At 37.4% G+C, this 230,686-nt stretch carries 218 protein-coding genes, 1 other RNA gene, 1 pseudogene, 1 riboswitch and 5 other annotated features (1 of these 226 cut by a window edge); of the genes and pseudogenes, 192 read left to right on the top strand and 28 right to left on the bottom strand.

The genetic code is table 11. From position 1 onward, the window contains the following. The 5 genes from pdxR to ACIQ1H_RS01315 form a co-directional block, all read left to right on the top strand. A protein-coding gene (pdxR, locus tag ACIQ1H_RS01295; protein ID WP_402885958.1) for a MocR-like pyridoxine biosynthesis transcription factor PdxR crosses the window boundary here: on the top strand, window positions 1-1,323 show its 3' portion. Its footprint begins 108 nt before the window's first position; the window shows 1,323 of its 1,431 coding nt (coding positions 109-1,431); its start codon lies off the left edge, out of view; it ends in the stop codon at window positions 1,321-1,323. 512 nt (window positions 1,324-1,835) lie between these two features. Then, window positions 1,836-2,282 (top strand): YfmQ family protein, encoded by a 447-nt coding sequence (locus ACIQ1H_RS01300; RefSeq protein WP_172772256.1) that lies wholly within the window; start codon window positions 1,836-1,838, stop codon window positions 2,280-2,282. Between the two features lie 245 nt (window positions 2,283-2,527). Then, window positions 2,528-2,794, top strand: a complete 267-nt coding sequence (locus ACIQ1H_RS01305) for a hypothetical protein (RefSeq protein WP_402885959.1) — start codon at window positions 2,528-2,530, stop codon at window positions 2,792-2,794. A 10-nt stretch (window positions 2,795-2,804) separates the two neighbouring features. Continuing rightward, window positions 2,805-3,371, top strand: coding sequence for a DUF4256 domain-containing protein (locus tag ACIQ1H_RS01310; RefSeq protein WP_402888519.1), 567 nt, complete (start codon window positions 2,805-2,807; stop codon window positions 3,369-3,371). Between the two features lie 75 nt (window positions 3,372-3,446). Next, window positions 3,447-3,941, top strand: a complete 495-nt coding sequence (locus tag ACIQ1H_RS01315) for a CDI toxin immunity protein (RefSeq protein WP_402885961.1) — start codon at window positions 3,447-3,449, stop codon at window positions 3,939-3,941. Between the two features lie 217 nt (window positions 3,942-4,158). Here ACIQ1H_RS01315 and ACIQ1H_RS01320 read toward each other — a convergent pair whose 3' ends face one another. Continuing rightward, the gene (locus ACIQ1H_RS01320) at window positions 4,159-4,326 is read right to left on the bottom strand and encodes a YjcZ family sporulation protein (RefSeq protein WP_172772253.1); all 168 of its coding nucleotides are present in this window, start codon (window positions 4,324-4,326) and stop codon (window positions 4,159-4,161) included. 457 nt (window positions 4,327-4,783) lie between these two features. Further along, window positions 4,784-6,520, bottom strand: a complete 1,737-nt coding sequence (locus ACIQ1H_RS01325; protein ID WP_402885963.1) for an ABC transporter ATP-binding protein — start codon at window positions 6,518-6,520, stop codon at window positions 4,784-4,786. Between the two features lie 169 nt (window positions 6,521-6,689). Here ACIQ1H_RS01325 and ACIQ1H_RS01330 point away from each other — a divergent pair, with 169 nt between their 5' ends. The 12 genes from ACIQ1H_RS01330 to ACIQ1H_RS01385 all read left to right on the top strand — a co-directional run bounded on the left by ACIQ1H_RS01330 (window position 6,690) and on the right by ACIQ1H_RS01385 (window position 20,312). After that, window positions 6,690-8,120, top strand: coding sequence for an ABC transporter permease (locus ACIQ1H_RS01330; protein WP_402885965.1), 1,431 nt, complete (start codon window positions 6,690-6,692; stop codon window positions 8,118-8,120). A 13-nt stretch (window positions 8,121-8,133) separates the two neighbouring features. Beyond that, window positions 8,134-9,630: an ABC transporter permease gene (locus tag ACIQ1H_RS01335; RefSeq protein WP_402885967.1), complete on the top strand. Its 1,497-nt coding sequence runs from the start codon at window positions 8,134-8,136 to the stop codon at window positions 9,628-9,630. A gap of 24 nt (window positions 9,631-9,654) precedes the next feature. Further along, window positions 9,655-11,466, top strand: coding sequence for an ABC transporter substrate-binding protein (locus ACIQ1H_RS01340; protein ID WP_402885969.1), 1,812 nt, complete (start codon window positions 9,655-9,657; stop codon window positions 11,464-11,466). Window positions 11,467-11,615: 149 nt separating this feature from the next. Then, the gene (locus tag ACIQ1H_RS01345) at window positions 11,616-11,954 is read left to right on the top strand and encodes a hypothetical protein (RefSeq protein ID WP_337980688.1); all 339 of its coding nucleotides are present in this window, start codon (window positions 11,616-11,618) and stop codon (window positions 11,952-11,954) included. A gap of 204 nt (window positions 11,955-12,158) precedes the next feature. Beyond that, complete coding sequence (locus ACIQ1H_RS01350; protein ID WP_172772247.1) at window positions 12,159-12,359, top strand: hypothetical protein; 201 nt, start codon at window positions 12,159-12,161, stop codon at window positions 12,357-12,359. A gap of 209 nt (window positions 12,360-12,568) precedes the next feature. Next, a complete protein-coding gene (locus tag ACIQ1H_RS01355; protein WP_402885972.1) occupies window positions 12,569-13,747 on the top strand; it encodes a beta-ketoacyl synthase N-terminal-like domain-containing protein in 1,179 nt (392 codons plus the stop codon). 12 nt (window positions 13,748-13,759) lie between these two features. Then, entirely contained in the window at window positions 13,760-16,153 is a 2,394-nt protein-coding gene (locus tag ACIQ1H_RS01360) for a sensor domain-containing protein (protein WP_402885974.1), read from the top strand. A gap of 112 nt (window positions 16,154-16,265) precedes the next feature. Then, complete coding sequence (locus tag ACIQ1H_RS01365) at window positions 16,266-17,477, top strand: hypothetical protein (RefSeq protein ID WP_402885976.1); 1,212 nt, start codon at window positions 16,266-16,268, stop codon at window positions 17,475-17,477. A 153-nt stretch (window positions 17,478-17,630) separates the two neighbouring features. Continuing rightward, complete coding sequence (locus ACIQ1H_RS01370; RefSeq protein WP_402885978.1) at window positions 17,631-18,347, top strand: hypothetical protein; 717 nt, start codon at window positions 17,631-17,633, stop codon at window positions 18,345-18,347. A 375-nt stretch (window positions 18,348-18,722) separates the two neighbouring features. Beyond that, a complete protein-coding gene (locus tag ACIQ1H_RS01375; RefSeq protein WP_402885980.1) occupies window positions 18,723-19,103 on the top strand; it encodes an SET domain-containing protein in 381 nt (126 codons plus the stop codon). 259 nt (window positions 19,104-19,362) lie between these two features. Then, window positions 19,363-19,566, top strand: coding sequence for a cold-shock protein (locus tag ACIQ1H_RS01380; RefSeq protein ID WP_038187584.1), 204 nt, complete (start codon window positions 19,363-19,365; stop codon window positions 19,564-19,566). A 332-nt stretch (window positions 19,567-19,898) separates the two neighbouring features. Beyond that, window positions 19,899-20,312, top strand: a complete 414-nt coding sequence (locus ACIQ1H_RS01385) for a YugN family protein (protein WP_172772241.1) — start codon at window positions 19,899-19,901, stop codon at window positions 20,310-20,312. Window positions 20,313-20,407: 95 nt separating this feature from the next. Here the strand turns inward: ACIQ1H_RS01385 and ACIQ1H_RS01390 are convergent, their stop codons facing one another. After that, window positions 20,408-20,821: an NUDIX hydrolase gene (locus tag ACIQ1H_RS01390; RefSeq protein ID WP_402885982.1), complete on the bottom strand. Its 414-nt coding sequence runs from the start codon at window positions 20,819-20,821 to the stop codon at window positions 20,408-20,410. A 143-nt stretch (window positions 20,822-20,964) separates the two neighbouring features. On the opposite strand from ACIQ1H_RS01390, the gene ACIQ1H_RS01395 reads away from it, so the two are divergent. Both ACIQ1H_RS01395 and ACIQ1H_RS01400 read left to right on the top strand, forming a co-directional pair. Then, window positions 20,965-22,041 (top strand): PQQ-dependent sugar dehydrogenase, encoded by a 1,077-nt coding sequence (locus ACIQ1H_RS01395; protein WP_402885984.1) that lies wholly within the window; start codon window positions 20,965-20,967, stop codon window positions 22,039-22,041. A gap of 57 nt (window positions 22,042-22,098) precedes the next feature. Continuing rightward, entirely contained in the window at window positions 22,099-22,515 is a 417-nt protein-coding gene (locus ACIQ1H_RS01400) for a universal stress protein (protein ID WP_402885986.1), read from the top strand. Window positions 22,516-22,660: 145 nt separating this feature from the next. Here the strand turns inward: ACIQ1H_RS01400 and qoxD are convergent, their stop codons facing one another. The 6 genes from qoxD to ACIQ1H_RS01430 form a co-directional block, all read right to left on the bottom strand. Beyond that, window positions 22,661-22,942 carry a cytochrome aa3 quinol oxidase subunit IV gene (qoxD, locus tag ACIQ1H_RS01405; protein WP_172772238.1) on the bottom strand — a complete coding sequence of 94 codons (282 nt, stop codon included), beginning with the start codon at window positions 22,940-22,942 and terminating at the stop codon, window positions 22,661-22,663. Then, entirely contained in the window at window positions 22,942-23,541 is a 600-nt protein-coding gene (gene qoxC / locus ACIQ1H_RS01410) for a cytochrome aa3 quinol oxidase subunit III (protein ID WP_172772237.1), read from the bottom strand. The genes qoxD and qoxC overlap by 1 nt, the downstream gene beginning before the upstream one ends. 1 nt (window position 23,542) lies before the next feature. After that, the gene (qoxB, locus tag ACIQ1H_RS01415) at window positions 23,543-25,486 is read right to left on the bottom strand and encodes a cytochrome aa3 quinol oxidase subunit I (RefSeq protein WP_402885989.1); all 1,944 of its coding nucleotides are present in this window, start codon (window positions 25,484-25,486) and stop codon (window positions 23,543-23,545) included. A 27-nt stretch (window positions 25,487-25,513) separates the two neighbouring features. Continuing rightward, entirely contained in the window at window positions 25,514-26,452 is a 939-nt protein-coding gene (gene qoxA / locus ACIQ1H_RS01420) for a cytochrome aa3 quinol oxidase subunit II (RefSeq protein WP_402885991.1), read from the bottom strand. Between the two features lie 771 nt (window positions 26,453-27,223). Then, window positions 27,224-28,066 carry a DUF2785 domain-containing protein gene (locus ACIQ1H_RS01425; protein ID WP_402885993.1) on the bottom strand — a complete coding sequence of 281 codons (843 nt, stop codon included), beginning with the start codon at window positions 28,064-28,066 and terminating at the stop codon, window positions 27,224-27,226. A 267-nt stretch (window positions 28,067-28,333) separates the two neighbouring features. Continuing rightward, complete coding sequence (locus ACIQ1H_RS01430) at window positions 28,334-28,798, bottom strand: hypothetical protein (RefSeq protein ID WP_402885995.1); 465 nt, start codon at window positions 28,796-28,798, stop codon at window positions 28,334-28,336. Between the two features lie 197 nt (window positions 28,799-28,995). On the opposite strand from ACIQ1H_RS01430, the gene ACIQ1H_RS01435 reads away from it, so the two are divergent. The 39 genes from ACIQ1H_RS01435 to ACIQ1H_RS01625 all read left to right on the top strand — a co-directional run bounded on the left by ACIQ1H_RS01435 (window position 28,996) and on the right by ACIQ1H_RS01625 (window position 71,612). Then, window positions 28,996-29,985: a DUF3196 family protein gene (locus ACIQ1H_RS01435; RefSeq protein ID WP_402885997.1), complete on the top strand. Its 990-nt coding sequence runs from the start codon at window positions 28,996-28,998 to the stop codon at window positions 29,983-29,985. A 269-nt stretch (window positions 29,986-30,254) separates the two neighbouring features. Further along, window positions 30,255-31,544, top strand: coding sequence for a trigger factor (gene tig, locus ACIQ1H_RS01440; RefSeq protein WP_402885999.1), 1,290 nt, complete (start codon window positions 30,255-30,257; stop codon window positions 31,542-31,544). A 609-nt stretch (window positions 31,545-32,153) separates the two neighbouring features. Next, on the top strand, window positions 32,154-33,425 hold the full coding sequence (gene clpX, locus ACIQ1H_RS01445; RefSeq protein WP_172772230.1) for an ATP-dependent protease ATP-binding subunit ClpX: 1,272 nt from the start codon (window positions 32,154-32,156) through the stop codon (window positions 33,423-33,425). Window positions 33,426-33,655: 230 nt separating this feature from the next. Next, a complete protein-coding gene (gene lon / locus ACIQ1H_RS01450) occupies window positions 33,656-35,980 on the top strand; it encodes an endopeptidase La (RefSeq protein ID WP_402886001.1) in 2,325 nt (774 codons plus the stop codon). A 4-nt stretch (window positions 35,981-35,984) separates the two neighbouring features. Continuing rightward, window positions 35,985-36,566, top strand: a complete 582-nt coding sequence (gene yihA / locus ACIQ1H_RS01455) for a ribosome biogenesis GTP-binding protein YihA/YsxC (RefSeq protein WP_402886003.1) — start codon at window positions 35,985-35,987, stop codon at window positions 36,564-36,566. A gap of 205 nt (window positions 36,567-36,771) precedes the next feature. Continuing rightward, on the top strand, window positions 36,772-36,945 hold the full coding sequence (locus ACIQ1H_RS01460) for a YjfB family protein (protein WP_172772228.1): 174 nt from the start codon (window positions 36,772-36,774) through the stop codon (window positions 36,943-36,945). A 163-nt stretch (window positions 36,946-37,108) separates the two neighbouring features. After that, a complete protein-coding gene (locus ACIQ1H_RS01465; protein WP_402886005.1) occupies window positions 37,109-38,764 on the top strand; it encodes a hypothetical protein in 1,656 nt (551 codons plus the stop codon). A gap of 80 nt (window positions 38,765-38,844) precedes the next feature. Then, on the top strand, window positions 38,845-40,293 hold the full coding sequence (locus ACIQ1H_RS01470) for an S-layer homology domain-containing protein (protein ID WP_402886007.1): 1,449 nt from the start codon (window positions 38,845-38,847) through the stop codon (window positions 40,291-40,293). 17 nt (window positions 40,294-40,310) lie between these two features. Then, window positions 40,311-43,238 (top strand): VWA domain-containing protein, encoded by a 2,928-nt coding sequence (locus tag ACIQ1H_RS01475; protein WP_402886009.1) that lies wholly within the window; start codon window positions 40,311-40,313, stop codon window positions 43,236-43,238. Window positions 43,239-43,591: 353 nt separating this feature from the next. Next, window positions 43,592-44,956, top strand: a complete 1,365-nt coding sequence (gene hemA, locus ACIQ1H_RS01480) for a glutamyl-tRNA reductase (RefSeq protein WP_402886011.1) — start codon at window positions 43,592-43,594, stop codon at window positions 44,954-44,956. Window positions 44,957-45,178: 222 nt separating this feature from the next. Then, complete coding sequence (gene ccsA, locus ACIQ1H_RS01485) at window positions 45,179-46,006, top strand: cytochrome c biogenesis protein CcsA (protein ID WP_172772224.1); 828 nt, start codon at window positions 45,179-45,181, stop codon at window positions 46,004-46,006. Window positions 46,007-46,024: 18 nt separating this feature from the next. After that, window positions 46,025-46,957, top strand: a complete 933-nt coding sequence (hemC, locus tag ACIQ1H_RS01490; protein ID WP_402886014.1) for a hydroxymethylbilane synthase — start codon at window positions 46,025-46,027, stop codon at window positions 46,955-46,957. After that, a complete protein-coding gene (locus ACIQ1H_RS01495; protein ID WP_402886016.1) occupies window positions 46,947-47,708 on the top strand; it encodes a uroporphyrinogen-III synthase in 762 nt (253 codons plus the stop codon). Before hemC ends, ACIQ1H_RS01495 begins: the two co-directional genes overlap by 11 nt. Further along, window positions 47,705-48,685 carry a porphobilinogen synthase gene (hemB, locus tag ACIQ1H_RS01500; RefSeq protein ID WP_402886018.1) on the top strand — a complete coding sequence of 327 codons (981 nt, stop codon included), beginning with the start codon at window positions 47,705-47,707 and terminating at the stop codon, window positions 48,683-48,685. The genes ACIQ1H_RS01495 and hemB overlap by 4 nt, the downstream gene beginning before the upstream one ends. Continuing rightward, window positions 48,686-49,978 (top strand): glutamate-1-semialdehyde 2,1-aminomutase, encoded by a 1,293-nt coding sequence (gene hemL / locus ACIQ1H_RS01505; RefSeq protein WP_402886020.1) that lies wholly within the window; start codon window positions 48,686-48,688, stop codon window positions 49,976-49,978. A 119-nt stretch (window positions 49,979-50,097) separates the two neighbouring features. After that, on the top strand, window positions 50,098-50,544 hold the full coding sequence (locus ACIQ1H_RS01510) for an SRPBCC family protein (protein ID WP_402886022.1): 447 nt from the start codon (window positions 50,098-50,100) through the stop codon (window positions 50,542-50,544). 61 nt (window positions 50,545-50,605) lie between these two features. Then, on the top strand, window positions 50,606-51,367 hold the full coding sequence (locus ACIQ1H_RS01515; RefSeq protein WP_402886024.1) for a valyl-tRNA synthetase: 762 nt from the start codon (window positions 50,606-50,608) through the stop codon (window positions 51,365-51,367). 275 nt (window positions 51,368-51,642) lie between these two features. After that, window positions 51,643-51,966 (top strand) — a binding site (T-box leader). Between the two features lie 179 nt (window positions 51,967-52,145). Then, on the top strand, window positions 52,146-54,791 hold the full coding sequence (locus ACIQ1H_RS01520) for a valine--tRNA ligase (RefSeq protein ID WP_337980701.1): 2,646 nt from the start codon (window positions 52,146-52,148) through the stop codon (window positions 54,789-54,791). A 125-nt stretch (window positions 54,792-54,916) separates the two neighbouring features. After that, window positions 54,917-55,016, top strand: a riboswitch (cyclic di-GMP riboswitch). Window positions 55,017-55,104: 88 nt separating this feature from the next. Further along, window positions 55,105-55,506 (top strand): hypothetical protein, encoded by a 402-nt coding sequence (locus ACIQ1H_RS01525; protein ID WP_402886027.1) that lies wholly within the window; start codon window positions 55,105-55,107, stop codon window positions 55,504-55,506. A 141-nt stretch (window positions 55,507-55,647) separates the two neighbouring features. After that, on the top strand, window positions 55,648-56,940 hold the full coding sequence (locus tag ACIQ1H_RS01530; RefSeq protein ID WP_402886029.1) for a bifunctional folylpolyglutamate synthase/dihydrofolate synthase: 1,293 nt from the start codon (window positions 55,648-55,650) through the stop codon (window positions 56,938-56,940). Next, window positions 56,937-58,196: a bifunctional folylpolyglutamate synthase/dihydrofolate synthase gene (locus tag ACIQ1H_RS01535; RefSeq protein WP_402886031.1), complete on the top strand. Its 1,260-nt coding sequence runs from the start codon at window positions 56,937-56,939 to the stop codon at window positions 58,194-58,196. Before ACIQ1H_RS01530 ends, ACIQ1H_RS01535 begins: the two co-directional genes overlap by 4 nt. A 310-nt stretch (window positions 58,197-58,506) precedes the next feature. Beyond that, complete coding sequence (locus ACIQ1H_RS01540) at window positions 58,507-59,157, top strand: hypothetical protein (protein ID WP_172772216.1); 651 nt, start codon at window positions 58,507-58,509, stop codon at window positions 59,155-59,157. A gap of 98 nt (window positions 59,158-59,255) precedes the next feature. Next, on the top strand, window positions 59,256-59,849 hold the full coding sequence (locus tag ACIQ1H_RS01545) for a Maf family protein (protein ID WP_402886032.1): 594 nt from the start codon (window positions 59,256-59,258) through the stop codon (window positions 59,847-59,849). A gap of 32 nt (window positions 59,850-59,881) precedes the next feature. Continuing rightward, window positions 59,882-60,553 carry a RadC family protein gene (gene radC / locus ACIQ1H_RS01550; protein ID WP_402888521.1) on the top strand — a complete coding sequence of 224 codons (672 nt, stop codon included), beginning with the start codon at window positions 59,882-59,884 and terminating at the stop codon, window positions 60,551-60,553. A 594-nt stretch (window positions 60,554-61,147) separates the two neighbouring features. Continuing rightward, window positions 61,148-62,167 carry a rod shape-determining protein gene (locus ACIQ1H_RS01555; RefSeq protein WP_172772214.1) on the top strand — a complete coding sequence of 340 codons (1,020 nt, stop codon included), beginning with the start codon at window positions 61,148-61,150 and terminating at the stop codon, window positions 62,165-62,167. 13 nt (window positions 62,168-62,180) lie between these two features. Then, on the top strand, window positions 62,181-63,092 hold the full coding sequence (gene mreC, locus ACIQ1H_RS01560) for a rod shape-determining protein MreC (protein WP_402886034.1): 912 nt from the start codon (window positions 62,181-62,183) through the stop codon (window positions 63,090-63,092). Continuing rightward, a complete protein-coding gene (mreD, locus tag ACIQ1H_RS01565; protein WP_172772212.1) occupies window positions 63,092-63,616 on the top strand; it encodes a rod shape-determining protein MreD in 525 nt (174 codons plus the stop codon). The genes mreC and mreD overlap by 1 nt, the downstream gene beginning before the upstream one ends. 29 nt (window positions 63,617-63,645) lie before the next feature. Then, window positions 63,646-64,314: a septum site-determining protein MinC gene (gene minC, locus ACIQ1H_RS01570; protein WP_402886037.1), complete on the top strand. Its 669-nt coding sequence runs from the start codon at window positions 63,646-63,648 to the stop codon at window positions 64,312-64,314. 1 nt (window position 64,315) lies between these two features. Next, window positions 64,316-65,113 (top strand): septum site-determining protein MinD, encoded by a 798-nt coding sequence (gene minD / locus ACIQ1H_RS01575; RefSeq protein ID WP_172772210.1) that lies wholly within the window; start codon window positions 64,316-64,318, stop codon window positions 65,111-65,113. A gap of 133 nt (window positions 65,114-65,246) precedes the next feature. Beyond that, window positions 65,247-65,801 carry a M23 family metallopeptidase gene (locus tag ACIQ1H_RS01580; protein WP_172772209.1) on the top strand — a complete coding sequence of 185 codons (555 nt, stop codon included), beginning with the start codon at window positions 65,247-65,249 and terminating at the stop codon, window positions 65,799-65,801. Next, the gene (locus ACIQ1H_RS01585) at window positions 65,791-66,402 is read left to right on the top strand and encodes a zinc metalloprotease (RefSeq protein ID WP_402886039.1); all 612 of its coding nucleotides are present in this window, start codon (window positions 65,791-65,793) and stop codon (window positions 66,400-66,402) included. Before ACIQ1H_RS01580 ends, ACIQ1H_RS01585 begins: the two co-directional genes overlap by 11 nt. Before the next feature lie 45 nt (window positions 66,403-66,447). Next, window positions 66,448-66,523, top strand: a sequence feature (ribosomal protein L21 leader region). A 14-nt stretch (window positions 66,524-66,537) separates the two neighbouring features. Continuing rightward, a complete protein-coding gene (gene rplU / locus ACIQ1H_RS01590) occupies window positions 66,538-66,846 on the top strand; it encodes a 50S ribosomal protein L21 (protein ID WP_010860053.1) in 309 nt (102 codons plus the stop codon). Between the two features lie 16 nt (window positions 66,847-66,862). Beyond that, window positions 66,863-67,219, top strand: a complete 357-nt coding sequence (locus tag ACIQ1H_RS01595) for a ribosomal-processing cysteine protease Prp (RefSeq protein ID WP_401009271.1) — start codon at window positions 66,863-66,865, stop codon at window positions 67,217-67,219. Next, window positions 67,216-67,515: a 50S ribosomal protein L27 gene (gene rpmA, locus ACIQ1H_RS01600; protein WP_024363181.1), complete on the top strand. Its 300-nt coding sequence runs from the start codon at window positions 67,216-67,218 to the stop codon at window positions 67,513-67,515. Before ACIQ1H_RS01595 ends, rpmA begins: the two co-directional genes overlap by 4 nt. A 137-nt stretch (window positions 67,516-67,652) precedes the next feature. Next, a complete protein-coding gene (locus ACIQ1H_RS01605) occupies window positions 67,653-68,180 on the top strand; it encodes a Spo0B domain-containing protein (protein ID WP_172772206.1) in 528 nt (175 codons plus the stop codon). 5 nt (window positions 68,181-68,185) lie between these two features. Then, the gene (gene obgE, locus ACIQ1H_RS01610; protein ID WP_172772205.1) at window positions 68,186-69,475 is read left to right on the top strand and encodes a GTPase ObgE; all 1,290 of its coding nucleotides are present in this window, start codon (window positions 68,186-68,188) and stop codon (window positions 69,473-69,475) included. 24 nt (window positions 69,476-69,499) lie between these two features. Beyond that, window positions 69,500-69,955 carry an ACT domain-containing protein gene (locus ACIQ1H_RS01615; RefSeq protein ID WP_172772204.1) on the top strand — a complete coding sequence of 152 codons (456 nt, stop codon included), beginning with the start codon at window positions 69,500-69,502 and terminating at the stop codon, window positions 69,953-69,955. A 368-nt stretch (window positions 69,956-70,323) separates the two neighbouring features. Continuing rightward, window positions 70,324-71,202, top strand: coding sequence for a prephenate dehydratase (gene pheA, locus ACIQ1H_RS01620; protein ID WP_402886042.1), 879 nt, complete (start codon window positions 70,324-70,326; stop codon window positions 71,200-71,202). 20 nt (window positions 71,203-71,222) lie between these two features. Next, window positions 71,223-71,612, top strand: coding sequence for a thiol-disulfide oxidoreductase DCC family protein (locus tag ACIQ1H_RS01625; protein WP_402886044.1), 390 nt, complete (start codon window positions 71,223-71,225; stop codon window positions 71,610-71,612). Window positions 71,613-71,817: 205 nt separating this feature from the next. Here the strand turns inward: ACIQ1H_RS01625 and ACIQ1H_RS01630 are convergent, their stop codons facing one another. Next, complete coding sequence (locus ACIQ1H_RS01630) at window positions 71,818-72,351, bottom strand: transcription repressor NadR (protein WP_337980708.1); 534 nt, start codon at window positions 72,349-72,351, stop codon at window positions 71,818-71,820. A gap of 142 nt (window positions 72,352-72,493) precedes the next feature. Between ACIQ1H_RS01630 and ACIQ1H_RS01635 the strand changes: the two genes are divergently transcribed. The 8 genes from ACIQ1H_RS01635 to ACIQ1H_RS01670 all read left to right on the top strand — a co-directional run bounded on the left by ACIQ1H_RS01635 (window position 72,494) and on the right by ACIQ1H_RS01670 (window position 79,700). Then, window positions 72,494-73,564 (top strand): LysM peptidoglycan-binding domain-containing protein, encoded by a 1,071-nt coding sequence (locus ACIQ1H_RS01635; protein WP_402886046.1) that lies wholly within the window; start codon window positions 72,494-72,496, stop codon window positions 73,562-73,564. Window positions 73,565-73,670: 106 nt separating this feature from the next. After that, complete coding sequence (locus ACIQ1H_RS01640; RefSeq protein WP_402886048.1) at window positions 73,671-74,432, top strand: phosphotransferase; 762 nt, start codon at window positions 73,671-73,673, stop codon at window positions 74,430-74,432. A 112-nt stretch (window positions 74,433-74,544) separates the two neighbouring features. Further along, window positions 74,545-75,165: a Holliday junction branch migration protein RuvA gene (gene ruvA / locus ACIQ1H_RS01645; protein ID WP_402886050.1), complete on the top strand. Its 621-nt coding sequence runs from the start codon at window positions 74,545-74,547 to the stop codon at window positions 75,163-75,165. An 18-nt stretch (window positions 75,166-75,183) separates the two neighbouring features. Next, window positions 75,184-76,188, top strand: a complete 1,005-nt coding sequence (ruvB, locus tag ACIQ1H_RS01650; RefSeq protein WP_139860360.1) for a Holliday junction branch migration DNA helicase RuvB — start codon at window positions 75,184-75,186, stop codon at window positions 76,186-76,188. An 18-nt stretch (window positions 76,189-76,206) separates the two neighbouring features. Continuing rightward, on the top strand, window positions 76,207-77,253 hold the full coding sequence (queA, locus tag ACIQ1H_RS01655; protein WP_402886052.1) for a tRNA preQ1(34) S-adenosylmethionine ribosyltransferase-isomerase QueA: 1,047 nt from the start codon (window positions 76,207-76,209) through the stop codon (window positions 77,251-77,253). A 108-nt stretch (window positions 77,254-77,361) separates the two neighbouring features. Further along, window positions 77,362-78,507: a tRNA guanosine(34) transglycosylase Tgt gene (gene tgt, locus ACIQ1H_RS01660; RefSeq protein WP_402886053.1), complete on the top strand. Its 1,146-nt coding sequence runs from the start codon at window positions 77,362-77,364 to the stop codon at window positions 78,505-78,507. Window positions 78,508-78,654: 147 nt separating this feature from the next. After that, window positions 78,655-78,921: a preprotein translocase subunit YajC gene (gene yajC / locus ACIQ1H_RS01665; protein ID WP_173477661.1), complete on the top strand. Its 267-nt coding sequence runs from the start codon at window positions 78,655-78,657 to the stop codon at window positions 78,919-78,921. A gap of 143 nt (window positions 78,922-79,064) precedes the next feature. Continuing rightward, entirely contained in the window at window positions 79,065-79,700 is a 636-nt protein-coding gene (locus ACIQ1H_RS01670) for a DUF421 domain-containing protein (protein ID WP_172772197.1), read from the top strand. Here the strand turns inward: ACIQ1H_RS01670 and ACIQ1H_RS01675 are convergent. Further along, the gene (locus ACIQ1H_RS01675) at window positions 79,697-81,214 is read right to left on the bottom strand and encodes a putative polysaccharide biosynthesis protein (protein ID WP_402886055.1); all 1,518 of its coding nucleotides are present in this window, start codon (window positions 81,212-81,214) and stop codon (window positions 79,697-79,699) included. The genes ACIQ1H_RS01670 and ACIQ1H_RS01675 overlap by 4 nt on opposite strands. Before the next feature lie 93 nt (window positions 81,215-81,307). Between ACIQ1H_RS01675 and ACIQ1H_RS01680 the strand changes: the two genes are divergently transcribed. The 11 genes from ACIQ1H_RS01680 (at window position 81,308) to ACIQ1H_RS01730 (ending at window position 94,409) form a co-directional block, all read left to right on the top strand. Then, on the top strand, window positions 81,308-81,646 hold the full coding sequence (locus tag ACIQ1H_RS01680) for a post-transcriptional regulator (protein WP_172772195.1): 339 nt from the start codon (window positions 81,308-81,310) through the stop codon (window positions 81,644-81,646). 360 nt (window positions 81,647-82,006) lie between these two features. Next, the gene (gene secDF / locus ACIQ1H_RS01685; RefSeq protein ID WP_402886057.1) at window positions 82,007-84,274 is read left to right on the top strand and encodes a protein translocase subunit SecDF; all 2,268 of its coding nucleotides are present in this window, start codon (window positions 82,007-82,009) and stop codon (window positions 84,272-84,274) included. A 496-nt stretch (window positions 84,275-84,770) separates the two neighbouring features. Beyond that, on the top strand, window positions 84,771-84,959 hold the full coding sequence (locus tag ACIQ1H_RS01690; RefSeq protein ID WP_172772191.1) for a hypothetical protein: 189 nt from the start codon (window positions 84,771-84,773) through the stop codon (window positions 84,957-84,959). 147 nt (window positions 84,960-85,106) lie between these two features. Then, window positions 85,107-85,397 (top strand) — a binding site (T-box leader). Between the two features lie 102 nt (window positions 85,398-85,499). Continuing rightward, window positions 85,500-86,828 carry a chorismate-binding protein gene (locus ACIQ1H_RS01695; protein WP_402886059.1) on the top strand — a complete coding sequence of 443 codons (1,329 nt, stop codon included), beginning with the start codon at window positions 85,500-85,502 and terminating at the stop codon, window positions 86,826-86,828. Next, window positions 86,828-87,859 carry an anthranilate phosphoribosyltransferase gene (gene trpD, locus ACIQ1H_RS01700; RefSeq protein WP_402888523.1) on the top strand — a complete coding sequence of 344 codons (1,032 nt, stop codon included), beginning with the start codon at window positions 86,828-86,830 and terminating at the stop codon, window positions 87,857-87,859. The genes ACIQ1H_RS01695 and trpD overlap by 1 nt, the downstream gene beginning before the upstream one ends. After that, entirely contained in the window at window positions 87,856-88,647 is a 792-nt protein-coding gene (trpC, locus tag ACIQ1H_RS01705) for an indole-3-glycerol phosphate synthase TrpC (RefSeq protein WP_402886061.1), read from the top strand. The genes trpD and trpC overlap by 4 nt, the downstream gene beginning before the upstream one ends. Continuing rightward, window positions 88,644-89,261, top strand: a complete 618-nt coding sequence (locus ACIQ1H_RS01710; RefSeq protein ID WP_402886063.1) for a phosphoribosylanthranilate isomerase — start codon at window positions 88,644-88,646, stop codon at window positions 89,259-89,261. Before trpC ends, ACIQ1H_RS01710 begins: the two co-directional genes overlap by 4 nt. Continuing rightward, complete coding sequence (gene trpB, locus ACIQ1H_RS01715; RefSeq protein ID WP_402886065.1) at window positions 89,258-90,469, top strand: tryptophan synthase subunit beta; 1,212 nt, start codon at window positions 89,258-89,260, stop codon at window positions 90,467-90,469. Before ACIQ1H_RS01710 ends, trpB begins: the two co-directional genes overlap by 4 nt. Beyond that, on the top strand, window positions 90,466-91,248 hold the full coding sequence (trpA, locus tag ACIQ1H_RS01720) for a tryptophan synthase subunit alpha (protein WP_402886067.1): 783 nt from the start codon (window positions 90,466-90,468) through the stop codon (window positions 91,246-91,248). The genes trpB and trpA overlap by 4 nt, the downstream gene beginning before the upstream one ends. Before the next feature lie 294 nt (window positions 91,249-91,542). Beyond that, window positions 91,543-93,882 carry a single-stranded-DNA-specific exonuclease RecJ gene (gene recJ / locus ACIQ1H_RS01725; protein ID WP_402886069.1) on the top strand — a complete coding sequence of 780 codons (2,340 nt, stop codon included), beginning with the start codon at window positions 91,543-91,545 and terminating at the stop codon, window positions 93,880-93,882. A 14-nt stretch (window positions 93,883-93,896) separates the two neighbouring features. Next, window positions 93,897-94,409, top strand: a complete 513-nt coding sequence (locus ACIQ1H_RS01730; protein ID WP_172772184.1) for an adenine phosphoribosyltransferase — start codon at window positions 93,897-93,899, stop codon at window positions 94,407-94,409. An 83-nt stretch (window positions 94,410-94,492) separates the two neighbouring features. Here ACIQ1H_RS01730 and ACIQ1H_RS01735 read toward each other — a convergent pair whose 3' ends face one another. Beyond that, window positions 94,493-94,945, bottom strand: a complete 453-nt coding sequence (locus tag ACIQ1H_RS01735; RefSeq protein WP_402886071.1) for a MarR family winged helix-turn-helix transcriptional regulator — start codon at window positions 94,943-94,945, stop codon at window positions 94,493-94,495. A gap of 188 nt (window positions 94,946-95,133) precedes the next feature. Between ACIQ1H_RS01735 and ACIQ1H_RS01740 the strand changes: the two genes are divergently transcribed. The 6 genes from ACIQ1H_RS01740 to ACIQ1H_RS01765 all read left to right on the top strand — a co-directional run bounded on the left by ACIQ1H_RS01740 (window position 95,134) and on the right by ACIQ1H_RS01765 (window position 101,822). Beyond that, a complete protein-coding gene (locus ACIQ1H_RS01740; protein ID WP_402886073.1) occupies window positions 95,134-96,390 on the top strand; it encodes an MFS transporter in 1,257 nt (418 codons plus the stop codon). 204 nt (window positions 96,391-96,594) lie between these two features. Next, window positions 96,595-97,686 carry a carbohydrate kinase gene (locus tag ACIQ1H_RS01745; RefSeq protein WP_402886075.1) on the top strand — a complete coding sequence of 364 codons (1,092 nt, stop codon included), beginning with the start codon at window positions 96,595-96,597 and terminating at the stop codon, window positions 97,684-97,686. Window positions 97,687-97,689: 3 nt separating this feature from the next. Continuing rightward, entirely contained in the window at window positions 97,690-98,604 is a 915-nt protein-coding gene (locus tag ACIQ1H_RS01750) for a pseudouridine-5'-phosphate glycosidase (protein WP_172772180.1), read from the top strand. Window positions 98,605-98,810: 206 nt separating this feature from the next. Next, a complete protein-coding gene (locus tag ACIQ1H_RS01755; protein WP_337980717.1) occupies window positions 98,811-101,006 on the top strand; it encodes a RelA/SpoT family protein in 2,196 nt (731 codons plus the stop codon). Between the two features lie 94 nt (window positions 101,007-101,100). Further along, the gene (gene dtd, locus ACIQ1H_RS01760; RefSeq protein ID WP_402886078.1) at window positions 101,101-101,541 is read left to right on the top strand and encodes a D-aminoacyl-tRNA deacylase; all 441 of its coding nucleotides are present in this window, start codon (window positions 101,101-101,103) and stop codon (window positions 101,539-101,541) included. A gap of 71 nt (window positions 101,542-101,612) precedes the next feature. Next, window positions 101,613-101,822, top strand: a complete 210-nt coding sequence (locus ACIQ1H_RS01765; protein WP_172772177.1) for a DUF2642 domain-containing protein — start codon at window positions 101,613-101,615, stop codon at window positions 101,820-101,822. A 55-nt stretch (window positions 101,823-101,877) separates the two neighbouring features. On the opposite strand, the gene ACIQ1H_RS01770 is transcribed toward ACIQ1H_RS01765, so the two are convergent. Then, window positions 101,878-103,476 (bottom strand): N-acetylmuramoyl-L-alanine amidase family protein, encoded by a 1,599-nt coding sequence (locus ACIQ1H_RS01770; protein WP_402886080.1) that lies wholly within the window; start codon window positions 103,474-103,476, stop codon window positions 101,878-101,880. Window positions 103,477-103,639: 163 nt separating this feature from the next. Further along, window positions 103,640-103,882 (top strand) — a binding site (T-box leader). Between the two features lie 126 nt (window positions 103,883-104,008). Between ACIQ1H_RS01770 and hisS the strand changes: the two genes are divergently transcribed. From hisS to ACIQ1H_RS01855, 17 genes are all read left to right on the top strand, one after another. Further along, window positions 104,009-105,274, top strand: coding sequence for a histidine--tRNA ligase (gene hisS / locus ACIQ1H_RS01775; RefSeq protein WP_402886082.1), 1,266 nt, complete (start codon window positions 104,009-104,011; stop codon window positions 105,272-105,274). 18 nt (window positions 105,275-105,292) lie between these two features. After that, entirely contained in the window at window positions 105,293-107,062 is a 1,770-nt protein-coding gene (aspS, locus tag ACIQ1H_RS01780; RefSeq protein ID WP_337980721.1) for an aspartate--tRNA ligase, read from the top strand. Window positions 107,063-107,199: 137 nt separating this feature from the next. Further along, window positions 107,200-107,403, top strand: a non-coding RNA gene (gene ssrS, locus ACIQ1H_RS01785) — 6S RNA. A gap of 295 nt (window positions 107,404-107,698) precedes the next feature. Beyond that, entirely contained in the window at window positions 107,699-108,874 is a 1,176-nt protein-coding gene (nagA, locus tag ACIQ1H_RS01790) for an N-acetylglucosamine-6-phosphate deacetylase (RefSeq protein WP_402886084.1), read from the top strand. Between the two features lie 13 nt (window positions 108,875-108,887). Next, a complete protein-coding gene (locus ACIQ1H_RS01795; protein ID WP_402886085.1) occupies window positions 108,888-109,610 on the top strand; it encodes a GntR family transcriptional regulator in 723 nt (240 codons plus the stop codon). Between the two features lie 4 nt (window positions 109,611-109,614). Continuing rightward, a complete protein-coding gene (locus tag ACIQ1H_RS01800; RefSeq protein WP_483869767.1) occupies window positions 109,615-110,334 on the top strand; it encodes a sugar isomerase domain-containing protein in 720 nt (239 codons plus the stop codon). A gap of 17 nt (window positions 110,335-110,351) precedes the next feature. Then, window positions 110,352-110,621: an HPr family phosphocarrier protein gene (locus ACIQ1H_RS01805; RefSeq protein WP_402886089.1), complete on the top strand. Its 270-nt coding sequence runs from the start codon at window positions 110,352-110,354 to the stop codon at window positions 110,619-110,621. Beyond that, complete coding sequence (gene ptsP / locus ACIQ1H_RS01810; protein WP_402886091.1) at window positions 110,615-112,327, top strand: phosphoenolpyruvate--protein phosphotransferase; 1,713 nt, start codon at window positions 110,615-110,617, stop codon at window positions 112,325-112,327. Before ACIQ1H_RS01805 ends, ptsP begins: the two co-directional genes overlap by 7 nt. Window positions 112,328-112,366: 39 nt before the next feature. Beyond that, the gene (locus tag ACIQ1H_RS01815; RefSeq protein WP_402886093.1) at window positions 112,367-113,542 is read left to right on the top strand and encodes a GNAT family N-acetyltransferase; all 1,176 of its coding nucleotides are present in this window, start codon (window positions 112,367-112,369) and stop codon (window positions 113,540-113,542) included. Between the two features lie 262 nt (window positions 113,543-113,804). Next, a complete protein-coding gene (locus tag ACIQ1H_RS01820) occupies window positions 113,805-114,116 on the top strand; it encodes a PTS sugar transporter subunit IIB (RefSeq protein WP_340823478.1) in 312 nt (103 codons plus the stop codon). Window positions 114,117-114,128: 12 nt separating this feature from the next. After that, window positions 114,129-114,449, top strand: a complete 321-nt coding sequence (locus tag ACIQ1H_RS01825; protein WP_402886095.1) for a PTS sugar transporter subunit IIA — start codon at window positions 114,129-114,131, stop codon at window positions 114,447-114,449. Between the two features lie 46 nt (window positions 114,450-114,495). Further along, the gene (locus tag ACIQ1H_RS01830) at window positions 114,496-115,818 is read left to right on the top strand and encodes a PTS sugar transporter subunit IIC (protein WP_172772166.1); all 1,323 of its coding nucleotides are present in this window, start codon (window positions 114,496-114,498) and stop codon (window positions 115,816-115,818) included. A gap of 26 nt (window positions 115,819-115,844) precedes the next feature. Beyond that, entirely contained in the window at window positions 115,845-116,927 is a 1,083-nt protein-coding gene (locus ACIQ1H_RS01835) for a DUF871 domain-containing protein (protein WP_402886097.1), read from the top strand. A 72-nt stretch (window positions 116,928-116,999) separates the two neighbouring features. Next, window positions 117,000-117,986, top strand: a complete 987-nt coding sequence (locus ACIQ1H_RS01840) for an N-acetylglucosamine kinase (RefSeq protein WP_402886099.1) — start codon at window positions 117,000-117,002, stop codon at window positions 117,984-117,986. A gap of 167 nt (window positions 117,987-118,153) precedes the next feature. Continuing rightward, window positions 118,154-118,915 carry a tRNA threonylcarbamoyladenosine dehydratase gene (locus tag ACIQ1H_RS01845; RefSeq protein WP_172772163.1) on the top strand — a complete coding sequence of 254 codons (762 nt, stop codon included), beginning with the start codon at window positions 118,154-118,156 and terminating at the stop codon, window positions 118,913-118,915. A 291-nt stretch (window positions 118,916-119,206) separates the two neighbouring features. Beyond that, the gene (locus tag ACIQ1H_RS01850) at window positions 119,207-119,593 is read left to right on the top strand and encodes a hypothetical protein (protein ID WP_337980727.1); all 387 of its coding nucleotides are present in this window, start codon (window positions 119,207-119,209) and stop codon (window positions 119,591-119,593) included. A 221-nt stretch (window positions 119,594-119,814) separates the two neighbouring features. Next, window positions 119,815-120,333 (top strand): hypothetical protein, encoded by a 519-nt coding sequence (locus ACIQ1H_RS01855; protein WP_402886102.1) that lies wholly within the window; start codon window positions 119,815-119,817, stop codon window positions 120,331-120,333. Window positions 120,334-120,559: 226 nt separating this feature from the next. Here the strand turns inward: ACIQ1H_RS01855 and ACIQ1H_RS01860 are convergent, their stop codons facing one another. Continuing rightward, entirely contained in the window at window positions 120,560-121,843 is a 1,284-nt protein-coding gene (locus ACIQ1H_RS01860) for a replication-associated recombination protein A (protein ID WP_402886104.1), read from the bottom strand. A gap of 135 nt (window positions 121,844-121,978) precedes the next feature. Between ACIQ1H_RS01860 and cymR the strand changes: the two genes are divergently transcribed. The 4 genes from cymR (at window position 121,979) to ACIQ1H_RS01880 (ending at window position 125,711) form a co-directional block, all read left to right on the top strand. Next, window positions 121,979-122,398: a cysteine metabolism transcriptional regulator CymR gene (gene cymR / locus ACIQ1H_RS01865; protein ID WP_340823491.1), complete on the top strand. Its 420-nt coding sequence runs from the start codon at window positions 121,979-121,981 to the stop codon at window positions 122,396-122,398. A gap of 135 nt (window positions 122,399-122,533) precedes the next feature. After that, on the top strand, window positions 122,534-123,679 hold the full coding sequence (locus tag ACIQ1H_RS01870) for a cysteine desulfurase family protein (RefSeq protein WP_402886106.1): 1,146 nt from the start codon (window positions 122,534-122,536) through the stop codon (window positions 123,677-123,679). Between the two features lie 106 nt (window positions 123,680-123,785). Continuing rightward, window positions 123,786-124,910: a tRNA 2-thiouridine(34) synthase MnmA gene (gene mnmA / locus ACIQ1H_RS01875; protein ID WP_337980730.1), complete on the top strand. Its 1,125-nt coding sequence runs from the start codon at window positions 123,786-123,788 to the stop codon at window positions 124,908-124,910. 141 nt (window positions 124,911-125,051) lie between these two features. Next, window positions 125,052-125,711 (top strand): tetratricopeptide repeat protein, encoded by a 660-nt coding sequence (locus ACIQ1H_RS01880; RefSeq protein WP_402886108.1) that lies wholly within the window; start codon window positions 125,052-125,054, stop codon window positions 125,709-125,711. 202 nt (window positions 125,712-125,913) lie between these two features. Here the strand turns inward: ACIQ1H_RS01880 and ACIQ1H_RS01885 are convergent, their stop codons facing one another. The 3 genes from ACIQ1H_RS01885 to hisA form a co-directional block, all read right to left on the bottom strand. Then, window positions 125,914-126,648: a GTP pyrophosphokinase gene (locus ACIQ1H_RS01885; protein ID WP_402886110.1), complete on the bottom strand. Its 735-nt coding sequence runs from the start codon at window positions 126,646-126,648 to the stop codon at window positions 125,914-125,916. A 228-nt stretch (window positions 126,649-126,876) separates the two neighbouring features. After that, window positions 126,877-127,164: a hypothetical protein gene (locus tag ACIQ1H_RS01890; protein ID WP_402886111.1), complete on the bottom strand. Its 288-nt coding sequence runs from the start codon at window positions 127,162-127,164 to the stop codon at window positions 126,877-126,879. Beyond that, complete coding sequence (gene hisA / locus ACIQ1H_RS01895; RefSeq protein ID WP_402886113.1) at window positions 127,161-127,928, bottom strand: phosphoribosylformimino-5-aminoimidazole carboxamide ribotide isomerase; 768 nt, start codon at window positions 127,926-127,928, stop codon at window positions 127,161-127,163. Before hisA ends, ACIQ1H_RS01890 begins: the two co-directional genes overlap by 4 nt. 191 nt (window positions 127,929-128,119) lie before the next feature. Between hisA and recD2 the strand changes: the two genes are divergently transcribed. From recD2 to mtnN, 16 genes are all read left to right on the top strand, one after another. Further along, entirely contained in the window at window positions 128,120-130,561 is a 2,442-nt protein-coding gene (recD2, locus tag ACIQ1H_RS01900) for an SF1B family DNA helicase RecD2 (protein WP_402886115.1), read from the top strand. Window positions 130,562-130,592: 31 nt separating this feature from the next. Further along, window positions 130,593-132,287, top strand: a complete 1,695-nt coding sequence (locus tag ACIQ1H_RS01905) for a polysaccharide deacetylase family protein (protein ID WP_172772151.1) — start codon at window positions 130,593-130,595, stop codon at window positions 132,285-132,287. A gap of 379 nt (window positions 132,288-132,666) precedes the next feature. After that, complete coding sequence (hpaB, locus tag ACIQ1H_RS01910; RefSeq protein ID WP_402886117.1) at window positions 132,667-134,097, top strand: 4-hydroxyphenylacetate 3-monooxygenase, oxygenase component; 1,431 nt, start codon at window positions 132,667-132,669, stop codon at window positions 134,095-134,097. Between the two features lie 106 nt (window positions 134,098-134,203). Next, window positions 134,204-134,418 (top strand) — a binding site (T-box leader). A gap of 76 nt (window positions 134,419-134,494) precedes the next feature. Next, the gene (gene alaS / locus ACIQ1H_RS01915) at window positions 134,495-137,155 is read left to right on the top strand and encodes an alanine--tRNA ligase (RefSeq protein WP_402886119.1); all 2,661 of its coding nucleotides are present in this window, start codon (window positions 134,495-134,497) and stop codon (window positions 137,153-137,155) included. A gap of 87 nt (window positions 137,156-137,242) precedes the next feature. Next, entirely contained in the window at window positions 137,243-137,509 is a 267-nt protein-coding gene (locus ACIQ1H_RS01920) for an IreB family regulatory phosphoprotein (protein WP_024363117.1), read from the top strand. A gap of 2 nt (window positions 137,510-137,511) precedes the next feature. Further along, the gene (ruvX, locus tag ACIQ1H_RS01925; RefSeq protein ID WP_402886121.1) at window positions 137,512-137,928 is read left to right on the top strand and encodes a Holliday junction resolvase RuvX; all 417 of its coding nucleotides are present in this window, start codon (window positions 137,512-137,514) and stop codon (window positions 137,926-137,928) included. A 17-nt stretch (window positions 137,929-137,945) separates the two neighbouring features. Beyond that, window positions 137,946-138,254, top strand: a complete 309-nt coding sequence (locus tag ACIQ1H_RS01930; protein ID WP_024363115.1) for a DUF1292 domain-containing protein — start codon at window positions 137,946-137,948, stop codon at window positions 138,252-138,254. A gap of 152 nt (window positions 138,255-138,406) precedes the next feature. After that, window positions 138,407-138,934, top strand: coding sequence for a DUF1292 domain-containing protein (locus ACIQ1H_RS01935; RefSeq protein WP_402886123.1), 528 nt, complete (start codon window positions 138,407-138,409; stop codon window positions 138,932-138,934). Window positions 138,935-139,145: 211 nt separating this feature from the next. Further along, a complete protein-coding gene (mltG, locus tag ACIQ1H_RS01940; RefSeq protein ID WP_172772146.1) occupies window positions 139,146-140,273 on the top strand; it encodes an endolytic transglycosylase MltG in 1,128 nt (375 codons plus the stop codon). Between the two features lie 276 nt (window positions 140,274-140,549). Further along, complete coding sequence (locus tag ACIQ1H_RS01945; protein WP_173477658.1) at window positions 140,550-141,182, top strand: O-methyltransferase; 633 nt, start codon at window positions 140,550-140,552, stop codon at window positions 141,180-141,182. A 5-nt stretch (window positions 141,183-141,187) separates the two neighbouring features. Beyond that, window positions 141,188-142,120 carry a peptidase U32 family protein gene (locus ACIQ1H_RS01950; RefSeq protein ID WP_172772145.1) on the top strand — a complete coding sequence of 311 codons (933 nt, stop codon included), beginning with the start codon at window positions 141,188-141,190 and terminating at the stop codon, window positions 142,118-142,120. A gap of 14 nt (window positions 142,121-142,134) precedes the next feature. Continuing rightward, complete coding sequence (locus ACIQ1H_RS01955; protein ID WP_402886126.1) at window positions 142,135-143,415, top strand: peptidase U32 family protein; 1,281 nt, start codon at window positions 142,135-142,137, stop codon at window positions 143,413-143,415. After that, on the top strand, window positions 143,415-144,053 hold the full coding sequence (udk, locus tag ACIQ1H_RS01960) for a uridine kinase (RefSeq protein ID WP_172772143.1): 639 nt from the start codon (window positions 143,415-143,417) through the stop codon (window positions 144,051-144,053). Before ACIQ1H_RS01955 ends, udk begins: the two co-directional genes overlap by 1 nt. Window positions 144,054-144,240: 187 nt before the next feature. Next, entirely contained in the window at window positions 144,241-144,729 is a 489-nt protein-coding gene (gene greA / locus ACIQ1H_RS01965) for a transcription elongation factor GreA (RefSeq protein WP_402886128.1), read from the top strand. Window positions 144,730-144,837: 108 nt separating this feature from the next. Continuing rightward, the gene (locus tag ACIQ1H_RS01970) at window positions 144,838-145,500 is read left to right on the top strand and encodes a YrrS family protein (protein ID WP_402886130.1); all 663 of its coding nucleotides are present in this window, start codon (window positions 144,838-144,840) and stop codon (window positions 145,498-145,500) included. Window positions 145,501-145,695: 195 nt separating this feature from the next. Next, a complete protein-coding gene (gene mtnN, locus ACIQ1H_RS01975; RefSeq protein ID WP_402886132.1) occupies window positions 145,696-146,388 on the top strand; it encodes a 5'-methylthioadenosine/S-adenosylhomocysteine nucleosidase in 693 nt (230 codons plus the stop codon). 357 nt (window positions 146,389-146,745) lie between these two features. Here mtnN and sigK read toward each other — a convergent pair whose 3' ends face one another. Both sigK and pssA read right to left on the bottom strand, forming a co-directional pair. Next, window positions 146,746-147,453 (bottom strand): RNA polymerase sporulation sigma factor SigK, encoded by a 708-nt coding sequence (sigK, locus tag ACIQ1H_RS01980; protein ID WP_172772139.1) that lies wholly within the window; start codon window positions 147,451-147,453, stop codon window positions 146,746-146,748. An 87-nt stretch (window positions 147,454-147,540) separates the two neighbouring features. Further along, window positions 147,541-148,041 carry a CDP-diacylglycerol--serine O-phosphatidyltransferase gene (pssA, locus tag ACIQ1H_RS01985; protein WP_173477657.1) on the bottom strand — a complete coding sequence of 167 codons (501 nt, stop codon included), beginning with the start codon at window positions 148,039-148,041 and terminating at the stop codon, window positions 147,541-147,543. 136 nt (window positions 148,042-148,177) lie between these two features. Here pssA and ACIQ1H_RS01990 point away from each other — a divergent pair, with 136 nt between their 5' ends. From ACIQ1H_RS01990 to ACIQ1H_RS02045, 12 genes are all read left to right on the top strand, one after another. Further along, entirely contained in the window at window positions 148,178-148,960 is a 783-nt protein-coding gene (locus ACIQ1H_RS01990) for a phosphatidylserine decarboxylase (protein ID WP_172772138.1), read from the top strand. 36 nt (window positions 148,961-148,996) lie between these two features. Further along, window positions 148,997-149,518, top strand: coding sequence for a YqeG family HAD IIIA-type phosphatase (locus tag ACIQ1H_RS01995; protein WP_172772137.1), 522 nt, complete (start codon window positions 148,997-148,999; stop codon window positions 149,516-149,518). After that, window positions 149,515-150,618: a ribosome biogenesis GTPase YqeH gene (gene yqeH / locus ACIQ1H_RS02000; protein ID WP_139860448.1), complete on the top strand. Its 1,104-nt coding sequence runs from the start codon at window positions 149,515-149,517 to the stop codon at window positions 150,616-150,618. The genes ACIQ1H_RS01995 and yqeH overlap by 4 nt, the downstream gene beginning before the upstream one ends. 31 nt (window positions 150,619-150,649) lie before the next feature. Further along, window positions 150,650-151,480, top strand: coding sequence for a shikimate dehydrogenase (gene aroE, locus ACIQ1H_RS02005; RefSeq protein ID WP_402886135.1), 831 nt, complete (start codon window positions 150,650-150,652; stop codon window positions 151,478-151,480). 5 nt (window positions 151,481-151,485) lie between these two features. Beyond that, window positions 151,486-151,788: a ribosome assembly RNA-binding protein YhbY gene (gene yhbY, locus ACIQ1H_RS02010; RefSeq protein WP_139860444.1), complete on the top strand. Its 303-nt coding sequence runs from the start codon at window positions 151,486-151,488 to the stop codon at window positions 151,786-151,788. Window positions 151,789-151,797: 9 nt separating this feature from the next. Next, complete coding sequence (locus ACIQ1H_RS02015) at window positions 151,798-152,388, top strand: nicotinate-nucleotide adenylyltransferase (RefSeq protein ID WP_402886137.1); 591 nt, start codon at window positions 151,798-151,800, stop codon at window positions 152,386-152,388. Continuing rightward, window positions 152,357-152,929 (top strand): bis(5'-nucleosyl)-tetraphosphatase (symmetrical) YqeK, encoded by a 573-nt coding sequence (yqeK, locus tag ACIQ1H_RS02020; protein ID WP_402886139.1) that lies wholly within the window; start codon window positions 152,357-152,359, stop codon window positions 152,927-152,929. Before ACIQ1H_RS02015 ends, yqeK begins: the two co-directional genes overlap by 32 nt. Further along, the gene (gene rsfS, locus ACIQ1H_RS02025; RefSeq protein ID WP_172772135.1) at window positions 152,926-153,270 is read left to right on the top strand and encodes a ribosome silencing factor; all 345 of its coding nucleotides are present in this window, start codon (window positions 152,926-152,928) and stop codon (window positions 153,268-153,270) included. Before yqeK ends, rsfS begins: the two co-directional genes overlap by 4 nt. Further along, complete coding sequence (locus ACIQ1H_RS02030) at window positions 153,271-154,011, top strand: class I SAM-dependent DNA methyltransferase (protein WP_402886141.1); 741 nt, start codon at window positions 153,271-153,273, stop codon at window positions 154,009-154,011. 609 nt (window positions 154,012-154,620) lie between these two features. Continuing rightward, the gene (locus tag ACIQ1H_RS02035; protein ID WP_402886143.1) at window positions 154,621-155,262 is read left to right on the top strand and encodes a helix-hairpin-helix domain-containing protein; all 642 of its coding nucleotides are present in this window, start codon (window positions 154,621-154,623) and stop codon (window positions 155,260-155,262) included. A 121-nt stretch (window positions 155,263-155,383) separates the two neighbouring features. Continuing rightward, window positions 155,384-155,953: a ComE operon protein 2 gene (locus ACIQ1H_RS02040; protein WP_172772132.1), complete on the top strand. Its 570-nt coding sequence runs from the start codon at window positions 155,384-155,386 to the stop codon at window positions 155,951-155,953. 188 nt (window positions 155,954-156,141) lie between these two features. Beyond that, on the top strand, window positions 156,142-158,241 hold the full coding sequence (locus ACIQ1H_RS02045; protein ID WP_402886145.1) for a DNA internalization-related competence protein ComEC/Rec2: 2,100 nt from the start codon (window positions 156,142-156,144) through the stop codon (window positions 158,239-158,241). 32 nt (window positions 158,242-158,273) lie between these two features. On the opposite strand, the gene ACIQ1H_RS02050 is transcribed toward ACIQ1H_RS02045, so the two are convergent. Further along, window positions 158,274-158,411, bottom strand: coding sequence for a YqzM family protein (locus ACIQ1H_RS02050; protein WP_172772131.1), 138 nt, complete (start codon window positions 158,409-158,411; stop codon window positions 158,274-158,276). A gap of 169 nt (window positions 158,412-158,580) precedes the next feature. Here ACIQ1H_RS02050 and holA point away from each other — a divergent pair, with 169 nt between their 5' ends. Both holA and ACIQ1H_RS02060 read left to right on the top strand, forming a co-directional pair. Continuing rightward, window positions 158,581-159,591, top strand: a complete 1,011-nt coding sequence (gene holA, locus ACIQ1H_RS02055) for a DNA polymerase III subunit delta (protein ID WP_402886147.1) — start codon at window positions 158,581-158,583, stop codon at window positions 159,589-159,591. Window positions 159,592-159,648: 57 nt separating this feature from the next. Beyond that, complete coding sequence (locus ACIQ1H_RS02060; RefSeq protein WP_402886149.1) at window positions 159,649-160,683, top strand: acyltransferase; 1,035 nt, start codon at window positions 159,649-159,651, stop codon at window positions 160,681-160,683. 185 nt (window positions 160,684-160,868) lie between these two features. Here the strand turns inward: ACIQ1H_RS02060 and rpsT are convergent, their stop codons facing one another. Continuing rightward, entirely contained in the window at window positions 160,869-161,117 is a 249-nt protein-coding gene (gene rpsT, locus ACIQ1H_RS02065; RefSeq protein ID WP_172772128.1) for a 30S ribosomal protein S20, read from the bottom strand. A gap of 163 nt (window positions 161,118-161,280) precedes the next feature. On the opposite strand from rpsT, the gene gpr reads away from it, so the two are divergent. The 8 genes from gpr to ACIQ1H_RS02105 all read left to right on the top strand — a co-directional run bounded on the left by gpr (window position 161,281) and on the right by ACIQ1H_RS02105 (window position 170,863). Continuing rightward, window positions 161,281-162,297: a GPR endopeptidase gene (gene gpr / locus ACIQ1H_RS02070; protein WP_172772127.1), complete on the top strand. Its 1,017-nt coding sequence runs from the start codon at window positions 161,281-161,283 to the stop codon at window positions 162,295-162,297. 51 nt (window positions 162,298-162,348) lie between these two features. Beyond that, on the top strand, window positions 162,349-163,191 hold the full coding sequence (spoIIP, locus tag ACIQ1H_RS02075; RefSeq protein ID WP_402886152.1) for a stage II sporulation protein P: 843 nt from the start codon (window positions 162,349-162,351) through the stop codon (window positions 163,189-163,191). 580 nt (window positions 163,192-163,771) lie between these two features. After that, on the top strand, window positions 163,772-165,652 hold the full coding sequence (locus tag ACIQ1H_RS02080) for an acyltransferase family protein (RefSeq protein WP_402886154.1): 1,881 nt from the start codon (window positions 163,772-163,774) through the stop codon (window positions 165,650-165,652). A 195-nt stretch (window positions 165,653-165,847) separates the two neighbouring features. After that, entirely contained in the window at window positions 165,848-166,705 is an 858-nt protein-coding gene (locus tag ACIQ1H_RS02085; protein WP_402886156.1) for an excalibur calcium-binding domain-containing protein, read from the top strand. Between the two features lie 375 nt (window positions 166,706-167,080). After that, window positions 167,081-168,907: a translation elongation factor 4 gene (gene lepA / locus ACIQ1H_RS02090; RefSeq protein ID WP_172772124.1), complete on the top strand. Its 1,827-nt coding sequence runs from the start codon at window positions 167,081-167,083 to the stop codon at window positions 168,905-168,907. A 487-nt stretch (window positions 168,908-169,394) separates the two neighbouring features. After that, entirely contained in the window at window positions 169,395-169,619 is a 225-nt protein-coding gene (locus ACIQ1H_RS02095) for a PepSY domain-containing protein (RefSeq protein WP_402886158.1), read from the top strand. 110 nt (window positions 169,620-169,729) lie between these two features. Beyond that, the gene (locus tag ACIQ1H_RS02100) at window positions 169,730-169,894 is read left to right on the top strand and encodes a hypothetical protein (RefSeq protein ID WP_402886160.1); all 165 of its coding nucleotides are present in this window, start codon (window positions 169,730-169,732) and stop codon (window positions 169,892-169,894) included. Window positions 169,895-170,101: 207 nt separating this feature from the next. Beyond that, the gene (locus ACIQ1H_RS02105) at window positions 170,102-170,863 is read left to right on the top strand and encodes a hypothetical protein (protein ID WP_402886162.1); all 762 of its coding nucleotides are present in this window, start codon (window positions 170,102-170,104) and stop codon (window positions 170,861-170,863) included. Window positions 170,864-171,133: 270 nt separating this feature from the next. Here the strand turns inward: ACIQ1H_RS02105 and ACIQ1H_RS02110 are convergent, their stop codons facing one another. Together ACIQ1H_RS02110 and ACIQ1H_RS02115 are read right to left on the bottom strand one after the other, a co-directional pair. After that, complete coding sequence (locus ACIQ1H_RS02110) at window positions 171,134-171,541, bottom strand: type II toxin-antitoxin system HicB family antitoxin (RefSeq protein ID WP_402886164.1); 408 nt, start codon at window positions 171,539-171,541, stop codon at window positions 171,134-171,136. 26 nt (window positions 171,542-171,567) lie between these two features. Then, window positions 171,568-171,759 (bottom strand): type II toxin-antitoxin system HicA family toxin, encoded by a 192-nt coding sequence (locus ACIQ1H_RS02115; RefSeq protein WP_402886166.1) that lies wholly within the window; start codon window positions 171,757-171,759, stop codon window positions 171,568-171,570. 552 nt (window positions 171,760-172,311) lie between these two features. Between ACIQ1H_RS02115 and ACIQ1H_RS02120 the strand changes: the two genes are divergently transcribed. The 14 genes and pseudogenes from ACIQ1H_RS02120 (at window position 172,312) to ACIQ1H_RS02185 (ending at window position 182,971) form a co-directional block, all read left to right on the top strand. Continuing rightward, complete coding sequence (locus tag ACIQ1H_RS02120) at window positions 172,312-173,007, top strand: hypothetical protein (RefSeq protein WP_402886168.1); 696 nt, start codon at window positions 172,312-172,314, stop codon at window positions 173,005-173,007. Window positions 173,008-173,224: 217 nt separating this feature from the next. Then, window positions 173,225-173,614, top strand: coding sequence for a VOC family protein (locus tag ACIQ1H_RS02125; RefSeq protein ID WP_402886170.1), 390 nt, complete (start codon window positions 173,225-173,227; stop codon window positions 173,612-173,614). A 163-nt stretch (window positions 173,615-173,777) separates the two neighbouring features. Continuing rightward, a complete protein-coding gene (locus tag ACIQ1H_RS02130) occupies window positions 173,778-174,416 on the top strand; it encodes a DUF2306 domain-containing protein (RefSeq protein WP_402886171.1) in 639 nt (212 codons plus the stop codon). A gap of 521 nt (window positions 174,417-174,937) precedes the next feature. After that, window positions 174,938-175,348 carry a hypothetical protein gene (locus ACIQ1H_RS02135; protein WP_402886172.1) on the top strand — a complete coding sequence of 137 codons (411 nt, stop codon included), beginning with the start codon at window positions 174,938-174,940 and terminating at the stop codon, window positions 175,346-175,348. A 35-nt stretch (window positions 175,349-175,383) separates the two neighbouring features. After that, window positions 175,384-176,285: pseudogene (locus ACIQ1H_RS02140) on the top strand (S8 family peptidase). A gap of 556 nt (window positions 176,286-176,841) precedes the next feature. Then, on the top strand, window positions 176,842-177,495 hold the full coding sequence (locus ACIQ1H_RS02145) for an SMI1/KNR4 family protein (protein ID WP_402886174.1): 654 nt from the start codon (window positions 176,842-176,844) through the stop codon (window positions 177,493-177,495). 56 nt (window positions 177,496-177,551) lie between these two features. Next, the gene (locus tag ACIQ1H_RS02150) at window positions 177,552-178,040 is read left to right on the top strand and encodes a tetratricopeptide repeat protein (protein WP_402886176.1); all 489 of its coding nucleotides are present in this window, start codon (window positions 177,552-177,554) and stop codon (window positions 178,038-178,040) included. Window positions 178,041-178,081: 41 nt separating this feature from the next. Next, window positions 178,082-178,291, top strand: coding sequence for a hypothetical protein (locus ACIQ1H_RS02155; RefSeq protein WP_402886178.1), 210 nt, complete (start codon window positions 178,082-178,084; stop codon window positions 178,289-178,291). A 196-nt stretch (window positions 178,292-178,487) separates the two neighbouring features. After that, complete coding sequence (locus ACIQ1H_RS02160; protein ID WP_402886180.1) at window positions 178,488-179,171, top strand: VOC family protein; 684 nt, start codon at window positions 178,488-178,490, stop codon at window positions 179,169-179,171. Window positions 179,172-179,257: 86 nt separating this feature from the next. Next, a complete protein-coding gene (locus ACIQ1H_RS02165; protein WP_402886182.1) occupies window positions 179,258-179,668 on the top strand; it encodes a GNAT family N-acetyltransferase in 411 nt (136 codons plus the stop codon). 167 nt (window positions 179,669-179,835) lie between these two features. After that, window positions 179,836-180,597: a formate/nitrite transporter family protein gene (locus ACIQ1H_RS02170; RefSeq protein ID WP_402886183.1), complete on the top strand. Its 762-nt coding sequence runs from the start codon at window positions 179,836-179,838 to the stop codon at window positions 180,595-180,597. A gap of 29 nt (window positions 180,598-180,626) precedes the next feature. Then, window positions 180,627-181,643 carry a DUF1835 domain-containing protein gene (locus tag ACIQ1H_RS02175; protein ID WP_402886184.1) on the top strand — a complete coding sequence of 339 codons (1,017 nt, stop codon included), beginning with the start codon at window positions 180,627-180,629 and terminating at the stop codon, window positions 181,641-181,643. A 134-nt stretch (window positions 181,644-181,777) separates the two neighbouring features. Next, complete coding sequence (locus tag ACIQ1H_RS02180) at window positions 181,778-182,476, top strand: hypothetical protein (RefSeq protein ID WP_402886186.1); 699 nt, start codon at window positions 181,778-181,780, stop codon at window positions 182,474-182,476. Between the two features lie 69 nt (window positions 182,477-182,545). Continuing rightward, the gene (locus ACIQ1H_RS02185; protein WP_402886188.1) at window positions 182,546-182,971 is read left to right on the top strand and encodes a GatB/YqeY domain-containing protein; all 426 of its coding nucleotides are present in this window, start codon (window positions 182,546-182,548) and stop codon (window positions 182,969-182,971) included. Window positions 182,972-183,104: 133 nt separating this feature from the next. Here the strand turns inward: ACIQ1H_RS02185 and ACIQ1H_RS02190 are convergent, their stop codons facing one another. After that, window positions 183,105-184,802, bottom strand: coding sequence for a methyl-accepting chemotaxis protein (locus tag ACIQ1H_RS02190; RefSeq protein ID WP_402886190.1), 1,698 nt, complete (start codon window positions 184,800-184,802; stop codon window positions 183,105-183,107). After that, window positions 184,786-186,429: a pyridoxal phosphate-dependent decarboxylase family protein gene (locus tag ACIQ1H_RS02195; protein ID WP_402886192.1), complete on the bottom strand. Its 1,644-nt coding sequence runs from the start codon at window positions 186,427-186,429 to the stop codon at window positions 184,786-184,788. The genes ACIQ1H_RS02190 and ACIQ1H_RS02195 overlap by 17 nt, the downstream gene beginning before the upstream one ends. A 497-nt stretch (window positions 186,430-186,926) precedes the next feature. On the opposite strand from ACIQ1H_RS02195, the gene ACIQ1H_RS02200 reads away from it, so the two are divergent. Beyond that, window positions 186,927-187,793 (top strand): DUF4179 domain-containing protein, encoded by an 867-nt coding sequence (locus tag ACIQ1H_RS02200; RefSeq protein ID WP_402886194.1) that lies wholly within the window; start codon window positions 186,927-186,929, stop codon window positions 187,791-187,793. A 99-nt stretch (window positions 187,794-187,892) separates the two neighbouring features. Further along, a complete protein-coding gene (gene chrA, locus ACIQ1H_RS02205; protein WP_402886196.1) occupies window positions 187,893-189,053 on the top strand; it encodes a chromate efflux transporter in 1,161 nt (386 codons plus the stop codon). A 147-nt stretch (window positions 189,054-189,200) separates the two neighbouring features. Here the strand turns inward: chrA and ACIQ1H_RS02210 are convergent, their stop codons facing one another. After that, on the bottom strand, window positions 189,201-190,883 hold the full coding sequence (locus ACIQ1H_RS02210; RefSeq protein WP_402886197.1) for a sigma-54 interaction domain-containing protein: 1,683 nt from the start codon (window positions 190,881-190,883) through the stop codon (window positions 189,201-189,203). Window positions 190,884-191,173: 290 nt separating this feature from the next. Between ACIQ1H_RS02210 and hutU the strand changes: the two genes are divergently transcribed. The 8 genes from hutU (at window position 191,174) to hutH (ending at window position 202,035) form a co-directional block, all read left to right on the top strand. After that, entirely contained in the window at window positions 191,174-192,889 is a 1,716-nt protein-coding gene (gene hutU, locus ACIQ1H_RS02215) for a urocanate hydratase (protein WP_402886199.1), read from the top strand. 78 nt (window positions 192,890-192,967) lie between these two features. Then, on the top strand, window positions 192,968-194,320 hold the full coding sequence (locus ACIQ1H_RS02220) for a YjiH family protein (protein WP_402886201.1): 1,353 nt from the start codon (window positions 192,968-192,970) through the stop codon (window positions 194,318-194,320). Window positions 194,321-194,332: 12 nt separating this feature from the next. Then, window positions 194,333-195,598, top strand: a complete 1,266-nt coding sequence (gene hutI / locus ACIQ1H_RS02225; RefSeq protein ID WP_402886202.1) for an imidazolonepropionase — start codon at window positions 194,333-194,335, stop codon at window positions 195,596-195,598. Between the two features lie 15 nt (window positions 195,599-195,613). Beyond that, window positions 195,614-196,777 (top strand): M20/M25/M40 family metallo-hydrolase, encoded by a 1,164-nt coding sequence (locus ACIQ1H_RS02230; RefSeq protein WP_402886203.1) that lies wholly within the window; start codon window positions 195,614-195,616, stop codon window positions 196,775-196,777. 16 nt (window positions 196,778-196,793) lie between these two features. After that, entirely contained in the window at window positions 196,794-197,972 is a 1,179-nt protein-coding gene (locus tag ACIQ1H_RS02235) for a M20 metallopeptidase family protein (protein ID WP_402886204.1), read from the top strand. Between the two features lie 12 nt (window positions 197,973-197,984). After that, window positions 197,985-199,154, top strand: a complete 1,170-nt coding sequence (locus ACIQ1H_RS02240; protein ID WP_402886206.1) for a hypothetical protein — start codon at window positions 197,985-197,987, stop codon at window positions 199,152-199,154. Window positions 199,155-199,174: 20 nt separating this feature from the next. Then, the gene (locus ACIQ1H_RS02245; RefSeq protein ID WP_402886207.1) at window positions 199,175-200,491 is read left to right on the top strand and encodes a Na+/H+ antiporter family protein; all 1,317 of its coding nucleotides are present in this window, start codon (window positions 199,175-199,177) and stop codon (window positions 200,489-200,491) included. Window positions 200,492-200,529: 38 nt separating this feature from the next. After that, window positions 200,530-202,035, top strand: a complete 1,506-nt coding sequence (hutH, locus tag ACIQ1H_RS02250) for a histidine ammonia-lyase (RefSeq protein WP_402886209.1) — start codon at window positions 200,530-200,532, stop codon at window positions 202,033-202,035. Window positions 202,036-202,491: 456 nt separating this feature from the next. On the opposite strand, the gene rpoN is transcribed toward hutH, so the two are convergent. Beyond that, window positions 202,492-203,757, bottom strand: coding sequence for an RNA polymerase factor sigma-54 (rpoN, locus tag ACIQ1H_RS02255; protein WP_402886211.1), 1,266 nt, complete (start codon window positions 203,755-203,757; stop codon window positions 202,492-202,494). Window positions 203,758-204,325: 568 nt separating this feature from the next. On the opposite strand from rpoN, the gene ACIQ1H_RS02260 reads away from it, so the two are divergent. The 26 genes from ACIQ1H_RS02260 to recO all read left to right on the top strand — a co-directional run bounded on the left by ACIQ1H_RS02260 (window position 204,326) and on the right by recO (window position 228,664). Beyond that, window positions 204,326-204,727 carry a YhfM domain-containing protein gene (locus ACIQ1H_RS02260; RefSeq protein WP_402886212.1) on the top strand — a complete coding sequence of 134 codons (402 nt, stop codon included), beginning with the start codon at window positions 204,326-204,328 and terminating at the stop codon, window positions 204,725-204,727. Between the two features lie 246 nt (window positions 204,728-204,973). Further along, window positions 204,974-206,119, top strand: coding sequence for a radical SAM family heme chaperone HemW (gene hemW, locus ACIQ1H_RS02265; protein ID WP_172772096.1), 1,146 nt, complete (start codon window positions 204,974-204,976; stop codon window positions 206,117-206,119). An 89-nt stretch (window positions 206,120-206,208) separates the two neighbouring features. Further along, entirely contained in the window at window positions 206,209-207,237 is a 1,029-nt protein-coding gene (gene hrcA / locus ACIQ1H_RS02270) for a heat-inducible transcriptional repressor HrcA (RefSeq protein ID WP_402886214.1), read from the top strand. A 17-nt stretch (window positions 207,238-207,254) separates the two neighbouring features. After that, complete coding sequence (gene grpE, locus ACIQ1H_RS02275) at window positions 207,255-207,821, top strand: nucleotide exchange factor GrpE (RefSeq protein WP_402886216.1); 567 nt, start codon at window positions 207,255-207,257, stop codon at window positions 207,819-207,821. Window positions 207,822-207,894: 73 nt separating this feature from the next. Further along, window positions 207,895-209,733 (top strand): molecular chaperone DnaK, encoded by a 1,839-nt coding sequence (gene dnaK, locus ACIQ1H_RS02280; protein ID WP_402886218.1) that lies wholly within the window; start codon window positions 207,895-207,897, stop codon window positions 209,731-209,733. A 241-nt stretch (window positions 209,734-209,974) separates the two neighbouring features. Next, window positions 209,975-211,096: a molecular chaperone DnaJ gene (gene dnaJ / locus ACIQ1H_RS02285; RefSeq protein WP_402886220.1), complete on the top strand. Its 1,122-nt coding sequence runs from the start codon at window positions 209,975-209,977 to the stop codon at window positions 211,094-211,096. Window positions 211,097-211,117: 21 nt separating this feature from the next. Further along, window positions 211,118-212,059 (top strand): 50S ribosomal protein L11 methyltransferase, encoded by a 942-nt coding sequence (gene prmA, locus ACIQ1H_RS02290; protein ID WP_402886222.1) that lies wholly within the window; start codon window positions 211,118-211,120, stop codon window positions 212,057-212,059. Between the two features lie 77 nt (window positions 212,060-212,136). Beyond that, the gene (locus ACIQ1H_RS02295) at window positions 212,137-212,874 is read left to right on the top strand and encodes a 16S rRNA (uracil(1498)-N(3))-methyltransferase (protein WP_402886224.1); all 738 of its coding nucleotides are present in this window, start codon (window positions 212,137-212,139) and stop codon (window positions 212,872-212,874) included. 15 nt (window positions 212,875-212,889) lie between these two features. Next, window positions 212,890-214,224, top strand: coding sequence for a tRNA (N(6)-L-threonylcarbamoyladenosine(37)-C(2))-methylthiotransferase MtaB (gene mtaB / locus ACIQ1H_RS02300; RefSeq protein ID WP_172772089.1), 1,335 nt, complete (start codon window positions 212,890-212,892; stop codon window positions 214,222-214,224). Between the two features lie 197 nt (window positions 214,225-214,421). After that, window positions 214,422-215,093, top strand: a complete 672-nt coding sequence (deoC, locus tag ACIQ1H_RS02305; protein WP_402886226.1) for a deoxyribose-phosphate aldolase — start codon at window positions 214,422-214,424, stop codon at window positions 215,091-215,093. Between the two features lie 195 nt (window positions 215,094-215,288). After that, window positions 215,289-215,516 carry a spore coat associated protein CotJA gene (locus tag ACIQ1H_RS02310; protein ID WP_402886228.1) on the top strand — a complete coding sequence of 76 codons (228 nt, stop codon included), beginning with the start codon at window positions 215,289-215,291 and terminating at the stop codon, window positions 215,514-215,516. Continuing rightward, window positions 215,509-215,772, top strand: coding sequence for a spore coat protein CotJB (locus ACIQ1H_RS02315; RefSeq protein WP_139860636.1), 264 nt, complete (start codon window positions 215,509-215,511; stop codon window positions 215,770-215,772). The genes ACIQ1H_RS02310 and ACIQ1H_RS02315 overlap by 8 nt, the downstream gene beginning before the upstream one ends. A gap of 39 nt (window positions 215,773-215,811) precedes the next feature. Then, window positions 215,812-216,381 carry a manganese catalase family protein gene (locus ACIQ1H_RS02320; protein ID WP_139860639.1) on the top strand — a complete coding sequence of 190 codons (570 nt, stop codon included), beginning with the start codon at window positions 215,812-215,814 and terminating at the stop codon, window positions 216,379-216,381. A gap of 361 nt (window positions 216,382-216,742) precedes the next feature. After that, on the top strand, window positions 216,743-216,916 hold the full coding sequence (rpsU, locus tag ACIQ1H_RS02325) for a 30S ribosomal protein S21 (RefSeq protein WP_004227078.1): 174 nt from the start codon (window positions 216,743-216,745) through the stop codon (window positions 216,914-216,916). Window positions 216,917-217,251: 335 nt separating this feature from the next. Next, window positions 217,252-218,580, top strand: coding sequence for an NfeD family protein (locus ACIQ1H_RS02330; RefSeq protein ID WP_402886231.1), 1,329 nt, complete (start codon window positions 217,252-217,254; stop codon window positions 218,578-218,580). Between the two features lie 4 nt (window positions 218,581-218,584). Beyond that, window positions 218,585-219,589, top strand: a complete 1,005-nt coding sequence (gene floA / locus ACIQ1H_RS02335) for a flotillin-like protein FloA (protein ID WP_139860794.1) — start codon at window positions 218,585-218,587, stop codon at window positions 219,587-219,589. Between the two features lie 27 nt (window positions 219,590-219,616). Further along, window positions 219,617-220,117, top strand: coding sequence for a hypothetical protein (locus tag ACIQ1H_RS02340; protein WP_402886233.1), 501 nt, complete (start codon window positions 219,617-219,619; stop codon window positions 220,115-220,117). Window positions 220,118-220,172: 55 nt separating this feature from the next. Continuing rightward, the gene (locus tag ACIQ1H_RS02345; RefSeq protein WP_172772087.1) at window positions 220,173-220,433 is read left to right on the top strand and encodes a hypothetical protein; all 261 of its coding nucleotides are present in this window, start codon (window positions 220,173-220,175) and stop codon (window positions 220,431-220,433) included. Continuing rightward, on the top strand, window positions 220,423-221,535 hold the full coding sequence (locus ACIQ1H_RS02350; RefSeq protein ID WP_402886235.1) for a sporulation protein YqfD: 1,113 nt from the start codon (window positions 220,423-220,425) through the stop codon (window positions 221,533-221,535). Before ACIQ1H_RS02345 ends, ACIQ1H_RS02350 begins: the two co-directional genes overlap by 11 nt. 2 nt (window positions 221,536-221,537) lie before the next feature. Further along, on the top strand, window positions 221,538-222,494 hold the full coding sequence (locus tag ACIQ1H_RS02355; RefSeq protein WP_172772085.1) for a PhoH family protein: 957 nt from the start codon (window positions 221,538-221,540) through the stop codon (window positions 222,492-222,494). 695 nt (window positions 222,495-223,189) lie between these two features. Then, on the top strand, window positions 223,190-225,310 hold the full coding sequence (locus ACIQ1H_RS02360; RefSeq protein ID WP_172772084.1) for an HD family phosphohydrolase: 2,121 nt from the start codon (window positions 223,190-223,192) through the stop codon (window positions 225,308-225,310). 9 nt (window positions 225,311-225,319) lie between these two features. Beyond that, on the top strand, window positions 225,320-225,793 hold the full coding sequence (ybeY, locus tag ACIQ1H_RS02365; protein WP_402886237.1) for an rRNA maturation RNase YbeY: 474 nt from the start codon (window positions 225,320-225,322) through the stop codon (window positions 225,791-225,793). After that, window positions 225,794-226,144: a diacylglycerol kinase family protein gene (locus ACIQ1H_RS02370; RefSeq protein ID WP_402886239.1), complete on the top strand. Its 351-nt coding sequence runs from the start codon at window positions 225,794-225,796 to the stop codon at window positions 226,142-226,144. Window positions 226,145-226,375: 231 nt separating this feature from the next. Then, complete coding sequence (locus ACIQ1H_RS02375; protein WP_402886241.1) at window positions 226,376-226,789, top strand: cytidine deaminase; 414 nt, start codon at window positions 226,376-226,378, stop codon at window positions 226,787-226,789. Then, window positions 226,776-227,693: a GTPase Era gene (era, locus tag ACIQ1H_RS02380; protein WP_402886243.1), complete on the top strand. Its 918-nt coding sequence runs from the start codon at window positions 226,776-226,778 to the stop codon at window positions 227,691-227,693. Before ACIQ1H_RS02375 ends, era begins: the two co-directional genes overlap by 14 nt. Before the next feature lie 176 nt (window positions 227,694-227,869). After that, the gene (recO, locus tag ACIQ1H_RS02385; protein ID WP_402886244.1) at window positions 227,870-228,664 is read left to right on the top strand and encodes a DNA repair protein RecO; all 795 of its coding nucleotides are present in this window, start codon (window positions 227,870-227,872) and stop codon (window positions 228,662-228,664) included. Window positions 228,665-228,699: 35 nt separating this feature from the next. Here recO and ACIQ1H_RS02390 read toward each other — a convergent pair whose 3' ends face one another. Further along, window positions 228,700-230,130 (bottom strand): S-layer homology domain-containing protein, encoded by a 1,431-nt coding sequence (locus ACIQ1H_RS02390; protein WP_402886246.1) that lies wholly within the window; start codon window positions 230,128-230,130, stop codon window positions 228,700-228,702. Window positions 230,131-230,686 lie beyond the last annotated feature (556 nt).

The following is a 230,686-nucleotide window of genomic DNA, read 5'->3' on the forward strand; positions in this document are numbered from 1 at the left end:
CCATCAGAAAGATATTTGGCTAGTACATTAAACGTAAATAGAAGTACTGTCGTGCATGCATATGACGAATTAGAATCGTTGGGCTTAATTGACAGAACTAGAGGAAGCGGTACTACCATTAGTAAAGATATTTGGGGTATTACAAAAAAACGGATTCCAAGCTGGAACCGCTATATTGAGGCAGGTTCTTTTTTACCGAGTCTACCTGTAATGCAAAAAATAAGAAAAGAAGCAGTTGAACATAAATTAATTAATTTAGCTTCTGGTGAGTTGTCAGAGGATCTTTTCCCTAAAAAATTTTTAAGCGAGATTACTTCGACACGCTCCTTTATTGGAAGCTTAGGATACGATCATCCTCAAGGAAATGAAATTTTAAGAAGTACACTTTCAAAACATGTAAAAAGAAGTCGCGGAATTGAAACGAGCCCGTCTTCAATACTTATCACTTCAGGGGCGCAGCAAGCATTACATTTAATTGTCCAATGTTTGCTAAAGCCAGGAGACGCCATTGCTATAGAAGATCCTTCTTATAATTACAATCTTCCTACTTTTAAATCAGCAGGCATTCAAATACATTATTTGCCTGTCGATAAGGATGGGATTAACCCAGAAGATTTGCAAAAACTATATAAAAAACACCGAATTAAAATGATTTTTCTAAATCCTTATTTTCAAAATCCGACTGGTTATCTCATGAATCAAAGGAAAAGAGAAGCGATTTTAGACATATCCTCAAAGCTAGGGATTCCTGTTGTAGAAGACGATCCGTATAGTTTAACTGCTTTTTCAGGAGAGAAAATTTCAACCCTTAAATCATTGGATAGGAACGGCAATGTTTTATATATTAGTTCATTGTCCAAAATTGTAGCTTCAGGACTAAGAATTGGGTGGATTATTGGTCCAACATCAGTAATTGAACGATTATCCGATGCGAAGCAACAAATCGACTTTGGTCATTCTAGCTATACACAATGGATAGCGAATGATTTTTTAGAATCAGAAAATTTTCATACGCATATAAAAAGTTTAATTAAGGAATTAGAAAAAAGAAGAGATACAATTATTAAAAGCCTTGATACTTATTTAAAAGGGCTTGTGGAATATTCGATTCCGCAAGGTGGTATTCATATATGGTGTAAAATACTAAAAAGCTTTAATGAAACCCAATTACTTGAGGCATCTATTCAGCAGGGGGTCATTTATGCCCCAGGCTCTACATTAGGTTCCAACGATGGCTTTGTTCGTTTTACTTTCGCAAGGGAAGATGAAGAATCGATTAATGAAGGTATAAAAAGGTTTGCACAAGCACTGCATAAAGTGTAGGTAATTGGATGATTAAAAATAACTAAGAGTGGATGGTTTAAACGATATAGAAAACCTATATGATTGTAATAAGGGAAGATAGCATCATCCCTTAAAAGTTCGAGCTGCTGATGAGAAAACTTAAGGCGGCTACCTTTTATTATATTTTATACCGCGTTCATTTTATGTTTTAAAGACATCGCCACTTAAGCTTAAAATGAAAGAAATAGAGCCATCCTCCAATCCTCAGGTTGGAGGATGGCTCTGTTTTTATTATGTCACAATACTTTCATTTGATATTCAAAGCTTGTATGGTATGGTTTTGAATAGAGCAAAAAAATGATTTTAGTTTAGTTTCAAAATAAATGGATGGTCAAAAAACCCTCCAATTGGATGGTACGATTCACTATAATTCCTTTAGAATTGAGAAGTGGATGATGCATCTAGGCATTTAGTGAAACGATGGCAATGAAGGTGATAAAATTATTTGCTATATATAAAAATAATAAAATGATTGAAAGAGTTGATATGCTATGACATGGGGTTTAGTTATTACAATCGTTATTGGATCTATTGTTAAATTGATAATGAGTCCACCAAGTATCGTTGTGGGATGGACAGTAAGTAAATTTGAACTTCATAAAAAACTGGATTCAAAAGATGTGACGGTAACCTACAATGGAAAGAATTTAGAAGAAGAAGATAAAAATAGATTTACTGGCTATTTTAATGAGGCTTCCTTTTTAAAAAAGCATTATATCTTTCCAGGCAATGAAAAATTATTTTTAGAGCCAGAATCGAATGTAACGCCTTTTGTTATTAACGTAAATAAAGGCAAAAAAGAAGATATTCATTTTTTTGTTTTTAATTACGATAATCACGTTGATGTTGTGAAGAAATACAAAGAGAAAGTTGTTTCTTATAGTATAAGTTCTGAACATCTACAAAAATGGTCTACGTCTCCTAACGGATTAATTTAAAGGGATAAATACCTACACATAATATGGAATTCATGAAAAGGCACTTACTAAGTTGTAAGTGCCTTTTATTTCGTCGCCTCTTAAATTAGAAAAATCACTATCAATTGAGATTGTTTAGTTCTCTTTTATACGAATAACAGTCACGAATAAACCACTGTCGATGACAGCAAGTTGTTGAAAACGAAGAAGAAACAGGTTATTTTATATAGATAAATGAAAGTAATTTTCAAGGTGGGATAAATGAATTGATAGAAGATTTACTTGCAGCTTTCATCCCTAATGGTAGTATTGCTTTAAATACACGAAAAATCGATAGAAATATTGAATTGTTAAAAAATGAATTTTGGTTCGAAGTTATTTATAATGAAGAAAAATATCGAAAGCTATTTTTCGTAAATAGAAAAGTAAGAAAATATTTGCAAAGTACACATCGTGTGAAAAGATTGATAAAGAAGGATAAAGTTCAAAATGCATTTATAATCTTTTTAAATAATCAACTAGGACAATTTTGATATGGGGGAAATGAATATGCCAACGAAAGAGTTATCAATTGAGCAGCATGAGGAACTACTGAAAACGTTGCAAGACCGATTCGAGAAAAATATGGACCGCCATCAAGGTCTTGACTGGGCTAAAGTACAAGCTAAGCTAGAAGCTAATACGGAAAAACTATGGTCACTAAATGAAATGGAAGTGACAGGCGGTGAGCCCGATGTTGTCGAGTATGACAAAAATTCGGACGAGTACATTTTTTACGATTGTGCAACGGAAAGCCCTAAAGGTCGTAGAAGCTTTTGTTACGATCGTGAAGCATTGGAATCAAGAAAAAAGCATCAACCAGAAAATACTGTAATCGATTTGGCAAATGCTATGGGCATTGAACTTTTAACAGAGGACCAATATCGCAAGTTACAGGAACTAGGGAATTTCGATTTGAAAACGTCAAGTTGGGTGCAAACACCTGACAATATTAGAAAACTTGGCGGGGCCATCTTTTGCGATCGTCGCTACGACACTGTCTTTATGTATCATAATGGAGCAGATTCCTACTATGCTGCAAGAGGCTTCCGTGGCTCGCTTAGGGTTTAATCATTTTGAGCTGTTGAGACAGCTCTTTTTTATTTTTTAAAATAGCAAATTGAACAGATAGTAAGGACGAATAGGATGAAAGATAAAAAGGAACGTTTAAAGGAATTGTTAGCACAGCAAAACGAAAAAAGAAAGGAGGCGGAGGAACAAAGAGTCTATGAAATAGTTGTAGAGGAAGTAAATGAGTTATTTCCAAATATTCGTTTTGAAGAGGAAGTAGCCATTTTATCAAAAGAAGCTTCTAAAAAAATCACCGATGATTTATTTGAAGAGTTCCCATTTTGTCACTCGGGAATTGACTGGACACGTATGTTTTACAAAACGATATTTTCTAACTTTGTTGACTATGAAAGTGCATTAGCAGAATTAGTGATGAAAAATCATAAAGAACATCATACATATTGTTATATTATTAACTTGAATGCTCAACATGTGATTAAAACAAAATTGGTTAATATTCTTCATAGAGTCGAGGAAGTGAGGCATTGGGATAAATATATTTATGCACCTCAAATTCAATTGGTTATGGAATTTTCTTCGAATGATATTGCAGTAGGATGGAAGAAATAAAATTAAGTAAATAGCAAAATAAAAAATCAAACCAGTGACCAATGCAAAATTTACAATGGTGACTGGTTTCATTATAAGTATAAAAAATTTTAGCTCGTCTATTTGAGTTACTTCATATCTAAATGAAAGGTGTCGGAGCAAGAATTAGATTAAAAGGGTTACCAGGCTGGGAGCAACCCTTTGTGTTAGAGAGGTGCATTACATTTGGATAATAGTATTAGCAATCATCTCCATTACTGATGAAAGTAGCGCCGACAATAATTAAAAGAATAAATAGTACAACAATTAGTACGAATGTTGAACCGTTATTGTTATTACCATAATCATAGTTATTTACTCCACAACAATTATTGTTCCAATTGCCTGCATTTCCGTAGTATCCCATGGAAAATTCCCTCCTTTCTTCAATGTATAATATGTATTTTGCAAAGAAGTGGGGGGGTGTTTATCCATTAAAAATTTAAACTAGTTATATTTTGTGGGAGAAAGAAAATCATTCAATTGAATTAGCAAAATTCATAAAATCAATAGAGGACTTAAAAAATCAGACATTATAATGCACAATCAACAAATTACTATTACGTCAAAATATTTGAGTTTTACTAAAGATAATTTAGAAACGATAAATCATGCCTAGTCATATTAAGAAGGGGTAAATTAAATCCATTCAAGCGCTTCTAAAGTAAAAAAAACCACTCAACTTTCCGCGGGCACGATGTAAGACGCAACTTGCTTAAACGCGCTTTGTTGCGTCTTACGTTCCGTTGTTCCGCAGAAGTTAAAGTGGATTTTTACTCGGACAAAAAATTCAGAATTGTTTGAGTGACTGGCACTCTTATTCGTTACTTCGCTACCCAGTGATCTTTAGACACTTCCACAAGCTGTGTATTGTCTAAGTTAAAACGATTGGTCATCAACTCTTCCTCTGACATGACCTGGCGTTTCTTCTGTTTTTCAATTGCTGGGTCTGGAATTGGAATAGATTGTAGTAGCATTTTAGTATAAGGATGCTGTGGGTTTGCATAGAGTTCTTCACTCTCCGCTAATTCCACGATTTTTCCTCCGTACATTACAGCAACGCGATCACTAATATGTTTCACCATCGACAAATCATGTGCGATAAATAAATACGTCAATCCTAAGCGTTGTTGTAATTCTTTCAATAGGTCTACAACTTGCTTTTGAATCGAAACATCTAAGGCAGAGAGTGGTTCATCACATACAATAAAATTCGGTTCGACTGCTAAAGCGCGGGCAATACCAATACGTTGTCGTTGCCCACCACTAAATTCATGTGGGTAGCGTAAAGCATGCTCCTTTTTTAAGCCTACTAGTTCGAGTAATTCTTCTATGCGTGTGCGTCGTTGCTCAGCGGATTTCGTTAATTTATGTACATCAAGTGCCTCCCCGATAATATCAAGCACCTTTTTTCGGGGGTTTAGTGACGAGTACGGATCTTGAAAAATGATTTGCATATGACGACGCATACTCTTTAATTCATTTTTAGTTAAGCGAGTGACAGGCACCCCTTTATACAATACTTCTCCTTCTGTTGGTGCGTGGAGCTGTAAAATCGTGCGTCCTGTTGTTGACTTACCTGAACCAGATTCTCCTACGAGCCCCAGTGTCTCACCAGGATAAATACGGAATGATAAATCATCTACTGCTTTTAAAATTTCCCCTTTCTTTAAATCGAAATGCTTGGATAAATTGCGTACTTCAATTAGCGGTACATTTAAATCTGTACCATCTTCGATATTAGGTGGCTGTTTTGGTTCTTTCTTTTCATGCAGCTTTGGTAGCGCGTTTAATAGCTTCTTCGTATAGGGATGCTGCGGATTCGCAAATATCTCTTCCGTAGTTCCCTCCTCAACAATTTCTCCCTCTTTCATGACAATGACACGATCGCACATACCTGCAACAACACCTAAATCATGTGTAATTAAAATAATAGATGTTCCTAGACGCTCTTGCATTTGCTTCATAATACTTAAAATTTGAGCTTGAATTGTAACATCTAGCGCAGTAGTTGGTTCGTCTGCAATTAAGAGGGAGGGGTTGCAGGCAAGGGCCATCGTAATCATGACACGTTGACGCATACCACCACTAAACTCATGTGGATATTGCTGATAACGCTCCTCACTATTTTTAATGCCAACTAATTTTAATAATTCAATCGTTTTTTCGTATGCTTCCTTTTTAGACATTTTTTGATGCTTCATTAAGCCTTCCGCAATCTGCTCACCAACGCGAATTGTTGGGTTCGTAGATGTCATAGGGTCTTGGAAAATCATACTAATATCTTTTCCTCGGATTGCCTCCATTTGCTTTTCAGATTGCGTCACCAAATTTTCCCCTTGGAATAGGATTGTACCTGACTTTAAAAATGAGGGAGGGGATGGGAGAAGACGCATAATGGAACGAGCCGTAACACTTTTACCGCTTCCCGATTCTCCAACAATGCCAACCGTTTCACCTTTATTGACGTAAAAGTTTACGCCCTTTACAGCTTCAAATTCAGTTTCTCCTGTAATAAAAGAAACGCGTAAATCTTGTATTTCAAGAATTTTTTCGCTCATCGAATGCTCATCCTTTAATAAATTTCAAATATTCTTATTGACGAACTGTAGTCGTTCATACATACTATACTATACAGGTAGGTATTGTACAATATACGCAAGGAAAGTAAATTATCTCATTTTATTTTCATACCTTACTACTATAGTAAGCGAAGAAAGGAGGAAATACATGAATAATTTTCTGAATATTAGCAAGTTTAAAGAAAATTATTATTTTAAGCGAATTTTTAATGAAATAACAAGAAGAAATAGTTATTCTTTTGTGTTATTTTTACTAGGATTTCCAGTGCATATTGTTACATATTTTTTATATTTGTTAAAAAAAGATAAACATTCATATGCTCAATTGTTTGCACAAACGAAAGAACATTTTATTTCGCAAGGGAAACTTCAAGCATGGGAAGCGGAATATAGACAGCAGGAACAAACGAAGGCAGCATTTTTTAATAAATCGCTGAATGAGCAGCAACTTGCATCGGTAGTTAATCAACTAACTGAACAAAAGCTTACTAGAGAAGTAGAAAAGAAACTAGAAAGTGAAAGTATTGCAAAACAATCTTACAAAAAGTATTTTAGTGAACTACTCGAAAAGCCAATATTTTTAGCTGTGTCATTTATTCCTGGTATTTTAATGTATTGTTTCTTAATTTTATGCAGTAATGCGTTTAGTCGATTTATCGTTGAACGTTTATTCCAAAGTGCATTTGTCATTGTTGGAGTGGCGACATTAGTATTTACGATTTTATATTTATCGCCGTTTGATCCAGCACGTAATTTGCTAGGTATTGAGGCAACACCTGAACAAGTCGCGAATTTTAATAAAATATATGGATTAGATCAGCCCTATTTAGTACAGCTGTGGCATTCCTTATCTGGACTGTTTACGTTTGACTTAGGAAATTCATTTGAAGGTAAAGAAAATATTACGCAAAGTATTATGAATAAGTTTCCAGTAACATTAGAAATTGCGCTGTTTTCATTATTAATGGCGGTGGCGATCGCAATACCTGTTGGAATTATTTCAGCGGTACGACCGAATTCATTTGCAGATTATGCGTTTATGTTTATTGCACTTATTGGTTTATCGATACCAAGCTTCTGGCAAGGGCTCATTTTTATTTTAACGTTCTCATTAAAATTACAATGGTTCCCTGCTACTTATAATCCTAACAATTGGTTATCCATTGTCATGCCAGTTGTTGTATTAGGTACTTCTATTACAGCGTCGATTGCACGAATGACAAGATCAAGCATGCTCGAAGTAATTCATGAGGATTATATTATTACAGCAAAAGCGAAAGGGTTGAGTGAGCGTAAAGTCATCACAAAGCATGCGATTCGCAATGCGATGATTCCGATTGTTACCGTAATAGGCCTTTTATTTGGCGGTATGCTCGGTGGCGCTTCTGTTACTGAAAAAGTATTTAATATTAGTGGTATCGGTAGTTATATAGTAGATAAACAATTTATTCCTGATATACCTGCCATTCTAGGTGGGGTTGTCTATATTGCCATTACTATTTCGATAGTCAATATGGTGATTGATGTGCTATATGCGTTCTTTGATCCACGCATTCGTTCAAAAATGAAGAAATCTTAGGAGAGGGTATATTGTGAAATTCATATCGAATGTAAAGCTGCTTATGAAAATAACGCAAGAATATGTCAATGCACAGTTTACTATTGCCTTTTCTGCTATTTTTTCAGTGCTGTTTTTACTAAATAGTTTTGATTTTGCTAATGGCGTGTGGCGACCTTATGTCCTTGCGATATTTGTCATTTATGCCTGTACGACATTATATATATGGCTTACAACGTTACAAATTAAAAAGGATTTAGCTAAAGAACGAGAAATTCAAACACGTACGCGTCTGCTTGGTTATCCATTAATGCTAACAGTTTTAGTAGGTAATGTATTTGCAGCAGGCTTTGGCTTTATGCTAGCAACGAAAAATAAAACAGCAGAATATACTTTTGCTGTCTATGCATTGATTACGCAGATTTTTATACTTCTTATTTCGGCATTAAATTTATTTAAACCATATGTGGTGGATACATTTTTATTAGCGATGGGTGCATTTCTATTACTCGCAGTCCTTTATGCGGTGATGGCGGTACTTGTAGCGCGATATGTTACAGTAAGCGATGCTCCTAAATGGATGATACCACTTGGTGTAATATTGCTTTTACCAGTGCTAACAGGAAATCTTTTCTCATTCCTGCTCGGCTGGACATTAATTAAAAAAGCACGAAATACGGATCCATCCGCTGTTGAAAAATGGCAAAAAATATGGAATAAAATATTACGTAATACGATGGCTGTTTTCGGGATGTTCTTCATTATATTTATGTTCTCGCTTTCAGTCGTTAGCTCATGGACATTTGATTACGATTTTGCCGTGCAAAATAATTATAGTGCGTTATTACAAACACCTTCTTTGGATTATCCGTTAGGGACAGATAACTTTGGTAGAGATTTATTTTCAAGAATCGTGTTTGGTGCTCAAATCTCTTTAATAGTTGGGTTCTTTTCAACTATCATCCCTGCTGTAATAGGAGGCGCACTTGGTGCATTTTCAGGCTATTACGGAAAAAATACAGATAACATCATTATGCGGTTGCTTGATATTTTATATGCGATCCCAGGTATCTTACTGGCGATTGCGATCATTGCAGCATTTGGCGCAAACACAGTGAATTTAATTATTGCATTGAGCGTAGGGGCAATCCCGACATACGCAAGAACGATGCGTGCGAATGTTATGCAAATTGCCAATTTTGAATTTGTAGAATCAGCAAGAGCACTCGGTGTATCAGATGCTGCCATTATTTTTAAGCATATCGTACCGAACTCTCTCGCTCCGATGATAGTAAAAGCAACTTTGACAATTGGCGGCGCGGTTATTTCAACTAGTAGTTTAAGCTTTCTTGGACTTGGAATCGAGCCACATATACCAGAGTGGGGCAATATTTTAAAAGTAGGCAGTACGTATTTAGAAACAAATTCTTATGTAGCCATTTTCCCAGGATTATGCATAATGCTACTCGTCTTATCGTTTAACTTTTTCGGCGATGGGTTACGTGATGCACTGGATCCTAAAACAAACTAATTTATAAATTGGAGGAATAGAGAGATGAACAAAAAATTATTTACACTTGCTGCATCAGCAACCGTTGCGGCGGTCGCTTTGGCAGGGTGTGTAGAAACGAAATCGAATGTTGAAAATAAAGGTGAGAAGTCAGATACAGCGAGCACAAAACCCGTTATTGAAGTGCTAGGTATGGCAGCACAAGAGCAGGATATGAATATTGTGCGCGATCAGCTAGTGAAAAATGGCTTTGATGTAAAGTTAAATATTCAACCAGACTTCGGTTCCTACTCGGCACAAAAGGATGCTGGTAACTATGATGTTGCCATTTCTAGCTGGACGACTGTAACTGGAAATCCGGACTATGCAGTACGTGGTTTATTTAAAACTGGTGGAGATTATAGTGTGACTGCAGATGAGACAGTCGATAAATTAATTGATGAGGCAAGTACTTTAACAGGCGATGCTGCAAAAGAGAAATATAAAGAGCTTGAGCAAGCATTAGTATTTGATAATGCATATATTGCACCGTTATATATTTCTCAAAAATTCCAAGGTATTTATTCGAAAAAAGTAAACCCAGATACTGTACGATTACCAAAATCACGTGCTCAAGCATGGGAATCAATTGCATTTAAGGATGCTGGCAAAAATGCAACGGACACATTAGTATTACATCAATCAATAGGCTCATTAACGTCTCTTGATCCGATTAAAGGGAATGACGGTTCGATTAATACGTTAAATACAAATATGTATGTTCGTTTAGTGAATTTATCGGATACAGATGAAGTAGTATCGGATGGTTCATTATCATATAATCATGCTATTTCTGAAAATAACCAAGAGTACTATTTCGTGCTACGTGATGATATTAATTTTGCTAAAGTGGAAAATGGCAAAGCAGTGGATACTGGTGATTTAGTATCGGCTGAAGATGTTGTATTCTCATTAGAACGTGCGAAAGACCAAAATTCGGTACCAGATCACCGCACATATTCAATTCATGAAAATATTGATTCCGTAGAGGTAGTTTCAGATATTACTTCACTTGAATCTGTGAAAACAGCTGACGGAAAGTCAGTTTTAGATGAATTATCAGATAAACTACCAGCAGCAATTGCGCAAGTCGTAACGGATGAAGCGAGTGTCGACAATGCAGCAGGTAAATATCAAGTTGTAAAAATTACAACGCCAAATCCGTTCCCGCAAGTGCTAAATTATTTAGCGCACCAATCAGGCGGAATCGTCTCTGAAGCGGCGGTTAAAGCGGTTAATACGTTTGACGTAGCAAGCTATGATCCAAATGTAAATGTTGCATATGGTGACCAAGCAACTGTTACAGAAGGGGCAACATATGCAAACCATTTAGCAGCATCTGGTCCTTACATTTTAGTGCAAAAAAATGATTACGAAGCAACATTTGTCAAAAACCCTGCTTACCAAGTTGGTACAGAAAACGAGCCGAAAATTAATAACATAAGTGTTCGCTTTATTGAAGATAATGACAGTGCGCTATCTGCACTTCGTAATGGTGAAATTGACGTATTACAATCCGTACCAGAAACTAAAATTGATGTAGTAAAAGGCGATGCTAACTTAACTTTAAAAACAGCTGATAGCAATGCTGTCTCTTACTTACTAGTGAATCCAAAAGGTCGCGAAGTATCGAAATCAGTAGACTTACGTAAAGCAATTCTTTACTCTATCAACCAAGATGAATTTATTAGCTACTATCAAGGTAATAAAAAACCAGCAGTATCAACAGTTTCTCCACTTGTTGACACGGGCTTAAAGCTAACAGCAGATAGCTCAAAAGTGAAAGAATTTTTAAGTGAGTATAAAGCTAGCAAATAAAGTGTCAGGCACATAAATGGAAGCACTTCAAATCCTAATCTAAAGGTTTGAAGTGCTTTTTTTTGAGTGCCAGGCACTTTTTGTTTAAATTTGGAACTTAAACCAAGTTTAGTCGTATATAAACTAACAAGATAAAAGGGGAGTTGTATATGCGAAAGAAAGATTACATTATTATGATTGTGACATTAGTTGTAGAAGCGGTTATTACGTACTTTATTGCATCATTTTTCTCCGTTCGCTTTATCGAAATTATGTTCTTTATTGGCTTTGCTATTGCAGGTGGTATTTTTTACTTTTCGAGTAGTGGTGGTCCAATGGCTAGATTCAATGAAGTGCAAGTTACTGCTCAAACAGGTATTATGCAAAAAAGTGAGCAGTATATCGCGAAGAAAGGCCCAATATTTTTTGCCTCCGTACTATTTTGCTTAATTGGGCTAGTTTTCTTTCTCCTCCTTATTGCAGGTATCATCCCACCTAGAGAAATTTAAATCTTGTTAGCTAGCAGAAAGCTTCCGACTGAGGAAAGCTCTCGGACGCCCTTTTAATCTTTTAATGATTGAAGGGGCTTTTTTTGTTACAACAGAATTAAAGGGAATACATTAATAATCCCACAGCGATTTTAAATCAACGAAACGATTAAATTGCATAATACTTGGAAAGTACTATATGTAAAAACGTGGGAGTTGTTTTGCTTGGAATTTATTAAAGATAAAGAGCTTTACTGCTATAGCTGTCGTAAAAAAACGGTCTTTACATGTAAAGATGGGCATCATAAAAGTGGAGTAGAAAGCCATTGCAGTGAATGTAGTGGCATTTGGTTTGAATGGCAAAATCGAGCGGTCGAAAGAGAAATGGAAAAATGGGTTGAATATAACCAAAGAATCGTCAATTAATACAAGCGCTACACAATTTTTGTTATTGTGTATTGTAATTTATTATATTTATAGAAAGATTTTACCTTAAATTATTGCGATATTTTGCTTAAAAGTGATACAAATTATCCAAAAAGCTCACTTACTTAGAACTTAAGGCTTTCGAATATAGACTATGTCCGATTTAGTTGTATATAATGGAATAAAGTTAAAGTGTGAAGGTGATATATTTGGACGACATAGTCATAACAGGATATGGCATTAAAGCTCCTGGAATTTTAGATAAATTTAGCTTTTTAAATATATTAGAAAAAGGTATTTGTACGCAAAGCATTTTAAACAATGCTCATCAGCCTCACACTAATATCGTAGCGGGTTTGATTGAAGAAAGTTTCAAGGAGATAAATGGGGTAAGTTATCATCGTCATCCGCGTTCTGTAAGAATGGCGATTGCCGCTGCATTGGATGCAGCTGAAATGTCAAATTTAGATGATTTTAAACCACATCGTATTGCAGTAATTATGGGTACATCCGCTGGAGCAATACTTGAAATCGAAAAATACGCTACTGCAGCTTTTGATTTAAGGCAATTTCCCATTCATGGAGTTTCCCTTGTGGATACGCACACACTTTCAAGCTCTGTTGCCGAAGCAATCGGTTCGTGTGGTTCTGCATTTACAGTAACAACAGGCTGTAGTGCTAGTTTGGATGCTATATTAATAGGGAAACAGCTATTAGAATCTGGAAGTGTTGATGCCTGTATTGTAGGAGGAACTGAGGCTCCTTTAGGCCAATGGACAGTTAATGGCTTTAAAAAAATAAGATCACTTTCGCTAGAAAGTTCTATTGAAAAAGCTGGTGTGCCGTTTTCAACTCAGCATCGCGGCTTTGTATTATCCGAGGGAGCTGGGGTAATGGTTTTAGAGCGTAGACAATCAGCCATCAGCCGTGGACAAAAAATCTACGGTAAAGTTGAACGTGTGATTTCAAGAAATGAAGGACAAAAACTATTAAGCTCTGATATCACTGGTAGACATATGCTGGACGTTTTTCAAGAAACAGTCGGAGATACTATACCAAGCTATATAAACAGTCAGGCGTTAGGGATAGAGGTAAATGATCAGATAGAACGCTTTACTCTGAAAGAAACATTTGGCTCTAAAGTGCCTATTACGTCTATTAAAGGAATGATAGGGCACACATTTGGTGCAATGGGTGCGATGCAAATTATTGCATCTTTATTATCAATGGAATACGGGTTTATACCTCCAACGATTAAAACCTCTGGGCAAGGGTTTGAAGACATACCTATTGTTTATGAAACTAGACATCAAGCGGTAGAGTCTGTATGTATTACTACTCATGGGAGTAGCGGGAATAATGCTTGTCTATTACTGACACATACATAGGAGGCTCTTTATATGTTTTTTATTTTTTTAATTTTATTATCATTTATTCCCGTTTGTGTTGGAATTACAATTTTAGTGTTATTTAAAAAAAATAAACTTTCTAAAATTATTTTTCTATTCCTTATTTTAGCCTCATTTTGGCACATCGATGTTTCGTTTTTGTACGCATATCGACTGTTTAGTGAAGAGACGATAATGTTCTTTTTCAAGCTGTTTCGATTTGGGTCTATTATGTTAACACCAACAATCTTTTATATAGGTTATACGATTGTACAAGAAATACTACCCATTGAATATCAAAAAAAGTGGGGTTATCTTGTTAATCGAACAACCGTCATTATATCTTATGCATTTGCTTTACTTGGTTACATAATCGGATGGAGCTCTAAGGGCATTAGTCAATTAGAACTTATTCAAATGGATACGAGCATATTTTATTTTCCAGTAGATGGCGAGCTCTCATGGATTTTTAATTTTAATGTCCTTCTTTTTATAGTATGTATCATTATTAGTTTATTGATTAGTTTAGATGTACAAAACAAGAATGAACGTTCATTTTTGTTTTATTTTAATATTTTCACGTCCATTGGGTTTGCTATTGGCTACTTAAATATGTTTCCGAATACAAGATTGTACCCAAGTTCGATTGCTGTTTTAGTCTTTGCTATTTCGATCTTAATTCTTTCAAGCAGAATGCATCTTGAAATCGTAAAAACTATGAATAAAAAGCTTTATGAACAAAAGCAGTTTTTATTTAAAGTTATTGATTTAAATCCGAATTACATTTATGCACAGGATGAAAATGGTCGTTATACTTTAATGAATAAATCCTACGCACAGTTAATGGGTATGAGCTTTCAAGATATGATTGGAAAAACAGATACTGATTTACTCATTGATTTGACTAATGAGGAAGAGTGCTTTGATCTTGAGAAAGACATGTTCAAGCTACCAGAAAAACATTTCATAAAAGAGGAAGCCATTACAGCTGCATCTGGGGATGTTATATGGGTACAAACGGTTAAAGTACCGATTCAATTACATGATAGTTCTACGTTACTTGCTGTTTCAACAGATATTACTGAACGTAAGCAATATGAAGATGAAATTAAATTTCAAGCGAATCATGATGCTTTAACAGGATTACCGAATAGAAGAATGTTCAATGATGATTTAATTGCCCTTTTAGAAAAAGCTAAAATCGAGGGCAGTGACAATGCAATATTATTTTTTGATTTAGATCGCTTTAAATATATTAATGATAGTCTTGGACATGATGTAGGCGATTTATTATTAGTAGAAGTTTCAAGACGGATTGAAAGGTTACTAGAAGAAAAACATCGTAAGGCAAACATTTATCGTCTCGGTGGAGATGAATTTACAATTTTACTTCCTTATTATGATGCGAATGAAAGTGAAGCGTTTGCTAAGGACTTATTGGCACAATTTATTTCAGGCTTTTGGATAGATGGTAGTGAGTATTTCATTACACCAAGTATAGGAATTAGCACGTTCCCGAATGATGGCTATGATGCCAATACATTAATTAAGCATGCAGATACAGCCATGTACTATGTAAAAGAAAGAGGGAAAAATAACTATCAATTATTTACTTCCGAAATGCAACAACATTTCTATCGTAAAATGATGATTGAAAAACAATTACGTACTGCACTAGATAATGATGAATTTGAACTTTATTATCAGCCCATTATAGATGTAAGAACGAATGAAATCATTGGTATGGAATCTCTCATCAGATGGAACAATGCGGTACTTGGTCAAGTAACACCAGACGAATTTATTTCCATTATGGAAGAGACAGGAATGATTATTCCTATCGGTAAATGGGTATTGAATACGGCAATTACACAAACTGCACGTTGGCACCATGAAACAAATAAGGAATTGAAAATAAGTATAAATGTTTCAGTAAAGCAGTTACTTGAATCATCGTTTGTAGAAAATGTCCAAATGGCCATTGAGAAAGCAGAATTGGATGCGTCCTATATTGTATTAGAGATAACGGAAAGTATCGCAATGTATGCGGAGTCGATGATTGAAAAATTATGTGCATTAAAAAAACTCGGTATCAGTTTATCGATGGATGATTTCGGAACAGGGTATTCATCCCTTAGTTATTTAAATAAATATCCACTCGATTCATTGAAAATTGATAAATCATTTGTCATTGGCATGAATCAAGATGATGAGAACAAGGCACTCGTAAAAACCATTATAGCGATAGCCAAACAACTCGATTTGAAAGTGATCGCTGAAGGCGTAGAAGGTAAGGAAGAATATCACTTCTTGGCTGAGATTGGCTGTGATTATGCTCAAGGGTACTTGTTTAGCCGTCCACTCCCTGTTGCAGAATTTAAAGGGAAATGGCTTTCAGTGAACTGATGTATTACGCCAATGTAGATTTATTAAAGTAATAATTGTTAACGAGGCTTTCTCTTACTGAGGAAGCCTTTGCTTTTTAATAACTAAAGATAGTTTAGAAGGAGCGGTAGAAGTGAAGAAAAAGTGGATTGTTTTAATTACTTTCATTATGTGTATAAGCTTCCAATCAATTACTGAAGCAAAAGTAATATGGGATGGAGCGGAGATTACAAAAGGACAAACGGGTAAATTAACATTTTCTAAAGACGTGAAAATATATAAAAAAAATGCTGACGGTACGTTTGTCTCGCTTATTGTAAAAAAAGGAGAGTTTTATCGCGTTTATGGCCATGAGTATTCGACTGTTGGCAAAGTATATAACATGAGTGGTGGCTATCGTGTACAAGCAACGGATTTAGTTATTTACAAGGAAGTGCCGTTAGCTATTCAACAACAAGTATCTGGGGGGAAGTTTACTGTAGGAACACCCATTTTTGCTAATTCAGCAAAAGGCGTTTCTATTAAAGAAGCCCCGAATAGTTCAGCAAAAACTATTATGCATACACCCTATGGGGCTGTTTTTAAAGTGGTCGAGCTAAGTGGTGATTATGTCAAAGTAGAATACAATCCAAGAACTGATACGACAATCGATTATATATGGGGATTTGTACCTCAAGACTATGTTTCGAATTTACCTGAAGGCACAACCCAATATGTAAAACAGATCGTTGATTTATCAGTTCGTCCTGGGTGGCAAAGTCAGTCATTAAAACCTGGTATATCGGTTGCAGTCTATTTCACAACAGCAGATGGTCGTGCATATGTGTCTTCAAATAAAATATATGGATACCTCCCTGCTAGTGCTTTATCAAAGACTCCAATCGTTGATAAGGAACTGCAAACTTTAACCGAACCGTCGAGCTTATTATTTGACCCAACGAAAAAGATTTCCTTATCAGAAACAGCACCAGATTACTATTTAGCCGAGTTTTCACCGATTTCTAGTAATCGTTGGCAAGGACATATGCAACTTGTAAATGACGACGAAATTAGCGGTGGCAAACAAATAGAAGGTGAACTAAGCTACACGCTTGTAAATATGAAGCTAATGTATCATTTAGAAAGCGAACTACACAATCATACTATTGCGATTCAGTTCCCGCTAAAAGTAAATGATACAATTTATGTCAAAGGCCAACCGCAAATGGTCACAAAAATTTATGACCAAAGGGATTTAAATATTAGAGGTAGCTATGAAACATTTAAAAATGTTGTAATCGCAGGTGACTACATTATTGCGAAAGGTTTAGTAAAGGGTCGTTACGATTATTGGATTCAATCGTAGCGTGGTCTATTAGGAAAGTCATTGTTTTAAAAGAAGTGTTTCTGATTGAACGAAAACGCTCTTATAGTAAAAAGTTGAATTAGCAAAAAAATTGAAATATTCGGAATGAGAATTTATAATATTTACAAGTATTTTATGGGAGGGATTTTTTATATGAAACAAAAAATATGTATTTTGTTATCATTAAATCTATTGCTTTCCACATTATTACCAATATTTAATTACGTTGGAAAGGCTGAGACTAATAGTAGTTTTGAGCAAAATATTGAGATAACCAATCAAGAAATAGAAGAAGTTTTAAAAAATCTAAACTTTATTGAAACAAGTGAATTAAAAACTATATTTTCAATTATTGAAGATGACGGAATTCTTTATGAATATGAAAGTTTAGTATTGAATGAGAATACAAGAGATGAAAAAATAGCTGTAAGTAAATATTTAATCGAGAATGGAGTTAGAACAAAAACAGTAGAGTATTCAGAAGAAGAGGTGCACGATAATAAACCAAACAATATGTTTAGGTTAAAAAGAGCAACTTGTCATGGAAAAACAAGTGGAGAAATAACTTGGGCAGGAACTAGAGCTTCTTTATATCTAGATTCATGTATTACAAAGAAAATAACAGATATTATTGATGTAGCTTCAGGAGCTACAGCTGCAATTGCTGGCATTGGTGCAATAATTAGAAGAACACATCAACTTGCAAAATTTGTTCCTTATGCTTCAGCTATTGCTGGAATTCTATGGTTTGCTGGAGCTGGTTTTAAAGTGATTTCAGGTAATGGTCAATACGGAATAGGATATCATATGGCGAGAAACCCTTTAACAGGGAACATATATGAGCTTGTAGGGGTACCTTGGAGACAGTAAGGAATGAGGACAATAAATGATGTATCAGTTTTTATTGTTGCTAGCTACCTTAATCTTTATAGTCAATTTATTTATTCTTCCAACATTTTTTTCCATTGAACCAGATCGTACGGGTACTTTTATTGGTTTAATGATAATCATAGTTATTATCAATCATCTATTAAAAAATAAAGATAAAAACTAAGATACTGTGCAGCGCCTTTCAATAGGAATGCTGCACAATTTTTTATGTATCAGCTATTCTTATTGCATGAAATGTCTAATTTATGTATTTAATTTGAAAAAATTGACCGAAAAGATTAAAAAAATGAGCTCATTGACCAAATTAGTGGTACAGTTAGTAAGTATATTTTAAAAGTGATTAGGAGACAAAACATGATTGAAATCAAATCATCTCCATTAAGCAATGGAGAATTCAATAGAGGGGTATTTGCTACATGTGATATCCAAAAAGGAGCGCTTTTACACGAAGCACCGGTCATTTCCTATCCAAATGAAGAGCATCAATACATTGAGCAAACATTGCTTGCTGATTATGCTTTTGAATATGGAATAGGACAATCTGCTATCCTTCTTGGCTATGGCATGTTGTTTAATCATTCTTATGAACCGAATGCAACGTATGAGATTAATTTTAGAAACCAGACATTCGATTTCTTTGCTTACAAGGATATTAAAGCTGGGGAAGAAATTTTAATCAATTATAATGGCGATGTAGATAATCAAGATCAGCTATGGTTTAACGAGGAAAAATAATGATTTACATGCCCCATATAAAAAATTTGTATGGGGTTTTTTTATACTATGCGTGTAGTCGAAAAAGTTTTTTATATAAGTGCTAGACAAATGAGATTTTATATTATATAATAAATTTAATAACATCGTTTGCACAGAAACAATAATTCACATGTTACAAAGAGTTATCGTGTTTTGTTCGGTACTTTTTGTAATATGTGAATTTTTTTCTTTTGAGGAAATCGGATATTATTAAATACAATTAATGGAGGTCATTTAAATGACACAACAAGGTACAGTAAAATGGTTTAACGCAGAAAAAGGTTTCGGTTTCATCGAAGTAGAAGGCGGAAACGACGTATTCGCTCACTTCTCAGCTATCCAAGGTGAAGGTTTTAAATCACTTGACGAAGGTCAAAAAGTTGAATTTTCAGTAGAAGACGGCCAACGTGGTCCTCAAGCTACAAACATCGTAAAACTTTAATTTTTAATTAAACGAACGATAACAGACTGTAGGCAAACTCAAATTTGAGTTTACCTACAGTTTTTTTGTCGGTTTAATTTATATAATAAAGAACTTTTCTATTTAAGTCGTTTACAAGCCCGTATATAAATTTTTAATAGCTATAGGACACTTTTGTCGAACATCGGGTAAAAAGGTAATAGAAAGCACGGGAGGTGGCTTAAAATGAGCCTCAGGATATTTCTAAAATTAAAATGACTTATGACAAAGTATTTCACATCATGTCGAATATATTTGTTTGTATTTCCTCTCTTTAGGATAGACTGAAATCAAAAGTAAGGGAGGGCATACAATTGTTACAAATTGAATCTAATATTGTCGGTAAAGAAATTACCTTTGGTTATTTACGTGATCAAATTGAAAGACATGGTTTTACAATTGGAGGCAATTGGGAGTATCACAAAGGGAGCTTTGATACAATTTTATCGAGCGAGGGGGGCGAAACAATTTATTTACGTGTACCTTTTATCGTGACACAGGGTGAACTAGATTTTTATGATGCACAAATCCGCTTTCAAAACCCTTTTGTTATTAAACATGTTATCAACGTGGGATTGGATTATGATGAAGGCTCATTGCTTGATGCGACAGGGGCTAGTCAATTCCAAACACCGCTGGATAACGATGGCCATATACATGACAAAAGCAAATGGATACAAGCTGGTGAAAAGGTAGTGGCTGATAAAGTTCTTCCTTATTTTCACTAGCCTTTGCACCTATATTATTACGTAGTCACACTTTTAATAAGTAGTGGCTTTTATTATGCTTAAAACACAAGAAGCCTGCAGTTGAAAAATCTTTGCTATTTTGTTCCTTCATAGTAATAAAGAGCGTGATTTTGATTGAGATTATCCACGCCACCTATATAATAGGGCATTCTAATGTTGGCAATATCGCTAGGTGCCCACTCAATGAGTGAAATTTCATCAGGTAATGTTAGTTCCTCCTCACCTTCAACTATTTGCGCTTCAAAAGTGAAAAACAAAGCATGATGATTCCGACCCGTAATTTTTGCCTCATTCACTGAAAGTAACTTTCCTATTTCAACAATATAGCCTGTTTCTTCTTTAACCTCGCGGATTGCCGCTTCAAATAGTGTTTCACCTGCTTCAACTTTTCCTCCAGGAAGCGACCAATGACCTTCGTGATTATGAACCATTAGAATTTGATGATCGAGGTTTTTAATGAATGCATAGACAACTTTTACTTCTTCCATGATGCTCTCCTTTTCATATCATTTTTTGGTTAAATATGTACATAATAGTTTATTGGTATTTAATTAGGAAGTAAATATATCATGTACGATTAACATAAGAAATTGCAAGTGGACGAAAAAACTTTCAGAAAGAGGGTTAGCAATTGAAGAAAAGAATTACTTTTTTGTTGTTAATAATGATTTTGGCGTCAGGCTGTTCCTCAAGTACACAACAAAAGCCTACAATGCATAAGCTGGAGAATGTTACAGATAATCTAGAAAGCAATAAGAACATAGAAGTAATCGCCGATAATTTAAACATACCATGGGCTATCGAAAAATATAAAAATATGTTTTACATTACGGAGAGAGCTGGGTATATTGTAAAAATTAAAGATGGAGAAATAGAGAGACAACATGTCAATTTGAAAAAGGAACTAGCGACAGCCGCTGAAGCAGGATTATTAGGGTTTGTACTTGCTCCTGATTTTTCTGATTCAAAACTTGCGTATGCTTATTATACGTATGTCGATGGAAATAAGCAGTTTAATCGGATAGTGACACTTCGACAAGAGGAGAATGTTTGGCATGAAGAGCATTTGCTCATTGATGAAATAGTAAGTGGTACCTTTCATCATGGAGGGAGACTTAAAATTGGGCCAGATGGTAAGCTTTATGCAACAGTGGGGGATGCATTGCAACCTTCTGTAGCGCAAGAGCTGTCCGTATTAGAAGGGAAAATTTTACGAATTAATTTAGATGGAACGATTCCTTCTGATAATCCATTCCCAAATTCATTTGTTTATAGTTATGGACATCGCAATCCGCAGGGACTGACGTGGTCGTTAGACGGCACATTATTCGCAAGTGAGCATGGCAATAGCGCCAATGATGAAATAAACAAAATAGATGCAGGACAAAACTATGGTTGGCCAATCATTGAAGGGATTGAGACTCGACAAAAAATGAGGTCACCGTTGTTTACATCAGGAAGTAGCAACACTTGGGCTCCTTCGGGCATCGATTATTTTGATAATAAATTGTACGTTGCTGCGCTAAGAGGAGCGGCTGTTTTGGAATTTGATCTTGAAACGAACAGTCAAAGGGAAATGATAGCAGGGCTGGGGAGAATTCGAGATGTTCTCGTGGACGAGCAATATCTTTATTTTGTAAGCAATAATACAGATGGACGTGGGAATCCACTAAATAATGACGATAAACTATATCGAATACCATTATGATATAATGATTTTGAAAACGTTGAATTGGTTGGAAAAGATGAGGGGGGAAAGATAGCTATGAATTATAAGACAATCGCAGTAGCTATAGATTTTTCAAAACAGTCATTAAAAGCCTATGATCGAGCTATAAAATTGGCAATTGAGTATGGGGCAACATTACAATTAGTGAATGTCATTGACACGAAGTCGTTCGGAGCTGTTACGGCATATGACTTGAAGTATGCTGAGAAATTAAAAGAAGAGAATTTTACCAAAATAGAGAAGTTAAGAATTGAAGCACAAGCAGCAGGTGTAACGGAAGCATTAGCTAATGTGGAAACTGGTTCGCCGAAAAGTATTCTTACACAACTTCCAACTGTAGATTTACTTGTATGTGGTGCAACGGGGTTAAATCAAATAGAAAAGATGGTGCTTGGTTCAGTAGCAGAGCGTATCGTCCGATTAGCATCATGTGATGTATTGATTGTTCGCTAATTTAAAAAATAATCATCTTAATAAAGCTAGTGACAATTAATTTTGGAACTCGGAAGCCAATCTTCGAAATTTTGAAGGTTGGTTTTTTTGCTAGATTCAAATAAAAAAGACCGAGAAAATGAAATCATTTTCTCGGATCTTTTGATTAGTAACCCCAGATCATTGCAAATAATGTACCAAGGACTGTCACAGCAGCTACGAATACTGAATATAAAATTGTTGTATATAATGTTTTTTTATCTTCAGATTCACCGATGTGCATGAATAATACTAATTGAACAGTTGCTTGTGCAAGTGCAGTTACTAATAGGATAGCAAATGCCATATTGTAAGACATATCAAATTTCACAACTGCTAAAGCGATAACTGTTAGTAATAGTGAGAAGCCGAAGCCCATCACATGTTGTTTTGGGAATAGTTCCTTCATTAGCTAATCAGTCCTTTCAAGTAGACGAAGCTGAAGATGAAAATCCAAACAACGTCTAGGAAGTGCCAGTACAGTGAGAAAATAAACGCTTTGTTAGCCGTTTGTGGGTTTAAGCCACGTCGTGCTACTTGGATTAAAATTGCAACACCCCAGAAGAAACCAAATGTTACGTGGGCACCGTGCGTACCAAGTAAAGTCATTAATGAAGATAAAAATGCACTTGTTGTAATTGTTGCACCTTCATGAACATAAGTGACGAACTCATCAATCTCAATACCTAAGAAGCCAAGACCTAAAATAAGTGTAATGATGAAGAATGTCATCATTGCTTTTTTGTTGCCAAGACGCATAGCGTGTACACCAAGACCGATTGTAAAACTACTAGCTAGAAGTAAAAATGTTTCTAGTAATACTGGTGTTAACTCGAAAATCTCAGCACCATCTGGGCCGCTACCTGTACGATTGTGTAGCGTGAAATAGACAGCAAAGAGTGTAGCGAATAACATGATTTCGGCGCCAAGGAAGATCCAGAAACCAAAAATCTTTAAGCGGTTTTCCTCTGTACTATATTCTAATGGAAGTGAAGAATCGATTTTCATATTATTTATCACCTCTCAAACTTTTTTCAGTTTCCATAATTTCTTCCACTGAAATGTAACGACCATGATCATCTTCAAATGAACGATGAGCCATGAAGCCAAATACAACAAGCATGCTGATGATGGCTAGAGGCCATAGACTAAATACAGCGAAGAATGCTGCAAGGAATAAGAATCCACTTGTCCAGAAAGGAGTACCTGTGTTGTTAGGCATGTGGATTTTTTCAATTTTACCAGCAGTAATATCGCGACCTTCTTTTTTCGCGAACCAGAACTCGTCTAAACGTGACACGTTTGGTACTACTGCAAAGTTGTATTCAGGAACTGGAGAATGTGTAGCCCATTCTAATGAACGACCATCCCAAACATCTGCTTTCTCGTTACGAGGCATATGTTTCCAGCTGTAGTAAATGTTATAGCAAATTAACGCAAAGCCTACTGCAAGTCCAAGTGCACCGATGAACGATAGCATGTTTAATGGACCGTAACCAGTTGAAGCTGAGTAAGTGTACATACGACGTGCATAACCATCTAAACCTAAAATGAATAGAGGGAAGAATGTTACGTTAAAGCTGATAGCGATGAACCAGAAACCAGCTTTCCCTAATTTCTCATTTAAACGGAAACCGAACATTTTTGGCCACCAGAAATGGTAACCTGCAAGTACACCAAATACTGTACCTGGAATTAATACATAGTGGAAGTGGGCAACTAAGAACATCGTATTATGATATTGATAGTCGGCACTTGCCATTGCTAGCATTACACCTGTAACCCCACCAATTGTGAAGATCGGAATAAATGCAAGCGCATAAAGCATTGGGGTAGTGAATTGAATCTTACCGTGCCTCATTGTGAGCAACCAGTTAAACATCTTAACCCCAGTTGGAACAGCAATCGCCATTGTAGTAATAGAGAATACACTGTTTACCATAACGCCGTGACCCATTGTATAGAAGTGGTGGGCCCAAACTAAGAATGATAGTAATGAAATGACAACCATACTCATTACCATTGATTTGTAACCGTATAAGTTTTTACGTGCAAATGTTGCAATAACTTCTGAGAAAATACCGAACGCTGGTAGGATAACGATGTAAACCTCAGGATGTCCCCAAACCCAGAATAGGTTGGCCCAAAGCATGTCCATACCGCCGTCTGTCATTGCAAAGAATTTTGTACCGAATTGACGGTCTAACATCATTAAAGCAAGTGCGACAGTTAATACTGGGAACGCAAATACGATAATAACGTTTGTAATTAAAATTGACCAAGAGAACATTGGCATTTTCATTAATGTCATACCAGGAGCACGCATTTTAAAGATCGTTGTGATAAAGTTCACACCCGTCAATAACGTACCAATCCCTGATAATTGTAGTGCTAATGAATAGTAGTTGTTCCCAACAGTTGGACTGAATTCAGTACCTGATAATGGGAAGTAAGCTGTCCAACCTGCATCTGGTGAACCACCAATAATGAATGATAGGTTCAGCAAGCCACAACCTGCTGCGAATGCCCAGAAGCTGACTGCATTTAGACGTGGGAATGCAACGTCACGTGCACCGATTTGTAATGGAATAACAATGTTCATTAAACCGATAACAAATGGCATCGCCATAAATAAAATCATGATTAAACCATGTGTAGTGAAAATTTCGTTATAATGTTGTGCATCAAGAAGTCCGTTATCAGGAACGGCTGTTTGTGCACGCATTAAAAGTGCGTCGATACCACCGCGGAATAGCATTAATAGTGCTACGGCGATATACATAATACCGATCTTTTTATGATCGACTGTTGATAGCCAGTTTTTATAGAAGTAGCCCCATTTTTTAAAATAAGTAAGGCCTGCTACGACAACAACTGCACCAACTACGATACTGATAGCTGCCGCTAAAATCATCGGTTCTTGCAGTGGATGGAATAATTCTTCCATACTCATAGGATGCGCTCCTTTCAAATTTGAAAATTAGTGTGAATGTGTTGAATCGGCATCAGTTGAATGGTCCATATCTTCATGGTTCATGTCTTCATCAGACATATCCATGTCGCTATGATCCATACCCCCCATATCCATATCACCATGTGCCATTGGTGCTGGGCTGAAATCTAAGTGAGTAGATGAGTAGCTTGAACGACCTACATGTTCAGCTGCTAATAATTCTTTGAATTTCTCTTCAGTTAATGGTTTTTCGTTCGCTTTTACGTCCTTAACCCATTGATCGAAGTCTGCTTGAGTCATAGATTGAGCTTCAAATTCCATTTCCGCAAATCCACGACCGTTAAAGTTAGAGTTACGACCCATGAAAGAGCCAACTTCATCTGCTGCAAGGTGAATAGTTGTTAACATGTCACTCATTGCATATTTTTGACCAGCTAACTGTGGAATCCAGAAACTTGTGATTGGTCCGAATGAATACAATTTGAATTCAATAGGACGATCAGTTGGAATGTTTACATAGTTCACAGTTTCAATACCCTCTTCTGGATAGCTAAAATGCCATTTCCAGTTTGAAGATGCTGCATAAATAACAAGTGGTTCTTTATTGTCATAACCTTCTGGTGTTGTTTCTACCGTACTAGTTGTTTTAACAGTAACAATTGCTAGGAATGCTACGATAATAATAGGAATAACTGTCCACGTAATTTCAAGTACGTGACTACCTTCTTCATGAGGTGGCTCATAATCGGCAGATGCTTTAGATGCGCGGTATTTTGTTAGCATAAACGCAAAAAGCACATACACGACTAGTAAAATAACTGCCATTGTAATAATGGATAAAATAATTGTGTTTGATAATGTTTGAGCATTCGGTCCTTTTGGATTGAAAACTGTTAATGGTTCACAACCAGAAAGGATTGCGATAGCACCAAATGCTAAAAACATTAAGCTTAATTTTTTATTCATGTTTGACTCCTTTCTATAAAACGGCTATTCATAAATTTAATGTGTAGTAGTATTGATTCACATTTATAAATAGTGGGTATTGAGGTCACCTCTTTTATCTGTTGTACCAATCAAGTACAGTTGCATTTACAATGACAATGGCATGGTTCGATATGAAGCATAATGTCTAGTATTTGATTGGTCTGGTGCAAGCGTTCACATACATGATGATTAATGCACCATAAATTGGACAAAATTTCAATGTCGATGGTCGCATCATGTCTTTGTTTGCATATAGGATTATACGCCCGCTTCACTAAAAAAAAAAATAATTAATTATAAATATGATAATGAAATGGGGTTGAATATGAACATTTTTTGAACAAAAAAAGCTATTTCACTATTGGTATTTTTAGGTTTTGTTAATTTAACACTGTATAAACGTTGAAAATACTGAGTTTATCGTATTTAACTAAGTAAATGTTTTTTTTGTGAAAAATTCTATTTCACATTTTAGACGATGATTTGTAATAAAATCCTTGACCTACCTCTGTTTTCAATTCTTTTTAGTTGCGTTTTTTTAAAAAAAGGAGTATATAAAAAGACAGTTTTTCAAAGAATAAAGGATAAATTTTCTATGTAAGGAATGATTAGAGAGGGGATATTGGAACAATGATAAAATTATGTTAACATAATTAAGCGCTTTCAAAATTTAACAGAAATTAGTATACCAATATTGATGTTCGTCTAAACAAAAGAACATCCAATGTGAATTGGATGTTCTTTCATTAGTTAAGAACCGAGCTTCAGCCACTTTGCTACCTGAATATAAAGTGTATTTTGAAGTTTAGGTGCTAGATTATTCATTTTTAAAGCGAAGTACAATGTTTTCATCGTATTTAAAGTGCAAGTACGGCCGCTAAAAAAGCTTTCGTTATAGCCTTGTGTTACTAAATGTATTTCGAATTTATCAAAAGTTTGCTCCACCCATTCCGTTAAGGCTTCTTCAGAATAGTCCCTTGCTAATAATGCTTCAATAATATTGACAAAGCGTTCTTCCTCATCGTTAACATAGACAACATCTTTCCAAGTTGCTAATTTCAGTGCATGTAAGATGGAAGGTGCATGTTGCAAGTCAAATTTAGGATGTTTAATTGTCATGGCGGCTAAATCAGCCCCATGTGCAATGCTATGTGCCCAACCTTTGCCTTCAACATGTCCTCTTGTATCCTTCTCAAGTAATAAATAACGACCAATTTTTTTAAAGAAAGTGTCCAAGCTTGCATCATTTAAAATAAGGAGCTCGCTATCTTTTGCAAGAATGCTAGCAACAAGTAACGCTGAAAAGGAGCGAGTAAATACACTATCTCCCGTTTGTTCCCCAATGTTTGCATATAAGAAATCGTCACCTGTTGCCGTATCGAACAAATATTGGAGTTGCTGTGAACTTAGTAAGTTATCACTAAGCAGGTCGATAAATGTTCGATATATCAAATGGTCACGTAGCTGCTCATCAATAGAACCGATATGTGTTAACATTTCCTTCAATAGCCAATCACCTTCTTTTTCAAAAAAAGCTTGTTTTTCAGTAGGTGTCATTGAAGAAAATGTTTTTAATGCTTCTTTTATATCCATGTTAGTTGCCTCCAATAATAAATCTATTTTTTCATTATACCTTCTTTACTAAAGAAATTTGTCAGAAGTGAATTTTTTAATGGTTACTTTGTTAATTGCAATACCGAAATCAATAGAAAGCTGATATGATAAAAGCGCAACGAATGAGGGAATGGTTTTTGATTCACAATAAAAAGACATACTTAATTAAGTATGCCTGAGACAAAATAGTTTATTTGTTAGTCAATTTTATAAGCATGTATTACATAAAAAATTTTGTTTAGCTTCCTATAATATAACAGCGGACTTTATGCCAAGTGGCCATTCGATATAGGAGTTTTGATTCGTTTTTAATTCAACGAGAATACTCGCATTTTTGATGGCATCTAAAAGCCACTCACTATAATAAAGTGTAGGGTTAGGATGTTGTAAAATGCGTTCCATATCTTTTGTATCAATATGAAGAAGCTTATAGTTGCATTCAATGTGAACACTTTGGGGAATAATATAAAGTGACTCTTGATGATGCCCAATTGAGATGGATCCAGGTATAGTTCCATGAATACTCGAAATATGGGTTGTTGCTTCTTTCGAAAACATATTAATTTTTGTTCGCGTGAAAAATTCGAAGTCAATTGAATAATCTTGTAACGGACCATGTGCTGTTGTAATTGATATAACTTTAATTGATAGTGCCTCGAAAGCAGGGGAGATGCGACTATCGAATTCAATGATTGTATCCATTAATGGCATGTATTACACTCCTTGTGAACAACTTGTTTTCGTCTAGCTAACAATGACTATCTGATTGCGGAATATTTTGATAATAATGTAAATTATGTTAGGTATTATTAATTATAATTCAATTCATTACAAAATATGAATATAAATTCAATTATTTTTGTTAAAAATAAACAATTTGGAAATAGTGAACTAAAGAGGTGAGAAAAATGTCAAAGCAAAAGCGCCATGTTATTAAACATGACAATATTGTTGTTTTTCCAGGCGCAACCCAAACGTTAATTCGTGAAGGACATATGTATGTGGAGAAATATCAATATGAAGAAGCGGTCGCATGTTTTGAAAAGGCGTTTTTATATGATAACGGAGATGAAAAAGCTTTAAGTGCCTATGCCTATGCATTATATGAGCTGAAGCTTTATGTGAAAGCTAAGGAAATATGTGAGCAATTGCTTGCTATGGGCACCTCTATGTATGTTGAAGTGATGGAACTATACATTACAATTTGCATGCAGTTAAAGGAATATCATCAAGTTGAGTCTATAATAAATACGTTGATAGAAGAAAAAGTACTGCCTGAAGCGCAGCTAGAAAAATTTGAACGCTTAAAAAGTATAAATAGTGAAGTCGCTAAAAAGCTTCAACAACGAGAAGATGTACAAGAGCTGATAGAAACACAAGAATATGATTTAGAAAAATTTATTGATCTGACACCAAGTGAACAGTCGTTGCGATTACATCGACTGATGGATACGAATGTAAGACAGTTGAAAAAGTCGTTAAAGGCTATTATCGAATGCTCGGATATTCATCCATTTGTGCAAAGTCTTGCGCTCATTTTGCTAGTAGAGCAAGAAGTTTCAATCGAAGTGGATGTTACTAAATTTGAGCAAACAAAAACTATTAATCCAATTGATTTAGCGTTACCGAATCAATTACAGCAATATGGTGAAATAAAAAAAATTATAGAATCGGAATTAGAACAAGACCCATCGACATTGGAAATGGTACAATATTTAATGGCAAAGCATGCAATCGTTACGTATCCATTTGAATGGCACCCGTTTGCAGCCGATGATATTGCTTATAGTTATATTGATTTTGTTAAAGTAATGCTCGGTAAGGTGCAGGAAATGGACTATGAAATCATCGACTTTTTACAAATGTTAGAAAAACTAACAGAACTCCATGAAGTATGAAATAAGTTGAAACTATGCGCATCTATGATATACTAAAATGGTTGTCAAAATCGTAGTTACGAATAAATTGTCTAACATTTAAACTTGATTCAACTGAAGTCCCTTATTTGACAAAGTGGGCGGATGAATGTCAAAGGTATATCCTAATCAGCAGAAATGCTAAGTCTTTGACACAAGTTGCGGATTTACAAAAATTATCGAGAAATCGAAATCCGGACACGATTACGTTATGCGTAATTGAAACTAGATTATTTTGGAGGTATTTATACATGTCAGCAAAATGGGAAAAACAAGAAGGAAATATCGGTACTCTTACAATTGAAGTACCAGCTACAGAAGTAGATGCAGCAATGGACCAAGCATTCAAAAAAGTTGTAAAACAAATTAACGTACCAGGTTTCCGTAAAGGTAAAATGCCTCGTAAAATGTTTGAACAACGTTTTGGAATCGAATCTTTATACCAAGATGCATTAGAAATCATTGTTCCAGATTCTTATTCTAAAGCAATCGATGAAGCTGGTATTATGCCAGTTGATTACCCAGAAATTTCTGGTACAGAAAACTTTGTGCATGGTCAAGACTTCTCATTCACAGCTCAAGTAACAGTGAAACCAGAACCAAAACTTGGCGACTACAAAGGCTTAGAAGTTACGAAACTTCCAGTTGAAGTAACAGATGAAGAAGTTGAAGCGCAAATCCAAGAACAATTAGCACGTAAAGCTGAACTTGAAATTAAAGAAGATGAAGCTATCGTAGAAGGCGACACAGCGGTAATTGACTTTGAAGGTTTCGTTGGGGAAGAAGCTTTCGAAGGCGGAAAAGGCGAAGACTACCCATTAGAAATCGGTTCAGGTTCATTCATTCCTGGATTTGAAGAGCAATTAGTAGGTGTAAAAGCTGGTGAAGAGAAAGACGTTGTTGTAACTTTCCCAGAAGAATATCACGCTGCTGAATTAGCTGGTAAAGAAGCTACTTTCAAAGTAACTGTGAAAGAAGTAAAAACAAAAGTTCTTCCTGAGCTAAACGATGAGTTTGCAAAAGAATTAGATCCAGAAGTAGAAGGCGTAGAAGCATTACGTGCAAAAATTAAAGAACAAACTGCTTCTCAAAAACAAGCAGAATCAGATGCTACACTTCGTGATGAATTAGTAGAAAAAGCTGCTGAAAATGCGGAATTCGAAGTACCAGCTGGCATGATTAATTCTGAAACAGATCGTATGCTACAAGAGTTTGGCCAACGCTTACAAACACAAGGTATGAACTTAGACCTTTACTACCAATTCTCTGGTCAATCAGAAGAAGATTTACGTGGTCAAATGAAAGAAGAAGCTGAAAGCCGTGTGCGTGTTTCATTAACTCTTGAAGCAATCGCTGATGCAGAAAAAATTGAAGCTTCTGAAGCTGATATTGACGCTGAATTAGAAAAAATGGCTGCTCAATTCAATATGACAAAAGAACAAATTACTGGCGCTCTAGGCGGTACTGCTGTTCTTGAAAATGACATTAAAATCCAAAAAACAGTTGAACTTTTAGTAGAAAACGCTAAAATTACTGAATAAGATTTTTTACGTAACTAGATAGAAAAATTAAGATGACAAGGTACGGCGCTAAACCGTGCCTTGTTTTATCACACATAGCTTTTTAGTTTAGGCTAAAGGGGCCCCAACCTCTCAAGGTCAAGGACGACAAAAAGTAAGTCTGATTTTTACTAACTGTTATACTTTTGGTGGCCACTTTAGTTAATTTACTTATACATAGTATTGTTGTTTAACTTTTTACACGATGCTAAATTTTAACTTCATTATAGTAGAGCCGATAAGTAGCAGTGACTATAGCGTCCCCATTATAATGGAGATAGAACGCACATAGGTTTTACGAGTGAGGGAACTAAACCTCGAAAGAATGAAGCTAAACAATCAATCAGTGGTCATGGGTTAGTCTGAATGGTCGCATCAACACGAATTATCTGCATAAAGGCAAGCAGACCGCGTTAATGTTTTAAGTATGAATGACTGGTAATTATTAGTTAGCTGTCCTCGTGCTTGAAGACTTTGAAAATACTTCAAAATCTAGACGCATTTGCGCCATGACGTAAATGTTGCAATCAATTTATTTGATAATGGTTCAATAATCTTGTAAGATTGTAGCTTGAATAGGGGTGAAACATATTGTTCAAATTTAATGATGAAAAAGGCAATTTAAAATGCTCATTCTGTGGTAAGCCACAAGAACAAGTACGTAAATTAGTTGCAGGTCCTGGTGTTTATATTTGTGATGAATGTATCGAACTTTGTTCAGAAATCGTTGTAGAAGAACTAGGTGTTGAGGAAGAAATTGACTTCCAAGATATTCCGAAACCGAAAGAAATTCAATCGATTTTAAATGAGTATGTAATTGGACAAGAGCGTGCTAAAAAAGCCTTAGCGGTTGCGGTTTACAATCACTACAAACGCATCAATACAAATAGTAAAATCGATGATGTGGAATTAGCAAAATCGAACATTGTGTTAATCGGCCCAACTGGTAGCGGTAAAACATTATTAGCTCAAACATTAGCACGTATACTAAACGTACCTTTCGCAATTGCAGATGCTACTTCTTTAACAGAAGCAGGTTATGTAGGTGAAGACGTTGAAAATATTTTATTAAAATTAATTCAATCAGCAGATTATGATATTGAACGTGCAGAAAAAGGGATTATCTATATTGATGAGATCGATAAAGTTGCACGTAAATCAGAAAATCCGTCGATAACACGTGATGTTTCTGGTGAAGGGGTCCAACAGGCATTACTAAAAATTTTAGAAGGCACTGTTGCAAGTGTACCTCCGCAAGGTGGACGTAAGCATCCGCATCAAGAATTTTTACAAATAGATACAACAAATATTTTATTTATCGTAGGCGGAGCATTTGATGGTATTGAATCCATCATTAAACGTCGTCAAGGTGAAAAAGTAATTGGTTTCGGTTCAGATCCTAATAAAGTAGAAGTGGACGAAGGTTCATTAATGGCGAAATTGATTCCTGAAGATCTGTTGAAATTTGGTTTAATTCCAGAATTCATCGGTCGATTACCAGTACTTGCAAGCCTAGAGCAATTAAATGAGGCAGCACTTGTACAAATTTTGACGGAACCAAAAAATGCGCTTGCGAAGCAATATCAAAAAATGCTTGAACTAGATGGTGTTGAGCTTGAGTTTGATGAAGGTGCCCTTTCTGAAATTGCAAAGGAAGCAATTGAACGTAAAACAGGTGCACGTGGTCTTCGTTCAATTATTGAGTCAACAATGCTTGATGTAATGTACGAATTACCTTCACGTGATGATGTGAAAAAATGTATCATTACTGCAAAAACAATTACGGAAAAAGAAAAACCGAAATTGCTTCTTGAAGATGGCACTGAACTCGATGAAGGTAGCGACACAAAAACTTCGGCATAATAAACAGACGTAGCGTCTATTGTTATGAGAAAAAGAGTAACTTAGCTGACTTCGATTGTGCAATGTTCGCACATATCGGGAGTCAGCTTTTTATTCATACATAAAGCTGACGACTGTAAATAGATGAAATTTTTGGCTCGTTTGAATAGATAGTGTGAATCAGTTTTTTAAACACATACTAGAAGCGCGGGATTGTGAACAAGAAAATTTTGACGGAGGTGAATACCCGCATGGTAACAATTCAAAAAACAACAAATGTACCATTATTGCCTTTACGTGGACTTTTAGTATACCCGTCGATGGTGTTACATATTGATGTGGGTAGAAATCGTTCTGTAGCGGCGCTAGAACAAGCGATGTTAGAGGACCAATTGATTTTATTGGTAACACAAAAAGAAATGCACGATGAACAGCCAGAAGAGCAAGATTTATATCAAGTTGGTACAATGGCTTATGTAAAGCAAATGCTAAAATTGCCAAATGGAACGCTACGTGTTTTAGTGGAAGGTGTGGCACGTGCAACATGGTCCAACTATCAAGCATTAGACAAATATACAGTTGTTGATATTGATGTTAAAGAGGAAAAAATCGATAAAGATGTGGAAACACAGGCCTTAATGCGTACATTGTTAACGTATTTTGAAAAATACGCGAAATCCTCCAACAAAATAACAACAGAAACAATTAATACAGTTGCAGACATTGAAGAGCCAAGCCGTCTTGCTGATATTATTGCCTCGCATTTACCAATTAAAATTGCGGATAAACAAGAAGTTTTAGAAATGCTAAATGTGAAGAAACGCTTAGATCATTTAATTATTCGCCTGCACGATGAGCAAGAGGTCCTGGATCTTGAAAAGAAAATTAATTCAAAAGTAAAGCAATCAATGGAGCGTACGCAAAAGGAATATTACTTGCGCGAACAAATGAAGGCTATTCAAACAGAGCTTGGAGATCGAGAAGGTAAAACAGGTGAAGTAGCTGAATTGCGTAAGCTTATAGATGAATCAGGTATGCCTGAATCTGCAAAAGAAGCTGCGCTAAAAGAACTTGATCGATATGAAAAACTCCCTAGCGCAAGTGCGGAAAGTGGAGTTATTCGAAACTATATCGATTGGTTAGTGTCTTTACCTTGGACGAAGGCAACGGAAGATCGAATGAATATTGCTCATGCTGAGGAAATTTTAAACAGAGATCATGCTGGATTAGAGAAAGTAAAGGAACGTGTGCTTGAATATTTAGCTGTACGTCAGTTGAAAAATTCATTACGTGGACCAATATTATGTTTAGCTGGCCCTCCTGGAGTAGGTAAAACATCGTTAGCACGTTCAGTAGCAGAAAGCTTAGATCGTAAATTTATTCGTATTTCTTTAGGTGGGGTGCGTGACGAATCTGAAATTCGAGGACATCGTCGCACATACGTAGGTGCAATGCCAGGACGTATTATTCAAGGAATGAAAAAAGCAGGTACGATTAATCCTGTATTTTTACTTGATGAAATCGATAAAATGTCAAATGATTTCCGAGGGGATCCTGCGGCTGCAATGTTAGAAGTGTTGGACCCTGCACAAAACAATACGTTTAGCGATCACTATATCGAAGAACCGTATGACTTATCAAACGTATTATTTATTGCTACAGCAAATGATTTAAGTACAATTCCTGGACCTTTATTAGATCGAATGGAAGTGATTTCGATTGCAGGTTATACAGAAATTGAAAAGGCGCAAATTACAAAAAATCATTTGATCCCAAAACAATTAAAAGAACATGGCTTGAAGAAAACACAAGTAGTTATTAAAGACGAGGCTGTAATGGACATTATTCGCTATTATACACGTGAAGCAGGTGTCCGAGGTCTAGAGCGTCAAATAGCAACACTTTGTCGTAAAATTGCTAAAATTATTGTTTCTGGCGAAAAGAAACGTGTAACAGTAAATTCAAAATCAGTTATCGAATATTTAGGGAAGCACCGTTTCCGCTATGGACAAGCGGAAGAGGAAAACCAGATAGGTGTAGCAACAGGACTAGCGTATACAACTGTTGGTGGTGACACATTACAAATTGAAGTTTCTTTAACTCCTGGGAAGGGCAAAATACAGTTAACAGGGAAACTTGGGGATGTTATGAAGGAATCCGCACAAACAGCGTTATCGTATGTCCGTACTAAAATAGAGGATCTCAATGTAGACTCCGAATATTTCGAAACACATGATATCCACATCCATGTACCTGAGGGAGCTGTACCAAAAGATGGTCCATCAGCAGGTATTACGATGGCGACAGCAATTGTTTCGGCTATTTTACATCGTCCGATTCGTCGTGAAGTAGGAATGACTGGTGAAATTACGTTACGCGGTCGTGTACTACCAATCGGTGGTTTGAAAGAAAAAACTTTAAGCGCACACAGAGCAGGTTTAACAACAATCATTTGTCCAAAAGATAATGAACGTGATATTGAAGATATTCCTGAAAGTGTACGCGAACAACTTACATTTAAACTAGTGTCATCTGCTGATGAAGTATTAGCAATCGCACTGGACGGAGGTTTTTAAGGAAATGAAAGTCCATAATGTCGAAATGGTCATAAGTGCAGTAAGACCGGACCAATACCCAGAAGATGGACTGCCAGAGTTTGCATTAGCAGGTCGCTCAAATGTTGGGAAGTCATCATTTATTAATCGTATGATTGGGCGTAAAGCGTTAGCACGTATTTCTTCTAAACCTGGGAAGACTCAAACGCTAAATTTTTACAAAATTGAAGAACAGCTGTTTTTCGTCGATGTTCCGGGATATGGTTATGCCAAAGTCTCAAAAACAGAACGTGAAGCATGGGGGAAAATGATTGAACGTTATATTACTGGCCGTGAAGAATTAAAAGCCGTCGTTCAAATTGTTGATTTACGTCATCCTCCAACAGCTGATGATTGTATGATGTATGACTTTTTAAAACATTACAGTATCCCATGTATTGTCATTGCAACAAAGGCAGATAAAATTCCAAAAGGTAAATGGGATAAGCACAAAAAAGTTGTCAAGGAAACATTAGAAATGGATAAAAATGATCCACTCATTGTGTTCTCTTCTGAAAAAGGTATCGGTTTTGAAGAAGCTTGGCAAACGATTGAAAATAAAATGTAATCAAAAAACATCTATTGCGTGTATGGAGCACAGTAGATGTTTTTTTATTGCGTAACATCGAGCTACATATATTTTTTGTGCGTTCTATATACAAAAAGAAGTAAAAAGCTTTTCTGCTGCTAGTCTGAAAGTTATGGATAAATATGAGGAAATTACTTGATGTATGGCAAGTTTAGCCGATAAATGTAATAGGAGGTGGACGAAAATGGATATCGCAGCTTTATCAATCGCAATGCATCAATCAAATCTTATGCAAAATGTATCTTTAGCTGTTACAAAACAAGCAATGGAAATGCAACAGCAAAATACTGAACAGCTAGTTGAGATGCTAGATGCTCCACATCCAACAGCTGGACATACAATTGACATCCAAGTATGATGATGGCAAGGTAGCTTGAAGTTGGAAGCTACCTCTATCTTTATGTCTAATGGTAGATTCGAAAAAATATTAAAACGCGTGAAAATGTAACTTTTTGAATAAGAAAAACTACCAATAATACGATATACTATTTATAAATAACAATTTTTTAAGGAGGCGGGAAATGTTGAAGAAGATTCCATACATATTGATTGTCCTGTTTGTAATGGCCCTTAGTTTGCCATCCCTACCGACTGTTCATGCCGCACAGTTAGTAACAGGAACCTTTGTCGATGTAACTTATTCAGAATATACGAATACAAACGGGGAAATAGAAAGGCAGCTTAGCAAAATAACACTAGAAAATGCTGATGGCCGACAAGTAACTTACAATATTAACAATAATGCCCGCCTGTACATTAATAACACTGAAACGACAATTGAAGGCTTTAAGATGGGTATGAAAGTAGAAGCTAAAATTAACCTTCGTAGTGTTATTGAGCTCCGAGGCACTTCCAATAGCACAGAGGAATCAACAACAGTTGTTCAAAGTCCAAGAATAATTGCTGGGGTAATCACAAGTATTGACCCAAAAGGGTTATTCGTAATGGTTAAACCAGATACTGGAAAAGAAACTACATATTATTTGAATAAGGATACTGCTTTTCAAAAGGGTTCTTCATCGGTAGATATTAGTGGGATGTATGTAGGTGATCGAGTTAAGCTTCACCTAAAAAATAAAAGTACATCGATTGTCACAAAAGTAGATATTAGTGAGACTGGAACATTAGTTGAAAATTTATACAAAGGTGAAATTCAAGCGGTTAATATTAATACGAACAAATTAACAGTAAAAAATCAAAATGCCTTTGTGAACTGGCAATTTGGCTCAGCATCAACGACTGCACTTTCAACGATGAATTTTTCAACAAAGGTACCAATTTATGTTGGCAATACGAAAATTGAAAAAGGGCAATTGAAAAATTATATTGGCAGTGAAGCATATTATGCGACGGTGAAGCAATTTGGTAAAGAAGTTATTGAAAAAATCGTCGTATTGAAAAACAATGAACGCACGTACTACGAGCCGATGATTGCAGTCGATACGGATTATCAATTATTAAAATTAAAATCAGCTGGCACTTTGTACTTCCATGATGGGTCAATTTTAATTCGAAATGGCCGCTTTATTCAACCTACAGGATTATTGGCATATGGAACAGCGTTCGTCATTACAGACGGTGCTGCTCGCGACCATTATGCACAAGTAGTGGATGTTACTAGTGATAGCTTTATGTCGCCAAATTTAGCGTCGCATGAATTATATTATGGTCGATTAGCACAAGCAGATGGTTATTTAATTGAAATTGATGATGCAATGAAAATTGAATCGAATGTGTTCAAAAAAACTGCAAGCACCGTGCTATCTGTTAGTAATACAACAAAAGCAATAGTAGACGATGGTAATAAAACGTACAGTGTAGTGCCAGATATTGAACTGTATTTATCGGAAGGCGATTATGGTTACTTCTATGTTAACAATGGGCATGTGCAGGCTCTTCACATGTTAGATAATGCAAAACCTGTTGCACCATTAATGCTAGTCGGTAAACTACAGTCAATAAAATCGACATATCCAGCAACTATTAATGTGAAAAGTGTGAGCCAATGGCAAAATGGCCGTTGGTATGAAGCTGGCCAAATGGTGGATATGAATATTGACCAAGCTACGCTGATTAAAGCAGGAAAAGTCATTCAACCATCTGATTTGAATCCTTCTGATCGTTTAGTCGTATTATCTGACCGATTTGTAAAAGCACATTTCATTTTAGTTGATTAATAAGATAGAAGCTATCTCTACAATATGAGATAGCTTCATCTGTGCATATGCATGGGAAGAAAGAGAGGGGAAAAGAACAGATGCGCAACCATTTATATAAAGTACTGTTAGCTATTGTAATGGTGTTCGTTTTGGGAACGAGTATTTTAGGGAATGCCTCCGCTGCATCAGTGGAAACAACGGGTGCTGTAAAAAATGAATATACATATGAAGAAGCAGTGTTCATTACAGGTACACCGATTATTTTTAAAGGTACAAGTAAAGATATTAAAATTACACAAAAAGAAACAAAAGGTAAATTAACAGAAACATATAATTTAAAATTAACTGCTAGCAATGGGGCAACATTAACAAGAAATATTGCCTATGAATCAGATGTTGTTAATTATGCGACGATCGGCCAAAAAACATCTAATGGGGTTGTTAAAAAATACTCTGAAAAGATTGTTGATGGAAAAATTACGTATACATTAGCAGACTACCAATTTTCACAAGGCACTATAACGGATAACCGTGCAGCTTCTGATTATTTCTCAGGGAATGTTATTTCAAGAAAAACATATACGTACCAAACTGGCTCTGGAAAGAATGCAAAAACTAATACAGTAACAATAGATATTGATAGTCGTCATGCAGGCTACGAAAATTTCTGGGGTGCGACTGAAACGCAAATTACAGAATCGATTTATACGTACAGTGATGGGACAACTAGTCATGTGAAAAATCGTTTATCAACAAGTAAATCGCGTGTCCTTAACTATGAAGAAAACCCAGGTAGTTTAGCTAGCTTTGATGGTGGATATGCAGTCGTAAGTGAAAAAGATGTCATTTCAGAATATACGTATGACTTAGCTTCTGGCAAAAAAGGCAAAGTTGATTTGGATACAGAATATACGCCAACAATCGAGCGCCTTATCATTCCGAAGTTCCGAGATTTATCTAATCATTATGCGAAGAGTGCTATCGAAAAACTATATTCTTTAGGAATCTATTCAGATACAAGTAATTTCTTTTCGCCTAACACACCAATGAAGCGAATTGACTTTACGATAGCAATTGGTAAAGCAGTAGACCTTCGTGTAATGGAAGAAAAGAATACGAAAAAACCATCTACAAGTGTCTTTAAAGATGTTAAACGTACTGTAAAAGATTATCCATATATTGAATCAGCAGTAAATAAAGGCATTATTAAAGGTGTGACACCAGAGTATTTCAAACCAGATAATGCGATTACACGTGCGCAAGCAGCTGCAATATTTGTACGTGCATTAGGGCTTGAAAATAAAGCGCCAGAGCCTGGGTATGTTACGGAATTTAAAGATGATGCACAAATTCCAGACTATTCAAGAGACGGTATCTATATCGTCAATGAACTTGGTCTAATGACAGGTGACCCTGTAACTGGTCGTTTTAATCCAAACCAACCATTGACGCGTGCACAAGCATCTGTTGTACTTGAACGCTTCTTAAACTATTTAGAAAATGACTTAAAACAAAACTATCGAGACGATATTTTATTCTTTAACTAAAGGAAGGACTGAAATGAATGAAGTATGCGAAAAAGGCATTGCTATTACTGGCCTGTTTTGTACTAGCCTTTATGACTTTAACACCATCAGTCACATTGGCAGCTACAACGATTCAAGATGTACCAACATCTAATAGTAAATACAAAGCTATTTCATGGGCTGTTGCTAATGATTTACTATCGTTAAACAGTGCAAATAACTTTTTACCAAACGAACAAGTAACTGAGCGAGAGCTAGTAACGATGTTTGCAAAGCTTGATAAAAACTATGCGCTATCTTATAACGAAAATGTTGCCTATAATTTTTATAGTGATTTTTATTTACCGTTTGACGGAACGCATGTAATGGGGAACCGCTCAAAAGCTATCACTCGTGGTCATTTTGCTCGCATCTATGCTGCATTTCAAGGCTTAGATTTGGATGAGCCGCAAGCCGTGCAATATTTATATACAAATGATATTTCAACAGGTAGTACAGGTAAAAAAACATTTGCTGATTTTAACCCTTCTACGAAACTATCACGTGGGGATGCAGCTGTGTTTTTATATCGCATTGTGGAAAATAATTCCTTTGCGGTACAAGGATTAAAACGATCTGCAGCAGGCCGTGATAATGATAAAATTACTTTGCCAGCAGGTTTTATGGGTTCTAATAGTGGCGAGTTTGAAGAGCCAAACGATAATGAAAATGATTTTACTGGTCCTGACTATGTTAACAATGCATTACAGAGTATTGAAGTTGAAAAACCAGATTTAATTGCGAATGGTGAGGATATGACGCCAATTACTGTATCCTTAAAGGCATGTAATGGAGATCCAATTGCTGATGATAAGTCCTACACATTCCGTGTGACTTCTTCTAACGGAGCGGATATTGTAAATGCAGCTGGGGAAGCTGTTCGGAATGTACAGTCGGACGGTTCAACAGTAACAGCATTTGTGAAAGCGAAAAAGCTAACGAAATCTGTACGTGATACGATTACTTTTGAGCTTATTAACAATACAGATCCTAGCATGAAATGTCTTGTTGGAGAAAAAATAAATGCACACGTTCGCTACTTACCACAGCCAGAATTGCGCATTGATTTTAAAGTGTATGACCCAACGAATACAGATGATAATGGAAGTGTCACACCACCATATGTACAATACGAAAAGCCACCAGAGTTTTTCACAGAAAATTTAATTGATGTATATGGTCCTGTACCGTTAAAACCAGATGCAGATGAAAAGAAATTTAGCATTGGGCAACAAACAAATGTTACAAATGCTCTTGGTCAAGTAGAAAATATATACTTACAATATGGTGGCTCAGATCCGAAGTATCCAGCTCTCGGATATGAAAATGCGATATTACAATTTGAAAACTACAATATTTCAGTGTATTTATTTGAGAAAATATTGAATGACCGTATAAATGACTCAGTAACGACGCCAGCTAAGACTGAGATTATGTACATGATCTCTGAGGATGGTCGTCCGATTTATCGCATCCAAGGAATCGATGATAATATTGCGTCTCAAGTTGAAAACATTAATCCTGTCGGTGCCATTATTCAATTAATGAGTCCAAAATATATGCCAGAAGAAAAGAATTTAACATTAGAGCATTATGATAGTGTTATGAAGATTTATGCGATTTTAACAAGTCTAAGTAATTATGAGCGTACAGTATTATTAAAATACCAAGGTGGTAAATTACTAGGCCAAGTAGAAGCGTATAAAAAACGTGTAGAGGCGCTAAAAGAAAGTGCGGACGCTGCTGCAAGACCAAATGGTAAGGACAGATATACACAAGTAATGGTGACACTAGTAAGTCCAGGTGGTGAAGTTATTACAGACTACCAAGGAACTGTAAAAATCAAATTTGATGGTGTTGAGAAAACAGCTTCTTTTGTCACGAATACTTCGGATTATTTAAATAATACAGGTGGTCCTGGAACTGCGGTCGCTTATTTTGACTCAATTATTTATGGGAAATCTAAAATAGAAGCGACACTTGTAAACAAAATCGATCCACGTTATGCCACAATATTGAAGTCTATTACGGATAAAACGATTACGAAAGAAATTTTTACAAATCCTTACTTTAGTAAAAATGCTTGTTCATTAGCAACTGAGGTTGCTTATGTAGTCGATTACTCATCTTCTATGAAACGTATTGATCAGACGAATTATCGTGGTAAAAAAATGATGGAACTGATAAATCAAATACAAGCTAAAAATAATATTGTCATTGAAACAAATACAAGTGCAAATTTATTAGGTGAGGGTAGCACCGAAAATGTCTTAAAGAAAGATTTATATCGTACGTCTACTGATAAAGGTGCAACAGATATCTTTACAGGTATAGAGTTGGCGCTTTCTAAATTCTCGAACGATACAAAAACTTCTAAATCGATTGTTGTTGTGTCAGATGGTAAAACAAGTAAAACGAAAATGACAAAAGTAATCAATGAAGCGAAAAAGAAAGGCATTAAAATTTACACTGTAAGTATGGGCAAGAAAAATCAAATTAATGAAGCAACGCTTACTCAAATAGCTGAGGAAACAGGTGGTATTTACTATCATGCTATTGATAATTATCAATTCCATCAAGTTGCTCAAAAAATAATTGATTCGATTTTATGTAAAACTTCGCCTTCAAGCTGTATTAATCCTGAAGACTTATTTGAAGAAGCGCAGGTAACATTACGAAAAGGTTATATTACGATGAATGCAAGAATTGATGGGAATTGTTCAAATGTTGCCAAAGTCGTTGTGCGTTATTCTTCTGTCAGCGGAGATGTTCAATTTGAACTTACAAAACGCAGTGATAGTGTGTTTATGTTGACTAAAAATGTGCAAACTATGTATGACTTTAAAGTGAATGGTGACATCGAATTTTTAGCATATGATAAAGATGGTAATGCGATTTCGCAGCAAACTGTGAAAATTTCAAATTAACTAATATTGCTCTTCTATAGAGCTATCTTAGACTGTAGATGCACTCAATATAATTGAGTCATCTGCAGTCTCTTTAAATTGGGTTTTATAGGAGAGCTCAAATAGTTGTTTCTATAAAAACCTCCAAAATAGTATGTGTCTTTCTTATTTTCGACACAAGATGCTACTGCATCCTATTGAGTCCAGTTTTTAAATTTGATACATGCAGTATAATTTGTTAAACTTAGTTTATAATAATTCTAATGTAAGAAATGAATTGTAGTTCTTCATGACATGTTCACAAATTATAGATGAACTATTGTCGAACTATGCTATAATGAAATTTGTGAATTAGAACGTGTGAGGTGTTATTCATGCATACCATCGTAGTAGGCTTGAATTATAAATCAGCGCCAGTTGAAATTCGTGAAAAGCTATCTTTCATAGAGAGTGAGCTACCACAAGCAATGGAAGCGCTGCAAAAACAAAAAAGTATATTGGAAAACGTAATAGTTTCAACTTGTAATCGGACAGAAATATATGCAGTAGTAGATCAATTGCATACTGGCCGACACTTTGTTAAGCAATTTTTAGCAGATTGGTTTAACTTGCCTGTGGAGACTTTTTCTTCTTATTTAACAATTCGAGAAGAAGATGAGGCATTAGAGCATTTGTTTAAAGTAACAGCTGGAATTGATTCAATGGTGCTAGGTGAAACTCAAATTTTAGGACAAGTGAAGAAAAGCTTCTTAAATGGACAAGAGATTGGGACGACAGGTACGGTCTACAATCAGTTATTTAAACAAGCAGTCACATTTGCGAAGCGAGCACATAGTGAAACAGCTATCGGAGAGAATGCGGTATCTGTATCGTATGCAGCAGTAGAATTAGCAAAGAAAATTTTTGGATCTTTACAGCGCAAGCATGTTGCTATTTTAGGCGCAGGTAAAATGGGTGAACTTGCCATTGAGAATTTATATGGCAATGGTGTAGGAAAAGTAACGGTTATTAATCGTACGTTTGAAAAAGCGGAGACTTTAGCAGCTAAATTCCAGGGTGAAGCAAAATCAATGAGGGAATTACAATGCTCGTTACTAGAGGCGGACATTTTAATTACGTCTACAGGTGCAACCGATTTTGTAATTGATTATGAATTAATGCAACTTGTTGAACGTTTACGTAAAGGTAAACCATTATTTATGGTAGATATTGCGGTACCACGTGATATTGATCCACGTGTTGGAGACTTACCGAACGTTTTCTTATATGATATCGATGATTTACAAGGTATTGTAGAGGCAAACTTAGCAGAGCGTGAACGTGCAGCAGCTGAAATTACACAAATGATTAGTAAAGAAGTTGTCCAATTTAAAGATTGGTTTGCAACTCTAGGAGTTGTACCAGTTATCTCGGCTTTACGTAAAAAAGCAAACCAAATTCAAGAAGAAACAATGATCAGTATTGAAAATAAAATGCCAGAGTTAACGGAACGTGAACGTAAGATTTTAAGCAAGCATACAAAATCAATTATTAATCAATTGTTAAAAGAGCCAATCTTACAAGCTAAAGAAATGGCAAATTCATCAAAAGCAAATGAACAGTTACGTTTATTCCAACAAATTTTCGGCATAGAAGATGCTGTGGAAGTAGAAGTAGATATGATGAGCAAGCAAGAGCTTGAGCGTAAAGAACGTTTACAGTCATCGCAAACACCTACCGAACCAAAGTATTCTTTCTAGTAATGTCTAGACATTCGAGCTCCACAATCGCTTGAGGTTCACGATGTGAGTCATGTAGGCACTAGTGCGAATTGCGTGCTTTTGCTGACGTGTGCGAACTTGAAATTACATGAGGCGTTTTCGTATCTGTATGGTAAACTAAAGATACGAAAACGTCTTTTTTAGGCTGGGATACTGTTTATAGTAACTTTAGCACTTTTTGATATAAAGAAGGGATGTCCATTGGCTGATTTGACAATGACAAGGCTCTATGAAGTAATGATCGTCTTGTACGCGATCAGTCTAGTGTTTTACTTTACTGATTATTTTTATAAGCAAGTGCGAGCAAGGCGAATTGCTTTTTGGCTTGTATCATTTGTATGGGTAATTCAAAGTGCCATTATTATTTTGACGTTTGTAGAAACAAAGAGATTCCCGATATTATCCTTGTATGAGGGGATTCTTTTCTATTCATGGTTACTTGTAACACTGTCGATTATTCTCCATTGTATAGCGAGAGTCGATTTACCAGTATTTATTATCAATATATTAGGATTTGTTTTTGCTAGTATATTTACATTTATGCCGAAGAGACCGACTGGTGCAGTAGGAGATACTTTAATTTCGGAAATGCTCTTCATCCATATATCATTTGCGATTTTATCGTACGCTGCTTTTACATTAACTTTTGTTTTTGCGATATTATATTTAATTCTATATCGTTTATTAAAAAAGAAAAAGTGGTCACAGTTGTGGACACGTTTGCCGTCTTTACAGCAAACGAGTAATTGGATGAACATTTCATTTTTTATTGGTATTCCAATGCTTTTTATAAGTTTAGTTTTAGGGTTTGAATGGGCATTATTAAGATTAGAGAGTTTATCTATCTTTGATGCGAAGATAATAGGGTCCTTTATCATTTTAGTATTATATTGCTGTATTTTATATGTGAATCGGAAAAGTAAGCTGACAGGTACTAATTATGCATGGGTGCAAATTTATGCTTATTTATTGGTTGTCGTTAACTTCTTTTTAGGAAGTAGCTTATCTCGATTCCATTTATGGTATTAGAAGAAAGGTTGGAGACAGTTGAGAAAAATTATTGTAGGTTCTAGAAGAAGTAAATTAGCATTAACGCAAACAAATTGGTTCATCAATGAGCTAAAGGCAGCAGGTGCGCCGTTTGAATTTGAAGTAAAAGAAATTGTCACAAAGGGCGATAAAATTTTAGACGTTCAACTTTCAAAAGTTGGCGGTAAAGGGCTGTTTGTAAAAGAAATTGAACAGGCACTTTTCGATAAGGAAATTGATTTTGCTGTTCATTCAATGAAAGACATGCCTGCGGTACTACCTGAAGGTTTAGTCATTGGTTGTATTCCACCACGTGAAGATGCGCGTGATGCATTTATTTCTAAAGGTCATGTGAAGTTTGCAGATCTTCCTGCAGGAGCGGTAGTTGGGACAAGTTCTCTTCGACGTAGTGCTCAACTCTTAACGATGCGTCCAGATATTGAAATAAAATGGATTCGTGGCAATGTAGATACACGTTTAGCAAAGCTTGAAACAGAAGAGTATGATGCGATTATTTTAGCTGCTGCAGGGTTAAAACGCCTAGGCTGGAGCGAGGATGTCGTAACAGAATTTTTATCAGTAGAAGATTGCCTGCCAGCTGTAGCACAAGGTTCTTTAGGTATTGAATGCCGTAAAGATGATGCGGAATTATTAGCTGAACTAGCAAAAATAACTGACAATGCAACATGGCATGAGGCACATGCAGAACGTGCCTTCTTAGCAGCTATGGACGGCGGTTGCCAAGTACCTATCGCAGGGTATGCAAAGCTTAATGGGGAAGAAATTACACTTACAGGTTTAGTTGCTGCACCAGATGCTTCTGTCGTTTATAAAGAGACTGTAATGGGTAGCGATGCTGAAACAATCGGCAAAGAGCTTGCTGAGATGTTAACGAAGCAAGGTGCCTATGATCTAATTCAACGTGTGAAGGCAGAGCAAGATGCAAAATAGTTTACCTTTACAGGGTAAAACAATCGTTTTAACAGGAACATCTAAAACAGCAACTGTTGTAGAAGATATTTCCTCTTTAGGTGGTCAGGCAGTTTTTGCCCCATTGATAGAAACTTGCGAAATGATCGATTCAAATGATGGCGTGCATTTAGAATGTGCGCGTCAATTTAACTGGCTCATCTTTACGAGTCAAAATGCAGTAGATGCTTTTGCTAAGAAAATGGATCGCAGCCAATTACGAGCAAGTCATTTTCAAGGGAAAATTGCATCTATTGGAACTAAAACTACTGAGGCATTAGAAAAGTTAGGTTTTCAAGTTAGCTTTATGCCTTCAGTATTTAGTGCTGATGTATTTGTAAAAGAGTTTCCTATTATTGCAGGAAGCAATCCAACGTGTTTATTTATTCGTGGGGAAAAAGCGAAGAAAACGTTAAAGGAAGGTTTGCCTTTTAAACTCAATGAATGGACTGTTTATGAAACGATTGAGCGCCACGACCAGAAACAAGTAATTATTGATTGCATTCAGGAGCATGCTGATGTCACAGTAATATTTGCAAGTCCTTCAGCTGTGGACGTGTATGCAATGGATGTAGCATCAATCGTTGGTTGGGATACGGTACGTGTGGCAGCAATTGGTCATATTACAGAAGCAGCTATTTTAAACCACGGTGCTACTGTAGACATTAAGCCGAGTGTTTATACAATGACAGCAGTCATCGAGGAATTAACGAAAGTAGAGGAAAGAAAATGACAAATTTACAATTTCAAAGACATCGTCGTTTACGAGCAAATGCAACGATTCGATCTATGGTAAAAGAAACTTACTTACACAAAGAGGACTTAATTTATCCGATTTTCGTTATTGAAGGCGAAAATATTAAAAATGAAGTTCAGTCTATGCCAGGTGTTTTTCAATTTTCATTAGATAACCTAGGTGCTGAAGTTGATGAAGTGGTTGCTTTAGGTATACCTGCTGTTATTTTATTTGGTTTACCAGCGGAAAAGGATGCGGTTGGTACAGGTGCATTCCATGATCATGGTATTGTACAAGAAGCTACTCGCCTAATCAAAGAACGTTATCCTGATCTTTTAGTTATTGCCGATACATGCCTTTGTGAATTCACAGACCATGGTCATTGTGGTTTAATTGAGGGCGATCAAATTTTAAATGACGCTTCTCTGGATGTTTTAGCACGCACTGCTGTATCACAAGCACAAGCAGGGGCAGATATTATTGCACCATCAAATATGATGGATGGCTTTGTTGCTGCAATACGTACTGGTCTTGACGAAGCTGGATTTGAAAATATACCAATTATGTCCTATGCCGTAAAATATGCATCTAGCTACTATGGTCCATTCCGTGATGCGGCTGATGGAGCACCACAATTTGGTGATCGTAAATCATATCAAATGGATCCTTCAAATCGTATGGAAGCATTCCGTGAGGCGGAATCTGATATTGAAGAAGGTGCAGATTTCTTAATCGTGAAACCAGCTCTTAGCTATTTAGATATTATTCGAGATATGAAAAATAACTATACATTACCGATTGTTGCCTATAACGTATCTGGTGAATATGCAATGATTAAAGCTGCGGCAATAAATGGCTGGATTGAAGAGAAAAAAGTCGTGTTGGAGACATTGCTAGGTATGAAGCGAGCAGGTTCTGATCTAATTATCACATATCATGCTAAAGATGTAGCACGTTGGTTGGAGGAGAAATAAATGGCGCGTTCTTACGAAAAATCAAAACAAGCATATGCAGAAGCTGTTAACTTAATGCCAGGTGGGGTTAGTAGCCCCGTCCGTGCATTTAAATCAGTGAATATGGACCCGATTTTTATGGAATCTGGTCACGGTGCAATTATTAAAGACATTGATGGAAATGAATATATCGACTACGTATTATCATGGGGACCTTTAATTTTAGGGCATACTCATCCAGAAGTTGTAAAAGCTATCGCTGAAACTGCAGCCAAGGGCTCTTCTTTTGGCGCACCTAGTTATACAGAAAACCGATTGGCTAAACTAGTGTTGGAACGTCTGCCAGGTATGGAGATGATTCGCTTTGTATCATCTGGAACAGAGGCAACGATGTCCGCATTACGTGTAGCACGTGGTGTAACAGGACGCGATAAAATTTTGAAATTTGAAGGATCATATCACGGTCATGGGGATTCATTACTTATTAAAGCTGGTTCAGGTGTCGCAACATTAGGCTTACCTGATAGCCCAGGCGTACCTGCAGATATTGCGCGTAATACATTAACAGTTGCCTATAATGATTTACAGGGTGCACAACAAGTATTCGAAAAATTTGGTACGGAGCTCGCAGCAGTTATCGTTGAACCAGTGGCGGGGAATATGGGGGTTGTACCACCACAACCAGGATTCCTCGAAGGTTTACGCGAACTAACAACTGAACATGGTGCTTTGTTAATCTTTGATGAAGTCATGACAGGCTTCCGTGTTGACTACGGCTGTGCACAAGGCTATTTTGGTGTGACACCAGATATGACAACGCTAGGAAAAGTAATTGGCGGCGGTCTTCCTGTAGGCGCGTTTGCTGGTAAAAAAGAAATTATGGAGCAAGTAGCACCAGCTGGTCCGATTTATCAAGCTGGCACACTATCTGGTAACCCGTTAGCAATGACAGCAGGTTATGAAACTTTATCACGTCTTGATGCCAACTCCTATGAGTATTTTAAAAAATTAGGAGATCAATTAGAAGAAGGTTTCCGAGCAGCTGCTACAAAATACAATATTCCACATACTGTCAATCGTGCAGGCTCTATGATTGGTTTCTTCTTTACGAATGAAGAGGTAATAGATTTTGCTACTGCGAAAAGTTCGGATTTACAATTATTTGCTGAATATTTCCGCTTAATGGCAGAGGAAGGTATTTTCTTACCACCTTCACAATTTGAAGGATTATTTATTTCTACTGCACATACTGAGGAGCATATTGCAAAAACTGTCGCTGCCTTCCATAAAGTGTTTGAACAATTAGCAAAATAATGTAAAGCCATCCATTTAGGGTGGCTTTTTTTTGTTAAAATTAAAACTTTCAGCATAGCCAAATTGTGGGCGTTTTAGTTTATAATATTACTATTCATAATAGAAAGTAGTGAATTAAAATGGCAACAGGCACACATACAGTAGAAGTACCCGTAGGAATCGAACATGTTTGGGAATTCGTTAGCGATATGGAAAAATGGGCAAAACTTGTCCCAGGCTATAATGCACATACGATGATAGATGATAAGCAGTCTACATGGACATTTAAAGGTAATGTTGGCGTACTGAAAAAAACAGTTGAAGTAGAAATTACAATTTTAGAGTGGACAGCACCATCAAAAGTAACGTTCAATTTAAAAGGTTTATCGGATAATTTCACAGGAAACGGATATTTCCTTGCTGAAAGCATTGATGCAGACAATACAAAAATGACAGGCTTTTTAGAAGTTACAGCAGGTGGCTTAGCTGGACCTGTATTAAACCCTATCTTTAAGCCAATCGTTCCAAAAGCTACTCAAGTATTAACGGATCGCGTAGCTAATAAAATTAAAATGGTTAACGTATAATTATAAAAAGCATGCCTGATTTAATTCGGGCATGCTTTTTATATGAACGCTAACTTGCTAGTTGAGTAGTATATATTCCACTCGCCATTCATATGATGCAAAGGGAGGGATTATTATCGAACAGAAAACATGGAATATGCGTGAGACATTTTGTTTTCCAGGGTACGGTTGCCCAACAGAAATTGCGGCTGTGCAGATAAAGCCACAATGGCAGTCAATGCAATTAGAAGATTCGTTAAGATTAAATGGTATTTATCATATTACAGCGCATGTACGCTTTGATTTTCAAGACATGCAAACATTTATGGATGCTGAAGATTTAATCCGTATTGATGCGCTTGATGTGCAAGGAGACACAGGTTATTTTGAGTATGCAGTCCCATTAAATGTCGATTTACCAAAAGAGGCTGCAATTGAGGACTTAATGATAAAAGACATTCGTCCGATTCTTACCAATCAAAAGTGTCAACTAGAATGGACAGTGACAAGTACGTTTAGCGAATCGACGCCAGTAGTCGAACAAGTCGATGCTGTTATAGAAAAACTTGTAGAAGCTACGCCCCAAGAATTAGTGGATGAGTCTACATTTGTTGCGCAATCTGTTCAAGTAAAGCAACCGACAACGATAGAAGCTAGTGCAGCAACTGCAAAACCGAAACAAACTGCACCTGCCGAGCAAAAAATCGTTCTTAGAGAATCTTCAAGCCATACAGCTGTGAGAGAATCAAGTTCTTGGCATGAAGTACCGTCGATGATATGGGATTTAACAGAAGGTTATACACCACTTAAAGTTCGTGTATCAAATGATATCTTTCAAAAGTAAATAGCATAGAAGTAGTAAAAGTATTAAGATGAGAAGATCGCCAGAAGTTGGAATGATGATGACACGTATAAACTGAAAACCACAAATCGGTACAATAATTGTTCTACAATAAAAGCGGAATTGTCGTAGCCAAGGTGGTAAAAGCCAAGGGTTATACTTACGTCGTCGCATTTGAATAGTCACTTCCTTTTCTATTTACTTTTTAAGACTAGCTGAAATTAACGAAATCACTTGAAAAAATATATGAAATTGCGGTACAATGTGTAAAATCGAATATGGATGCTATGACAGGGAAGAGTAAATTATTTGTGCAATTATAGAGAGGAAACGGTAGCTGAAAAGTTTCTATTTGTGCGTAATTGAACGTAGCCCTTGAGCAGCTTTAGTGAACTAGTAGTAGTTAAAGCCGGTTAAACACCGTTAACGAATTGAGAGCCAGCTGTTATAAGCTTAAGTAAATCAAGCATATCATTATTTTGAAATGATAAGGGCATTTAGAGAGCACTTATTAAATGATGAATTGTGGGATGCAAAAGTACTAATCTTAAAATACTGGAATTAAAGGTGGTACCGCGAACTTAAACTCCTTCGTCCTTTTGTAGACGATAGGAGTTTTTTTATTTGCTAAAAAGATGTATAGATTTTTTTAGTAAATAAGCCACGTGCAATTGTCACGGATTTATTTGGTGAGAATACACTGAAAAAATCAAGACGAGTGGTTATCTAGTTTGCCAAAGCTGACGTATGTCAAAAATTATTTACAACAGGAGGAGACAATATGACAGAAAACATTGCAATGCCAACGAAATATGATCCACAATCAATTGAAACAGGTCGCTATGAATGGTGGTTACAAGGTAAATTTTTCGAAGCACAACCTGAAAGCGGAAAAGAACCTTATTCCATCGTTATTCCACCGCCGAACGTAACAGGTAAATTACACCTTGGGCACGCATGGGATACAACGCTACAAGATATTTTAATCCGTATGAAGCGTATGCAAGGTTATGATGCACTTTGGTTACCAGGAATGGACCATGCAGGTATTGCAACTCAAGCAAAAGTAGAAGCAAAATTGCGTGAGGATAATATTACACGTTATGATTTAGGACGTGAAAAATTCCTAGAAAAAACGTGGGAGTGGAAAGAAGAGTATGCTGGACACATTCGCGCACAATGGGCGAAGCTTGGCCTTGCATTAGACTACTCTCGTGAACGTTTCACACTCGATGCAGGTCTATCAGATGCAGTTAAAACAGTATTCGTTCAATTATATGAAAAAGGCTTAATTTATCGCGGGGAGCGTATTATTAACTGGGACCCAGCAGCGAAAACAGCCTTATCTGATATTGAAGTAATCTATCAGGATGTTCAAGGTGCATTCTACCATATGAAATACCCGTTAGCAGATGGCTCAGGCTTTGTGGAAGTGGCCACAACTCGCCCTGAAACAATGCTAGGTGACTCTGGCGTAGCAGTTCACCCGAAAGATGAGCGTTATCAACATTTAATTGGTAAAACAGTTATTTTACCGATTGTCGGTCGTGAAATTCCAATCGTAGCAGATGATTATGTTGATATGGAATTCGGTACGGGCGTTGTAAAAATGACTCCAGCCCATGACCCGAACGACTTTGAAGTTGGTAACCGCCATAATTTAGAACGCATTCTTGTTATGAATGAAGATGGCACAATGAATGAACTTGCTGGTAAATATAATGGCATGGATCGTTTTGAATGTCGTAAACAAATCGTAGCAGATTTACAAGAAGCGGGTGTCTTAATTAACATTGAAGAGCATATGCACTCTGTAGGACACTCTGAACGTTCTGGTGCGGTTGTTGAACCTTACCTATCTGCACAATGGTTCGTTAAAATGCAACCACTTGCAGATGCTTCTTTAGAGCTTCAAAAAGATGAGGAAGGTAAAGTGAATTTTGTACCTTCTCGTTTTGAAAACACATATTCTCGTTGGATGGAAAATATCCGTGACTGGTGTATCTCTCGTCAACTATGGTGGGGACATCAAATTCCTGCCTGGTATCACAATGAAACAGGTGAGATTTACGTAGGGAAAGAAGCCCCTGCTGATGCAGAAAATTGGACACAAGATGAAGACGTATTAGATACATGGTTCTCATCTGCACTATGGCCGTTTTCTACAATGGGTTGGCCAGACGAGGCAAATGAAGAATATCAACGTTACTACCCAACAAGTACGCTTGTAACGGGCTATGATATTATTTTCTTCTGGGTTTCTCGTATGATTTTCCAAGGTATTGAATTTACGGAACAACGCCCATTCAAAGATGTATTAATCCATGGATTAGTACGTGATGGTGAAGGACGTAAGATGAGTAAATCACTTGGTAATGGTGTAGATCCTATGGATGTTATTGAGAAATACGGTGCTGATTCACTTCGTTATTTCTTAGCTACAGGCTCATCTCCAGGTCAAGATTTACGTTATACAACTGAAAAAGTAGAGTCGGTTTGGAACTTTGCTAATAAAATTTGGAATGCTTCTCGTTTTGCATTAATGAATATGGATGGTATGTCATTTGACGAAATCGACTTAACTGGTGAAAAATCAGTTGCCGATAAGTGGATTTTGACTCGCTTAAATGAGACGATTGAACGTGTAACATCGTTAGCAGACCGCTATGAATTCGGTGAAGTAGGACGTGAGCTCTATAACTTCATTTGGGATGATTTCTGTTCTTGGTATATTGAAATGGCGAAATTACCATTGAATGGTGAAGATGAAGCTGCTAAGAAAACGACTCGCTCTATATTAGCTTATGTACTAGACCAAACAATGCGTCTATTACATCCGCTTATGCCATTCATTACAGAAGAAATTTGGCAACACTTACCGCATGAAGGTGAGTCAATTACAGTTGCAGCATGGCCAACGGTACGTGCAGACCTTCACTTTGCTGAAGAAGCAGACAATATGAAGCTTCTTATGGATATTATACGTTCAGTGCGCAATATTCGTGCGGAAGTGAACACACCAATGAGCAAAAAAGTACCATTATACATTTCTGCTAAAGATGCAGCTACCGTTGCCATTCTTGAAGCGAATAAAGGCTATTTAGAAAAATTCTGTAATCCAGAGCCATTAACAATTGGTGAAGGCTTAGAGGCTCCAGGACAGTCTATGACGGCCGTAGTAACAGGAGCAGAGCTATTCTTACCACTTGTAGGACTTATCAACTTAGAGGAAGAGATTGCTCGTCTGGAAAAAGAATTAGAAAAATGGGCAAAAGAAGTGAAGCTTGTTACTGGTAAGCTGTCAAATGAGAAATTTGTATCAAAAGCACCAGAAGCATTGGTTAACGCAGAACGCGAAAAATTAGCGGACTATGAAGGTAAACATGCCGTTGTATTAAAACGTTTAGAAGAACTAAAAAATATGTAATCATTAAAATGATTTATTGAAACAGCAGATGGTGAAAAAGTCATCTGCTGTTTTTCTTTTTATGCGTCAAAAGATATGTATTGAGTTAGGAAATATTATATAGTATTATACAATGTAGTTAGTATAATAGATAAAGGCAAACTACCCGAAAGGTTAGGACGCAAAGCCTAGGGTCTAAGGTGAAGAGAGAATTGTTTTTTTTACTATGATTGCCTGGTTACCATTTAATGTAATTTCATTTAATTTTATGGCTATTCTATTGTGATTAGAATAGCTTTTTTCTTTGTTACGATAATAATTTTGGAGGTTTTTCATGTCTGGAAATATTGGAACAATAGTAGTGAAGGTCAACAAAGCCTGTGATGATTTAGATTTTGTGAATGCAAGAGGACTAATAGAGGCAAATCTTCTAAAGCTATCGGAAGCAAAATACTATCGCCTATTAAACGCAAGTGGGCGTGTACTTATTAAACATATATTAGCAAATGGCGACGGGCACAATGAAGTCAAACAAACATTAACACGAACTGATTTCCTAGTGATTAATAAAATTAATGAGTATTGTTCGAACTTTGATATTTCAATGTTGAAAAGAACATTAAAAAACTCATTTGAATTAGTGCAAAGATCAGATGTATTGCCACTTTTAAATAATGATGCAAAAATTATTTTAGACGATATGGGTGCTCTTTTAGGCGTCCATCAATTACATTAATTTGCTGTTTATTTGCAAAAAACTAGTTAAAAACACACAGATAATCACTCCTACAGTGCTTTTCTGTGTGTTTTTAAAATTGTGTCAGAATTGTTTGTGTGCCTGGCACGCTTTATACTAGAGTGAGAGGGAGTGTTTCTTTTGTTTACAACGATAAAAGCATGTACAGATTTTATTTTTACATTAAAAGCGGTTGATCATAAACGTGAGCCATTAGTAATGATGCGCGAAGTATTGGCTCGTTTGGGAGACCCGCAGAACAAGCTACGAACTATACATCTAGCAGGTTCCAATGGCAAAGGGTCTACTGTAAATGTATTGAGGGAGATGTTGGAGAATGCAGGTTATCGAGTAGGGGCTTTTACTTCTCCGCATTTAACGCGTGTCAATGAACGGATGACGATTAACGGCATGCAAATTTCGGATGAGCAATTTTTACAATATATGAACAATATCGCTTCAATTATTGAAGCGCATTATAATGGGGACTATCCAAGCTTTTTTGAGGTCGTAACACTTATTATGTTCCAGTATTTTGCTGAAGAAGAAGTAGATTTTGCACTTATTGAAACAGGGCTTGGTGGGCGCTTAGATGCGACCAATGTGATCACACCACTTGTTTCAATTATTACGACAATTTCATTGGAGCATACAGCATTTTTAGGCGATACGTATGCGAAAGTTGCATTTGAAAAGGCAGGGATTATTAAAGAAGGAGTGCCTGTTGTGGTGGGCGTTAAAAACGATGAGGCGCTTGCTGTTATTCAAAAAGTTGCACAACAACGTCAAGCCAAATGTCTTGTTTTAGGATACGATTTTCACGTCGTAGCACAAAATCAACGGGTTGGTATGCAATCCTTTAATTATCGTAATGCAAATGTTGAACTAACTGATATTCAATTAAAAATGGCTGGAGAGCATCAAATTGCTAATGCCAGTCTTGCCATAACAGCAATGGATATTTTACGTGAGCAGGGACATATTCAACTAACAGAACAGGCTATGCTTCAGGCGCTTCAAACTGCACAGTGGGCAGGCCGCTTTGAACAATTTCCAAATAATATTGTGCTAGACGGTGCCCATAATTCAGAAGGAACCGCCGCATTGATTCAAACGCTTCAGACAGTTTATTCGCATCATCATTATCACTTTATTTATGCAGCGCTTTCTGATAAAGATCATGCAAATAGTATTGCATTAATGGATGCAGTGGCAACTTCTATGTCGTTTACACAAATTGGCTTGCCAAATGCCATGCCAGCTGAAAAATTAGCGATGTTATCAACACATAATAACAAACAATATGATGCGAATTGGCAGGCAATAGTCCAAACCGTTATACAAAGCAGGGAGCCTCAAGATATTGTTGTAATTACTGGCTCACTTTATTTTATAGCGGAAGTTCGGCAATGGTTGAAGGAGGAAACACGATGATTCCTCAGTTTGATCAATATAAAAAAAAATGGGCATTAGCAAGTGATGATATCATTAAGCCTGGACTAACGGCTATTGAAGAAGCTTTAGCACTAGTGGGAAATCCAGAGAGAAAACTACAAATTGTGCATCTTGCAGGTACGAACGGCAAAGGCTCAACACTGACATTTTTAGAGTCGATTGCGCAACAACATGGTTTAAAAGTAGGGAAGTTTATGTCTCCTTGCATTTTAAATGTGCATGATCAAATTCAAGTAATGAGCAAGCCAATTTCTAAAGAAGAGATGGATTGCGTTTTTCAACAAATGAAAAGTGCCGGACTTAGTGGGAAGCTGACAGATTTTGAGCTACTAACAGTTGCAGCATTTTTGCACTTTGTCCATAGCGACGTAGATGTGGCATTCATTGAAGCGGGTATGGGGGGCTTACTAGATAGTACTAATGTCGTAATGCCCATTGTCTCCATTATTCCAAGTATTGCGCTTGAACATACGAAATTTTTAGGAACGACAATTGAAAGTATTGCCGAGCATAAAGCAGGGATTATTAAGCAAAATCGTCCTGTTGTTATTGGTGAGGTACCGTTAGAGGCGATGGCCATAATTAATAAAGTTGCAAAAGCAAAGCATGCTCCAATTTTAGAGCTATCAAAACAATTTACAATTGAGCAAATGGATGATGATGAGTGTTATACAAATAAAGAAAAAAACATATGTATTGCCAATCTCACTCGTAAGATGAAAGGGCCGCATCAGGGTAATAATATGGCATTAGCTATTACCGCTTTTTTTGAAGTAGCTACAGCATTAGACGTTGCCATCAACGAAGAAAGCATACGCTATGGTATTAAAATGGCAAGTATTTTAGGACGTTTTGAAGAAGTAATGCCTTATATTATTTTTGACGGTGCGCATAATCCAGCAAGTGCAGAAAAATTGGTAGAGACGGTCCGTCGAGAATTTCCTGATGAGTCCATTACGTTCGTTATAGGCATATTAGGTGATAAAGATGTAAAAGAAGTTTTGCAATACTTTGAGCAAATTAGCGATCATTTTTATTTTGTTGATTTTGATAATCCGCGTGCTATGTCCGCAAAAGATATGGTAGAACTAAGTAATGCACCCCATAAAGTGGTTTTACGTGATTACATTCAATTTATACAACAGCAATCAGAAAACCAGTGCAGAACAATTGTATCAGGCTCTTTATATTTATTAACAGAGGTTCGTAGTAGGTTACTACAATCCAACAATTAGGAACGTCAATTTATAGTTTTATAATTACAAGAAGGACAAGTAATTCGTCATCGTTCTACTGAAAACAACGTAACCTTCCGTTAGTTGAACCACATGTATTATGAAAGTGTCACAGCGTGGAAACAAGCTCTATAGCCGTGTTTAACGTGGAGAATGCACGAAATTAGGCGAGCGATCATGATGTGACGAGCTTTGAAAATTAAAGACGGTTTTTGAAAGTTTATAGCGATAAATTTTTTAGACGAGACGACAGTAGTCTCGTCTTTTTTTATGTTTATTTTGATAGGTTGAAATAAGAGGTGATGAACGTATGAAAATTGTTAGTCAGGTAATCAGAAAACAAATAGTGCGCGCAATGCTAATTGGTGGCATCGTGGGTCTTTTTGGGGTAGCCATTTTTTTAGGTGTTCTCCAGGCAAGTACCCAATTTTCTTTAAAAAAGGATAGCGAGGTCGCAAAAAACGAAACGGAAGCACCAGTAGAGGGAAATTCAGAAACAATACCGACAGCAGGAGGTACTGGAACCTCGACAATGTTTTATGCGAGTCAAGCAGGTGTATTTTCTAATTATGAAAGTGCAAGTGCGTTTATAGCAGAACATCCTACACTGCAAGAAAGTGCAATTGTGGAAGTAGAGAGTAAATATTATGTATGGACAAGTATGGTGACAGAGGAAAGTGACTTAGTTTTTTTAAAGGATCCTCCAACATTTAAAAAAGTTTTCAATGTTACTGGCGATAGTTGTAAAGAGCCGACCATTGCAGAAATAACGAATGTATTAGCAGATAAAAATACGAAAAAATTAAATTTTAGTGAGGCAGCAAATGATTCCACATTGCCTTCCGATTGGCAAAGTATTGGCAAGGCAGCAACATCTATTTCTAGTGATATAAGCATTATCCGTCTTCAAATTTTTGCGCATTACAAATCCAAAAATCCTTGTCTTCAAACGAAATTTTAAGTAAAGAATATAGCAAAAAGTACATTATCTTGATTTTTAGAAAATTTTCAAAAACCACTTTCTCCGTTATGATAGAGAGAAGGAGGAATGGTGAAAAAATGTTTGAAACGAATCATAAATTAGTGCTTGCTTCCGCATCACCACGACGTAAAGAATTGCTTGCGATGCTTGACCTTCCGTTTGAAATTGTGACAAGTGAAGTAGAAGAGACAAGCGTAACCGCAACAACAATGCAAGATTATGTGAAAGGTGTGGCACTTTTAAAAACGCGGGATGTCGCTCAAAAAGTATCAAATGCAACGATTATTGGTGCAGATACGATTGTCGTCTTTGACAATGAGCTACTGCATAAGCCAAAAACACGTGAGGAAGCCATTTCTCACTTATCACGGTTATCAGGCAAGCGTCATGCGGTCATGACTGCTGTTGCCATCATTGAACCAAATGGATTGGAAACGACATTTGTCGAAGAAACAGCTGTTGTATTCCATACTTTATCACAGGAGCTTATAGAAGCGTATGTAGCCTCTGGAGATTCTTATGATAAGGCAGGCGGTTATGGTATTCAAACAGTTGGTACCCTTTTAGTTGAGCGAATTGAAGGAGATTATAACAATGTTGTGGGCTTACCACTTGCAGCGTTGTTCGCGCAATTGGTAGCACGACGAATTATCCAATTTGCGAAGGAGTGAAGCTATTGCCAATAGATGTTATACCAGATATGATGATTCGCGACGTTCATTTAGCAGATCGACCTCGGGAAAGACTATTACGGCAAGGTGCTAAGAGCTTATCCAATCAGGAGCTATTGGCTATATTACTGAGGACAGGCACGAAGGAAGAATCTGTTCTTGTCCTTGCCAATCGTGTTTTAAATACATTTGAACGTTTACACCAATTAAAACATGCAACAATTGAAGAAATGGTCGCCATAAAGGGTATTGGAGAGGTAAAGGCAATTCAACTATTAGCCGCAATCGAACTCGGAAGGCGCTTGTCTCAAAAGCAAAATGATGATAAATATACGGTTCGTTCTCCGCAAGACGCCGCAGCTTACCTTATGCCTGATATGATCTCTTTAAGTCAGGAACATTTTGTTGTCCTTTTTCTTGATGTGAAAAATCAAATCATTCATAAAAAAACGATTTTTATCGGGGGTTTGAATGCGTCCATTGTGCATCCGAGAGAAATCTTTCGTGAGGCTGTAAAGCGCTCTGCTGCCTCAATTATTTGTGCTCATAATCACCCAAGTGGTGTGCCGACACCGAGCCCGGAAGATATTGAGGTAACGAAAAGAATTCAGGAAGCTGGTTTTATTATTGGTATTGAGTTACTGGATCATATCATCATCGGTGACCACCAGTTTACTAGCTTAAAAGAAAAAGGTTATTTTTAGCACTGTACGCGTAAAGGCTTCCTTGCTGGAGCTTCTAGTAAATAAGCGTCAGCCTTTAGAAGGCATCCCATTAACCTAACTACTCGCCAGCGAATAGAATAATGCTTGTGCTTGCAATAGTGGGGCTAGTACGTTTTGCTACAGAGCATTTTGCAAATTAAATAGCTTTGGCAACAAGCTGAGCTCTGCAAAATTTTTGCAGAGCTTTTTAGAATACAAAAGGCGTTAATGCTCCGAAATGCGTTTTATCTTGCAAAAATTTTTTCTAGTTTATTTTAGGGTCAGTATAGTTTGAACGGTTTTTAAGCACTTTAATAAAAAATGAACCTTTTTGATTGAATGACGTTATTGTATTCGTAGAAAAATATCTATAGCATTCACAAAAATTGGTAGCCTATAATGCGTTGTCTTACATGAAAAAAAATAATATGCTAATCTATACGTACTATTTTTAGTTTAAGAGGGAATTAAAATAGTAAGTTTTCTGCAAGATGTGGTATGTGGCACTACAAATTCTTGCATTTATCCGTTATAATGAACGGTATGATTTTATGTCAACGATAGTATGGCTTAAATAGAAAGGGAGTACACAATTTGTTTGGATTAGGTAGTAAAGATGTCGGGATTGACCTTGGCACAGCGAATACATTAGTTTTTATTAAAGGGAAGGGGATCGTTTTACGCGAGCCTTCAGTAGTAGCAAAAAACACAAAAACAGGAGACATCGTTGCAGTTGGTAATGATGCGAAAAATATGATTGGCCGTACACCTGGATCAATCGTGGCGATTCGTCCGATGAAAGATGGCGTTATTGCTGATTATGATATTACAACAGCGATGATTGAATATTATTTAAAAGAAGCTTGTAAAAATTCCGGCGGAAATTGGAAAAAACCGAATGTAATGATTTGTGTGCCATACGGTATTACATCGGTAGAGCAACGTGCAGTTATCGATGCTTCTCGTCAAGCTGGTGCAAAAGAAGCCTTTACAATTGAAGAACCATTTGCAGCTGCTATTGGAGCAAACTTACCTGTTTGGGATCCAACTGGTTCTATGGTTGTTGATATCGGTGGCGGTACAACTGAAGTAGCGGTAATCTCTTTAGGTGGTATTGTGACAAGTGAATCTGTACGTATTGGCGGGGATGCTATGGATCAATCAATCATTTCATATATCCGTAAATCGTATAACTTAACAATTGGTGAACGTACTGCAGAAGCAGTTAAAATGGAAATTGGGACAGCATTCGCTGAAGGCCCAGAAGAGAAAATGGAAATTAGAGGTCGTGACCTTTTAACAGGTTTACCAAAAACAATTGAGATTTCGTCTCAGGAAATTTCAGATTCATTGCGTGAAGCGGTATCGTCAATTATTGACGGTGTACGTAAAACATTAGAACAAACACCTCCAGAATTATCTGCAGACGTGATGGAGCGAGGTATTGTGTTAACTGGTGGTGGCGCATTATTAACGAATTTAGACAAAGTTATTAGCCGTGAAACAAATATGCCTGTATTTATTGCAGAAGATCCATTAGACTGTGTAGCTATTGGAACAGGTAAAGCTCTAGATCATATTGATCTAATTCGTCAACAACAAGTAAAAGGGTAAGGAGGTTTAGGCAATGCCACATTTTTTTTTCAATAAGAAATTAATACTGCTATTAGTGGGCATGGTTTTTCTTGTGGCATTGATTAGCTTCTCATTACGAGATCGGACGAACGCAACTTTACCAGAGCAAATTATTAAAGATACTGTCGGCGTCGCGCAATCTATTGTTGCGAAGCCGGCGAATTACATAGCTGGTATTTTTAATAATATTGACTCCCTCTTAAACACGTACGAAGAAAACAAACGTTTAAAAGCACGCTTAGAAGATTTTGCAGCTGTACAAGCCGAAGCATTGGTATTAAAATCTGAAAATGAAAAGCTATTAGAACTTACAAAGTCAGAAAGTTTAAAGGCGTTTAATCCTATTCAAGCAACGGTTATTGCTAGAAATCCAGACCAATGGGAAGAAAAAATTATTTTAGATAAAGGTTCATCCCATGGTGTAGAAAAAAATATGGCAGTTATGACAGCGAAAGGGCTAATCGGTAAAATTACGTTAGTGACTCCTTTCACCTCTGAGGTTGAGCTTTTATATACAAATAATCCTAATTATCGTGTGTCAGCGATGGTTTTAGGAGAAAAAGAAGCATACGGTTTAATCGAGGGCTTTGATAAAGAACGAAATGAACTCATTATGAAGCGAATCGATTCTAGCTTAAATGTGAAGGAAGGCGAAAAAGTAGTTTCTTCAGGTTTAGGTGGTATTTTCCCTAAAGGTGTACCAATCGGAGAAATTACGGAAGTTAGCACAGATGATTTTGGCTTAACGAAAATGGCTTATGTAAAACCATCTGCTGATTTTTCTCTATTAGAAAATGTTGTTATCGCAAAACGATCATTAACAGTTATTGATGGTTCTGACGGAGATGCAACGAATGAAGATTTAACAAATCCACAAAAGGTTACTGAAGAGGGGGAAAAGTAATGGTTCGGTTTCTTATTCCCTCTGTTGCAGTATTGCTATTTTTACTAGAACCAGAGTTTGCTATGCTTTCACCGATTGAAGTGGGCGGGCATGTCTATTATCTAGTACCTCGATTTCTAATTCTATACTTAATATTTATATCCATCTATTACAGCCGTCAACGAGCGGTAATGTATGGACTTTTTTTTGGTGTCTTGTATGATGTGTTTTACATTGATATTATTGGATTATATTCGGTACTATATCCGCTAATTTGTTTTTTAGCAGGGTCTATCGTGAAAATAATTCATCAGCACTTAGTTGTGACTACAACTATTTCAGTTGTTTTAGTAGCAATTTTAGAATTCGTACTTTATCAATTCTTCTATCTAATCGCTTTTACAACGATACCGTTAACGGATTTCTTACAATCACGACTACTGCCAACAATCATTGCAAATACGTTATTTTTAATGATTCTTGGTTGGGCCTTCAAGTATCTAATTAATGCGCGTGTCTTACAGAGAGCACGTGAAGTTTCTTAATATCAAGAGCAACGTGAGGTGAGGCATTCATGAAAAAACAATTAGTTAATATGAAGGGAACAAAGGATGGTTTTGTTCTTCGTTTAGACGATCAATGTTCGTATGCCGATTTAGTAGAAGAGCTAAAGCGAAAAGTTTCAGAAGGCGGTATCGATGGTAAAGTAGATGTACAATTACATTTAGGCTATCGATACTGTTCAGATGAACAAGTAAAAGAGCTAGTGAAAATTGTTCAAGAATCAGAACAATTAGTTGTAGCAAAAGTGCAAAGTGAAGTACTGACTGTCCATGAGAGCAACAAGAAAATGATAGAAAGCCAACAAGATACATATGTAGGAGTGGTCAGATCGGGACAAATTCTACGTGCCTCAGGGGATATAGTAATTGTGGGGAATGTGAATCCGAATGGACGGGTAGAAGCTGGTGGTAATGTATACGTCCTTGGCAGACTAAAGGGAATTGTACATGCAGGTGTACATGGAAATAAGGAAGCAATCATTGCTGCCTCTCGTTTAGAAGCCACACATATTATGATTGCTGATCAGGTTGAGGCAATGTCTGATGAACATGTAAAAGCTATCAATCAAGCAGACATGGCTTGTGCATTTATCGGCTATGATGGGCGTATTGCGTACGATCAAATTCATGCGTTAAAAAATATTCGACCATTATTAAATGTGTCTAAGGGAGGAAGCTAGTGTGGGAGAAGCGATCGTCATAACTTCAGGTAAGGGCGGTGTCGGTAAAACGACAACAACGGCTAACCTCGGGACTGCATTGGCTCTACAAGGGAAAAAAGTATGTTTAGTAGATACAGATATTGGCTTGAGAAATTTAGATGTGATTCTAGGTCTCGAAAACCGTATTATTTATGATTTAGTTGATGTTGTTGAAGGACGTTGCAAAATCCATCAAGCATTGATTAAAGATAAACGTGTAGATGATAAACTATTTTTATTACCTGCTGCTCAAACGACAGATAAAAATGCTGTCACACCTGAGCAAATGGAGAGCTTAGTAGAGGAATTAAAGAGAGACTATGATTATGTTTTAATAGATTGCCCTGCTGGTATTGAGCAAGGTTATCGCAATGCGGTAGCAGGTGCAGACCATGCAATCGTTGTAACAACACCAGAAATTTCTGCTGTACGGGATGCAGACCGAATTATTGGACTGCTTGAACAAGAAGAAATTACAGCTCCTAAACTTATTATTAATCGTATTCGTCAGCATATGATGAAAAACGGCGATACACTGGACGTCAATGAAATTACAACACATTTGTCTATTGATCTATTAGGCATTATTGTTGATAGTGAAGGTGTTATCTCATCCTCAAATAAAGGTGAGCCAGTCGTTATGGATCCAACGAATAAGGCATCTTTAGGTTACCGTAATATTGCCCGTCGCATATTAGGTGAATCTGTGCCATTAATGGCCATTGAGGACGAGCATCGTGGAATGTTCTCAAAACTTAAAGCATTATTTTCAAGATAATCAAAACCTTTTCGTGCACATGCGCGGAAAGGTTTTTTTATTGTTAGTAAATTGTGTGAGAATTGTATGAGTGACTGGCACATGCATGAATGGACATGCTGCCTCATATAGTGTGAAAAAAGAGGATGAGAGCTTGTTTAAAAAATGGAAATGGATTGTCATGATATTACTTGTGGCTGCAATTATGCTTATGATTCGCTTAGAAGATCAAGGCGTAATGGAAACACCTGTGCGAAAGCTTGTAACGACATCAGCAGATTTAACATATTTAAGTGAGCTCGGAAAAAGTCTGCTGAAAAAAGAGGAAGAAACGATAATGGTTTCCAGTGATATAGGGCAAACTGAACTATTAACGTTTTCAAATGCGCAAGTTTTTAAAGAGGGGTTTTTATTACAATATGATGTGGGCCTCCCTGTATATGCGGGCCAAAGTGGGCTCGTTGTTTTTACAGGTCATACTAAATATACTGGTAAAACGATGACAGTTAGCTATGAGGATGGTACAACTGTCTCTTATGGGATGCTTGATAGTTTAGCACAGTTACCATACACAACAATACAGGCCAACGACTTGATCGGTATGAAGCAGACTGGACAACTCTATATTTCGATTGAGAAAGACAAAAAGCATTTAAATTTAGAAGAAATTGTGCAGTGGCTTGAAACGACGGAGAACGATGAAGGTTAAATTGCATTTACTTTGTATCCCTCTGATTCTGTTAATGATTTTCAGTGGTCAGATCGCTTATTATGCAATTATTTTAACTTCTTTGCTATGGCATGAAGCGGGCCATATATTGGCTGCGGTGCTTTGTGGCGTGAAAATAAAATCATGTGTGATCGCACCCTATGGAGGGGAAATAGAATTTGAAAATCCAGCAGCTGTGCAGGCATCTTCACTACTTTGGATTGCACTAGGAGGTCCAATCGCCACAATACTGGGGATTGGTCTTGCTTTTTTTATGCCGGATTTAATTGCCATTCGACTTGTCAATGTGCAGCTAGTATTACTAGTAATTAATTTAATACCCATCATTCCACTAGATGGTGGAAGGATACTATTAGCTTGTTTATTTTTATTTTATCCAAGTGTGCGAGTTTTTGAATATTATTATTCGCTTTCTCTTATTTTTGCCACTATACTATTCATAGTAACTTTAGGAAATTTACCACAATCCATTTTTTTAGCTGTTTTGTGCCTGTTTATATGGTTGCAAGTACTAAAAGAATGGAACTATCGAAAGTACCGTTTAGCATTTGAGAAATATGTAATGAACAGGTTGACTTGATAGAATCCATGTGGTAGTATTTTAATGTTATTGTTTGTAGCACCCGTGCTACTACAACCGCTCTGGGAAGGTTTAAGCATCTTTGGATCACCTTCATAAACAGGCGAGTCTGAGTCTAAGAGGAGGTGCAGTAAAATGTACGCAATTATTGAAACTGGTGGTAAACAAATCAAAGTAGAAGCTGGTCAAGAAATCTATGTTGAGAAATTAGGCGTAGAAGCTGACGAGGTTGTAACTTTCGATAAAGTTCTATTCGTAGGTGGCGAAAACGTTAAAGTTGGAGCTCCATTCGTAGAAGGCGCTACAGTAACAGCTAAAGCTGTGAAAGAAGGCCGTCAAAAGAAAATCGTTGTTTTCAAATTGAAAGCTAAAAAGAACTACCGTCGTAAACAAGGTCACCGTCAACCTTATACAAAATTAGTTGTTGAATCAATCAATGCTTAATTGTGAGGTGTAACATTTGATAAAAGTTACGATACATCATGATGAAAACAGACATGTGTCTGCATTTGAATTTTCAGGACATGCTGAGTACGACGAATCTGGTAAAGATCTAGTATGTGCAGGCGCATCTACCATTGCCATTGGTACGGTGAATGCGATTTATGCATTATTACAATTGCAACCAGAAGTTGAACAAGCAGCTGAAGGTGGAGGTTATCTTAAGGTATCTTTACCAACAGATTTAGAGCCTGAAATTGATACGAAACTACAATTAATTGTCCAAGTAATGACTGCTCAAGTGTATTCTATGGTGCAAAATTACGGACAATATATCCAAATCAACTACAACCAAGTAGGAGGTGGAACAGAATGAAATTGTTATTAGCATTAGACCTTCAACTTTTCGCATCGAAAAAAGGGGTAGGTTCTACAAAAAACGGACGTGACTCTGAGTCTAAACGTCTTGGCGCTAAACGTGCTGATGGCCAATTTGTAACTGGTGGTTCTATTCTTTACCGTCAACGCGGTACAAAAATTTACCCAGGTACAAACGTAGGTCGTGGTGGCGATGATACACTATTTGCTAAAGTTGATGGCGTTGTTAAATTCGAACGCTTAGGTCGCGATCGCAAACAAGTATCTGTATACCCAGCTACACAAGAAGCTTAATTTTAATAAAGTAGACATAAAGCGGAGGACTGCATTTATTGCAGTCCTTTTTTTGGCTAAATTTCAATGAAGAATTAAGGGAAAAATACATCAAAACTTGTTATACTAGTTAAGATAACTTTATTGGAGTGAATGGGATGAACAATCAATCACTAACCATTAGTGAGGTATTACGTTTTGCAAATCATGATTATGTGAATCAACTTCAACTTATTCGCATGAATTTAGATTTAGGTAGAATTGATGAATCAAAAGAACTTATTCAACATTATTCGGAACAGCTACGAGTATTGTCTATCATGAATCGTCTACAATTACCACAAACAATGGAGTGGCTACAAACAGCAGGATGGCGTTATCCATCTTTACCGCTGGAGCTTAATGGTGAGATCAAAAAACCAGTCACTAATAATATTGACAAGGATGTTGTAGAGTATTTAAACAAAACAGTTATGCATGTTTATGATACATTAGATCCATTTACGGAGCAGAGCTTAGCGCTTGATGTACGTGTTGACGATCATACATTTGTTTTGGCGTTTACGCTAAATGGACTGTGGAGTGCAGACGCATTCACCGAAAAAGGTTTGAAACAATTCGACATTCAAACAATTGTGCAGACAAATACGTGCTGGCAATATGTGTTGAGTGCAAATAGGGAGTGAAATAAATGTTTGTCGATCACGTAAAGATATATGTTAAAGGTGGCGATGGCGGCGATGGAATGGTAGCCTTTCGCCGTGAAAAATATGTACCAAATGGTGGGCCAGCTGGTGGAGATGGCGGTCACGGAGGTAACGTAGTATTTGAAGTAGAAGAAGGCTTACGTACGTTAATGGATTTCCGTTATAAACGTCACTTCAAAGCAGAACGTGGTGAACACGGGATGAGTAAAGGGATGCACGGAAAACGCGCTGAAGATTTAATTGTTAAGGTGCCACCAGGTACAGTTGTGATGAATGAGGAAACAGGAGAAGTCATTGCAGATTTAGTTGAGCATGGCCAACAAGCGATTATCGCGAAATCAGGTCGTGGTGGACGCGGAAATTCTCGCTTTGCAACACCTGCCAATCCTGCGCCTGAGCTTTCTGAAAAAGGCGAGCCAGGACAAGAATTAAATGTTATATTAGAGTTAAAAGTATTAGCAGATGTTGGTTTAGTTGGTTTCCCAAGTGTAGGTAAATCCACACTATTATCAGTTGTTTCTGCAGCAAAACCAAAGATTGGCGCTTATCATTTTACGACAATCGTGCCGAATTTAGGAATGATTGAAACAGATGATCACCGAAGCTTTGCAATGGCAGATTTACCAGGGCTAATTGAAGGCGCGCATGAAGGCGTAGGGTTAGGACACCAATTTTTACGTCATATCGAACGTACACGTGTCATTGTGCATGTTATCGATATGTCAGGTATGGAAGGCCGTGACCCGTACGAAGATTATTTAACAATTAACGAGGAGTTAAAGCAATATAATTTGCGTTTAACAGAGCGTCCTCAAATTATTGTAGCAAATAAAATGGATATGCCAGAAGCAGAAGAGAACTTAGTGGAATTCCGCAAAAAAGTTGGAGAAGATGTGCAAATCTTCCCAATCTCAGCAGTTTCACGCCAAGGCTTAAAAGAATTATTATTTGCTATAGCAGATTTACTTGAAGTAACGCCTGAGTTCCCACTATTTGAAGAAGTAGAGGAGCAATCAGATGCAACAGTAATGTACAAGCATCAATCGCAAGGCGAAGATTTCGAGATTACTCGTGATGATGACGGTGCATTTATCATTAGTGGCTACTCGATTGAACGTCTATTTAAAATGACAGACTTTAGTCGTGAAGATGGTATTCGTCGTTTCGCACGCCAATTGCGCGGTATGGGTGTGGATGAGGCATTGCGTGAGCGTGGTGCTCAAAACGGTGATACAGTTCGTCTACAAGAGTTCGAGTTCGAATTTATAGATTAAGACAGGAGTTTTAGGGGGAAGCGTATGAAGAATGTTGCGAATCAGCGATATTATTTAGTTCGTGAAGATGTATTAACGGATGCTATGCAAAAAACATTGGAGGCAAAGCAATTACTTTCAAGTGGTTCGGTATCCTCCATCTGGGATGCGGTAAAGCAAGTGGATTTATCGCGCAGTGCGTTTTACAAATATCGTGATGCTGTATTTCCTTTTCACTCAATTGTACAGGAGCGCATTTTAACCGTCTTTTTACAGCTTCAAGATCGAAAAGGAACGTTGGCCAAATTGTTAGAAACTGTGACCAATTCACATTGTAATGTACTGACAATCCATCAAACTATACCAATTCAAGGACGTGCGAATGTGACATTGTCATTAGATGTGACGAGTATGACTTCTGAACTTGATGACTTAATACAGCAGTTAAAACGTTTAGATTTTGTTGAATCTGCAGAGGTAATAAGTTCTGGTGCATTGTAAGGGGCTATTAAAAAAAGCCCCTTTGCTTTTTATTAGTTAATGCTGGTAGATGTTGATACAAAATTTCGCTCCCTTTCCGCATGCGATGAGCAAGCCTCTCTGAAGCTGAAAAATAGCTTCTGTGAGGTTTCGCTAAAGTCGCGATCCTGCAGAAATACTGCGAAATTTTTTAAAATACCCGAGCATAGTGTACAAAACTGCATTTGCTATAAGCGATAGTGTTGAACCTGCTAGCAAAAGCAGTATCTACTATCACATTTACACATTTTAGAGGGAGGCTGTATTACATAGCCTTTTCTTTTTATAAAGAGTTTTCCAAACATTATAAATGTTTCATATACTACGAATTAAAGAAGGAGGTCATTTCGATGACAGAGCGACAGTGGGAGAAACGAATTGCATATTTAGGACCTGAAGCATCATTTACATACTTAGCGACAAAATCTATCTTCCCAACTGATTTGCTTGTCCCGTGTACAACGATACCTGAATGTATTGAGGCAGTAGCAGAGGGCAAGGTCGATTTAGCAGTTGTACCATTAGAAAATGCTTTAGAAGGCTCAGTACCATTGACGCTCGATTATTTATTCCATGAGGCAACGCTTTATGTAACAGGTGAGCTACAATTGAAAATTCAACAACATTTAATGGTCAATAAGGCGCAAAAGAATAATTGGGAATCCATCAAAGGGGTATATTCACATCCGCATGCTTTAGCGCAATGTCATAAATATTTATTTTATCGCTTTAGTGATGTACCGTTACATCAAACAACATCAACAGCTGCTGCAGCTAAATTTGTATCAGAAAATCCTGATGATTGCATTGCAGCAGTAGGTAATGCAGCCGCTGCTGCAAAATACGGAATAGAAATCGTTCAAGATAATATTCATGATTTTCATTTTAATCATACTCGTTTCTTTGTGTTATCTAAGCAAAATAAACGATTACCACAGGAATTATCAGATGGGCAAGCTAAAACAACCTTTATGATTACGTTACCGACAGATCGATCAGGGGCTTTACACCAAGTTCTTTCTGTTTTTGCGTGGCGACAATTGAATTTAAGTAAAATTGAATCACGCCCATTAAAAACAGGTCTCGGTGATTATTTCTTTATGATTGATGTTTTAGCTGATGAAAAAGAACCAATGATGCGAGGTGCTATGGAGGAGCTAGCGGCACTTGGCTGCAAAGTGAAATCGCTTGGTACATACTTTACGTATTTAACATCAGACGAAGGTTAAAAGATTTAGGGGGAGCGAAAATGGGTGGTATTATATTGTTCGATGGTATTTGTAATTTCTGTAATAGCAGTGTGCAATTTATTATTAAACGCGATCAAGCTGCGTTTTTCAAGTTTGCCTCCATTCAAAGTGAAGTTGGGCAAGCACTACTTGCACAATACAACGTCCCTGCAAATATAGATAGTGTAATTTACATTGAACAAGGTACTATTTATTTTGAATCAACAGCAGCACTTAAAATTTGTCGCCGTTTAGATGGCTTATGGCCAGTGTGCTACGCGTTTATTGCGATACCTCAATGTATAAGAAATACGGCATATAAATTATTTGCCAAAAACCGTTATCATCTTTTCGGTCAAAAGGAAGCATGCCTATTACCAACACCTTCACAACGACAACGTTTTCTTTAAATATGGTGTCAGGCACTCAAACAATTTTGAAAATTTTATTACTGTCCAAATAAAAATCCACGGAAGCCAGTCGAGACCACACACTGTAAGACGCAACAAGCCGCGCATATCATAAGCGAGGGTTGCGGCTTACATCGTGCCTGCCGAGTGCTAAGTGGATTTTTATGTTATAGAAAGTGAAATATACCCTATCCATCATCATTGTTTATTGATCTGAGACAAGGTATCCCTTCTTTTGCAAGGATTGCTCAATTAAATCTAAAATATCAACAGAGGGTGCTGTAATAACATGAAGATGAGTGCCACCTGTAAGCGCAGATAAATAGTTTGCCTGAGTGTCATTTACACGTTGTACGAATTTTTCAACTTCATGACGATTCGAGACCATAATCGAAGCAGTAAGCTCTCCGTATATCGGATGCTCAACAATGACATTTTTAACCGTTCCACCACAATCTACAATTGTTAACAATTCGTCTTTGGCATCTTCGGGTGTGTGGAAACATGGGATTGTCCGTTCAACAGTTTGACTGAGCTGCTCTTGGTGCATATAAATATAACCTTGGCTTGTTGCAATAATAGGTTCATTTCTAGCCTTTAATAATGTCATATCATTTACTATGACTTGTCTAGAAACATTTGCAAATTTAGCGAAGTCTGTCCCAGTTATCGGTGTGTTGCTTTTTTTTAACAGTTCTAAAAGTTGCAGTCGGCGTTCCTCGCCTAACATTTTTTTCATAAAAGATCACCTCTGCCATGTAATAAAGGAATAGTTATTCCTTAAGCATTAGTGTACCATGAAGCATTTCCACCATGCGTAATTTTTTGTATCCAAATGAAACATTGAACATATGATACGTAGAGAGGAAGGGAGGAAAAAATTGCGTATTCATATTGTTCAAAAGGGAGATACATTGTGGAAGATTGCGAAAGAGTACGGTATTTCGTTTGAGGATTTAAAACGACTCAATGCTCATCTTGCCAACCCTGATTATATTGTTCCAGGTATGGAAATTATTTTGCCTGAAAAGATAAACATGGAACCACATAAAGGAACACATAAGGAAACACATAAAGAAACACATAAGGAAACACAAATGCATAAAGAGATGCCAACTCAAACAAAGCCTAAGGAAAGTGTTAAAAAAGAGGTGCAAAGACCGATGCCAGTGCCACCACCTATTGTTATTCAACCGCCAGCACCGATGCCTATGCCAGAACCACAGATGATTCCAATACCGTTTCCGATGCCAATGCCGATGCCACAACAACAGCAACCGATGTGGGTGCCTCAGCCAGTAGAACTTAGCTGGAATCAACAATTAGTAATGCCGCAAGTGCAACAACCAGCACCCCCACCACCACCAGTAGCACAACCAGCACCGCCGCCACCACCACCGCCAGCACCAGCACCACCGCCGGTTCATATGGTACCACATATGCCAATGGTACCTCATTGCTCTAGCTGCCATCAGCCAATGCATCATCAAATGTGGTGGCATATGCCAATGCATCCACAAATAGATGCATATGCAATGCCACAGCAACAAATGCCATATGCTATGCCGCAACAGCCAATGCCAACATATGTAGAAGGTGCGAATTTCTTAGAATCGAGCTCATCACCATTCTTTAATGAGCCACAAATGCAGCCTCAATTTGAGCAGATGCCAATGATGCCGATGGGTCAAACTTGTGGTTGTGGTGCACAGCACGGAATGGGTCAAACTTGCGGATGTGGCGCACAGCACGGAATGGGTCAAACTTGCGGATGCGGTGCACAACATGGAATGGGCCAATCCTGTGGATGTGGTTCACAACCGGTAATGATGCCGAATTGGCAATATGATCATGGTCACTGCCCACCGCCATGCCCGCCACCATGTCCTTCAACTGGACCATGGGTTTCACCGAACTTTTTCCCAGGCGGGATGACGCCTTATCGATGGTAAAAAAGCGTACATTGTTGAGGAAGTAAAGCCGAATATTTGGAAGTATAAATATCGATCCAATCATTATTTTGTGAAACGAGCAAAGCAGTTAGAAATAGCAGATAAGGTGAGGGTAATTCATCGCCAACTTGGGCGAATAGAGCCCTCCCTCGTCCTGCCTTTAGTAAAAAGTGATGATGAGCAACTTATCGTTCAAATGTGGCAAGAGGGAAGCCACAGTGCGAATTTCGCGCATAAAAAAGATAGAGAACAATCTTTAAAGTTATTAAATACGTTACATGATACAAATCAAAAAATTGCGTGGCAACGAGTGCCAGGTCTGTATACCTTTTCACAGCTATTAAAATGGCAAATGCGTCATATCCGTTTTAAAAGTAGACGAAATGAATTCAGAACATTTTTAACGAGAGAAGAAGTGGATCAAATCATTCATTTTAGTGAAAAGGCATTGCAGTTAATGGAACAAGAAAATGTGCCAGAAAAAGACCTTACGTTGCTACATGGGGATGTCGTACATCATAATTTTTTATGGTGTTCAGATGGAGAATTACGTTTAATCGATTTTGATCTTGCTCATCTTGGTGAAGCCGATGATGAATATATATTATGGCTGCATCGTGTGTTGCCAGCAGTAGATTATAATATTGATAGTATTTTAAACGAATTACCAGACCTTCAACGATTAGATAAAAGAAAGTTACATCGTTTAAAGTTTCCAAATGAGTTATTGAGAGAGTGGCTATTTGCTGTAGATTTGCCATTAGAACAACAGCTAGTATTTTTAGATTATTTAATACCGTTTACGAAGCGCGCCCTAACATACTGGCCAAAACTGTGGTACGATATTGATAGAGTGATGAAGAAATGACCGTCCCCGAGGCGGTCATTTTTGCATGTGAACGGTACTATCGCCATTTATATAGTCGAGCATTCGTTCGCTATATGCTATAATCGAAGACGATGAATGTGAGGGATTTTACATGTATGATTATTTAAAAGGACAAGTAGTGCGTATTACGCCTGAGTATATTGTGCTTGAGCAACAAGGGATTGGCTGGCAGTTGAATACACCTAATCCATTTGCATTTCGTGCGTCCGCTGTCGAACAACAAATTTATGTACATCTACATGTTCGCGAAGATGCACAATTGCTATATGGCTTTCCGAATTTAGATCAACGAGAGCTGTTCCGTAAATTAATTTTAGTATCAGGCATTGGACCAAAAGGTGCGCTTGCGATTTTAGCGACTGGCAACCCACAACAAGTCATCAGTGCCATCGAACGAGAAGATGAAGCATTTTTAGTGAAATTTCCTGGTGTGGGGAAAAAGACAGCACGCCAAATGATTCTAGATTTAAAAGGCAAACTTGGTTCATTACTGGACTCAATTGAGTTGCCTAGCACTGAGGATGAATTACCGTTATTTGGCGTTAATCCGTATAAGCATGAACTAGAAGAAGCCATTCTAGCATTAATGGCGCTTGGCTATTCGGAAAAAGAACTTGATAAAATCCGACCGCTTCTTGAAGATAATGACAAGCTGGAAACAACAGATGCCTATATGAAACAGGCATTACAGCTTCTACTAAAGTTAAAATAATGAAAGGGGGGCACGTACATGTCAGAGCGCATGATAGCAAGTGAAGCAGGCAGTTATGATGAACAATTTGAATTATCTTTAAGACCGCAACGATTAGCTCAATATATTGGGCAGCATAAGGTTAAAGAGAACTTACAAATTTTCATTGAAGCGGCGAAGCTTCGGCAGGAAAGTTTGGATCATGTACTATTATATGGTCCTCCTGGATTGGGAAAGACGACATTAGCCGCGATTATTGCAAATGAAATGAATGTTAATGTTCGTATGACGAGTGGTCCTGCCATTGAACGTCCAGGAGATTTAGCCGCGATTTTAAGCTCACTGGAACCAGGAGATGTTTTATTTATTGATGAAATTCATCGTCTTCCTCGTGCCATTGAAGAGGTACTTTATCCTGCAATGGAGGACTTTTGTCTAGACATCGTTGTTGGAAAGGGCCCTGAAGCGCGTTCTGTCCGTCTAGATTTGCCACCCTTTACACTTGTGGGAGCAACTACAAGGGCGGGGGCGTTGTCAGCGCCACTCCGAGATCGATTCGGTGTTTTGCTTCGTCTTGAATTTTACGACGATATCTCACTAGCTGAAATTGTAGTTAGGAGCGCACATTTATTTGACGTCAATATAGAACAAATAGCCGCAGGTGAAATGGCAAGGCGCTCTCGTGGGACACCTCGTATCGCAAACCGTTTACTAAAACGAGTGCGAGATTATGCACAAGTGCTTGGAGATGGTATGATAACGGAGGACCTTGCCAAGCAAGCGCTAGAACTTTTACAGGTTGATCCTAGAGGGCTTGACCATATTGACCATAAACTTGTGACCAATATGATTGAGCGCTTCCGTGGTGGCCCAGTAGGCTTAGATACACTTGCTGCCTCCATAGGTGAAGAACGAGTGACGATAGAAGATGTGTACGAGCCTTATTTAATGCAAATAGGCTTTATTCAACGTACACCGCGTGGACGTGTTGCAACGCATCTTGCTTACGAACATTTTGGATATGATTATCCACAACAATCATAAAAGAAGGAAGTTTTTTTAATGCGTGTAGAAGATTTTGATTTTGAATTACCAGAGGAGCTCATCGCACAAACGCCACTTGTCGATCGTACGGCGAGTCGTTTAATGGTCGTGACACCCGGCTCAGAAAAAGTTGAGCATCAGCATTTTGCTCATATATTAGAGGAGCTTCATGCTGGAGACTGTCTTGTTTTAAATGATACAAGAGTATTACCAGCACGTTTAATGGGTGTGAAAGAGGAAACTGGCGCACATATCGAAGTATTGCTATTAAAGCAAACAGCAGGTACTGATGAATGGGAAACACTTGTAAAGCCAGCAAAGCGTGTTAAAGTGGGGACAGTTGTGACATTTGGAGACGGTTTACTAACAGCTACTTGTACAGCTGAGCTAGACCATGGTGGCCGCATGTTTGAATTTAAATACGACGGTATTTTTTATGAAATTTTAGAGCAACTTGGAGAAATGCCATTGCCTCCTTATATTCGCGAAAAACTAGATGACAGTGAACGTTATCAAACTGTATATGCGAAAGAGCGTGGCTCGGCAGCAGCCCCAACAGCAGGTCTTCATTTTACGCAGGAACTATTAGAACAAGTTCGTGCAAAAGGTGTGGAAATTGTTTTTATAACGCTACATGTGGGTCTTGGCACATTCCGTCCAGTGAGTGTGGACTCTATAGAAAATCATGAAATGCATGCTGAATTTTATAGTGTAACAGAAGAAGCCGCTGCTACAATCAACCGAGTGAAAGCAAATGGTGGTAGTGTGATAGCTGTTGGTACGACATCTACTCGTACGCTCGAAACAATCGGCTCTAAGTATGGAGAAGTACGTGCAGAGCAAGGTTGGACATCTATTTTTATTTATCCAGGCTATAAATTTACGGTAGTAGATGGGTTAATTACCAACTTCCATTTACCGAAATCGACATTAGTAATGCTCGTTAGTACACTTGCGACAAAGGATACGATTTTAAGCGCATATAATCAAGCGGTAGAAGAAAAATATCGCTTCTTTAGCTTTGGAGACGCAATGTTTATACGTCCGAGTACAATTCGTAAATAATGTTTTATAAACATTTAGGCAGTTGAATGTGAACATGGATTCTTCTTTAGAAGAATCGAAAAATCGGAGTACTGTTTTTACTTTAGATAAGAGAGGATATATTATTTTATGACACAACCAGCAATTCGGTATGAATTACTTCATACATGTAAGCAAACAGGAGCACGACTAGGTATTGTGCACACACCACATGGCTCTTTTGAAACACCAGCATTTATGCCTGTGGGGACTCAAGCGACGGTTAAAACGATGTCTCCTGAGGAATTAAAAGAAATGAATGCGGGCATTATTCTTTCAAATACGTACCATTTATGGCTTCGTCCAGGTAATGATATTGTCAAAGAAGCAGGTGGCTTGCATAAATTTATGAACTGGGATCGCCCAATTTTAACGGATTCAGGTGGCTTCCAAGTGTTTTCATTGAGTCAATTCCGTAAAATTGAAGAAGAAGGTGTCCATTTCCGTAACCATTTAAATGGAGATAAGCTGTTTTTAAGTCCAGAAAAGGCAATGGAAATTCAAAATGATTTAGGTTCAGATATCATGATGGCATTTGATGAATGTCCACCTTACCCAGCGACATATGACTATATGCTGAAATCAGTAGATAGAACGACACGTTGGGCAAAGCGATGCAAGGAAGCGCATGCTCGTCCAGAAGATCAAGGCTTATTCGGTATTATTCAAGGTGGGGAATTCGAGGAATTACGTCGTCGCTCTGCGGAAGCGCTAGTAGAGCTAGATTTTCCTGGTTATGCAATAGGAGGCTTATCTGTTGGCGAACCTAAAGATGTGATGAACCGAGTGTTAGAGTTTACGACACCGTTAATGCCATCTAATAAGCCACGTTATTTAATGGGAGTTGGATCTCCAGATTCTCTTATTGACGGCGCTATTCGAGGAATTGATATGTTTGACTGTGTACTACCAACTCGAATTGCACGAAATGGAACATTAATGACGTCTGAAGGCCGTTTAGTCGTGAAAAATGCAAAATATGCACGTGATTTCGGTCCAATCGATCCAAACTGTGATTGCTACACATGTAAAAACTATTCTCGCGCGTATGTACGTCATTTAATTCGTACAGAAGAGACATTCGGTATTCGTTTAACTTCTTACCATAACTTACATTTCTTACTGAAGCTTATGGAGCAAGTGCGTGAGGCTATTCGTGAGGATCGCCTAGGAGATTTCCGTGAAGAATTTTTCGAGAAGTATGGTTTTAATGGCCCGAATGCTAAAAACTTCTAATACTGGAATATAACTTAGCGAAAATTTACCTAATATAGAAAAACTATTATTAATATAGAAAAATTTTGGGCTTGTTCATCGCTTTTTTAGGGTGAAATAGTCTATACTAAAAAAGTGAGATTTGGAAAGGGGGCTAGCAATTTGAATATGGAATCAATATTAGGTTTTGCACCGATCATTCTAATGTTCGTGGCAATGTGGTTCATTTTAATCCGTCCTGCTAAAAAGAGACAGCAAGAAACACAAAATATGCAAAGTAGCTTACAGCGCGGCGATAAAATTATTACAATCGGTGGCTTGCATGGTGTTATCGACTCAATTGAGGACACAGCTGTCACATTAGTTATCGCTGATAATGTTCGCGTTAAATTTGACCGTCAAGCAATTGGACGTGTCGTAAATGACCAAGTATAATGTTATAAGGCGTTGTCCCAAATAATTTTTGGACAACGCCTTTGCAATTTTTTAAGCTATGTCGAAATGTGTATTTTTGACACAGCTTTTTTTGTATAAAAAGTAACTGATACGGTCACCTTGATATAGATGGGGGTGTCTGTATGGAAGAATATTTAACAATAATTTTTAGAACATGCTTTTTATATGTGTTTATACTTATCGTTTTTCGTTTAATGGGTAAACGTGAAGTCGGTGAATTATCTGTCATCGACTTAGTCGTGTTCGTATTAATTGCGGAAGTTGCTGCCTTTGCACTTGATGATTACGACAACCCGTTATTTAATGCTATATTACCGATTATTATTTTGCTCTTTATTCAAATATTGAGTGCTTATTTATCGTTAAAAAATAAAAAAATACGTGATTTAGTTGACGGTGAACCAGCATTGCTCGTAAAGGATGGGATTATCCAAGAAAGCGAAATGAGGAAACAGCGCTATAATTTGGATGATCTATGTCAACAAATACGAGAAAATGGCATCGCTTCTGTTACGGAAATTGCTTTTGCTTACTTAGAGCCTTCTGGCAACCTTTCCGTTTATAAAAAGGATGAGAAGGCATTTATCTATCCACTTATCATTGATGGAGATATTCAAGATAGACATTTAAAGATTATTCATAAAGATGAAGAATGGTTAATGACTGAGTTAGCTAAAAATAATATTCTGGATAGTAGTACAGTGTTCTTCTGTATATGGGAGGATGAGCGACTTCATATTCAATTAAAGGAATTTTAAACCTTCTTGGCTAATTTACGTATATAGTGGAAATCTGTAAAGCGTAATTGATTGGTCATTAATAATAGCGTAAATAATAAAAATAATGTAACACAGCTACTTAAAAGCAATGGCAGTGGCATAATTTGCATGAAGAAATATTGGGCAATACAAACCACAATAAAACAACTATACGGTACAACAAACATACGGAAGCCTGCGCGTAAATTTTTACGTTGTCTTACCGTAGCAATATGCAAGAATGATGTTAGTAAAACACCGAAGCCAATTGCTACAACAGCACCTTTTTCTTGTATCCCAGGTTGAGAGGCCAGTACAAACATAACGAATAGTTTGCCGAGGCCTCCGTATATCGAATTCATCATCGCGGCACGGGCTTCACCAACCGCTTGTAAAATCGAATGTAATGGACTTTGAATATAATAAAAATAAAAAATTGGTGCTAAAATTTTCACATAGCCTCTATTTTCTTCTAAGTGAAATAATTTCATTGCTAAGTCATCACCGTGAACGAAAAAATACGTAGCAGCGAAGCAACCGACCAATGAAGATAAGCGCAAGGAAACAGATATACGTTCCTGTAAAAGAGCGTTATGTTGCCGAGCGACTGCATCACTCACTGCTGGAATAAGGACAATGGAGAGTGCAGTGGATACAAAGGCTGGGAATAATAGCAGGGGCACTAAAACACCTGAAATAACCCCATATAATATAGTCGCAGCAGAAGCAGTCAAGCCTGCCATTGTTAATGCCTTTAAAAAGATAATAGGCTCTAAAAACCAAGTGAAAGAGCCAAATAGCTTACTGCCTGCTGAAGGTACGGCAACCCGCAACATAGGTGAAGCAGGATAGGATTCCACTTTGCTTTTTCTTGGCAATAATTTTTTCTTTGAAACGGTATAGTGCAACCATAAATACAAGAAAGCAACTACTTCTGCTAAAAGCGTAATACCCATTGCAGAAGCTGCAGTTATTGCTGCATTATTATAAGCAGCAACAAGTGGTAACATGAAGGTAATAAACCCGATTCGAACAATTTGTTCAAGCATTTGAGCCCAAGCAGTTGGTGTAATTTTAGCAACACCCTGTAAGTAGGCGCGGAGTAAACCTGAACCAACCGAAACAGGTACAGCGAAGAGTGCAATCCAAAGTGTAATCGTTGTTTGTTCATTATGTAACAGCGTTGTAGAGATATAAGGTATTGTCAGTGCAAGAAGTGGCATAAAAACAATCATACCAATAAATGACCAAATGATTGCCGTACGCATTACGCCAAAAATGCTTTCGCGTTTATTTTTTGCTAGTAATTCAGCTACAATTTTTGCTACAGCGATAGGTAGTCCAAGTTGAATGAGTGAGATGAAGAAAATAAATGCAGGATAGGCGGTCATATAAATGCCGACTGCCTCTTCACCAGCGATACGCATAAACTGCATTCTATAAAAGAAGCCAAAGAGTTTAGATAAGAAAATCACAAACATTAAAAATAGTGTACCTCTTACAAAAGAACTCATGCCATCCGTCCCTTCTCAAGCCACAAAAATTCATTTACACTATTTGTATGCAAACACTTCTTACGATACAACTTTGATTGGAGATGATTCAAAATGAGTATGCAACATGCACAACTATTTGAAAAAATTCGTCCGGCAATTGATAGTAAGATTGCAGAATTTAAGTATTATAATTATGATGCAATTACAGCAGAGGAATTATGGCGTTTTTGCGTAGAAAAAAAATGGCGAAAAAAAAATGTAGAGCAATTACGTTTATATGAAATTATTGCTACTATTTTTGCAGTATCACCGTCCGATATTGTATCATTCAACCAAGTAGAATTTTTACAAAGTTCTGATTGGTTTGCAGAAATAAACACAGATGAACTAAAATCATTGCTTGGTCCATTAAAAACACAAGAAGAATATGTCGGTTCTGTAAAAGATTAATAAGAATACTACAGTGTTGAATTGACACCAAGCGCAACGTGTTTCATAATGAGTGTGTTGCGCTTTTTTACTTTGTACAAGCCATATCGAAAAAAAGGCTGTAAAAAGTTGTAAGGAATTTGATTTCCCTACATACATGTTCCGCTTACTATTCATAATGAAATGGAAGACGCATCTTCTATTAGTACGGGATTTGCGCGTTATTGAACGATTGAAATAAGTAAAGCAAAGCAACCCTTTTGAAGCACGAGCTACAATTATTCTAAGGAAAAGGAGGAATATACGTTTCAAAAGGTATTGCTAGTATACTTGTTTGCAGTGTAAGGGATGCCCTTGCACTAATTCGAGGAGGATTTATAGATGAAATTAAGAAGTCGAATTATTGCATTCGTGCTACTTTTGGTGCTATTTGCAGCTTCCATGAGTACGACTGTAGAAGGCGTCTTAAAGGACATTAAGCTTGGTCTTGATTTACAAGGCGGGTTTGAGGTACTTTATGAGGTCAATGAATTAAAAGAAGGACAAAAAATCACACCTGAGGTTGTAACCGCAACGGCAACAGCTCTTAGTAACCGTGTCAATGCAATTGGGGTAAGTGAACCAAGCATTCAGGTTGAAGACAAAAACCGTATTCGTGTGCAATTAGCGGGGGTTGAAGACCAAGAATCTGCTCGTAAAATGTTATCTACTTCTGCGAATTTAACATTCCGCGATGTCGATGATAATTTACTTTTAGATGGTGATGATTTAAAGGCTGATGGTGCGTCAGCTTCCTTCGACCAACAAAACCGTCCAATTGTTTCGCTAACATTAAAAGATGCGAAAAAATTTGCGGATATTACGAGTAAAATTGCTGCCAAACCACAAGGCCAAAATTTACTTGTTGTATGGTTAGACTTTGAAGAAGGTGTTGATTCTTATAAAACAGAATCGCAAAAATCGAAACCTCGTTATGCATCTGCAGCAACAGTAAGTCAAACGTTAAATACAACAGATGTAATGATTAGTGGTAGCTTTACAGTTGACGAAACAAAAAATTTAGCGGGTATTTTAAATGCTGGGGCACTTCCTGTGAAACTTGATGAGATTTACTCTACATCAGTTGGCGCACAATTTGGTGACCAAGCATTAAAAAGCACAATATTTGCAGGTATTGTAGGCGTAGTAGTTATTTTCCTATTTATGCTATTCTACTACCGTTTACCAGGCTTTATTTCGATTATTACACTTGCGATATTCACATTCCTAGTTCTTGTTGTGTTCGATTGGATTAATGCCGTGTTAACATTGCCAGGTATTGCAGCGATCGTGCTCGGAATAGGGATGGCAGTAGATGCGAATATCCTAGCAGCAGAACGAATTCGGGAAGAGCTACGTGTTGGTTATTCAGTAAAACAAGCATTCCAAATTGGTTCTAAACAATCGTTATCAGCGATTGTCGATGCGCAACTAACAACATTATTAGCAGCAGCCGTGCTATTCTACTTCGGGACAAGCTCTGTAAAAGGATTTGCAACAACATTAATCATTAGTATTTTACTAAGCTTCCTTACAGCTGTTTGGGGTTCTCGTGTGCTATTAGGGTTACTCGTAAACAGCGGTTACTTCAATAATCCAGCATGGTTTGGTATACCAAAATCTAAACAACATAGCTTGGATGAAAAAATTGGTACATTAGATTTATCAACGAAATTTGATCGTTTTGACTTTGTACACAACCGTAAAAAATTCTATACAATCTCTTTAGCTATTTTAGTTGCAGGGATCGTTGTGCTTGGTATTTTCCGCTTAAATCTTGGGATTGACTTCTCAAGTGGTACGCGAGCGCAAATAGAAGCGGATCAAACCTTAACGAAAGAAGAAGTTTCAAACTATGTGTCTAGCATCGGTTTCCCATCTGATGATATTGTGCTTTCAGGTGAGAAAAATAAAATGGCGGTTATCCGTTATAAAGATGATTTATCACAAAGTGATATTTTAAAATTCAAAAAGGTAGTGGGCGAGAAGTATGGTCATGAACCTGGCGTCAGTACTGTATCTCCAACTATCGGTAAAGAGCTAGTGAAAAATGCGATTAAAGCTTTAGCACTTGCAGCACTTGGGATCATCATTTATGTAGCGATTCGATTTGAATGGCGTATGGGTGTTGGCGCGATTGTATCGCTTCTGCATGACGTATTCCTAATTATTGCTGTCTTTAGTTTTATGCGCTTAGAAGTGGACATTACGTTTATTGCAGCCGTACTGACAATTGTTGGTTACTCCATTAACGATACCATTGTTACATTTGACCGCATGCGTGAAAACTTAGAGCAGTATGATACGATTAAAGACAGAGAAGTTTTGGCGAACATTGTTAATAAATCGTTACGTCAAACGATGGGACGTTCGGTAAATACGGTCTTAACTGTAATTATCGTAGTAGTATCGCTCCTTATTTTCGGTGCACCGTCAATTGAAACGTTCTCAATTGCGTTATTAATTGGTTTAATTACAGGTATGTATTCTTCTATCTGTATTGCCGCCCAAATCTGGTACTCACTAAAAGTGCGTGAGATGAAAAAATCAGATGGTCAATTACGTAAAAAAGAGAAAAAACAATGGGGTACAGACGAACCTACTGTTTAATAAATAGTTAAAAGAGCCATTCTCAACTGAGGTTGAGATGGCTCTTTTTGTATGGTTAGGATTAGTGTTTTACAAATAACTTAATTATTGAGAATTTTTGTTGAAAATTTTAGTGTTTCTAATAATAATCTTTTATTGTGTTAATGATAGATTGTTTCATGTCTTATTAGCCCTGTATATTGTGAGTATTTGTAAAAATATACCTCTTCTTTATATCTTTTATATAGTAAGGGAAACTGTTCGTGTAGTTTTGTATATCTGATGTGCTTATAATATACACTGCTTCTTTCAGAAGAGACTGAAGAAAATATGGCAGTTGCTATAGAAGCTAGAACACCTACTCGGGGAGATTGAGAGTAAATATTACTAGTAGTATTAACGCTGTAAGGTTTAGAAACTTTTTCATGATTATACTCCTTTCTTTAAAAGACTATAAATTATATATAGAAAAGGAAATAAATTAAACTAACAAGTGATTTTATAGGAAGGAAATTTAATGAAATTGCTGAAAATTGTATTGAGTTTGTTTATTGTACTGGTTGGTTCTTTCTTTTTAAATATTACAGTAAAAGATGAATTACTTAAAAATATTGTATTGAATTTTTTAGGAGTTATATTTTTGTTCGTTGGTTTATTTTATCTACTTAAAATAATGAAAGTCCCTAACAAATGTGAAAAGAAATAAGCAACTTTGTAATCTTTTAATCAGAATTGGTTGACAATTATTGTAGGGTGGCATAGAATAAGGCTAACTTTTCGTTCGGATACGGTAGAAGGTCTCGGGAGCGAGATTAGCCTAGAACAGATGAGCAGAGCATAGACGAGAATAGCTGAGAAATTGTTGAATAAGAGTAGTAGCATAAGCGTGCAATCTAGAGAGTCAGTGGCTGGTGAAAACTGATTTGTAGCTTATGTGAATGGACTTATGAGAGTTGCTATGCAAATAGCAAACGGATTCCCCACGTTATCGGGGGTGCTTTAACGTAAACATATGCCTAATAATTCTTTCGTACAAAAACAGTGCGATAGATTTTATTTGCTATACGTAAAAATGATAAGGCACATAAGTGAGAGCTATCTAGCTCTAATATGAGGTGGCAACGCGGTCATGATCGTCCTCTGTAATTAGGAAAATTCCTTTTTGCAGAGGGCTTTTTTTGTTTTGTTTTATGCTTTTGCTAAATCGAGAAACGTTAAATTAATGTTTAAAAGGAGTTTAGTCGATATGCAAACAACCAGTTCAAGAACGAAGGTAAAGAAAATAAATGGGGATTCGTTAACACCAATATTAATTTTTAGACGCTTGCAAGGTACACATAAATTTTTGCTAGAAAGTTCCGCTCAGCATGAAGGGGCAGGACGCTATTCATTCATAGGTGCCAATCCTCGAAAAACATATAAAGGTATAGGCGATGAGATTACGGAATACTCCTATAAAACGGGCAAAACGTATACACATAAAGGCGACATTTTCGTATTGTTGAAACGCTTGATGCCTCGTATTTCGAATACGACTGAATTTCCATTTTCAGGTGGTGCAATAGGTTATATTGGCAGTGGTGCTACAAACAACGTAGCAAGAAATCAAGAAATTTTAGAGGGGCCAGATATACATTTTCATGTTTATGAAACAATCGTTGTTTTTGACCACCTAACGGATGAGGTTACATTGATCCATACAAACATCGATGCAGAAAATAAAGAGCCGAATTTAGAGGAATTGGCTCAGCAGTTATTAACTGGTAAAGAAGCTGAAGATACTACATGGAGCTATCAAGCACTAAAGACGTTATCGGATACACAATTTCATACATTTGTTAGCAAGTTAACGGAGTCGTTAAGCGAGGAGCATACACGTGTTATGCTATCTAAACACTTTTTAGCAACTATACAGGGAGATGCCTTTGCATTATATCGTCAATTACGAAAGAAAAACCCTGCACCTTATATGTATTTTGTAACATTTGAGGATCATATTGTGATGGGAACATCGCCTGAAAGTTTAGTTCGAGTAAAAGGTGAACGTGTTATTACAACACCGACAGAAGGCACTTATGCGCGAGGTACAACCAACCTAGAAGATTTAGAAAATGAACGCAAGCTGTACGAAAATGCTGAAGTGAGGAAATCACATGCCGTTCTTGTTACGGCGATGCAACAAGAGTTGGCAACAGTATGTTTCCGAGATTCTATACGAGTGATTGATGCGATGAGAATTGAGCGGTCGAAGCAGGCGCTACATATGACCTCCTATGTAGAAGGGCAACTATTACCGATGCTCCATGCAATAGATGTCCTAGCTGCGACAATACCGCCATTTACCGTTACTTCTTCAACAGGTGTTTTTGGTGGGGCTATTGGATTTATCGGTTTTAATGGGCATTTAGATTTTGCATTAACTGGGAAGTCCATTGTTGTTGAAAAAGAAACAATGCATATGCAATCTACTGTAACGGTAACAAAATATTCAAATGTGAAAAATGTACTGAAACAAGTAACAGCAGAAGAACAGTTGTTTTTACAACATTTGGAAAATGGAGGTGAGATAAAATGATCGAAATGATAACAAGAAAGGTTCAGCAGCGACAGCATTTAATGTATGAAGAAATGATAGAAGCTGCAAAATGGATGTTTCAACAAGATACGCCGAAAGAAGAAATAGCTGACTTTTTAGTAAGCTTATCCGCAAAGGGCGAAACCGCACATGAAGTGGCGGCATTGGCCATGGTAATGCGTTCATTTGCACTTGAAGTACCAGCTAAAGCAGGTGTCTATATGGATAACTGTGGTACAGGTGGAGATGGTTTAAATACATTCAATATTAGTACGGCTTCAGCCTTTGTATTGGCAGGAGCAGGTGTCAAAATGGCGAAGCACGGTAATCGCAAAGTTTCATCTTCATCGGGTAGTGCTGATGTGTTAGAAGCGCTAGGTATTCATACAAATATTTCTATTGCGCAAACGGTAGAGCTATTAGAAAAAGAGGGGATAGCCTTTTTATATGCTCCCAATGTACATCCAAAATTGAAGCGTATCGGAGAGGTACGTCGTGCCTTAGGAAAGCCAACTATTTTTAATCTTGTCGGTCCACTGACAAATCCAGTCCCATTATCTACACAATTTACTGGTATTAATCGACCAAACTTTGTAATGGAATATGCCTCTGTTTTACAAATGCTTGGACGAGAGCGAGCGATAGTTGTTTCTGGTCCAATGGGTTTAGATGAAGCTTCACTTGCTGGTCAAAATACATTTGTTTTAGTCGATAAGGGAGATTTAATCCCGTTTACTTTAACAGCAGAAGATGTAGGACTACACTATGCTCCTTTAGAAGCGATACGTGGAGGCAATGCTAACGACAATGCAGCTATAATGCGCAAATTGCTAGCAGGAGAACAAAGTGCTTATTTTGATACGGTATTGTTAAATGTGGGAATTGGTTTATTTGGTCATGGGATAGCGCAAACCGTTAAAGAAGGTGTAGAAATCGCTAAAGATAGTATCTTCACTGGATGCGCATTACAAAAATTAGAAGCTGTTGTCGCTTATAGTGAGAAAATTAAAGAGGTGGAGATAGGGCAATGAATATATTAACTAAAATTATAGAACAGAAAAAAATAGAAGTAGCCAACTTACTTACACAGCCAGATCCACTAGCCAATTTTACTGACATAAAGCGCAACTCACTTTTTGCAACGTTAAGTTCTGCTGATACTTTGCAAGTCATTGCAGAAATGAAACGAGCATCTCCGTCAAAGGGGCTTATTGCACAAGGTGCTGATCCTGTTAAACAGGCAAAAATTTATGCAACAGCAGGGGCAGCGGCGATTTCTGTCTTAACGGACAAAGCATTTTTTCAAGGTTCATTTGAAGATTTGGCGGCGGTTGCGAAGGCTGTGCAAACACCATTACTTTGTAAAGATTTTATGATTGATCGTGTGCAAATTCGATTTGCCAAGGCTGCTGGTGCATCTGTGATTTTACTAATCGTTGCTGCCCTTGATGATGCAACGTTACAAGATTTATTTAGCTTTGCAACAAGCTTAGGACTAGAAGTATTAGTAGAAGTTCACGATGTCGAAGAGCTTGAACGTGCACTAGCTTTAGGGGCAAAGTTAATTGGTGTCAATAATCGAGATTTGCGAACATTTGAAGTAGATTTAGCACGTACGCAAGAAATTGCAGAAGCTTTTCCTTTTGAAGAGCAACGAGTGCTAATTAGTGAAAGTGGCATTTGGAGCAATGCAGATGCTAAAAAGGTAGCGGCTATGGGTGCAAGTGCTGTTCTTGTAGGAGAATCCTTAATGCGTAGTGGTGATGCAGGTAGTGCACTTCGACATTTACAAGTAAATAAAGCGGGGGCATCAGTATGACGAAGGTGAAAATTTGTGGATTGAAAGAAATACAGCATGTTAAAGCGGCTGTGCAAGCAGGAGCAGATGCCATCGGTTTTGTCTTTGCTCCAAGTAAACGTCAAGTATCCATTGCACAGGCGCAACAATTGGCTAAGCATGTACCAAAAGGCGTTATGAAAATAGGTGTTTTTGTAAATCCAACGCCTGAGGAATTAGAAAAAGCAGTTTTAGGCGTGCCATTGGATTATGTGCAGTATCATGGGGATGAAACGCCTGATTTTATTGCTCAGCAAGGCTATCCTTCGATTAAGGCATTGTCTGTCCATGGTGCTGAGGATGTGCAGGCAGCGACCAACTATGATGTTGACTATTATTTATTTGATGCGCCTGGCACGGATTATAAAGGCGGAAGTGGTCATACGTTTGATTGGACATTTCTCGAGGCAGCTGGCATCCAACGTGACAAGCTAATACTAGCAGGCGGCTTAAAGGTAGAAAATATTCAAGAGGCATTGTCATTAGTATCACCTTCTATGGTAGATGTTTCAAGCGGTGTGGAGACAGAGGGTAGCAAAGATACGAAAAAAATAGAAGCATTTTTACAAGCAGTAAAGAGGGGGAGAGCATTATGACAAATTCAATGGCAAATAGCGTACCAACGAAGGAAGGGCGCTACGGGAAATTTGGCGGACAGTATGTTCCTGAAACATTAATGACAGCATTAATAGAATTGGAAGCATCTTTTGATGAGGCAATGGCAGATCCCACATTCACAAATGAGCTAGCTTATTATTTACAGGAATACGTCGGACGTGAGACACCACTATACTATGCTGAAAATTTAACAAATGAGCTGGCGGGAGCCAAAATCTATTTAAAGCGTGAGGATTTAAATCATACAGGTGCTCATAAGATTAATAATGCAATTGGGCAAGCGCTTCTTGCTAAGCGAATGGGTAAAAAGAAAATAGTGGCGGAAACGGGCGCGGGACAACATGGTGTAGCGACAGCGACAGCCTGTGCATTATTAAATCTGGAATGTGTTGTTTTTATGGGTGCAGAAGATATAAAACGACAACAATTAAATGTTTTTCGTATGGAGCTACTTGGCACAAAGGTAGAGTCTGTTGAAACGGGTTCGAAAACGCTGAAAGATGCTGTTAATGCTGCCCTTCGCTACTGGGTGACGAATGTCGAAGATACACATTATATTTTAGGCTCAGCACTAGGGCCACATCCTTTCCCAAAAATTGTGCGTGATTTCCAGCGGATTATTGGTGTGGAAACAAGAGCACAAGTCCTTGCAAAAGAAGGGCGTTTACCAGATGCTGTTGTCGCTTGTATCGGCGGAGGTAGTAACGCAATTGGCATGTTCCATCCATTTGTCGATGATGCATCAGTAGCGTTATACGGTGTAGAAGCTGCTGGAAGTGGCATTGAGACAGGAAAGCACGCTGCTGCCATTGCAGGCGGACAGTTAGGTGTTCTTCACGGAGCATACATGTATTTGCTGCAAGATGACAATGGCTTTGTACAGGAGGCCCATTCGATTTCAGCAGGTCTTGATTATCCTGGCAAGGGGCCAGAGCATTGCTATTTGTATGATATCGGACGCGCAAAGTTTGATTCTATTACAGACGATGAGGCACTTGAAGGTCTTCAATTATTAAGTCGCACAGAGGGAATTTTACCAGCCCTGGAAAGTGCACATGCTATAGCGTATACAGCAAAACTTGCAAAAGAGATGAATGCTGAAGACATTATTGTTGTTTGTTTATCAGGTCGTGGTGATAAGGATGTACATACTGTTCGTGCAGTACTTGGAGGTGATGAAAAATGACAACTTTACAGCAGGCAATTGAACAAGTGAACAACGCTGGTCATAAAGCATTTGTGCCCTATATTATGGCGGGAGATGGTGGGCTTGAAACGTTAAAGCCGACGATTTTGTCCTTACAAAACATGGGGGTAACAGCTATTGAAGTTGGTATTCCTTTTACGGATCCAGTTGCTGATGGACCAACGATAGAGCAAGCAGGAGAACGGGCTTTAGCGGAAGGTGTAACATTGCGCAAAGTGCTAGAAGCGCTCGCTTCATTCCGTCAACAGATAACCGTTCCATTAGTCGTTATGACATATTTTAATCCAGTTTTAGCCTATAGTTTAGAGCAATTTGCCATTGCTTGTGTGGCAGGAGGAGTTAAAGGAATAATCGTACCTGATGTACCATTAGAAGAAAGTGAAATACTACGTCAAACTTTAAATCCCCACGGTGTTGATGTAGTGCAACTTGTATCGTTAACAAGCCCACCAGATCGAATTGCTCGTATAGCAGCAGCTAGTCAAGGCTTCGTTTATGCTGTTACGGTAAACGGTATTACTGGAGCACGCGCGAGCTTTGCAGATGATTTAGAAGGCCATTTCGCACGTTTGCGCAATATGAGTCCGATCCCTGTGTTAGCTGGCTTCGGTATTTCTACGCCACAACAAGTAGTGAGCATGGGTGCCCTTGGCGATGGTGTCATAGTAGGCAGTACGATAGTGGAGGCTTTGCATAAAGGAAATGTTGCGAAGGTCGAAGCATTAGTCGCTGCATCAAAAGGAATTGAAATTGTTTGAGTGCCTGGCACTTCGCTTGCACACTTGTAAGCCGCAACAATCGCTTGCGTGGCGGTCTGTTCCAGTACATTCGTCGCCGTCGTCCGCTCTAATTAACTGAAATTGTTTGAGTGCCTGGCACATTTCAATCCGAAGTCTACTCTTTCTTAGAGTAGGCTTTTTTACATGCTGATCTTCAATGGCTCCATGTTAGTAATAATAGAAAATCTATGCAAGGATAAAACTAGTAAGCTAGTGGATAGTGCGAACATCCTTGATTTTCGGTATAATAGCCTTCGTGAGGAAGTGAGAAATATGATTTTATCGAAAAAAAGATGGCAGGTCGAGCGTCCAGACGCCGAACTTGTACAAACTTTACAAAATGACTTACAACTTTCTGCAATTGCGGCGAAAATTTTGGTTGCCCGAGGATGTTCAACATCAGCTGATGCAGAAAGCTTATTAAATATGACAGAAGCAAATATACATGATCCGTTTTTAATGCATGGTATGGCAGAAGCGGTAGAGCGCATACAGCAAGCGCTAGAAAAGAATGAGAAAATTTTAGTTTATGGGGATTATGATGCAGATGGTGTGACGAGTACGACGGTCATGCTCAACGTATTACTAGACCTTGGAGCGGACGTATCATTTAAAATTCCAAATCGTTTCTTACATGGCTATGGTCCGAGCGAAGCATTATTTCGTAAAGCTCATGAAGAGGGCATTCAATTAATTATAACGGTAGATAATGGTATCTCAGGTATTGAACCGATTCGAGTGGCTAAGGAACTTGGGATGGATGTCATTGTGACAGATCACCATGAGCCTGGGGAAGAGTTACCACAGGCGGATATCATTTTACACCCGCGCGTACCAGAAGGGCATTATCCGTTTGGTGAGCTAGCGGGTGTTGGTGTGGCATTTAAATTAGCGCACGCCCTTTATGGGGAGCTGCCAACCCATTTATTTGAGTTTGTGGCAATAGGTACCGTTGCAGATTTAGTACCTTTAGTTGACGAAAACCGTTACCTAGTAAAACGTGGCATTGAAGAGATGAAACGCTCACTTAGCCCGTGGATACAAGCAATGTGTGAAGTAGCAAGTGCAGAGCAAGCCACTATAAATGAAGAAACGATTGGCTTTTATTTTGGACCACGTCTAAATGCAGTTGGACGACTAGGCGAAGCATCTCCAGCTGTTGAATTACTCATGGCAGAGGATGCACCGAAGGCGACAGCTTTAGCGAAGCAGTTAAATGGCTGTAATACAGAGCGAAAAGATATTGTGAAAAGTATTACAGATGAGGCGATTGCCTTCATTGAAGCAGATGAAAAAATAGGGGACTCTCTTGTTTTAGTTGTAGCAGGTGAAGGCTGGAATGCTGGTGTTGTAGGTATTGTGGCATCCAGACTTGTTGAACTTTATTATCGTCCAACAATTGTTCTTTCATTAGACTTGGAGAAAGGGACAGCTAAAGGATCTGCCCGTAGTATCGAAGGATTCCATTTATATAATGAATTGGCGAAAAATAGAGATATTTTACCGCATTTCGGTGGACATCCGATGGCAGCAGGTATGACGTTACCATTAGAGCATGTGGATGAACTACGAGCGCGATTGGATGCGCAGGCAAGGGAATGCTTAACAGAAGAGCAATTAACGCCAGTTGTTTCAATAGATATTCCGCTTAAAATAGATGAAATATCCGCGGAGGCGATTGAAGAAATTGCGACGCTCGGCCCGTTTGGCACAGATTTCCCGAAGCCAGTGTATGTGCTTGAGGATGTGGAAATTGCATCAATGCGTAAAATTGGCGCTGCTGAAAATCACATTAAAATGGAATTAACAGACGGCTTAGAGAAATTGGATAGTGTAGGATTTAATAAAGGGCATTTGTTCAATGAGCTGACATACGGCATTAAAGTTTCGTTTATTGGGGACCTTCAAATAAATGAGTGGCAAGGACGTAAAAAGCCACAGTTTATGATTGAAGATGTGCAAACGACGGAGTGGCAATTATTTGATATTCGTGGAATTCGTCAAACATCTCGATGGTTGCATACAGTGCCGAAGGAGGAAGCTGTTTTTTATGCGTTCCGTCCTGAGACAATTAGCTATTATCATTCATTGCTTGGTGTGCCAATACAATTAGTTGATGCAGAGCTGTCCAATGTAGAGCAAACAAATTACATTGTGTTGCTTGATTTACCGCATAACGTTCAATTATTAGAAAATGTATTACAAAAAACAGCACCTTCCCGTATTTATGCGCATTTTTATATGCCAGATTCCCAGTACTTCAACGGAATGCCTACACGTGAACAATTTGCCTGGTACTATAAATTTTTAAAGCAACGTCCTGCATTTCCATTAGATATGCATCTAACAGATTTAGCAAAGCATACGGGTTGGCCGTTAGAAGCATTAAAATTTATGACACAGGTGTTTTTTGAGCTCAATTTTGTTAGAATGGAGAGTGGACTGACGACTGTCAACGTGAATGTGCCGAAAACGGCATTAACGGAGGCGCCGTCTTACAAACAACGTTCAGAACAGATTGAAATAGAGCAAAAACTTGTCTATGCACCATATATAGAGTTAAAGCAATGGTTTGATGAACGATTAAATTTATATGCGAATACAATTTCGTAGGAGGAGCAAGAACTATGGATTTAAAGCAATACGTGACAACAGTTGAGAACTGGCCAAAAGAAGGCATTAGCTTCAAAGATATTACAACAATTATGGATAATGGACCAGCTTACAAATATGCAACAGACCAAATCGTTGAATACGCTAAAGAAGTTGGCGCAGAAATTATTGTAGGTCCTGAAGCTCGTGGCTTCATTATTGGTTGCCCAGTTGCCTATGCACTAGAAATTGGCTTTGCACCAGTTCGTAAACCAGGAAAATTGCCACGTGAAGTAATTAGTGCCGATTACGGTTTAGAATACGGTAAAGATACTTTAACAATGCATAAAGATGCCATCAAACCAGGTCAAAAAGTGCTTATTTGTGACGACTTATTAGCTACTGGTGGTACAGTAGAGGCAACTGTTCGCTTAATTCAACAATTAGGTGGAGAAGTTGTTGGCTGCGCATTCCTAATCGAGCTAAACGAACTAAACGGTCGTGCAAAACTTGGCGATCTAAGCGTGAAAACGTTAATTCAATACTAATCAATGCAAAAGGCTGTCCCATATATTGGGACAGCCTTTTCATTTATTGAGTGCCAGGCACCCAAACAATTTGAAAAATTCCGTTATTCGTAGGTTTTCAATACTTTTTGCATTTTTTTAAGTGTTTCATAAAAGTCTTTATATTTGTCGAGGCCAATATCTTGAATAATTTTTTCTTGTATTTCCATCCAAAGAGGCGTTGCTTCCTTTAGCTTTTCAATACCAATAGCCGTTAAGGAAATGATTTTTGTTCGACCATCTTGTGTATCACGAATAACATCCACATAGCCGTTTTTCTTCAATAGATTGACATTACGGGTTATCGTTGTCTGATCAAGTAATAGAATATCACCTAGTTGACTTACTGAAACTGCTTTATGACGGGCAATATTTGCTAGCATCGAGTATTGAGTAACTTTTAATTGAGTAGGTTCAAGTACTTTATCATATAGCTGTGTTACGGCCCTAGTCTTTTTTCTAAGATTTGCACATACGCAAATTTGAGTATAGTCAATGTCTGTGTAATTTGTCTCCATAACTAGATCTCCTTTTCTTTTTTCGTTATATTACATTGTAACACTAAAATGGAATTATTTTCTTGACATCTAAATTAGCAAGTCATTATTATATATGTATATACATATATTTTTAGCATAACGGTTTTCTAAACTTTTTTCATTTAAAAACATTCGTTTTACATTTTTCAAGAAATGTAGGTGGCGTTATGAAACGTATTCATTACAGTTGGTTTATTTTATCGATAACATTTTTTTCAATTATTGTAGCAGGCATTACTTTATCTTCATCAGGTGTTTTTATTGGCCCGTTTGAACATGAATTTGGCTGGGACCGATCGGTAATAGCAATGGCTTTTGCTATAAGTCTTTTTTTATATGGCATTTCTGGTCCATTTATGGCAGCATTACTCGAAGTTCTTGGATTAAAGAAAATGATGCTAGCTGCTATGACAATATTAATGATAGGTATATCGCTTACATTGTTAATGCAACAAGCATGGCAACTAATTATTATTTGGGGCTTTATTATTGGGCTAGGCGCGAGTCTCTTTTTAACCGTTTTAAGTCCCTTTGTAGCGAATCATTGGTTTGAAAAAAGAAGAGGGCTTGCTTTAGGGATACTAACGGCCAGTACTGCAACAGGACAATTAGTTCTTCTGCCAATATTAGCAATGATTATCGAAAATTCCTCATGGCGATGGGCAATTGTTTTAATCATGGTGTTAAGCGCCATTATGTTTTTCATTATTTTAGTGTTTATGAAAAATAAACCGAAGGATGTTGGGGTTCTTGCATATGGACTTGAAGAGGAAAAATCGGAAAGTGTAATAGTAGAAAAGAAAAACCCAATCATTATTGCTTTTAATGGTTTGTTCACTGCGGTGAAAGTGAAAGAATTTTGGCTTTTAGCAGGTAGTTTTTTTATTTGTGGATTATCAACGAGTGGTTTAATTGGTACGCATTTTGTATCGTATTGTATTAGCTTCGGTGTTCCATTAGTAACGGCAGCTTCGTTTTTATCGTTTATGGGCATATTTAATTTAGTTGGAACAACATTATCAGGCTGGTTATCTGATCGCTTCGATAATCGCTGGTTACTGTTTTGGTATTATCTTTTAAGAGGAGCTTCTCTCGTTTTATTGCCGTATGCATTAATGCAAGGTTCGCTCACATTGCTTATTATTTTCACTGCGTTCTATGGATTAGATTGGATTGCTACTGTACCGCCTACAGTTAATATATCAAGACAAATTTTTGGCACGCAAAAAAGCGGTATTATTTACGGTTGGATTTTTGCATCCCATCAGGCAGGTGCGGCAGTAGCAGCGTATGGTGGAGGTCTAATTTATAAATTTTTCAATTCGTACACATGGGCATTTTTCTTAGCTGGTGTATTTTGTGTTTTAGCTAGCCTGTTTGTCATCATAGTGAAAAAACAAACGCTGAATAAACTAGCACATTAAAATAACTGCTCTGATTGTAATGAACAGAGTGAATTGAACATAATAGTATAAACGACATAAAAAGTACAAATAGTATGCTAGGAAGTATTCTAGCGTGCTATTTTTTTGCCGTAAAACCAGTTAGGTAATTGTGAATAAGAGATATGTTTGACAAAATACAAACAAAAGTTTATAATGTAAACAAATATAATAAAAGGTGATGCTATGAATGAAAGAGAACAAGCGGTACTGGCTTTAATTCGTAAAAATCCGTTTATGTCTCAGCAAGAGATGGCAGATAAGATGAATCTGTCACGTCCAGTACTTGCAAACTTAGTGTCGAGCTTAACGAAGCAAGGGAAGATTGTTGGCCGTGCTTATATTTTACCTGAGGAAAATGAAATTATTTGTATCGGCGGGGCTAATCTCGATCGGAAATTTCATGTAAGAGGGACCGTGCAATTAGGAACTTCTAATCCTGCTAGCTCCTCATTTAGTGTAGGTGGGGTTGGTCGTAATATTGCGGAAAATTTAGGTCGACTTAATCATGAGGTGACGTTACTCACGACAGCTGGAAAGGATGCGGATTGGCAAGTAATCCAAGAAGCATCAGAATCATTTATGAATTTACGCTATGTCGAGCAGTTACCAGATGCTTCAACTGGTTCCTATACTGCGATTATGGACGAGCAAGGTGAACTTGCATTAGCTGTTGCAAACATGGAAGTTTATGATTTGTTATTGCCAAGTTTATTGAAGAAATATGAGCCAATGCTGATGAATGCAGGCTGCTTTATTATGGATTTAAATTGCCCGAAAGAAACGGTCGCTTACATCCAGCAAGTAGCGATTGCGCGAGCTATTCCGTTTGTCATTGTACCTGTATCTTCACCAAAAATGAATCGATTACCAGATACATTGCAAGGGGTTACATGGTTTATTTGTAACACAGATGAAGCAGAAACAATCGTTGGTCATAAAATTGAAAACGATGCAAGCTATGAAAAAGCTATTCAAAAGATTCTTCAATTAGGTGCCGAGCATGTCATTATTACGGCAGGTAGCAAAGGTGTCTATGCTGCATCTGCAACTAGTACACCAAGTCATTTTACTGCTAAGGAAATAACTAAAATTGAAGATGTAACGGGCGCTGGTGATGCTTTTGTAAGTGCTGTCATCCATAGTTGGTTAAGGGGACAATCTCTTGATGTTTGTATTGATGCAGGCTTAACAAATGCTAAAAATACACTGGCATCCCCGTACACAGTAAGACCTGAATTATCAGAAGAATTGTTAAAGAGTGAAATGGAGGAATAACACATGAAAGAATTTATCGTATTATCAGAAGAAGTAAAAGCTGGACAAGCAAAAGGACTACCAATTGTTGCATTAGAGTCAACAATTATCTCACATGGTATGCCATATCCTCAAAACGTACAAACAGCACGTGAAGTAGAGCAAATTATTCGTGACAACGGTGCAGTGCCTGCAACGATTGCGTTAATTGACGGTAAAATTAAAATCGGTTTATCTGACGAAGAACTTGAAATGTTTGGGAATGCACAAGGTGTTGCTAAAACATCTCGCCGTGACCTAGGCTATTTATTAGCGACGAAAAAATTAGGTGCAACAACAGTTGCTGCAACAATGATTTGTGCTGAGCTTGCTGGCATTGAAATTTTCGTTACAGGTGGTATCGGTGGTGTGCACCGCGGTGCTGAAACAACAATGGATATTTCAGCTGACTTAGAAGAATTAGCACAAACAAATGTTGCTGTTATTTGTGCGGGCGCTAAATCTATTTTAGATATCGGTTTAACACTTGAATATCTTGAAACAAAAGGTGTACCTGTTGTAGGTTATGGCACGCCAGAGCTTCCTGCATTCTACACACGCCAAAGTGGATTTGATGTAAACTTTAAGCTTGATACTCCAGAAGAAGTAGCAGCAATGTTACGTGCTAAATGGGATTTAGGTTTACAAGGTGGAGCAGTGATTGCAAATCCTATTCCAGAAGCAGAAGCGCTTGAGCACGAATTTATCACTAGCATTATTGAAAAAGCGTTACAAGAAGCTGAAGAAAATGGAATTCAAGGTAAAAACGTAACGCCATTCTTACTTGGCAAAGTAAAAGAATTAACAGAAGGTAAGAGCCTTGATGCAAACATTGCATTAGTGAAAAACAATGCAGTAGTTGGTGCGAAAATTGCGGTTGCTTACAACAAAGCAAACTAACTAGTAAATGAAAGACCCTTTGCGAAGATGATTGACTTCACGAAGGGTCTTTTTATCTATAATAATGTATTTTTAACCCATTAATACGAAGTGTTCACGATATTATCTAAACTATATGACACAGTCCCTTTACAATCGACCTCTATTTTTTATACAATTAAGTTTATATCTAATCTGAAAAATTTGACGAGCAAGGTGGACATGTTATGGCGAAAGAGCAAATTTTGACTCCTGAGGACGTTTTTGATTTAGTCAAATCCTACATGAATGAGGAAAATGTCGCATTCGTGAAAAAAGCATATGAATTGGCAAGAGATGCGCATATTGAGCAATTCCGTAGCTCTGGTGAACCGTATATTATTCACCCAGTGCAAGTTGCGGGTATTTTAGCTGAATTACAAATGGATCCAGAAACTGTAGCAGCAGGCTTTTTACACGATGTTGTGGAAGATACGGAATTTACACGAGATGATTTAGTCCGTGAATTTGGCGAGGAAGTAGCAGTGCTTGTTGACGGAGTAACGAAGCTTGGGAAAATAAAATATTTATCGAAGGAAGCACAGCAGGCGGAAAATCACCGCAAAATGTTTGTAGCAATGGCTCAAGATATTCGCGTCATCTTGATTAAGCTTGCTGACCGTCTGCATAATATGCGCACGTTAAAGCATTTACCTGCTGAAAAGCAACGCCGTATTTCGAAAGAAACTCTAGAAATATTTGCACCGCTTGCACATCGTCTAGGGATTTCGACAGTAAAATGGGAGCTGGAGGATACTGCACTTCGATATTTAAATCCACAGCAATATTACCGTATTGTCAGTCTAATGAAGAAGAAGCGGGATGAACGTGAGGCTTATTTAGACAATGTCATGGGGGAAATGAAATCTCAACTTTCTGAAGTTGAAATTGATGCGGATGTTTATGGTCGACCAAAGCATATTTATAGTATTTATCGTAAAATGGTGCTACAGAAAAAGCAATTTAATGAAATTTATGATTTATTAGCGATTCGTGTACTTGTTGATAGCATAAAAGATTGCTATGCAGTGTTAGGAATAGTCCATACTTTATGGAAGCCGATGCCTGGGCGTTTTAAAGATTATATTGCAATGCCAAAGCAAAACTTGTATCAATCATTGCATACGACAGTTATAGGGCCATATGGCGACCCATTAGAAGTGCAAATCCGCACAAAAGAAATGCACAAAATTGCGGAGTACGGGATTGCAGCACACTGGGCATATAAAGAAGGTAAAAAAATTGATATTGAAAAACAAAATGTCGATCAAAAATTAACGTGGTTTAGAGAAATATTAGAATTCCAAAATGAATCATCTAATGCAGAAGAGTTCATGGAATCATTAAAATTCGATTTATTTTCTGATATGGTGTACGTATTTACACCTGAAGGGGATGTTATTGAATTACCTGCTGGTTCTGTACCTATCGATTTCGCATACCGTGTGCATTCAGAAGTCGGCAATCGTACAATTGGAGCCAAAATCAATGGTAAAATGGTACCGCTTGATACGCCATTAAAAACTGGTGACATCATTGAAATTTTAACATCGAAACAATCATTTGGTCCGAGTCGTGATTGGCTTAAAATCGCACAATCATCGCAAGCGAAAAATAAGATTAAGCAATTTTTCAAGCGTCATCTTCGTGAGGAGAATATCATCAAAGGTAAAGAGATGATTGAAAAAGAAATTCGTTCACAAGATTTCGATATGAAAGAAACGATGTCCTCGGAAAACTTAAAACGTGTTTGCGATAAATTTAATTACACGAATGAAGAGGATTTATATGCGGCAGTTGGTATGAATGGTATTACGGCACAACAAGTTGTAAATCGTTTAGCTGAAAAACGCCGTAAAGAGCGTGAACAAGAAGAAGCGCTTGAAAAAATCGAACAAAAAATGAAAAATCCAATTCCACAAAAACGTACAGAGTCAGGCGTTATTGTGAAAGGCATTGATAATATGCTTATTCGACTATCACGTTGCTGTACACCTGTTCCTGGTGATGACATCGTCGGCTTTATTACAAAAGGTCGGGGCGTTTCAGTACACCGTGCGGATTGTCCAAATATCCAAATTGAGGATGAGCAGGAGCGTATAATTGAAGTGGAATGGGAGCATGGCCTTACACCAGAGAAAAAAGAGTATCCTGTTGATATCGAAGTTTCTGCCTTTGATAGACCTGGAATATTAAATGAAGTCATGCAAATCGTTAGCGAAACAAAAACGAATATTTTAGCTGTAAGTGGCCGTGCAGATCGCGATAAAATTGCGACTATTCATCTTACAATTTCTATTTCAAATATTTCACATTTGCATAAGGTTGTTGAACGCATTAAACAAACACCCGATATTTACTCTGTGCAACGTGTAATTAATTAGAAGAGCAAAAGATAACAAAGTATGCATACTGGAAAGGCACTGCAGTTAGAACGACAGTGGGCACAGATTTTGATAGATTGAGGGGTTAAACATTATGAAAGTAGTTCTACAGCGTAGTAAGGCTGCATCTGTAACGGTCCAAGGAGAAGTTACAGGTGCGATCGAAAAAGGCTATGTGCTTCTCGTAGGTATTACCCATGAGGATACGGCAGAGGACGTTGCATACCTTGCCAAAAAAGTCGCTAATCTACGCTTATGGGAAGATAGTGAAGGAAAAATGAATCATTCCATTTTAGAGCATGGTGGGGCAATCTTATCTGTATCTCAATTTACTTTGTATGGAGATGCAAAAAAGGGCAATCGTCCGAGCTTTACAAGTGCAGCAAGACCAGAAATCGCTGCACCGTTGTGGGAAGCTTTTAATGATGCTTTACGTGGATATGGCTTACAAGTAGAGACTGGTATTTTCGGTGCTATGATGGACGTTGCATTGACGAATGATGGTCCTGTCACAATCTTACTTGAGTCAAAATAGAGGTACATTTCCTATCATTCCTACATATAGTAAGAAGAATGGCAAATTTGTAGGAAGGAAGTGTATCGTCGATGACGCAAACAGGAAGGCTATCGAATCCTTATTTATATGAAACACTTAAACTGATGATTAGCCAAAAAATTGTCGTGCAAACAGAGAAAAGTATCCAGCAAGGGATTTTAACTACTGTATTACCTGACCATATCGTTATCGAGATTGATCATACACCCTTCTTTATTCGTATGGAGGAAATTATATGGGTTACAATGGCGACAAAATAAGCACAAATAAATAAAAACCTTCATTTTCTATAGGTAATAGAAAATGAAGGTTTTTTTATTCGTTAGCATCAAAGTAATCTAAAATACCTTGATAAATGCCGAGTGTGGCCTGTTCTCTGAATTTAGCCGTTGTAATGATCCGTTCTTCATTGGAATTACTTAAGAAACCTAGCTCGAGAAGCACTGCTTTTTGTCTGTTTTCACGAAGTACTAAGTAATTTCCTTCCTGTGTACCGCGATCTTTAATGTTAATTTTACTAGCGAGCCCGTTGTGTATAGCTTCAGCTAGCCCTTTTTGATTGTTGTTCAAATAGTAGGATGTAAAACCCGAAACCGAACTATTGTCAGTTGCATCATAGTGAATACTTATAAACGCATCTGCATCATGTTGGTGTGCAACGGATACACGTTTACGAAGGGCAACGTATTCATCTGATTCACGTGTCATGACAACATTTGCTCCAGCTGCACTTAACTTGGAAGCGAGAAGAGACGCAGTTTTCAATGTTAGATCTTTCTCGTCCGTTCCTCGCTGACCCGTTGTACCGTGGTCATTTCCACCATGTCCAGCATCCACAACAATTGTAAGTCCGTTAAGAGTTCCTTTTTTTCGAGGTTCAGACTTTGTATTGCTAGTTGTAACTACTGTGTTTTGGGAAGTGGAGACTACCCAGTTAGCGACAAATGCCGTTTTATCTTCTAATTGGATTTCGTAAAAATCATCTTTAGCACCTACAATTGGGTAGGTTTCACCTGCATCTACACGTTTAACAACCTCAGCCGTTGTCGTTGCGTCCGTACGTAAGTTTGTCCCATTATAAATAATTGTGACAGATTCAAGCGAGGAAGATGATGGTGATGTTGACGATGACGATGACGATGACGTTGTAGTTTTCGCCGTCGTTTTTACCGAATCTGAAAATGTCCCGTAGAAGCTGTATACCCAACCAGTTTTTTTGTTATTGTACTGAATTTGCACCCAATTATGTTCTTGTGCGAGAACTTTAAAGGATTGTCCATTAGAAACAGTTCCTATTTTTTTTGAGGTTAAATCTGCCTTTTTGCGAACATTTAGTGTATCAACTAAAATAGTAAAGGTCGTACCTTTAGGCTCGGTAGTTGTAGATACTTCTACTACTGGGTCAGTTGTTGTTTTTTCGGTTGTTTCATTAATTGTCACATAGTCTGAAGATACCCAGCCGACTAGTCCATTCCAATTAATTTTTGCCCATTCACCACTTTCTGTTATGAGTGTTGCTTGATTGCCTGTTGACAGTTGCCCAAGGACTGGTGATGCAATATCGGGTTCAGTACGGATATTGAGACGATCAACTTGCGAAATAACTGTTTTATCAATTGTTTGTTGCTCATTTATAGAAGCTGTTAGCCAAGATGCTACCCATCCTTCGTCATTGCCTGCTTTTACTTGAATCCAGTCACCTTCGCGACCGATGGATGTTAACATATCACCTTCTTTTAATGTTGTAATAATCGGGTAAGAGAGCCCAGGTCCTTCGCGTAAATGAAGTATCGTTCCAGTAACTTTTAAATCACTCGTATCGGCAAATACTAGTTCTTTATTGCTGATACTGGGAATCAAAAATGCTAATAATAGGACAAAGATAATGGTTTTATGTATAAGTTTTGTCGTCATCGGACCCCTCCTTTTCTTGTGCTATTTTACCATGTTTTCATAATAAAATTCGAGGGAAAAAGGTAACGGAAATCATTATTTTAATAACTACTTTGTGAAAAATAAGAAAACAGTTGACATTACCTATCGTTGTGACTAACATAAAGGGTAATCAAAAAATGATTAACCGCTTATGACCAAGCAAGTAGCATATACCTCTATTGGAAAAGAGAGGGAAAGACTTAGGCTGCAATCTTTCCTACAAAAAAGTATAAGGCGAATAACACTTGAGAGGCTTTTTTCTGAAAAGGAATTCTTAGTAGGAAAAAACGGAATCGGCCGTTACCCGATTATGAGGAGGACGCAATGTAGTTTGTGCGTCAACTAGGGTGGAACCGCGGAAGCATATACAGCTCTCGTCCCTTGCAATTTTGCAAGGAGGCGAGGGCTTTTTTTGTGGGATTCCTTTTGATAAAAGTCGTCTTGTATGAAGGTAAGTGCGCGCTTTACATACGAAAGCTAGCTCATAAGCAATTGACAAGGAGGTAATTACATGAGTTTTAAAGTGCCACGAGGGACCCAAGATATATTGCCAGGTCAATCAGAAAAATGGCAAAAGGTCGAAGCAATTATTCGTGATATTTGTCGTGTGTATCGATATAACGAAATTCGTACACCTATTTTTGAACAAACAGATTTATTTGCGCGCGGCGTTGGTGAAACAACTGATGTAGTACAAAAGGAAATGTATACATTTGAAGACCGAGGTGGTCGTTCATTAACATTGCGCCCTGAAAATACGGCTGGCGTTGTTCGTGCATATGTCGAACATAAAATGTTTGGTGCACCTGATCAACCTGTGAAGCTATCTTATTTAGGACCAATGTTCCGATATGAACGTCAACAGGCTGGTCGTTACCGTCAATTTGTACAATTTGGTGTCGAAGCTATTGGCTCAGCTGACCCTGCAATCGATGCAGAAGTGATAGCATTAGCTATGGATATTTATGAATCAACGGGTTTAAAAGATTTAAAATTAGTTATCAACTCACTTGGTGATAAAGTAACGCGTGATGCACACCGTACAGCATTAATTAATCATTTTGAGCCACATATTCATGAGTTTTGCTCTGATTGCCAAAATCGTTTGCAAAAAAACCCATTACGTATTTTAGATTGTAAGGTAGACCGTGAGCATCCATTAATGGCTACTGCTCCTGCATTAACTGATTTTTTAACAGAAGATTCAGCGGCATACTTTGCGCAAGTTAAAACGTATTTAGATACGCTAGGTATTTCATATGAAGTAGATCCGAATTTAGTACGTGGCCTTGACTATTACAACCATACAACGTTTGAAATTATGTCAACGGCGGACTGCTTTGGCGCTATTACAACGCTTTGTGGTGGTGGTCGTTATAATGGGCTTGTAGAAGAAATCGGAGGTCCAAATGTACCAGGTATTGGCTTTGCGTTAAGTATCGAGCGTTTATTATTAGCGCTTGAAGCGGAAGCGGTAGAGTTAGATACAGAATCCGCATTAGATGTTTACATGATTGCTATGGGCGATGAAGCGAAGCTAAAAGCAGTAGAACTAACAAGTTCATTCCGTGCTAAAGGTATTTCAACTGATATGGATTATTTAGATCGAAAAATGAAAGCACAAATGAAATCAGCAGACCGTTTAGGTGCTAAATATACGATCGTCTTAGGTGAAACCGAAATAGAAGAGCAAGCAGCAGCAGTAAAACATATGGCATCTGGGGAACAGCAAAAAATTGCCTTCTCAGAATTAGTGAACTACTTATTAAATAAATGATTTTGGAGGAAATGCAAAATGGCTAAAAGAACACATGCTAGTAACGAGCTTTCTGAAACGTTACAAGGCGAACACGTTGTATTAAAAGGTTGGGTGCAACGTCGTCGCGATTTAGGTGGATTAATCTTTATCGACCTACGTGACCGCACAGGTATTACACAAGTTGTATTTAGTCCAGATGTAGCAGAAGCACATGCTTTAGCTGATAAAGTACGTAGCGAATACGTAATTGAAATAGAAGGAAAAGTAATTCTTCGTTCTGAAGATCAAATCAATCCGAATGTGCCGAACGGCAAAATTGAAGTGGAAGCGACAAGCTTAATTGTTATTAATACAGCAAAGACACCTCCATTCCAAATTGAAGATCGTACAGACGTTTCAGAAGATTTACGATTAAAATATCGTTACCTAGATTTACGTCGTCCTGCAATGTTCGATACATTCAAAATGCGTTCAGATGTAACACGTACAATTCGTAACTTCTTACAAAATGAAGGCTTCCTAGAAGTAGAAACGCCTATTTTAACAAAATCAACGCCAGAAGGTGCTCGTGACTATTTAGTACCATCTCGTGTACATGAAGGCGAATTTTATGCTTTACCACAATCTCCTCAGCTATTTAAACAATTATTAATGGTAGCTGGGTTTGAAAAGTACTTCCAAATCGCGCGTTGTTTCCGTGACGAAGACTTACGTGCTGACCGTCAACCTGAATTCACACAAGTTGACATCGAAACAAGCTTCTTAACACAAGAAGAAATTTTAGAAATGAACGAACGTTTAATTCAAGCTGTAATGAAAGATGTCAAAGGCATCGACATTCCTGCACCGTTCCAACGCATGAAATACCAAGAAGCGATGGATCGTTATGGCTCAGATAAACCAGATGTTCGCTTTGGCTTAGAGTTAGTAGCGTTAAATGATGTGTTTGATGGTTGTGATTTCAAAGTGTTTGCTGATACAGTAGCGCAAGGCAAGCAAGTGAAAAGTATCAACATTAAAGGTGCGGCTGATAAATATTCTCGAAAAGATATGGATGAGCTTACAAAATTCGTTGGTATCTACGGAGCAAAAGGTCTTGCTTGGTTAAAAGTAACAGAAGAAGGACTAAATGGACCAATCGCAAAATTCTTCGATGAAGCGTTAGCTGCTGCATTAATAGAGCGTATGGGCGCTGAAATTGGCGATATTTTAGTATTCGTAGCTGACAAAGCGGATGTAGTTGCAGCATCTCTAGGTGCTCTTCGTACAAAATTAGGTCAAGATTTAGGATTAATTGATGAATCCCAATTCGCATTCTTATGGATTACGGACTGGCCATTATTTGAGTACTCTGAAGAAGATGGCCGCTATTATGCAGCGCACCATCCTTTCACACGTCCATTTGACGAAGATATCGAATTAATGGATACAAACCCTGCTGCAGTTCGTGCACAAGCTTACGATATCGTATTAAACGGTTATGAGCTTGGCGGTGGTTCATTACGTATTTATGAGCGTGATTTACAAGAGAAGATGTTTAAACTTCTTGGTTTCTCAGATGAGGAAGCAAAAGCACAATTCGGTTTCTTATTAGAAGCGTTTGAATACGGCGTACCTCCACACGCAGGTCTTGCCTTTGGTCTTGACCGTTTCGTCATGTTACTTGCTGGTCGTACTAATTTACGTGATACAATTGCATTCCCGAAAACAGCAAGTGCAAGCTGCTTATTGACAGATGCTCCAAGTGAAGTGTCTCCAGATCAATTAAGCGAATTAAGTCTAGCGATTAAAACGTTTAAAAGATAAAAGCGTTACCAAATACCTGGATTCCCTAGCAAAAAATGTTGGGAATCTAGGTATTTTTTGCGTTTTTTGAAAGAATCTGTTTTTTTATTATAAATCGTTTGAATTATCAGAAATATGGTGTTATTATAACAGTAATACGAATCCTGATGTGTTTGTCTAACTGCTAGCTCTATTTAACAGTTTTGACCGAACACTATATCGTCGGGAGCCATCTATTTTTGTAGTGGCAAACAAGCCCCATTTTCGAGAGGGACGTTTAAAGCTATAAAGCGGGCACCCACCTGCAAATTGCGGGTTCAAAACGAATGTTTCATTGGCATTACGGCACAATCGGGATTCGTCCATACATAGAATACTAGATACTAATGTGACGTTGTTTAACGTTTTTAGCAAATAAGTGATAGATTGATTAAAGTCAATCTATCACTTTTTGTTATTTATCCTACTTTTTCACGATAAAAAGACAGATGGGCGTTATTTACTAAATTAAACGAAAAATAAGAAAAATTGTAAAATTTACTTTTTATTTTTGGATTAGCATACTATAATTGGTATAGACAACTATACCAAAACATGTAGCTTGTCTTTACGTTTCAAGTAAGCTTCGAAAAAAACTTAGACAGCGGAGGTGTGAAATTGAGCAATACATTATTAATTTCCAATGTAACGATCATCAACCATAACGAAATACCGTTTACAGGTGACGTATTGATTGACAATGGCAAGATAATTAAAGTAGGTAAAGAATTATTTGATAAGGCAGAGCAATATATTGAAGGCAAGGGGAAAGACTGGTTGTTGTTTCCTGGTTACATTGATATGCATATTCATGGTTCTGCAGGCAATGATGCAATGGATGCATCACAACAAGCGCTTCATGATATGGCTGCGTCATTAGTTAAAGAAGGTGTCACAGGCTTCCTTGCAACGACAATGACACAAGCACCAGAAGCTATTGAAAATGCATTAAAGACAATCGCACAATTTGAAAATGGTAATAATGAGGCCAATTTATTAGGTGTACACGTAGAAGGACCTTATGTATCGAAAAAGCGTGCTGGAGCACAGCCAATCGACTATATGATATTGCCATCTATCGAACAATTTGCACACTGGCAAGCATTAAGTAACAACCGCATTAAACAAATAACAATTGCACCTGAGCTTGAAGGTGGCTTTCCGTTTATTGAAGAGCTTTACAAGCAAGGGGTCATTGTTTCAATTGGCCATTCAGATGCAACACTTGAAGAGGTAGAGCAAGCAGTAGCATTCGGCGTCAGACAGGCAACGCATTTATACAATCAAATGCGACCATTCCATCATCGAGACCCAGGTGTTGTAGGCGGAGTGCTTGTTGAAGATGCAGTGAAAGTAGAAATTATTGCAGACTTTGTGCATTGCCATCCTATGTCTGTAAAACTTGCGTATCGAGTAAAAGGGACAGAAGGAATTATTTTAATTACAGATGCAATGCGCGCTAAAGGATTACAATATGGGGATTATGATTTAGGTGGTCAAACAGTCCATGTCACAGAAAGCGGAGCACATTTACCTAATGGAGCATTAGCTGGAAGTGTATTGACGATGGAACAAGCAGTGAAAAATATGAAAGCGGTCACAAATTGTTCGTTGTCAGAGCTTGTAGCAATGTCTTCAGCAAATGCTGCGAAACAATTACAATTGCGCACAAAAGGACGTATTGCAGAAGGCTTTGATGCAGATGTAATTTTATTGGATCCACATTTAAATGTTGAAAAAACTATTTGTCAGGGAAATATTGTATTTGAGAAAACGATAGTAAAAATGCGATAGGATGGTGCAAGTCTTGTTAGATAAAAATTCTCATATACCAATCTATATACAAATAGAAGAAGTATTAAAGCAACGGATTTATTTAGAGGAATACAAAATTGGTGAAAATATTCCATCTGAACGCGAACTGTCCGTTCAATTTGATGTGAGTAGAATGACTGTTCGTCAATCGATTACCAATTTAGTGAATAGTGGATTGCTTTATCGTGAAAAAGGTAGAGGGACTTATGTTGCCAATCCAAAGTTGGAACAGCCATTAATGGGCTTAACAAGTTTTACAGAGGATATGCGTGCAAGAGGGATGGAACCAAGTAGTAAAGTATTACGTTTCGAAAAAATTGTACCACCATTAGATATTGCAGGAGATTTAATGTTAGAACGTGGGGAGGAAGTATTTTTCGTAACGAGGATACGGAGTGCCAATTCTAAACCGATGGCGATTGAAAGAACCTATATTCCAGTGAAAGTATATCCTGAATTAGATGAAAAGAAAATTATGGGTTCCTTGTATGCGCTTATAGAAGCAAAATTCCATCAGAAAATTGGCAATGCTATACAGCAAATGGAAGCGGCCATTGTAGCAAAAGAAGATAGTAAATATCTGCAAATCAATAGTACTGCACCAGTGTTAATTATTAAACGAACAAGTTATTTAGCAGATGGTGTGCCATTCGAACTTGTGCGAAGTACTTATCGTGCTGATCGATACAAATTCATAAGTGAAATTAAAAGGTGATATGATGCGTGCTTATTTTCATGAACTACAAAGGCTTTTAGAAGTTGTGCTAGCGCAAGAAAATACGCTGTTAGCAGAAGCTGCACAAATGATTGTTTCTCGTCTTCAAAGTGGTGGAATTGTCCAACTGTTTGGGTGTGGACACTCACATCTATTAGCACAAGATGCTTTTTATCGTGCGGGAGGGCTTGTACCTGTACGTCCAATTACAATCGAGCCATTGACTTTACATGCAGGGGCTTTAACATCATCCAAAAATGAAAAGGACCCATCGATTATCGTGCGACATAAAGATGAATTTCAATTTCAGGAAAATGATGTTTGCATCATCATTTCGACGTCTGGTCGAAATAACGCCCCGATAGAAGCGGCAATGCTTGCAAAGCAGTCAGGCGTCCTCGTTATGTCTATGCAATCACTTGAATATTGTGAACAACCAACACGTCATATTAGTGGAAAACGTTTAGAGGATGTTGTCGATGTTGTCATCAACACACATATTCCTATAGGGGATGGGCTCTTGCACCATCAACAGATGCAGTATGCACCTGCATCAACAGTAATTGGTTCTGCAGTTCTTCAAGCGTTATTCAGTCAAGTCATTGAGTTATTGGCTGAATGTCAGGAAGTACTGCCTGTTTTTGAAAGCAATAATGTTGAATCGAATAAGCATCATAATGAAATAATGATTGCGAACTATCAATCGCGCATTAATTTTGAGTGAAATTTGGAGGGGTATCGATGAAAAAAACATTTAAGATTACAACACCAGAAGGTTTACATGCTCGACCAACAGCGCTATTAGTCAGTGCGGTAACACCATTTGAGAGTGAAGTTCAGTTAACCTACAATGATAAGTCTGTCAATTTAAAGTCCATTATGGGGGTCATGGCGCAAGGAATTGTAACGGGGAGTACTATTGCAATTTCTGCACAAGGATCAGATGCACAACAGCTAATGCAAACAGTTACAGATGTGATTGTTACAAAAGGAATTGGTGAAGAATGCTAGAGATTCAGGGTATTGCCGTATCGGAAGGCATTGCCTTTGCAACTGCCTTTTGTTTAGTGGAACCAGATTTATCATTTGAGAAGTACACGATTACAGATATACAGCCAGAACTAGAGCGCTTTAAATCAGCACTTGCCCATACGAAAATGGAATTACAAGAAATTTTAACACTTGCTCACAATAAATTTGGCGAAGACAAGGCGGCAATATTTGCTGCGCATTTATTATTGCTAGAGGACCCTGAAATGTTAGCAGCCATTGAAGAGAAAATTAAAACAGGCAGTAATGCGGAGTATGCCTTACACGAAGTTTCCAATATGTTCATCGGACTGTTTGAAGGAATGGACAATGTTTATATGCAAGAGCGAGCAGCGGATATTCGCGATGTAACAAAGCGCTTATTAGCCCATTTATTAGATGTTGAATTAGTTGACATGAGTCGTTTATCAGCAGATGTCATTATCGTAGCAGAAGATTTAACCCCATCGATGACGGCACAGCTAGATACAAACTATGTCAAAGGATTTATAACAGATATTGGTGGGAAAACCTCGCATTCTGCCATTCTTGCACGCTCACTAGATATTCCAGCAATCGTTGGCACTAAAACGGCTACACAAGTAATTCAACACGGCACACCAATTATTATGGATGGCACGAATGGCACTATCATTATTAATGCTACACAAGAAATGTCTGCATTTTACGAGCAACAGCAACAAACGCTTACTCAGCAACGACACGAGCTCCTTCAATATCGCGCAATGTCGAGCGTAAGTGCGGACGGCCATAATGTAGAGCTTGCGGGCAATATTGGCAAGCCCGAAGATGTAGAAAAGGTCATGCAGGCGGCGGGGGATGGAATCGGTTTATTTCGAACAGAGTTTTTATATATGGAACGGCAAGAGCTCCCAAGTGAAGAGGAACAGTTTCAAGCGTATCGTACCGTTCTTGAAAAAATGCAGGAAAAGCCAACGATTGTACGCACATTGGATATTGGCGGGGATAAGCATCTTCCATATTTAAAGCTACCGACAGAGATGAATCCTTTTTTAGGCTATAGAGCGATTCGTATTTGCCTAGACCAACAAGCAATGTTCCGTACACAATTGCGTGCATTGCTAAGAGCAAGTGCTTTTGGCAACTTGAAAATAATGTTTCCAATGATCGCAACGTTAGATGAATGGAGAATGGCTAAGCGAATGTTGTTTGAGGAAAAAGCCCAATTGCAAGCAGACGGAGTGGCAATTGCGGAAACAATAGAAGTCGGTATAATGGTAGAGATTCCAGCAGCGGCGATGATTGCAGACTTATTTGCAAAAGAAGTAGATTTTTTCTCGATTGGTACAAACGATTTAATTCAATATACTTTGGCAACGGATCGGATGAATGAAAATGTCTCTTATTTATATCAGCCATATCACCCAGCAGTATTAAGACTTATAAAAAATGTGATTGATGCAGCACATAAACAGGGGAAATGGGTTGGTATGTGCGGTGAAATGGCAGCAGATGAAATAGCAATACCGATTTTACTTGCTTTAGGCTTAGATGAATTTTCCATGAACCCTTCTTCTATTCTTAAAACGAGAGCACATATTGCAAAGCTTTCAAAGAAGCAGTTAGTGCAACATATTGAGCAACTGTTAATGCTATCGACAGCTTCTGAGGTTGAAGTATATGTAAAAGAACATCTAGGTATTTAAGTTCTTATTTTTGAATATTGTGAAAATAAGGAGGGCGTCATGGATATTAAAAACGTTCCAGCGAAAGATTACCAACAAATTCATCGTTTAAGGGATTATTGCTTTCCAAATAAATATAGCGGTGCTAGGCGCGATGATTTTCATTATTGGATTGAGCATAGTACAACATTAGGAGCTTATGATGGCGGTAATGTTGTTGGGCAATTGTTAATCCTTCCGCTCAATATGACGATACATGGTGAAAACTATGAAATGGGTGGTATTGGATTTGTAGCTACATATCCTGAGTACCGTCAGCAAGGTATTATAAAAAAGCTAATGACGGCTTCACTAAAGGAAATGCAACAACGTGGGCAAACTATTTCCGTCCTTGCACCTTTTTCCGTTTCTTTTTACCGTTATTTTGGCTGGGAATTATTTTTTGACAAACTACATTATGCAATACCTCATTCACACTTTCCTCATTTCGGGAAACAGTTAGATGATGTAAAGCGTATGAGCTTTGAATGGCCGAATAGTAATCTGTTCGAGGCAATTCAGCAATTTCATAATGTCCAAGCAAGCATTACAAATGGAGCGATGCTACGTGATGCAGCTTGGTGGAAGCGCATTGAAAGAAGGTCACCTGAAAGTCATTTTGCTGCGTGTTTTCAGGAACAAAAAATAACGGGCTATATCCGCTATACCATTCAAGATGGCATCTTTACAACCCATGACTATATTGTGAAGGATTATTTAGCAGAACAAGCACTATGGCGCTTTATTACATCACATGCGGCAAGTATCCACACAATTGAAGGAATTACGGCAAATGATAGTCATTTCGGTTTTAATTTCGATAATCCACAATTCCCCAAAAAGATTATACAAGATGTCATGGTAAGAATCGTGGATGCTTTTGCTTTTATGCAACGCTACCGTTGGAGGGATATAAAGCAAACTTTGTACGTTCGTCTAGAGGATCACTTTTGTCCGTGGAATGAACAAATTTTCATGATAAATAAAGATGGAGATGTCTCGATAATTGAGGAAAATTCCATGTTTAATAAGCATATGCTAACATTACCAATCAACTTATTTTCTGCGATGATGGTCGGCTATCTTAGTGTGAAGGATGCAGTGACTATTGCGAATAAAGTACTAGATGATGAAGAAATACGTCATTGGCAACAGGCAATTCCAACGGAGCGACCTAAATTTTACGAATATTTTTAACTTACTGCAAAAATAAGTAGAAAATGAAAATTTTTTTGAAGTTTTTTCTGGACTATACCAGTTAAGGGAAGCCATTTATTCGCAAGTATCGAAGCAATAGCCCAATTATGTATTAGCTTTTAAAAGGTATAAAATTACTAAAAAAGTATATTGTGGTATATACCAATTGGTGCTATTCTCAATATAAGAAAGCGATTTCATTAGAGTCGTCAATTCGTTAAAAGGGACTAAATTAAAAAAAGACAATGAGGGAGTGCTGACGATGAAAAATATTATGTTAGTTTGTGTTGCAGGAATGAGCACGAGTTTACTAGTTTCAAAGATGCAGAAGGCTGCACAGGAACAAAATATTGAGGCGGATATTTTTGCTATAGCTGAAAGTGAGGTAGATAAAGTTTTAGCAAATAAGAAGGCAGATGTACTGTTACTTGGACCGCAAGTTCGTTACTTAAAATCAACATTCGAAGTAAAATTCAAAGATTTAAATTTGCCAATTGATGTAATCAATATGGCTGATTACGGCATGATGAACGGTGGAAATGTCTTACAACAGGCATTGAAGCTAATTGGGTGAGGAGGCAAGCCAATGGAAGAAACAGCAATGATGCAGTCCATAATGGGGTTGATTGTTCATAGTGGTAATACGAAAAGTGAATGCATGGAAGCACTTCAGTTAGCGAAAAAGGGGCAGATTGGTGAAGCAAAGGAAAAAATAAAGCAGGCAAATGAAGCGCTAGTTGAGGCTCATCATTCACAAACAGCATTGTTAACGCAGGAAGCAAGGGGAGAAAAAGTAGAGGTATCAATGCTATTAATTCATGCACAGGATCATCTAATGAATGCCATCACGTTTCGTGATTTAGCGCAAGAAATGATTGAACTGTATGAACAAATCAAAGGGGAGTAACATCAATTATTTGATGTCACAATAAAAAGCAAAGGGAGTGTGTAAAATGTTCCGATTTTTAGAAGAAAAATTTGTGCCGGTAGCTGCTAGGATTGGGAGTCAGCGTCATTTAGTTGCCATTCGTGACGGTTTTATTACAATCATGCCATTGACAATTGTCGGCTCGTTAGCTGTATTAATTAATAACTTACCAATTGACTTTTATCAAAATGCACTGGACTCCATTTGGAAGCATGAAACATGGACGCAATGGGGCGGCAATATTTGGAGTGCAACATTCAATATTCTGTCACTGTTACTCGCGGTTTCCATTGCCTATAACTTAGCCAAAAGTTATAACAAGGATGGTCTTTCCGCTGCCGTCATTAGTCTTTCCAGTTATTTGACATTTGGTACATTTGGTGAAGGTGGTTTAACAGGTTTAACAACTGGAACGGGTGGGATATTTATCGCCATTATCGTGTCCTTGTTATCTACTGAAGTATTTTGTAGATTATCAGGTAATAGTAAGCTACTGATAAAAATGCCTGAAGGGGTACCACCAGCAGTTTCGAAATCATTTGCAGCATTGCTGCCAGCTATTATTACTATTGGTGTGTTTGCATTAGTTCGTACAATTATTTCTGCAGGCTTTGATATGCCAGATATTGTCGGCTCATTCTATTCAGCCATTCAAGAGCCGTTTATGGGCTTAACAAATACGTGGGTTGCTGCCATAATTTTAGCTTTTATTCCAGCATTCTTATGGACGCTAGGCGTTCATGGTGCAAATATTATCGATCCATTTATGCAAACGATTAATTCAGCCGCGATTGATGCAAACGTAGCAGCAATTTCTGCTGGCAAAGTGGCACCATATATCGTGAATAAGCCATTCTTTGATGCATTCGTTAATATGGGTGGGTCAGGTACGACAATTGCACTTATTATTGCGATATTCATTATTGCAAGGAAAAATAAGCAATACAATACCGTTGGAAAATTGTCCGCGGCACCAGGGCTATTTAATATTAATGAGCCGTTATTATTTGGTCTACCAATCGTCTTAAATCCAATTTTATTTATTCCGTTTATTTTAACGCCAATGGTTAACGTAACGATTGCATTCTTTGTAACAAAATGGGGTTGGGTTCCTGCAGCAACTGTTGTAGCGCCATGGACGACACCACCAGTAATAAACGGGTTTTTAGTGACACAATCTTGGACTGGAGCTGTTTTAAGTTTAGCGTTAATCGTTATTTCTGTTTGTATCTACCTTCCATTCATTGCAATGGCTAATCGTATAGCTAAACAACAGGAAAGAAAGGCTGAGCAAGCACAAGAACAACAGCCTGAAATAACTCCAGAGATTCCAAAAGTAGAAGTGTAATAGCATAGCATTGGAGGTATTGTCATTTGAGGAGATTAGGAATTTCACTCTATCCACAGCACAGCACGCTAGAAGAAATGCAACAATATGTTCAGCTAGCACACGATAATGGTTTTGACCGTATTTTCACATGTTTGCTATCTTTAAATAATGAAGAAGAAAAGCTTAAATTGCAGCAAATCAATTACTTTGCAAAACAGCTAGGCTTTGAGATTTCTGCTGATATTGCACCAGCTGTTTTTGAAAATTTAGGCTTAACGTATAAAGATATTGCTTATTTTAAAGAGCACTACCATCTGGCTGCATTGCGCTTAGATATGGGATTTTCAGGTCAAGAGGAAGCGTTAATGTCTTTCGATGATAGTCAGTTGAAAATTGAGCTAAATATTAGTAATGGAACGAAATATGTGGATAATATATTATCCTACCAAGCGAACCGTAACCATATTATAGGCTGTCATAATTTTTATCCAAGAAGATTTACGGGTCTATCACGACAGCATTTTCTTGCAACATCTAAAAACTTTAAAGCCAACCATATACGGACAGCTGCGATGATTTCCTCGCAGCATGCGCTGTACGGTCCTTGGGAAAAAACCGAGCATGGCCTACCAACACTAGAAGAGCATCGCGATTTACCGATTACAGTGCAAGCGAAAGATTTATGGCATACAGGCTTAATCGATGATTGTATTATTGGCAATATGTATGCCTCAGAGGAAGAACTAAAAGCATTAGGGCAATTAAATCGCCATAAGTTGGAGCTGAAAGTTGTACCATCCTCTGAAACGACGGTTTTAGAAGAAGCCATTTTATTTAAAGAACCTCATTTTAATCGTGGCGATGTATCAGATTACGTTATTCGTAGTACACAATCGCGCGTAAAATATAAAAATGGGGATTTCCCAGCCCACGATACGCATGTTTTGCAGTTAGGTGATGTTACCATCGATAATAATTTAGATGTGCGCTATAAAGGGGAGCTACAAGTAGTATTAAAGGAAATGCCGAATGCTGGTTCTACAAATGTAGTGGCCAAGGTAGTGGAAGAAGAGCGTTTTTTACTAGCACAAATTCAACCATGGGCATCATTCGGTTTTACAAAATAATTGAACTAAGAGGAGGATTAAGCCGACGATTGTATGTGCTTAATCCTTTTTTTATAGAAAGGGGCAAATAGGATGTATGTGCTAGCGATAGATGGTGGAGGTACAAAAACATGTGCAGTTATTTGTGACGAACATGGCACTATTTATGGTAAGGTGATGACATCACGTAGTAACCCTACTGCAATGGAAGCATGTGATTTTGAAGCAACGATTCATGGATTATTACAGAAATTGCAGGAGCAAACGCCACAAAGCTTTACGGCAATACATAGTTGCTTTGCAGGAATGGCTGGGGTGAAGGAACGGCAAGCTGAAGATATAGTAGAACGTATTCTTCGTCAATATGTTGATAAAAAGACGCACATTGTTATCGAAAATGACGCATTAATCGCGCTATATGCTGGCACGATGGGACAAGAAGGGATTGTCCAAATTGCAGGTACGGGTGCGATAACGATGGGATTTAATTATCAACATTCGGTCAATCGTGTCGGTGGCTGGGGGTACTTATTTGATGATGAGGGAAGTGGCTATGATTTAGGAATTCAGACGCTAAAGGCTATTTTTCAGAGCTATGATCAGCGGGCACAGCCAACAGCGTTAACAGATGTCGTGCTACAACATTTCGCGGTTGATTGTGTGCCGCAATTAATCGCTCATATTTATGGGGAACAGCATCCTAGAACAGTGATCGCACCACTAGGCAAATATGTATTTCAAGTTGCGGATAAAGGGGATAGTATAGCTCAAGCCATTTTAAAAGAAGCATGTGTCAAATACTATAAAGCGATAAAAACATGTTATGGGAGCATGCTATGGGGGCGAGAAAATGTTTCTGTAGTATTAGCGGGTAGTGTGTTTTCAAATAATCCAACTATTGTTCCACACCTTGAACAATTAGCGTTAGCAGATCAGTTGCCAATGCAGTTTATATTACCTGTTTTAGAGCCTATTGGTGGGGCGGTTGTTGGAGCCTTTAAACAAGCGAACATCCAACTAGATATGTCATTTGTTGAATCGTTTCAAGCAAACTTTAAGCGATGGGATAATGATGAATAAGTAAATAAAAGCCATCTATGCGAAATTTTTTAGTACATCAATAGCACTTGTTCTTTTTGAGAATTTCCACTTGAACAATATCATGATAGAATGTAATATAGGTTTGATTTTATCTTAGTATATAACTAGGTTTACTAATAAAAATTAGATAGATGGAGAGTGTAAGGATGTTACATCAATTTTCTCGTAACGAGCTCGCGATAGGTACAGAGGGACTCGAAAAATTAAAAAATACAACAGTAGCCATTCTAGGTGTCGGTGGCGTCGGTTCATTTGCTGCAGAAGCATGTGCTCGTAGTGGTATCGGTCGCATTATTTTAGTTGATAAAGATAATGTAGATATTACGAATGTTAACCGTCAATTAGTAGCGTATCTTTCAACTGTAGGAAAATCCAAATCTGGCGTTATGAAAGAGCGTATTGCTGATATTAATCCTGAATGTGAAGTAATTGATATGCATATGTTTTACACGGAAGAAACATATGAGGAATTTTTTGCACAAGGCATCGACTATGTTATAGACGCGAGCGATACTGTAATTTATAAAATTCATATTATGAAAGAATGTTTAAAACGTAACATCCCCATTATTTCAAGTATGGGTGCTGCCAATAAAATGGACCCAACACGCTTCAAAATCGCGGATATTTCAAAAACGCACACAGATCCATTAGCGAAAGTTATTCGTACAAAATTACGAAAAGATGGTATTCATAAAGGGGTAACAGTAGTTTTCTCTGATGAAAGCCCGATTGTCGTACGTCCGGATGTCGTCGAGCATGTTGGAAAACCTGATGCCGCTATCCGCAAGGCGAAAATGCCGCCATCTTCTAACGCATTTGTCCCTTCTGTTGCAGGTTTAATAGCAGCAAGCTGGGTAGTCAATAAAATTGTAGAAGATGTGAAAATTACTCGCGTACAAGGCTGAGGAATTATTTTGTATTTAGCATATTGAAATTCAAAGCACTTAAATGTTAATTGAAAGAGGAATCTACAAAGTTTTCCTTGGGAAAGTTGTGAGTTTATACCTGCGCATAATAGCTGTAGGTAAGAGCTAGCTTACTTTTTTGAGAGACGACATGTAGATTCTTTTCTTTTATGACAAGAAAATCAGTAGGAGAAATGACTAAAAATGCTCCCTTATGTTACTTACGAGACAGACCTTCACTTTTTCTATGATACAATAGGGCTGTTATAAAAGAGGGGGCATTCATTAATAATGGAGCAAATTTATCAAATGGAATATAGAGGATTGAATCTATTCGATGAAATTAGCACAGTGGAATTAGCGATTGATGAGGAGAGAAAGACGATACATATTTTTGATGTAGGACAGGTTGTGACACCTGTTTTTAATTTTGATGTATCTGCTTATGAATTATCTGATGGTTTTTACAAAATGGCGGATATACTTCGGCATAAACGAATTTTAACTGAACAGCAACCAGCGACAGAGCTAACGTTAAGTCAATGGCTCATTACAAATAATGCATATTTTTATAGTCCGAAACAAAGAATTAAAAAATATGCAGACGGTCGCATCATCGAAATAATCGATCGAGAAAAGGAACAATTTTTGTTCGATTACTATATACAAAGAGTTTAATTTTACCAAAATAATTAATCTTACGTACACAAAATGCTAATAATTCACGGAATTGCCTTATTTTTTTCATGTGCTCACTTCTTCTTTTGGTTTATTGCTATAATTTGAATAATTCCAATATATATAGTTAATAGGTCAGCTTGTTTGGAATGTTCAAATCTACTTAGGGGAAGTGGAAATGGCGTTTGATAAAACAAATGAGAACATGGGAGAGTGGGAAAATGGAAATACAAGTAATTCGTGAACATTTAGATATTGTAAAACTTCAAGAAAAAATGAATAGTACTGTATTTGATTATTTAGATACGTCTAATAATTACACAAAAGCCATGAGAGCTTTAACGCATTTATATACACAAGCTACAACATTTTATAAGGAATATTTAGTTGCTAAAGCAGGTGAACTACCGAAAGCCAATACATATTGGCATCTGTTTATAGATTGTAGTGCAAAGCTATGTTATTTTTTAGCGGCATCTACTTATTATTCTTCAAATGAGCTACAAAAAACGCCCGAAAAAGTAGGACGATTATTAACAATCGCCGCCCGTTCTTTACCAAGTATTGAGCAGGAAGAGAATGAGGAGTTATTAGCTGCAATTATTGCCCTATATGGTGAGGTAATAAAAGATGATGATAAAGTAGCTGCTTTGAGAGAAGAAGTACTTGCCCAAAAAGGTGACGTCAAGCAATGTTTACAGCAATTTAAATGGTTTGTTGAGAAGGAATCAAATAATTAAATGAATTATTACCATTGTCGAGCAGTATATCGACAATGGTTTTCTTTTTGTAATGGGGGGATAGCAGCAATTGTTTGCGTGCCTGTCACTCCACGTCGTTTTCACAGGCATAAAGTAAGACGCAACCCTGCTGTCGCACGATAGGTTGCGCCTTACGGACTGCGCGTTCTCTCCGCAGTCTACTTAGATTTTTATTAATAGGTAAATTGTGTGTGTGCCTGGCACTTTATTTCTTATGGAAGGATTTAAGCTTGTCGTAAATACTTGCCATTCGTTTCTCTTCACCTGCAATAACAGGTTTATAAAATTCTGTACCAACAAGCTCGTCTGGTAAATATTGTTGATCTACCCAGCCACCAAAAGTACCAATTGGGCTGTTATGCGGATATTGATAACCAACATGCCCTAAATCTTTGGCACCTTCATAATGAGCATCGCGTAAATGGTGTGGAATATCTCCCGTTTTACCTTCATGGATGCTTGCAATCGCAGCATCAATCGCAGAAATGGCCGAATTTGATTTTGAAGCAAGGCACATTTCGATTACAGCACTTGCTAGTGGAATCCTTGCTTCAGGTAATCCTAGACGTTCTGCTGCTTGAACAGCTGCAAGCATATGAGCTCCTACTTGGGGGTTAGCAAGACCAATATCCTCATAGGCCATGACGAGTAAACGACGACTAACTGCAACTAAATCTCCCGTTTCAAGTAAATGTGCTAAATAATACAATGCCGCATTCGTATCACTTCCACGTACCGATTTTTGTAAAGCGGACAGCAAGTTATAAAAGTGTGAGCCATTTTTATCCCCGTATACACCAATTCTGCCAATAAGATGCTCTAAAATATGGTCAGAAGCTATTGTTTGTCCATTCACTTCATCACTTGCATAGTAAATCGATTCGAGCAATGTTAGTGCCTTACGTGCATCACCATTAGCTGCTGTAGCAATTTGTTCAATTTGAGAATCTGTCAATGCAAAATGATATTTTCCTAATCCACGTTTGTCGTCAGTAAGTGCCTTTTGAATAAGTGCTACTAAATTTGCAGTAGTTAATTTTTTTAACTGATGAATTTCTCCGCAACGTGAACGAATAGCGGGATTGACATCATGATATGGATTTTCTGTTGTGGCACCTATTAAAACAATAGAGCCATTTTCTACATGTGGTAATAATGTATCCTGTTGTAATTTATTGAAACGATGTATCTCATCTAGAAATAGTATAACTTTTCCAGAAATTCGCGCTTCTTGGACAATATCTTCTACGTCTTTTTTGCCCGCCCGTGTCGCATTAAGTGCGAAAAAGGGTAGTTTAGAGCTTCCAGCAATGGCATTTGCAATAGACGTTTTACCGATGCCAGGCTCACCGTACAATAACATGGAAGGAACATGTCCGTTTTGAATCATTTTGTATAGAGCAGTATCAGGACCGACAAAATCTTGTTGACCTATGATTTCGTCGAGCGTTAATGGGCGCATCCGATATGCAAGTGGTTCGTTATGCAAAAGAATATCCCCTTTCGTACGTTTGTTCTAAAAGATAGTATATCATAACCTTCCAAGAGTATTTCCGAGTTCTTCAAGAGGAGATTATGATATACTGTTGGTAGTATTTTGACTAGACTAATTGAGGGTGATAAAATGAAAATTTCTACAAAGGGCCGTTACGGTCTCACGATTATGATTGAATTGGCAAAGCATTATGGTGAAGGGCCAATTCCATTACGCAAAATTGCTGCTGAAAAGGAGCTTTCTGAAGCTTATTTAGAGCAACTTGTATCGCCATTGCGCAATTCAGGCTTGGTAAAAAGTGTGCGCGGAGCTTATGGTGGTTACATGCTTGCAAATCCACCAAGTGAGATCTCAGCAGCAAATGTAATTAGTGTATTAGAAGGACCGATTCAGCCTGTTGAAGGTATCGAAAATGAGGAAGCACCGCAACGTGAGCTATGGCTACGAATCCGTGATGCTGTAAAAAATGTATTAGATACAACGACAATTGAAGATTTAGCACAGTATACAGAGGAAAATGCAACAGACGGCTATATGTTCTATATTTAATATTTTTAGGCTAAAGCACCTCCAAAGGTTTAGAGACGCGGCATGCACACTACATAAATTTACCGTGTAACATGCAGTGCTAAAGCCATTTAGGTGAACTGTGCTTTAGTGTTTTTGTATAAAGGAGTTTTCAACATGAATTCATATATCTATCTTGATCATGCGGCGACATCCCCGATGAACGACAAGGTAATAGACGCCATGACTTTAGCGATGCGAGATGTATTTGGAAATGCATCAAGTATTCACGGAGTAGGACGAGAGGCGCGCAAACATTTAGATAATGCACGTGATGTACTTGCACAATCTATAGGTGCAAAGCCAGGGGAAATTATTTTAACTAGTGGTGGTACGGAAGCTGATAATCTGGCAATCATTGGAACGGTTACTGCCCGTGCTGCTGAAGGTAAGCACGTTATTACAACTCAAATCGAACATCATGCGGTGTTACATACTTGTGAGAAGCTGGAACGAGATGGCTTTGAAGTGACGTATTTACCAGTTGATGCGCATGGACGCATAACTGTCGAAGCGGTACGAGAGGCATTACGTGATGATACTATCCTAGTAACAATTATGTATGGTAATAACGAAGTTGGTTCAATTCAGCCAATTGCTGAAATAGGTGAGTTGTTGCGTGAGCATAAAGCGACGTTTCATACAGATGCTGTTCAGGCGTATGGCTTAGAGAAAATTGATGTAGCAGCTTTGCAAGTTGATTTATTAAGCGTATCTGCGCATAAGATTAATGGACCAAAAGGGATTGGCTTCCTTTATCAGAAAACTGGTACACCACTTACAAGCTATGCGTTAGGTGGTTCGCAGGAGAAAAAACGTCGTGCTGGTACCGAAAATATTCCTGCTGTTATTGGCTTTGCTACGGCCGCAGAAAATGCAAGTCAGTTGCGCGAAAGTAAGCGAACACTGTACAATCGCTTTAAACAAATTATGCTTGAAGTTTTTACACATGAAAAGCTAGTATTTCATGTCAATGGCGATACTCAAAATGTCCTGCCGCACGTCTTAAATGTCAGCTTTGCCAATATGGAGGTAGAGTCATTTTTAGTGAATCTAGATATGGCTGGTATTTGTGCATCGAGCGGTTCTGCATGCACAGCTGGTACGATTGATCCTTCACATGTGTTAGTTGCTATGTACGGCAAAGGGGCAGAGGAGTTACGCAACTCTATTCGCTTTAGCTTTGGCCAAGATCTAACAGAAGAGGTTGTCCGCCAAGCGGCAGAAAAAACAGCAGCAATTGTAAAGAAGCTAGCAAAATAATTTGTTAATTACTATCAATTTAAACCGAATGATAAAATGCGATGTAAGTTTGCATAGCATTAGAGTTCGGTTTATATGAATTGATTAAAAAGAAAAGGTGACCACAATGATCGAAACACGTGACCCATCGGAAATTCGTGTCGTCGTCGGCATGTCAGGTGGGGTTGACTCTTCAGTTGCTGCATATATGTTAAAGCAACAAGGGTATGAAGTGATTGGTATTTTTATGAAAAACTGGGATGATACAGACGAAAATGGCGTTTGTACAGCAACAGAAGATTATGAAGATGTAATTAAAGTATGTAATCAAATTGGCATTCCCTATTATGCAGTAAATTTTGAAAAGCAATATTGGGATAAAGTTTTCACATACTTTTTAGAAGAATATAAAGCGGGACGTACACCTAACCCCGATGTAATGTGCAATAAAGAAATAAAATTTAAAGCATTCCTAGAACATGCTATGAATCTTGGGGCAGACTACTTGGCAACAGGACATTATGCACGAATTGATCGTAATGGTGATGGCGAAGTACGGATGCTTCGTGGTGTTGATGATAATAAGGATCAAACATATTTCCTTAACCAATTATCGCAAGAGCAACTAGCACATGTAATGTTCCCAATAGGAGATATTGAGAAAAAAGAAGTGCGCAAAATTGCAGAAGAAGCAGGTCTTGCTACAGCAAAGAAAAAAGATTCTACTGGCATTTGCTTTATTGGGGAACGAAATTTTAAAGAGTTTTTAAGTCAATATTTACCTGCTCAACCAGGCAATATGGAAACAATGGACGGCGTAGTGATGGGACAACATGATGGTTTAATGTACTATACATTAGGTCAACGTCATGGTCTTGGTATAGGCGGAGACGGTGAGCCTTGGTTTGTACTTGGTAAAGATTTAGCACGTAATGTGCTACTTGTTGGCCAAGGGTTCGACCACGAAGCTTTATACTCAACTTCCCTTACAGCTGTAAAAATGGGCTATACTTCGACAAAAAAATTGCCCGGGAAATTTTCTTGCACTGCGAAATTCCGCTACCGACAAACAGACACGCCTGTTGAGGTAGAAATTTTAGAAGATGGTCGTGCACATATTGTGTTTGCTGAACCAGTACGCGCCATTACACCAGGACAGGCTGTTGTTTTATATGACGGCGAAGTGTGCTTAGGTGGCGGTACAATTGATGAAGTGTTTAAAAGTAATGAAAAACTAACATATGTTGGATAACTTGTGGAAAGACTGCAAATATACTGAGCTCTGTTAATGTTCTTAGGAAATAAGGAGATGCATTAAGTTAATGGAGTCACTTAGTGTAAATGAATAAGCGATAGGATTTGCAGTCTTTTCGCTACATAGAGGTGAAATAATTTGGATTTGAACGAGCAGGGCATACAAGCGTTCCAAGAAAAGCGTTATGAGGATGCTGCACAACTATTTACGAAAGCTATAGAAGCAGAACCTGACAATGCAATTGGCTATGTAAACTTTGGGAATTTATTAGCCGTACTAGAAGATACAGAGCGAGCTGAACGCTTTTTTCAAAAGGCAATCACTGTTGATGAAACGGCAGCTACAGCATATTATGGCTTAGCTAATTTATATTATAATGCGGAACGCTATCCTGAAGCGGTAAAACTTTATGAGCTAGCGGTACAGCATAAAATAGCAGGTGCAGATGTTTATTATATGATGGGCAAATGTTTTGAAAGAATGGAAAATCCAAAGCTTGCATTGCCGTATTTACAACGTGCGGCAGAGATTGCACCTGAAGATACGCAAATTCGCCTTGCATATGCGATCGTGCTATGTGCATTAGAAATGTTCGAAGAAGGTAAGAAGGAATTAGATTATTTAATCGAGCTGGATTGGAATAATGCAGATGCGCATTATAATTTAGGTGTTCTATATGCAGTATCTACAGAACAAACAGAAGATGCTATGTATCATTTGAAGCAGGCATTTACACTCCAACCAGAATATGACCAAGCGCGCTATATTTACGATATGATTGCTCAACGGTTTAACTAAAGTAGCTTGAACCAAAGAGAAAAAGTGTTAGATTGATTACCATCAATCTAACACTTTTTTGCTATAGCGTTGACTTCCGCGGGCACACTGTCAGCAACAATCCTCGCTAACGCAAGTGCGCTTCCGCATGAGTCATCGCCTTCGTTTTCATCACTGGTGGCATCTTGAAATTTTATTACAATTAATTTTGCTATTCGATCAATTATTTACTGTCTTTCCTGTCAAATGTGAGCTGTGATAAGTATTGTGCTAAATGCGCAACAGGTGTGGTATCTAAAAGTGAGGATTCTGCCTCATTTTCCTTTAAAATATTGATTTCTTTATTGAGCCGCTCCATTTTACGATCTAATTCTGCAGCTTGTAATGCCGCCTCTTTTAATTCCATGCGAATATGGGCAGGCACTTCTTTATTATACTTATAATAAATTTTATGTTCGAGACTTGCCCAAAAATCCATTGCAATCGTACGAATTTGAATTTCAGTATAAACTTTTTCCATACGATCGGACATAAAGATTGGAATTTTAATAATAAGATGTAGGCTTTGGTAGCCGTTTTCTTTTGGATACGCAATATAGTCTTTTACATCGACGACTTCAATATCATTTTGTGCTTGAAGCATCGCACTTACTTTGTATATATCTTCAACAAAAGAGCACGTAATGCGGAGGCCTGCGATATCACGAATATTATCGCGAATACTTTCGATAGCAGGCGGTAGCTCTTTTTTCTGCATCTTTAATAAAATGCTTTTTGGTGATTTCACGCGAGTCGAGACATGTTCAATTGGATTATAATCATGAATGAGCTTAAATTCTTCTTGTAAAATATTGATTTTCGTTTCAACTTCATTTAATGCAAATTTGTATGCAAGGAAAAAGCGTGTAAGCTCTGTTTGAAGTGTTTTATAAGTGATAGCTTCGAGTTCGTTTTTCATATTATAATAAATCCTTTCTTCCGAAAAAATCGATCTAGTAATGATAGAGCAACAATATTAGTATGCCTACTTTCAAGCTTAACAAAAAGAAAGGATAAATAAAAATTTGTGCTCTAGCAAAAAGCATGTCGGAATTCCTTTAACAAGAAATGTTTTCTGCTTTGAAAAAGAAAAAATACCTCGAAAGTTGTTTCTCTCGAAGTATTTTTTATCTACGTTTATATTATTTTAAACAAGTATTTTTGCATCTAAATTGTAACGTTTATTGAACTCATCAACGAAAAGCTGTAAGTCAATATAAGTGCCGATATATGGCTCGGTTTCTTGATCGCGAAGGAAGCCACAAGTTGCTTTTAATGATTTAGAAAACTCAAGTAACATTTGTTCGTTATCAAGTTGAATTTGTAATGATAAAGATTCATCCAACGTATTCACCTTGAAATATTTTCTATCAATAATGCGTTCTAAATTTGTCTTTTCAAATGGAAAAACAAAGTCTTTATAAATTAATTTCACAGTACCCCGCCTTTTTTACAATAATTTACAACCTTAGTATACGGTAAATCTCCACCGAAAATAGAAAGGGAGCTACCAATTGTGACATGAAGCTTATCATTAGAAATTGCTTTAAATTTTTCTAAGTCCTCTAAAGAACGAACTCCGCCAGCATAGGTTGTTGGAATAGATGTCCATGCAGCCAAATCTCGTACAAGGTTTTCTTGCATACCACCTTTTTTTCCTTCAACATCGACGGCGTGAATCAGTAATTCATCACAAAATCCTTCGATATAGGCAATGGTCTTTGCATTCACTTCGAAGTCACTAAACTTCGTCCATTTATCAGTTACAACAAACCATTTGTTATCGCGCATTCTACAGCTAAGGTCAATTACGAGATGCTTTTTCCCAATGGTATTAACTAGTTGCTCTAAACGATTAATGTCAAGTTTTCCATCATGAAAGATATAGGATGTCACGATAACATGAGAGGCACCTGCATCTATGTATTTTTTTGCGTTTTCTGAAGTAATACCGCCCCCGACTTGTAGGCCTCCTGGAAATGCTGCTAATGCTGCGATTGCGGCTTGTTCATTGCCATTGCCAAGCATGATGACATGACCACCAACTAATTGATCTTTTGCAAACATGTTAGCATAATAGCTAGAGTCAAAATCTGAAATGAAATTTTCGATAACTTCTTGATCTGTATGTCCTAATGTACTTCCGACAATTTGTTTTACTTTGCCATCGTGTAAATCGATGCAAGGTCTAAATTCCAATAGCTTCACAATCCTTCCAACAACAAGTTCATAGTATCTATCATAGCATGGTTAGAAATAAATTAGCTGTAATTCTTCATTTGTCAAAATAATGTTAAAAATTTTTACGTTTTTCTTGTGAAAACGATATTTCTTAACGTGCTGTGGTAAAATAATAAGATTGAAATAAACGAGAAGGGGACGAATCGAAAATGACAGAAAATCTAGATTTATTTGAGTTGAATAAGCTATTTATTCTCGGCCGTCCTATTGTGTCTATTTTTCATAATCCTCAAAATATGTATTCTATTGTACGTGTGAAAATTCAAGAAACAAATTTGCAATATGATGATAAGGAAATTATTGTTGTTGGTTATTTCCCGCAATTGCAAATGGACGAACAATATCGTTTTACAGGAATTATGAGACAACATCCAAAATATGGTGTACAATTTCAAGTTGAGACGTTTACAAAAGAAGTGCCCGCAACTGAGCAAGGAATTGTTCATTACTTATCAAGTGACTTATTCGTTGGGATAGGGAAGAAAACTGCTGAAACAATTGTTGAAAAGCTTGGTGCCAATACAATCCGTCGTATATTAGAAGATCCAAATGTGCTCGATGTTGTACCTCGATTATCGGCTGAAAAAAAAGAAGTCATTCATCGCACGATTGAGCAAAATCTAGGATTAGAGCGTGTTATGATTCAATTGAATGAATGGGGATTTGGTCCACAGCTCGGAATGAAAATTTATCAAACATACCGTACAGAAACGATTGATTTTTTGACTGAAAATCCTTATCGTCTCATTGAAGATGTGGACGGAGTTGGTTTTTTCCGTGCAGATGAGCTTGGTGCGAAATTAGGAATTACTGGTAATCACCCTGACCGTATTAAGGCTGCGATTTTACATACTCTAAATACAGCTGCTTTATCGGATGGCCATGTATATTTAGATGCTGAGCATGTCTTACCGCAAGTGAAAGATATGCTTGAGCAAAGCCAACGTCAAGAAATTCCGTATGAAGCAATTTCTAAAGCTTGTATTGATATGCGTGAGGAAAATAAAATATATGGAGAAGAAACAAGACTTTATTTGCCTTCCTTATATTTTTCGGAAATTGGCATTGCGTCAAAAATTATTGCGTTAACTGAACGAAATAGTCAGGCTAAGCATTTTAGTAAAGATGAAATTCGCAAGGCGATTGGGGATACGGAAGCGTTTTTAAATGTTACGTATGCAGAAACTCAAGCTTTTGCGATAGAACAGTCTCTTAATTCAGCTGTGATGATTTTGACGGGTGGCCCTGGTACAGGAAAAACGACTGTTGTTAGAGGCATTGTGGAAGTCTATGCAAAGCTTCACGGTCTTTCATTAAACCCTAAGGAGTATGCGCAAAAAGAAGAGCCGTTTCCTATTATTTTATGTGCACCAACAGGAAGAGCTGCTAAACGTTTAGCAGAGTCCACAGAGCTACCTGCTATGACAATCCACCGCTTGCTAGGTTTTACAGGTCAGGAGAAGGAAGAAGAAACCGAGCGAGAGGTTACAGGGAAACTTATTATCGTCGATGAAATGTCAATGGTTGATACATGGCTTGCCCATCAGTTATTAAAATCACTACATGAAGATGTTCAAGTTGTTTTTGTAGGTGACCAGGATCAGTTACCACCAGTAGGCCCTGGACAAGTACTCAAAGATTTACTTGCCTCACAACAAATTCCAACAGTTGAACTGACGGATGTTTATCGACAGGCGGAAGGTTCGACAATTATAGAGCTTGCCCATCAAATTAAGCGGGGGACAATACCAAATGATTTGACGATGAAAACGTCTGATCGTTCATTTATTAAAGCTTCACCAGATCAAGTAGCAAATGTCGTAACGCAAGTTGTAAAAAGTGCTGTAGCAAAAGGGCAAGAAATACGTAATATACAAGTTTTAGCACCGATGTATAAAGGGCCAGCAGGCATCGATAATTTAAATAAAATGATTCAAGACCTTGTCAATCCGAATGATACAGGCACAAGAAAAGAGCTTATCTTTGGTGATGTAACGTATCGAATTAAGGACAAGGTGCTACAGCTTGTCAACCAGCCAGAAAGCAATGTCTTTAACGGCGATATGGGGGAAGTCATTAGTATTATTAAAGCTAAAGAAACGATTGAAAAGCAGGATTTGCTTGTCGTGTCATTTGATGGTATTGAGGTAACGTACCAACGGAGCGATCTTAATCAATTAACCCTAGCGTATTGTTGTTCGATTCATAAATCGCAGGGCTCTGAATTTCAAACGGTGATTATGCCTGTTGTTCGTGGCTATTCTAAAATGCTACGTCGTAATTTGTTATATACTGGAATTACGCGGGCAAAAAATTTCTTAATTTTATGCGGTGAGCCTGATGTGCTAGCTAATGGCTTACAGCGTACAGATGATTTACAACGGTTCACGTCTTTGCGAGCACGACTTAATCCAATGGATGCATCTCCAGATGAGGTCAATGAAGTGAAGGAGATGTCAGAGGAGACAATTGGAGAAGAACGACAAGAGGAGCCTGTGACTGTTCTACAGCTAACAGTAGAGACATTACCATATATACATCCAATGATTGGAATGGATGGCATTTCTCCATATGATTTTATGGATAACTAAAAATCGAAATAAGTTTTATGAGGTGAAGAAAGTGAAACGCATCGTGTTATTGCTTCTATTCATGCTGTTATTACCATTTGCACAAAAGGTACATGCCAGTAATATTGTTATTCAAGTGAATGAGGAAGCAACTGTCTTTGATAATCGTTCAGGAGCACTTGAACAAGTAGGAACGTTATCAGGAGGACAAACTTTTGAAGTGACAAAAGATTATGGGGCAAATTGGTGGCAAATTCGTTGGGGTGGTAGTTACGGCTATGTCGATAAACGGTATACAACCGTTGTACCATCCACAACATATAAAAATACCGTTCCTTCAGTTGCGAAGATAAAAGATTATATTGTAGCAACGAAGGTAACCCCTATTTATGATAATACAGGCAATAAATTGGTTCAATTCGCAACATTATCAGAAGGTGTTCGTTTTCCCATTTATAGTAGAATGGGCAGTTGGTATGGAATTGCTGTGAACGGACGACTTGGTTATGTACATAGTAATTTCGTGAATGAAGAAAAAGGGCAAGAAACAACGAATCCTTCAACAAAGCCGATTGAAAAGCCAACGCCAACACCCACTCCGCCAAGTAAGCAAAATGGCTATATTGAAGCATTAGAAAATACAGTACTTTATGATCTTCGTAGAGAACAACCGATGTCTATTGCAACACTTAACAAAGGTCAGCAATTGGAAGTGGCAGGTGTTGGTGATGAAACTTATGTTCAAGTTCGTTGGGGCAAAACATTTGTTTATGCTGAAAAAACGAAAGTAAAGTTTGTGAACACGCCTACTTATAAAAATATTGGTAAAGACAATGCCGTAAAAAATCAATATTTCATTCCAATATCAGGGAATAGCGAAATTTATGATCGATCAGCAAACAAACTAGTGCCATTTGCAAAGCTCGATATGAATCGTCGTTATCCTATTTTACGAAAAGAAGCCAATTGGTATGTGACGACAATTGGTGGACGCGAAGGCTATATTCACAGTTCTAAGGTTGCTTTAGATCGCGGTGTTCCAGTTATGATGTACCACCATTTATTAAAGGAGCATGAGCTTGGACGCTTTAAAAATGTAAGTACTACAATGACAGATACACAATTCGCTAATGAAATGAAATATTTGAAAGATAAAAAATTTGAAACGGTTAGTGCAGACGATTTACTACGTTTTATGCGTAATGAAATTACATTACCCGCATATTCGATTGTTCTAACATTTGATGATGGTTTATTATCTACAAGAGAATATGCTTATCCGATATTAAAAAAATACGGTTTTCAAGCAACACAATTTTTAATTACGTATCGTAATGAATATTCTCCAGCAGAGCAACTATTTAATTACAATGATTTACAAGCACTTTCAAGAAAAGATATGGAGCTCATGCAAGATGTCTTTACATATGAGTCTCATACGTACAATTTACATGATATGATCGGGAATAAAGGGAAAATGTTGCTAATTCCTTATCATGAAGTTGTACAAGATTTAAAGCGCAGTTTAACGATTATTCCAGAAGCAAAAGCATTTGCTTATCCATTTGGTCAATATACTACCAATACAATTTACGCGGTAAAGGAAGCTGGATTTGCGATGGCTTTTTCAACGAAGCCTGGCTACAACAATCCATATGATGATGTTTACCAAATTAAACGTTTATATAGTGATCAACAAACGTCCTTCACGCAGTTCAAAAAAATGGTTTCACCGTATGCACAATAATATTTTCTAAAAAGATGCTGGGATTAAATTTTTAATTTTTGTAAGAGGGGAAAATGTTAAAGGAGATGCTGGTGACATTTAGAATAGTATACTAGTTAATGGTAGCGAAGGCAGTGACTCCAATGGCCACGCATGCAACGTAAAACAACAGAAACCGTGCGTTAGAGATGGTGGAGGTTTACGGGGTGCTTGCGGAATGCATTTCTCGTAGCAATAAGCAACGGTATAACCAAAAAGTGTTAGATTGATTATAGTCAATCTAACACTTTTTTCTTGTCTTCCTATTTGAAGTGAGCAAAGGAGCGATGGAACGATTCAGCCTAATAGGTCATATAATACATGAGTAGTAAAAACATAGGTCCATTTTAGGGGTGAATGTATGCCAGCAATTACAGGCCAGCAATATATTAAACGCATTGACGAATTGCAAACGTATATATCAATAGATGGGGAAGTCGTGAAGGGAAATGTTTCTGAACATCCAGCATTTAAAGGTGTTATGCAAAGCCAGGCTAAACTTTTTGATTTGCAGCATGATGAAAATTTACGCGACAGTATGACTTATATGTCACCAACAACGAACCAACGGGTAGGGATGTCTTATCTTCAAGTGACAAAGGCAGAAGATCTGGTAAAAAGACGTCAAGCTGCTCGGGAGTGGGCTTTATGTAATCATGGATTTATGGGAAGAAGTCCAGATTATATGAACACTACTTTAATGGCACTGGCATCAGCAGCCGAATACTTAAAAGATAAGCCGAATTGTTTTCCAGATCATTTGCTAAATTTTTATGAATACGCACGTGAAAATGATTTAACGATGACACATACGTTTATTGAGCCTCAAGTAAATCGTCATAGTTATCAGTATGAAGATGATGAGGTGATCATTGCTGCTAAAATTGTCGGGAAAACGAATGAAGGATTAGTAATTAAAGGGGCGAGATTGCTAGCAACGCAGGGTGGCATTACGGATGAACTTCTTGTTCTTTCAACAAATGGCATTGATGAGGAAAAAGGCTTTGGTTTCTCTATACCAAGTGATACTAAAGGCTTGAAATTTTTATGTAGACAGTCCTTTGTTGGCGGTGAATCGACGTTCGATTATCCGTTAAGCGCTCGATTTGAGGAAATGGATGCAATTGTTGTTTTTGACGATGTAGTAGTCCCATGGGATCGTGTCTTTTATTATGAAAATACAGAAGTTGCAAATCGCTTTATGAATGTAAGTGGTTTCCAAGCATATTCTTTGCATCAAGTATTGTCTCGACAAATTGCTAAAACCGAATTTATTTTAGGCGTTGTACAATCTATTGTTGATACGATTAATATCGGTGGCTATCAGCATGTGCAGCAAAAAGTAGTCGACATTATTGTAACGCTAGAAACGATGAAGGCTTTATTACTTAAGTCAGAAATAGAAGCAAAAATGGATGACTTTGGTTTTATAAGACCAGATTTACCAACATTGCAAGTTGCCATTCAAATATTCCCGAAGGTTTATCCAACCTTTACAGAAATTATTCAATTACTTGGAGCAAGCGGCTTAATGTCTATTCCAAGTGAAAAAGCATTTGCCGCAGATGATGGCGATTTAGAACATTATTTACAGTCATTTAGAGATGGTGGAGAAGATCGGGTGAAAAAATTCCGTCTAGCGTGGGATTTAACGATGAGTACATTTGGCACAAGGCAAACACTTTATGAGCGGTACTTCTTTGGAGATCCAGTTCGCTTATCTGGCTTGCTTTATCAAACTTATAATCGTGAGTCATTTATGAAAAGAGTTGAAAATTTCCTGAAAAGTTAACATACAAAAACGATGTATGTTTGAAGAATTCGATATTTTTGTATAGAATAGAAATGCAATGATTGACAGAAGAACATAATTTTTTTATAATGTGCGTTAGAAAATAGAAAAAACGATGATGGAACAAGTACGTATTTGTGCGTGTGAAGAAAGGGATTTCTAGGCTGAAAAAATCCTCACGTCAACAAGTGCCGAAAGCTACTCCAGAGTGCAGCTAATCCCTGCCGTTCACTTACGTTACAAGTGCTAAAGAGGTAAGCATGTTGATGCTTACAACTAGGGTGGTACCGCGAGACAATTCACAAAGTCCTCGTCCCTTTTTGGGATGAGGGCTTTTTTATGTGTATAAGCGGATTCATATCGTAAATTTTACACAATTAGAGGAGGAACTTTTCGTATGAAAGCAGCAGAAATTCGCCGTTTGTATTTAGAATTCTTTAAAGAAAAAGGACATCATCATGAACCGTCAGCACCACTTGTGCCAATTAATGACCCTTCATTACTTTGGATCAACTCAGGTGTTGCAACATTAAAACCTTATTTTGATGGTCGTATCATTCCTGATAACCCACGTATTACAAATGCACAAAAATCGATTCGTACAAACGATATTGAAAATGTAGGGAAAACAGCACGTCACCATACATTCTTTGAAATGCTAGGGAACTTCTCTATTGGGGATTACTTCAAAAAAGAAGCTATTCACTACGCATGGGAATTTTTGACAGATAAAAAATGGATGGGCTTTGACCCTGAACTTTTATCAATTACAATTCATCCAGAAGACCAAGAAGCTTATGATGTTTGGCATAACGAAATTGGTATTCCTGAGGATCGTTTAATTCGTTTAGAAGGGAACTTCTGGGATATTGGTGAAGGTCCATCTGGTCCAAACTCAGAAATTTTCTATGACCGTGGAGAAGAATATGGTTCAGATCAAAATGATCCAGAAATGTATCCTGGCGGTGAAAACGAGCGTTATTTAGAAATTTGGAATTTAGTGTTCTCTCAATTTAACCACAATCCAGACGGCACTTATACACCATTACCAAAGCAAAATATTGATACAGGGATGGGCCTAGAACGTATCGTTTCGGTTGTACAAAATGTGCCAACAAACTTTGATACAGATTTATTCATGCCAATCATTGAAAAAATTGAACAATTTGCAAATCGTAAATACAAACGTCCAGGTGAAGTTGCGTTAAGTGAAATCTTCGGTTCAGAAGAAGACATTAATACGCCATTTAAAGTAATTGCAGACCATATTCGTACGGTAGCATTTGCTATCGGTGACGGCGCACTTCCTTCGAATGAGGGTCGTGGTTACGTATTGCGTCGTTTACTACGTCGTGCAGTGCGTTACGCTAAGCAAATTGGTATTGAAAAACCATTTATGTTTGAATTAGTACCGACAGTTGGCGAAATTATGGTTGATTTCTACCCAGAAGTTACGGAGAAATGCGAATTTATTCAACGTGTTATTAAAAACGAGGAAATTCGCTTCCATGAAACATTAGATGGTGGTCTTGCCATCTTTAACGAGGTGGTAGAGGCACAAAAAACAGCAGGGCATGATTATATTCCTGGCGCTGATGCATTCCGTCTTTATGACACATATGGCTTCCCAATCGAGTTAACAGAAGAATATGCGGAAGAAGTTGGCATGAAGGTAGATCACGAAGGTTTTGAAGTTGCTATGAATGAGCAACGTGAGCGTGCGCGTGCTGCTCGTCAAGATGTCGATTCAATGCAAGTACAAAATGAAGTGCTAGCAAACTTAACAGTAGCAAGTGAATTCGTTGGCTATGATACATTATCAGTGGAAACTGAAATTGCTGCGATGATTGTCAATGGTCAAGTAGCGAAAGTGGCTTCAGAAGGTCAAGAAGCGTTAGTTGTATTAGCGAAAACACCATTCTATGCAGAAATGGGTGGACAAATTGCAGACAGCGGTGTAATTGCCAATGATGGCTTTACAGCAATTGTTAAGGATGTTCAAAAAGCACCAAATGGACAACCGTTACACACTGTTCTAGTAGAATCAGGCGAAATGCATGTTGAAGATGCGGTAACAGCAGTAGTGAACCGTGATGAACGTAATCTAATCATTAAAAACCATACAGCGACACATATTATGCAACGTGCGTTAAAAGATATATTAGGTGACCATGTAAACCAAGCAGGCTCATACGTTGGTCCAGATCGATTACGTTTTGACTTCTCTCACTTCGGTCAAGTAACAAAAGAAGAATTACAACAAATTGAACGTATCGTTAATGAAAAAGTGTGGGAAGATATTGAAGTCGTGATTGAGGAAAAAGCAATCGATGAAGCGAGAGCAATGGGCGCAATGGCATTATTCGGTGAAAAATACGGTGATATCGTTCGCGTCGTATCGATTGGTGATTATTCAATTGAACTTTGTGGTGGTATTCACGTAAAACGTTCTTCTGAAATAGGCTTCTTTAAAATTGTTTCAGAAGGTGGTATTGGCGCTGGCACTCGTCGTATCGAGGCTGTCACTGGTAAAGTGGCATATGAAGCAGTCAAAGAAGAAGAGGCGCTGTTAAATGATGCAGCAGCACTATTAAAAGCGAATCCGAAAGATCTTGTGACAAAAGTCCATGCATTGCAAGTAGACTATAAAGAATTACAGCGTGAAAATGAAGGATTGTCACAAAAAATTGCGAACGCTCAAGCAGGTGCTATTGTAGATGCAGCACAAACTTTTGGGGATGTAACAGTTCTTTCAACTAAAGTTGAAGCAAAAGACAATAACCAACTTCGTCAAATGATGGATGACTTAAAAGGTAAGATGACAAAAGCTGTTGTCGTATTAGGTGCTGTTGATGGCGATAAAGTTATGTTATGTGCAGGTGTAACGAAAGATTTAGTTGGTGGCAATTACCATGCAGGAAATATTGTGAAAATGGTTGCCGAAGCTTGTGGCGGTAAAGGTGGCGGTCGTCCAGATATGGCGATGGCAGGTGCAAAAGAGGTTTCAAAACTTGATGAAGCGCTACTTTCTGTGTATGATTACGTTAAATCCATTTAATTAATACATCAAATCGGTTATAATAAAGAGAAATCGGAGATGAGCTTCTTTGCACATCTCCTTATTTCTGAAAGCGAGGTGCTGGTCATGAGTTCATTTGATCAAACGATGAAATTTAATTTTCCAGAAGAATCAATGGAACAGGAAGTCAAGCAGGTAATGTTGAAAGTACATTCTTCATTAGAGGAAAAGGGATATAATCCTATCAATCAGATTGTCGGTTACTTACTTTCTGGTGATCCGGCGTATATTCCTCGCCATCAGGATGCTCGTAATTTAATTCGCAAGCTAGAGCGTGATGAAATTCTAGAAGAGCTTGTTAAATTTTATATTAAAAAGAATAACGAGGGCTAGAAATGAGAATTATGGGATTAGACGTTGGGTCGAAAACAGTAGGTGTTGCGATTAGCGATGCACTTGGCTGGACGGCTCAAGGTATTGAAACCGTAAAAATTGATGAAGCAAATGGCGAATTCGGCATCAGCCGTATTGCTGAGCTAGTGAAGGAATATACTATCACTGAATTTGTTGTAGGATTCCCGAAAAACATGAATAATACGGTAGGACCACGTGGTGAAGCTTCTGAAAACTATAAAAAGTTATTAGAAGAAACATTTTCACTGCCGGTTAAACTTTGGGATGAACGTTTAACGACGATGGCTGCCGAGCGCATGTTAATCGAAGCGGACGTAAGTCGCAAAAAACGCAAGCAAGTCATTGATAAAATGGCTGCTGTGATGATTTTACAAGGCTATTTAGATAGCAAAAACTAATTAATGAGGTGGCAAACATGGCACACGAGCATAACCATGAAGAAGAATTACACGTACAACACATTACAGTGATTGATGAAAATGGAAACGAGCAGCTTTGCGAAGTGATTCACGTACACGAGTCTCCTGAATTCGGCAAATCATATGTATTTTACTCAATGGTAGGCGCTGAAGAAGATGAAGATGGCTCTGTAGAAATCTTCGTATCTTCATTTGTACCATCTGAAAACGGTGAAGATGGCGAATTAACACCGATTGAAACAGAAGCAGAATGGGACATGGTAGAAGACGTTTTAAACGCTTTAGAGGACGAAGACGAAGAATAATTGTTTTCTTTTTAGAGTGTATGGAACAAGGATGGCACAAGCGGTCCTTGTTCTTTTTTTACGTCATCAAGTTCGTGGCACGAGGAAGCGGCAGTAATGATTTAGCATATAGAAACTTAGACTATACGTGATTATAGTAAGGAGGAATAACAATGAACGAAGAAACACAAGAATTCATAATAATAGGTGACAATGGCAAAGAGCAAACATGCCGTGTTGTTTTTACATTTGATGCAGAGGAAAAATCATATGTACTGTTTTCCCTAATCGATGAAAATGGGCAGGAAATACCTGGTGATATTTCAGCAATGACATTCGATTATGATGATAACAACGGAGAAATGACTAATTTACAACCTGTGGAAACAGATGCAGAATGGGAAATGATTAATGAAGTTGTGTTAACGCTTCTGGATGAATTCCAAGAAGAGCCACAGCTTATTACAGTAACAAATGAGGATGGAACGGATCAAGTGTGCGAGGTAATTCATACATTTGCCTCAGAACAATTCGGTAAATCGTACGTACTTTATGTAGCTGTCTCAGATGAGCCAATGGAGGAGCAAGATATTTTCGCCGCCCAGTATATACCTGGAGCAGATGGAACAATCGAGGATTTACTACCAATTGAAACAGATGAAGAATGGGCATTTGTAGAAGATGTGTTAAATGACTTATAAAAGTGCCAGTCACCCAAACAATTCTGAACTTTTAATGTTGGAAAAGAATAGTTAATTTATCAGTGACGATTTATTTATAAAGTATCAAATCTGCTAAAGAATGTATTAGCAGATTTTTTTTATATGCGCAATTTCACCTGAATTGTCCATTTCTGTTTGTCGTAAAAGTTGATTTCTAGTATGATATTGAATAGTGATAGGGGGGAAACCCGTGGATAACGGTTCTAAAAAACAAGAAATGTTTTCAAAAATGAAGGAAAAAAAGACTGAGGTAAAAATTGTGAGAAAAATAGTCGCTATTATAGCCATTGCATTTGTATTAGTATTTGCAGTTGTCGGTTTAATGGGGTACAACTACGTAAAAAGTGCTTTAAAACCAGTTGATCCCGATGCAACAAAAACAATAGCTGTCGAAGTTCCAATTGGCTCAAGTTTAAGCTCGATTTCGGCTTTATTGGAGAAAAAGGGCATAATTAAAGATGCAAAAGTTTTTAAATACTATGCAAAATTTAAAAATGAATCCCAATTCCAAGCAGGGAATTATGATTTAACACAATCAATGACATTGGACGAGCTAATTGAGAGCTTAAAAACAGGGAAGGTGTATCGCGAGCCTATCTTTACAATGACAATTCCAGAAGGCTTAACATTAGATCAGATTGGAAAAATTGTTGAAAAGAAAACTCCTTATACACAAAAAGAATTTATGGATTTAGTGACAAGCGAAGCATTTGTCCAAAAAATGATGGCCAACTATCCAGAGCTGGTTACAGATGCGGTATTGGCAGACAATATTCGCTATGATTTAGAAGGCTATTTATTCCCTGCAACATATTCATACTTTGAAGAGAAACCTTCGTTAGAAGCAATTGTTGAAGAAATGATAGGTGCTATGAATAATGTTGTGAAAAATTACAATGAAGTACTAGTAGAGAAACAAATGTCAGTCCATCAACTATTAACGTTTGCCTCATTATTAGAGGAAGAAGCAACGGCACAAACAGATCGAGAGACGATTGCAAGTGTATTCTATAATCGTATTGATGAAGGCATGCCACTACAAACAGATCCAACTGTTTTATATGCACTAGGCTCACATAAAGACCGCGTTTTATATGAAGATTTAGAAGTAGAAAATGCTTATAATACTTACAAAAATAAAGGATTACCGCCAGGTCCAATTGCTGGTGCTGGAAAAACTTCGATTGAAGCAGCATTAAATCCGAGCAAAACTGATTATTTCTACTTCCTTGCAGATAAAGAAGGGGTCAACCACTTCTCAAAAACATATGATGAGCATTTGCAAAAAGTAGAAAAATATTTACGTCAAGCAGAGTAGTTTCTAAAAAATAGAAATGAACATAGTGCGCTAAAAAGAATAGAAGGAAAGAAAAATAGCTTTCCTTCTATTTTCGTGCTATTATAAATTGTGATTTTTAATCAATTAATACGTGGTGGCAATTGTTTCGTGGCATATAGACAACAATTGCTCATTTTTGTATGGCAAAGTACCAAGACATCACGTTTGGTCTTTTTCTTTTTGTAGCAAAGTGATGATGAAGTTTGGACAACGGGAGTGTGCTCGTTTCCTTTTAAATTGAGGGTGAATTTTACAATGGAATTATCGGATGCATATATACAATCATTTATTCAACCACGTAATGAGTTGCTTTTAGAAATGGAAGCATATGCGGAAGAAAATCATGTACCGATTATGCAACTAGCAGGTATAGATGCGTTAAATCAGTTACTTCGTATTCAAAATCCGTCAAAAATATTAGAAATTGGCACGGCAATTGGCTATTCAGCAATGCGTATGGCTGACGCTTTGCCGAATGCGCATATTGTGACGATTGAACGCGATGAAGAGCGTGTAGCTAAAGCAAGAGCTTATATTGCACGTTCAACTGTTTCAAATCGTATTACGGTCATTGAGGGAGATGCCTTAGAGGTAGACGATGAGGCAATCCATACAACTTTTGATGCGATTTTTATTGATGCAGCGAAAGGTCAATATCAACGATTTTTCGAAAAATATGCCCCTCTTGTAAAATCAGGAGGCGTCTTATATATCGACAATATGTATATGCATGGCTTGTCGGATTTGGACTTAAAGGACGTGCCACGTCGCAAGCGGACAATGATTCGAAATTTAAAAAATTTTACCGATTGGATTATGCAACATCCTGAATATACGAGTGCATTTTTACCAGTCGGTGATGGCTTATTATTATGTTTGAAGAGGTGACGACTATGAAAAAACCTGAATTGCTTGTCACACCACAATCAGTGGACCATGTAAAAGCACTTTTAACAGCTGGAGCAGATGCTTTTGTCATTGGAGAACAACAATTTGGTCTTCGTCTTGCTGGGGAATTTTCTGTAAGCGAAGTAGAAGAAGCAACGAAGCTAATTCATGCAGCAGGTAAAAAGGTTTATGTTGCAGTGAATGCGCTATTTCATAACGAAAAACTAGATGCACTAGGTGAATACTTAAAAGAAATGCAACGTATCGGTGTAGATCGTTTAATTTACGGCGACCCTGCTGTTATTATAGTACGTCGTGAGCAAGGTGTTACAATTCCATTACATTGGAATCCTGAAACAACAGCAACAAACTGGTTTACTGCAAATTATTGGGGTAAACGAGGTGCCACAAGAGCTGTTCTTGCACGTGAGCTTTCACTAGATGAAGTAATAGAAATTAAAGAAAACGCGGAAGTAGAAGTTGAAGTACAAGTGCATGGTATGACTTGTATGTTCCAATCAAAACGTCCATTACTAGGTCATTATTTCCTATACCAAGAAAAAATAATGACAATTGAAAATCGTCAGGAAAACCGTAATATGTTCCTACACGATGATGAACGTAACAATAAATATCCAATTTATGAAGATACCAATGGTACGCATATTTTCAGTCCAAATGATATGTGTATTATTGATGAGCTTGGCGAGTTATTTGAAGCGGGGATCGATTCATTAAAAATCGAGGGTGTTTTACAATCACCAGAATATGTTGTCACAGTAACGGAAGCATATCGTCAAGCAATTGACACATATTTTGACGAATCTGAAGAAGCATATGACGATATAAAAGATGATTTACTGGCTAAAATTGAAGATGTCCAGCCTGCTATTCGACCACTCGATACTGGCTTTATCTTCAAAGAAACAGTGTACTAGGAGGTGGCAAGAAAATGGCATTGGCATTAGAACAAAATGACAAAATTCGCGAAGTCGTCGACGGCAAGCGCGTCATTACAAAAAAACCTGAACTACTTGCCCCTGCAGGTAGCTTAGAAAAACTAAAAGTTGCTGTCCATTATGGTGCAGATGCAGTATTTATTGGCGGGCGTGAATTTGGTCTTCGTTCAAACGCGGATAATTTCTCAATCGATGATATGCAAGAAGGTGTAGATTTTGCAAATCAATACGGAGCAAAAATCTACGTGACAACGAATATTTTCGCTCATAACGAAAATATGGATGGCTTAGAGCAGTACTTGAAAGATATTGAATCAGCAGGAGTTACTGGCATTATTGTAGCGGACCCGCTAATTATCGAAACATGTCGTGCTGCTGCACCAAAGCTTGAAATTCATCTTTCGACACAGCAATCATTATCTAACTGGAAAGCTGTTCAGTACTGGAAAGAAGAAGGGTTACATCGAGTAGTGTTAGCGCGTGAAGTTGGCGGCGAAGAAATGAAGCTTATGAAAGAAAAAGTCGATATTGAAATCGAAGCATTTGTTCATGGCGCTATGTGTATCGCATATTCGGGTCGTTGTGTACTATCAAACCATATGACAGCGCGTGATTCTAATCGTGGTGGCTGCTGCCAATCTTGTCGTTGGGACTATGATTTATACGAGCTAGAAGACGGTGAGGAAAAAGCGCTGTTCGATGATAACCATGCACCATTTGCAATGAGTCCAAAAGATTTAAAGTTAATTGAAGCGATTCCACATATGATCGAGCTTGGTATTGATTCATTAAAAGTAGAAGGTCGTATGAAATCAATTCACTATGTGGCTACAGTGGTTTCTGTTTATCGTAAAGTGATTGATGCTTATTGTGCAGATCCAGACAATTTTAAAATTAAGCGTGAATGGCTAGAAGAGTTAGATAAATGTGCAAACCGTGATACGGCTGAAGCATTTTTCCATGATGCACCAGGACACGAGGAGCAAATGTTTGGCGTTCATGGTCGTAAAACAACTTACGAATTTGCAGGACTTATTTTAAACCATAATCCAGAGACGAAAATTGTTACAATGCAACAACGTAACTATTTTAAACCTGGTGATGAAGTTGAATTTTTTGGTCCAGAAATCGAAAACTTCCGCATTACGATGGGAGAGATTTGGGATGAGGACGGCAACAGCTTAGACGCTGCACGTCATCCATTACAAATTGTTAAATTTAAATGTGATACATTGCTTCAACCGCATAACATGATGCGAAAGGAGAATAATTAATGGCAATTAAGCGTCCAGTTGTCATCGGAATCGCTGGTGGCTCATGTTCAGGTAAAACGAGCGTGACACGTGCTATTTATGATGTTTTCCGTGACCATTCTGTTGTTGTAATTGAGCAAGATTATTACTACAAAGATCAAAGTCATTTAACATTTGAAGAACGTTTAGGTACGAATTATGACCATCCTCTAGCGTTTGATAATGATTTATTAATTGACCATATTAAAAAATTATTAAAGCGTCAGTCCATTGAAAAACCTGTATATGACTATGTACAGCATACACGTGCCAATGAAGTAATCCATGTTGAGCCAGTAGATGTTATTATACTAGAAGGAATTTTAGTATTAGAGGATGCGGACTTACGTAATTTAATGGACATTAAATTGTTTGTCGATACGGATTCAGATTTACGTATTATTCGTCGTATTCTTCGTGACATAAAAGAGCGTGGTCGTACAACGGATTCCGTTATAGAGCAGTATTTATCTGCCGTGCGTCCAATGCATAATATGTTCATTGAACCAACTAAACGTTATGCTGATATTATTATTCCCGAAGGCGGGGAAAATGGCGTCGCAATTGATTTGATGGTAACGAAAATTAAAACTATTCTTGAAACTGACAACGTATTGTAATAAGATAGAGTGGTATTGACAATATTTACATGAATTTCAAAGCATATTTTTGTAACGCATGCATACTATTAGGTCAAAGCATATTTTGAACTGAGATTAAAAATAATAAAATTCGATTAAATGCACTTTATAAAGCATTTGGTCGAGTTTTATGTTTTTATATTGATGAAATAAGGAGTGAAGTACTTTGTCAAATGAAAAACAGTACCCAATGACAGCAGAGGGTAAACGAAAATTAGAAGAAGAATTAGTAAAATTAGAAACAGAAACACGTAAAGAAATCGTAGAGCGTATTAAAATCGCACGTGACTTCGGTGACCTTTCTGAAAATGCTGAGTACGATTCAGCTAAAGAAGAACAAGCCTTTTTAGAGGGACGTATTTCTACTTTAAAATCAATGATTCGTAACGCAGTTATTATTACTGAAGATGAAACAGATAACAGTGTAGTTTCTCTTGGGAAAACGGTTACATTCGTTGAAATTATTAACGGTAAACCATCTTCTGATGAAGAATCTTATACAATCGTAGGTTCAGCAGAGGCAGATCCAATGGAATTCCGCATCTCAAACGAATCACCAATTGCAAAAGGCTTACTTGGCAAAGGTGAAGGTGAAGAAGTAGTCGTACAAACACCTGGTGGCGAAATGAAAGTGAAAATTCTTTCAATTAAATAATTACAAATGTACAAGCAGTTAGCTTCTCTTTCTAAGTGAAGCTAACTGTTTTTATTTTGCATGCGGTGTGGAACTTGATAAAATATTGGTTAGAGAGGGGGAGACTTCATGAGTGAACGAAAAACACGAAGCAGTCGTCATTTGCAGCCATCTCGCAATAAAAAGCTAGATAAGATGTTGAATGTTTTAATTGGTATAGTTATTATACTAATTGTTATAACGGCAACGTATGTGTTTAAGTGGCAGGATGACGAACAAGAAGCAAATAAAGAGGAACCAGTTCAGGAACAAAAGAATGATGAAGGTGAGCAGGAACCTCAGAAAGAGGAAGACAGCGCCGAAAATGAAGAACAATCGATAGACAAAGAACAATCGACAGACGAAGACCAGTCGAAAGAGGAAGAACAGCAGCCAGAGCAAAATACGGCTGAAGAAACGACGTCTGACGATCCGATTGTTGATCGTGTTGTGACAGATAAAAACTGGAAGCCAACGCCTACAACGCAAACAGGAGCACATGTATCGTCATATGATGACCAATCTGTCGACTGGGCAGAGAAAATCGCTACAATTACCGCAGTGACAGGTATAACAAATGATAATATGATTGTTTGGCGTTTACAAAATAATGGTGGGGCGAATAAAGCAATTGCAACCGTTTCTACGAAAGATAAGAGTGAAAAGTATCGTGTCAGTATGGAATGGGTTGATAATGAAGGCTGGCTGCCAGTAAAACTAGAACAGTTGAAAACATTAGATGGTGCCTATTGACGAAAGCTGTTGTATTGATTATTTTTAAAGATGGCAAAGAAATACGGATTCGTTCTTAGCTTTACTGAAAGTGGAACAATCGGTCATAGAACTGTATGGTTTCGATTTTGATTGTAGTAAAGCTCATCAAAATGTAGATGCCGACTAGTGAGTAATCTGTTTAGAGTTGAATTAAAGAAGGGAAGTAAAGAATTCATGAAAATCGCAGTTATCGGTGCAATGGAAGAGGAAGTAGAGCTGCTACGTGCATCTTTAGAGGATGCTAAAAGTAAAACAATTGCTGGCAGTGAGTATACAACAGGGACATACGAAGGAAAAGAAGTAGTATTATTAAAAAGCGGTATTGGGAAAGTCAATGCAGCAATGTCTACAACAATTTTATTGCATGAATTCAAGCCAGATGTAGTAATTAATACAGGTTCTGCTGGGGGCTACGATGAGGCACTTGAAGTAGGAGCAGTTGTTATTTCTGATGAAGTACGCCATCATGATGTCGATGTGACAATCTTCGGATATGAAATTGGGCAAATGGCAGGAATGCCTGCTGCTTTTCAATCAGATGCAAAGCTAATGAAAGTAGCTGAGGAGGCTGTAAAAGCGGTAGGTGAACACCAATATGGTATTGGCCTAATTTGCTCAGGTGATGCTTTTATGAATGATCCTGTACGTGTAGAAGCAGTACGTCAGCATTTTCCACAAATGAAAGCAGTAGAAATGGAAGCGGCAGCTGTTGCGCAAGTATGTTATCAATTCGGGACACCATTCGTTGTTATCCGTGCCTTATCTGATATTGCAGGAAAAGAATCGAACATTAGCTTTGATGAATTCCTACCAATAGCTGCTAAGCACTCTACACAAATTGTATTAAAGGCAATTTCGTCTTTATAAAACTACACGAAATAGACAAAATGAACAGTTAAAGAGTGAGAAAAATCACAGTCGTAATGAATCTTCAATGCTACAATGGCATTAATTAATTCTCTTCATAGTTAGATGGGAGGTATACATTATGCTATTTTTGACAGCAGGTGTCGTCATCATTACGATGTTAATCGGCACGCTTATTTCGGCCGACCTTACTGAAACAACTCATTAATACTGTATAGAAAGCTCCTTTGCGGCTGCTAAAGCGTAAAGGAGCTTTTTATATGATACAAGTAACTGCTAAATCACTTCCATGTAATTTTTGAAAATAGGTGCCTCATATTCTTGATTGAATTTTTATCAATAACACATTACAATAAATTACTCAATAGACTTTTGATCTCTTTTGTAAAATTGATAGAGTTTAATGAGTGCTCGCTTTTCTATGCGAGATACATAACTACGAGAAATGTTCAAACGGGCAGCAATTTCTTTTTGGGTAAGTGCGTCATGTTGATTTAATCCGTAGCGCAGTGTGACAATTTCAAGCTCTCGTTCATCAAGCATATGCAAATAATGATACAACTGCGCAACATGCTCTTTGTGTTCTAATTTTTCTGTTGCACTTTCTTCATCACATTGTAGTAAATCGCGAATTTGCAGCGCATTTCCATCTTTATCTGTACCGATCGGTTCAAACAAAGAAACATCTTTTTGTACTTTTTTCTGTGTTCGTAAGTGCATTAAAATTTCATTTTCAATACAGCGTGCTGCGTACGTAGCAAGGCGCGTCTTTTTATCAGGGGTATAGCTTTCAACGGCTTTCATTAGACCAATTGTACCGATGGAAATATAGTCATCGAGTTGCTCGTGCTTAGGGTGGAATTTTTTTACGACATGTGCAACAAGTCGCATATTGCGCTCGATTAAATCAAGACGCGCTTGCTCATCACCACCTAAAAATCGTTCAATACAAGCAGCTTCCTCTTCTTTAGAAAAGGGTTTATGGAATGTTTGCCCTTTTAAATAACCGAATAACGCAGGAATTTCAAACCATAACTGCAACATAGAAGTAAAAATTCCGCTCATTGAATGATTTCATCCTTTCCCCATTTTTCGACAGTATATGTTAAGAAACTGCGTTCAATGAAAAAAAGTGCAACAGCAAATGCGCTGTTACACTTTTTTTAACGTGAATGTACTAATCATTAGTAAAGCTAAAATGGGAAGTAGGAAAAGATAAAAAGCTGGGTGGAACGTATTGGACGCAAAATACGTTAATGTTAATAGCGTACCAGCAGCTGTAATCGGTAGTCCAGTGAAATAACCGTTTGCTTCACTAATATTGAAGCGAGCTAATCGCATCGCACCGCAGACGATATAAAGAACGGTCATCATCATGCCCGCGAAACCAAAATCAACTAGGACAACTTCATACATTAATAATGCAGGGGCTACACCAAATGATATAATATCACTCATAGAATCTAATTGCTTACCTAACTCAGAAACCTGTCCGAGTGCACGTGCTACTTTCCCGTCATAACGATCGAGAAGAGCAGCAATAAAGATAAACAAGACACTATAGCTATAATATTCATGTAAAGTGGCCATAATGGCCGCGCCACCAAAGGACATATTACTAATAGTAATGAAGTTTGCTGCGTGCGATTTCATTTTCTTAACCGTCGTATCCACCAACTTGTGATAAAAAAACAAGGCGGATCACTCCTTTGCACTTAAGATATTGTACCATTATACTTCGGATGCGAAAAAATTGACAGTCTAATTTAATCGATAGGGGTTTTGCTTTATGAAAGAAAAACTTTACCAACGCTTAATAGAATTAACGAATGGCAAACAATCTTCCCAGCTTTTACAAACTATTGCTAAAGCGAAGTGGAGTAAGCGAATAATTCCAAGCTATATGAAAATATACGATATAAACCTTGAAGAGGTTTCAAAAAAACAACAACAATTTTCAAGTTTACATGATTTTTTTACAAGGGAACTTGTAACTGAGGCACGACCAATCAATGAAAATCCTTTCGTCTACACAAGTCCAGTCGATGCTAAAGTAGAATCATTTGGGCGCATCGAATGGGATATGACTTTTCTTGTCAAAGGCAAGCCATATGCTCTACAGGATTTATTAGGAAATAAAGATCGTGCTGCCCAATATGCTGATGGACATTATATAGTATTTTATTTAAGTCCTGCGGATTACCATCGAATCCATAGCCCAATTGATGGCACAGTGTTAAGACAATATACACTTGGACAAACGTCTTTCCCAGTTAATCAGCTTGGGCTCACATATGGCAAAAAACCAATTTCCCATAACTACCGTCTTGTAACGGAGTTAAAAGTAGCAAATGACCAGCATGTAGCATTTATTAAAGTTGGTGCTACCTTTGTCAACTCCATTGTGCTGACAAATACAACAACACAATGGGCAAAAGGTGAGGAAGTCGGTTATTTTTCATTTGGTTCGACAGTGGTCATGCTATTTGAAAAAGATACGATTACATTTACGGACAATGTTGTGCAAGGAAGTCCAATTCGCATGGGTGAAGCCTTTGCAAATATGCTATAATGGTCGAATAATACGTTTAGATTAGGGGTCGCTATTTTGTATAATTTTTTATTACCAGATGAATTTGTGACAAGCATTTTTGAAATTACACCAGAAAAGCTTCAAGAACTAGGCATTAAAGGGATTATTACAGATTTAGATAATACGCTTGTGGAATGGGACCGTGCAGATGCAACGGAAGAGCTTATTATTTGGCTACGTATTATGAAGGAATCAGGTATTCGCGTTATTATTGCGTCGAATAATAAAGAGGCGCGTGTAAAGCATTTTGCTGACCCGCTTAATATTCCGTATATTCATAAAGCAAAAAAGCCACTTCGCAATGCCTTTTATAGTGCCGTAATTCAGCTAGGATTACGTCCAAATGAAGTAGTCATGGTAGGAGACCAGCTACTAACAGATGTAATGGGTGCCAATCGTTTAGGACTGCATACGATTTTAGTAAAACCAGTTGCACAATCAGATGGGCTCGTAACAAAATTTAATCGTTTCGTTGAGCGTCGTGTGTTCAATGATTTAAAACGAAAAGGAATAATTACTTGGGAGGAAAAAGAATGAACGAAATGCCAAATTGTATTGGCTGCGGTACGACAATTCAAACAGAAGATAAAACAGCAGTAGGGTACGCACCCCCATCATCATTAGAAAAAGACGTGGTTATTTGCCAACGTTGCTTCCGTTTGAAAAATTACAATGAAATTCAACCTGTGTCATTAACAGATGACGACTTTCTACGTATTTTAAATGGTCTTGGAACACAGCAAGGCTTAATCGTAAAAATCGTTGATATTTTTGACTTCAATGGTAGCTGGTTGCCAGGGCTTCATCGCTTCGTTGGCAAAAATCCAGTGCTCTTAGTAGCGAATAAAGCTGATTTGCTTCCTAAATCAGTGAAGCCTAAAAAGGTTATTAACTGGCTGAAGCGTGAAGCAAAGGCACTTGGCTTACAACCTATTGATGTGCTATTAGTGAGCGCACATAAAGGACAAGGGATGACCGAGGCAATGGAAGCGATAGACGAATATCGCAAAGGCCAAAACGTTTACGTAGTAGGTTGTACAAATGTAGGGAAATCCACGTTTATTAACCGCGTTATAAAACAGGCTACGGGTGAAGGGGAAGTCATTACAACTTCTCATTTCCCTGGAACTACGTTAGATATGATTGAAATTCCACTTGACGATGGTAGTGCATTATATGATACCCCTGGGATTATTAATCACCACCAAATGGCGCATTATATTGATTCGAGTGAATTAAAATACATTATGCCAAAAAAAGAAATTAAACCGAAAGTGTATCAGCAAAATCCAGGTCAATCCTTATTCATTGGTGCACTAGCACGATTTGACTTTATTCAAGGTGAACGTTCTGCATTTACAATACATGTAGCAAATGATCTGCCCATCCACCGTACGAAGTTAGAAAAGGCAGATGCTTTATATGCTGAGCATAAGGGCGAATTACTTGCACCACCTACAGCAAACTTTATCGACAAGCTGCCTGAATTAATCCGTCATGAGTTTTCAATAAAAGAGGCAAAAACAGATGTCGTCTTTTCAGGTCTTGGTTGGATTACAGTACAGCATGCTAATGTCGTTATTGCTGCGTATGCCCCAAAAGGTGTACAAGTTTCAATTCGTCCATCGCTCATTTAATATTTAGTGAAGAGAGAAGAGGAGCTAGGACATGAAGAAGTGGTTTGCAGTAATTGGTGATCCGATCGAACATTCAAAATCACCAGCCATGCATAATGCTTGGTTTGAGGAAATGACGATCGATGCAACTTATATTCCAGTACATGTGACACCAGATCAGTTAGAAGCGGCTGTTGCTGGTTTTAAAACATTAGGTGCAAGTGGTTGGAATGTTACTATCCCCCATAAGACAGCAATCATTCCTTATTTAGATGAGTTAGATGAGCTAGCAGAAAAAATGGGTGCGGTAAATACAGTTGTCCGAACAAAAAATGGTAAGTTAAAAGGGTACAATACTGACGGGCTTGGTTTTGTTCGCTCGTTGGAAGAAGCAGTTGGCAAGTCACATAAAGAAAAGCCTGTCCTTCTTATCGGAGCAGGAGGGGCAGCTCGTGGCATAGCCTTTGCAATGCAACAACAAGGCTATACGAATTTAACAATTGCTAATCGTACAGTTGCCAATGCACAGGCAATTATTGATGAACTTGGAACAGGTCGAGCGATTTCATTAGCACAGGCTGAAGAAACGTTAGCTGACTATGGCATTTGCGTACAAATGACGTCCGCTGGTCTTGTTGCGGGCGATTATTCTATGCCGTTTTCACTGAATCGACTTGTAAAAGGCGCAATTGTTGCAGATATTGTGTATAATCCATTAATGACGCCTTTTTTACAAGCGGCTGAGGAAAAAGGCGCAACCGTAGTAACGGGTCTTGGCATGTTTGTACATCAAGGTGCAATCGCGTTCCAATACTGGCTCGATGAATATCCAAAAACAAATTCAATGATTGCGCGATTGAAGGCGCAATTAGGAGGACAATAATTTTTATGTTAACAGGTAAACAAAAGCGTTTTTTACGTGCAGAAGCACATCATTTAACACCAATTTTCCAAGTAGGAAAAGGCGGCGTTAATGACGAAATGACAAAGCAAATTCGTGAAGCATTAGAAGTACGTGAACTAATTAAAGTGCGTATTTTAGATAACTGTGAAGATGACAAACAAGAAGTGGCAGAAGCTCTTGCAAAAGGTGCGCATGCTGAGCTTGTACAATTAATCGGATTGACAGTTGTATTATATAAAGAATCACGTAACAACAAAAAAATTGTGTTACCAAAAGTAGCGAAATAAGGTGGAACGATGAAAAAGATCGGTTTACTTGGAGGTACGTTTAATCCACCACATATCGGACACTTAATGATGGCAAACGAAGTATTTCATGCATTGGAACTAGATGAGGTACGTTTTTTGCCAAATGCATTACCACCTCATAAGCAAGCTCCTCATGATGCGAGTGATGCAAAACGTTTAGAAATGGTTGAACGTGCTATACAACCATATCCGCATTTTCGTGTAGAGTCGTATGAGGTTGATAAGGGCGGCGTATCCTATTCATATAATACACTTGCTGCATTATGTGAAAGAGAGCCGACTGTGAAATTTTACTTTATCATTGGTGGGGATATGATTGATTCACTCCATACGTGGTATCGTATTGACGAGCTTGTAAAGCTTGTTCAATTCGTTGGTGTAAAGCGTCCTGGGACAGAAGCACGTACGGAGTATCCTGTATTGATGGTGGAAGTACCACAAATCGATTTATCGTCTACACTCATTCGTGAACGCCTTGCCACTGGTAGAACGGTAACCTTTTTACTGCCAGAAGCGGTAGAGACGTTTATACGAGAGGAAGGTCTTTATGGAACGCGAACAGTATTTAGCAGCGATTAAACCACGTATGCCTGAAAAGCGTTATATTCATACACTGGGGGTAACGGAAACAGCCATCGCGTTAGCGAAAATTTACGGTGAGAATGAGAAGAAAGCTGAAACAGCAGCTATTCTCCATGACATAGCAAAATATGCAGATGTCAAATGGATGGAGCAGATTGTTCAAAACGAAAATTTAGATCAACAACTGATTGGCTGGGGCAGTGAATTACTACATGGTCCAGTTGGGGCATATATTGCTGAAAGTGAATTCGGCATTTCAGATGAAGATATTTTGAATGCTATTCGTTTTCATACGACAGGGCGTGTAGCAATGAGTCGTTTAGAAAAAATACTTTTTGTCGCAGATATGATTGAACCGAATCGAAACTTCGAAGGGGTTGAACGTCTGCGGAAAAAAGCGCAAAAAAATTTGGATAAGGCAATGAGTGCCTGTATACGTCATACACTAGCATTTTTAATTGATACAAAGCAGGCCATTTACCCATTATCTATAGCATGTTATAACGATATGATGAAAAGAGAGGACAGTGAAGGATGACTTCAACTTTATTACAAGCAGCTTACAAAGCAATCGACGACAAACATGGTGAGGATATTGTCGTTTTAAATATGCAAGGTATTTCACTATTAGCAGATTATTTCATCATTGCACACGGGAACTCAGATCGCCAAGTACAAGCGATTGCACGTGAATTACAAGATGTAGCAATCAAAGAGGGGCATGAAATTCGTCGCGTGGAAGGCTTCGATGGGGCACGATGGATTTTAGTAGACCTTGGTGATGTTGTAGCACACGTATTCCACAAAGATGAGCGTGCTTACTATAACTTAGAGCGTCTATGGGGCGATGCACCGCAATTAGACGTACCAGAGGCGTAAGTGAGTAGCTACGAACGTTTTGCCCATGTTTACGATGAGCTTCAAACTGATATTCCATATAATAGCTATGTTGATTGGATTGAGCAACATGCACCGAGCACGCATTACCCAAGTCTTTTAGATATTGGTTGTGGCACTGGTGTTCTTGGGCTGATGTTAGCAAATACTGGCTATAATGTTAGTGGTATCGATTTATCAGAAGATATGCTTGCTATAGCGGCAGAGCGCTTTGCTAATGCCAGTCTACAAGTACCGCTATACTGTATGTCGATGCATGAATTAGATGGCTTTGAGGCACTAGATGTTGTCACAATTGCCATTGATTCGCTTAACTATGTCGTAGAACAAGCAAATGTTTATGCAACGCTTGAACGTATTTTCCATTCTTTACGTGAAGGTGGTCAGTTATTTTTTGATGTCCATTCATTATTTAAAATGAATGACATCTTTTTAGACGGACCCTTTACGTATGATGATGGAGATATTAGCTATGTATGGCATACTGAACCTGGTGATTATGCGCATTCTGTTGTTCATCAAATGACGTTTTATGTACGAGATGGAGCGAGCAATTTGTATGAACGCTTTGACGAAGAGCACATCCAGCGCACATTTCCAATTGAGCAATATATGACATGGCTTCGTGAAATTGGTTTTACAGATGTAGAAGTGACAGCAGATTTTACAAATGAAGCACCTGAATACGAAAGCGAACGCATTTTTATTCGTGCAGTGAAATAATAACAGTATAAGTGACGCCAAAAAGTTCGGTATTTTACCGAACTTTCAGCTTGTCGACAAAAGGGATTAAGAATAGAAATCTTAATCCCTTTTGTTATTTTTATTGTAAAGAATGGGTTCTTACTTTCGTCTTGCCATACTCTTCGAACATCCCCTCCCTATGAAGCTTTTTGCCATGTCCAAGCAGCAATTATAGTAGCCTTTTAGCAATACATATAAAGTTGATTGGAGTGGAGGACGGGCGACTCTTGCGGGAAAGCACAGTACGTAAGACGCGGGCATTCCGCGCGTTAGCGAGGGTTGCGGCTTACGATGTGCCCGCGGAAAGCGACCGCCCGTTGCGGAAATCAACGGCAGTCGTCATCACCTCTATTAGTTTTAAATAAAAAAGGACTATAGACAAATTCGAAAAACTTTGAGTTTGTCTACAGTCTGAAAGTTCGGTATTTTTTTCGAACTTTTTTTATTAAATATAACTTTTGGAACGTATATGGCAACAACAATTCTCTTTTTGATTTATAGCATCAATTTACTGTTCAACATGAAATGGATAGTTTATCATGAAATGGACTCCATATGATTGCCTTTTGCAGCGAAAGGATGGTTTAATTGATCCAATCTTTATGGCAAAAGTATAAAAAGAGTATGTTGCTCCCTAGCATACTTGGTATCAGTGGACTTTGTTACTTCTTTTTTTCGAGTTTTGACTCTTCACCTCCCCAAGAAGAGCTCATCGAAACAATCCAACCGACAGAACAACTAGCATTAACAGAACCTGCCGAAGAAGAAGCGGTCTTACAGCAGGTAGTGATTGATATAAAGGGTGCTGTATTGCATCCAGGTGTTTATACGCTAAATCCCGAACAACGTATTATCGACGTTGTACAGCTTGCTGGAGGGTATAGCGAGGATGCGGATCCAACGTTTATTAATCATGCCCAAAAGGTACAAGATGAAATGGTGATTTATATACCTGTACAAGGTGAGCAGCTTGATGAAACGATGGCCAGTTTCAATTTTGCCAATTTAGCTGCTGAAAGTCACACGTCAACGAATAATAAGGTAAATGTCAATAAAGCGGATAATACGGAACTGACAACATTAGCAGGCATTGGCCCATCAAAGGCGCAAAGCATTATTGCGTATCGTGAGGAAAACGGTGGCTTTCAAACAATTGAGGATTTAAAAAAAGTGACAGGTATCGGCGAAAAAACATTTGAAAAGCTGAAAGATTCCATTACTGTTAATTAATGAGTCAATATCGTGTGAAGTTGACGACTCTTTTCGAAAAGGGCTACACTATAGTAGAAAAGTGACTGGCACAAAGATGCACAGTTCGTAATTAATGAAAGTAAATTTTGGAGGTAGTCATATGGAGCGTATTACTTGGGATCAATTTTTCATGGCACAAAGCCATTTACTCGCGTTACGTAGTACTTGTACAAGACTGGCAGTCGGAGCGACGGTCGTACGTGATAAGCGTATTATAGCAGGAGGATATAACGGCTCGATTACAGGTGATGAACATTGTATTGAAGAAGGTTGCTATGTCGTGGATAATCACTGTGTCCGTACAGTGCATGCAGAGATGAATGCCTTACTGCAATGCGCAAAATACGGTACTCCGACAAAAGGAGCAGACCTTTATGTTACACATTTCCCTTGTCTTCCATGTACAAAATCAATTATTCAAGCAGGAATTGAACGTGTCTATTATGCAACGGACTATAAAAACAATTCATATGCGCAAGAATTATTTAAAAAAGCAGGCGTAGAGGTATTGCACGTACCTTTTGATGAACGCAAAATTGACTTTTTAAGAAATGAAAAATTGGCATTGTACATAGATATGCTTAATGAATTACGTGAAAGTGGCGTGCCTGCTGAAAAATTACTCCCTTATGAACAGAAGGTGAGTGCATTATTTGGCAAAATACAATAAAGCATAAATGGATTTATATAGCGCTTGCTGTACTTGTTGCCTCACTTGCGGCACACAAGTCAGCTTGGCTTTTAGCGAGTTTACTAATTATAGCAACTTGGCTTACTATAAAAGGTGAAACATACATCATCACAGCACTCGTAGTAGCTGCTGGACTTCTTTCCTTCTTCTTTATTACAAAGATACAATTGACGGAACCTTCCCCATTACCGTCAACTTTTCAATTAACATGGACGAGCGATTATAAAATTAATGGACAACGGCTAAGTGGCTTTGCGAGGACAGATACAGGCGAAAAACTATATGTCACATATACATTATCCTCAGAGCATGAAAAGCATTTTTATGAAAATACATTAATTACTGGCTTTACTTATATCGTTCAAGGAGAACTTGTAGCACCAAATCCACCAGCACATACTTACGCTTTTTCATTTGAGAAATACTTAGTAAGTAAGGGCGCAAGGGGGATATTTGAAGTGAAAAGCTGGACGTTGATGTCAGAAAATAAAACGATAGGCTCTGTTCTAGCAAATTATCGATTTCTTCTAAAAAAACATATTGAGACTACTTTCCCACCATCACTAATAGCAGAGGCACAGTCGTTGCTTATTGGTTTACGAGATCATGTGGATGATGAGCTTCAACGAGCATATCAAAAGCTCGGCATTACACATTTATTTGCAATCTCCGGCTTACATGTAGCACTTATATGTTGGTTGTTTTATGAGGGCCTTCTTCGTTTCGGTATTCGTAAAGAGATGGCCACAATTATTCTACTTATCATATTACCCATTTATGGAGTAGTAGCAGGTGGGGCTCCTTCAGTAATCCGAGCGGTGGCACTTGTAGAAATAATAATGTTTATGCGATTAAAAAGGTGGCATATGGCAGTAGAAGATGCACTTGCCATTAGCTTTATTGGCTTTGTCTTACTAGAGCCAGGCGTTATTTTTCAGATTGGTTTTCAGCTATCCTATTTAGCAACGGCTAGTCTTATATATTCAAGCGTTATTTTGCAGAATAGACACTGGTTAACAAAAACTTTTTTAATTACATTAGTATGCCAACTACTTGTTTATCCGCTATTGCTTTATCATTTTTATGAGCTATCGATATCTTCCTTTTTGGTAAACATTGTTTTTGTACCATTATTCTCGTTTGTTATTTTACCGATGAATATTTTATTGCTTATTGTCACATTTGTCTCTATGCCTTTAGCTAAGCTATTATTTCAAATATATGAGCCATTGCGTACTTGGCTAACAGAGGCAATTTTGTTTTTTCAAGCATTACCAATGCAACTATGGTCGCCTGGGAAACCAACAATATGGCTAGTTTGCATAGCGTTTATTAGCGTGCTTATTAGTTTATATTTGTTCGAAACAAAACATTATTTTAAGGTTGGCATTGTCCTCCTTGTTCCAGCTCTTTGTATACATTTTGCACCGATGCTCTATAAGGAAACGAAAATCACGTTTTTGAACGTAGGTCAGGGTGATTGTACAATCATTGAATTACCGTTTAGAAGGGCCGTATACGCAGTTGATACGGGAGGTGTACTTAGACTTAGGCAAGAGCCGTGGAAGCTCTCAAACAGCCCCTATGAGGTTGGTAGACAGGTTGTTGTTCCGTTTCTAAAAGGTAAAGGTATTCGTGTTGTTGATATTTTGATTGTGACACATCCAGATGCTGACCATGTAGAAGGAGCGGAAGAAGTGCTTGAAGAGATACGGATGAGAGAAATTCATGTAACACCAGGCTCATTAAATACACCTGCCATGCAAGATTTATTAGCGGAAGCCACGAAACAAAAAGTACCTGTGAAGGAAAAAATGGAAGGTACTTCATGGCAAGTAGGTTCAACGCGTTTTCACTATTTATCCCCACACGATACACTTTATGAAGGCAATAACGATTCCATTGTGTTATTTATACAGCAAGGGTCCTTTCGAGCATTGTTAACAGGTGATTTAGAAGAAGCTGGAGAACGCCAGCTGATAAAGCTATATGGCCACCAATTAGCAAACATGACACTGTTAAAGGCAGGCCATCATGGTAGTAAAACATCAAGTATTGAGCCATTTGTAGAGCTTCTACGACCAGCATTAACCGTTTTTAGTGCAGGACGTAACAATCGCTACCATCATCCTCATGATATTGTAGTCGAGCGCTTTAGGATGCGGCAATTAGCGACGAAAACGACAAGCATTGATGGGACAATTGAAGTGTCGATTCATGGTGGAAAATGGATTGTTCGTACAGAAAAAGACCTTGTCCGAAAGTGAACAAGGTCTTTTTCATTGGTATAAGAGGTAGATTACATGCTTGCGTAGTCTACTATTACTGCGATGATGAACATAATAGTGAAGACCCCAAATGATACGCCGAAACCAACGCCTGAATCGATAGCATCGTTACGTCTGCATTGTATATTATTACCTTCAAATGGATTCATTGTCATCCCTCCAATTCTGTTACTAATTATAAGACATCGTTTTCATAAAAGCTATATCGAAAAGATGAATTACCAACTGTGGCAAGGAATGGACACAATTTAGCTCGAAGTCACAATCGAAACTAAATCATGTATACTAGTAGTATTGCTATATGGAGGTAAAAATATTATGATTTCAACGGTTTGGAACAAAATAAAAAAAGGTGAGCTTGCACCAGTGTATTTGATTATTGGTGAAGAAAGCTATTTTATAGATGAAACTGTAAAACGTTTAAAAGAAGCACTTGGTACGGAAGAAGAAATTGAAATGAGCACTTTTGATTTGGAAGAGTTGCCTGTGGATGTCGTTATAGATGAAGCGGATACAGTCCCATTTTTTTCAGAACGAAAGCTTGTCATTGCTAAAAATGCGTCGTTTTTAAAGGCAACTGAAAAAGGAAAGGAAAAAATTGATCATGATGTTAAACGTTTAGAGTCATGGCTAGCAAATCCTTCAGATTTTTCGGTGACGGTTTTTATTGCTCCATATGAAAAGCTGGATGAACGAAAAAAAGTGACAAAAATGATGAAAGAACATGCGTTTATCGTCCAAGCGGAAACACCGAAAGAACAAGATTTAGCTGTGTGGATTCAAGGGCTTGTAACATCGCAAGGCAATACAATTACTCAAAGTGCTATTGAGCAGCTTGTCTCAATGGTTGGATCGAATATGCTCCAACTGCAGATGGAAATAGAAAAACTGGCATTATATGTTGGCGACGGTGGAGAAATTACAACGATGCTAGTGGAGGATTTAGTAGCGAAAACACTTGAACAAGATGCTTTTAAAATGTTAAATGCTTATTTGGCACATGACACTGTTGCAGCATTGTCAATTTACCATGATTTATTGCGACAAAAACAAGAGCCGATTATGCTTGTTGGACTTCTTGCCTCTAATGTGCGAACGATGTCGAATGTTTTTTACTTGCTGAAAAAAGGCTACCATCCACAGCAAATTGCAAAAAATTTAAAAATCCACCCTTATCGTGTAAAGTTAATGGTCGAGCAACGCAATCGTCCATCCGAAGAGAGTTTATTAAAAGCTTTGTATCAATTGGCAGAGGTTGATTTACAGTTAAAAACAGCTGGAGGAAACCGCGAGCGTTATTTAGAACTATTTTTACTGCGCCGACTGTAAAAAATATTAACTTGTTGGGCATAAATGGTTGTATAATGTCGTGGGGGGTTTTTGAACGTGCAAACACGAATTCAGTACATGGATAGCCTACGTGCCATAGCTATTATAGGTGTACTACTTTTACATGCTGCGACTCCTTATGTCGTACTTTATGACAAAATAGCTGCTTTTGATTGGCAAACGGGCATTGTGTTCAATGCTTTGTCACGATGGTGTGTACCCATTTTTTTAATGATTAGTGGGGCACTTTTACTTGGACGAAAGGAAGAATCTTTGAGTACCTTTTTTAAAAAGCGTGCCAATAAAATTTTACTACCTTTCGTAGCTTGGTCGATTATTTATTATGTATGGGCAACATATATGTGGAATCCAGGGTATTCGGTAAAAGAATTTCTAATCATGTTCTTTAATGACCAGATATACTATCATTTGTGGTATTTTTATGCGCTTATCGGTATTTATCTACTTGCGCCAATATTTAATATTTTTGTTAATCATGCCTCCAAACAAGTGATAGGCTATGTGGTTGTTCTATGGATATTATTTTATGGGGTATTCCGATATTATTCCTATATTGTGAGTAATGAATTTACATTGTTTTTCCCTTTAAGTGAGTATATCGGCTTCTTTTTACTAGGCTACTATTTAGCAAAATTTGAGCTATCAAAAAAATGGCGTGTTGGCATTTACATGTTTGGAATTATTGGAGCACTTGAAACGATTTGGCGGACAATTGTCTTGTCTGAGCAGCAAGGGCAATTTTCAGGCTATGCATTTTCGTATTCAAGCCTTAATGTTATTGCGATGAGTATTGCACTTTTTGTTTTTGTGAAATATTGGGTCAATCGAAAAGTAGCACAAGGAAGCTATGAAACAAGTGGGATCGTCAAGCTAATTGGACAAACAAGCTTTGGTGTTTACTTAGTGCATGCGATGATTTTAGATAAAGTCCGTCCGCATTTTTTTGAAGGCAATGAGCTCTTTGTAAAGCCACTTATGGCGATTCCGTTGCAAGTAGTCATTATTTTAGTACTTTCTACAATAATTGTGTGGATAATACAGAAAATACCTTTGTTGAAAAAACTAATTTAATCTAAAAAACGAAAAATCTATATAATAAAATCCGCTTTGCTTTTTGGTAGGTAAGTAAGACACGAACGTGTTTTCACTTTTCCCTTTAGCTGCAAGGCGGATTTTTTATATATTGCTGCTGAAAAACATGCAGAAATGAAAAAAGACCAGTTACTCCTAAGAGTAAACTGATCCTTAATAAACACTTACGCTTTTTTAGCTAGGCGAGACTTTTTACGAGCCGCCGCGTTTTTGTGGATAAGTCCTTTTGAAGCTGCTTTATCTAAAGATTTGTAAGCTGCTTGTAAAAGTTCTTGTGCGTTTTCAGCGTTTGCAGCAACAGCGTTTTCAGCTTTTTTCACTGTAGTACGCATTGCAGATTTAGCTTGAGTGTTAGCAGCGTTAGCTTTTTCGTTCACTTTTACGCGTTTAATCGCAGATTTAATGTTTGGCATATCTTTCACCTCCTAAAATAGGTACGAGATGATATCTTCTCATTGATTTCTTGTGTCAATACAACAAAAATCATTTTAACAAACGCTAGGCTAAATTGCAATAGATAAATGCAAAGAATATTTACTTGACAGTTTGAACAAACTACAATTTGAGGTGAACTGAATGCAAAACTTAAATTGGCAGCGTACTGATTTAATTGATGAATCTGAAGAGGTAGTATTGCATCAAACGAAAGAACAAAAAGATACACTTAAACAATCAAGTGGGGTTCAAATCGAAGACAAAACTGCTGGGCGTGTGAAAATTACCGATGTCCAAGTAAATGCGGAGGGTGGAAAACAAATAGGCAAAAAGGAAGGGAAATATATAACCCTTTCCGTCCCAACGCTTACCTTAGAGGATGAAGATGGATTCGACCAGCTTGAGAAAGAATTGCTAGCAAATTTTAAAACATTGCATGAGTCAATTTCCTGGAAGGAAGATGACAAAATATTAATTATAGGTCTTGGAAATAGAACGATTACGCCAGATGCTATTGGACCTTATGTGATCGATCATTTGCATAGTTTAGATCATATCGATGACAAATTTGTCATGTATGCACCTGGGGTAACAGGACAAACAGGTTATGAAACAGGTGAATTTGTAGCAGCATTGGCAGAGCGGCTACAGCCCAAATTAATAATTGTAGTAGATGCACTCGCAACAAGAGCAAGCGATCGATTATGTAAAACAATTCAGCTTACCGATACAGGGATTCATCCTGGCTCGGGTGTCGGCAATCAGCGCAAGGAAATTTCCTATGAGATGCTCGGTATCCCAGTTACTGCAATTGGTATTCCAACTGTCGTTGACGCGCCCGTATTAATTGCGGATGCAGTAGAGGTGATGCTACGTTCTATTGCGGCTCGTGTTGCGGAACGCGGAAAGCCTTCATCTAAATTATCCTTATCTTCTTGGCGCCCAGATATTAATAAGGAACTTGATATGTCGCTTGTGACCCCGATTTTTGGTGAATGGGCAACATGGACAAAAGAGGAACGTCAACAGCTTTTTGAAGAGACATTTGCCGCGTCCCATTCACAGTTAATGGTTACACCAAAAGAAGCAGATTATTGGATAGATAAGTATGCAACAATCATTTCAACTATGCTTATGAATTGGGCAAACGATCTATAAAATCATCGTTCTAAAAGACACATCCCCTCCATACGATATTGGGAGGAGGGTGTGACTTTGCTAAAAAAACTACAATGGTCAATTGGTCTATTATTGTTCTTTTTCGTATTACCAGTCATTGCTGGGCAACTTCCGTTCAACAAGCAAGCATCGACTCCGATTAAGCAACCAGAGGATAAACAAGTCGTGTTTGCCGCTACAAATTTGCCTGAACAAACAGCACTAGAGTTGACGAAAGAGCAGACGAAAGAACAGGATCCTTTTAAAGTATTATTGTTATTTACGCATTCACAAGAAGCCTATCAACCAATGGTGAAAGCGGTAAGCGGGAAAGCAGACTTTTATGATGAGAAGACAAATATTTTTAATTTACAAGGAGCTATTTCCAAGCATTTTAGCATGAACGGTATACAGACAGATGTATTAGATGTAGATGTCATGAAGGTAATGAAATCTGAAGGTAAAACCTTTCCACAAGCTTACAACACAGTACGTCCATATTTAGCCAATCGTTTACAGGAACAATCCTATGATTTAGTGATTGATTTACACCGAGATTCCGCTAAACGAGATGCGACAACGATTACACACAACAATGAAAGTTACGCACGCATTGCCATTGTGGTGGGGGCGGAACATAAAAACTACAGATGGAATACTGCTTATGCAGAAACTCTCTCTGCTGCTATGAATGAGATGGTGCCGAAAGTATCAAGAGGAGTTATTTCTAAAAGTGGTGACAATGTAGATGGTCGTTACAATCAAGATTTAGCCAAGGAAATGATTTTAATTGAACTAGGTGGAATTGATAATACGGAAGAAGAATTAAATCGTACCATTGCTGTTATTGGGAAAGCAATTGCGAAAAGCTTTGTAACTGAATCCAAAAGTTAAAAACTAGCTTTTATTTTCTCTATAAAAAATTTTCGAAAACGCTAGTTTTAATAAAATACGCATATCTATGCGATAGCTTCATTGGTGTCCACGATTATAAAAATGAGTTGTAGTAAGACCTATAAGGAAATAAATGGTGAACAGAAGTACCTTTTGAAAAAATTACCTAAAAATTTTTGTTTCAGAGGTCTTTCAATTGTTTTTCCGTTGCATTATACTTTTCAAGTCAGCTCATACGCCTTATTGAATCGGGCGATTTTCGATGGTGTACATCAATGGAAAAAACCGCTTCAAAAGCATCTACCATTATGGGCAGATGCTTTTTTTCGTTGGTTAATATTACAAATTTTAATTAAGAAGTTAATTATTTGATACATATAGGTATATATAAAATCATGGAGCTAAAAAATCTCAGCGAAAATTTTTTGTTTTAGAAAATGGTTAACCTTTTTAGGTAGCTCATACGTCTTTAATAATAAGTAATGGAAATGAAAGTAAAGGGGCAGAGGCTAGGCGTAATACAAACTATTTTTATAACTAAATAATGTTAATGGTTTTACATTTTATTGGAGGAAACAGTATGTTAGGCAAGTCATTGAATCATCGTTACATCCCTGGATTAGATGGGATTAGAGCATTAGCAGTATTAGCTGTAATTGCTTATCATTTTAACTTTCGATGGGCCAGTGGAGGATTCCTCGGAGTTGATATATTTTTTGTATTATCAGGTTACTTAATTACCTCAACAATTTTACCGATGCAAGGGGAGCAAATGACAATTAATTTGCGTAAATTTTGGATTGGACGCTTTAGACGCCTAGTTCCAGCTGCGTATGTCATGATAATGACTACCTTTGTGTGGGTCATGTTATTTCATAAAGAGCTACTTAATACGTTACGAGGAGATGCCCTTTCCTCCATTTTTTATTCTAGTAATTGGTGGTTTATTTATCACAAACTATCTTATTTTGATAGTTTTGGGTCGCCTTCTCCTTTGAAAAATTTATGGTCGTTAGCGATTGAGGAACAATTTTATGTTATTTGGCCAATTGTACTAATCATTGGATTGTCTATTGTGAAAAAGCAAAGCAAATTTTCTAACATTATTTTTATTGGAGCAATTTGTTCAGCAATCCTTATGGCTATCTTATTTCAGCCTGGAGCTGATCCAAGCCGTATTTATTTTGGAACAGATACTCGTTCATTTGAATTACTAATCGGTTGTTGGTTAGCCTTCGTTTGGCCGATGAAAAGACTTTCTTCTAAAAAGCTTTCTACAAAGCATGTTTATGAGCTCAATAGTATTGGTGTAATTACTTTTATAATTTTTATTGTAAGTATTTTATTTGTTGATGAATACCAAGCATTTTTATACAGAGGTGGTATGTTCCTATTTTGTATGAATGCTGCGCTATTAATTGCCTGTGTTTGTCATCCAGCTAGTTTCTTAGGAAAACTACTCTCATGGAAACCACTTTGCTGGATTGGTTCTCGATCATATGGAATCTATTTATGGCATTACCCAATAATAGTGCTAAGTACTCCTGTTCATGAAATAGGCAATCCAGTTTATTGGCGTGTCGCTTTACAGCTAGTGTTTATATTAATCGTCGCAGAATTGTCGTATCGTTTTATTGAAATGCCGATTCGTAAACAAGGATTCCGAACATACTTCCGACAATATTTAGTTATCAATCCGAGCAAGTGGCACAATTTTTCAATTGCAAGAAAGATAGCAACTGCTATTATTCCGCTATTCATATTAGTATTTTTTACAGGTATGACAGGGGTAGTAGGGGAAGCACAACAGGACTCTAAGGAGCATTACCCTACAAATATTAAAATAAATGGTGAAGAACATTCTATTAAAGATTCAGCTCAACAAAATAAGACTGATGAAGAAGTAGGACCGTCAGTGGAAAAAAATGACGATACATCTCAAACAGAACAAGATGAGCCGATTGAAAATCCTATAAAAAAACCGTATAAGGAACTATTAGCAATCGGGGATTCAGTCATGATTGATATTGCTACGCGTTTACATACGCTCTACCCTAACATTACAATCGATGGGAAAATAGGGAGACAAGTTTCACAAGCAGTTAAATTGGTTCCTAGTTATACTCGCTTCAATCAACAAGAAAAAGCGGTCATTATTCAATTAGGCACAAATGGCTATTTTACAAATGACCAGATTGACACACTACTGGGAGCGTTCTCGCAAGCTCAAATTTACCTAGTGAATACACGTGTACCCCGTCCTTGGGAAACAAAAGTAAATAATGCTTTAGCAACTAAAGCGAATGAGTATACCAATATTACGTTAATTGATTGGCATTCAACAGCGCTTAACCACCCCGAGTACTTTGCTCCAGATGGCGTCCATTTAGAACCAAAAGGGGTAGAAGCGCTATGTAACCTTATTCAGCAAGCGATCGATGCTCATCAGAAAGAAGTATAATGATTCAGCCCATAGCCCAAAGAGACCAGCAGCTTATAGTTAAGCAGCTGGTCTCTCTTTTAATTTAGATATAGGATAAGGAATTTTAAAATACTAATTTAATACAATAATACCATTTTGCAACCAATTGTGTATAATGTTTAGTAAAGGCGTTCTTCTAGTAAACATGTAAAAAATAAAAAGGAGGTTTAACAAATGAAAATTAAAACATTGGTAGTGATGATGACATTACTGTTAGCGTTCACATTCAACTTTAATATTGCTAATGCAAACAGTTTTAAAGAAGTGAAGATTAGTAATTCTTCAACGAAGGTATATGAAAAACCAGATGTTAATTCAAAAGTAGTAGGAACTGTAGATAAAGGAATTTTCATTACTTTAATTAACCAAAATCAGAATGGTTTTTCTCGCATCGCCTATTTAAATAACGAACATAAAATGATTGATGGTTATATTGCGGACTCTGAACTTAATGATGCACCATACACAATTAAAATAGCTAGTTCTAAAAGCGGTTTAGTTGTAAAGGAAACCCCTTCCTTAAAAGGGAAAACTGTTGCAACATTGCAAAATAAAATGGTTGTAAGAGATTTTGGCTCTGTAGGGGATGGCTGGTCATTTGTACAATATGGAAATGTCATTGGTTATGCAGCAACTAGTTTTATGAGTAATTCCCAACCAATTTCAAAATATGTTGTATCAAGTAGCCTGATTGTAAGAAATATTGCAAGCCCTTCTGGCATTCAAGTTGGGGAGCTATCAAAAAATGAGGAAGTAGCAGTGCATTCTACAATTGCTGGTTGGTCGTATGTGACCACTTCTGCTTACGAGGGCTATGTAGTAGATTCTTATTTAAGTTCAAAAAATCCATCATCAACGTCTAATAGTAAACCAAATGGTTCTACGAATACTAATCAATCCAATGGGAGTAAAGCAACCTATAAAAATTGTACAGAGCTTCGGAAAGATTACCCAAATGGTGTAGGCGCCGACCACCCTGCCTATCATTCTAAACATGACCGAGATAATGACGGCTGGGCGTGCGAAAGGTAGTTAGTTTTGCATAGCGAGTATGTCGTTTTAAATGTGAAAGAATAATTAGTATGCTTTAAAGGCACCTGCTAAAATGCAGGTGCTTTTTTGTTAGCAGCCTGTCTCGTCAAAAGTTCCTGTGTACGTAAATGACATTTTGCTTAGACATCCAGCTCAATCTTGTACACACACTCGCCATATTTATGCTGTTCCTTCTAGAAAGCTATATTTAGCTTCATTGCCCTAATTAGGTGCTATTTTTTGCATTGAAATGCAGAAGATAAGAAACATAAATAAGAGTAACCATTGATTTAACAGCATTTATGCCGTTCTAATGTTGTGGTTTGTATATGGTTCATAGTATAATTCATTATAGTTTAATTAGGAGTGGAAGAGATGAACCGAGAAGCACGATTAAAAAGACAAGAGAATATTCGAAATTTCTCTATTATTGCACATATTGACCACGGGAAATCAACGCTTGCTGACCGTATTTTAGAGCAAACGAAATCACTGACATCCCGTGAAATGAAAGCACAGCTACTCGACTCAATGGATTTAGAGCGTGAGCGAGGCATAACAATTAAGTTAAATGCAGTCCAATTAAAATATGAAGCTAAAGATGGCGAAGTGTATACATTCCATTTAATCGACACACCTGGACATGTCGATTTCACATATGAAGTATCACGTAGTTTAGCTGCTTGTGAGGGCGCTATTTTAGTTGTAGATGCAGCACAAGGTATCGAAGCACAAACACTAGCTAACGTTTACCTAGCACTTGATAACGACCTTGAAATACTACCAGTTATCAATAAAATTGACTTACCTGCGGCAGATCCAGAGCGTGTTCGTCAAGAAGTTGAAGATGTCATTGGTTTAGATGCATCTGAAGCGGTATTAGCGTCTGCAAAAGCTGGTATAGGAATTGAAGATATTTTAGAGCAAATTGTTGAAAAGGTTCCTGCACCAACAGGTGATCCAGAGGCACCATTACAAGCACTTATTTTTGACTCTGTATACGATGCCTATAAAGGTGTTATTATCTCTATTCGTATTATGAATGGTACTGTTAAACCAGGTGATAAAATTCGCATGATGGCGACAGGCGCAGAATTTGATGTTATTGAAGTCGGCGTACATACTCCGAAAAGTGTACCGCAAAGTGAATTAACGGTTGGTGATGTTGGTTACTTAACAGCGTCAATTAAAAATGTAGGTGATACGCGCGTAGGGGATACTGTAACATTTGCGAGTCGCCCAGCAGCTGAGCCATTAGCGGGTTATCGTCGTTTAAATCCAATGGTGTACTGTGGATTATATCCAATCGATACAGCTAAGTATAATGACTTACGTGATGCCTTAGAAAAATTAGAGTTAAATGACTCAGCATTGCAGTATGAGCCTGAAACGTCACAAGCGTTAGGTTTCGGTTTCCGTTGTGGTTTCTTAGGACTTCTTCATATGGAAATCATTCAAGAACGTATTGAACGTGAATTTAACATCGATTTAATTACAACAGCTCCATCTGTAATTTACGAAGTGCATATGACAGATGGTACGTCCATTAAAGTCGACAACCCATCATTTATGCCTGACCCACAAAAGATTGATCGTGTTGAAGAGCCATATGTGAAAGCAACGATTATGGTACCGAATGATTACGTTGGGGCGGTTATGGAACTTTGCCAAATGAAACGTGGTAATTTCATGACAATGGACTATATTGATACATCACGTGTCAGCATTATTTATGAAATGCCATTAGCTGAAATTGTCTATGACTTTTTCGATTATTTAAAATCAAATACAAAAGGCTATGCATCATTTGACTATGAGCTAATCGGTTACCAGCCTTCAAAACTAGTGAAGATGGATATCCTACTAAATGCTGAGCAAGTCGATGCACTAAGCTTTATCGTTCACCGCGACTTCGCTTATGAACGTGGCAAAATTATAGTAGAAAAACTAAAAGAATTAATTCCACGTCAACAATTCGAAGTACCGATTCAAGCCGCAGTTGGACAAAAAATTGTCGCGCGTTCAACAATTAAAGCGATGCGTAAAAACGTATTAGCGAAATGTTACGGGGGAGATATTTCCCGTAAACGTAAACTTCTTGATAAACAAAAAGAAGGTAAAAAACGTATGAAACAAGTCGGTTCAGTCGAAGTACCACAAGAAGCGTTCATGGCTGTACTGAAGATGGATGATTCGAAGTAATTCAGTAGTAGTAAGAGTTTGTAACGTATTTTGATAATTTATTATAGGGTTAAATGGTGGGGCTCCCCACCAATTCCCCACCATAAAAAAATATGTTAGTAATTTTATATATCTTGAGCAAATGAATCAAAGATGTTCGTAATATCTCTGGCCATTTTCCTAGCTTCTATGGGGTTCAAATTAATATCAGAGTACAAAAATGCAGCGTAGCCTTTCACATTTCTGTGGAAGGCTTTTCTTATTCAAAAAAGAGCATGAGCCTTATGAGAGGTATTGATTTGCACCAGTTATGAGAATTGAAATAGAAAGCTTTATTGTGCACGCTGTTAAGGACGGTATTATTTCAGGATTTATAAAATGGTACAACTGACCATTGATTGGTTTATATGTCACCAATTCAGCAGAGAGGTAGTAAATGATAAGGGATAACAGTTTTCCTTGTTTTGCATACTATAGGAACATATATGCAGAAAGAGGAGGATAAAATATGGTAATGCCTTCATATAATCAGAGAATTACTCTTCAGCAGGCAATGCAGATTGCTGTTCAAAGAGTACCTGGCCAAATCATTCATTATGGTATGGATATGGAAAACGGCACTTTAGTGTATGAAATATTCATTTTAACTGCTCAAAATAAGATTTATGAAGTAGAAGTAAGTGCAAAGACAGGTGTAGTACGGAAAATTGAAGAAGAGAATGATTATGATTAATTTTACACGAATGCCAGGCTATCACTTTAATGTGAGTCTGGTCTTTTTTATTTCTCAATAATTTACACTTATCAAAACAAGAACGATCATTCTTGTTGGAGGAGTGGGTAGTGACGAAAGGACAAGGTACTTTAACAATTGCTAGTACATTAAGAGCTGTATTTGTAGGCGCATATAACAAGGCTATTGTTCGTTTTGAAAGTAAGCCTTGTAAATCTTCATCTATAGAAGAAACGCCATCTATAGAACGTTCAGTACCTATCTATAATTGGTAAAAAGAACGTGATTGCCTTCCACAATCATAAGTAGTAGACCCAATAATTTAGAGAACTGGGTAGAATGGTAGTTGGGAGAAATAATGTTACGGAAAAACATTATACTTTTGTATGGTTTTTAACATCCCGTTGGTAGAATATTAAGTTACTGGTATATAATACAGAGATATTATGTTTTCTAATATAAAACTGTGTAGGGGGAGACTAATGAAAAAAATATTTACTGTGTTACTAGCAGTATTCGTATTAGGAGTAGTAAATCCAACAAAATCAGAAGCGAAAGTGATGTATGATGGAGCAGAGGTTGTAAAAGGGCAAACAGGGAAAATGACCTTTAAAAAAGACATTAAGGTATACAAGAAAAATTCAGATGGTACGTTTGAATCTTTAGTGGTTAAGCGAAATAACTTCTTTAGAACGTATGATATTGAAAAATATGATAAAAAAATATTCTATCAAATGGGGCAATACCGCGTACAAGCAACGGATTTGGTAGTTTTCAAAGAAGTACCAATAAAAATTCGTTCATCTTTCTATAGCAATCCAGTGTATATTGTTACCAATCGTGATGGTGTTTATAATATGGGGTATTACGGTAAATACTTCCAGGATGGTGGTATTGGTGGTATCTCTTTCCTGGATACAGATAATGGACAACTGCTGAAGTTTTCTGAGAGCTATGGCGGTGAAGGGTTATGGTATGATAAATATCCTGGTACAGATCTTAAAATCGCTGATGAAATATCGAGAGAAAGCAATGTACGTTTTGAGTTAACAAAAGATGCTGGTGGGAAAAGCACGCCATTAAATGAAGCTAAACCTTTAACAATACATGCAAAAGGAAGCGTTTTTAGATCGCTAGGTATTGAAGTTAATGGTTATCTATATGTGGACAAAGGCTTAGAAGGAAATGGCGAACAATATTTTTGGCTTCCAGTGAATTTATTAAAGCCAGTTGGAGATCAATAATAGATTGAGAATTATATAAAGCCCTCTTATTTAAGATGACATAGCCCAAGAATGTTACTACTCTAAAAGATTGCTGACGAAAGATAAAATAAGAGTAGTACGGTGGGAATAGACAGATGAATATTTTAGCGATTTAAATGTTGCTACAGCAGGTGAGGACCTCGTGTTGACATATGCAAATGTGGCTTTGAAAACATAAGTGGAAAAATTATTATTAAGTGATTAAAACAAACAACCAGGCGCTCATATTGAGTACCTGGTCTTTTTTGTTTAGTGTTTGTTAATAATGCCTAAGCGTTCCTTAATAGCGAACTGAAGTAATTGAGAGAAATTTATATTTTCTTTTTCTGCTGCATCATTTAACCATTTAGGAATGGTTAAAGTTTTTTTAACAGCCTTGTTTTCAATCTCCTCTCTAATATAATCTGTTCTAACTTCCACAATCGAGATAAATGCGCCTTGTGGAAGAACGATATTACTTGGATATGAGGGGGCAGGAATTAATTCCCCATCTTCCTCCATTCCATATAAAAAACCTGCTAATACATCTTTAGCCATGTATACTGCTTCATCCATATTAGAACCTTCTGTAATACATCCCGGCAGGTCAGGGAATGTTATTGTAAAACCATTCTCATTGTCTTGATCAAAAATTGCTGGAAAATAATATTTAGCCATCTGTATAAAACCTCCTTGCTGGAAGACTATTTAAGTCCTGCCTGCTTTAGTATTGAGTTTGTAGTTTTTATTAAAAGGTCATTCTTCGGATGAGGAACAGTTACAGTTCCTTTTTTAGTGGGATGTTTAAAGTGGTGATGACTTCCAACAATCCTATGTAAATACCATCCATCTTTATTAAGTATCATTATCATTTCTCTTGATGATATGTTTGTCATATCCTTTCTATACTCTCAACATAACACGTGTTATTTATACGTACAATATATTTTAACTTATTTCTCTTCTTATCTAAAAAAACTAAAATAAAAAAGCCACTCGATTGAGTGACTTATTTTTTATTTACTGGTACTACAACCGTAACTTCTTCACCGATTGTCATAGCATCTTGTGCAGACCTTCAAAGACAAATTTTAATTCAGTTACAAACCATTTATAACTTAATGTTTGTTGGATAGTAATTTGTCGGATAGTAAAATGGATAATAATGTAGCAATTCTACAAGAAGCATTCACGGCTGTACTGAAGATGGATGATTCGAAGTAACCTAGATAGGAAATCTTAAAATTGTAGGAATTCGATTTTACAATCTACTCACTATTTGCATGTATTTACAATTTTACAATGTAATGATGACCAGCAAAGCTACTAATAGCGGAGCTGGTTTTTAGTTGCATTGTAAAAGCGACATCGTAGTGTTAATTATACGTTTATTATGTTTATTCAAAATACCGAAAAAATGTCGATATACGATTAAGAGGGGGTGTAGTATGAAAGTAACGAATGATGGTAATTCTCTTCATTTCAATAAGCTGTCAAGTGTCTCAGTTAATAAGCCAAAATTAGCACAGCAAAATCTTTCTGTACATAAAGATACATTAACAATCGGACAACAAGCTCGTAATTTGTTTAAAGGGCAGCAAGCTAAAACGAGTCTTATCGAAAGTTTAATGAAGCAACGTGAGAATATTCAAAAGATGAAAAGTGACTTAAGTGAACGTACGTTAGAAAGCGGTGGCGATTTATCAGCTATTAAAGAACAACTAAAAGATTTTGAAAAGCAATTAGCGGATATTGATGCGCAAATAGCAGAACAGCAAACCGAAGAGCAAAAAAAAGCGACAAACCAGAATGAACAGCATTTAGAGAACGAAAAACCATCCAATTCAATGGGGAGCATATTAGAAAAATCTGTTTCACTCGAACAAATGGAAACACTAGAGGCAACGAGAAATTCACTAGGACGTGAACACAAGCTTCTTACAAGTGAATTAGGGATGGATGCAAAACGAGGTATTTTTATTGATAGTAAATATGAAAAGCTTTCAGACATAGAAAATCAAATTCAAACTGTTCAGGAGCAAGTTGCAGAACATATCCAGAATACGGATGATAATGAACTAAAAGATGAAAATTCTTTAACCCCAAATGAAGAGCTTAATAGCAATGACGAGCATAAAAGGTAAGCTGAAGTACGACGAATAAAAGTAATTCAGCAACTCTGTAATGTTAAAATAACCCACGGTCTCATATAATTTTGAGCCTGGGTTTTTATTATTTAATCAATAAAAGCTAACAAAACGTTCTCAATTTTAAATTAAAAATCCCTAAACACAAAAGGTTAATATTAGAAAATGTCGAAATTGTTATCTATATTCACTATTTGTAGGGAGGTAAGTAATTGTGACATCACCAATAAAAAAATCACCGATTAAAAACGAAATAGGCGGTGTATTTGTTCCAGTACGTGATCTTGAAAAAGCAAAAGAATGGTACAGTAGAATACTCGGAATAGAAGGGGGAGAAATATGTTTTGGGCATTTATATGCAGCGCCAATGAAGGGAACGGCAGGTTTGATGTTAGATACTATGCCTAAGTGGAGAAAGGAAGACGGGGATATTCCAACCTATCAAGCTCCTTCTATTCAGTTCATAACAAATGATATCGAGGCTTCTTATCAATTTATGAAAGAAAATAATGTTGAACTGATGACGGAGATTGAGGACGATTTTTATTTTGTAATTAAAGATCTAGATGGAAATTGTCTAATGATTTGTAAGGAAACAACTTAACCGAGCTGTAGAAAACTAAATTTACTAGCGGATATAATTAATTATGGACCTCTTATATAAATTTTTTTACCACTTATTATGAGAAAAACAAATCCTCTAAAATTTAATGCTACATTAAAGACTGAGGAACGTATTTCTTAAATAAATTTTAGGGGACCGCACAATGAATAAAAAAACTTGGCTTCTTGTTAGTTGCTTAGCTATTGGAATAGCTAGTTACTCCATTGTTCAATATTTGATATTAGATGCCCATCAAGCAGGGTTTGTTAGCTTGAAACTTATGTTTATTGATACATTAGACTCGCTTTGGTATTCAATGCTTTATATCCATATTATATTTAGTGTACTGGCATTAGTGATTGGTCCCTTTACTTTATTTACAAAGTTTAGAGAAAACAATATAAAGCGACATCGGATTTTAGGGAAACTCTATATGATTGGCATTTTATTCGGTAGTGTCTCAGGTCTTTATTTAGCCATTTATGCTACTGGGGGAGTCGTATCGCAGCTCGGTTTTAGCGCATTATCTATATTATGGATGATCACTGGTTATCAAGCACTTGTTAAAATTAAAGAACAAAAAATTTATGATCATCAACAATGGATGATACGCAATTATTCGTTAACGTTCGCTGCTGTAACATTGAGAATTTGGCTATTAGTATTTACAGTATTATTTGGATTTGACAATTTTATGATAAGCTATCCAATTATTTCATGGTTATGTTGGGTACCGAATCTCATAATAGCTCAATGGATTATTGGGCGGTCACGTCAAGAAAGAGGCTTACTAGTTAAATAAATTAGGGTAAAGACCACTCTATTTTGGGTGGTTTTTTTATGTGTTCTTGTAGAAAGAATATAAGGGAAGAATTAATATAAGATATTTTTTACATAATACTAAAATTTTTATTAAAAAAGTGCCTGAATTTTATAAAAAAATAAAGTGATATTACTATTGATTGAGAAATGTTCTCAATGATAAATTATTATTAAATTCGAGGTTGTTTAGCTATAGCTATTTGATGTTGGTATTAATAAGTTAAAAGATAGTTTTTTCAAATTGACACCACAAATGAAAATTTAGATTTTACATTTCATTATTAGGGTGAACTAATACTAAATACAGGAATCGTAAGGTTTTGGATAAACACAGAATAAGACAACATGTAACTAGAAGAATATCTAGAAATTTCGTCTGATGGAATAACAATTATAGACGAAGATAATATAGTTCGTAATTTAAATCAACAAGATATTAATCTATTAAATGAACTTGCTAGAGAACAAGGCAACTATAATATTATAACTAAAGCTTCTTTAATGGAAGATTTAGATGTTCATTTCAATAATATAAATGAAAAGATTGAAAAAGGTGAATTAAAAGTTTTAGACAACGGTGCCATGATTGATTCGACCGATAAAAACTTTTATATTCAGGGCGGATCTACTCACGATGAAACTTTTTGGTGGGGCAAACGACGTTATATGAGTACTTCAGCTGCTAGGCAATGGGTTTATGATTTAAGAGATGCAGCAGCTGTATCAACTGGCCTCGCACTTGCGAGTGTCGTTTTTGGCAAACTTGGTATAATTCCTGGAACTATTAATGGTATTACTGTTTTATGGACTAACCAATTAGCTAATCGAGTAGAATATCATAATGGAAATACAAATAGAGGAATTAGAGCAGATTTATACTGGGTTTTAGTTTTTAATATCGAGCCTCAATAATAGTATTTATTAAATAATAAACAGCTATAAAGTAGGTGTTTTTATTGAAAAGTTTTCTATCTAAATTAATTTGTATACTTTTTATATTTGTTGGATTATCATTGACAATCTATACCGTATTTTCATCTAATTATGAAATTAATAGTGAAGGTGATACGCCTTGGGAATTGAATTGGTTAGATTATAAAGAGCTTCATAAACATTCGACAGGTCAAACACAAACAATAGCTATAATTGATAGTGGTATAAATCCACTATACAGTGAAAATCTAAAGTTTGAAAAATCGTTAGTCGATCAAACGGTTGAAGATACCAATGGACATGGAACTATGATGTACTCAATAATTAAAGGGGTTGATGACAATTTAGAAGGTATAAGTCCTAATGCACAAATAATCGTCATTAAAGTGATGAATGATGATGAATCAGTTACACCTACTACGATAAGGAAAGCTATTGATTTGGTTACCCAAAAGGGGCAACTATTATTAATTTAAGTATTGCTAGCCATTTTGAAGATAAAGAGATTACTGAAACGATAAAATTAGCAGTTAATAAAGGAATTACAATAGTAGCATCCTCAGGAGATTATGGAAATACTGAATTGATGTATCCTGCAATTTTGGATGAAGTTATTTCAGTTGGAGCAATTGATGCTTCTGGAAATGTACTTGATTTAACAAGCGGTCCTCAAAGAACGACGATTAACGCTCCCGGTCACGAGATATTAACAATCAATACCGATGGAGTAATAATTAAAACAAGTGGTACCTCACAGGCAACAGCCTTAATTTCAGGTTATATTGCACTATTAAAGGATTATGCATTTTCGAAAAATAAAGATTTGACCAATGATAGTATTATATCGCTACTAAAATCTATTAATAGTCGAGAGATAACCTATCTACAAGCATTGAAGAAGATAGATTCTCTCTGAAGGGGGCTAGTTAATATGAGATTATTACCATACCATTATTTAGTGATAGTACCTGTCAGTATAAGCTGTATTGCATCGTATTTATCTATATCTTCAAATACCAAAACCATTATTAATCTTATCGCGGCTTTGTTAGTGATTATTTCGATACCTTTGAACTACAGAGAATACAAAAAGTTAAAACAAGAGTCTAAATAAGGTGACATGACAAGTGCAGATACATTTTATTTTGATTAATGGGATGATGATAGATGGAATTTGGTGATTGCTTCAGCATACCAATGATACTAAGACTTTATGGAGCTATTGGCATTAGGTGGTGAAATAAAGCAGGTACTTTTCAATCCCTTATTGGTGCCGAAAAAAGTAAGAATACTACATGTTTAAATTAAAAAAAATGACGAGGGACTAGCACGAAATAGTGTTCCTGGTCATTTTTTTATTGTTAAAATAAATTACGAAATACAAAATAATGGAAAAAGAACTCCCGAAATTACATATAGTGTATTATTATAAAATAATAGGAAGTGAATGGTTTGTGAGGGGGGGATGGAAAGTGGATTATCGTATGTTCAAGCATAGAATGGTCAATATAGTGGAACGCATGAAGGCAATAGGTGGAAATGTATCAGAAGTCATGATCGGTGCTCCTGCGTCCTTACAACAAATAGAAGCATGTGAAATAAAACTAGGCTTCCAGATTCCAGAGAGTTTTAAAAAAGTGCTTTTAGAATTTTCATCATCATGTAACTTACGTTGGGTTTTTCCTGATGAATATCAATTAGCTGGTGAGTTGGATGGTATCTTTAGCGGAATGCTTCACTGGGATTTAGCATTATTGAAAGAGCTGAATGATGACAAAAATGGATGGGTGAAGGAAGTTTTTTCGAATCCAGATGATGAATATGACAAAGTATGGCATCAGACATTAGCATTTTATGAGGTTGGTAACGGAGATTATATTGCATTTGACCTCGTGGATAACAGTACTGATGCTTGTGTTATCTATTTAAGCCATGATGATGGGGAAGGGCATGGCTATAAATTAGCGGACAACTTTATTGATTTTTTGGAGAAATGGGCAAGAATTGCGTTTGTAGGAGGGGAAGATTGGCAATGGCTACTGTTCACATCAAACGCTCAAAGTGGTCTTTTACCCGACAGTCAATCTGCGAAGTTGTTCAGGAGTTTATTAAAATTATCAATTTAAAGTATATAGTAAACTTTAGTAATTAAGTACACTACATTTAAAAGGAGCTACGAACCTTGGACGAAAAACAACTTGAAAGAGCGCTTGACTTACGAAAAGAAAATAAGAAACAAGAATCAAATCAGTTACTTATAAAGTTGGCAGAGAAATATCCAAACGATGCATTTGTTAACTATCAATGTGCATGGAGCTTTGATGTTTTAGGAGAAGAACGACAAGCTGTACCATACTATGAGAACGCCATTAAACAAGGGTTAGCTGGTACAGATTTAGAGGGTGCGCTTCTAGGACTTGGCAGTACATATAGAACGTTAGGGGAATATGAAAAGTCGAAAAATGTTTTTTTAAAGGGGATGGCATTATTTCCAACGAATCAAGCATTACAAGTGTTTTATGCAATGACTTTATATAATTTAAACGAACATTCAAAGGCGATGGAGCTCTTATTAAAATGTCTGGCAGATACTACAACTGACGCTGAAATTCTTAGTTATAAAAACGCAATTAATTTCTATGCGAATCAATTAGATAAAGTATGGAAATAGCTTATGAACAAATCAATATACATTATGGAGGAGGCAAATAGATGACGAAGTTTTTTATGATGAACATTTCTAAAAAATCAGATGATCCAACATGTGAAGAAACGAATGAAGAAAAAGTATTTCAGAAAAAATCTGAGCTAAAAGCGTTTTTGAAAAATGAAGGGTACTATAAGGAATCGAAGTATCAATACATCAAAATGCATAAAGAATCTATTTATGTTGCTTCAGTTGAAAAAATAAAAGTTAAATAATAGCATGTCACGAAAATGGAGCGTGACTTTTTTGTTATGTGAATAAATGAAGCAGTAGTTAGAGTTGAATCGTTTGAGGGGTATGAAGTTTTATTTCGTAGTTATTATTTCCAAAATGTCATTCTTTTGCATGAGGTACAACAAGTATTTATTTAGTACAGTAAATGGTATTAAATGCAAAGGGGATGTCTGCAAGATGAAGATAACGAAAATGAAGCTTTACGTGCATGATTTACATAAAATGAAGGATTTTTACTGTAATACTTTAGGATTTGAATTATTAAAAGAAGCGGAGCATTTTTTTGAAATAGCAGCTGGGGAAAGCATGATTCACTTCGAAGGAATGGATTGTAGGATTCCAAAGCAATATCATTTTGCGCTCAATATACCAAGTAATTTATTTCAGCATGCAAAAAAATGGCTACAAGAACACGTAGAAATATTATATCTACATGAACAGGATGAAGTATATTTTAAAACGTTAGATGCATATTCATGCTATTTTTATGATTCAGAAGATAATGTAATAGAGTTTATCGCTAGACAGGGGATAAACCCAAGCGTTGATACTGGAGCCTTTTCCGTTAAACATGTACTAAATATTGCTGAAATAAATTTAACGACGGATGCAATTCATACTGTGGTAGATCGTTTAAAGCAATATGGCATTAAGCCCCTTAAGGGAGAAGAAATTCGTACTGATGCGCTTACGTTTATGGGGAAATACGAGGATGATGCCCATTTATTAATTGGGCCTAGTGAGCGCATTTGGTATTTCTCCACTAAAAAAGCAATTGTTAGCCCAATTGATATCGTAGTCGATGATCATCTACAACTAAGCATTAGTGCTAAGGGCAATTTCACTATATCGCAACTTTAAAAATCCGTGCATTATTTTCTGAATTACAGTTGAATAAATAAGTGTTTTATTGTATATTTATTCAAAATAATTTAGGGGAGATTATAATGGTGTATACAATAAGAGAAACGAATCCAACATTTGAAAAATATCAGGCATTACATCAAACAACTGGCTGGAATGCGAAAGGGCTATATACGTATGAACAATTATATCAAGCCATTTGCAGTAGCTGGTATCGTGTTTCAATTTATGACGAGCACTCATTAATAGGCTATGGCAGAATTATTTCTGATGGTATTTATCAAACGTTTATTTGCGATGTAATGGTACATCCCGAGTATCAACGAAATGGCATTGGCACAATTATTATGGAAGCTCTATTAGCACACTGTAAACTTAAAAATATAAAGTGGATTCAATTATCATGTGCTAAGGGTAAACAACCTTTTTATCAAAAACTTGGATTTTCTGAAAGGGATGCGGATGCTCCAGGAATGATGTTGTTTTTTGATTAATATGTGAGTGTTGCTGAGAAAAAGAAGGATAGCATGCTATCCTTCTTTTTTATGAAATTAACTAGCATATAGTACCGAGGATAGTTCAAAAATCTTCACATTCATAATATGGGGGAGCTACGAAATACGATATGATATTTATAGGTAATGTTTATTCGGAGGTGAGTATGATGAAAGAAACCATTGCCATTGTTTGTTCGACAGCTAGCATGAAAGTTACGATGATGAAGAAAAGGCCTATTAACTATTTATTGCAAGCGATAGCTGGAGGACTCTTTATTGGCTTTGGTATTTTGTTGATTGTTACTATTGGAGGCTTATATGATCCTGTAGGTGTACCAAGTATGAAAGTTGTTCAGGGATTAGCATTTGGTGTGGCACTTAGCATGGTCATGATGGCTGGTGCAAATTTATTTACTGGGGATAACTTCGTATTATCTGTAAGTACTTTAGAGAAAAAATCCACCCCTTTTGCAATGGTCGGTATTTGGTTATTTAGCTATATAGGTAATTTTATTGGCTCTTTAGTTGGGGCAGTGCTGTTCTTCTATGCAGGGCTTGCAGTCGGTGATACCGCGACGTATATCGAGAAAATTGCAACGTACAAAATGAATGCAGGCTTTGTCGCATTGCTATGTCGTGGTATTTTATGTAATCTTCTTGTTTGCTTAGCTGTCTGGTGTACTTATAAATTAAAATCAGAAATCGCAAAATTAGCGATGATTTTCTGTTGTATTTTCCCCTTTATTACATCAGGTTTTGAGCATAGCATTGCCAATATGACACTTTTTTGCCTAGCGCTCTTTAATCCACATGGTGATCTTGTATCCATTGGTGGTGCAGTGGCAAATTTAGTTCCCGTCACACTAGGTAATATCATTGGCGGTGCCATAATTGGTTTTGTCTATTGGTTTAACGCACGGGAATAAACTTTGAATTATCGAAAGGAGAAATGGAAATGATCGAGGATTCTATTCGTTTGAAAGAGGCAATTAAAAAACTTAGCGAAGCCGAAGCGAAGTCAATGCTTTTCTTTTCCTTATTAAATGGCAAATCAAGTGAGGATATTCAACAAGTTATATTACAAATGTCAGAGGAAAAAAATAATACAAATGCACAAACGGTACATATCCTATTTGGCGAATCACCAGGAGGAAGTTTAAAAGCTGCATTTAGAAATACAGACTATCAAAAGACAGAAGATATCATTGTGTTGCCACATAATCTATCTATTGGTCCTATTAATGACTTACATAAAACATCAGGTATTGAAGCAAGATTTGCGTGGTTTAAGAATCGATACACAACTGAAGATGATGGAATTGCGCATTATAGACAGCTTATGTTAGCTGCAGTTGAAAAAATAAACAATATTTTACCGCATCAGAACATTGTTATTTGGACTTGTCAAAATGCCCATGAGCAAACAGGGTTACGTCTTGTGCTAGCTATGCTAGATGGTAAGTTAAATACAGTGCGTGTAATTGACACATTCACTGCTTTTCATAAAAAGAAAATAAACCCGCACTTAGCGCAAGATAACTATCCAAGATCAACGGGTGAATTAAATGGAGAAACGCTTGTTAATTTTTATGAGCAGGGGATAGAGCCATTAAATAACGTACAAAGGCAACAATTGTTTGATGAAGGGAAACGTTTATTATTAGACGATGTTCATATTATTCGAACATGGGCTTGTGATAAGTTATTAACCAGCAGTAACGAAAAACGAGATGATGATTATATTGTTGAATGTGCAAAGCGTATGTATCAAGAAGATGGCAAGGTGGAATATAAGAAGGCAGCACGATTAATTGGTGAAGTGATTGGACATATGCAGGAATATACAGGAGACGAATGGATAGAATATCGGTTACGTTGTTTAATTAAGGAAGGTGTTTTTTCATATAAAGGTGATTTAAAAGCCATGCGTTTTTATGAAGTAAAATTACTAGACGATTTCTTGACAAATTGAAATTTTTGATGTTTTGACTTCATTAAAAATGGTAGATAAAATTGGTATGGAAGAGCTCGTAAGACTCTCATAGATTAATAACATTAAAAGTGAACATAAAGATTGACTTAATAGATTAATTTAAAGAAAGGAAGTTGACAATGAATCCTGAGATCAATCAAAATGCAATTCTTCAAGCAATTTTGGAGCTTTCTACACAAGTACAAGGCGTGAAAACAGAGATTCAACAGCAAATTGTAGCTGTAGAAAGAAGATTGGAAGAGAAAATTGAAGCGGTAGAAAAAGGATTAGAAAAGAAAATTGAAGCGGTAGAAAGAAGATTGGAAGAAAAAATCGAAGCGGTAGAAAAAGGATTAGAAAAGAAAATTGAAGCGGTAGAAAAAGGATTAGAAGAGAAAATTGAAGCGGTAGAAAAAAGATTAGAAGAGAAAATTGAAGCCGTAGAAAAAGGATTAAAAGAGAAAATTGAAGCGGTAGAAAAAAGATTAGAAGAGAAAATTGAAGCCGTAGAAAAAGGATTAAAAGAGAAGATCGATTTAGTTGAAATAAGATTGGACTCACTCGAAATAAGATTAGGGAAAGTTGAAACAAGACTAGATTCGCTTGAAACAAGATTAGAGTCAGTTGAAACACGAATAGACTCACTTGAAATTAGATTAGGGAAAGTTGAAACAAGATTGGATTCGCTTGAAACTAAGCTAGAGAATAAAATGGAGACGGTTGAAAAAAATCTTAGTGAAATAATAGATAAAGTAGATGCTAAGATGGAAGTGTTAACTATAGAAATATTAGAAACAAAGGCAGATGTGTTAAAATTAAAGAAAGCAAAATAAATTGTTTCTGCCATCACTATGTGCAATAATCATTGACAATTAGTGATTCATATTTGAGGAGTGAGCTTGATGTTAAAAACAGAAGTATTTGATCAACTAAAAAAGGCTATGAAGGAAAAGGATGTCTTGGCAAAAGGCGTACTCACACTTGTTAAATCGGCACTAGATTTAGCTGAGAAGGAAAAGGGTGAACCTTTATCACAATCTGAAGAGATTGCCATTATTAATCGTGAAGTAAAGCAGACGAATCAGGCATTAGAAGGTGCGCAAAATGCTGGTCGCGCGGATTTAATTGAAAAAGAGGAAGCAAAATTAGTACTATTAAAATCATTCCTACCTAAACAATTAACTGAAGAAGAAATTGCTGAAAAATTAGTAGCCGCTGGTGTTACTAAAGGCATGAATATGGGGGACGCAATGAAAATTGCAAAACCTTTGTTAAATGGTCAAGCGGAAGGTGCCATTATTTCAAAAGTAGTCAAAAGTTTAATTTAATAGAGGAACAAAAAGGATAGCTGGCGTTTGTAACGTCAGCTATCCTTTGTTTTTTAAGCCATTGGCAATCTACCACAGACTTCATATGGAAGAATTCATAATTGTTTCGGTGCCTGGCACGCAAAGATGGCACTCATAGATTAAATTTCTGGATAATATTTCGTAGTTGTTGAGCCATTTCCGCTAAATTATTTGAAGAAGCGGTAATCTCTTCGATGCTAGCAGACTGTTCTTCGGAAGCAGCTGCGACATTTTGAATGTTTCCAGATGCTTGAACAGCTACAATGCCAACTTGCTCAACTGAATTAGCAATATTGCTAACTCCTTCATTCATGTTCGTAATGATGCTGTTAACCTGGTTCATTTCTTGTGTAAGTTCTGTTATATGTGCATAGATATCGCCAAAGGCTTCCCCAGATGCGTTAAAAGTAGTAGAACTTTCAGCAAGGTTATTACTGCTAATCGCCATTGATTTCACTGCTTGAGCAGATTCTTCTTTAATCGTTTCAATGCGTGTTCGAATACTATTCGTTGCTGTAAGTGATTGATCAGCTAATTTACGTACCTCTTCAGCTACAACTGCGAAGCCTTTACCATGTTCACCCGCACGCGCTGCTTCAATAGAGGCATTTAAAGCAAGTAAATTGGTTTGGTCTGTAATTTCATTTATAAGTGAAACGATATCACCAATCTCATTTGTATAAGTGCTTAAACGTTTTACAACATCTGCAGTATTGTGAATGGCCTCAGATGTGATTGCCATTTTTTCTGTAGCACTTTGGATTGTAGTATTGCCCTTTTCGGCAATAGTGGATGCGCTAAACGCCTTCGTTGTGACATCATTGACACTATCTACAACATCTGTCATCTTCGTCGAAATCATTGTAATATGACCTTCTACCTCTTCAATAGATGATGTTTGTCTTTCTGAGCCTGCAGCTACTTCCTGCATAGAAGATGTAATTTGTTGAATAGATGCGCTTGTTTGTTCGGAGCTGGCAGTTAATTCTTCTGACATGGCAGCCACTTGTTCAGCATTTTCTGCAATTTGCTGAATGAGCGTCCGTAAATCAGCCGTCATGTTTTGGATACCATCTGAAAGCTGAGCGATTTCATTTGTACCTTTGATTGGTAATGGGTCAACAGCTAAATCACCCTTTGCAACCTTATCCACATAACTTGTCATATTTTTGATTGGTTTAATGATGCCTTTACTGATGAAATAAGCAACAATGACACCAAATAGTGCAAAAATAATTGTCATGATGATGCTAACCCAAATAATTTGTGTTTGAAGTTCAGATATAAATGAAGCATCCATATCTAACCCAAAAAGAATATCCGTATTGTTGAATGGAATAAAAATCGATTTATGAATACCGTATTCGTCTTCATAGATCTCACTTATTTGCGTGCGTCCAGTATCTAAAGCCGCATGCATTTTTGGATCAAAAACGTAGTCTTCCTGATAACTATCCGTATTACTTAATGCAACGATATGCTCCTTACCATTAGCACGGGATAGTATATAGGCATTTTCAATTTCAAACTTTTTTGTTGTACCATTTAATTGTTTCAATATTTTTTCATATTGCGTTTTAATACCGTTATCTGCTGCTTTTACTTTATTTTTATCGATATCCTCGAAAATATTGCTAGAAATCACCCCTAACGATGATTCAAATTCCTTTATAACAAAATTTTCAATGATTTTATTAGAAACGAGAAATAACATGAAACTAAATATCATTGAAATAATTACGATTGGAATTGTTAAACTTGCAATATATTTATAGAGTAAAGAACTTTTAAATTTACTTAATATACTCAACTTGTAAATCCTCCAATAATACAACTTTTTGTTGTAGGAATTGAATCATAGCACTAATATGTTCTGTCTCAGTGTAAGGTGAGATAGAAAAGAATTTAGCTGCAGCTACTGGAACTTGTTGCTTTGTATCACTTGCGTTAACAGTGCAGACACGTGTCGTATCACCGAAAAATACTTCATCTCGTTCTTCACCTAAAATTTCAAAGAATGAAGCATTTAAACCATTAATGTACTCGATTTGATCTTGTGTATAATTTCCAGCTTGTTCATTTGCCCAGTCAAAGCCTTTTGGATATAGTCTAAAGGCTGTTACTGGTCCGATATTTGCGTCATTTACTACTTGTAACATTGGTAATTGATCAGCTAATTGTCTACGGAATGCTAAATTTACACGAACATAGTTAGCTAATATTTGTTGATAACCTTCTTTACCAAATGCCTGTAATGCAGCATAAATAGCAATTGAGCTACCCATACGAGAACATTCTAATGTATAACCAGTATGATATGAACCGTAGCCTCTATTGCCTACATATGGTGTATCAAAGTCATCAATATCTAATAGTTGTAAACTTTTTCCTTCTTTTATTAAAAATAGACTTGTTAAATATGGTGTTTGACCAAGCTTTTGGAAATCAAAACATAGACTATCCGCAATTGCGAGATGTTGCATACGTTGGCGAATTTGTTGTAAGCCTTTCAATACATCTTCCTCGAATTGTAGTGTGTTTGCATTAAAGTCGTAGTCATTGAAAAATGCGTAAAAACCGCCTAAAGCAGAGTCAGCATGGATATGTATTTGTTTTAAATCATATTTTTGTTCAAGTGTTGTTGCAACTTCCTTAATTGCCTGCACATCATCAATTGCAAATTGATCTGTAGCACCTGTAGTCGCTACGATGTAAACTGGAATACCACCATTTTCAATTACTTCTGTCATGCGTTTTCTTAAATCTTCCACGTCCATCGATTGGTCTTTACCTGCTTTTACACGTACTAAGTGGTTACTACCAATACCGACTGCTTCAATTGACTTTAATAAGCTATAGTGGGCGTTTTCTGAAGCGAAGCAATATAAGTTATTTGGTACACCTTCCTCTTTAGCGTGTGGGAATTGTTTTGCAATGGCAAGACGTAAACCACTAAATACCGCTCCTTGTCCACCCCAAGTTGTATAACCAAAGCTTTCTGTGAAATCATAACCAACTAATTTTGACATCATTGCGATAACTTTTACTTCGCATTCTGCTGCTGCAGGTCCATATACATCCCACAAATTGTTGCCATTAAGTAAGGCATTCGTAAATTGTCCCAATACACCAGGGATACTAGCCATTGGTAAAACGTTTGTGACAAAGTTGCGTGTATGATAAGGATGACCTTGCATTAATTGTGTTAAGTCTTGAACGACCTGATCAAGTCCAACGCCTGATGTAGGAACTTGGTTTTCTTGCATAAGATCTTTATAGAAAGTAGCAGAACGTTCTTGTATAGGTCCTAGTGTTGTTTTCTTTGGATCTTTTAATTGATCTAATGAAGTTACAATTTGCTCTATTAGAGATAAAAAGTTTTCCCTTTGTAAGCTGTTCCCATCTTCACTTTGAAATAGTTGTTGGATTTTCTTCATTTTCATCATCCTTTATTAGTTCATATTTCACCATTATTTAGATAATAATAGTACAATTTACTAAAGTCATAATAACATATTCTTATGGAAAATATATTCATATTTGAGCAGGATATTAAATTTCTATTATTTAAAATTATTAGAAAATATTTTCATTATATTTAAAGAATGATTTATAGAGAGAAGTTTGCGTCATTTTTTACTTTTATTACTATTTGATGCAACGAAGGTCCTGGTAAAAAGATTTATTAATATTTTATTAATATAATTAAATGTAAAATAGATACTTTTAGCTATAAAAAAATAGCATAATAAATCACAGTTTTCTTTATGGTTCTTTTTACTTATTTTATATAATTAGAGATGAGATTTTGACTAGTGGAATAACACACCACATTTTTTGTTATGCGGGTTGTTGGTTATATAATGCATAACTCGTTATTACAATGAATCATAAAGAGTTAACGTCGAAAGATTTTGAACTCGGGGGTGTTTAATTGCCAGTTGAGCCACATGTACATGAAGTCGACTATTTTGGAAAAAGTGGAAGACGTAAAAGATGGGTGATTATTGTAGTAAGTGTTTTAGTAGGTGCCAGTGTACTTTTGGCAAGTGCTCTGTTCGTCTCCTCAATTTTTAATAAACATGATGAGTCGGATTTTTCGGCCTATAAAACACTTGTAGGTACAACAACCAAAAATGATTTTGGTCAATTGACCTTAAATGAAGTGATGATTGATGATAATCAATTATTACTAAATGCAACATTTGAACCAGCAAAAGGCATGAATTTTAACTATCAAATATTTTTCTTTCCGCAAATACTAGTGAATGGTCAAGATTATATGGTTCGAAATGGGGGACAGACCATTGCCCAGTCAGCATCAACCTATACAATTTATAGCAGTGTGAAGATGCGTGATTTACCGAAAGATGAAATACTACATCTAAAAATTCTTTATAATGATTGGAATTGGGAACAACCAATCGATAATCCGTGGGCATTTGAAATTGAAGCTTCCCAAAAACAACTACAAGAGGATCGAAAAATAATCGATGTTAATAAAACAGTTCAGCTTAATGACGGCCAAGAAATTAATGTAGATAAAGTTGTTTCTACACCCATTTCGACTACGGTTTATTTTGAATCAAAGGAAACATTGAATGAATCCATTGACTTTAAAATTTTAACAGAGTCAGGAAAAACATGGCGTCACGACTCATCATATACAATAAATGAAGCACATACAAAGTGGGGGATTCGCTTCGATGCTCGTTATTTAACAGATAAAACGTATAAGCTAATCCCTGTAACGACAGGGGATATTGAGCTGGGGTCAGCTATCAAAATTCGTGTAAAATAAATTTTACACGCAACTAATTAATTTTTACATTATTTTAATAATAATAATGTATTCTCCATGTAATATGTTTGTATATTACGTGGAAAGTAGTTGAACTAATTGCCAAAGCTGTTAGAAATATTTCTTACTTCCTTTAAGCTAGGCTGTACTTCCTTTGGAGGACCAACCGCCCATTTAGGTTTTTTTCAAAATGAATATGTGCAAAAGAGAGAATGGCTTACGGATAAAGAATATAGTAATTTAGTAGCGCTAAGTCACTTTCTTCCAGGTCCTGCATCAAGTCAGGTCGGAATGGGTATTGGTGTCCTACGTGGAGGGCTTTTAGGAAGTTTAGTTTCTTTTCTTGGGTTTACATTGCCCTCTGTGTTGCTGTTAACGCTATTTGCCTATTTTTACAAGCATACGACGATGGACATGGGCTGGATTCATGGCTTGAAAATAGTTGCTGTCGCCATTGTTGCACAAGCAATTTGGGATATGTCAAAAAAATTAATACCAAGTATTTTACACTTGATGATCGCCATATTATCGCTTTTAACTGTTCTATTATGGGACAATCCGTTTGCACAAGTAATTGTCATAGCATTAGCTTGTTTAACAGGATCTCGCCTTTTTAAGCAAACAAAATTAAATACTGATGCTGCAAATAAAACTATGCCCATCTCTAAAGCGACAGGTGGATTGTTTCTCGCATTCTATGTCATACTACTGACGGCTTTACCGATAGCAAATACACTTTTTAAATACGAATGGCTTATGATATTAGAAAAGTGTTATCTAGCAGGAGCTTTAGTATTTGGTGGTGGGCATGTAGTGTTGCCATTGCTAGAAACACAATTTGTACAAAGTGGCTTAATGAGTTCTACTGACTTTATAGCAGGGTATAGTCTTGCGCAGGCAGTGCCTGGTCCATTATTTACGTTTGCCTCCTATATTGGTATGGTCATTGCTGGATTACCAGGAGCAGTGGTAGCGACAGTGGGTATCTTTCTACCAGCATTTCTTTTAATCATTGGAGCAATGCCCTTTTGGCTTTCTCTGCGCAGTCATACAGCATTGCAAGGTGCAATGGTCGGTGCGAGTGCTGCGGTTGTTGGTATTTTAGCTAGCGCTTTTATTCATCCCATTGTGACCCAATCAATACAAAGTGGATTAGATTTTCTTTTAGCAGCCTTATTTTTATGGCTGACCATGAAACGAGCATGGTCACCTTACCTATTAGTAGTATTGGGGATAGTCGTTGGACTTATATGTTACTAAAGTAAACTGTGGCATCGGAAATACGGCAATGTCTTGCCAAAGGTTTACTAGCTCGGTGCCAGGCACTCAAACAATTTAGTTTGCACGCAATAAGTGTTAGATTGATGGTAGTCAATCTAACACTTTTTCTTTTTTGTCCTGGACGTTTTATATAAGCTCTTCTTTTTGAATTGCGAGTTTTTTCATATGATATTGCAACGATTGTCGGGAAATATTTAATTGCTTCGCAGCAGCTGATATATTTCCATCACACTGTTGTAGCACTTTCCGTATATACTGTTCTTCATTTGTATGCATAAGTGCTTTGAAAGGGCGTTTTTTAGATGGGGCCGCTTTTATTGAAATTTTATTTTTTAAATAACGTGGCAGCATATCTTCTGTAATATCGCTGTCAGAACTCGCTTGAATTACAATGTTTTCAATTAAGTGCTCCAGTTCACGTACATTGCCAGGCCAATCGTAAGCAACAAGAATTTGATAAAGGTCAGGCTTAATCGTGATATTTGCCTTCATATATTTCAGCACATTTTTATGTAAAAAATGCTGAATAAAGAAAAGGATATCCTCTGGTCTCTCACGTAACGGGGGGATATATATACTTGAATGGGCTATACGATAAAATAAGTCAAGCCGCATTCGCTCGCCAGCAGTTAGTAGCTCTGGATCTTCATTGGATGCACTAAACACCGTACATTCGATAGGAATAAGTGTATTACTGCCCACTCGTCGAACAGCACGTTCTTGCAGGACACGCATTAATTTAGGTTGAAGCTCCATTGGTAATGAATTGATTTCATCTAGAAAAAGAGTTCCATCTTTGGCATATTCAAAAAGGCCTTCTTGGTTTGTAGCACCAGTAAAAGCCCCTTTAACCGAGCCAAAGAGCGTGCTCTCTAACAATGTAGCAGGGATGGCAGCACAGTTTATGGCAACGAAGGGCTTTGTTACACGAGGGCTTAAATTATGCATGCTTTGGGCAAACAATTCTTTACCTGTGCCAGTTTCCCCAACTATTAATGTATCCGTATTATAATTTGCAATATTTTTCGCTTCAGATATTGTTTGAAGGAGCTCGTGACTGTTCCCTTTGATATCTTGAAATGTGTAAATCGTTCCGTTATTCCGTTTGACTTCTTCGGGTACCTCCATTGTCTCACGTTTGGAATCCAATGTTTGTTGTAATTGATTTCGTAAGCTTTTTTCCGTATGGGTAATTGAAAAAACACCAATGGTTTTATTATCCTTTTGAATAGGGAACGAACTGTAACCTACAAATTTAGGTTCATTTTCTGAATAGGCATGTGCTCTATATTTCGTATAAATGGGTTTAGCTGTTTTTAAAATATGATTATGCTCTGATAGTCTACGATCTTGATAGTTATACGCATCCCACAGCTTCTTGCCAAGCATGTCCTCTTTTTTATGCTCCTCCATTTTAGCGAGTGCCTCATTGTAATAAATAATGTCCCCGTCTTCATTGCTCACAATAATCCCTTCATCTAAATGCTCTATAATTTCCTCTAGCACAAAAACTTTATTTTGTAAGGAATGCTGGAAATCTACTAAGTTTTCTACCGAAACAATATACAATTGCTCTGGAAAATAAAAAGGCTCTATTGTAAAAGATAGAAGCTGGTCTTGTATTTGTAATTGTTGCGGTTGATGCAAGCTTGTCACATCAATGGCAGCAAAGATTTCTATAGGCATATCCACTTGGATATTTAACGAGATACTTTCATTGAAATGCCACCATTTCACCTTGAATGAGTTGTCTAGTGCAATGATATTCGCGCCTAAAAAAGCTGTGTAACGCTGCAATTCGTTGTTCATACAAAAACCTACTTTCACTCGTTATTTTGCATGCAAAATTTATCTGCTTTGCCCTTTATCGTATCACAATTATTTTCTGAATAAAAACAATATACAGAATATTAAAGAGGTGCAAAATATATCTGCATAGACTTTCCATTTCGTGACAATAACAACGATCGAATGCTAATGTACATCATTTGGGAAACAGCATGTATTTCACATTTTTAAAATTTTTTTGAGTGTTTTGGAAAGTTGGCACACTATTTGCATTATTAAAGTGTGTAGTCACAAAAAAGGAGGAATTTTCAATGACAAAACCAGAAATTTTATATTCAGTAAAAGCGCAGCGAGGAAATACATTACGATGCAAAGGATGGCGCCAAGAAGTTATTTTAAGAATGCTAGAAAATAATATGGAAAATGCCGAAAAACCTGAAGAGCTCGTGATTTACGGGGGGATTGGGAAGGCAGCTCGTAACTGGGAGTCCTACCATGCCATTGTAGATTCCTTAAAAAATTTAGAAGATAATGAAACGCTTGTTGTACAGTCGGGGATGCCAGTTGCTGTTTTTAAAACTCATAAATATGCACCAACTGTTGTTATGGCAACGACAAATATTATGAAAGCAGATTGGCCAACATTTTATGATTTACAAGAAAAGAACTTAACGATGTATGCCAATTATACAGCGGCACCTTGGGAATATATCGGTACACAAGGCGTTATTCAAGGTACATTTGAAACGCTTTCGGCAATTGCACGATTGCATTATAACGACTCACTTGTTGGGAAAATTTTATTGACTGCTGGTGCAGGCGGTATGGGTGGCAACCAGACACGTGCGATGACAATGCACGGAGGTGTCGCTATTTTATGTGATTCCAATATTGATATTATTAATCGTCGCATTGAAAAGGGCTTTATTGACATTGTTGTAGGTTCTTTAGAAGAGGCGATTGAACTAGCAAAAACGAAAGCGGCTGCTGGCGAAGCGCTTGGTATAGCAGTAGTAGGTAATGCGGCAGATATTTTCGAAAAAACATTAGAAATTGGCTTTTTACCTGATATAGCAACTTCCATGACACCTGCCCATGACCCGATTGCCTATTTACCAGCTGGTTACAGTGTCGAAGAGGCTGACGCGCTACGTGATAAAGATCGTCTTGCATACTTAGAAAAAGCACGCCATACGATGGTTCGCGAGCTGAAGGCATTAATAGCTTTATTAGATAAAGGTGTACATTCGTTTGAATATGGCACAAGTATTCGAAAAGAGTGCATTGATGCTGGATTTGATGAGAAAGAGGCGAAGCGTTTGCCAGGATTTGTAGCAGAATATATCCGTCCATTATTCTGTGAGGGGCGTGGGCCTTTCCGTTGGATTTGCATGTCAGGAGAGGCAGAGGATTTACGGAAAATTGACGATATGATTTTAGAGAAGTTTAGTGATGATTTCCTTGTGACTCGCTGGATTAAGCTTGCAAAGGAGCATATTCCGATAGAAGCATTACCTGCTCGAATTTGTTATATGGGCTTTGGACAGCGTAAAAAATTCGCATTGGAAGTTAACGATATGATTAGACGAGGGGAGTTAAGTGGCCCAGTTGCCTTCTCCCGCGATAATTTAGACTCTGGTTCCATTGTCAATCCAACATTTGAATCTGAAAATATGAAGGATGGCGGAGATTTAATTTCTGACTGGCCAGTATTAAATGGTTTATTAAATGCAGTTGGTATGTGTGACTTAATTGCGCTTCAAGCTAACTATTCAATGGGAGAGGCTGTGCATACAGGTGTGACGATGATTGCTGATGGAACAGAGGAATCGGATATGCGCTTAGAAGTAGCAATGACAGTGGATTCAGGTATTGGCGTTGTGCGACATGCACAAGCAGGTTATGAAACTGCAAAAGATGTAGCGAATGGGAAAGGAAAATTAACGGATGAAAGTATTCAAATCCCATTATGGTGGGAACCAACTGCAACTTTTGGTCCGAAAGATTTGGTAAAAGAAAAAGTGTAATGCATTTTTAGGAAAGAGGCCAGTGCAATAAACAATAAGAGATGCTGGCCTCTTGTTAGTTAAAAAGGAGGAATGTACATGAAAAAAGCTGATATGTCACCTGTGGATTTTGACAACCTTCTAGAAGGTGTATCGCATCAATATAAAAAGTCAGCCATCTACAAATTTTTTGCTTTTAGCTTATTTGGTATTTTCATGTTCTTTATCTCTATCACCCTAAATGGTAAAAAAACAATACCACTTGATCATTTAGTGACATTTATTCGTACACAGTTTTCGTCAGCCATTGTTTACTATATTTTAATCATTGTTATTGCTGGCGCCGTTTATCCTTTTTATAAAAGAACGTGGAATCGATCGGTAGTAGAAATAGTAATCTCTCTATTAAAAATAATCGGTGCAATTGCCTCTATATTAGTTGTCTTTAAAGTTGGTCCGAGCTGGCTATTAGCTGCAGATATGGGACCCTATTGGTATAACTCACTGCTTACACCAATCGGAGTATTAGTTCCAATTGGTGCCATATTTTTAGCTATGTTGGTAGGCTATGGATTGTTGGAGTTTATCGGTATTATAGTGCAGCCAATTATGCGGCCAATTTGGAAAACGCCTGGTCGATCGGCGATTGATGCGGTTGCCTCTTTTGTCGGTAGCTATTCTATCGGTTTATTAATTACGAATCGCATTTATAAGGAAGGAAAATATACAACAAAAGAAGCGGTGATTATTGCTACTGGATTTTCGACCGTTTCAGTTACCTTTATGATTGTCGTTGCAAAAACACTAGGTTTAATGGATATTTGGAATCTTTATTTTTGGGTGACGTTTCTCGTGACATTTTTAGTAACAGCCATCAGTGTTCGGATTTGGCCTATTCGTAATATGAGTACGGACTATTACAACCAGATGGATGGGGATGTAGAGAAAATTGTAAAAGAAAAACGTTTGCAATGTGCATGGAGAGAGGCGTTACAAACAGCTGAAAATGCACCGAATCTGTGGCAAAGTATGAAGGACAATGTGAAAGATGGTTTAGTGATGGCTATGGGAATTTTACCAACAATTATGTCCATTGGCTTAATCGGTTTATGGCTTGTTAATAATACACCTATCTTTGATTATGCTGCTTACTTATTTGTACCTATTACCTATTTACTGCAAATGACAGAGCCGTTAATAGTGGCAAAAGCGGCCGTCATTAATTTAATTGATATGTTTTTACCTTCACTTGTAGCTATAGATAGTGCTATAGAGACGCGATTTATTGTTGGAACTTTATCGATATCTGCCATTCTCTTTTTCTCTGCATTAATTCCTTGTATTCTATCAACGGAAATTCCCATTTCTTTAGGCAAGATGATTGCAGTATGGTTTGTACGAACAGTTTTAACGCTCATTATCGTCACGCCTATCGCCTATATACTTTTGTAAAGGAGTGGTCGTGTGTTAAAAAGACCAGACATGATTATTCAGAATGCAGCACAAATATTACCTTGTACAGGTGATAGCATGCAAGACTTTCAGGTGTTAACCAATCAGGCAATCGTTATAGAGGGACAAAAAATTATCGATATTTGTAGCCATCAACAGCTTGAACAACGCTATGTAGTGGATGCTACTAACAGTATTGATGCAAGTGGGAAAGTAGTGGCTCCTGGCTATATTGATGCACATACACATCTGGTGTTTCATGGTAGTCGAGTTGAAGAGTATGCTGCTAAACTTACTGGAAATATAGAAGAAAATTTAAAAAAGCTTGCTATTACGACAGGACCAAATCGAACAATCGAACTTACGCGAGATACTGCTGAGGAAGAGCTTTTTGAACAAGCGAAAAAACGAATATTGACGATGCTTAAACATGGTACAACAACGGTAGAGAGTAAAAGTGGCTACGGTTTAACACTAGAAAGTGAGCTAAAAATTTTACGAGTAGGTCGACGCTTAAACGATTTTACTCCTCTTGATGTAGTCAATACATTTTTAGGAGCGCACGGGATTCCAGATCATTTAACAAAGGAACAATATGTGGATGAAATTGTTGAAGTGATGATTCCGCAAGTAGCTCAACATCATTTAGCAGAGTTTTGTGATGTTTGGTGTGATGAAGGCTATTTTACTGAGCTTGAATCCGAACGTATTTTACAAGCGGGCTTAGCACATGGATTATTACCTAAAATTCATGCGGATGCCTATTCGTATATCGGTGGTTCAGATTTAGCTGCGCGCATGAAAATGATTTCCATTGACCATCTCAATTACACACCAGAAGATGTTATGACACAACTAGCGAAGGCTGGAGTTGTCGGTGTATTAATGCCTGCATTAGATTTCGCTGTTGCCCATAAGAAACCATTTGAAGCGCGGAAAATGCTTGATAAGGGTATGCAAATAGCACTAGCAACAGATATGTGCCCTGCTTGTTATACGACTTCTATGTCCTTTGTAATTAATTTAGCATGTAGACTCTATCAATTTTCAGTAGAGGAAGCAATTAAGGCGGCGACAAAAATGGCTGCAAAGGCTCTAAATCTTGCAGATCGAGGAACAATAGAAGTTGGTAAAATGGCAGATCTTCAAATATGGGATGTACCAAATTACAAGTATGTAGCATATGAACTTGGAACGAATATTGTAGAGACGGTTATTAAAAGCGGGCAAATTGTTATAAGTAATGGGACATGGGCTAAGGAAGGCACATTTAGTTAGAAGGGAGAATTAGTAATGACAATTGAATTTGCATCGAAAGCAGCGTCATATGTAAATGAAGAAAAGTTAGTACAATTATTTTTAGAAATGGCTAAAATTAATGGCCCAAGTAGTAAAGAGAGTCTAGTAGCAGCATTTTTAAAAGAGGCATTACCGAAGCTTGGTTTTCAATTAACATTCGATGAAGCACATGAACATTTTAATGGTGAAGTTGGGAATCTAATTGCTTGGCATCCAGGAACGGATAATACGATTCCGCCATTATTTTTTTCTACACATATGGATACGGTATTACCAACCGAGCACCTCAAACCTATTATCAAGGAAGGGATTATTTATTCAGATGGTACGACGATTTTAGGGGCGGATGATCGGGCGGCACTTGCTTCTTATATCGAAGCAATGCGCGCTATTATTGAAAGTGATGTCCCGCATGGCCCAATTGAATTCATTTTAACAGTAAATGAACAAGCAGGTTTAGTTGGTGCAAAATATATGGATTATAACAAGATTAAAAGTAAAAATGGATATATCTTTGATAGTAGCGGGGATGTTGGTCAAATCATTTTACAAGGTCCATATAGTAGTAGAATTTGGTTCACTGTGAAAGGCAATGCCGCCCATATAGCGCTCAATGCAGAGGCAGGAAATAATGCATTTATCATTGCTTCCGAAGGGTTGTTATCAATGGAGCTTGGAGAAATTGATAGTGAAACATTAGCAAATGTAGGGATTATAAGTGGTGGAGAACTAACTTCAATAATACCAGGTTCAGTGACGCTTGGTGGCGAAGTAAGAAGTTTTTCAAAGGAGAAGCTGGACGCACAATTGCAACATATGCAACTAGCGATGGAAAGAGCAGCACAGAAATTTCAGGGGACGGTCGAGGTTAACATTGAAGAAAAGTATTTGGGCTTTAATATTTCTGAGGAAGATGATCTTGTGAAAACGGTAAAAAAAGCGGCTGATAATATTTGCGTTTCATCCTATTTAACAAAAACATTAGGTGGCGCAGATACGAATGTATTAAATGAACATGGATTAACGTGTATTACGCTCGGGAATGGATTTCAGAATATTCACTCTTTTAGAGAAAATATTAGTATTGAAAACTTAGTTAATACGGGTAGATTAACTGCTGCATTAATTGAGCAGTGGTATGAACGCCATAAAAATTAAAGGAGGAGAGTGTTACATGTCAAGCACTTTAAATGTAGCGAAAGAAATAGAGCAAGTAGTGCCGCAAATTTTACAGTGGAGAAGATATTTACATGAAAACCCTGAACTATCGTATGAAGAATATGCTACTGCAGATTTTGTTTACAATCAGTTAATCTCTTTTGGAAATTTAGTCGTAACGAGGCCGACAAAAACAAGTGTGTTAGCTGTTTTAAAGGGGACGTTACCAGGAGATTGTTTGGCATTCAGAGCAGATATGGATGCTTTGCCGATACAAGAAGAAACAGATTTACCGTTCGCTTCTAAAGTAGCGGGTGTAATGCACGCTTGTGGTCATGATGGTCATACTGCTATGTTACTAGGCGCTGCTAAAATTTTATCTACGTTGCAGCAATCTTTAAAAGGGGAAATTCGCTTCATCTTTCAACATGCTGAGGAATTATTTCCAGGAGGCGCTAAAGAGATGGTAGCAGCCGGTGTAGTGGATGGTGTTGATCGCATAATAGGATTGCATTTATTTTCTACGCTTCCAACAGGCAAAATAGGCATTTGTGCAGGCCCTTTTACAGCCAATTCAGATACGTTTGATTTAGAAATAATCGGAAAGGGAGGCCACTCCTCTCAGCCTCATGATTCTATTAATCCGATTTTAATAGGGTCGCAAATTACAAATGTATTACACCATATCATTCCGCAAAAAGTGAATGCAGAAGAACGAGCGGTACTTGCGGTGACAGAGTTTCATGCGGGCAGCGCCAAAAATATTATCCCTGATCGCTTAGTAATAGGTGGAAGTGTCCGAACATTCTCGCAGCAAGTGAGAGAACGTATTGCCCAACAAATAGCCATGCAAGTTCAGCATACGGTTGCTGCACATGGTGCTGATTATAATTTTACGTACAATGATGGTTATTCATCAGTAATAAACGATGAACAATTAACTGCCGTAGTGGAAGAGGTTATCCAACAGCATTTTCCTTCCGATACCATTTTGCACATAGGGCCATTTATGGGCGGAGAAGATTTCTCGGCATTTTTAACAAAAGTACCTGGTGTATTTATCGCGATTGGAGCAGCGTTTGATGATGAAACATTCAATTATCCTCATCATCATCCTAGATTTGCAGTAAATGAAGATTCATTAGCAATTGGATTAAAACTTTTTGTTCATTCAGCTTTAACATTAAATAGTTAAAGGGGAGATTAAATGGTTCAAGAACCTGTAATTGCAGCGATGATTATTTTAGGGCTCGTTGCGCTAGGAGAAATCATTTCCGTTATTAGTAAAGCAAGAGTGCCAATGCTTTTTGTGGCAATGATGGGCTATTTAATTTTGTTATGGCTAGGAATTTTTCCGAAGGATTTGCTTGAAAACTCGACATTTTTAACGGTTGGCGCTTTATTAGGAACGGCACCTATTTTAGTTCATATGGGTACTTTAATTCCATTACGAATGATTCGCTCCCAATGGAAAGTAGTGTTAATTGCAATAATGGGTATGTTTTTTGCTTCACTCTTTATTTTAACAATTGTGACCGTCCTTTTTGATTATCAAACTGCTGTTGCAGGTACGGGACCATTAAATGGGGGGATTATTGCAGTTTTAATTACATCTGAGGGGATAAAAGAATTGGGGTTTGTCAGCTTATTGACCATCCCTGCATTAATTATGGCTTTGCAGTCGTTAATTGGAATTCCACTAGCAAATTTATTGTTACGCAAACATGCAACGGTGATTAGTGAGCAAATAAAAAGCGGTTCGTATATAGCCTCCAACACGGTTGCATTTGGTCAAGAAGATAATGATCAATTAATCGTTCCTAAAAAGTTTCAAACGCCTTTAGTATTACTGTTTATGTTGTTTATTGGTGGGGCGCTAGCCGTAGTTTTAGCCAAATTAACTGGAATTCCGTATAGCTTATGGGCGTTGGCGATAGGTATTATCGGTCGGTTAGTGAAATTTTATCCTGAACGTGTTATGGAGAAATCAAATAGTTTTACCGTTGGGATGGCAGGAATTATTTTCATCGTTATTGGGATGATGAACGATATTACATTTGAGATGTTTATTGATAAATTACCTGCTGTGTTAACAATTCTTTTCGTAGGAGTAACTGGCATTTTATTAGGGGGGTTACTAGGATCTAAGTTATTAAAGGTGAATCCTTTTCTTGGGATTCCAGTTGCATTAACGTCTACATTCGGCTTTCCAGGTGATTACATTGTATGTGAGGAAGTCAGTAGAAGCATTGGTAAAACGGAAGAAGAGCAAAGAAAAATCTTTAATGAAATATTAACACCAATGCTTGTAGGAGGGTTTACGACGGTAACCTTGGGAAGTGTTATTATTGCAAGTATTTTGATTAAAACAATATAAAACAGACAGTGGGGATGTAGATGTTAGATAATCCTGTTTTAATCTCAGTCATTGTGTTGTCCATTTTAAGTTTATGTGGTATTCACGTATTATTTGCTTTATTAATTGCGGCTATTGTCGCAGGGCTTGTTGCTGGTTTATCGCTCTCTGAATCACTTTCAATTTTTATTGGTGGAATGGGAGGTCAATCTGAGACGGCATTAAGTTATATATTGTTAGGAATTTTTGCGGCATTAATTGCGCATTCTGGCTTAGCAAACATTCTGATACAAAAATTATTGTCACTCGAAAAGCCTAATAAATACATTTTAATCTTTGCGTTGGCAATCATTGCGTGTTTATCAGGAACACTGATTCCCGTACATATTGCCTTTATTCCAATATTGATACCACCACTTTTATTTTTCTTTAATCAATTAAAAATGGATCGTCGTGCATTAGCATCAGCCCTAACATTTGGCTTAAAAATGCCCTACTTGTGGATTCCCGTTGGCTATGGATTAATATTTCAAGGAATTATTGCTAATGAGATGACAGCCAATGGAATGGCCATTATTCAAAGTCAAATACCGAAAGCGATGGCTATTCCTGCTATTGGTATGTTTGTAGGTTTAGCGATTGCTGTATTTGTTTCCTACAGAAAACCGCGAGAGTATAAGCAACTAGAAGAGGATATTAAAGATTATGAGCAAGCAAAATTAGAAAATAAAAAGGCATCCTTGGATACGAAAGGATGGATAGCAATCGTTGCCATTTTTGTAGCACTGGGCATTCAATTATCATTAAGCTCATTAGTATTAGGCGCATTATCAGGCATTATCATTATGTTTATAGGCCGTGTAGTGTTTATTAAGGATAGTGAAGAAGTGGTCCAAAATGGCGTCAAACTAATGGGGGTTATTGCTTTTATTATGCTAATTGCCTCAGGCTATGCAACGATTTTAAAAGAAACAAATGCTATTACGGAGCTTGTAGAGGCAATGACTGGTATGACAGGACAAAGCAAACTTATAACAGCTATCCTTTTATTATTTATCGGTTTACTAGTAACAATGGGGATTGGCACATCTTTTGGGACCATTCCTATTTTAGCTGTAGTGTTCGTGCCGTTATGTGCGGCAGTTGGGTTTAGTGCGCTTGCAACAGCTGCGCTAATTGGAACAGCAGGTGCATTAGGGGATGCGGGTTCCCCTGCCTCTGATAGTACATTAGGTCCGACATCAGGGTTGAATGCAGATGGGCAGCACAATCATATATGGGATACTTGTGTACCTACATTCTTACATTATAATATCCCTTTATTTATTTTTGGCATAATCGCAGCAATGGTTTTATAGATAAAAAAGTCGTAACAATCAAAGGGGTGGAGTTCTAGATGGAAGTTATTCAGTTGGATGGTCATACATTGACGATAACGCAAATTGATCAAATAGCGAGGGGGCATGCTCAAGTTGCCATTGCACCAAGCGCTTTAGAAAGAGTGCAAGCAAGCCGTGCTCGAATTGAACAAAGATTAGCGGATGGACATACTATTTATGGTGTAAATACAGGGTTTGGGAAACTAAGCGATGTCCAAATTGCCGACGAGGATAATGAATTATTACAATTAAATTTGCTACGCGCTGACGCGGTTGGTGTAGGGGTGCCGTTGGAAACAGCAGTTGTTCGTTCAATGATGGTTTTACGTGCCAATGCTTTAGCGAAAGGATACTCTGGCATTCGGCAAGCAACACTTCAATTACTAGTGGATTTAATTAATCATAATGTTCATCCTATTGTCCCTTCCCAAGGATCTGTTGGAGCAAGTGGTGATTTAGCCCCCCTGTCACATATCGCATTAGTGTTGATTGGAGAGGGCAAGGCAGAAGTAAATGGACATGTTATGTCAGGGCAGGAAGCATTAGCAAAAGTGGGGTTAACAGCTGTCCGACTGCAAGCGAAAGAAGGACTTGCATTAATAAATGGGACACAGGCGATGACTGGCATAGGGGTAATGACAATTAAAGAGGCGGAACGTCTTGGCTATATAGCAGATATGGCAGCCTGTCTCACAATGGAAGCGTTACAGGGCATTATTTCTGCATTTGATGCTGATTTATTGGCTGTGCGCCCTCATGCTGAACTTGCATCGGTTGGTAATCGAATTCGAAAGTGGTTAACTGGTAGTCAAAGGATAACGACGCAAGGTGCAGTCCGTATGCAGGATGCCTATTCAATACGTTGTGTGCCGCAAGTTCATGGTGCATCTTGGCAATGTTTTGATTATGTACAGCAACGTTTGCAGACGGAAATTAATGCAACGACAGATAACCCGATTGTATTAGAAAATGGTGAGGTATTATCTGGTGGTCATTTCCATGGGCAGCCGATTGCACTTGCAATGGATTTTTTAAAAGTAGGCGTAGCGGAGTGGGCGAATATTTCTGAGCGAAGAACGGAACGTTTAGTAAATCCTCAATTAAGTGGATTATCACCATTTTTAGCAACAGATCCAGGACTTGAATGTGGTTTGATGGTCGTGCAATATGTTGCAGCATCTCTTGTTTCTGAGAACAAAGTACTTGCGCATCCATCGAGTGTCGATTCTATTCCTACCTCTGGCAATCAAGAGGATCATGTCAGTATGGGGACAACTGCGGCAAGGCAAGCACGACAAATTGTGCATAATAGTGCACGTGTGCTAGCCATTGAATTAATCGCCGCTTCTCAAGCTATTTATTTAGAGCAAGCAGAAGAGCAATTAGCACCTACAACACGTAAATATTTAAATATCATACGTTCGTTTTGCCCACCATTAGAAGGGGACAAAGCGATTGGTGAAGAAACAGAGGCACTCGCAAACTATTTATTAAATAGTAATGATATTTTAACGATTGGGTAAAAATTGTTTGAATGCCTAGCGCTTAGGATTTAAAGAATATAAATAATTCAAACAAAATTATATTAAAAAGAACTATAACGCCAACAATTATTAATACACTCTGTGTAGCAATATCTAGAATGAAGATTATTGTTATTAATATTATCATTGCAATAAGTATTTCTATATAACCTTTTTTTCTAACATTCATTAAATCAGCTCCTAAACTAATTTAAGTTGATATTATATTGGGCATTCTGTTCAACTTAAAGCTTTGCTTTATAGTTGAAGCATAAAACCCTCAGTTAGAAGTCGTTTAATATTTATGAAATTTTATATGTTACCCTTGAACATTACCACTGAAATAGAAATCAAAGCATCGAAAATAAAGAGAGTACGGGAACGTTTTTCGTTCTCGTACTCTCTCATTCGTTTTTGTTTCGAAAGTACTTAGAACGTTACGTGTTGAGTGAACCATTATAATTCCTTACGTTTGCTCGCAGCTTGTATTCCTAGTTCCTCGCGATACTTGCTGATCGTGCGTCTCGCAATTTGAATTTGATGGGAGTTTGCTAGTATTTCAGCAATCTTTTGATCAGATAATGGCTTTTGTTTATTTTCTGCTGTAATAATATTTTTGACCATTTCCAAAATGGAAGTTTGAGAATGTTGCGCTTGCATATTGTCAATTTTTGAAGAAAATAAATCTTTCCATAAATACGTTCCAGCAGGTGTTTGAATACGTTTGTTGCGAATTGCTCGGCTTACCGTTGAAACATGCATATCGATTTTCGTTGCGACATCTTGTAGGGTAAGCGGTTTCAAAGAAGAGAGACCATGAATGAAAAATGCTTGCTGATGCTCTAAAACTACAGACATTATTTGAATAATTGTTTGTCGACGTTGCTGTAAGCTATGTATAAGCCAGTTATAATGCTTGAAATGTTGTTTTACATATTTTTGCTCAGATTGAGGTAAAAAAGAAGTAATGTTTTTATAGCTTTCATCGAGTTGAACTATCGGTAATGAGCCATCATTTAAACTAAAGTGTAATGTCCCGTCTTCAAGAAAAACGATAATGTCAGGAGTGACATACAACGTATCATTCTCTTGGCTCAACGTACAAGGTACTGGTGTTAATTGTTGTAGCCGATTAATGCAATTTGATAATTGTTCCTTTGATAGCTGCAGCGATTTCTGTAGAGCTAGGAATTTTCGTTCGGCTAACAGAGATAAACCGCTTTGGATAAGCTGTTGCAAATCAAAGTCTTTCTCTTCAATTTGCAACAAAAGACATTCTTGCAAATTACGTGCACCTATTCCAGCAGGGCCAATTTGCTGTAATAATTGAATGGCGCGATCATGCTGTTGTACTGAAAGGTGGCCAATCTGTAGTGGCGAATACCCTTTATGATCTAAGTGCATAATTACGGTTTGGGTAAGTCGTATATCTTCCCCCTCAAAAGTTAGTGCAGCTAATTGTAATAACTCCTCACGATAGTTTGGTTCCGCACTCTTTGTATAAAATTCGTTGGGCATAGTTGAAGCAGAGTTATAGGTAGTACTAAAAACTCTCTCCTGAAAAGTTGGCGATTGTAGATCAATTAATGGATTTTCTAATTGTTGTTCATAAAGAAATTGCTCTAATTCATAGGCATTGTATTGTAGTAATTCAATAGACTGCTGTAATTGAGGTGTCATCATCACTTTCTGTTGTTGTTGTAGCTTTAAACTCGGGTCCATTATGATTCCTCCTGTCTATCACTTTTTCTTATCATATCATATAACTGAGTGAATTTTCAGAAAAATATCAACTATATACTAGTTTTTGCTGTATTACTTTTATACAAAGATTTTTATAGAAGATTTATTTACATAAAAAAGAACGGCGTAATGCCGTCCTGTAAAATAATTTTCATTTAATATAAAGCACCGTTTTTATAGATGCTTACTGTAAAATTAGTCGTAAATGGGATAACGACACCTTGATAACTGTAGTGGCCAGCAAAGTGGGCGAAATGAAAGTTCTATAGAACATGGAGCACGGACAATTCAAGTTATGATGAGAATTTAGAAAGACAAAATAACGATTAAATCATCATAAATTTAACAAGTTCTCCAGGTTTAAAGGTACTAAGCTAAAAACCTTTAAAAAATATCAGAATAGGTTGAATAATCTATATATAATTTAAGCTGTTCGATAAATTTGGTCAGTTTTTATGTTATGAATAAAAAAGTAATCCTTATAATTGTAAAAAAGGTTTGTTTCGTATGAATTTAATAGTAAAATAATGGGAAAAAGAGAGTGTATATGAAAAAAATGAGAGTATTTGTTTTATCATTATGTATTCTGTCTGTCATTGTTATTGCATGCCAATCAAATGAAAGTGTAAATATTTCAAAGGTCAGTATCTCTAAATCAAGTGGTTTCGGTAAAGTGAATGCTAATTTTTTTGGAGAATATGAAGATAATAATACGCTCGATATATTTAACAATGCCTTCGCCAGTGCTGTAAAGAGAGAGGGGATAGTAGATATGACTGAGCCTGAATTTGATTTAAAGGTCATTTATATAGATGGAACTAAGCAAGGTTATTATCTATGGCTAGGGGAACAAGGACAAAAAAGTGCCTTAATGAAGGTGAATGATACACACGTTACTTATGCTATCCCAGAAGAAATAACAGATCAGTTAATTAATCTTCTTAAATAATATTTTACTCCAAAGCTTTTGCTAGGAGGTCTTTTCTTTTATTCGAAAGGTCTTTAAAGCTACCATTAATGGATTCTTTCTATTAATAACAATTCAAAGAGTTCACATATTATTGAAAGTTTATTGTCAATTTGTACTAACTCGTTTTTACTGTCGTTCATGTATCTGGATGGATTCATGGCGTTCTCCATAACGTTTGTTTATAATGGGGAAATGGAAAAACTCAACTAGAAAGAAGGGATAGCTATGGCACGAGGTGTTTACATTCATATTCCTTTTTGTCATCAAATCTGCAACTATTGCGATTTCAATAAGTTTTACTTTAAAAATCAACCTGTAGATGAATATATCGAAACACTAGGCAAGGAGATGGCGCTTGCGACGGAAAAATATCCACATAGTTTTACCCAAATAGAGACGATTTTTCTTGGTGGAGGCACACCAACTGCTTTATCTCCAGATCAATTGACAAGACTGCTCAAACTGATTCGCACGTATATTCCGATGGACAGTGTGACAGAATTTACATCAGAGGCGAATCCAGATGAATTATCAGAGGCAAAAATGCATGCCTTGTTTAATGGAGGCGTTAATCGTTTAAGCATGGGCGTGCAATCATTCGATCAAGAATTATTAAAAAAAATTGGCCGCACACATAGCAATGCACATGTCTATGACACAATTGCACTTGCAAAAAAAGTTGGTTTTAAAAATGTAAGCATCGATTTAATGTATGGCTTGCCAGGCCAAACAATGGAGCAATGGAAGGATACACTAGAAAAAGCGTTCGCACTTGACCTCCCGCATTTTTCAGCGTACTCCCTTATAGTGGAACCAAAGACGATTTTTTATAACCAATATGCAAAAGGGAAGTTAAGCTTACCGACGGAAGATATAGAAGCAGATATGTATGATGTCCTTATGCAAGAGATGCAATCGCATGGCCTTCTGCAATATGAAATTAGCAATTTTGCAAAGACTGATTATGCTTCGACTCATAATAAAATCTATTGGGAAAATGATGAATATGCTGGTTTTGGTGCAGGCGCACATGGCTATATAAATGGTGTACGCTATTCAAATCATGGTCCTTTAAAAAAATATATGGATGCTGTAAGTGCAGGGGATTTGCCTATTATGCAGGACCATGTGGTGACTGAGACTGAACAGCGAGAAGAGCAAATGTTTTTAGGACTGCGTAAAACGGAAGGGATTGCGCACGCTATATATGAAGAAAGATTTAAAGAGCCGATGATGAATCGCTATGGACAAGTTATAGATAAATTAGTATTAGAAGGTCTATTAGAGCATGATAAAGTAGGTATTCGTCTTACGCGCAAGGGGCGTTTTGTTGGAAATGAAGTTTTTCAACAATTTTTACTAGAAGATTGAGCGATATCGTTGACAGAAAATGTGGGATTTGATAACTTAATAATAGTATTAGCACTCCTCTTGGTTGAGTGCTAACAGAGGTGATAATCATGCTAACAAATCGGCAATTACAGATATTGCAAGTAATCGTAGATGATTTTATTATGTCTGCACAGCCGGTAGGTTCTCGCCAAATCTCAAAAAAACATGAGATTACATTTAGTCCAGCCACTATTAGAAACGAAATGGCGGATTTAGAGGAATTAGGTTTCTTAGAAAAAACACATACTTCCTCTGGTCGAGTGCCTTCGGAAAAGGGGTATAGATTTTATGTAGATCATTTGTTGAGTCCACAGGGCATTAATTCTAGGGATATTCAGCAGATTCAATCGATTTTCAATGAACGTCTAGTAGAAGTAGAGCACATTATCCGAAAATCAGCCAATATTTTATCAGAGCTGACATCGTATACATCGATTCTTTTAGGACCAGATGTCCAAAGACATCGAGTAAAACGTTTTTCTATTGTGCCACTCTCAAGTGATGCTGCAGTAGCGATTATCGTAACGAATAACGGTCATGTTGAGAATCGCATGTTTAGTTTACCACCTAATTTTACCGCTGCTGATTTAGAAAAAATGGTTAACATCTTAAATGAACGCTTAGTTGGCGTTTCATTAGATGAAATCCACAAGAAATTGGAAATTGAAATACCCGCCATTTTACAACAACATGTGCGATCTGCGGATGATTTTATCCATTCGCTCGTTTCAGCTACAATGCAAAATTCGGAAAGTAAAATTTTCTATGGTGGCAAGACAAATATGTTCAACCAGCCGGAATTTCACGATTTAAATAAAGTCCGAATGATACTGGACTTAATGGAAACGACTAGCCAAGTGCAGTCGCTCTTCCATCCGAACGAATCGGGTATTCATATTCGTATTGGCTCGGAAAATAAGCAGTTAGAAATGGAAAACTGTAGTGTCATAACAACGACATATTCAATAGGTGAAGATCAACAAGGAGCCATTGCAATTATTGGTCCAACACGCATGGATTACAAGCGTGTGGTTGCTTTGCTTGAAGTAATGCGCATGGATTTAACCCAAGCTTTTACGAAGAATCGTAGTGATTGATAATGAGGAGGATTTAAGTGACTGAAACAACTGAAAACAAAGATCTTGTACAAGAAAATGTACAAGCTGAAAACGAATCAACTGTCGAGCAAACAGAAACACAAGAAGTAGAACTAACAGTGGAAGAGCAGTATGAAGCAAAGCTAGCAGAGTTGCAAGCAAAGCTAGATGACGAGGAAAATCGTCACCTACGCTTACGTGCAGACTTCGATAATTTACGTCGTCGTTCTCAGCTTGATCGCGAGGCTGCCGAAAAATATCGTGCACAAAATCTATTATCGGATTTACTGCCGGTATTAGATAATTTTGAACGTGCTTTGCAAATTGAACCGACTTCTGAGGAAGCAGTATCAATCGTAAAGGGCATCGAAATGGTCTACCGCTCACTATTGGAAGCAACAGAAAAAGAAGGCTTACAAGTTATTAAGGCAGAAGGTGAACAGTTTGATCCAAACGTCCACCAAGCTGTTATGCAAGAACAAGATAGTGAAAAAGAACAAGGTGTAGTGTTACGTGAGCTGCAAAAAGGGTATATTTTAAAAGATCGCGTATTACGCCCAACGATGGTATCTGTAAACGAATAGTCAAAGCATTAAGCAAAAATATTTTAGTTAATTAACGCAAATTTGCGTTTTAATAATAGGAGGAAATTTTACTATGAGCAAAATTATCGGTATTGACTTAGGAACAACAAACTCTTGTGTATCTGTACTTGAAGGCGGAGAACCAAAAGTTATTCCAAATCCAGAAGGAAATCGTACTACACCATCTGTAGTAGCATTTAAAAATGGTGAAAAACAAGTTGGTGAAGTGGCAAAACGCCAATCAGTGACAAATCCAAACACAATTATTTCAATCAAATCAAAAATGGGTACAGCTGATAAAGTGAAAGTGGAAGATAAAGAATATACACCACAAGAAGTTTCAGCAATGATTCTTCAATACTTAAAAGGCTATGCAGAAGATTACTTAGGTGAAAAAGTAACAAAAGCAGTAATTACTGTACCTGCTTACTTTAACGATGCGCAACGTCAAGCGACAAAAGACGCTGGTAAAATTGCTGGTCTTGAAGTAGAACGTATTATCAACGAACCAACAGCTGCTGCACTTGCTTATGGTTTAGACAAACAAGACGTAGATCAAAAAGTATTAGTATTTGACCTTGGTGGTGGTACATTCGACGTATCAATTCTTGAATTAGGTGACGGTGTATTCGAAGTATTAGCTACAGCTGGAGATAACAAACTTGGTGGGGACGATTTCGATGATGCAGTTATCGAATATCTAGTAGCTGAATTCAAAAAAGAAAACGGCATCGACCTTTCTAAAGATAAAATGGCTATGCAACGTCTGAAAGATGCAGCTGAAAAAGCGAAAAAAGATTTATCAGGTGTAACTTCTACACAAATTTCTTTACCATTCATTACAGCTGGTGAAGCAGGTCCATTACACTTAGAAATCTCTTTAACTCGTGCGAAATTCGATGAAATTACATTACCATTAGTAAACCGTACAGTAGGTCCAGTACGTCAAGCATTATCTGATGCAGGCCTATCAACTTCAGAAATTGACCAAGTTATTTTAGTTGGTGGATCGACTCGTATTCCAGCAGTACAAGAAGCAGTACGTAAAGAAACTAGTAAAGAGCCTCACCGTGGCGTTAACCCTGACGAAGTAGTAGCGATGGGTGCTGCAGTTCAAGGTGGCGTATTAACTGGTGATGTGAAAGACGTAGTACTTCTTGACGTAACACCACTTTCTTTAGGTATTGAAACAATGGGAGGCGTGTTTACAAAATTAATCGATCGTAACACGACAATTCCAACATCTAAATCACAAGTGTTCTCAACTGCGGCTGATAACCAACCAGCAGTAGATATTCACGTATTGCAAGGTGAACGTTCTATGGCAGCGGATAACAAAACATTAGGTCGCTTCCAATTAGCGGATATTCCACCAGCACCACGTGGTATTCCACAAATCGAAGTTACATTTGATATCGACAAAAATGGTATCGTTTCGGTTAAAGCGAAAGATTTAGGTACAAATAAAGAGCAAACAATTGTAATTCAATCTGATTCTGGTTTATCAGACGATGAAATCGAACGCATGGTAAAAGACGCTGAAGCGAATGCGGAAGCCGATGCAAAACGTAAAGAAGAAGCAGATCTTCGCAACGAAGCGGACCAATTAGTGTTCCAAGTTGATAAAACAATTGCTGACTTAGGTGAGCAAATTACAGAAGATGAGAAAAAATCTGTAGAAGATGCTCGTGATGAACTTAAAAAAGCGCTTGAAGCTGGCGAATTAGAAGGTATTAAAGCAGCGAAAGAAAAATTAGAAGGCGTATTACAGCCTCTAGTAATGAAAGTATACGAACAAGCGGCAGCTGCAGCACAAGCAGCTCAAGGTGGCGAGGCAGGTCCAGATGCTGGAGCTGATAAAAAAGACGACATCGTAGACGCTGACTTTGAAGAAGTAAAAGACGACAAATAAGAAATTATCAACATAACAGTAAAGTGAAGAAGCCAAAGACCGCTTGCGGCTTTGGCTTTTCTCTTTCTATACAATTGTTTTTTGAGTTTGAATAGACGAAATTGAAGTGGCAAGGGCTTGTCAATTCGACTATGAAGCTTAGAAATATGGGTAGAAAAGTGAAAATTATGGCGAAAATAGAGGCAGTTTTTTAGACTGCATGTTACAATAGATTTTATGCAAAAAGAGCGGAGTGTGAATCATGGAGAAACGCGATTATTACGAGGTGCTTGGTTTAACGAAATCGGCTTCTAAAGATGACATTAAAAAGGCATACCGTAAATTATCAAAACAATACCATCCTGATCTAAATAAAGAGCCAGGTGCAGATGAAAAATTCAAAGAAATTGCTGAAGCTTATGAAGTATTAAGTGACGATCAGAAAAAAGCGCGCTACGACCAATTTGGACACGAAGATCCAAATGCAGGTTTTGGAGGCGGCGGTTTCGGAGGCGGCGGCTTTGGCGGCTTCGAGGATATTTTCAGTTCATTCTTTGGCGGTGGTGGACGCCGACAAGACCCGAATGCACCACGTAAAGGTGACGATCTGCAATACCGCATGAATATTAAATTTGAGGAAGCGATTTTTGGGAAAGAAACAGAAATTGAAATTCCTAAAGACGAAACATGTGAAACATGTCATGGCTCAGGTGCAAAACCAGGTACAACTCCTGAAACATGTTCTACTTGTAAAGGTGCAGGACAAATTAATCAGGCTGTTGATACACCATTTGGCCGCATGATGAATCGTCGTACTTGTACGACATGTCACGGAACAGGTAAAATCATTAAAGAAAAATGTTCAACTTGTCGCGGTGAAGGTAAAGTTCAAAAACGTAAAAAAATTAAAGTATCCATCCCAGCAGGGGTTGATGATGGTCAACAAATTCGTGTAACAGGTCAAGGTGAACCAGGTATTAACGGTGGTCCAGCAGGTGACTTATACATTATGTTCCGCGTTCAAGGGCACAATGAATTCGAACGCGATGGCGATGATATTTACTACGAATTAAAATTAACATTCCCTCAGGCAGCATTAGGGGATGAAATTGAGGTACCTACTGTACATGGTAAAGTGAAATTACGTATTCCAGCGGGTACACAATCAGGTGCACAATTCCGCTTGAAAGATAAAGGTGTAAAAAATGTTCATGGTTATGGAACAGGTAACCAATATGTAACAGTTAGAGTTATTACGCCAGAAAAATTAACAGAGAAACAAAAACAATTACTACGTGAATTTGCAGAAATTAGTGGCGATATTCCAGAAGAACAAGGAAGCTCACTATTTGATAAAATCAAGAAAAAATTCCAAGGTGAATAATTAGAGGAGCTGAAGAGCTACGTGAAGTGGTCAGAACTATCCATTCATACAAAAAATGAAGCGGTGGAAGCAATTTCAAATATTTTGCATGAAGCAGGAGCTAGCGGTGTTGTAATTGAGGATTCAGCTGAATTCGCGAAGCCACGTGAAGATCAGTATGGTGAGATTTACGCGCTAAATGAAGATGATTTTCCAAAAGAGGGCGTTATCGTTAAAGCTTACTTATCAGAGTCTAGCTTTTTAAATGAAACAGTTGAAGAAATCAAGGCAGCGATTACGAATTTAACGAATTTCAACATTGATATCGGAGAAAATGTTGTTTCGATTGTAGAAGTGAACGAGGAAGATTGGGCGACAGCGTGGAAACAATACTATCACCCTGTTAAAATTTCGGAACGTTTTACAATTGTACCGACATGGGAAGACTATACACCAGTTTCAACGGATGAATTAATCATTGAGTTAGATCCTGGTATGGCATTCGGTACAGGAACACACCCAACAACGGTTATGTGCTTACAAGGACTTGAGAAAGTCGTTAAAGAAGGCGACACGGTTGTCGATATTGGCACAGGCTCTGGAGTTCTTTCGATTGGTGCAGCAATGCTTGGCGCAAAAAGTGTGCATGCGCTAGATTTAGATGAAGTGGCTGTACGTTCTGCCCAAGAAAATGTTGCGTTAAATAAAGTAAGCGATAAAGTTGACGTTTTCCACGGTAACTTATTAGATACTGTGAAAGAGCCAGCTGATGTTGTAGTCGCAAACATTTTAGCAGAGATTATTATGTCCTTTACTGACGATGCATTTACAATTGTTAAACCAGGCGGATTATATGTCACTTCAGGCATCATCGGAGCGAAACGAGATGATGTGAAAGCAGCACTTGAAGCTTCAGGCTTTGTTATTGAAGAAGTATTATTAATGGAAGATTGGGTAGCAATTATCGCTCGTCGACCACTATAAATTGACCAAGGAAGCGCCAAATCGTGAGCCGAGTGCTTACGGCTTGGCGTTTTCGTTATCAGAAAGGAGTATTAGCTATGCAACGTTATTTCATCGATACATCCATTGATTCAGCACGCATTACTGGTGAAGATGCGCGACATATCATGCGTGTTATGCGCATGAAAGAAGGTGCGGAGATTATCGTCGTTGCACAAGACACAGCTTATATTTGCACAATTACTGCATTTGAAGAGGATGATGTCATTGTGCATGCGACGGGACGAACAATTCCATCGCCAGAGCTTCCTGTTCGTGTAACAGTTGCTTGTGGGCTGCCTAAAGGTGATAAATTAGAACTCATTACACAAAAAGCGACTGAGCTTGGTATGTATGCCTTGTTGCCATTTGAAGCGGAGCGATCAATTGTAAAATGGGATGTCAAAAAGGGTGCGAAAAAACAGGAGCGCTTGCAAAAAATTGCAAAAGAGGCAGCGGAGCAATCACATCGCACGCACATACCCGAAATATACGAGCCAATAAAGTTTACACAGCTTGTATCGCGTATGGACGATTTTGACGCTATATTTATTGCAGATGAAGAAGATGCAAAGGCAGAAAAACGCACAAGGTTTGCGGATAAGCTAAAAAACGTGTATGATAAGGAGTCGAAATCAATCCTTATTATCTTCGGTCCAGAAGGTGGTATTGCGCGGAAAGAAGCTGATATGTTAAAGCAAGCTGGCGCGCAAACAATGTCTCTTGGTCCAAGAATTTTACGTGCAGAAACAGCGCCACTTTATGCGCTATCTGCAATATCATATGAATTTGAATGAAAGAGGTGTTTAGCCTTGTCAAAAGTGGCTTTTCACACACTTGGCTGTAAAGTAAATCACTATGAAACAGAGGCTATTTGGCAACTGTTTAAAGAAGATGGTTATGATCGTACGGAGTTTGATCATCAGGCTGACGTTTATGTCATTAATACATGTACAGTAACAAATACGGGCGATAAAAAATCGCGTCAAGTTATTCGTCGAGCTGTGCGTCAAAATCCAGATGCGGTTATTTGTGTTACAGGCTGTTATGCGCAAACGTCGCCAGCGGAAATTATGGCGATTCCTGGTGTAGATATTGTTGTAGGAACACAGGATCGTACAAAATTACTTGGCTATATTGAGCAATATCGTAACGAGCGTCAACCAATTAACGCTGTACGCAACATTATGAAAAATCGTGTATATGAAGAATTAGATGTGCCAGCATTTACAGACCGAACACGTGCATCATTAAAAATCCAAGAAGGCTGTAATAACTTCTGTACGTTTTGTATTATTCCTTGGGCGCGTGGTTTAATGCGCTCACGTGATCCGCAGGAAGTACTAAATCAAGCACAACAATTAGTCGATGCTGGTTACCTTGAAATCGTACTAACAGGGATTCATACAGGTGGCTATGGACAAGACTTAAAAGATTATAACCTTGCTCAGTTGCTACGTGATTTAGAGGCGAATGTAAAAGGATTAAAACGTTTACGTATTTCTTCTATTGAAGCTAGCCAACTAACAGATGAAGTTATCGATGTTTTACGTGAGTCAAATATTGTTGTTAATCATTTACACATTCCGATTCAATCAGGATCGGATACAGTATTAAAACGTATGCGCCGTAAGTACACGATGGCATTTTTCGGCGAACGCTTAACAAAATTACATGAAGCGTTACCGAACTTAGCTGTTACTTCTGACGTAATCGTTGGTTTCCCAGGTGAGACAGAAGAAGAATTTATGGAAACATATAACTTTATTCGTGACCATAAATTTTCAGAGTTACATGTGTTCCCATTCTCTCCTCGTACAGGCACACCTGCAGCCCGTATGGAAGACCAAATCGATGAGGACATTAAAAATGAGCGCGTTCACCGCCTAATCGCTTTAAATGACCAACTTGCGAAGGAATATGCTTCTCGCTTCGAAAATGAAGTATTAGAAGTAATACCTGAAGAATTTGTTCATGATGGTAGTGAGGAAGAGGGCTTATTAACGGGTTACACTGACAACTACTTAAAAGTAGTTTTTGAAGGTCCTGAAAACCTGATTGGTCAACTTGTAAAGGTCAAAATTACACAAGCGGGCTACCCTCACTCTAAAGGGCAGTTTGTACGCTTATTAGAAACTGTAAAATAATAGCCTAAGGATTGTCTATCTATTGATGATAGACAATCCTTTTTTTATTGATAATATTACCCTTAAACGGGCATGATAAAGACTATGACAAATTAAAAACCATTGTGTAATGACTTAAGACATTAGACGGAAACGTGAAAACATGGTATTATTCCAGAGAGGTACGGACAACTTAAGTTAGAAGGAGTGCTTGTTAAATGACAACAAATTATGCAAATATGATTGATCACACTTTATTAAAGGCTGAGGCGACGAAAGAACAGATTGAAAAGCTATGTGCAGAGGCAAAAGAATTCGGCTTTGCATCTGTTTGCGTAAACCCAACGTGGGTGAAATATTGTAGCGAGCTATTACAAAACTCAGATGTTTTAGTATGTACGGTTATTGGTTTCCCATTAGGCGCTAATACACCAGCTGTAAAAGCATTTGAAGCCAAAGATGCGATTGCGAATGGCGCACAAGAAGTGGATATGGTCATCAATATTGGCGCTTTAAAAGATCAAAACTTCGAACAAGTACAAGCGGATATTGCGGCAGTAGTAGAAGCGGCAAAAGGCAGTGCGATTGTAAAAGTAATTATCGAAACTTGCCTACTAACTGAAGAAGAAAAAGTAAAAGCTTGTGAACTGTCTGTAGCAGCTGGCGCAGATTACGTGAAAACGTCAACAGGCTTCTCTACTGGTGGAGCAACAGCAGTGGACATAGCGTTAATGCGTAAAACAGTAGGACCTGAGCTAGGTGTGAAAGCTTCTGGTGGGGTTCGTAGCTTGGAAGATATGCAAAAAATGGTTGAAGCTGGTGCCACTCGTATTGGAGCAAGTTCTGGAGTAGCAATCATGAAGGGCTTAATTACTGATTCTAATTATTAATTTCAATAATGCTTAAATAGAAGAAATAGTGTACTGGAATATTTTCTAGTACGCTATTTTTTTGTTTACATTTAAAAATGGTCTGTAAGGAACAACTACAAAGCAAACGCCGTTAAGCTAATTTTTTCATCAGAATAATTATTTTTCCGACCTCATATACTCGAATGATGTAATTGTTTTAGAAGGGAGGATTTTATGTTTACGCAATATAAGTATTGGCGACCTTATATCAGTCCTTTTGATCCTTGTAAACCGATAGAGGTCAAAACCTTTGCAACACCTCCACAACTGTATATAGGCTTTCAACCGCCTGGTCTACCACAGTTTCAGACTGCAAGGGAAGCGTTAAAATTTGGTACACTATGGCCTGATTTTTTTAGTCCCTATCCGAACCCAGAGAGAGGTGGGATGAAAGGTGAGTAAACAAATGCCACCAGAGTTTTATCAGCTTCTCGAAGAAATTCAAGCGATTGATTTTGTTATCGTTGAATTAAATCTTTATTTAGACACACATCCACATGATTATGCCGCAATTACCCAATTTAATGAAAATACCGAAAAAAGTATGCGATTAAAAGTCGATTTTGAACAAAAATTTGGTCCGCTTATGAATTTCGGAAGAAGCTATTCGAATTATCCGTTCAATTGGGTTGATACGCCATGGCCTTGGCAAGTTTAAATACGGAATGAAATACATTTGGATTAGGGGGAAAGATGTTTGTGGTATTATGAAAAAAAGCTCCAGTATCCAGTCAAAGTTAGTACTTGTAACCCGATGCTAGCAAAGTATTTAATAGAGCAGTATGGTGGTGCAGATGGTGAGCTAGCAGCGGCACTTCGCTATATGAATCAACGTTATACAATACCTGATAAAGTAGTAGGCTTGTTAACGGATATAGCAACAGAAGAGTTTTCTCACCTCGAAATGATTGCCACAATGATTTATAAGCTAACAAAAGATGCAACCCCTCAGCAAATTAAAGAAGCAGGACTCGCAGATCATTATGTTAACCATGATAAAGCACTGTTTTATCAAAATGCATCGGGGGTACCATTTACTGCTTCCTATATACAGGCAAAAGGAGATCCAATTGCTGATTTATACGAAGATATTGCGGCGGAAGAAAAAGCACGTGCCACATATCAATGGATAATTGACTTATCGGATGACCCTGATTTAAATGATAGTTTGATTTTTTTAAGAGAACGAGAAATTATCCATTCGCAGCGCTTTAGAGAGGCTGTAGAAATTTTAATCGAAGATGGCAACACAAAGAAAATCTTTTAACCAATTTACGCCTTTATCAAAACAGTAAAGGAGCGTGGATTTTTTAGTTTGTAGTGTATGAAAGTTTTTGTGATGACGAAGAGACATTAATGTACCCTCTCTCAAGAAAGTATTTTTGTTCTATTGGGTAGAGACACTGCACTCTCTTCTTTACTATTTGTACACAATGACTATCCTTATTGTTATCTGAAGAACAATATAAAATACGGTTAAAATGGATTTTAAAAATTCTCTTTGCGATTTCGAATACTTTCTATTGACCGTTATAAGACAATACGGTATAATTTTTTAGTACACAACAGTTGGTTATTAGCCTAATTGTTTTGTGTATTGACGTGTGTTCGGAGGGAGGGAAAGAGAGATGTCAAAAACTGTCGTTCGCAAAAACGAATCGCTTGAAGATGCTCTTCGCCGCTTCAAACGTACTGTATCAAAAAGTGGTACAATTCAAGAAGTTAGAAAGCGCGAGTTCTACGAAAAACCTAGCGTTAAACGTAAAAAGAAATCAGAAGCTGCACGTAAACGTAAGTGGTAATTTAATTTCCCATTAAAAATCCCTACGTTCAAAACACGCAATTGTATGATTCACTGAGCAGACAATGATATACCTGGAATTAGTTGCAATTGCGATTAATTCCAGGTATTTTGCATGATGCTCTTTTTGCGGTACATATTCGAAAAAGTCGAATGAAATCACTACAGATTTCATTCGGCTTTTTTTATTTATAAGAAAACAGCAACTTTGCTAATCAGCTGAAGGGAAAAAACATACTTCATACTGTATAATAAAAATAAACTTGATTTTGTGAAACTTTTTACAAAGTCAGTCGTATATAGAGTAGAGAAGCATGTTAGAAGGGAGGGAAAAAGATGCGGAAAAGGAGAATCCTTAGCTATATTATTGTGATTTGGATGACTGTTTTGGTAGCGTTTCCACTGACTTCAGCATTTGCAAGTAGCAAGGTGTACCACGTGCCGATTCATGATGAAGTTGAACGTGGACTTCACGCATTTTTAGAACGAGCTTTTAAAGAGGCTGAAGAAAACTATGCAGAAGCGATTGTACTCGAGATACATACGCCGGGTGGTTTTTTCAATGCAGCAAGCGATATCGCCATGCTTATGGATGCCACTACGATACGTACGATTGCTTTTATTAACAAGGATGCCCATTCAGCCGGTGCTTTTTTAGCCTTACATGCAGATGAAATTTATATGGTTCCTAATGGAACAATTGGCGCAGCAGCAGTAATCGATTCTGCTGGCAATGCAGCAGATAATAAGGCTCATAGCGCGTGGCTCGCTCAAATGCAGGCGGCTGCCGAAACATCTGGACGAGATCCGAAATATGCTCTAGCAATGGCGGATACGAAAATCAATTTGCCAGAATATCGAGCTGGAGGCGAAAATTTGTTAACATTATCTGCCTCAGAGGCTGAGAAGGTTGGCTATTCTGAAGGAACTGTTGCTAATTTTCAGGAACTTTTGGCGAAGACAGGGTTAAAGGGTAGTGATATTGTACCAATTGAGCCAACCTTTGCTGAAAAAATTGCTCGTTTTATTACAAATCCACTTATCGTACCGATTTTATTGTCTATTGCGAGTTTAGGACTTGTAATGGAGCTTTATTCGCCTGGTTTCGGTGTTCCAGGTATAATGGGTTTATCAGCTCTAGGTTTATTTTTCTTCGGTCATATGGTAGCAGGTTTTGCAGGCTATGAAACATTATTAATTTTCATTGCAGGCTTAGCACTCGTCATTGCGGAATTTTTTGTCCCCGGAGGCATTGTTGGTATTTTAGGTGGCGTGCTTATATTACTTAGCTTGCTGCTGGCAGGTGCAAACATGATGCAAATGGTCATGGCGATTTTTATTGCGCTTGTAGTAGCCATAATAGGAATGGTGATCCTGATGAAATTTTTCGGTAAAAAAATGCATGTTTTAAACAAGTTAGTGCTCATGGATGCTACTACAACGGAAGAGGGCTATGTGTCTAACGTTAATCGCACTGAGTTGTTAGGGAAGGTTGGTATAACGTTAACACCACTTCGCCCAGCAGGTACAATTCGATTTGTGAATGAACGAATTGACGTTGTGTCAGAAGGTGGCTATGTTGATGTAGGGAAGAATGTAGAAGTGATTAAAGTAGAAGGCTCACGTATTGTTGTGAGACAAACAGAAAAAGAGATGGAGGAATAACAACATGGGAATTGATTTAGCTTTAGTGGGCCCAATAATCGGGCTAGTCCTACTATTTATTGTCGTCGCTGTATTTTTTACATTTGTACCAGTGGCGCTGTGGATTTCTGCACTTGCTGCAGGTGTCCGTGTTAGTATTTTCACATTAATCGGAATGCGCTTACGTCGTGTAATTCCTTCACGTATCGTCAATCCGTTAATCAAAGCACATAAAGCTGGCTTACCAGTGACGATTAATCAATTAGAAAGTCACTATTTAGCAGGTGGTAATGTAGACCGTGTCGTAAATGCACTAATTGCTGCTCACCGTGCTAATATTGAGCTAACATTTGAACGTTGTGCTGCAATTGACCTTGCTGGTCGTGATGTTTTAGAAGCGGTACAAATGTCTGTTAACCCAAAAGTAATTGAAACACCATTTATTGCAGGTGTGGCAATGAACGGGATTGAAGTTAAAGCAAAGGCACGTATCACAGTTCGTGCAAACATCGAACGTTTAGTCGGTGGTGCAGGTGAGGAAACAGTTATTGCCCGTGTAGGTGAAGGTATCGTTTCGACAATCGGTAGTGCATCAAGCCATACAACAGTCCTTGAAAATCCAGATATGATTTCACAAACAGTATTATCTAAAGGCTTAGACTCTGGGACAGCATTTGAAATCTTATCGATTGATATTGCGGATGTGGATATCGGTAAAAATATCGGTGCCGAATTACAAATTGAACAAGCGCAAGCAGATAAAAACATTGCCCAAGCGAAAGCGGAAGAACGTCGTGCAATGGCTGTAGCAAATGAGCAAGAAATGATTGCCCGCGTACAAGAAATGAAGGCGAAAGTAGTAGAGGCAGAAGCAGAAGTACCACAAGCAATGGCAGAAGCTTTACGTTCTGGTAACCTTGGTATTATGGACTATATGAACTACCGTAATATTCAAGCAGATACGGCTATGCGTGACTCCATTTCAAAAGTAAGTACAGACAAATCAGACCCTAGCGAACCAAAAGCATAATTAACGGAAAGGAGCGAGTGCTAACAAATGGAACAACTTATTATAATTGCAATTATTGCCATAGTCAGCTCTCTTTTCGGAAAATCTAAAAATAAAAAAGAACAAAAACCAATGCCCCCTTTCAATAAAACTGCTCCATCACAACCTTCCGCCCAAATGGAAGTAGATGAACCAACGCATCGTCGCCCAACTACTAAAAGGCAAAGCTTTGAAGACTTTGCGCGTGAATTTGTAGGGGAGCTAAAAACGGAATTTGCGACAGAAAATGACACGGAAAAACGACTAGAGCCAGTAAGAGAAAAAGTGAAGGAACATATTCCTAGTTATGTAGCCCCACCGCTTATTCCAACTGAGCAATTGAGTCGTAAAACCGAACGTCCTAGCATTGGGCGTTTGGCTGCTGAGAAAAAAGACATCTCCGTTGCAACCGCCAATAATGGATTTCAGATACCGAATTCTCAAAAAGCATTGGTGCAAGCAGTGGTGATGGCTGAAATTTTAGGCCCGCCAAAAGCAAAACGAAAATAACTAGCATGTCCTCCTTTTTCGGCGCATATATTGCCGAAGAAGGAGGCATTTTTTTATGAAAAAATTATTTCAATTAACGCCACTACTTGAATTAACACAGTATGAAACATTAAAAATTATCGGACCTTATCGCTTTTTACATGCTGACGCTACGTCATGCTCGTTTATTTATGCTGATTATCATATTATTGTGCGTGGAAAATCTGTTGAGATAAATGCAATAAAGGAAGAAATGCTCCATCTTTCAGTAGAGGATTTGCAGGAATTACATGTAAAAATGACTAATGATATGGGTGTGAGCAAGAATGTGGAATAATCGACCAATTATAATACGTATAAAGCGCCATGAAAATGTTCATCCTTTTATTCAAGCATTACACGCACAGCAAGTACCTTTAAAGCGTGTTGTCTTTCGGGATCAGGAAGTTACATTTGAAACGAATATGGGATACTTGCCAAAAATTCGTCGCATTCGTAGTCGGTATCGGTTAAAAATGACCGTTCATTATGCTGATGAGCTTCAAGTTTTTCGCGCACAACTTTGGACATTACTCGGGTTATTTATTATGATTTTAATCCCTTTACTTTGCGCACAAATCATTTGGCGTGTAGAAATTGAAGCGGCGACACCAGAGCTGCAACAACAAATAGAGAAAACATTTCAAGAAACGTTTCACTTAGAAACGCCGATGACTAAAAAAGTATTACCGTCAGACGCTGTTATTCGGCAGAGTCTGTTAGAAAAACATCGAGACTTAGCGTGGGTGCATATTGAAAAGCAAGGTGGTCGTGTTACGCTGAGACCACAGGAATCTCCAAAAACAACAGAATTGACAACCGAAAAACTTGCAACACATTTAGTTGCTACGAAAAGCGGTGTCATCACAAACTTTAACATCCAACATGGGGAACGAAAAATTTCTGTTAATGATACAGCTTACGAAGGTGACGTTCTTGTAAGTGGTGTCATTGACAGTGGTGAAGACCATGTCTTTGTTGGGGCAAAGGGTGAGGTTTTTGCGGACTACTGGCTTGAATGCTCCTTTAAAATTCCAACAAAACTAACAATTGAATCAATGCAACAAAAGCAGTGGCGTGTAGTCGTAAAGGGTATTCATAAAGAAGCTGTTGATTATGTACAAAAGAAAGACTTACCAAATTGGCTAGATTCTTATGTTTCGATTGTGGAGGAACAGCAAACAAAAACAGTGGAAATTAAATTAGATGAATCGAAAATAGATACATTGTTAATGCCACTACTACATGAAAAGATGCTTCAATCACTTCCTGCAAAAACCGTTATTAAGAAAGAAAACCTTTTACAGGCGAAGTGGGGGAATGGTACAGTTGAAGGGAAAGTTCTATTTTTAGTCAACGAAAACATTGCAAGTCCAATACAAGGGCCACAAGGAGAATGATTATGTCAGAACATTTAACTGTATTACAAGTGGATAATCCAAATGAAGCGGTGATGCTGCTAGGTATTTCCGATGCTAATATGAAATTAATTGAAGAGGCTCTTCATGTCCATATCATTACACGCGGTGAGCAAATTCAGCTAACGGGTGAAGAAGAAGCAAAAGAACAAGCAACATATCTTCTACACGCATTATTAAAAGTGATTCGCAAAGGAATTAATATTGATCAACGTGATGTAGCAACGGCAATTGAAATGACACAAAAAGGGACAATTGAATACTTTGCAGAACTTTACGATGAAGAAATTGCACGCACGACAAAAGGGAAACCGATACGTGCAAAAACAATAGGTCAACGAGAATACATACAAGCGATTCGTCACAAAGACGTTGTTTTTGGTATTGGTCCAGCTGGTACCGGAAAAACGTATTTAGCGGTAGTAATGGCTACGCAAGCGCTTAAAAATGGGCATGTAAAGCGTATTATTTTAACACGTCCTGCAGTCGAGGCAGGAGAGTCTCTAGGCTTCCTTCCAGGTGATTTAAAGGAAAAGGTCGATCCATATTTACGACCGCTCTACGATGCGTTAAACGATATATATGGCACGGAACAAACGCAACGCCTAATTGAGCGAGGAACAATTGAAATCGCGCCTTTAGCCTATATGCGTGGACGTACATTAGATGATGCCTTTGTCATTCTAGATGAAGCTCAAAACACAACACATATGCAAATGAAAATGTTTTTAACACGACTTGGATTTGGTTCGAAAATGGTTATTACTGGCGACAAAACGCAAATTGACCTTCCAAAAAATACGGAGTCTGGTTTGATTGTTGCTGAACGCACATTAAAATATGTCAATTCAATACATTTCCAAATTCTAGAGCAAGGCGATGTAGTCCGCCATCCAGTCGTAGCAAAAATCATAAAAGCTTACGAAGATCAGCAACTTTAAAATAACCGCCTAAGGCGGTTATTTTAAAGTCTGTACCGAAAGCGAAGCGACAGGTACAACGAAAGAAAAAAAGTCTGTACCGAAAGCGAAGCGACAGGTACAACGAAAGAAAAAAGTCTGTACCGAAAGCGAAGCGACAGGTACAACTTTGTTAATTAGAGCGGAGGGTGGGCGACTCCAGCGGGAACAGCACAAAATGTAAGCCGCAACAAACGGCGCGACAGCGACGGTTGCGGCTTACAGTGTGCCCACGGAAAGCGCCTGCCCGCAGCGGAACTCAACGTTGATATAGAGGTTGAAGCTGATAAATTCGAAATTATTGAGAAGAACGATACTGTGCTTAAATTTAACCTTAGTTATCTGTAATAGAAACTAATACTTGTTAATTAGAGCGGAGGGTTGGCGACTCCAGCGGGAACAGCACAAAATGTAAGGCGCAACAAACGGCGCCACAGCGACGGTTGCGGCTTACAATGTGCCCGCGGAAAGCGCCCGCCCGCAGCAGAAATTAACTGCAATAACCTATACTAAAAATGAAGCGACATATCCAGCAATTTATGCATATTTAAGGTTGAAAAATGAAAAATGTGACGGCTATACAAATACGTATAGCTGTTTTTTTGCTTTCTTATACATTTTTCGGGAAAAATGTTTTTTGAATTGGTATGATAGAAGATAGATAGAGGAGGTGCCGAATGGAGAAACAACTTCAAAAAATTACGGAGCTTATCGGGTTTCGCTACTTTTTGATTGTCGTTCTCATCCTTACAGGGGCATTACAGTTTACATTTATGTATGGCAATGTAAAGGGTGTTACATACGATTTTAAACCATTGCAACTTGCATCAGAAACAGTAAGATCGACGAAAACAATCGAAGATACAGTTAAGACTCAGCAGGAACGAGAAAAGGCAGCCAATGCAGTTACGCCCGTCTATCAATTTTCAGAGGACGTTGCAAAACAACGTGTAGCAATCGTGACGTCTTTATTTGATTATGTGCTTGAAGTGAAAAAGGCTGTAGATAGTAGTAAAGATCCCGATGCAGATGTCGACCAAGTGGCAAAGCTCCGCAAAAAATTAGAATCTATTGATGTTGACCAAATGCCTGTCATTTTTACAGATGCACAGCTTGAAGGCTTATTACAACAAAGTGAAACAGATTTAAAAAGAACAAGCGTACAACTTTCAAAACTTGTTCAAGAATATTTACAAAAATCAATTCGTAAAGAAAATGTGTTAGCTGCGCAAAATGATTTTGAAACAAAAATTCGTGGTCAGCGTGGCTATCCTGATAAGATTTTAAGCACAGTCATATTAATTGGACGTGCAAGTATTGTTGAAAACGAAACAATCAATGAGGAACAAACAAAAGTTAGAATAGAGCAAGCAAAGGAAGCAGTTGAACCAACGCGTATATTACAAGGTCAAATTATTGTACAGGAAGGGCAGATTATTGATAATGAGACATTTAGGCAATTAGAGCTACTTGGTATGGTCAGTAATAAAGCATCAATGAAGCCGATTGCAGGGTTGATTATTTTAACCTTCCTTCAACTGATTTTTATGTATATTCTATTTGATCGCTGGGAAATAGAAGAACCTAAAAAGCGTAATGCATTGCTTGTCACAGTAATTGTGTATAGTTTTTCAATTCTTCTAATGAAGTTTATAAGCTTAGTGGCGGATGGTTTTGATGTGACGGTTGCATTTTTATTCCCAACGGCATTAGCGACAATGCTCGTTCGTCTGTTAGCGGATGATCGCGCGGCAGTATTAATTACCGTTATGACTGCTGCTTCAGCAGGGGTTATTTTTCAAGAAGGGTATTCATCTGTGATGCAGATGGAAATTACGTTATATATTATATTTGGTGGTTTTGCGAGCCTATTCTTTATGCGTAGTGTAGAAAAGCGCTCACATATTATGCAGGCGGTTGCTGTTATATCACTTGTAAATATGGGCTTTATCGCATTTTATTTACTAATGACACAATCATCGTATGGCTTGTCTGAGCTACTGTTTTATTTTATTGCTGCGATTTTATCGGCACTTTTATCGGGTGCACTGACAATGGGGCTATTACCATTTTTTGAGTCGGCATTTAGTTTACTTTCGACATTGCGTTTAATTGAACTGTCTAATCCAAATCATCCATTGTTAAAAAAATTACTAATGGAAACACCTGGCACATATCATCATAGTGTAATGGTGGCAAATTTAGCTGAAGCTGCATGCGAAGCTATTGGTGCAGACGGATTACTAGCCAGAGTCGGCTGTTATTATCATGATATTGGCAAGACGAAGCGTCCAGCGTTCTTTATCGAAAATCAAATGTCAGGTATGAATCCTCATGATTCAATGCCGCCAGAAACTAGTGCAGAAATTATTATTGCACATACTACTGATGGAGCGGACATGCTAAGACGCTATAAAATGCCGCAAGAGATTATTGATATAGCGCTACAACATCATGGAACAAGTTTACTTAAATTTTTCCTTTACAAAGCAAAAGAAGAGGGAAAAGTGATTGATGAGGCAAAGTTCCGTTACCCTGGACCGAAACCACAAACAAAAGAGGCAGCCGTAATAAGTGTAGCTGATAGTGTGGAAGCGGCAGTTCGTTCAATGAAAGAACCAAATGCTGAAAAAATTCACAAGCTCGTGCGTGCAATTATTGATGACCGTGTACAGGACCATCAGTTTGATGAATGCGATATTTCGATAAAAGAGTTAAAATGTATAGAGCAAGTACTTTGTGAGACGTTAAATGGAATTTTCCATTCACGTATTGAATATCCAAAGGCAGATAAGTAGGAGGCACCAATGATTTTAACGATTGATTTTACAGATGAAACAAATGAAGTAACTGCACAACATACGGAGCTGGTGGAGAAGCTTTTACAACATGCAGCAAAAGTAGAAAAGATTGAACCTGAAACAGAAGTATCAGTAACCTTTGTGACTAACGAAGCTATCCAAGAAATAAACAGAGACTATCGCGGTAAAGACCAACCGACAGATGTGATATCGTTCGCCTTAGAGGAATTAGGTGAAGGTGAAATGGAAGTAACGTTTGAAGGGATGCCACGCATTTTAGGCGATATCATTATTTCAACAGATCGCACAAAGGAGCAAGCTGAGGAGTATGGACATTCATTTGAGCGTGAATTGGGCTTTTTAGCTGTCCATGGCTTCTTGCACTTACTTGGTTATGATCATATGGTACCAGAGGATGAAAAGGTGATGTTCGGGAAGCAAGAGGAGATTTTACAATCTTACGGCTTAGGACGTGACTAAATGGACTTACGCAAATATTTACGTTCGTTTGGATATGCTTTTGAAGGTATAATCACAGCATGTAAAGAGCAAAATTTTCAATCACATTTGCTCAGTGCAGCCATTGTTTTAATTGCTGGTTATTTCACAGGTTTATCACGAGTAGAATGGTTTATTGTGCTATTATTAATAGCACTGATGTTTGCGCTTGAAATGATGAATACCGCTATTGAACGAGTTGTGGACTTAGCTTCAACTGACATTCACCCACTTGCTAAGCAAGCAAAAGATATTGCAGCAGGTGCGGTGCTTGTATTTGCGGTATTCAGTGCTATAATCGGTTTACTAATCTTTATACCAAAATGGTTTTAACTTGATTTTAGCAACCCTTACTTACTATAAGTGAGGGAATAACTCTTGAATGTGCACTAAAAGCGGTGGGAGTTCAAACTTTGGCTATATTAAGGTTAGAGTATGTCTTAGATTTTAAAAGGAGTTCTTATGAAGCTCCAAAAAATCTGGACGCAATTACACCAAGGCGTAATTGATGATATGCCTAATGCATAAAGGCATTGATTTTGATGTAGAGGAGAATTAGCATAGATGAAGATAGATATGCATGCGTTACTAGAAGAATCTAAAAAAGCACGTGAGAAGGCATATGTGCCCTATTCAAAATTTAAAGTAGGGGCTGCGCTATTAACAAAAAACGGGGATGTCATCCATGGCTGTAATATTGAAAATGCAGGTTATAGTATGACGAACTGTGCAGAGCGTACAGCGTTTTTCAAAGCAGTCTCAGAAGGTGTTTATGATTTTGAGGCGAATGCTATTGTAGCTGATACAGAGGGCCCTTGTGCTCCATGTGGTGCGTGTCGCCAAGTAATGATGGAATTTTGTGCCCCATCTATGCCTGTATACTTAACAAATTTAAATGGTGATGTCACGGTAACGTCAGTTGGCGAGTTACTACCGTTTGCATTTACAACGGAGGATTTAGAAAATGCTGGAAAATAATGCTGGCTATAAGTCAGGCTTTATCTCAATTATTGGACGACCAAATGTCGGGAAGTCTACATTTTTAAACAGAGTTATTGGTCAAAAAATTGCCATTATGAGCGATAAGCCACAAACAACACGAAATAAGGTACAAGGCGTACTAACAACAGACGATAGCCAAATGATCTTTATTGATACACCTGGTATCCATAAACCAAAGCATAAGCTAGGCGATTTCATGTTAAAAGTGTCAAGAAATACATTGCGTGAAGTAGATGTTATTATGTTTATGGTCAACGCGGAGCAAAAGCTTGGTAAGGGTGACGAGTTTATTTTAGAAATGCTTGAAGGCAATCCAACACCTGTATTTTTAGTAATTAATAAAATTGATCAAATTCACCCAGATGAATTAATGGGTATTATCGACAGCTATAAAGAGCGCTATGACTTTGCTGAAATAGTGCCAATCTCAGCTCTTCAAGGGAATAATGTTGAAAACTTACTGTCAACTTTAACGAAGTATTTACCTGAAGGCCCACAGTATTATCCTGCCGACCAAGTAACAGACCACCCAGAACGCTTTATCATTTCAGAGCTAATTCGTGAAAAAGTGTTACATTTAACACGTGAGGAAATACCACATTCTATAGCAGTAGTCATTGATAAAATTCGTCGTGATGAAGAAAATGAAGAAAAGATTCGTGTTGCAGCGACAATTATTGTAGAACGTGATTCTCAAAAAGGGATTGTTATAGGTAAACGTGGGGCGCTGCTGAAAGAAGTAGGTATTCGTGCTCGTAAGGATATAGAAATGCTACTCGGATCTAAAGTGTATTTAGAGCTTTGGGTAAAAGTGCAAAAAGATTGGCGTAATAAATCAACGCATCTTCGTGATTTTGGATTCCGAGATGACGAATATTAATTTCCTTCACTTAGCGTAAATGCTTAGTGATTATAAAATTTTTCGATTTCTTAAAGTGGACTAAGCAGTTGAAATGATGCTTTAAGCCATTTGGGAGAGAGTAAAACGGAGCTGTCCAAATTTTGTTTGGAGAGCTCTATTTTCTTTGAAAACTCGCAAAAAAAGGAGGGGGATGGATGCTTTATAAATGGGAAGGCATTGTGCTAAAGGTTCGTGCATATGGCGAATCAAATAAAATTGTGACGCTACTAACGAGAGAGGCTGGCAAGGTGGCAACAATGGCACGAGGTGCGAAAAAGCCCTCAAGCAGATTATCTGCGGTGACACAGCCATTTACATATGGAATGTTTATGGTGCAACATCATACTGGAATGGGCACATTGCAACAAGGAGAGCATCTAAATTCAATGCGCCATATACGCGAGGATATTGTAGCAACTGCCTATGCAAGCTATATAATGGAACTAATCGAGCGTGTGGTGGAGGAAGGTAAAGCGGAGCCTTTTGCATTTGAAGTCCTTCTACAGTCATTACAGGCAATTGAAGATGGCTATGATCCAGAAGCCATTACACTTTTTGTAGAGTGGAAGATGTTACCCTACACAGGTGTACAGCCAATACTACATGCTTGTGCATCATGCGGTGCAGTGGATGGAGAATTTGCCTTTTCCTTTGCACAAGGCGGGTTCCTATGTCATCGCTGTTACCAGCAAGATCCATATATTATTCGGCTCACTCCAACTCAGCTAAAGCTGATTCGCATGTTCTACACAGTACCAATTGATCAAATTGGCAAACTAGAATTGAAAAAAGAGACAAAATATTTCATAAAAAAAATTATTACAACCATTTATGAGGAACAGACTGGTATTCGCTTTAAGACAAAGAAATTTATAGAGCAATTAGAAAGAACACCTGAATTACAATTAAGACCATCTACAGACAAAACAGAAACGCCAGAGGACAACTAACATGTCCTCTGGCATTTTTTTAAATTCGGTCCGTATTAATAGATATCCGAATCATCATATAAATCGTAATAAGTAGCCCATTTATCTGCAATTTTTATAAACTCAACACTTAAATATGCAGTTTCACCATTTTTTCCAGTTACGTGTAATACTGCATTGCCCTCTGCTAATGGCGTTACAATCAATTTGTTGCCGTTGATTACTGCTTTAACAGGTACTTTGTTTGTTGGATCTGAGCTATCCCCTAAATCCTCTAATGCCACTTGTACTGGCTCAAAATTAAAATAATCACTTGTAAATGTTAGTTCATTTGAAATTTCATAAAGATCAATACTACGTACAAAATCATACGTATACACATCTGCCGCCATGATTTGTTGTTGTGTACCATTTGTAAACGTTAATAAGTATTGTCCATCTTGAAAAATGGATAGTGTTGTTACGTTATCTTTCGTATCAAGTGTATAGAAATCAGAAGATAATGCTTGACCATCAGCAGTTTGAATACTTACTTCTGTAGGTGTGAACGATAAATCAGTTTCATTAAGATCAAGAGGTTGATTTTCTAAATAATCTCCTTCATTTACTTCTTCTAGTGTAGCTTGCAGTTTGCCATTGATAGATTTCACATGTACTAAGAAAAAGAAATCAGTAAATTCCTCGGTATCTTCGTTAAAACCAGTGATAACCAATTTACCAGTGCCTTCTTTTAATGGCTTAATTGTAATCGTATTTGTTATTTCTTGTTCGTCATCCCAAGTGAAAATATCCTCTGCAGGCTCAATCCCGCCATAAGATGCAAAGATAAAATCTTGATTAAAATAATCTGCATGAATCATCGCATTATTTTGTGTGTTTTCAGCGCGCACTACAAAAGAGGCTAGTTGAGAACGTTTTACATAGCTTTGAGGACCAAAGGTAGTTGGTGTCGTACCTTTTGTGATGTTGTTAGCAAATAATGTTTGAATATATGGCTCGTATTCACTGCCAGCCTTTACATCTGTAAAAGGTATATCTATATCAGCTGTAATTGTTAAATCAAAGCCTTTTACAAGCATTTTGGATAGTTGACCACGTGTAATTTGTTTTGTCGGATTAAAATAACCATTAGAGCCACTAATGATTCCTGCCTCTGCAAGAGCAGCGATAGCACCATAGTTTTCATTATCAGGGGTAATATCCTTGAAGTGAGGATTTTTTACATGCATAGTATCTAGATGTAAAATGCCTGCTAAAATTTTTGCTGCCTGTGTACGAGTAATAAAATTAGCTGGTTTAAATGTACCGTCAGGATAGCCAGAAATTATACCACGCTCGGCTAAGTTAATAATTGCTTTGCCTTCCTCAGTCGATGGGTTAATATCGGGAAATAATGAAGAGGCATTAGCTGTTTGGGGGGCAATAACGATAGCGCTTGTTGCTAAAGTAGCTGCCAAAGCCATTTGATAAAAACGGTGTGTATTCAATTTGTTTCCTCCAATGAATAGATATACATTTATAGCATTGCTCTTTCTAGTAAGAATCCTTCCTATGTACAGTTTCAAACTTCCGGACGATTGATTGCGAATGGTTGGTATTACTATGTATTGTTAAAAAAACGTACTTTAACATAAAAGAATAACTATAATAATATATTTATATCAAATTGTTGAAGGTGAGAATAGAGGGAATATTATCCACTATAAAATGGAAATTATGTGGTGCATATTGAAATCAAAATAGGAAAAAAAGATTAGGAAAACGTCCGATATACAAATTAGTAAGAAAAAATTTGTTTTTTTTAGCGATACGGTGCATTAATAAAATAATAGTTGTTTTTATAAATAATAACGTTAATTTTTATTGAAATAGGTCAAATATCTTAGCTTTTAGTTACAATCATTAGCGAAGTTCGTTTAAATTATGAATCTAAAGAATTACTTTTTAAATGGTTTGTAATATATGCATAGTATTAACTAATCATTTCAATCCCATATACTAGTTGAAAAGGCATTTTAACCTATGATATTGTAAAGGTAAATA

The sequence above is a fragment of the Lysinibacillus sp. NPDC097279 genome, assembly GCF_044761745.1.
Taxonomy (GTDB): Bacteria; Bacillota; Bacilli; order Bacillales_A; family Planococcaceae; genus Lysinibacillus.

Coding starts and splice junctions, on each gene's coding strand:
- ACIQ1H_RS01300 (WP_172772256.1), top strand. CDS start 1,836: ATGACATGGGGTTTAGTTATTACAATCGTTATTGGATCTATTGTTAAA.
- ACIQ1H_RS01310 (WP_402888519.1), top strand. CDS start 2,805: ATGAATATGCCAACGAAAGAGTTATCAATTGAGCAGCATGAGGAACTA.
- ACIQ1H_RS01315 (WP_402885961.1), top strand. CDS start 3,447: ATGAAAGATAAAAAGGAACGTTTAAAGGAATTGTTAGCACAGCAAAAC.
- ACIQ1H_RS01320 (WP_172772253.1), bottom strand. CDS start 4,326: ATGGGATACTACGGAAATGCAGGCAATTGGAACAATAATTGTTGTGGA.
- ACIQ1H_RS01325 (WP_402885963.1), bottom strand. CDS start 6,520: ATGAGCGAAAAAATTCTTGAAATACAAGATTTACGCGTTTCTTTTATT.
- ACIQ1H_RS01330 (WP_402885965.1), top strand. CDS start 6,690: ATGAATAATTTTCTGAATATTAGCAAGTTTAAAGAAAATTATTATTTT.
- ACIQ1H_RS01340 (WP_402885969.1), top strand. CDS start 9,655: ATGAACAAAAAATTATTTACACTTGCTGCATCAGCAACCGTTGCGGCG.
- ACIQ1H_RS01345 (WP_337980688.1), top strand. CDS start 11,616: ATGCGAAAGAAAGATTACATTATTATGATTGTGACATTAGTTGTAGAA.
- ACIQ1H_RS01360 (WP_402885974.1), top strand. CDS start 13,760: ATGTTTTTTATTTTTTTAATTTTATTATCATTTATTCCCGTTTGTGTT.
- ACIQ1H_RS01370 (WP_402885978.1), top strand. CDS start 17,631: ATGAAACAAAAAATATGTATTTTGTTATCATTAAATCTATTGCTTTCC.
- ACIQ1H_RS01375 (WP_402885980.1), top strand. CDS start 18,723: ATGATTGAAATCAAATCATCTCCATTAAGCAATGGAGAATTCAATAGA.
- ACIQ1H_RS01380 (WP_038187584.1), top strand. CDS start 19,363: ATGACACAACAAGGTACAGTAAAATGGTTTAACGCAGAAAAAGGTTTC.
- ACIQ1H_RS01390 (WP_402885982.1), bottom strand. CDS start 20,821: ATGGAAGAAGTAAAAGTTGTCTATGCATTCATTAAAAACCTCGATCAT.
- ACIQ1H_RS01400 (WP_402885986.1), top strand. CDS start 22,099: ATGAATTATAAGACAATCGCAGTAGCTATAGATTTTTCAAAACAGTCA.
- qoxD (WP_172772238.1), bottom strand. CDS start 22,942: ATGAAGGAACTATTCCCAAAACAACATGTGATGGGCTTCGGCTTCTCA.
- qoxC (WP_172772237.1), bottom strand. CDS start 23,541: ATGAAAATCGATTCTTCACTTCCATTAGAATATAGTACAGAGGAAAAC.
- qoxB (WP_402885989.1), bottom strand. CDS start 25,486: ATGAGTATGGAAGAATTATTCCATCCACTGCAAGAACCGATGATTTTA.
- qoxA (WP_402885991.1), bottom strand. CDS start 26,452: ATGAATAAAAAATTAAGCTTAATGTTTTTAGCATTTGGTGCTATCGCA.
- ACIQ1H_RS01425 (WP_402885993.1), bottom strand. CDS start 28,066: ATGGATATAAAAGAAGCATTAAAAACATTTTCTTCAATGACACCTACT.
- ACIQ1H_RS01430 (WP_402885995.1), bottom strand. CDS start 28,798: ATGCCATTAATGGATACAATCATTGAATTCGATAGTCGCATCTCCCCT.
- ACIQ1H_RS01435 (WP_402885997.1), top strand. CDS start 28,996: ATGTCAAAGCAAAAGCGCCATGTTATTAAACATGACAATATTGTTGTT.
- tig (WP_402885999.1), top strand. CDS start 30,255: ATGTCAGCAAAATGGGAAAAACAAGAAGGAAATATCGGTACTCTTACA.
- lon (WP_402886001.1), top strand. CDS start 33,656: ATGGTAACAATTCAAAAAACAACAAATGTACCATTATTGCCTTTACGT.
- yihA (WP_402886003.1), top strand. CDS start 35,985: ATGAAAGTCCATAATGTCGAAATGGTCATAAGTGCAGTAAGACCGGAC.
- ACIQ1H_RS01460 (WP_172772228.1), top strand. CDS start 36,772: ATGGATATCGCAGCTTTATCAATCGCAATGCATCAATCAAATCTTATG.
- ACIQ1H_RS01465 (WP_402886005.1), top strand. CDS start 37,109: ATGTTGAAGAAGATTCCATACATATTGATTGTCCTGTTTGTAATGGCC.
- ACIQ1H_RS01470 (WP_402886007.1), top strand. CDS start 38,845: ATGCGCAACCATTTATATAAAGTACTGTTAGCTATTGTAATGGTGTTC.
- ACIQ1H_RS01475 (WP_402886009.1), top strand. CDS start 40,311: ATGAAGTATGCGAAAAAGGCATTGCTATTACTGGCCTGTTTTGTACTA.
- hemA (WP_402886011.1), top strand. CDS start 43,592: ATGCATACCATCGTAGTAGGCTTGAATTATAAATCAGCGCCAGTTGAA.
- ACIQ1H_RS01495 (WP_402886016.1), top strand. CDS start 46,947: ATGCAAAATAGTTTACCTTTACAGGGTAAAACAATCGTTTTAACAGGA.
- hemB (WP_402886018.1), top strand. CDS start 47,705: ATGACAAATTTACAATTTCAAAGACATCGTCGTTTACGAGCAAATGCA.
- hemL (WP_402886020.1), top strand. CDS start 48,686: ATGGCGCGTTCTTACGAAAAATCAAAACAAGCATATGCAGAAGCTGTT.
- ACIQ1H_RS01510 (WP_402886022.1), top strand. CDS start 50,098: ATGGCAACAGGCACACATACAGTAGAAGTACCCGTAGGAATCGAACAT.
- ACIQ1H_RS01520 (WP_337980701.1), top strand. CDS start 52,146: ATGACAGAAAACATTGCAATGCCAACGAAATATGATCCACAATCAATT.
- ACIQ1H_RS01525 (WP_402886027.1), top strand. CDS start 55,105: ATGTCTGGAAATATTGGAACAATAGTAGTGAAGGTCAACAAAGCCTGT.
- ACIQ1H_RS01535 (WP_402886031.1), top strand. CDS start 56,937: ATGATTCCTCAGTTTGATCAATATAAAAAAAAATGGGCATTAGCAAGT.
- ACIQ1H_RS01540 (WP_172772216.1), top strand. CDS start 58,507: ATGAAAATTGTTAGTCAGGTAATCAGAAAACAAATAGTGCGCGCAATG.
- ACIQ1H_RS01545 (WP_402886032.1), top strand. CDS start 59,256: ATGTTTGAAACGAATCATAAATTAGTGCTTGCTTCCGCATCACCACGA.
- radC (WP_402888521.1), top strand. CDS start 59,882: ATGATTCGCGACGTTCATTTAGCAGATCGACCTCGGGAAAGACTATTA.
- mreC (WP_402886034.1), top strand. CDS start 62,181: ATGCCACATTTTTTTTTCAATAAGAAATTAATACTGCTATTAGTGGGC.
- mreD (WP_172772212.1), top strand. CDS start 63,092: ATGGTTCGGTTTCTTATTCCCTCTGTTGCAGTATTGCTATTTTTACTA.
- minC (WP_402886037.1), top strand. CDS start 63,646: ATGAAAAAACAATTAGTTAATATGAAGGGAACAAAGGATGGTTTTGTT.
- ACIQ1H_RS01585 (WP_402886039.1), top strand. CDS start 65,791: ATGAAGGTTAAATTGCATTTACTTTGTATCCCTCTGATTCTGTTAATG.
- rplU (WP_010860053.1), top strand. CDS start 66,538: ATGTACGCAATTATTGAAACTGGTGGTAAACAAATCAAAGTAGAAGCT.
- rpmA (WP_024363181.1), top strand. CDS start 67,216: ATGAAATTGTTATTAGCATTAGACCTTCAACTTTTCGCATCGAAAAAA.
- ACIQ1H_RS01605 (WP_172772206.1), top strand. CDS start 67,653: ATGAACAATCAATCACTAACCATTAGTGAGGTATTACGTTTTGCAAAT.
- obgE (WP_172772205.1), top strand. CDS start 68,186: ATGTTTGTCGATCACGTAAAGATATATGTTAAAGGTGGCGATGGCGGC.
- ACIQ1H_RS01615 (WP_172772204.1), top strand. CDS start 69,500: ATGAAGAATGTTGCGAATCAGCGATATTATTTAGTTCGTGAAGATGTA.
- pheA (WP_402886042.1), top strand. CDS start 70,324: ATGACAGAGCGACAGTGGGAGAAACGAATTGCATATTTAGGACCTGAA.
- ACIQ1H_RS01625 (WP_402886044.1), top strand. CDS start 71,223: ATGGGTGGTATTATATTGTTCGATGGTATTTGTAATTTCTGTAATAGC.
- ACIQ1H_RS01630 (WP_337980708.1), bottom strand. CDS start 72,351: ATGAAAAAAATGTTAGGCGAGGAACGCCGACTGCAACTTTTAGAACTG.
- ruvA (WP_402886050.1), top strand. CDS start 74,545: ATGTATGATTATTTAAAAGGACAAGTAGTGCGTATTACGCCTGAGTAT.
- ruvB (WP_139860360.1), top strand. CDS start 75,184: ATGTCAGAGCGCATGATAGCAAGTGAAGCAGGCAGTTATGATGAACAA.
- queA (WP_402886052.1), top strand. CDS start 76,207: ATGCGTGTAGAAGATTTTGATTTTGAATTACCAGAGGAGCTCATCGCA.
- tgt (WP_402886053.1), top strand. CDS start 77,362: ATGACACAACCAGCAATTCGGTATGAATTACTTCATACATGTAAGCAA.
- yajC (WP_173477661.1), top strand. CDS start 78,655: ATGGAATCAATATTAGGTTTTGCACCGATCATTCTAATGTTCGTGGCA.
- ACIQ1H_RS01670 (WP_172772197.1), top strand. CDS start 79,065: ATGGAAGAATATTTAACAATAATTTTTAGAACATGCTTTTTATATGTG.
- ACIQ1H_RS01675 (WP_402886055.1), bottom strand. CDS start 81,214: ATGAGTTCTTTTGTAAGAGGTACACTATTTTTAATGTTTGTGATTTTC.
- ACIQ1H_RS01680 (WP_172772195.1), top strand. CDS start 81,308: ATGAGTATGCAACATGCACAACTATTTGAAAAAATTCGTCCGGCAATT.
- secDF (WP_402886057.1), top strand. CDS start 82,007: ATGAAATTAAGAAGTCGAATTATTGCATTCGTGCTACTTTTGGTGCTA.
- ACIQ1H_RS01690 (WP_172772191.1), top strand. CDS start 84,771: ATGAAATTGCTGAAAATTGTATTGAGTTTGTTTATTGTACTGGTTGGT.
- ACIQ1H_RS01695 (WP_402886059.1), top strand. CDS start 85,500: ATGCAAACAACCAGTTCAAGAACGAAGGTAAAGAAAATAAATGGGGAT.
- trpC (WP_402886061.1), top strand. CDS start 87,856: ATGAATATATTAACTAAAATTATAGAACAGAAAAAAATAGAAGTAGCC.
- ACIQ1H_RS01710 (WP_402886063.1), top strand. CDS start 88,644: ATGACGAAGGTGAAAATTTGTGGATTGAAAGAAATACAGCATGTTAAA.
- trpB (WP_402886065.1), top strand. CDS start 89,258: ATGACAAATTCAATGGCAAATAGCGTACCAACGAAGGAAGGGCGCTAC.
- trpA (WP_402886067.1), top strand. CDS start 90,466: ATGACAACTTTACAGCAGGCAATTGAACAAGTGAACAACGCTGGTCAT.
- recJ (WP_402886069.1), top strand. CDS start 91,543: ATGATTTTATCGAAAAAAAGATGGCAGGTCGAGCGTCCAGACGCCGAA.
- ACIQ1H_RS01730 (WP_172772184.1), top strand. CDS start 93,897: ATGGATTTAAAGCAATACGTGACAACAGTTGAGAACTGGCCAAAAGAA.
- ACIQ1H_RS01735 (WP_402886071.1), bottom strand. CDS start 94,945: ATGGAGACAAATTACACAGACATTGACTATACTCAAATTTGCGTATGT.
- ACIQ1H_RS01740 (WP_402886073.1), top strand. CDS start 95,134: ATGAAACGTATTCATTACAGTTGGTTTATTTTATCGATAACATTTTTT.
- ACIQ1H_RS01745 (WP_402886075.1), top strand. CDS start 96,595: ATGAATGAAAGAGAACAAGCGGTACTGGCTTTAATTCGTAAAAATCCG.
- ACIQ1H_RS01750 (WP_172772180.1), top strand. CDS start 97,690: ATGAAAGAATTTATCGTATTATCAGAAGAAGTAAAAGCTGGACAAGCA.
- ACIQ1H_RS01755 (WP_337980717.1), top strand. CDS start 98,811: ATGGCGAAAGAGCAAATTTTGACTCCTGAGGACGTTTTTGATTTAGTC.
- dtd (WP_402886078.1), top strand. CDS start 101,101: ATGAAAGTAGTTCTACAGCGTAGTAAGGCTGCATCTGTAACGGTCCAA.
- ACIQ1H_RS01765 (WP_172772177.1), top strand. CDS start 101,613: ATGACGCAAACAGGAAGGCTATCGAATCCTTATTTATATGAAACACTT.
- ACIQ1H_RS01770 (WP_402886080.1), bottom strand. CDS start 103,476: ATGACGACAAAACTTATACATAAAACCATTATCTTTGTCCTATTATTA.
- hisS (WP_402886082.1), top strand. CDS start 104,009: ATGAGTTTTAAAGTGCCACGAGGGACCCAAGATATATTGCCAGGTCAA.
- aspS (WP_337980721.1), top strand. CDS start 105,293: ATGGCTAAAAGAACACATGCTAGTAACGAGCTTTCTGAAACGTTACAA.
- ACIQ1H_RS01800 (WP_483869767.1), top strand. CDS start 109,615: ATGCGTGCTTATTTTCATGAACTACAAAGGCTTTTAGAAGTTGTGCTA.
- ACIQ1H_RS01805 (WP_402886089.1), top strand. CDS start 110,352: ATGAAAAAAACATTTAAGATTACAACACCAGAAGGTTTACATGCTCGA.
- ptsP (WP_402886091.1), top strand. CDS start 110,615: ATGCTAGAGATTCAGGGTATTGCCGTATCGGAAGGCATTGCCTTTGCA.
- ACIQ1H_RS01815 (WP_402886093.1), top strand. CDS start 112,367: ATGGATATTAAAAACGTTCCAGCGAAAGATTACCAACAAATTCATCGT.
- ACIQ1H_RS01820 (WP_340823478.1), top strand. CDS start 113,805: ATGAAAAATATTATGTTAGTTTGTGTTGCAGGAATGAGCACGAGTTTA.
- ACIQ1H_RS01825 (WP_402886095.1), top strand. CDS start 114,129: ATGGAAGAAACAGCAATGATGCAGTCCATAATGGGGTTGATTGTTCAT.
- ACIQ1H_RS01830 (WP_172772166.1), top strand. CDS start 114,496: ATGTTCCGATTTTTAGAAGAAAAATTTGTGCCGGTAGCTGCTAGGATT.
- ACIQ1H_RS01840 (WP_402886099.1), top strand. CDS start 117,000: ATGTATGTGCTAGCGATAGATGGTGGAGGTACAAAAACATGTGCAGTT.
- ACIQ1H_RS01845 (WP_172772163.1), top strand. CDS start 118,154: ATGTTACATCAATTTTCTCGTAACGAGCTCGCGATAGGTACAGAGGGA.
- ACIQ1H_RS01850 (WP_337980727.1), top strand. CDS start 119,207: ATGGAGCAAATTTATCAAATGGAATATAGAGGATTGAATCTATTCGAT.
- ACIQ1H_RS01855 (WP_402886102.1), top strand. CDS start 119,815: ATGGAAATACAAGTAATTCGTGAACATTTAGATATTGTAAAACTTCAA.
- cymR (WP_340823491.1), top strand. CDS start 121,979: ATGAAAATTTCTACAAAGGGCCGTTACGGTCTCACGATTATGATTGAA.
- ACIQ1H_RS01870 (WP_402886106.1), top strand. CDS start 122,534: ATGAATTCATATATCTATCTTGATCATGCGGCGACATCCCCGATGAAC.
- mnmA (WP_337980730.1), top strand. CDS start 123,786: ATGATCGAAACACGTGACCCATCGGAAATTCGTGTCGTCGTCGGCATG.
- ACIQ1H_RS01885 (WP_402886110.1), bottom strand. CDS start 126,648: ATGAAAAACGAACTCGAAGCTATCACTTATAAAACACTTCAAACAGAG.
- recD2 (WP_402886115.1), top strand. CDS start 128,120: ATGACAGAAAATCTAGATTTATTTGAGTTGAATAAGCTATTTATTCTC.
- hpaB (WP_402886117.1), top strand. CDS start 132,667: ATGCCAGCAATTACAGGCCAGCAATATATTAAACGCATTGACGAATTG.
- alaS (WP_402886119.1), top strand. CDS start 134,495: ATGAAAGCAGCAGAAATTCGCCGTTTGTATTTAGAATTCTTTAAAGAA.
- ACIQ1H_RS01920 (WP_024363117.1), top strand. CDS start 137,243: ATGAGTTCATTTGATCAAACGATGAAATTTAATTTTCCAGAAGAATCA.
- ruvX (WP_402886121.1), top strand. CDS start 137,512: ATGAGAATTATGGGATTAGACGTTGGGTCGAAAACAGTAGGTGTTGCG.
- ACIQ1H_RS01930 (WP_024363115.1), top strand. CDS start 137,946: ATGGCACACGAGCATAACCATGAAGAAGAATTACACGTACAACACATT.
- ACIQ1H_RS01935 (WP_402886123.1), top strand. CDS start 138,407: ATGAACGAAGAAACACAAGAATTCATAATAATAGGTGACAATGGCAAA.
- ACIQ1H_RS01945 (WP_173477658.1), top strand. CDS start 140,550: ATGGAATTATCGGATGCATATATACAATCATTTATTCAACCACGTAAT.
- ACIQ1H_RS01950 (WP_172772145.1), top strand. CDS start 141,188: ATGAAAAAACCTGAATTGCTTGTCACACCACAATCAGTGGACCATGTA.
- ACIQ1H_RS01955 (WP_402886126.1), top strand. CDS start 142,135: ATGGCATTGGCATTAGAACAAAATGACAAAATTCGCGAAGTCGTCGAC.
- udk (WP_172772143.1), top strand. CDS start 143,415: ATGGCAATTAAGCGTCCAGTTGTCATCGGAATCGCTGGTGGCTCATGT.
- ACIQ1H_RS01970 (WP_402886130.1), top strand. CDS start 144,838: ATGAGTGAACGAAAAACACGAAGCAGTCGTCATTTGCAGCCATCTCGC.
- mtnN (WP_402886132.1), top strand. CDS start 145,696: ATGAAAATCGCAGTTATCGGTGCAATGGAAGAGGAAGTAGAGCTGCTA.
- sigK (WP_172772139.1), bottom strand. CDS start 147,453: ATGAGCGGAATTTTTACTTCTATGTTGCAGTTATGGTTTGAAATTCCT.
- pssA (WP_173477657.1), bottom strand. CDS start 148,041: ATGAAATCGCACGCAGCAAACTTCATTACTATTAGTAATATGTCCTTT.
- ACIQ1H_RS01990 (WP_172772138.1), top strand. CDS start 148,178: ATGAAAGAAAAACTTTACCAACGCTTAATAGAATTAACGAATGGCAAA.
- yqeH (WP_139860448.1), top strand. CDS start 149,515: ATGAACGAAATGCCAAATTGTATTGGCTGCGGTACGACAATTCAAACA.
- aroE (WP_402886135.1), top strand. CDS start 150,650: ATGAAGAAGTGGTTTGCAGTAATTGGTGATCCGATCGAACATTCAAAA.
- yhbY (WP_139860444.1), top strand. CDS start 151,486: ATGTTAACAGGTAAACAAAAGCGTTTTTTACGTGCAGAAGCACATCAT.
- ACIQ1H_RS02015 (WP_402886137.1), top strand. CDS start 151,798: ATGAAAAAGATCGGTTTACTTGGAGGTACGTTTAATCCACCACATATC.
- yqeK (WP_402886139.1), top strand. CDS start 152,357: ATGGAACGCGAACAGTATTTAGCAGCGATTAAACCACGTATGCCTGAA.
- rsfS (WP_172772135.1), top strand. CDS start 152,926: ATGACTTCAACTTTATTACAAGCAGCTTACAAAGCAATCGACGACAAA.
- ACIQ1H_RS02040 (WP_172772132.1), top strand. CDS start 155,384: ATGGAGCGTATTACTTGGGATCAATTTTTCATGGCACAAAGCCATTTA.
- ACIQ1H_RS02050 (WP_172772131.1), bottom strand. CDS start 158,411: ATGAATCCATTTGAAGGTAATAATATACAATGCAGACGTAACGATGCT.
- holA (WP_402886147.1), top strand. CDS start 158,581: ATGATTTCAACGGTTTGGAACAAAATAAAAAAAGGTGAGCTTGCACCA.
- rpsT (WP_172772128.1), bottom strand. CDS start 161,117: ATGCCAAACATTAAATCTGCGATTAAACGCGTAAAAGTGAACGAAAAA.
- gpr (WP_172772127.1), top strand. CDS start 161,281: ATGCAAAACTTAAATTGGCAGCGTACTGATTTAATTGATGAATCTGAA.
- ACIQ1H_RS02080 (WP_402886154.1), top strand. CDS start 163,772: ATGTTAGGCAAGTCATTGAATCATCGTTACATCCCTGGATTAGATGGG.
- ACIQ1H_RS02085 (WP_402886156.1), top strand. CDS start 165,848: ATGAAAATTAAAACATTGGTAGTGATGATGACATTACTGTTAGCGTTC.
- lepA (WP_172772124.1), top strand. CDS start 167,081: ATGAACCGAGAAGCACGATTAAAAAGACAAGAGAATATTCGAAATTTC.
- ACIQ1H_RS02095 (WP_402886158.1), top strand. CDS start 169,395: ATGGTAATGCCTTCATATAATCAGAGAATTACTCTTCAGCAGGCAATG.
- ACIQ1H_RS02105 (WP_402886162.1), top strand. CDS start 170,102: ATGAAAAAAATATTTACTGTGTTACTAGCAGTATTCGTATTAGGAGTA.
- ACIQ1H_RS02110 (WP_402886164.1), bottom strand. CDS start 171,541: ATGGCTAAATATTATTTTCCAGCAATTTTTGATCAAGACAATGAGAAT.
- ACIQ1H_RS02115 (WP_402886166.1), bottom strand. CDS start 171,759: ATGACAAACATATCATCAAGAGAAATGATAATGATACTTAATAAAGAT.
- ACIQ1H_RS02120 (WP_402886168.1), top strand. CDS start 172,312: ATGAAAGTAACGAATGATGGTAATTCTCTTCATTTCAATAAGCTGTCA.
- ACIQ1H_RS02130 (WP_402886171.1), top strand. CDS start 173,778: ATGAATAAAAAAACTTGGCTTCTTGTTAGTTGCTTAGCTATTGGAATA.
- ACIQ1H_RS02135 (WP_402886172.1), top strand. CDS start 174,938: ATGGAAGATTTAGATGTTCATTTCAATAATATAAATGAAAAGATTGAA.
- ACIQ1H_RS02155 (WP_402886178.1), top strand. CDS start 178,082: ATGACGAAGTTTTTTATGATGAACATTTCTAAAAAATCAGATGATCCA.
- ACIQ1H_RS02160 (WP_402886180.1), top strand. CDS start 178,488: ATGAAGATAACGAAAATGAAGCTTTACGTGCATGATTTACATAAAATG.
- ACIQ1H_RS02165 (WP_402886182.1), top strand. CDS start 179,258: ATGGTGTATACAATAAGAGAAACGAATCCAACATTTGAAAAATATCAG.
- ACIQ1H_RS02170 (WP_402886183.1), top strand. CDS start 179,836: ATGATGAAAGAAACCATTGCCATTGTTTGTTCGACAGCTAGCATGAAA.
- ACIQ1H_RS02175 (WP_402886184.1), top strand. CDS start 180,627: ATGATCGAGGATTCTATTCGTTTGAAAGAGGCAATTAAAAAACTTAGC.
- ACIQ1H_RS02185 (WP_402886188.1), top strand. CDS start 182,546: ATGTTAAAAACAGAAGTATTTGATCAACTAAAAAAGGCTATGAAGGAA.
- ACIQ1H_RS02195 (WP_402886192.1), bottom strand. CDS start 186,429: ATGAAGAAAATCCAACAACTATTTCAAAGTGAAGATGGGAACAGCTTA.
- ACIQ1H_RS02210 (WP_402886197.1), bottom strand. CDS start 190,883: ATGAACAACGAATTGCAGCGTTACACAGCTTTTTTAGGCGCGAATATC.
- hutU (WP_402886199.1), top strand. CDS start 191,174: ATGACAAAACCAGAAATTTTATATTCAGTAAAAGCGCAGCGAGGAAAT.
- ACIQ1H_RS02220 (WP_402886201.1), top strand. CDS start 192,968: ATGAAAAAAGCTGATATGTCACCTGTGGATTTTGACAACCTTCTAGAA.
- ACIQ1H_RS02230 (WP_402886203.1), top strand. CDS start 195,614: ATGACAATTGAATTTGCATCGAAAGCAGCGTCATATGTAAATGAAGAA.
- ACIQ1H_RS02235 (WP_402886204.1), top strand. CDS start 196,794: ATGTCAAGCACTTTAAATGTAGCGAAAGAAATAGAGCAAGTAGTGCCG.
- ACIQ1H_RS02240 (WP_402886206.1), top strand. CDS start 197,985: ATGGTTCAAGAACCTGTAATTGCAGCGATGATTATTTTAGGGCTCGTT.
- ACIQ1H_RS02245 (WP_402886207.1), top strand. CDS start 199,175: ATGTTAGATAATCCTGTTTTAATCTCAGTCATTGTGTTGTCCATTTTA.
- hutH (WP_402886209.1), top strand. CDS start 200,530: ATGGAAGTTATTCAGTTGGATGGTCATACATTGACGATAACGCAAATT.
- rpoN (WP_402886211.1), bottom strand. CDS start 203,757: ATGGACCCGAGTTTAAAGCTACAACAACAACAGAAAGTGATGATGACA.
- ACIQ1H_RS02260 (WP_402886212.1), top strand. CDS start 204,326: ATGAAAAAAATGAGAGTATTTGTTTTATCATTATGTATTCTGTCTGTC.
- hemW (WP_172772096.1), top strand. CDS start 204,974: ATGGCACGAGGTGTTTACATTCATATTCCTTTTTGTCATCAAATCTGC.
- hrcA (WP_402886214.1), top strand. CDS start 206,209: ATGCTAACAAATCGGCAATTACAGATATTGCAAGTAATCGTAGATGAT.
- dnaK (WP_402886218.1), top strand. CDS start 207,895: ATGAGCAAAATTATCGGTATTGACTTAGGAACAACAAACTCTTGTGTA.
- dnaJ (WP_402886220.1), top strand. CDS start 209,975: ATGGAGAAACGCGATTATTACGAGGTGCTTGGTTTAACGAAATCGGCT.
- ACIQ1H_RS02295 (WP_402886224.1), top strand. CDS start 212,137: ATGCAACGTTATTTCATCGATACATCCATTGATTCAGCACGCATTACT.
- deoC (WP_402886226.1), top strand. CDS start 214,422: ATGACAACAAATTATGCAAATATGATTGATCACACTTTATTAAAGGCT.
- ACIQ1H_RS02310 (WP_402886228.1), top strand. CDS start 215,289: ATGTTTACGCAATATAAGTATTGGCGACCTTATATCAGTCCTTTTGAT.
- rpsU (WP_004227078.1), top strand. CDS start 216,743: ATGTCAAAAACTGTCGTTCGCAAAAACGAATCGCTTGAAGATGCTCTT.
- ACIQ1H_RS02330 (WP_402886231.1), top strand. CDS start 217,252: ATGCGGAAAAGGAGAATCCTTAGCTATATTATTGTGATTTGGATGACT.
- floA (WP_139860794.1), top strand. CDS start 218,585: ATGGGAATTGATTTAGCTTTAGTGGGCCCAATAATCGGGCTAGTCCTA.
- ACIQ1H_RS02340 (WP_402886233.1), top strand. CDS start 219,617: ATGGAACAACTTATTATAATTGCAATTATTGCCATAGTCAGCTCTCTT.
- ACIQ1H_RS02345 (WP_172772087.1), top strand. CDS start 220,173: ATGAAAAAATTATTTCAATTAACGCCACTACTTGAATTAACACAGTAT.
- ACIQ1H_RS02350 (WP_402886235.1), top strand. CDS start 220,423: ATGTGGAATAATCGACCAATTATAATACGTATAAAGCGCCATGAAAAT.
- ACIQ1H_RS02355 (WP_172772085.1), top strand. CDS start 221,538: ATGTCAGAACATTTAACTGTATTACAAGTGGATAATCCAAATGAAGCG.
- ACIQ1H_RS02360 (WP_172772084.1), top strand. CDS start 223,190: ATGGAGAAACAACTTCAAAAAATTACGGAGCTTATCGGGTTTCGCTAC.
- ybeY (WP_402886237.1), top strand. CDS start 225,320: ATGATTTTAACGATTGATTTTACAGATGAAACAAATGAAGTAACTGCA.
- ACIQ1H_RS02370 (WP_402886239.1), top strand. CDS start 225,794: ATGGACTTACGCAAATATTTACGTTCGTTTGGATATGCTTTTGAAGGT.
- ACIQ1H_RS02375 (WP_402886241.1), top strand. CDS start 226,376: ATGAAGATAGATATGCATGCGTTACTAGAAGAATCTAAAAAAGCACGT.
- era (WP_402886243.1), top strand. CDS start 226,776: ATGCTGGAAAATAATGCTGGCTATAAGTCAGGCTTTATCTCAATTATT.
- recO (WP_402886244.1), top strand. CDS start 227,870: ATGCTTTATAAATGGGAAGGCATTGTGCTAAAGGTTCGTGCATATGGC.